Genomic DNA, 222,246 nt, shown 5'->3' with positions numbered 1-222,246 from the left:
TGCGGTCAAGGCCTTCGACATGTATTTCGGCCAGGGCGGCTTCCACATGAACCTCAACGTCCTCTCCAAGGAGACGCTCGAGGACGCGATGGAGCACCCCGACAAGTATCCGCAGCTGACGATCCGCGTCTCCGGCTATGCCGTGAACTTCGTCCGGCTGACGCGGGAACAGCAGCTCGACGTCATCCGCCGCACCTTCCACGCCAGCTACTGAGGCTGCGGTGATGCTCGAAGCCGCAGGCATGGTGCAGGTCGGCAGCCGCTACGATCTGCGCGCAGGCCAGGCGCCCGATGCGCCGGAGACCGACGGTTTCGAGGGGCCGCAGGAAACCCATGGCTGGGTGCATTCCTACGAAACGGGCTCGACCGTGGACGGGCCCGGCGTGCGGCTGATGCTGTTCATGTCCGGCTGCTTCCTGCGGTGCCAATACTGCCACAATCCCGACACCTGGAAGCTGAAGGACGGCACAAGGATCGAGCTGTCGCATGCCATCCGCCGGCTGCAGGATTTCGCCCCGGCGCTCCGCGCCATGGGCGGCGGCCTGACCATCTCGGGCGGGGAGCCGCTGGTGCAGGTCGGCTTCACCAAGGGTCTCTTCGTCGCGGCGAAGCAGCTGGGACTGCACACCGCGCTCGACACCTCGGGGTTCCTCGGTCACCGCGCCGACGACGACTACCTCCGGCACGTCGATCTCGTGCTGCTCGACATCAAGAGCGGCGACGAGGACACCTATCGCCGCGTCACCGGGGTCGAGCAGCGGCCGACGCTGCGCTTCGCCAAGCGCCTGGCGGAGATCGGCAAGGCGGTCTGGGTGCGCTTCGTGCTGGTGCCAGGGCTGACGGACGATCCCGACAACATCGCCAAGGTCGCGCGCTTCGTCGCCCCGATGAAGAACGTCGAATGGGTCGAGGTGCTGCCCTTCCACCAGATGGGCGCCTTCAAATGGAAGGCGCTTGGCCTCGAGTACAAGCTTGAACATACGCCGACGCCGGCGGCGGCGCAGGTCGCCGCGGCGGTCGAGATCTTCCGCGGCGCAGGCTGTCGGGCGCGCTGAGCGAAGCGCCGGGGGAAAACGCATGGACTTCATCAGCGACCTGCTCGGCACTCAGCCGATCCTGACGCTCTTCCTGGCCGTCGGCCTGGGCTATGCCGTGGGGCAGATCACCGTGCTGGGCTTCTCGCTCGGCATCGGGGCGGTGCTGTTCGTCGGACTGTTCCTCGGCGCCATTGCGCCGAAGGCGACGATCAGCGGGCCGATCGGGCTGATCGGCCTGATCATGTTCCTCTACGGCATCGGCATCCTCTATGGCCGGCAGTTCTTCGAAGGGCTGAAGGGAGCAGGCTTGGTCTACAACCTGCTCGCCCTGGTCGCGGTGGCCGCCGGGCTTGCCGTGGCGCTCGGCCTGGGTGCGGCCTTCGACGTGAAGCTCGGGCACACGCTAGGCCTCTTCGCAGGATCGATGACGAGCACGGCGACGCTGCAGGCGGCACTCGACACGATGAAGAACAGCGAGCCCTCGATCGGCTACTCCGTCGCCTATCCCTTCGGCGTCATCGGCCCGATCCTCTGCTTCTACTTCATGACGCGGAAGGTCCAGCCGACCTTCCCCCCGAAGCCCGCGCGTTTCCACATGGGCGAGATCACGATCGAGAACCTGCCGGACGCCGGCGCGAAGCTCGGCAAGCTGATGGCCACGCTGCCGGCGAGGGTGCAGGTGTCCTCCGTCCGCCAGGAGCATCGAAACCGTCTGCCCGATCCGGCGATCGAATTGCGGCGCGGGGATGCGCTGATGGTCGCGGCAGACACGGCTGCGGCGATTCAGGAGACGGCGGCGATGCTCGGGCGGCTCGATCCCGGCCGCATCGCGAAGGACCGCGCCGACGTGAACTACCAGCGCTTCTTCGTCTCGAAGCAGAACCTCTGCGGCGTCCCGCTGGGCGATCTGCCGATGCCGGCCGGCGTGGCGGCGCAGATCATCCATGTGCGGCGCTACGACGTGGACCTAGTACCCTCGCCGGACCTCATGCTGGAGGTCGGCGACCGCATCGGCGTCATCGTCGCCAACGAGGACGTCGCGAAGCTGCGCGCGCATTTTGGCGATACCGTGAAGTCCACGGGCGACTTCAGCTATGTCTCGCTCGGCTTCGGGATGGTGCTCGGCGTGCTGCTCGGGCTGATCCCGATCCCCATTCCAGGGGTCGGCACCGTCACGCTCGGCATCGGCGGCGGGCCGCTGATCGTAGCGCTAATCCTGGGGCGGCTGCGCCGGACGGGCCCGATCTCCTGGGTCATGCCACTGCCGGCTAACATCGTGTTGCGCAATTTCGGCCTCACGCTGTTCCTGGCGACGGTGGGGATCAATTCCGGCCAAGCCTTCGTGCGGACCGTGGCCTCGCAAGGCCCGCTGCTGCTGATCATCGGCGCGCTGGTGCTTTTGACCACCGTCGCGATCGTGCTGCTGGTCGGCTACTACGTCCTGAAGCTGCCCTATGACGACCTGCTCGGCGTCGCGTCCGGCGCAACGGGCAACCCCGCGATCCTGGTCTACGCGACCCGCATGGCGCCGACCGAAAGGCCGGATATCGGCTACGCCATGATCTTCCCTTCCGCCACGATCGTGAAGGTCGTCGCTGTGCAGATCATCGGCCTGATATTTCTAGGAGGATGAGAGGAAATGTTCGGTGCACGCGTGCGCTGCGCGGGGAGGTAACCCACCGAGCAGCGGCTCCCGGGCGCTTCGATTCGACACTGAAGCGCTACGTCCACTCTCAGGCGTGCGATTAAGCCGACCGGTCACGCCGAAGGTTGGTGCGCCGTCTAAAATCGACCGATGAGGGTGGCCTGGATGCGCTGCTCGATGCCGTAGCCGCCGAGCGCCACGGAGCTCGGCGCGTTCATTTGCTGCGCGCCGCCTTCGGCATTGCGCCGGTAGTACTGGTACTCGATCCCGACATCGAGGTTGCCGGTGCTGATCCGACCACTCCGCTCCGTCGCAAAGGGGCTCCAGATCAGGTTTGCGACATACATCTGCATATTCGCGTTCAGCGTCTGCGTGGTGGAGTTGCCCGCGGTGAACTGGTCCGTGAAGGAGGGGTTATCCACCTGCGCGTAGGCCGCGCCGAAGTTGCTGCGGAACTGCGGCGACCAGAAACGTCGATAGCCCAGGAACGCACCCCAGCTCGGCGTCGGCGTCAGCGACACGGTGGTTACACCGGGCAAGCCGAGGTCGCTGCAGGAGCCGATTCCGCTGGTCTGGGCGCACCAGCGACGATCTCCGGCGCCAGTAGGGTCAGCCGCAGCAGGCTGCCGAGGTACCCACGCTCTATATTCTCGGCGCTCGCCATCTCGGTAATAGACGCATAGCGTCCCTCGTCCAGCAGCCGCTGATACCGGAACGCTCGGGCCAGCGTCTTTAGCAGCGCCGGGTCCGCACGTGTCGCGATCGCGCCCTCGGTGCCGTCTCGCACCGGCGTCACCACCGTCTTGCGGCCAGGCCTATGCCGAATGGCGAGCGGTCCGCGTCACGCCGATCAGATGGCGCCACCGCGTCTCGAGACGAACTGCCGGGAGCGGCAGCGGCTGGTGCTCGATCGGGCTGTGATGGCTGCTGAGCCGCTACTCCGCCGGCACTGCCGATCGCGAGCGCGAGGCCACCGAGCAAAGCGGCGCGTAGGCTCCAGCCGGGCAACCACTGAAGTGGCGATGGCGGTCGTGGCGCAGAGCATTAGGCAAAGCCGCCGCGCGGCGAAGGCGTCCATTATCAACGCGGCCTCCAGTGCGTGATCCCTGCCGGTCGGCCGATCGAAACTCGCCGGAGCTTGAAGCGTATTGCGGATCACAACTGCCAAACTGCAGGCGGCGAGTAGCAATCGTTGTTGCACCCAAATCGAACCACGCGAGGTGTGGAGGCGATCATGCCTGTTGCATCACTTGCCACCGGCCGCCGCGCTGCCCTTGCTGTCTGCGCCGTCCTACTCGCCCCGGCCCTCGTAAGGGCAGATCGCCAACGGGTTCTGCGATTCATACCCCACGCCGACCTCGCCGTGCTGGATCCCGTCTGGTCCGGTGCCTACGTAACCCGCAATCATGCCCTGATGATCTTCGACACGCTCTACGGCATGGACGCCGACTTCCGCATCCACCCGCAAATGGCCGAAGGCCACGACACCTCCAACGATGGCCTCCGCTGGACTATTCGACTGCGCGGTGGTCTGCGCTTCCACGACGGCGAGCCAGTGCTCGCGCGCGACGTGGCCGCAAGCATCCGGCGCTGGGCTGTCCGCGACAGCTTCGGCCAGGCGCTACTCGCCGCGATGGACGAGATCGCGTCGCCGGACGACCGCGCCCTAACGATTCGCCTGAAGCACCGCTTCCCGCTGCTGGCTTATGCACTGGCCAAGCCGGGCTCGCCCGTCTGCGTGATCATGCCGGAGCGACTGGCGCGCACCGACTCGTTCCGCCAAGTGACTGAGATGGTGGGCAGCGGTCCCTATCGTTTCTTGCCGGCTGAGCAGGTCGCGGGTGCGCGCGTGTGCTATGAGCGCAATCCTGGCTACCAGCCGCGGTCTGGTGGCACGCCGAGCCTCACGGCGGGCCCAAAGTACGCGCATTTCGACCGGGTTGAGTGGCACGTGCTGCCCGACCCCTCCACCGCTGCCGCGGCACTACAAGCCGGCGAGGTGGATTGGTGGGAAGCGCCAACCTTCGACCTATTACCCCTGCTGGAGCGCGAGCCTCATCTCGCAACCACACGGCCTGACCCGGTTGGGCTCATGGGCATGCTCCGCTTCAACCACCTCCACCCGCCCTTCGATGAGCCGGCGGTCCGCCGCGCCTTGCTGCCGGCCGTTAGTCAGGCTGCCTACGTCGCTGCGGTGGTCGGCAGCTTTCCTGAGGGCGGGCGCACTGGCATAGGCTTCTTCACCCCCGGCACGCCGAGCGCTAGCGAGGACGGGCTGGCGGTGCTGGACGGCCCGCGCGACCTCGAGCGGGCGCGGCGCGAACTGGCTAGCGCCGGCGTAGCAGGTAAGCGCATCGTGCTGATCGCGCCGAGCGACTTCCCTCTGCTGAAGGCGCAGGCGGATATCGGCGCCGACCTCCTGCGGCGGGTTGGCTTTGACGTGGACTACCAAGCGATGGACTGGGGCACGGCGATCCGCCGCCTCGCGTCGCAAGAGCCGCCCGCGCGAGGTGGCTGGAACGTCGTGCACACCTACTTCTCAGGCGTCGATGTGTTGGACCCCGCCGTCCACCCCTACCTCCGCGGAAATGGCCGGGCTGGCCGGACCGGTTGGCCGAGCAGCCAGTACATTGAGGCACTACGCGAAGCGTGGTTCGCAGCGGATGATTCTGAGACGCGGGCTGCGCTCACTCGCGCTCTGCAGCGCCAGGCTTTTGCAGACCTGCCGTATATCCCGATCGGACAATTGCGGCTGCGTTCGGCGCACCGCCGCGACCTGGCTGGCATACCGAGCATCGTTCCGACCTTTTGGAATGTCCGGCGCGTATAGGCCTTCGGCTTTTCACCCTCCAAAGGCACGCCTGAGCGCGTCTCGAAGCGCCTCGTATTCTCGAACCACCGCTCCGCGGAACTTTGTGCCGTAGGTCGCTCGCGCGGCTTCGAAAAAGCCGTCTGGATGAAAATTCGGCTGTAGCCGGTGCAGCGTTGCCGCGGCCGCGCGCGCCTCCTCCGGTCGGTTCTGGAAGCCGAGCGCAGCCGTGAGGGCGACCCAGCTAAGCGGATACCGTCCGTACAGCCCGACGGAACGCCGGCTCGCTGCCTCCATGCCGGGCATGTCGTTCAGCCGGAAGTGACACCAGCTCGCGTAATGATGCCATCCGAAGGTGCGCGGATCGCGCGGGCTCAAGCGCAGAGCGTCGGCAATTAGGCCGAGGCACTCCCGCGGATCATCGCGCGCCTGCCGCCGCACGTGTGCCAGAAGTGCGAGCCCGTTCGGGTCGTTAGGGTTGCGCCGCATCGCGTCCTCGAGCAGTACGCGCGCCTGCTCGGAATCAGCCGCGGCGTAGAGCGTGGCTTCGGCGCAGTGCGTCAGTACAAAGGGGTTGTCCGGCTCGATCGCGAGTGCCTGGGCGGCGTGGGACAGGGCCAACTTGCGCTCCGCTTCCGGGTCCGGGAAGCTGCGTAGCAGCCATCGCCAAGTATGGACGGCCGCTGCGAGAGCATGCGCCATTGCATAGTGGGGATCAGCCTCCAGTGCGCGCTCGAGTGGCCCCAGTACGCGCTCAAGCGCGGCGTGGTGGCGCCCCTGCAGAAGAACGCCGTTGGCGCGCTGCAGCCATGTCCATGCATCGGGATTGTCAGGAAGACGGCGCATTGCGCGTCCGATCTCCTCATGCATCAAGCGCGGCTCCAGCCGCGCTGCGATCTGGCGTACGACAGTGTCCCTGAGCTCCATTGCTTCGCCTAGTCTTGCACCTTGAGAGTCCGCCCAAAGATGTAGGCCGTTGCGCCCATCCAGTAAGCGCAAATTGAGCCGGAGCCGCCTACCGTCATGCTCGACGCTACCCTCGACGAGGTAGCGAACGCCCAGCTCTGCAGCGATACGGCGCACGTCGATTGCGACACCGCGATAGGCCATTGCGGATTGCCGGGCAGTCACGAAAAAGCCCGGGACATGCGCAAGCGCGTTGGTCACCTCCTCCGTCAGGCCTTCAGCCAGCACGCCACCCGCCAGCAGCTCGTGAGAAATCTCTGCGAAAGGCAGCACGGCGACGGAGGGCCGATCGTCCACGACAGGCAGAAGGCCGGCCGGTGGCGTTGTAGGCACCGGGGCCCGGTCTGGTGCGTGATGGATCCAGTCAAGCACGGCCGGGATCCCGGTTGCGGCCGGGAGCGCCGCACGCGCGCCCAGCCGAACCGTGATCTCATCGAGCAAAACGCGAGTCTCGGTGCCGGGCCCGGCACCGTTGGCAGCGCGGATAGCCTCCGCGCAGCTACGAAACTGTTCGAGCACCCGGCCCATGTCGCCCAACTTGGCGTAGTGGCGCATTAGGAAACGGTGCGCCTCCTCGCAGCTCTGGTCCAAGGCGACGAGGCGGCGCGCGAGAGCTTCGGAGGCCTGCGGCCCGCCTATCCACGCGCGTAACACCGCGAGAACCTGCTCGTGCAGTGCTTGCCGCCGTTCCCCAATCCATTCAGTGAAGGGCTCTTGCGTCGTCGGCGGGAACCCGGGCAGCAGTGGGCCGCGATATAGGGCGACCGCCTCTGCTGCGCGGGCCGGGTCGGCGAGAGCATGCTGCAACTGTATTGCATCCACCTCGGCGAGGTGGCTGGGCAGGTGCAGCGGCCCGCCTGCCGGCCAGTCCAGCGCGCGCCGCACCCGCAGGAGTTCTTGTCGCAGGCTGCCGCGCGCCTGCTCGACGCTCCGACCTTGCCAGAGCAGTGCGGCAAGGTCGTCGCGCGTCCAGGGCTGCTCGGCGAGTGCAAGACAGGCGAGCAAGGCTATACCGCGGCGTCCCAGCCCGGAGACCGGCGCTCCGTCCTCGCGGTGCACCTCGAACCCGCCGAGCAGGCGGATTCGTGCGCGGGGAGCAACGTCTCGGTCGGGCAGGGTACGCGGCGCCTCATCCATCCGATCGCTCATCGGACTCCCAGATGTCCGGGACATCCTTGCAGAAGCTAGTCGGCGTCGGCGTATGAAACCCCCGTTACGATGAGAACCTCCTTTGACACCGTCTCCGCTGCGTCAATCAATTCTGGTCCGGCTTTGATGGCTTTTTGACGCCGCTGGCGCCGATCCCTCGCGCAACGTGACGTCAGCTTCGCCCTGCGACTTCGCCTACGCCACATCATCCGACTGGATGATGCCGCGGGCGCAGCGTCGGACGGACGCTCTCGCGGACGCGACTCTTGGGAAGAAGCCGCATGACGAGATTACTCACCCACGCCGCGCTTCTGGCGGCGGCACTGATCTTTTCGCCTGCTGTCCATCAGGCACAGGACCGGGAGAAGGGGTCGGAAGATTGGCTCGTCCCCACCCCCAGCCCGTCCGAACCGCGCGAGGAGGTGCGGGCCAGGCACGCGCCTGATGTCCGTGGCGCCATGCGCCTCGTCGAAGGCGACGACCTAATCGCATTCTGCCGTCCGGCGGCCTGGGCCGCGAAGCCCTGCTTCTGCTCGGTCGAGCAGGTCGAGACGATGGTCACACCGGGCCAATTCATTCTGCATATGCGTGAGCGCCTCGCGGTCGGTTCGACGAGCGCGGCCGAGCTGCGTGCAGCTGAAACACACGCGCGTGAGATCTGTGGGGAGGGTGGGGTCGCAGCATCTCTCGATGCGTTCGGCGCGGCCGAGATCACGATCAACTCCTCGCAACGACGCGGGGTGAGCCCTATGCAGCGTGTCACCCGAGCGGCGCCATGAACGCCGGGGCCAACGCGCTTCTTGCCCGCGCGGGTAGGAATGGCCCTGTGCTGCTCTGCGGGGGCGTGCTGATCGGCTTGATCACGCCGGCGCTGGCCGACGCCGCGCGCCCGCTGATGGGTGTCGCCGTCTTCGTCTTCACTCTCGGCGCCTTTCTTAAGGTGGATGGCACCGTCTTCCGCCAGGAGGCGGCCGACAGGCAAACCATCTTTCTCATTGTTGCCTGGTCCACCTTCGGCGTCCCGCTGCTTGCCTATGTTCTGGTGCAGGCGCTGCGGCCCGGGCCGGACATCGCCCTCGGTCTTCTGCTGTGCACGCTCGCACCGCCGGTCGGCAGCGCCGCCGCGATCGCGGCGATGCTTGGCCTGAGCGCGCCGCTCGCGCTGTTGGCCACCATCGCGGCCACCCTCGCGGCACCGCTCTACCTGCCACCGCTCGCGGCGACGCTTGCGGGCGCTGAACTCGCAATCGACCCGCTGACCATGTCGTTGCGCCTCGCCGCAATAATCGGCGGCGCAGGCCTCACGTCGTGGCTGCTGCGCCGCTACGCTGGTCGGTGGGTGGCGGAAAACCCCAACGCCATGACGGGTATCGCCGTGCTCGGGCTGCTATTGGTTGCGATCGGCGCCATGGGAGGCATGCGCGAGCAGATCGTGGCGGGCCCCGCCCGGGCGCTCCTACAACTCGTGTTGGCATTTCTGGTCAACGTCGCGCTGCAGGTAGTCGGGGCGCTTCTCTTTGCCGGGCTTGAGCGCCGGCGTGCGCTGACGGTGGGCCTCGTTAGCGGCAACCGCAACATCACCCTCGTCTGGGCCGCAGCCGCGCCGTTCCTCGCTCACCAGCCCGGCGTCGAGTTGTACCTAGCGATGAGCGTCTTCCCGATCTTCATGCTGCCAGCGGCGACGCAGCGGATCGTCGCGGCGCTGCTCGCCCGCCCAGCTACCCGGGCAGGCGCCACCCCGCAGCAGGTCAGCCAACGATAACGAGGAGGTCCGCCCCCAATGGATCGCTTCCCTTGTGAAACCGCTACCATGGCTGTTCCCGGCGCCCAGCTCAGCGGTCGGATAGCGCTCGTTACCGGTTCCACACGTGGCATCGGGTTTGGCATCGCCAAGGCCCTATACGCTGCCGGCTGTGATGTCATGCTGAGCGGCCGTGGCGAGGAAGGCGAGCAGGTTGCGGAACACCTCGCGCGGTCCGGCGAACGAGGTCGGGTCGGCTATGCAGCCGCCGACCTGCGAGAGCATGACGCCGCCACGGCGTTGCTCGCCGCCTGCTCGGCACAGCTCGGCGAGCCCGACATCCTCGTCAACAACGCGGGCGTCCAGCATGTCGCACCGGTGGCCTGCTTTCCCGACGAGCGCTGGGACGAGATCATCGCGCTCAACCTTTCTGCCGCCTTCCGCCTGTCGCGCTCCGTGCTGCACGGCATGCGTCGGCGAGGCTGGGGCCGCATTGTCAACATCGCCTCTGTCCACGGCCTGGTCGCCAGCGAAGGCAAGTGCGCCTACGTCGCCGCGAAGCATGGCCTGCTCGGCCTGACGAAGACGGTTGCGCTCGAAGTGGCGGGCGACGGCATCACCTGCAATGCGATCTGCCCCGGCTGGGTGCGCACGGAGCTTGTCGAGAGGCAGATCGAGCGCATCGCGGCGGAGCGAGGCGTCCCCATTGAAGACGCGGCTTCCGAGTTGCTGCGCGCCAAGCAGCCGATGCGGCGCTTCTCGACTCCTGAGGGCATCGGGGACCTCGTCGCTTTCCTCTGCGGCGAGAAAGCCGCCACGATGACCGGCTCCGCCATCACCATGGATGGCGGATGGGTCAGCATCTAGGTGACAGCAATCATCGCGCACCCTCGTTGATGTCGAAGCAACAGGTGCGGTGCCTGGTGACCGATTGCTTACCCGCCCAGGCACGCCGACTATGGCTCATGCGGCAGCGTTTTGAGGGCACCATGGCTCTGTCCGGCCGTCCTCGATACGCCTCCATCATCTTCCTGCGGTCGTCGAGCCCGGCCTATCGGTCCGGAAGCCGTTCAGTTGCTTCATGGCGGCTGACATCGCCCGCAACTCCGACATGCTGCGCAGCGCGAACTTCGAGCCGGAGTAGGACCGGTCAGGGTCGGACTCAGCGGTAGCGGCTCATAGTCAGGCGATCCACGGCGCTCGCGACGGCCGTAGTCTGCACACGCATTAGCCACACCCTGCACAGGTCATAAGCCCGCGCCGCTCGCGCGCTGGCTCGATCAGGTAGCCGCAGCGATAGCAGTTCACGCCATAGTCGTTCGGGTCGAACGGGTCAGCTGCGCGTCGCGTCTTCCCTTTACTCTTGCGCCGGGTGCGCTTCGCCCGTGGCTGCACGGCAGCCTCAGCAGCGTCGGCAGCAGGAGCGGGCGAGGGCTCTGATTCGGGTTTCGGCGGCAGACGCGTCCAGGTCGGGATCACATGGCCGACCTGTTCGCTCACTGGCGCCTTGGCCGGCTCGGACTCTGGCACGGGCGGCGGCGCGGACCGGACCCAATGCTCCGGCGTCCGTTCCGGCGATTGTTCCTCCAATACGTAGCCGCGCCGCCGCGGCACCGGAGCGTCATCGTCGGCCTGCCCCCGGCTCGCGATGCGCGCCAGAGGCTCTCTGCGGCGGCGAGGAAGGCCCGAACACGGCACGGAGCGACGACCGGCAGTGCGGCCAGAGGCACGCCTCAGATGCCGCTACGGTCCAGGCATATGGCTGGCGCGTATCGGGGTGGATGCCGTGCAAGACAAACTGTTTGCCTCTCCCAAGCACCTCGACCTGCGCCTTGGTGCCGTCCGCCAGCCAGAACTCGGCTGTCTCGGCCTTCGCGAGGTTCGACGGCGCGATAGGCAAGGAGCAGCTTCGGGGCGCGGCCGACGCGCCGCAGAGGCGTTGGGCCGAGCATTGCGACAGCGGAACGCGGTCGCGCAGCGATCATCCGCCCTGCAACATGGGACCGAATTCAGCCTGTCCGCTTCGGCCCGGCCGTGACAAGCTGCAACCTTCCGTTCTCCTGGCTCCTAAGGACAATGCCAACAAGACACATCCTGCGCTCCCGTCGATCTTGCTCCGGCCGAGCAGACGGGACCTGCGATGAAGATGCTTCCTGGCAAAGGCGACCGCGAAGATGCCGATCGAGGACGTTCAAGCGCCGTTTCCTTCCTCCACGCCGCTGGAGCGCGACGCGCGCCTGGCGTCCACCGACCACAAGGTCGCGCCGAGTGAGATCGCGATCGGCGTCGTCATCGGCAGGACCGCGGAATATTTCGACTTTTTCGTCTTCGCGATCGCTTCGGTGGTGGTCTTCCCGAAGGTGTTCTTTCCCTTCGCCGAGCCGGTTACCGCGACGCTCTACGCCTTCGGCATCTTCTCTCTCGCCTTCGTCGCCCGGCCGGTCGGGTCGGTCATCTTCACGGCGATCGACCGCCGGCACGGACGCGGCGTCAAGCTCGCCGTCGCGCTCTTCCTGCTGGGCTTCTCGACCATGGCGATCTCCTTCCTGCCGGGCTATGCGCAGATCGGCAGCTGGGCCCTCTACCTCCTCGCGGTGCTGCGGGTCGGACAGGGGCTGGCGCTCGGTGGCGCATGGGACGGGCTCGCCTCGCTGCTCGCGCTGAACGCGCCGCCCGAGCGCCGCGGTTTCTACGCCGCCATCGCGCAGCTCGGCGCGCCGCTCGGCTTCGTCGTGGCGAGCACCCTGTTCTCCTTCTTCATGCTCAACCTGCAGGAATCAGACTTCCTGGACTGGGGCTGGCGCTATCCCTTCTTCTGCGCCTTCGCCGTCAATGTCGTGGCCCTCTTCGCGCGTCTCCGCCTCGTCGCAACGGACGAGTTTGCGAACCTGCTGCAGCAGCGGCACCTGCAGCCCTCGCCGATCCTGCCGCTGCTGCGCAACCATGCGCCCGAACTCGTCCTCGGTGCGCTGATCCCGCTTGCGAGCTTCGCGCTGTTCCACCTCGTGACCGTGTTCCCGATCAGCTGGATCACCCTCTTCACTGATCGCTCGGCAGGCGAGTTCCTGATGGTGCAGTGCTCGGGCGCCTTCATCTGTGCCGGCGCGATCGTCGCCTCCGGCCTCATCGCCGACCAGATCGGGCGTCGAAGGCTCCTGCTGCTCGCGGCGGGGCTGATCGCGCTGTTCGCGATCTGCAGCACGATCGCTCCGCTGATCATCGAAGAGAATGCGATCGGGCAGACGATCTACGTCAATGCGGGCTTCGCTCTCCTCGGCCTGTCCTACGGGCAATCCTCCGGGGCGGTGACGTCACGGCTGGAGCAGCGCTACCGCTACACCGGCGCGGGCCTCACGACCGATCTCGCCTGGCTGCTCGGCGCCGGCTTCGCCCCGCTGATCGTGCTCTATCTGTCCGCGACCTACGGGCTCGCCTGCGTGGGCCTCTACTTGCTGTCCGGAGCGGTCACGACGCTGCTGGCGCTCGGACTGTCGCGCTCCGAAGTCGGGCAGGTCTGACCGATGCGCCACGCCAGCCATCCTCCGGCCGACCACGGCCGTCGGTCCGGCCTCACGCTCGGGCGAACGCTCCGCAGGGCCGCGCTCCTGCTCCCGGCCGCGCTGCTCTCGGGCTGCGGCATGGTCGTCATGGATCCGTCCGGCGACGTCGCGGTCCAGCAGCGCAACCTCATCATCGCGTCCACCGCGCTGATGATGCTGGTCATCGGGCCGGTCATCGCGCTCACCTTCCTCTTTGCCTGGCGCTACCGGGCCTCGAACCCAAAGGGGACCTACGACCCCGACTTCCACCATTCGACCCAGCTCGAGGTGGTGATCTGGACCGTACCCCTCCTCATCATCATCGCGCTCGGCGCCATGACCTGGATCAGCACGCACACCCTTGACCCGTTCCGGCCGCTCGGACGCATCGCGCCGGGCCGGCCCGTGCCGGCCGACGCCAGGCCGCTCGAGGTGCAGGTCGTCGCGCTCGACTGGAAATGGCTGTTCATCTACCCGGAACTCGGCATCGCCTCGGTCAACGAGATGGCCGCGCCGGTGAACGGGCCGATCTCCTTCAGGCTTACTTCCTCTTCCGTATGGAACGCGTTCTACGTCCCGGCCCTCGCGGGGATGATCTACACCATGCCGGGGATGGAGACGCGCCTGCAGGCCGTCATCAACCAGGAGGGCGACTACTGGGGGCTCTCCGGGCATTACAGCGGCGCCGGCTTCTCGCGCATGAACTTCCGCTTCCACGGCCTCGGCGACGACGGCTTCGCGCGGTGGGTCGCGAGGGTGAGGTCCGGCGGGGAACGCCTCGACCGCGACGCCTATCTCCGGCTGGAGCAGCCCAGCGAGGCGGAGCCGGTGCGCCACTATGCCTCGGTCGAGGACGGCCTCTTCGCCGCCATCGTGGGCCTCTGCGTCCGCCCGGGCCGGATGTGCGTGGACGAGATGCACCACATCGACAGGATCGGCGGCGCGGGGCGGGAGAGCGTGGGTAACCGCGAGCGCCTCGACTACGACAACCGGCGGCTCGAGAGCGGCCACGAACCCGCCGGCGCGACCTTTCCCGCCTCGGGCCGTCCGCCGCAGGGAAGCGTGCAGCCCGAGGGCATGAGACCCCGCGACCAGGGCCTGAGCCGCGGCGGAGTCAACCAGCCCCGCTCCGAGCCGGACCAGGGCCAGGGCAACGCCTTGCCTGGCGCCGACCGCGGCTCCGCCCCGGCCCAGCTGAACGACCGGCCCACCGAACGCCATCAACACTGATCCGAACGGGCTTCCGCATGTTCTCGAACCTGGACCTGCAGCACCTCATCTTCGGCCGCCTCTCCCTCGAGGCCATTCCCTACCACGAGCCGATCCTGGTCGTGACCTTCGCGGGCGTGGCGATCCTCGGCGTCGCGCTGCTCGGCGCGGTGACGTGGTTCGGCCAGTGGGGCTACCTCTGGCGCGAGTGGTTCACGAGCATCGACCACAAGAAGATCGGGATCATGTACGTGATCCTGGCGATCGTGATGCTGCTTCGCGGCTTCGCCGACGCCGTCATGATGGTGACGCAGAAGGCGCTCTCGGTCGGCGCGTCCGAGGGCTACCTGCCGCCGCACCACTACGACCAGGTGTTCACGGCGCATGGCACGATCATGATCTTCTTCATGGCCATGCCGTTCGTGACCGGCGTCATGAACTACATCATGCCGTTGCAGATCGGGGCGCGCGACGTCGCCTTCCCGTTCCTGAACAACTTCAGCTTCTGGATGACCACCGGCGGCGCGATACTGACGATGATGTCGCTCTTCCTGGGTGAGTTCGGGCGAACCGGCTGGCTTGGCTATCCGCCCCTGTCGGGGGCGGCCTACAGCCCCGGCGTCGGCGTGGACTACTGGATCTGGGGCCTGCAGGTCGCCGGAGTCGGCACGACGCTGTCCGGCATTAACCTGATCGCCACCATCGTGAAGATGCGCGCACCTGGCATGACGATGATGAAGATGCCCGTCTTTTGCTGGACGACGCTCGCCAGCAACGCGATCATCGTCACGATCTTCCCGGTCCTGACTGCGACCCTCGCCCTGCTGGCGCTCGACCGCTACGTCGGCACGCACTTCTTCACAAACGACTACGGCGGCAACTCCATGATGTACATGAATCTCATCTGGATGTGGGGGCATCCGGAAGTCTATGTGCTGGTTCTGCCGGCCTTCGGAATCTACTCGGAGATCGTGTCGACCTTCTGCGGCAAGCGGCTCTTCGGCTACACATCCATGGTCTACGCGACGATGGTGATCGCCATCGTCTCCTGGCTGACCTGGCTGCACCACTTCTTCACGATGGGCTCGGGCGCCAACGTGAACGCCTTCTTCGGCATCACGACAATGATCATCTCCATCCCGACCGGCGCCAAGGTGTTCAACTGGCTCTTCACGATGTACCGGGGGCGGATCCGGTTCGAAGGGCCGTTCATCTGGGTGATGGGCTTCATCCCCACCTTCGTGGTCGGCGGGCTGACTGGTGTCCTGCTGGCGGTGCCGCCGGCGGACTTCGTGCTGCACAACAGCCTGTTCCTGGTCGCGCACTTCCACAACGTGATCATCGGCGGCGTGGTGTTCGGCCTGCTTGCCGGCGTGCAGTACTGGTTCCCGAAGGCATTCGGCTACAGGCTCGACCCGTTCTGGGGCAGCGTTTCCTTCTGGTGCTGGCTGGTCGGCTTCTGGACCGTGTTCACGCCGCTCTACGCGCTCGGCCTGATGGGCTTCACGCGCCGCACCCAGCATTTCGACGACCCCAGCGTGCAGCCCTATCTGTTCATCTCAGCAATTGGCGTGGTCATCATCGCGGCCGGCATCCTGGCCTTCGTGGTCCAGCTCGTCGTCAGCTTCGTCCGGCGCGAGCGCCGGCGCGACACGACGGGCGACCCCTGGGGCGGGCGGACGCTCGAATGGTCCACCTCCTCGCCGCCGCCGCCCTACAACTTCGCCTTCACGCCGATCGTGCACGACTATGATGCCTGGTGGGACATGAAGAAGCGCGGCCACGATCGGCCGCTCGGCGGCTACCGTCCGATCCCGATGCCCAGGAACACCGCGGCCGGGGTGGTGCTGGCCGGGCTCAGCACGGTGCTCGGCTTCGCCCTTGTCTGGTACATCTGGTGGCTCGCCGCGCTGTCCTTCGTAGCGCTCCTCGCGGCTGCGATCGCCCATACCTTCGACTACGACCGGGACACCACGGTCGCGGCCGAGGACGTCGCCCGCTTCGAGAGGATCCGGACGCGGCAGCTCTCGGGATCGGGGGCTTGAGGCGATGCAGGAGGTGACCAAGTCGTCCGAGGCCGCCGCGGCACCGGACTTCTACGAGCAGGACGAGCACGTCCACGGCAGCAGCACGCTGATCGGGTTCTGGATGTACCTGATGAGCGATTGCTTCATCTTCGCGGTGCTGTTCGCCACCTTCGGCGTGCTCGGTCGCAATTACGCCGCCGGCCCGTCCGGGGCGGATCTGTTCGACCTCAGGCTCGTCGCCCTCAACACCAGCCTGCTGCTCCTCTCCTCCATCACCTATGGCTTCGCGATGCTCGAGATGGGCAAGGACCGGCTCCAGGCCACGGTCGGGTGGCTGGCGATTACAGGCCTCTTCGGCGCGGCCTTCGTCGCCATCGAGCTCTACGAGTTTTCGCACCTCATCAGAGAAGGCGCGACACCGCAGCGGAGCGCATTCCTGTCCGCGTTCTTCGTGCTGGTGGGGACGCACGGGCTGCACGTTACCTTCGGCATCGTGTGGCTTGTCACGCTGATCGTGCAGGTGCACCGTTTCGGGCTGATCGCCGCCAACCGGCGCCGGCTCACCTGCCTCTCGATGTTCTGGCACTTCCTGGACGTGGTCTGGATCGGCGTCTTCACCTTCGTCTACCTGATGGGGGCCATGCGATGAATCCGGCAAAGGCGCAAGCGCTGACTGAGCCCGCGCACGGCGGCAACGCCGGGCATGAGGGGACGCACCGGGACGATCATGCTGACGGCCCGCACGGCACCTTCAGGAGCTACATGACGGGCTTCGTCCTGTCGGTGATCCTGACAGCCGTCCCGTTCTGGCTCGTGATGGGCAACGTGCTGGAGGACACGGTCAGGACCGTCATCGTGATCATGGCGCTCGCCGCGGTGCAGATCGTGGTCCACATGATCTACTTCCTGCACATGAACACGAAGTCCGAGGGCGGCTGGACTTTCATGGCCCTCGCCTTCACGCTCACGCTCGTCGTCATAGCGCTGGTCGGCTCGATATGGGTCATGTACCACATGGACCAGAATATGATGCCGATGTCGCCGCACCAGGCGCCGCAACGGCCCTGACCGGCCGGCGGGTCGCTGCGCTGCTCGCCTTCAATCTTGTCGCGGTCCTCGTCGTGGGCGGCCTTACGGCGCTGGCGACATGGCAGGTGCATCGCCGCGCCTGGAAGCTCGACCTTATCGCGCGCGTGGAGGCGCGAGTACACGCCGATCCCGTGCCGGCCCCCGTGCCGGAGCGATGGGCGGCGCTGACCGCGGCGGGAGACGAGTACCGGCGCGTGACGGTGACCGGTGCATGGACAGCCGACCGGCCCACGCTCGTGCAGGCAGCGACGGAACTCGGTGGCGGCTACTGGGTGATGCAGCCCTTCGCGCGGGACGACGGGACGACGGTCCTCGTCAACCGCGGCTTCGTGCCGGCGGGAAGGCGCGAGGCCGCATCCTCGGCCCTCAATTCAGGCCGCGTCACGGTAACAGGGCTGCTGCGGATGTCGGAGCCAGGAGGTGGATTCCTGCGCTTGAACGACCCTGCCGCCGATCGCTGGTATTCCCGCGACGTCGCCGCAATCGCTGCCTCGCTCGGGCTGCGTGGAGCGGCGCCATATTTCATCGATGCGCAGGCCGGCCCCGGTGGCGCACTTCCCGTTGGCGGGCTGACGGTGATCAGCTTCCCGAACAACCACCTGATCTATGCATTCACCTGGGGTGCGCTCGCGCTGATGACCGCCGCCGGCGCGATCTTCGTCAACCTGGACGTCTTGCGTTCCCGGGCCGACTGGCGCGCATCGAGGTCGGCTGAGTGAAAGCCGCGCGATCCGCACGGGCGCGTCCGGTCCGGTTCCGCTGGCGGCGTGGCGGTATGGTGCTTGTTCTCCTTCACCGCTTTTGAGGACTACACCGGGCAGACGGAACGGCTGTGGCGGCAACTCGAATGCTCCCGCAGAGGCGATCCACTACGCGATCAACGCCGTCAAAGCGCGCATAGCTGCATAGCCGGTGGACACGGTGGAAGTCCGCGGCGATAGACGTCCCGCGCCTGATTTCGGCCTTCACCACCGGCGGCCGGTTCGGCGGGTGCTGACCCGGGCCGCGGCGGCGCACCCAGCGCCTCCCGCAGGTGAGACAGCCCCTGCAGCATCGCGCTTGCCGTGCCGGCCGATGGCGCGGCCTTGCTGCCGGACACCGTGATAGCGCCGCTGGTTGGCTTCGATCGCAGCGGCTACCAGCTCGGCTACGGCGGCTGCTATTACGACCGCACGCTGGCCACCATGCCCCGGCGGCCACTGACGATCGGCGTGGGGTTCGATCTGGTCGCAACTCGGGAGGATTGACCCACAGCCGTATGACATTCCGATGCACCTGATTGTGACCGAGCGACAGGTCACCAGCCATGGGAGCGTGGAAAGGTGAACGACAGCAATCTTCCGGCCTACTCGCTTTCCCGGTTGGGCCGCGCGGTTCTGGACAGCGTTTCCGAAGCGATAATCTACGCCGATCGGGATGGCGCGATCTGCTTCTGGAATCCAGGAGCCGAGCGGCTCTTCGGCTTCACCGCCGCCGAGGCGTTGGGTCGCTCCCTCGACATCATCACCCCCGAACCGCAGCGAGCCCGGCACTGGGCTGGCTTCGATCGCGTGATGCAGACAGGCGAGAGCCGTTATGGCCACGGCGATGTCCTCGCAGTGCCTGCGCATCGAAAGGACGGGACGCGGATCTCGATCGAATTCACGATCATTCCGATCCGGGCTGAGGATGGTCGGATCGAGGGCATGATGGCGATCCTCCGCGATGTGACCCAGCGCTACGAGGAGACGCGGGCGCTGAAGCGGGAGCTCGCTGCGCTGAAGGCCAGCATGGACACGAGCAGGGCCAGCCCGGGCGCTGGCTGATAGCCGCTATTGGGCGGCCTCCGGCAAGGTGGGTCAGTGCGACGGGCCGGCGCCTGCCGGTATTGCGGCTGGTTCGAAGCAGCCGTTCCGGAGAGGATCGCGCGCCCGCCGCGTCAGGTGACGACGTGTCGGTGCATCGTAAGCAGGGCCGTGGGCAGAGCCACGGCGTCGGCTATTCCGCTGCCTGGCGGACGGCGGGCAGGCGCTCGAAAATCCCCATCCGCAGGCTACGCGCGATGCGATGCGCGCGGTCGCGGAAGGCCTCGGCGGTTGCGGGCGCAAACAGCTCGTCGCAGGTCGCGCCGAACAGATTCAGCCAGCGGTCGAACATCTCCGGTGTCAGGCCCGGCAGCCGGAGATGCGCGGAATACGGATCGCCATGATAGGCGCCGCTGCGCAGCATGACCGCCGACCAGAACCGGCGGAGCTTGGCCAGGTGCAGGGCCCATTGCGCATCGGTCTCGCCAATGGTGGCATGGAAGATGGGCCCGAGCGCGGGATCTCGGCGGACGCGCGCATAGAAGGCGTCCACCAGGCGTGCGATGTCGGCTTCGGAGGTGATGCGGTCCGTTTCCATGATCATGGGCGCTGGATCCGGAGCCTCAGATGAAGGGGATGACCGCAAGCACGGCGACGAGGTTCCAGGCCAGCATATTGACCAGCGTGCGCAGCATCGCGCGGCTGTCGGTGTCATCGACATGCAGCGCGTCGCAGGCGAGGTTGCCGGGAAGCAGGAAGAGACGGGCTGGGCTCATCGAGCTTAAACCTACATGAGACATGTATGTTATAGGCGGCGCCGCTCTTGAAAAGCAATAGCGACAATGTAGCTTTTGCGCATGCGCCTGACGACCCTCACCGATTTCTCGCTTCGCATGCTGATCCACCTCGCGATCGAGCCGGATGGACGTGCGACCATCGCCGAGGTCGCGAAGGCTTATCGGATCTCGGAGAGCCACCTGATGAAGGTGGCGCACCTGCTTGGCCAGGCCGATTACGTGACCACGCTGCGTGGCCGCGGCGGCGGGCTGCAGCTCGCGCGCCCAGCAGACAAGATCACCGCAGGCGAGGTCGTCCGGTACATGGAGCCGGACATGGCGATCGTGCCGTGCTTCGCTGACGCCCCATGTGCGATCCTGCCAGCGTGCGGCCTGAAGCACCGCCTTCGCGCGGCTCGCGAGGCGTTCCTTGCCGTGCTTGACGCCACCACCATCGCTGATCTCGCGCAGCCCCAGGTGGAGTTGCGGAGCCTCCTCGCGATTGCGGCCTGATCGGTCCTGCCTCCGCCACGGGACTCATAACGGGCTCCGCGCCGAGCCATTTGCGATGCTGCGCGGGGCACAGGCGGCGCGCGCCATTCAGTCAGTTGCTGGTGGGATAGGTGCCCGCAAGCGCGCATGCGAGGCGTTGCGCGTTCTCTGGTGACGGCGCTGAGTTCGCTGACGTTCTCGCCTCACGTAGCGCTGCCGTCGGTACGCGCGGTGGCACCCGTCCGAGTTCCGCCAAACGTCGGGACGTACATCGCCTGACCGCGGCAGGGCCCTGCGCCGCAGTGGCTCCGCAAACGGTAACCAGCGCCGATCGCTCTTCGGAAGTGAGCGAAGCGGTACTGTGTGGCTGCGGCACCGCGCAAAGTTCGGTGACGTGCCTGGTTATGCACGCCCCGAAAGCAGAAGTCGCCCCGCCGCGCGGACGGCACCGTGACGTCGACGCTCGCCGTCGCTCCGGGGCCACAGCTGGTCTCGATCGCCAACGTCCGCGTCCCCGCCGGCAGCGAGGGGCAGCCGTAGAGCACCGCCGGCGCGTCCTCGGGCAGGCCGTAGAGCCGCAGCGCCTCGCGCTCGATCTGCCCGTCGAAGCCGATGATGCCGATCTGCGCGAAGGCACGCCCGGCCCGAGCCGCGCCGTCTGCCGCCGGTTCAGCGAGCTTTGCTGCATGACGGCGTCCGCCTGCCAGCTCTTCGACGCAGTGTCCTACGTCGTGTCGGGGGCCACCCGGCAACGTTCTCACTCACCCTGATTGATCACATGGTGGGCGGCACAATCCCGAGCGCCGCGCGCGGGCGCACCTACCGGAATAGCCACTTGCGCCGGCCGAGTCAGGTGGCGCGCCACGCCGGGCCTCGCCGCTAGGCGTGATCTCGAAGATGCCACAGGGCAGGCTTCTATCGTCGCGGGCAGGCCCGCCACCGAGCCAAGGGCAGGCTCGAGGACGGCTCGAAGAAGGAGGGCTGAAGTTCCAAATTTGTGGTTGTCTAATTCGACCGGGGCCTGCTCCGGCGTCGACGCGGGGCATCGCGATCATTCACTAGAGCACCGCGGTCGGGTACCGTCGGTCCATTCGGCGTGCGCCGCAACCTGCCGCTGCCTTCCAGGGCCGCAAGGGTGCGGGAGAGCGTCTCCGGCGTCATGCCGAGACGCGCCGCGATGGCCGAGCGAGGCTCCGGGAGCGAGGCGCAACCAGCCCCCGCCTCATCCGAAATGCGCCTAGCCAGGAAGCGACCGAGGCGCACCGCGACACTGTTCAGCTTGAGGTCCACGACCTGATCGACAATCAGGCGCCAATGGCGCGACAGCAGCTCGTTGCAGGCACCGCTCAGCTCGAAGGAGCGCTGCAGGTTGTCGCGGAAATGGTCGGCCGGGATCATCAGCACACGTATCTCGGTCAGCGCAACCGCCGTCGCTAGATAGGGCAGCCTGAGGATGACGGCCGGGGCGAGGAAGACCTCACCGCCGCCGAAGATCTCGACGACCGTCGTGCCGCCGCCTTCGCCTTGCGCCTGAAGCCCGACGCTGCCCTCGAGCAGGAGGTGCAGGAACTCAGGCTCCTCCCCCTGCTCGAAGAGCACCGTGCCCTTCGGCAGCAGCTGCGTGAAGCTCGGCCGCAATAGCTCGGCCATGGCGGCTGCCCCCGCCGCCTGGAAGAATGGGGCCCGCTCGATCATCGCGTAGTTGGTCTCACGCTTACTCATCGCGGGCTGGCCTCCGTCGCACGTTCGTGTAGCTAACGCGCCCGCCCGATCCATTGATCTGGATCAAGGGTCGTCCTGCTCATGGTTAACAACCCACGTGACGCGGATCGCCGATTTCCGAAAATTCCACGGTTGCTGTGTCCCGCGCTTGATCTCGCGCAATCTCTCGCGGCCGGCCAGGTGGCTCTCTTGCGCCACTCCCGCAGGAACCGGAGCAGGGCATGAGCGGCGCATCGATCTCAGCAGAGCCTGGAGCGCAAACACGCGCCCTTTGGCTCTCCACCATCGCCTTCACGGTGTGCTTCGCCGTCTGGACGATCTTCTCGATCATCGGCATTCAGATTAAGAAGGACCTCGGGCTGACCGACACGCAGTTCGGCCTGCTCGTCGGCACGCCGATCCTGACCGGCAGCTTGATCCGTCTCATCCTCGGCATCTGGGCCGACCAGTACGGCGGGCGCGTCGTCTACGCCGGCGTGATGGTGGCCGCGGCGATCGCCACCTTCCTGCTGACCTTCGCCTACGACTACCCGACCTTCCTGCTCGCCGCGCTCGGCGTCGGCATTGCCGGCGGCTCCTTCGCCGTTGGCATCGCCTATGTCTCGAAGTGGTATCCGAAGGAGAAGCAGGGCACCGCCCTTGGCATCTTCGGCGCAGGCAACGTCGGCGCGGCCGTGACGAAGTTCCTCGCTCCCGTCGTCATGGTCGCCTTCGGCTGGCAGATGGTAGCGCAGCTGTGGGCAGCTGGCCTCCTGGTCACGACGGCGGTGTTCTGGTTCGGCACGAAGGACGATCCCTCGCTGGCAGCCCGGAGGGCATCCGGCGCAAAGCCCGAGCCGATCTCGGCACTGCTCGAGCCGCTGAAGAACGTGCAGGTCTGGCGCTTCAGCCTCTACTACTTCTTCGTCTTCGGCGCGTTCGTGGCCCTGTCGCTCTGGCTGCCGCGCTACATCATCGACGCCTACGGCTTCGACATTGCCACCGCCGGCATGATCGGCGCGGCCTATTCCGTGCCTGCCTCGATCTTCCGCGCCTACGGCGGTGTGCTGTCGGACAAATACGGCGCCAGGCGCATCATGTACTGGACGCTCGGCGTCTCCGTCGTGGTGAGCTTCATCCTCTCCTATCCGCCGACGACCTACGTCATGGACGGCATCAAGGGACCGATCGAGTTTCGCCTGGCCACCGGCGTCGGCGCCTTCATCGTGCTCGTCTTCGTGCTGGGCTTCTTCATGAGCCTCGGCAAGGCCGCGGTCTACAAGCACATCCCGGTCTACTACCCGAACCGGGTCGGCCCTGTGGGCGGCATCGTCGGCCTGATCGGCGGCCTGGGCGGCTTCATCCTGCCGATCCTCTTCGGCGTGCTCAACGACCTGACCGGCATCCGACAGTCCTGCTTCATGCTGCTGTTCGCGGTCAGCGCCGTCGCGCTGGTGTGGATGCACGTCGCGGTCCTGCGTATGGAGCGGGAGGCTGCCGCACCGGCCCTCGCTGCGTTGCCCGAACTGCCCGAGATGCAGTCCATCCACGGCCCGGCGCAGGTTGGTGCGCTGCGGGGCCGGGCGATCGAGGAGTGGAGGCCGGAGGATCCGGTCTTCTGGGAGGCGAAGGGCCGCGCCATCGCCAGGCGCAACCTCTGGGTCTCGATACCCTGCCTGCTGCTGGCGTTCGCGGTCTGGATGGTCTGGTCTGTGGTCGTCGCCAAGCTGCCGCAGGTGGGCTTCGCCTTCACGACGGACCAGCTGTTCTGGCTGGCGGCGCTGCCCGGCCTGTCGGGCGCGACGCTGCGCATATTCTACTCCTTCATGCCGCCGGTCTTCGGCGGAAGGCTTTGGACGACGCTGGCGACCTGGTCGCTGATCGTCCCGGCGCTCGGCATCGGCTTCGCGGTGCAGAACCCGGCGACGCCCTACTGGATCTTCATGGCGCTGGCACTGCTCTGCGGCTTCGGCGGCGGCAACTTCGCCTCCTCCATGGCCAACATCTCCTTTTTCTTCCCGAAGCGGGAGAAGGGGAACGCGCTCGCGCTCAATGCCGGGCTCGGCAACCTCGGCGTCAGCGTGGTCCAGTTCGTGGTGCCGCTGGTGATCACCGCCGGCGTGTTCGGCGCCCTCGGCGGCGATCCGCAGACCGCGCGCATCGGCCAGGCGGAAGTCAGCCTCTGGCTGCAGAACGCGGGCTTCGTCTGGGTGCCGTTCATCGCCGCGGCGGCCTTCGCGGCGTGGTTCCGCATGGACGATCTCGCCGCCATGAAGGCGTCCTTCTCGGACCAGGCCGTCATCTTCCAGCGGAAGCACAACTGGATCATGTGCCTGCTCTACACCGGCACCTTCGGGTCCTTCATCGGCTACTCCGCCGGTTTCCCGCTGCTCGCCCGCACGCAGTTCCCCGGCGTGGATGCGCTGCAGCTCGCCTTCCTTGGGCCGCTGGTCGGCGCACTCTCCCGCTCGGTGACGGGTTGGGTCTCCGACCGCTGGGGCGGTGGGCGCGTGACCTTCTGGGTCTTTGCGGCCATGGCGCTCGGTGTTTACGGCGTGATCCACTTCATCGGCATCAAGGACGAGCCCGGCGCCTTCTGGGGCTTCTTTGGGGCCTTCATGTTCCTCTTCCTCGCCAGCGGCGTGGGCAACGCCTCCACCTTCCAGATGATCCCCGCGATCATGGGCAAGGACATGGCGCGGCTGATGCCTGACCGCGACGCTACGCAGCGCCGGGTCCAGGCCGAGAAGGAGAGCGCCGCGATCATCGGCTTCACCTCCGCGATCGCCGCCTATGGCGCCTTCTTCATCCCCAAGAGCTACGGCACCTCGATCGCCATGACCGGCGGGCCGGTCGCGGCGCTCTGGTGCTTCTTCATCTTCTACCTGCTGTGCATCAGCGTGACCTGGTGGGTCTACACCCGACGCGGCGGGCTGCTGCACGACGTCGAACGCAAGCCGCCCACCGCCACGGCCATGGCTGCCGAATGACCGGGAAGGACTAGCACCGATGAGCCACTTCCTCGACCGCCTGACCTACTTCAAGAAGTACGCCGGCACCTTCGCCAACGGCCACGGGGAGACCACGACCGAGAGCCGGGCCTGGGAGGACGCGTACCGGTCGCGCTGGGCGCACGACAAGATCGTGCGCTCCACCCACGGGGCGAACTGCACCGGATCCTGCTCCTGGAAGATCTACGTCAAGGGCGGGATCGTCACCTGGGAGACGCAGCAGACCGACTATCCGCGCACGCGCCCCGGCCTGCCCAACCACGAGCCGCGAGGCTGCTCCCGCGGCGCCTCCTACTCCTGGTACCTCTACAGCGCGAACCGAGTGAAGTACCCGATGATCCGCAAGCGCCTGCTCAGGCTGTGGCGCGAGGCGCGGGCGGCGCACGCCGATCCGGTCGCGGCGTGGAAGTCTATCCAGGACGATCCCGTGAAGCGGCGCGAATACCAGCAGGTCCGCGGCCAGGGAGGCTTCGTTCGCGCCGGCTGGGACGAGGCGGAGGAGATCATCGCCGCCGCCAACGTCCACACCGCGAAGCAGCACGGTCCCGACCGCATCATCGGCTTCTCGCCCATCCCGGCGATGAGCATGGTGAGCTACGCCGCGGGCAGCCGGTACCTCTCGCTGATCGGCGGCGTCTGCATGTCCTTCTACGACTGGTACTGCGACCTGCCCCCGTCGTCCCCGCAGACCTGGGGCGAGCAGACCGACGTGCCGGAGAGCGCTGACTGGTACAACGCGGGCTTCATCATGATGTGGGGCTCCAACGTGCCGCAGACGCGCACGCCGGACGCCCACTTCATGACCGAGGCGCGCTACCGCGGCACCAAGGTGGTGACGGTGACGCCCGACTATTCCGAGGCGTCGAAATTTGCCGACCTCTGGCTGCACCCGAAGCAGGGCACGGACGCCGCGCTGGCGCTGGCCATGGGTCACGTGATCCTCAGCGAATGGCACGCGAAGGGCCGCGGCGACTACTTCCTGGACTACTGCCGCCGCTATTCCGACATGCCGATGCTGGTGCTGTTGACGGAGCGCGACGGGCGCCTGGTGCCGGACCGCCAGATGCGCGCGAGCGACCTGCCGGACAACGTCGGCGAGCAGAACAACCCGGACTGGAAGACGGTCGCGATCGACGACGCGACGGGCGCACCCTACATCCCCACCGGTTCTGTCGGCTTCCGCTGGGGCGAGCAGGGCAAGTGGAACCTGGAGGGCCGCGACGCCCGCACGCTGGAAAGCGTGACGCCCCGGCTCAGCCTGGCCGGCGGCGAGACGGCGGAGGTCGCCTTCCCCTACTTCGGCGACGGCGCCCCGGCGTTCTTCAACCCGACGAAGCTTGGCGACACGGTGACCCACGAGGTGCCCGTCGGCAGCGTGACGCTGGCCGATGGCCGCACGGCCCGTGTCGCCACCGTCTACGACCTGTTCCTGGCGAACTACGGCGTCACGCGCGACGGCCGCGCCGACTACGACGCGATGGCGCCCTACACTCCGGCCTGGGCGGAGGCCGTCTGCGGCGTTCCGCGCGCGCAGATCGTCGCCGTCGCGCGCGAGTTCGCCGACAACGCCGAGAAGACGCGCGGCAAGTCCATGGTGATCCTCGGGGCGGCACTGAACCACTGGTACCATTCCGACATGAACTATCGTGGCATCATCAACCTGCTGGTGATGTGCGGCTGCGTCGGCCAGCCGGGCGGCGGCTGGGCGCACTACGTCGGCCAGGAAAAGCTGCGGCCGCAATCGGGCTGGATTCCCGTAGCCTTCGCGACGGACTGGGCGCGGCCGCCGCGGCAGCAGAACAGCACCTCCTTCTGGTACGCGCACACCGACCAGTGGCGCTACGAGACGCTGCAGGTGAAGGACCTGCTCTCGCCGACGGCGCCGAAGCTGCTGACCGGCGCGCTGATCGACTTCAACATCCGCGCCGAGCGCATGGGCTGGCTGCCCTCCGCGCCGCAGCTGGCCCGCAACCCGCTGACGATCGCGGTGGAGGCCGAGGCCGCCGGGATGCAGGTGCCGGCCTATGTCGCGCAGTCGCTGAAGTCGGGCGCGCTGGAGATGGCCTGCGAGGACCCCGATCACCCGATGAACTGGCCGCGCAATCTCTTCGTCTGGCGGTCCAACCTGCTGGGGTCGTCCGGCAAGGGGCACGAGTATTTCCTGAAGCACCTGCTCGGCACGCAGCACGGCGTGCAGGGCAAGGATCTGGGCGAGCAGGGGACGACGAAGCCGGAGGAGGCCGCCTGGCATGACGAGGCGCCGCGGGGAAAGCTCGACCTGCTGGTGACGCTCGACTTCAGGATGAGCACCACCTGCATGTACTCCGACATCGTGCTGCCGACGGCCACCTGGTACGAGAAGTACGACCTCAACACCTCCGACATGCACCCCTTCATCCATCCGCTCTCCGCGGCGGTGGACCCGGCCTGGGAGAGCCGGACGGACTGGGCGATCTTCCGCGGCATTGCGAAGCGCTTCTCGGCGCTCTGCCACGGGCATCTCGGCAAGGAGCGCGACGTCGTGCTCACGCCCCTGATGCACGACAGCCCGGGCGAGCTCGGCCAGACGCACCAGGTCCGCGACTGGAAGAAGGGCGAGGTCGAGCCGATCCCCGGCAAGACCATGCCGGCGGTGACCGTGGTGGAGCGCGACTACCCCAACACCTTCGCACGCTTCACCGCGCTCGGCCCGCTGATGGAGAAGCTCGGCAACAACGGCAAGGGCATGGCGTGGAAGACCGACCGCGAGGTCGGCTTCCTGCGCCACCTGAACGGGGAGGTGGAGGTGCCCGGCGTCGAAGGCAAGCTGGCGAAGATGCACACCGACATCGACGCCTGCGAGACGCTGATGCACCTCGCCCCCGAGACCAACGGCCATGTCGCGGTGAAAGCATGGGAGGCGCTGGGCAAGTTCACCGGCCGCGACCACAGGCACCTCGCCTTGCCAAAGGAACACGAGGCGATCCGCTTCCGCGACGTGCAGGCGCAGCCGCGCAAGATCATCTCCTCGCCGATCTGGTCCGGGCTGGAGAGCGAGGAGGTCTGCTACAACGCCGGCTATACGAACGTGCACGAGCTGATCCCCTGGCGCACGCTGACCGGGCGGCAGCAGCTCTACCAGGACCATCCCTGGATGCTCGCCTTCGGCGAGGCGCTGTGTCTCTACCGCCCGCCGGTGGACCTGCGCGCGCACCAGGCACTGCACAACGCGCGGCCCAACGGCCACACCGAGGTGGCGCTGAACTTCATCACGCCGCACCAGAAGTGGGGCATCCACAGCGTCTACACCGACAACCTGCTGATGCTGACGCTCTCGCGCGGCGGCCCGATCGTCTGGATCAGCGAGACCGACGCGACGACCATGGGCATCGAGGACAACGACTGGATCGAAGCGTTCAACGCCAATGGCGCGCTCTGCGCCCGCGCCGTCGTCTCCCAGCGCGTGCCGAAGGGCATGATCATGATGTACCACGCGCAGGAGAAGATCGTGAACGTGCCGGGCAGCGAGATCACGCATGCCCGCGGCGGCATCCACAACTCCGTCACGCGAACGACCGTGAAGCCGACGCACATGATCGGCGGCTACGCGCAGCTCGCCTACGGCTTCAACTACTACGGCACGATCGGCACGAACCGCGACGAGTTCGTGGTGGTGCGCAAGATGGCCAATGTCGAGTGGCTGGACGGCCCGAGGATCACGCCGCAGGCGGCGGACCTGCGGGCGGCCGAATGACGCGCGGAACGGGAAAGGAGATCAGGCCATGAAGATCCGCGCGCAGATCGCGATGGTGCTCAACCTCGACAAGTGCATCGGCTGCCACACCTGCTCGGTCACCTGCAAGCAGGTCTGGACCAGCCGCGAGGGCGTGGAATACGCCTGGTTCAACAATGTCGAGACCAAGCCCGGCATCGGGTATCCCAAGGACTGGGAGAACCAGGACAAGTGGAAGGGGGGCTGGACGCGCAAGCGCAACGGTGCGCTGCAGCCGAGGATTGGCGCGAAGTGGCGCATCCTGGCGAACATCTTCGCCAACCCGAACCTGCCGGAGATCGACGACTACTACGAGCCCTTCACCTTCGACTACACCCATCTCCAGACCGCGCCGGAGAGCGAGACCATGCCCGTCGCGCGCCCGGTGTCGCTGCTCACCGGCGAGCGGATGGAGATCAAGTGGGGCCCGAACTGGGAGGAGATCCTGGGCACCGAATTCCGCAAGCGCTCGGCAGACCGGAACTTTGAAGGCATCCAGAAGAAGATCTACGGCGAGTTCGAGAAGACCTTCATGTTCTACCTGCCGCGGTTGTGCGAGCACTGCCTCAACCCGGCCTGCGTCGCTTCCTGCCCCTCGGGCTCCATCTACAAGCGCGAGGAGGACGGCATCGTCCTGATCGACCAGGAGAAGTGCCGCGGCTGGCGGATGTGCGTCTCGGCCTGTCCGTACAAGAAGATCTACTACAACTGGCAGTCCGGGAAGGCCGAGAAGTGCATCTTCTGCTACCCGCGGATCGAGGCCGGTGAGCCGACGGTCTGCTCGGAGACCTGCGTCGGCCGCATCCGCTACCTCGGCGTGATGCTCTACGACGCCGACCGCATCGCGCAGGCGGCGGCCACCGAGAACGAGCAGCACCTCTATCAGGAACAGCTCGACATCTTCCTCGACCCCGAGGATCCGCAGGTGATCGCGCAGGCGCGCGCCGACGGCGTGCCGGAGGCCTGGCTCGAGGCGGCGCGCCGCAGCCCGGTCTACCGCATGGCGATCGACTGGAAGATCGCCTTCCCGCTGCATCCCGAATACCGCACGCTGCCGATGGTCTGGTACGTGCCGCCGCTCTCCCCCGTGCAGTCGGCCGCCGAGGCCGGGCATGTCGGCTGGAAGGACGGCCTGCCCGACGTCGAGGCGCTGCGCATCCCGGTGAAGTACCTCGCCAACCTGCTGACCGCGGGCGCCGAGGCGCCGGTGGTCAGCGCGCTGCAGCGCATGATGGCGATGCGCATGCACATGCGGGCGCGCACCGTGGAGAGCCGCGACGACACGGCGATCCTGGCGCACGTCGGCATGACGGCCTCGCAGGTGGAGGCGATGTACCAGACTCTGGCCATCGCCAACTACGAGGACCGCTACGTGATCCCGACCACGCACCGGGAATATGCGGAGAACGCCTTCGACCTGAAGTCTTCCTGCGGCTTCAGCTTCGGACAGGGCTGCTACGACGGCCGCACCGTCGGCAACCTGTTCAGCGCGACCGGCCCCTCCGCCGGGCGCATGGCGCCGCCCGCGCTCCGCGAGGCCAACGAGGCCGCTGCCGCGGCACAGGAGACCGGCCGATGAACCGCCGCCTCGCCGTCCTCTCTGTCCTGCTGCGCTATCCCGACACGGCGCTGCGGGCCGACCTGCCGGAGATCGGCCGCGCGGTCCCGGCTGCCGGCTTCCGCGCCGACCTGGCGCCGCGCATCGCACGGCTCGTGCGCCGGCTCGGCCTCGGCGAAGGCCTGGACCGCGAGGAGGCCTATGTGCGCCTCTTCGACCGCGGCCGCGGGACCAGCCTGCACCTGTTCGAGCACGTCCACGGCGACACCCGCAACCGCGGCCCGGCGATGATCGAGCTGGCACAAGTCTACGAGCAGGCCGGCTTCGCCATGGACGCGCGCGAGCTGCCCGACTTCCTGCCGCTCTTCCTCGAGTTCTGCGCGCATGCGCCGGCGGAGGTGACGACGAACCTCCTCGGGCAGTGCGCGCCGATCCTCGATGGGCTGCATGCGAAGCTGCTCGGCCGCGGCAGCGCCGATGCGCGCGCCTACGCCGCTGTGCTCGCCGCCGTCCTCGCCGAGGCCGGGTTCCGCCCGGCGCAGCAGCCGACGGCCGAGCAGGAGCGGAGCGACGCCGAGGAGTTCGCCGAGCTCGATGCGGCGTGGGAGGCCGAGCCGGTCGTCTTCGGTCCCGAATCCGACCCCGACAAGCAGGGCGCACGCGCCAAGGTGGGCGCCATGATCGACCGCCTGCGCGCTCTGCGCGCCGGCCATGCCATCCGCTGAAGGAGCGACGCCATGTCCGTCGTCTGGAACGGCTTCACCGATTACCTCCACGACTTCCTGTTCGGGATCTACCCCTACATCTGCATGGGCGTGTTCGTGATCGGCTCGCTCATCCGCTTCGACCGCGACCAGTACACCTGGCGCTCGGGTTCGTCCCAGATGCTGCGTGCGAAGCAGCTCCGCTGGGGCTCGAACCTCTTCCACTACAGCATCCTGTTCCTGTTCTTCGGCCACTTCTTCGGGCTGCTGACGCCGCACTGGGCGTATGAATGGGCGATCGCACCAGCCGACAAGCAGCTCGTGGCGGTCACCGCCGGCGGCATCGCGGGCGCCGTCTGCTTCGTCGGCCTATCGCTGCTGCTGCACCGGCGGCTCTACGATGCACGCATCCGCCGCACCTCGACCTATGCGGATACGTTCATCCTGCTGCTGCTCTGGGTGCAGCTGACCCTCGGCCTCGTCACGCTGCCCTTCTCGCTCGGGCACAGCGACGGCCTGGCGATGCTCAAGCTCTCGGGCTGGGCGCAGGCGATCGTCACCTTCCAGGGCGGGGCGGCGGACCTGATCCGAGGACTCGATCTCCCCTACCTCGTGCATCTGGTGCTCGGGATGACGCTGTTCCTCGTCACGCCCTTCACGCGGCTCGTGCACATCTTCTCTGCGCCGGTCTGGTACCTGTTCCGCTCCTGGCAGGTCGTGCGCGTGCGCGGTGGCTCGACCGCACGGCCCGGCCCGGTGCAGCGCCCGGGTCTCGCGCCCGTCCCCGCGCCGGTCCTGGCGGACCAGCGCCCCCGCGTGCCGGCGGAATGATCGCCATGGCCGTCCACATCCACCCGCGTCCCGCCGCCCCGACACCCGCACCGAAGGCCCATGGGCCCGCGCTGCCCGAGCACGACATCACCGTGAACGGCAGCGTCATCACCGCACGCGACGTCGCCGCCGAGATGCAGCACCACCCCGCCGACAGCGCCGACGCAGCATGGGACGCTGCCGCACGTGCCCTCGTCGTGCGCCGCCTGCTGCTCGACGCAGCGGCCGAAGCCGGCACCGCCGCGGCCAACGAGGCGGAGGAGGACGCCGCGATCTCAGCGCTTCTCGCCGCCGAGATCCGCATCCCGACGCCAGACGAGGCAGCCTGCCGCCGCTGGCTCGCCGCCCATCCGGAGCGCTTCGGCCGGCCGGAGGCGTGGGAGGCCAGCCACATCCTGATCGCCGCCGATCCGGAGGTGCCGGAGGAGCGCGTCGGCGCCGAGGCGCGGGCGCGCGACCTGCTCACGCAGATCACGGCGGCACCCTGGCGCCTGGCGGAGTTGGCGCGGCGTCACTCGGACTGCCCCTCGCGGGAGGAAGGCGGTGACCTCGGGCGCATCGCCCGCGGCTCGACCGTGCCGGAGTTCGAGGCGGCGCTCGCCGGTGCCGCGGCCGGCGGGATCCTCCCCGAACCTGTGCCGACCCGCTACGGGCTGCACGTCGTGCAGGTGCATCGCCACATTCCGGCTCAGGCGGTTGCCTTCGAGGACGTGGCGAAGGAGGTCGCCCGCGACCTCGTCCGCGCCTCCTGGGAGGCGGCGGCGCGGCAGTTCCTCGCCGTGCTGGCCTCCCGCGCGAAGATCGAGGGCTACGCCTTCGACGGCGTCGCCTCTGGCCCCCTCGTTCAATAACGGGAGGTCGCGATGGACGCGGTGGAGGCGGAGGTCGGCGGCCTCGGGTCCGACCTCCTCGCGGATCCCTGCGCCTTCCTGGCGGCGGAGCATGGCCGCCAGCGCGCGCTGCTCGGCCATCTCGAACGCCTGGCGCGGCGCGCGCACGGGGCCGCCCAGCCGGCGATCGCCAAGGCGCTCGTCTCCTGGCTCGCCTGCGAGCTTCCGCTGCACCTGACCGACGAGGGCGACAGCCTCATGCCCCGCCTCGCCGCCGCCGCGCCCGCGCTTGTCGTGCGGCTCGAGGCCGAGGACCTGGCGCTGCGCGATCTCCGCCAGAAGGTTCGGGAGGCCCTGGCAGCGATCGCCGCCGGCCACGCAGCGCCGGACGGCTTCTCGGCGACGGCGCTGGCCTTCGCGCAGTTCTACCGGCAGCGCCTCGCCACCGAGGAGGCGGAGGTCCTGCCGACCGCGCGCCGCGTGCTGGACGCGGCCGCCTTCGACGCCATCGCCGCCGAGATGCGGCAACGCCGGAACTGAGGGGGGCGCCATGCCCGACGGATCGCGTGTGTGCGGCTGCGACGAACAGGCCGGGCTGATCGCGCCCGACGTCGCGCTGCGGATTCTGCTTGATGACGCCGTCCCGGTCGCGCGCAAAGCCGCGGTTCCGGTGACCGCCGCGCTCGGCCGGGTGCTGGCGCGCGCGGTCGTGGCGGAATGCGACCTGCCGCCCTTCGACCAGGCGGCCATGGACGGCTTCGGCTTCACGGCCGAAGACTGCGCAGCCGAGACGCCGCCCCGTCTCGGCCGCCGGATCGCGGCCGGCGACGCGCCCGGCGCGGAGGTCCCGCCGGGCGACGCGGTGCGTATCCTGACCGGCGCGGCGGTCCCGGCCGGGGTGGCTGCCTTACTGATGGAAGAGCACGCCGCGGTACGCGCCGGCCAAGTGCTGGCCCGCCGACGGCCTCGGCCGGGCCAGAACATCCGCCGACGCGGCGAGGACGTCGCCGCGGGTTCCGAGGTTCTGGCGCCCGGCACGCCCCTCGGCGCGCGGCATGTGGCGCTGCTGGCAGCGCTCGGCGTCACTCAGCTGCATGTGCGGGACCGCGTGCGCGTGGCGCTGCTGTCCAACGGCAACGAGCTCGACGGGCGGCAGGGGCTGCGGGACAGCAACCGGCCGATGCTCGCGGCAGTGCTCGCCGGCCAGCCAGCGGAAGTCGAGGATTTCGGGCTGCTGCCCGACGACCCGGTCCGGCTCGCCGCCGCGCTGCGGGAGGCGGCGGCGCGGGCCGACCTGATCCTTTCGAGCGGTGGCGTTTCCGGCAGCGATGCGGACCACCTGCCGGTGGCGCTCGCGGCCTCCGGCGGCCAGGTGGAGGTGCTCAGGCTGGCGCAGAAGCCCGGCAAACCGCTGGCGCACGGCCGGCTCGGCGGGGCGCGCTGCCTGTTCCTGCCGGGCAATCCGGTGGCCGCGCTCGTCGGGATGCTGACGCTCGGCCTGCCGCTGCTGCACCGCCTCGCGGGGCTGCCGGCGGGAGCGCTGCGCATCACGCCCTGCGTCCTGGGCAAAGGGTTCGCGCGCCAGCCTGGATGCGTTGAGTACGTCCCCGTGCGGGCCTTCGGCGAGACTATGGACGGCCTGCTGCTGGTGGAGCGGACGGCCCCGGCCGGATCGGCGCGGCTCCTGCCGCTCGCCACCGCCGACGGGCTGCTGCGCATCCCCGCTTCGCTCGAGGCCGTCCCGGCGGGCGCCCGCTTCGGCATGCTGCCGCTGCGGGGGCTCGCCTGAGATGCCCACCGCCCGCCCGCCCCGGCCGAACAGCGCAGCGCTGCGTCGCCTCGTGGACGGCTTCGAACGCTTCCGCGACCAGCACTTCGAAAACGACCACGAGCTCTATCACGCGCTACTCGATGGGCAGCAGCCGGAGGTGATGGTGATCGCCTGTTCGGACAGCCGCACCGATCCTGCCATCATCTGCGGCGCAGAACCCGGCGACCTCTTCGTCGTCCGCAACGTCGCGGCGCTGGTGCCGACCTACGAGCCGGACCACCGACCGCGCGGCACCTCCGCGGCGATCGAATTCGGCGTCGTCGCGCTCGGCGTGCGGAACGTGATCGTGCTCGGGCACAGCTTCTGCGCCGGCGTGCGCTGCCTGTTGGAGCACGACCACGGCAGCCGACGCTTCGACTTCGTCTCCGACTGGGTCGACATCGCTTCCGAGGTGCGGGACGAGATGGACGGACTGGTCACCGAGGCCGAGCGGCCGGTGATCGCGCGCCGCGCCGAGCAGGCAGCGGTGCTGGCGAGCCTGCGGCACCTCCACACCTACCCATTCGTCGCGGAGCGGGTCGCCGATGGCCGCCTCTCCCTGCACGGCTGGTATTTCCACTTCGGCTGGGGCCTGCTGCAGGCCGCCGAGGGCCCGGAAGGACCGTTCCGTCAGGTGGACCGCGGCGTGCCGCCGGCGCCGGCCATCGGCCGCGCCGTGCAGGAGCCGCCGGCATGACTGCCCCGGCCACCGCGGAGCGCCCACGCATGGCCACGCCTGCTGCCCGCCCGATGCCCTTCGCCGTGCCGCTGTTCCGCGACGGCTTCCGCCCCTTCTTCCTGCTTTGCGGCCTCTGGGCCGTCGCGGCGATGCTGGTCTGGACCGCGGCGCTGCGCGGGGTGCCGCTGCCCGAAGGCTTGCTCCCGAGCCAGCGCTGGCACGCGCACGAGATGATCGCGGGCTTCGTCGGCGCGGCGATGTGCGGGTTCCTGCTGACCGCCGTGCCGAACTGGACCGAACGTCCGGGCTATGCCGGCTGGCCGGTGACCGGTCTCGCGGCGCTCTTCCTCGCCGCACGGCTGGCGCTGCTACCCGGCGTGTATCTGCCGCCCTCGGTCGCGGCGGGCGTGGCGCTGCTGCCGATCCCGGCGCTGCTCCTCACGGTCCTGCCGGCTGTCCTTGCGGCCCGGACGCCGCGGCTGTTCGGCCCGCCGGCCCTCATCCTGTTGTTCTGGGCGGGCGACCTGCTGATGCTGGGCGAGGCCGCCGGCTGGTTCGCCGGCACCTGGGCGGCCGGGCAGATGCTCGCGCTGAACGTCGCGCTGGCGCTGGTCGGGCTGATCGGCGGGCGGATCGTGCCGGCCTTCACGGTGAACGCGCTGCGAAAGGCAGGGCGCCCGGTGGAACTCCGGCCGCTGCCGGGCGTGGATCGCGCGGGAATCCTGGCGCTGATCGCGGTGGTGCTGGTCGATCTCGCTGCGCCCGGCGGCCTGTTCGCCGGCGGCGTGGCGGCGGCGGCCGGCCTGCTGGCCGCGCTCCGGCTGTCGAGCTGGCACGGCTTGCGGACGGGGCAGGTACCGCTGCTCTGGGTGCTGCATGTCGCCTACGCGCTGATCCCCGCCGCGCTGCTGCTGAAGGCCGTCTTTCTGCTGGCCGCAGCGCCCTGGGCTGCGGCCTGGCTCCACCTGCAGGCGGCTGGCGCCATAGCGCTGATGATCCTGGCGGTGATGACGCGGGCGACGCTCGGGCATACCGGCCGCGACCTGACGGCCCCGCCGCCCGTGGCAGCAGCCTACGGCCTGCTGATTGGTGCCGTCCTGCTGCGTGTCTTCGGCGGCCTGGCGCTGCCGGCGGCAACAGCTCTCGCTGCAGCCGCGCTGCTCTGGATCGGGGCCTTCTCGGTCTTCCTGGCCGCCTTCGGGCCGATGCTCCTGGCGGCGCGGCCGGACGGCAAACCCGGCTGAGCGTGATCCGTTCCGGGGTATTGAAAAACCATATCGAGGCGGAGAGATCGCATGGGTGACGAGCGGGTGCTGCCGGCGGCGGCCGGCGAGGTGGCGAAGGCCTATCCGGAGATCTGGAGCGCTTATACCAACTCCCATTGATCAGAACCCATGTGCCCAATCGCGCAATCCGATGGACATGATGCGCCAGGGCTGATCTGTACGGCGAGGAGGTGCGGCGCACCAACCGCATGGGCGTCGGCCCCACCGGCCTGCATGAATGGGCCTGGATGCGCTGGGGCCTCGGCTTCGACGACCTGGTTGACGAGCAGCGCGCCGTCCCCTTCTGGGCGATGCTGGAGCGGATTCGGAGGCGGCGAAGGCGGAGGGCCTGGCATATGCCGCGGAGCTAGGTCGTGGACTCGTAACTGCGGGCCCAAAGGCGTGTGGCGGCGAGGTGCAGGGCGGCGAGGGAGTTGCGGGCGAGCTTGTCGAAGTGATCGACAGTTCGATCATGCGCGCCCACCAGCATGCGGCCGGCGGTGTCGAAGCGGGTGGGGACGCGGCGGAAGTGCTTCAGCTTGTTGAAGAAGCGCTCGACGAGGTTGCGCTCGCGGTAGAGTTCGCGCGGGACGGAGCGCTGCACCTTGCGGTCGCGCTGGGTGGGGATGTGCGCCCTCCCGCCGCGGGCAGCGACGAGGTTGAGGATGGCGATGGCGTCGTAGCCGCGGTCCGCGACCAGGTCGCGCCCTGGCGCGATGCGCTCGACCAAGTCCGGCACGGCGGCCTTGTCGGAGGCTTGGCCGGGGGCGATTGAGAGCGCGACCGGCAGCCCCGCCGCATCGACGACAGCGTTGATCTTCGTGCTCAGTCCCCCACGAGACCGACCGATGGCGTGATCCGGGCCCCCTTTTTTCCGCCGGCCGCATGCTGGTGGGCGCGCACGATCGAACTGTCGATCAGCTGAAGCGATTGCGGCGAGCGCGCCGCCAGCGCCTCGAAGATGCGTAGCCACACGCCTGCCTTGGCCCAGCGATTGTAGCGGTTGTAGGCCGTCGTATAGGGGCCGTAGCGCTCCGGCAGGTCGCGCCAGGGCGAGCCGGTGCGCACCACGTAGAAGATCGCGTTCAGCACCCGCCGGTCATCCACCCGCGCCACCCCGCGCGGCTTGTTCGGCAGCAAGGGCGAGATGATCGCCCACTCCCCTTCCGTCAGGTCGAACCGAGCCATCTCAAGCCTCCCCGCAATCAGGAGCCTTGAATCAACCCAGCCCAGCCACCGCAAGCTTTATGAGTGCAGAACCTAGGCCTCGAAGAGCCGGTTACCGTCACCACGGTCAAGCCCGCCGGCACCACCAGCAAGCTCTTTGGCCTGACCGAGGGGGCATCTTCCGGCGCGGCGCCAGTATCTGCGCTGGGTGCAGTTCAAAGGCACGCGCGACGCGTCCGGGCGCTGGGCGGACGACAGCCACAGGCTGCTACCCGACTACGAAGCGCGCGGCTATCCGGTGCGCGCGCTGCGCTCCTACCCCGGTATGTCCATCGTCGGCTTCCCCACCCTGATGCCGCCTCGGCATTGGGGGCGCGGCTGGTGACCGCGCCGGAGGCGCCGCCGGAGGCGCCGCCGGATGAGCAGTATCGCTGGCTCTCGCTGCTCGTCGGGGTCTGTCCGATCTGAAGCGGGTAGCTCAGCTAGCAGTCTCTGCTTTCGGTCGTGCCCACATGAGCCTCCTTCACGAACACCGCGCGTCGCGGGATGGGGCGCGGAAAGCGCCTCCAGGACGTCGCGCAGGTGGGGCGTCCGCGGCGTGCGTCACGGCCCCGGCTCCGAGGAACGGCGGCGGCTCAGCACCCAATGCCGCTCGGCCCAGGCCGAAACGGTGAACTGCGGCGGCGGGCGAGGAATGGCCCCAGCGCCGCGGTGCACATGCTGAGGGGCGCGGGCCGCGGTCTCCGTCGATGGCGCCTGCGCGTGACGGACGCTTCGCGCTGTGGTTCCGCGCAGCCAACTTGCGAAGGCGCCGGGGATCGCGATGATCCCCGGCGCGTGTGATGATCCTGGGCGCTGTGGCCGACGCGCGTCAGCCCGGCAGGTGGTAGATCGTGAAGGAGCCCTTCGTGCCCTCCTTGTTCGGCCCAACCTGGCGCACCCGCTCCAGCACCTGCACCTCAATCCCCTGACGCTTCTTCAAGCCGGCGAAGAACCCGCGCACCGTGTGCTGCTGCCAGCTGGTGGCCTCGCAGATCTGGGCGATGGTGGCGCCCTCCTCGCGGCGGAGCATTGCCAGCACCGTCTCCTGCTTCGTGCCCTCGCGCGGCTTCCGCGGGGTGCCGGACTCGCGGGCCTGGCGCGGCGGCTTGCCGGCGAGGGTGGCGCGGATGGCCTGCATCGGCCCGTCGAGGGCGGCGATGATGTCCGTCTTGCGGTTCGCCTCGTTGTGCCAGGCGGCCAGCACCGCCTCGGCAGCGTCGCGCAGGCTGGCGCGCGGGGCGGGCGTAGGCGCGTCCTGGGGCGCCTCGGCCTCCTCCGCAAAGGCTTCCCCCTCCGCCGCGTCCTCCCCGTCCGTGGGCGCCATGTCGGCGCCCGTCGCGGCGGCCTCGGCGCCGGCGCGGCGCTCGGCGTTGCGGCGCGCGATGGCCTCGGCGCTCTGCTCGTCGTCCACCGGCGCGTCGCTCGCGTTCGAGTCGATGCCGATGGCGCGTAGCCCCTCGTCGGTGATCTTCAGCAGCATCTCGTCGCCATTCACCGTCCACTTCGCGATGGCGTCATAGGCAGGGCGGTGCACCGCGATCACCAGGTCGTTCTTCAACAGCGCCTTCGCGACCGACTGCCGCGCGCCGGCGGGCAGGCGCGCGGGCGGGTAGGCCAGATGGTCAGGATGCTGCGCTGCGGCGGTCAGGATCGCCATCTGCGTGTCAGTGAGTTTCATCGTCGGGGTCTCCCGTTCGGCACCCGAGGGGCCGGGTGCTACCACCCCGAGCCCCGCCGGAGCTGCCGGTCGGGCCGGTGCGGGAGCGTCCCGCGTCAGGCGGCGTATTCACCCCGGCGCAAGTGCTGATCTGCGATGTCCTTCAGCTTCGCCGTGGCGTCCGCGAGCCAGGCCGTCTCGCGCCAGAGCACCGCTTCCGGGTCCGCCCCGAAGTGGTCCTCGCTGGCCCCCTGCAACTCGGCGAGCAGGGCGTCGCACTCCGCCTTCTTCGCCAGGAAGGCTTTGAGGCTCCGCTGCTGGTTCGCTTCGCTCTTGCTCATCGCCTTCTCCGTCATGCGCATCGCGTGACGGACCATTCGCGCTGCGGCGTGGGCTGAGCCAAGCGATAGATCGCCGCCGCACCCTATTCGGTGGGCGATGTCCCGATGCCCGACCGGGACTCTAGCCGCGCCGCGACTTCCGTCAGCAGCGAGCCGATGTGCTCCTGCAGCATGGTCTGCACGAGGTGGGGATCCGTGCCGACCTGGGCGGCAATCTGCCCCGACACTCGCGCGGGCCAGTTCAGCAGCGCATCGCGCATGGCGCCCGCAATCTCGTCGATGCGGGCGTCCGCTGTCGCGATGTCGACCAGCCGCCCCTTGCTGCGATCGAGCGCGAGGCGCTGCGCTTCCACGCGCAGGGCCAGCCCGGCGATGGTCAGCCGCCCGAGTGCGGTCGTCTCCATCGGGGGCGCCAGCGGCGAGCGGCCTGGTCGTGCCGTCTCGGCTATGTCGCGCCGGACCCGGTCGATGTCCCAGCTGCCGTCCGGCTCGCGACTGATGCGCCCGACCCGCTCGGCCTTCTGGATGGCGGTGTGCGAGACGTCGAGCCGGCGCGCGACGTCACGCGCCGAGGTGGTGCGCTCCGGCATGATCGTCTCCATCACGACGGCAACTGGCAACCGGGCCGGCGGCGATGCCAGCCCGCTGGCAACTGCCTCGCTTTGGCGTCCACCGCTTCCAATCAGGAATGCACCTGGATGAATCACTTGCGGCTCGATCTGAGCCTTGGCAACACTGGCAACCTGCAGAAAAAGCCTGACGCTAGCGATGTCGCGCGCTTCCGCCCCCCGCATACGACAGGCCCAGGAAGGACCCATCGGCTCGCGAGGCACGCTGCGGATTGACCGGCTGCGTGGCTCGGGAGCCACCGCCGTGTCGAGCGACACGATCTCGACGTTCCTCAGACCTAGCACCAGCGACTCACGCGCCGCCACCGGGTGAATCGTAACAGCGTCGCCGTGGCGCTCCGTCAGCTAGTAATGCGACGCAGGCGGTTCGGCGACGAGCGGAAGTCGGACCCGAGCGGACACTGCGCGATGAAGCTATACCATCATCCGACCCTGGGTCTCCAGCGGAACGGGTCTTGTTAGCGGCGGAGCCACCAGCCGGTCTCGGACGAAATGGGGGTCACCGCATCCCAATCGGCGGAACAGTCGCGTCAGGAGCTTTCGACGATCAGCCGCTTTGCGGAGTGCCGGCAAACACCGCCAGCTGAGCGGCGAAAGCGCGCTTATAGGCTGGCCGCGATTCGCCACGGCCGACGTAGGCGGAGAGGTTCGGGTATTCCTCCAAGATGCCTGATCCGATCAACCTGCGCAGCACCGTGACCATCAGCAAGTCACCGGCGCTGAACGCACCATCGAGCCAGTCGGCCTCGCCAAGACGACTGGAAAGTTCGCGCAGTCGGTTGCGGACACGATCATCGAGGATGGGCAAGCGCTCCCCGTGCCAAACCTTGTCGCGCTCCATGAGGATGGCGCTTGCGCGATCAACGATTGGTGGTTCCACGGTGTTGAGCGCAGCGAACATCCATGCGATCGCGCGCGCCCGGGCATGAGCGGCGCTAGGCAGCAGGCCCGCGTGGTGCTCCGCGACATGGAACACGATCGCGCCCGACTCGAACAGGACAAGGTCGCCGTCCTCGTAGGTCGGGATCTGCCCGAACGGATGGAGCTTGCGATGCGCGGGTTCCTTCATCGCACCGAAGGACAGCAGACGAACGTCGTAAGGCTGGCCCACTTCTTCGAGCGCCCAGCGGACACGCATGTCGCGGGCCAGCCCTCTGCCGCGATCGGGGGAGTGTTCGAAGGCGGTTATGGTGACGGCCATAGCAAGGCTCCGGGTGATCTCGCGCTGCCGCGCAATAAGGGCTCGTGTTCTCGGGCGGTGACCGAACGCGGCACCTGGACTGGCTAGTGCTGCGCAGCGGGCACAGCCGCACGCGGCCGTGCCCGCGCGCAGTCAGCTCCTCGCAGCTTTGCGCTTCGCCTTCTTCAGACCAGCGAAGGCCGCCTCCTTCAGCGCCGGGCTCGCCTTGAAGCGCACCGCTGCGCCGGCCTTAACCGCGACCTTCTCGCCCGTCTTCGGGTTCAGCGCCGTCCGCTTCGCCGTCTCGCGCACAACGAACGCGCCGAAGTCAGGGATGGTGAAGCGACCATTCTCGACGATCTGCCCCTTGATTGTGGCGATGATGTCCGCGGCCAGGCGGCCTGCGGCTAGGGCCGGCATGTCAGCGGACTGGGCGATGACGTCGGTCAGAAACTTCTTCGACATAGACAAGCTCCTTGCGAGGCCTGCCCATTAGCCGAGATGAGGCGGCGTGTCAGGACCGGCATGCACAGCCGGTGAGGACTGTTCAGGCCAGGACAGCGGCGCGCGCACGCTCAGCGGCATCCCGCGTGGCGACCAGCGCAGCCAACGTGGCTTGCGCCTGGCGCACAGCAGCCGGCTCACTGCTATCGATGTCGGAGACCTGCTCCTCCGCATCGCCGACACCGACCGCGATCTGCTCACGCAGCTCGTCGAGCCACGCCTTCGCTTCTGACGGATCGGCGTCCGGCACGCGTAGCCATTCGGCGACGATCACCTCCACCTCACGCGCCATGCGGGGCGGCTGCACGCCTTTGGCGACAAGGGCCAAGAGCCGGGCGATCGCGGCATTGACTGGACGCACCCGTGCAGGCCTGCAAGAGGCCCGCCCGGAGCCTTCGCGCCGCCAGGCGAAGCGGACAGCAAAGCGGTGCGCGAGGCTATCTTGGCGCACTACGCCGCCTTGCCGTTCACGCCGGTTGCGGCAAGTCCATGCTGAGCCTGTCCGTGATGCGCCTCTAGGCTGGCGGTTGAACTCGACCGCCTTCCCTTTACCCTCCCAATGCGCGCGTCTTCATCCCGGGCGTTGTGAAGGAATAAGCTGGCGTAAGGCTCAATACCGAACACGCTGCCCGCGAGCGTTGTCCTGTCGAGCCAATGCTCGTCGCGCAGAGCCGGCAGGACACCATGAAGGTCTAGGGTCTGCGCGCGCCAAACGCCATCCAATCGCACTCTCAGCGACGTCGGCGTGAGATTCGCGAGCGCGACGCGTGTGCTGTTGTCATCGACCCAGGCAACCGCGCCAAGGCCGGGCGGTGCGCCGAGCACCATCATTGCGCGCTGTCCGCCGCCGCGCGCCAGCCATCTAAGCGCGTGGAAGACCGGCGGCACCGTGGCACCGGACGGAAGCGGGAGTTGCGAGGACACCGGCATCGCCAGCAGCGTCGACGCGCCATGCGTTGCGTGCAGCGCCACCATTTCCGTCCCTTCAGGAGCCAGCGCGGCTGCATAGCCGATTGTCCAGGCCGCGGCGAAGAGACCGTGCTGGCGAGGATCCTCGCCAGCCAGCGCGGCGCGGCGGAGATCGGGGTTGGGCACAAGGGCCGCGCCGTAGGGGTTGCTGCGCATCGCTAGCGAGGACGGGCCGATGCGGTGCCCGCGCCCCGGCCAGATCGCGCGCACCGACCGCGCCATGTGGGGCAGCGATTCCAGTGTCTCCATGACCGAGACATCGTCGGCCGCGTGCACGATGGGCGCGGTAGCGTGGCCGATGAAGTCGAAGGCCTGGCCGCCGGGCCGGAAGCGATTGAGCTCGGTGTAGTAGGTCACCATGCCCGCGCCGATGCGCGCGCCCGGGAAGGCAGCGCGCGCGGCCTCGGCGCAGGCGTCGGGCGGGGGCACGTCTGGCCAGCTATCGCTCGGCTGGTAGCTGCGCATCATTGCACGCGGACAGGCCAGCACCGCCGCGGGCGACAGCCCGGCTTCCGCGCAGAGGTGCGCGGCGGCCGCGAGTTCCACATTTGCCGGCGCCAAGGCCGGCAGCACGATCTCCAACTGGATCCGCGCGCCGCATCGCCGGGCAAGCGTCGCGGCGGCCGCCAGCTGTTCGCGCTGGCCCGCCGTATCGAGCTCGAGCGACACGACGAGCCAGCGCGGACCTAGCGCCGCAACCCGCGCGGCCGCGGCATCGTCGATCCCCGCCGCGCCCTGCGGCACGCCCATCCCGATCTCCGGCAGCCGCATCCGCCCAGCATCGACGAGCTCGATGTGCGGTGCAGCGTCGCCAGTGGCGATGGCCGGCATCGCCGGTCCGTCGTCCTTGATCGCTACCTCGACGCGCTGCCGGCGTGCGACGCCGGCTTCCAGCCGGTACGGCCAGGGATCCAGCAGCGAGCCGACATAGGTCTTGAAGGAGGCGTCGGACCAGTTGCGCTGATCCTCCATCTCGAACTTGCCGGCGGGATCGAGCGGGAGGTCCGCTTCCATGCGGCACGTCACCGCGATCCACGGCGCCGGCCGACAGGTCAGGGCGCGGATGTCGAGGACCGGCTGGGACGGGCTGATCTCCGTCGGGAAGCGCATGTGTGAGACGGCGCCGCCGGTGTGTTCGACCTCGAGGTCCAGGCCGGCGACGGCGGCGGAATGCAGCACCACAAAGCCGCAGCGGCAGGTGTCGATCGGCCCGTCGGCGACGCCGGTCGCGTCGAAGACCAGCGAGCCGTCTGCCCGGCCCTCGATGCGCGCTGTAACGATGAAAGTAGCATCACCTACGGCGGTGCAGCTTTCGAACGACACGCGGAAGGCGTCTGCGTCTTCCTCTACCGCGAGCCCGCCGACCTTCGAGGACGGCGTGCCCCAATCCGTGTCGCGCAGCAGATAGGCGATGCCGCGCAGCACCTCCACGCCGCGCCAGGTGACATGCCGCACCACCCCCGCTTCGAGAACGCAGCGCAACGCGCCGGCCTGAAGCACGTGGCGTGCCGGCGGGGGTTCCGTCGTGCCGAAAGTCAGTAGCGCGGCCTCGTCCTCCGTCACGACGTGACCTCCGCTGTCTCTGCCTCCCTGCGCAGCAGGCTGCCATAGAGCGCATTGGCGCGGGTCAGGTGGTCGCGCATTGCCGCCTCGGCCTGGGCGGGATCTCGCGCCTCGATCGCCGCCACGATGCGCTCATGCTCTGCAAGCGTCAGGCTTTCCGCGCCTGGCGCGCGCACCAGAGACCGGTGATGCGCGCCGAGCCAGCCGAACATCGCCTCCACCACCGCGGGGAAGATCGGGTTGCCCGTCATCGCCGCGATCTGGCGGTGGAAGGCCATGTCGGCATTCACGAAGTCGCGCGGCCGTGCCCGCGCGCGGCGCTGCTGCTCGATCAGGGCGCCAAGGGCGACGACGCCGTCATCGCTCGCGCGCTCGGCGGCCAGCCGGGCAAGGCCGGCTTCCAGGAACACGCGCGCCTCCTTCAGGTGCTCTACCGAGCCGGGCGCGATGCGCATGAGGTGCTGCGCACCCCCGGCGATCTGTGCGACCAGCCCGGCCGCGGACGGCACCGCGACGCGCGCACGTTCGCCATGGGTGATGTTGATGATGCCGGACCGCTCCAGCGATTGCAGTGCTTCCCGCACCGCTGGGCGGCCGACGCCATAGGCCTCCATGAGGTCGCGCTCCGACGGCAGCTGGCTGCCCGGCGGGAACTCGCCGGCGCCGATGCGGTCCATTAGGCGGTCGAGCACCGCCTCGGACAACTTCCGCCGCTGGATCTGCCCGACGGACACCCTCTTCACTCCCTCCTCAGCCGTCGAACTTCGCCAACTCCTGCACGCCGCGGTTGAAGCGCGCCAGCTTGGCGAAGAAGTCCTCGTGGATGTAGCGCTGGTCGATGTCGGTGTAGACCTTGACCGTGCGATTCCGCCCGGTGTGCTCGTAGTTCATCAGCGCGTTGAACTCGGGCGCCGCGCGCCAGTCTGACTGGCCGCATTCCGGGTACATCATCACGCCGATCGCCGGACTGTCGCCAAGCGAACGGTGTTCCAGCGGCTCCGGCCGGTGGGCGTTGTGCTCGATGAGCTGCTCGACGAGGTACTTGCCAATCCGGCCATGCGGCTCCACGCGCTCGCGCAGCTCGGCATAACTGACGGCCATGACGCGGTAGAGCGGCTTCGGGATCTGCCAAATCTCGATGCCGGAGCGGAAGACGACGTTTGCCGCGGCGATGTCGTTGGACAGGTTGTATTCCTGCCCGCCCACAGGCCAGACACCGCCGCCGATCCAGACCACGCGGACGTTGCGGCTCACGATCCGCGGCTCCATTAGGATCGCCGCCGCCATGTCGGTGAGCGGGCCGAGGAAGGCGACGTGCAGCGGACGGGGATCGTCCTTCATGACCTGCTCGATGATGAAGCGCGCCCCGGCTGAATCCGCGGGGGTGCGCTCGTCGGGCATGGTGTCCTCGGCACCGTCGATCACGCGCACCTTGCCCTTGAGGTCCATCAGGTCGAGCAGCAGCTGCACCTCGTCGTGGCTGTCCTTCAGGCTGTGCGCGGACTTCTTGCGGCCGAAATGCGCGGGCATGATGCAGTGCAGGTCGAACATCGGCGTCAGCAGCGCCTGGACGATGGCGTACTGATCGTCCGCCTCGTTCTTCGCGTCGGTGTTCAGGATGACGCGCACCATCTTGCTGGGCGGCAGGCTCATTCGGGCGTTCCCCTTTAGTTGTGCTGCATCCGTCAGCCCTTCACCGAGCCCGCGAGCCCGTTCACGAAGTGCCGCTGGAAGACGAGGTAGACGATGGCGAGCGGCGCGATGGTCATCAGTTGCGCCGCGGCGAGCAGCTCATAAGCCGTGGAGAACTCCGTCTGGAAGTTCAGCAGGCCGAGCGGCAGAGTGCGGTTGCTGTTCGTGCGCAGGAAGATCTGCGCCAGGATGAACTCGTTCCAGGTCGAGATGCCGTCGAAGATCAGCAGCGCCACGATGGCAGGCTTGCAGAGCGGCAGGACGATGCGGCGGAAGACCCCGAACCAGGAGCAGCCGTCGATCACCGCGGCCTCGATCAGCTCCTTCGGCAGGGTGCGCATGAAGCCGCGCAGCACCAGGATGCCAAAGGGCAGGCCGAAGCCGAGATAGAGCCAGAACAACCCTACCAGGCTGTCCACTAGACCGAGGTTGCGCAGCAGTATCGTCAGCGGCACCAGCGTCATCTGGATCGGCACGACGAGCCCGACGAGGAACAGGCCGAAGATGCGTTTCGAATGGCGCATCGGGATGAAGACCAGCGCGAAGGACGCCATGGCGGCGAGCAGCACGCCGACCGGCACCTTGATCAGCGTGATGCCAAGCGAATTGACGAAGTAGGTCTCGACACCTGCCTTCCAGGCGCGGGCGAAGTTCACCCACTCGATTGACTGCGGCAATGCGAAGGTGTCGCTATGCGCGAACTCCGCCGGCGACTTCATCGCGGTGACGACCAGCAGGAAGACCGGCGCGATCCAGACCACGGCACCGAGTGTCAGCGCGGTGTAGAGCGCCGCATCGCCCGCGCGGCGCTTCAGCTGGCGCGAGCAGCTGGCGATGGGCAGGGGCAGCCTGGTCGCGCTCATGCGTCGCGTCCCACGCGGCGAAGATAGGGAATGGCGAAGATCAGCGTCAGGCCGAAGAGGATCACGGCGATCGCGGTGCCAAGGCCGACGCGATTGAAGTTGTAAGTCAGGAAGTACATCCAGGTGCCGAGCACCTGCGTCGTGTTCGCGGGCCCGCCGAAGGTCATGACATAGACGATGTCGTAGACCTTCAGCGCGTTGATGAAGGTGATGGCGAGGACGACGAAGGTCGTCTCCCGCAGCATGGGCAGGGTCACGCTGAAAAAGCGCCTTACAGGGCTTGCGCCGTCCACCTCGGCGGCTTCCAGCACCTCCTGCGGGATGGTCTGCAGCCCCGCGAGGTAGAGCAGCATCGGCAGGCCGGTATTGTGCCAGGCGGCGGCTACCATCACGGCATAGAGCGCGACGGAAGGCTCCGACAGCCAGGCGGTCTGCAAGTCATACAGGCCCAGCCATTCCAGCATCTGGTTCAGGAAGCCGAGCGTGGGGTGGTAGATCCAGGTGAAGATCAGCCCGGTGATGCTCATCGAGAGGATGGCTGGGAAGTAGTAGATGCCGCGGTAAAAGGCGGTGCCGCGCAGCTTACGGTTCAGCGCGAGCGCCAGCAGCAAGCCAAGTGTCGTCGGCACGGTCAGGGCAACGACGGTCCAGACCGCGGTGTTCTTCAGCGCGATCCAGAAGACGCGATTCTCCGTCAGGAGGATCCGGTAATTGTCGCCGCCGACGAAGGTCATGGTATCGGCGACGCCGTTCCAGTCATGCAGGCTGAGCCAAGCGGAGTAGACCAGGGGATAGACGATGACGGTCAGGTAGATCGCCAGCGCGGGCAGCAGGAAGCCCGCCGCCGCCAGTCGGTGGCGGGCGGCGCGCGACCGCGGCGTGCGAGCGGCGCGCCGCGCCGCCAGGCCCGCAGACGACGCGACGACGGTCGCGCTGTCCCCCATGCCGCGTCAGTTCCGGCGCGACTTGAAGGATGTGATCGCCTGCTGGACCTGCTTCGCCGCATCGCGGGGCGAGAGCGTGCCGAGCACGACGGAATCCTGCGCCTCGAAATAGGCGGCGACGATCTCCTGCGGCAGCGCCTGGTCACCAGGAAGATAAAGCGAGACCTCGCTCTGCAGCCAGTTCGCCCATTGCCGCTGCAACGGGAAGTTCTCACCCGGCATCACGCCGCGCACCGCGGACGGCCCGCCGATGGACTGCATGTGCTGAGCGGCGAGGTCGGGCTTCACGACATAGGTCGCATAGGCCAGGGCGGCCGCCTGCACCTCCGGCGCCGCGCGCGAAGAGACCTGGAGCTGCTGCTGGAAGCCCGAGACGCGCTTCTTCGCGTGGTCGCTCGGCGCGATGATCGGGGTGTAGGTGCGGGGGTCGATGTTCTCGCGCGCCAGGCGCGTGATCTCGATGTTCGGCACCTCAAAGACCATCGCGGCGCGGCCCTGGTAGACCAACTGCATGTTCGTCGCGGGGTCGATGTTGAGGAAGCCCTGGTTGAAGTTGCCCTTGGTCACCCATTCCCGCAGCTTGGTGAAGGCGCGCACGACAGGTTCGGAATCCCAGCTGCTCTCCATAGCTAGGATGCGGTCGTGCTCCTCCGGCCCGGCGAAGTGCTCCATGAAGAAGTCGGTGAAGCGCATGGTCATCCAGCTGAACTTGCCGCCCAGCGAGAAGGGCGTGATGCGCGCCGCGCGGAGCCGGTCACAGGCGGCTTCGAGCTCGACGAAGGTGCGCGGCGGGCTGGTGACGCCGGCGCGCTCCATCAGCTCGTTGCGGTAGATGATGCTCATCGGGACGATGCGGTTCGGCACGCCGTAGACCTTGCCGCGGTCGCTTGCGAGTTCCAGCGCCGTCGGGAGCAGCGTCTCGCTCAAGCCCAGCGCGCCGAGCCGCGGCGTCAGGTCCAGCGACAGGCCGGCTTGGTTGTAGGGCGAAGCCAAGCTGCCACCCCAGTTGAACCAGACATCGGGCATGCGGCCCGATCCCGCGCCAACGCGCAGCGCCTGCTTCATCTCGTCCGTGCCGAAACGCGTCCAACGGACGGTGACGTTCGGGTTGTCGCGCTGAAAGCCGTCGATCACGGGGTCCCAGCCATTGGTAGCGAGGCCGAAGAGCTCCACTGTCGTGCGACCCTGCGCGAGGGCCGGGCTAGCGAGGCCAGCAGCGCCGAGGCCGAGGAGCCCCTTCCCGAATGTACGGCGGCTGATGGTGATCATGATGCGTCTCCTCCTTCCTTGTGTTCCTGGTCATTCTTCTCGCGCCGCGTCGTGATCGCGGGCGGGTGGGCTGGATCAGTCCTGCGCGAGTGCGGCGCGGATCAGGGTGGCAAGTCGCGTGACGTCGCCGGGCATGTCGGCTGCTTGCGGTGCCACGGGCTGCACGGTGCCGGCGGCGTGGCGAAGAAGGCGCCCCGCGGCATTCAGCCGCAGCGATCCCGTCTCGCCGTCGAGGTCGAGCCTTACGCCGCCTTCCGGGGCCTCCCGTAAGACGAATTGCGCGATGCCGCCGCCCTCATGCCAAGCCTGCAGCAGTAGGGAAGGGCCAGCAGCGCGGCGCGCCTCAACCGCGGCGACGGGCCCGAGGGCACGTTCCCCCAGCGCCAGCGCGACCGCGGCGTCTTGCTCCGTCGCGCTGCCGTCGCAGGCAAGATGGATGAAGAAGCAGCGGCCGACGCCGCCGGCCGCGATCGCCTCTGCCGCGTGCCGGAGCGCCGTCATTGTAGCGGCTCGACTGGCAACGCGCGGCCGGCGGCGGCGCTGGCATAAGCGAGTTCCACGAGTTGCAGCGTGCGAAGGTTATCCGCGCCCGATGTCGCGGCCGGTCGGCGTTCATGAAGACACTCCACCCAGTGGCGCTGGATCCGCCGCACGCTGTCCTGGATGACATGCCAGGGCCGCGCTCCCCATGCCGGCACCTCGGCGTCCACCACGCTCTCGCGCGTTCCATTCTGGGTCGCAACGGTCAGCCGGAAATCCGGGCCGAGCCGCAGTCGGCCGGCGCTGCCCTGGATGTCCACCAGCGTCTGCGGGAACGGGTCGGGGTGCAGCTGCGTCGCGAAGCAGAAATCCACGAAGCTCCGCGCGCCGCCTTCATGGTCGAGCAGCACGGAGACGCTGTCCTCGCCCGCGACACGCGGGTCAATACGCTGCGCGCGGCAGGCGATTCGCGTCGTCTCACCAAGCCAGCTTCGCGCAACATCCAGAACATGGATTCCGATATCCATCAGCGCCAGCCGCGTCTCCTTTAGGAGGTAGGGCTGGCCCGAATAGATGTCGTAGGCGTGGCGGAAGGCGATGCGGGCGACCTGCGGCGAGCCGATCGCGCCGGAGTCCAGCACCTGCTTCACCGCCAGCAGCGGCGCCTGCCAGCGCCAGTTCTCATGCACCATGATCGGCACCCCGGCGCTGGCGCAGGCCTCGACCATCGCGCGTCCCTCGCCCAGGTCGCGGGCGAAGGGCTTCTGGCAGACCACGGCGACACCATGCTGGGCGAAGAGTTCGACCAACGCGCGGTGGCTTTCGACCGTCGTGACGACGTCAACGAAATCCAGGCGTTCCTCAGCAGCCATCGCAGCCGCGTCGGCGTAACTGCGCGGGATTGCGAACTCGGCGGCAAGCGCGGCGGCCTTGTCGGCCTGGAGGTCGCAAGTCGCGACGATCTCGACGCCGGCGACCTCGCGCCAAGCGGCCAGATGGTTTCTGGCGAAGAACCCGCACCCAACCAGGGCGCCCCGCAAGACCATGCCGCGTGCCCGCTTCCTCCGGTTGGGTATAATGATGATACCAGTTTACGCGACCGAACAAGGCTTTTCTGGCCTCGGTGGCGTATCGAGAGCCTGCTTCCTGCCTAATTCCGCGGTAGCGAGGCCGCCCTGCGCGCGACGCGGACGCTGCCACGATGACCAGAGCCATGCCCTCCGCCGCATGCCGTCACGCGACACGGCATCAGCAGCACGACGTTTCGCAAGGTGGAGTCACGACGACGGATACGTTGGCCCCGCCTCCACGCAAATTCATCGATGCCGATGATGCGCGCGCCAGGCTCGGTGGCGGCCACTCGCCGGCGCACGACGCGAAGCAGGAGAAGTAGCTCATCCGGAATGACCCGTGCGGCAGCGTCGCAGCTGTCGGGCAGCCGTCAGCGCATCCTGGACCTCTCTATGGCATGCGGGCGCACCGGCTGGGGCACAAAGCCGGAGCGGCTGCGCCGGCGATTTTGGAAGCCCGCTCGCCGTCGGGACCGCCGCTCTCCTTCGCCCAGCGGAGGTGTCGGACGTGAAGGCCCTCGCCCTGGCGCTTGGTATTCCGCCCGTCGTCGTGCTGGCGCTCCTTACCAGCTCAGGCGCATCGGGATACGGCGGCGCGGTGATGCGCTTGCCGTCCTCGACCGGGCAGACCGGAGCGCGGTCGAGGCATGCAGCGAGGAGTTATAGTTGTGACACCACTCTCTGCCGTGGCCGGCAAGCGTCTACATCGCCAAAGCCGACGAGAGGGACGACCCTCGCCTCAGGTCGATCGACCGCCGTTTCGGACGCCCGCTGCCGCTATACGGAATTTATGGCCGGTCTGCAGTGCCACCATCGGGTCGGCTCTCAGAGCATCGATGTCGTCATCGCTGGGAGGACTATCGCGGCAGAGTTCGCGGCCTAACGCGATCAGCGCCAAAGTCGGCCAGCCGCCGCGGCCCGGAAACTTCGCGACGGCAGCTTGAACAAAGCGGAGCTCACTTTCCGGAACGCTGGATCGCTCGCTGAAGGTGACTGATTGGTCGCTACCGCAGGCTGGGCACTCGTTGTCCACCTCGCCGGTGTAGTAGTCCTCGAACGTGTGGCCGCACTCACAGTGATAATGCAGACGGAGAAGCATCATGACCACTTTCCGTTCTCCAGCACCGGGCTCGGATCGGCGTCCATATCCAGATTCGCCCAGCGGCAGTCCTGCCTGCGCGCGTGGTCGAGTACGGCGAGGAAGCGTTCACTAAGGCCAAGGGCCCGTGCGTCCGCGGTCGCCTTCCCGAGGTCCACAGCGTACGTATCCACCATGAAACCATAGCCGTGCCCTAGAACCCGAAAGGGTGGCGTCTCACCCTGACGAGCGCCATGCTCACGAGGCGCCAATTCGGTCAGGATCTCGTTGTCGCGGCCGTCGATGTGCGCCGTGCTGACATCGAGCATGCGGGTGATCCGGCCCGCAGGCAGGGTTTGCGACCTCATACGAGGCCACTCCGCACCGAGATGTAGAGGTCGCGTTGGCGCTGCAAATCATCCAGCAGCTGTGTCAGGTTTGCGATGTGCAAGTCGGCGCCGCGAATCATCTTATCGAACGCTGCGACGGCTTGGTTGCGTCGGATCTCGTGACCCTCCTGATCGTCATCCGCATCGTCGTCGACGGTCTCGTCACTGTCGCCGGCCAGTAGCGGGTCAGGCTCGCCGTAGACGTACTCGTATCCGGAGGCGTAGTCGAACTCCTGCATGAAGCTGCCACCGCCAGCCTCGTACCGGTGATGCTCGCCTGCGTTGATATCCGGGTCGTACCGGATGAAATCCAGCGTCAGCGCTGGATGGCCGGCGGCGAAGTCGGCCACTGTCTCGATCTGCGGACCGGGCCCCTCAAAGGAAATCCACAGGTCCGGACGTTCCGCATGTGTAAGCCGGTCGCTCGGGCCATCCGGACGCTCGCGCACGAACTCGGCTGCAGCCCTCTTGGAGAACGGCCCGTCGTCGAGCCAGCCGCAGCGTGCAGCGTCGAGGTCGACGGTCACCCCATACATGCGCAGGTGGTGTGTCGTGTTGACGCCCATCACGCATCCACCCCGTCGATGCAGGCCAGAACGCAGGCGAGTGCGTCGACAATTTGCTCCTCCGCTTCCTTACGGGTTGCGCACGGGCGGTCGCCAGTCGTACCGATAATATCCCCGCCGAACCCGCCGATTGCACGGCTGAACATGATGTCGGCTTGCCAGCCTCGAGGAGCGCCGGCCGGCGACTCGTAAACGATCACGGCCTCAATTTCCGCGGCTCGCACGCCATCGAGCATGCGCTTCAACTTTAGCGTGGCTTTGCCTTCCGCTTTTCGGGCACGCTGGAGGAAATGCGGCAGAGCAGCACGGCCGGCTTGGATCTGATCGTCAGAATGGTGGACGGCGGTACGAAGCGGTGTCTCCCCGCGTTCGGCGCGCTCGAAGTTGACAACGGCCAGGTACGCGATGTTGCGGACGTAATCGAGCTTGTCGTCGGGAACAGGCTCGCCGACGCTCGCCTCGAGGCGCTTAACGAAGCGGTCAACCAACTCGTCGATTGAAGCGCTCGCCGCACCGTCGAACAAGTCATACATAGAGATGGTGATGGGCCGCGCTTGTGCGGCTGCAGCCCGGCGGGCCGCGCGATTCAAAGACATTGCTGAAATACTCGCTAAAAAATTGAAATAAAATCCCGCGTGCTCACTGAAAAGCGGCGATCAACCACGCGGCACAGTTGATATACCGGCGGCGTCTTTCTCGTTCAAGGAAAATGTCTCTTTCGTCACCGGCGCGTTCGACGGCGAGTCCTGCACCGCAGAGCACCTGTTCTGTGGTATCGGTGCTCATGTTCGCACGCCTGCCGACCGTCGCTATAATTGACGGGCCGCATTTCTACGCAGCCACCCGCGCGCTCGGCTGGGACGTCGATTACAAGCTGTTCCCGGCATGGCTCGACGAAGCGACTGTAGCGGCGGGCAGCACGAACTTGCGCCGGTTGGTGTACTGCACGGCGCTGCAAGACGAAGTCGGTGCCGATCGCGAGAATCCGCTGCTGGGCCTTGTGCGGTGGCTTGGTTTCAACGGCTACATCGTACGTGTCAAGTTGGCTCGCGAATGGACAGAGCCGGAAACAGGCCGGCGTCGGCTTAGATTCAGCAGTGCGGTCGAGCTAACGGTCGCAATGGTGGAGGCAGCCGAGCATGTTGCGCAGCTCGTGCTCGTGACCGGCGACGGTGACATGACGCCGGCCGTTGATTACGTCCAGCGCCGACACGGTGCCCGTGTAGTCAGTGTTTCGACGACCAGAGCGCCAGACGGGTCGATGATCGCCGATAGTTTGAGGGCGCAGGCTGACGCATACCTTGATCTGGCCGACCTCGAGACGCAGTTCGGCAAACCTCTTGCTGCGGCCCGACGCAGACTGAACCAAGGCAAGGCCAGCACGCCGTAGTCGTCAGTGCACGCTTACTCTGCCACGGCGGGAAGTCAGTCGAGCGGCAGGTGGCGCCAGCCCACCGCACGTTCGTCATCTCAGCATGAGGCCGCGGCAAGCTCGATCTGCTCGGTGCCAGGCTCTTCGCACCGCCATGATTAGCAATCTTGCAAGCAACGAGCGACAGAGTCCATTTGATTGCCAAAATTGCCAAAATTGCCAAAATTGCCAAAATTGCCAAAATTGCCAAAACTGCCAAAATTGCCAAAATTGTCCAGACTGCCAAAACTGCCAAAACTGGCAAAACCGCCATAGCGCGCGTACCTGTTGATGCACAACCACGGCGAGGGTTTGGGCGGGTTTGGCAGTTTTGACAGCGTTAGTGGGGGCGAGAAAAACAGAGTCAGGCGTCAGGAGCCCCCTTCTCCCAGCAACTTTGGGTTTACCTCGAAATCCTTCCGCGGCCTCCCTCCCGCTGGGCCACTTGCCGTCACGCGGCGGCACCAGCCCGTGTCGGCTTCGGCCAAGTTGACGAGGGCGGCCTCCATGCGCTCAGGCGTCGGAATGTTTAGCCCGTTGGTCGTCCGGACCAGGGCACGGGCGTTTAGGATGCGGGGGCGAGGCGGGGGCTGGCGGAGGTACCAGCGGGCGAGCGCACGGGCGTCCTGCTCGGCCACTGGCAGTACGGCTTGGCCGAAGGTTCGCTTGGTCATCGGGATGGCGTAGTCGGCCAGGAACTCGCATGCCCGGCGGAGGTCGTCGGCGTTGACCTCCTGTGGCAGGGCTACGCCCAGCCCGGTTGCAGTGAGGTGGGCGAAGATCACGCTGAGCCGAAGTGCCATGCCGGGGAGCTTGCCCAGCCACGATCCGTAGATGCCAGTCGCGTCCTGCGCCATTTGGAACACGCGCTTGCGCCACTCCAACATCATCGAGCGCGCTTCCGGCGTGAACTGCAGTATCGTCGGTTCCGGAGCGTCCCACTCGATCTCCGCGAGCTTGCGGAGGGCGTCGAGCAGGATATGGGTTGGCGGCTCAACGTCGAGGTCAGTCGGCTCTTGAGCGTCGGGCCAGACGTAGAGGAAGCGCGCCGACAAGCCGTCGTCGTCGCCCGAAAGCATCAGCGAGGCAAGGCGGTCGGGCGTGATGCCGCCCACGATGCTCCAACTCAGGTGGCGGACGGAGATTTCGTCCTCGCCATCCTTCACCCGGTCCTTCGTCCAGAAGGTGCCGTTCCAGGCTTGCAGCCAGAAGGCACGGTCGGCGCCCGCAGCCCCGCTGTAGCGATCCATGCTGGACAGCCAACCAGCAAGCTCGTCACGGTAGTTGATGAGGCCGAGGGGATTCGTCGCCGAGAGTCGCGCTGCTTTCTCTGTCGTCGTATCGGTGGAGATGAAGCGCCGCTTCGACAGCGGCTCCGGCTCGCGGGATTCTTTCGGTTCATCCGGCGCCGCCTTGCGGTCCTTCATAGCGCTCCGGACATCGGCCTCCCACTGCTCGCGGGCGAGCTTCGCGACCTCCTTCTGCTTCCGGTGGCCTGCGCGGCGATCTTCCCAATCGTTGTTTGCCTCCACCTCGATGCGCCTGACGACGTTCATCACGGCTAGCAGCGGGGGCGTCTTGCTGGAGGATGGACGTCCGACTGCGGCCCCCCACAGCACCGTGGGCTCGGCCCACCCGGGACGCGGCGAGCCCCATCGCGCGTTGCCGATCAGTGCCGCGCTGGCCTCGAACAAGCCGAGTCCAACGTAGTCGGGTGGCGAACTGGTGGTCGCGGCCGTCTCCTCAATGTAGCTGCCCCAATCACCCACAAAGAGGTGCTGCGGCCAGGGCGGTGTTGGCATTGCGTCGCGGATGGCGACGCTGCGGTCGGGCTCGCCCCAAGCACCACTGCCCAGCTGCGCCTTGGCCTCCTCGAACAGAGTTGCGAAGTCGTCAGCCACGACCTGCATCCGTCTTCAGGGCCGGGACGCCATCGAGGCCGATCAGGCGCGCGACGCGATGCGCCGCCTGTCCGTAGGGACACGACCAGCGCAGCGCCGCGAGGGAGACGAGGTCGCGGCCGCGCTGGCTGCCCGCGTGGTTCCGCCAGGAGCCGTCATAGGCGCTGACGAGGTACTGCTGCTCGGCTCGCAGGACATGCACGGGGGCGTCACGCATCGCGCGATTGCATGCGCGCACCCACTCACTCCGGAACCAGATGCCGGCCCGTCCTCGCAAATAGGGCGGTGCCCAGAAGGGCACGCAGCCCCACTCGATTGATCCGATGTACTCAGCGTCCGGGAACAGGGCGGCGAGGACGCGGGCAAGGCTGCCGGGTTCTCGGAGAACTTCGTAAGTTACAGCTCGCCAATCGGGCATGGTAGCTGGAGACAGGTGCGTCATGACCAATCCGACAGAAACTTGCGACATGTTCCGGCCTGTTCCGTCGATTCGAACCCGATAACGGCCGAGCTACGTACTTCTTGGTCGGGTGTTGGGTCCGCTGCTCCGGAGAAGCCCAAGCGCACAGCCGCCCGCGGGCGTTGGCGCGGCCAGGGGCTTTGCCATTTTCCGCTCAACTAGGCCCGTTGTGGGTCCAGCCCACAGCCCCTTGCGCGCGCCAGCGGCATGGGTGTGGGGTCCACGCCAAATCAATGTAACCACTAATATTTGTGGTACCACGTTGGCAGCACGGGTTCGAATCCCGTACGGGACGCCAAGGAGGCGCGCGCAGCGCGAAGACCTCGTGGCCTGCCGAGCCGAGCGACGTCCGAGGCATCGTCCGGGGCCGACCTACCAAAGACCTGAAGAGGGTCGTCCCTTATTCTGACGACGAGGATGGCCGGATCATGGCAGCCACAGGGTTGCGCGACCTCCGGAGGACATGTGCCGTGCACCGTCGAGACCTTCTGAAATCGGGGCTCGCGTCCGGGGCCATCACGGTGGGATCGCTCACTCGACCGTCGCGCGCTGCGGGAACGGCAGCGCCGCCATTCCTGGCCGGCCAATGGCTGAATGTCGCGGCGCCGCTCGATGCCGGGGTGTTGCGTGGCAAGGTCGGCCCGGTGAACTTCTGGACCTACACTTGCATCTACGCCCTGCGCTCGATGACCTACATCAAGCGCTGGCACGAGGAATACGGGCCTGCCGGCCTCGAGGTCGTCGGCATTCACACGCCGGAATTCCGCTTCGAGCACCTCCGCCCGAATGTGGAGCTTGCGCTTCGCGAGTACGGCATCCGCTTTCCCGTCGGCCAGGACAACGACTACCGGACCTGGCAGGCCTGGAGCAACCGGGCCTGGCCGAGCTTCTACATCCTCGATCGGGAAGCGCGGATCGTTATGCTCCGCGAAGGCGAAGGCCACGCGATGGAGATGGAGCGGACCATTCGCGGGCTGCTCGGCCTCTCGCCGGAGGTGGTGCCGCGGAACCCGCCGGACGACATGGACCTTTCCCGCGTCGGCTCGCCCGAGATCTATTTCGGCGGAATTCACCCGACGCCACAGGAGCCCGGGCAGTCGCCTCGACAAGGCCTTGGGACCTACGCCTTCACCCCGCACGGACCGCGGCTGAACCACTACGAACTCGACGGAGACTGGGCGAGGGACGGCGAGCCACTGGTGCTGCGATCCGGCCAGGGCAAGCTGCGGCTGCGCTACTCCGCCGCGAAAGTCCACCTTGTCGCGGGCGCGCCGGACGGCGCCACGCTGCGTGTGAGGTCCGGGACGGAGGAGTGGCGCAGTATCCGCGTCGGCTGGCCCGCTCTCTACACCGTCGTAGACGGCACGCGTTACGGCGAGCAGGTCATGGAGCTCGAGACCACGTCGCCTGGATTGGCCCTCTACAGCGCAACCTTCGGCTAGACCCGTATGGGGCTGACTGTCGTCAGCCCGATACGGGTCCAGCTTTTCCTGGCCCGGCGATTCACGGCCTGGCGTGCCCACCTTCGGTGAGCACACTCAGGCCGATCGCGGGCTAGCCTGGGCAAGCCGAGGCCAGGCTCGGGAGGAATGACCTGAGTTCGCCAATCCGTTCAGCTGTCCAGCTGGCCAGCGCCGCAGCCAGAGTGTCCGGTTCTGCTGGCAGTTCGAGCAGCGGCCGCGACGCTGCGACGAATGCCGCCTCTCCGCCGACCACCGACCAGCCCTCGGGCAGACGAGCCCGCAGCGCCGCTCCCGGCGAGCCGCCGGGCGTGCCACTCGCGCCGACGACCACGATGGCATGCGGCGTGGTCGGGAGGCGTGGATCAGCAGCCTCCCAGCCGCTTCCTCCGTCAGGAAATCGAAGGCCCCATCCCACGAACCACTCGGCCTCGACGCTCGGGGCGTAGGGCGCCCGGAGAAAGGCGTGTCCCCAGATCACGCCACGTTCGGGATCGGTGACGTAGGTCGTACGCCCTGTAGCCCGCATGCTGCGCAGCAGGGGCGCAATGGCTTCCTCGGTCCGCTCGAAGAGGGCTGCGATCCTCGCTTCGGCCGCAAGGAAGCGCTCGGCAGCGAGCAGGTCATGAGCATCCGGCATGGCGTTGTGCATCGGTCGCTTCCCGCGTTGGACTGGTGGATGCCGCTACGCTGCCGATGCGGCCGCGGAGGCGTGGGCGTCGGCAAGGATCTCGAAGGACCGCAGGCGGGCAGCATGGTCATGGATCTGCGCGGTGACCATCAACTCGTCCGTGCCCGTGCGTGCGACGAAATCCGCCAGCCCCCGCCGCACCGTTTCCGGCGCGCCGACAACCGAACAGGCCAGTGCATGATCGAGCATGGCGCGGGCATGAGGGTCCAGTTGCGCGTCGAGTCCATCCACGGGGGGCGGCAGCTTCCCCGGCCGCCCACGGCGCAGATTCAGGAAGGCCTGCTGCAAGGAGGAGAAGAGGCGCCGCGCCTCGATATCCGTCTCCGCCGCGAACACATTCAGGCCGAGCATGACGTAAGGTGCCGCGAGCCGCTCCGACGGGCGGAAGCGCTCACGGTACAGAGCGATGGCCTGCATCATCTGTGCAGGGGCGAAATGCGAGGCGAAGGCGTAGGGGAGCCCGAGATGGGCCGCCAGCTGCGCGCCGAAGGTGCTCGATCCCAGGATCCAGACCTCGACGTCCTCGCCCGCGCCCGGGACCGCCTGCAAGGCCTGGCCGGGCTCGGCAGGCTGGAAGTAGGCGAGAAGCTCGAGGACATCCTGTGGGAACTCGTCCGCATCGGCAGCCGGGTTCCTGCGCAGGGCGCGAGCGGCAATCTGGTCGGTGCCAGGTGCGCGACCCAGCCCGAGGTCCACGCGGGCTGGATGCAGCGCGGCGAGCGTCCCGAACTGCTCGGCGACGACCAGCGGGGCGTGGTTCGGCAGCATGATGCCGCCCGCGCCGATGCGGATGCGCTGCGTTGCGGCTGCGACGTGGGCCAGGGCGACCGCGGTCGCGGCGCTGGCGATACCGGGCATGTTGTGGTGCTCGGCCATCCAGAAGCGCCGATACCCGAACGCTTCAGCGTGCCTTGCGAGATCGAGCGAGTTGCGCAGCGCCTGGCCGGTGTGGCTGCCTTCGGGCACCGGGGAGAGGTCGAGAACGGAAAGGGGGATCATCCCCTGCATATGGGTAGGTCGCGTCCATGCGGAAACCCGCGGGAGGACGGATGCCGGCGAGTGTGACTCTTCGCGCCGATGTCGAGCCGCGGCGCCATTGATCTGTCTCGCCCTGAAGCGCAACCTCGGCGCATCAACGCGGGGAGGATCGACCGATGGAGGAGACGCATGTCTTTCCAGGTACCGTCGAGTGGTCGGGCGAGAACCCGGGCATCTCGCTGAAGGAAACGCCGGACGGGCCCTTCACGACCCTCGCATCGTTCTTTCGCGTGGTGCTCTCGCCGCATGGACGCGGCCACGCCTTGGTGCTCATGCAGTCGCCCCAGGACGCGACCCCTGGGGCCGGCCGCGCCAATCTCTGCATCACCGACAACGAGCCGTTGGCGCGCTGGCTGGTTTCCGATTTCGTTTCGCATTTCGGCGCCTGGCGGGGTCTGCCAGGGCTGCAGGCGCTTCAGTATCGCCACCTGGACAGCGTTGCGTCGGATGGCGACGCGATCGCCCGCTACGCTGAGACGGTGAGCGCCGGCGAGCTGACGGTCAGATTGGAGTGGTCCGGCCTCGGGAAGCCCTTCTGCTTTGCGCTGCCGCCCGCTCGATCCGCGACAGGGCGACACCACATGCCGAGCCTGTTCGTGGGCTGTGATGCCGCTGCGGTCACCGTCAATGGGCAGCGGCGGCCTGGCATGCCTGTGCCACGCGAGATCGCGGGTCATCGCATCTCGACGGCCATGCTGGCTTTCTCCGAGACGTGGATCCGGGCCTAGCACGGGGGCGCGCGTCCCGCCCGTTCCAAGTCGTCGCAGGTTACCGCGACGCCGCGCATAGGGCGGGCCATCGTTTCCCCGAAGGGGCTACCGCTACTGATGTGCTGTTCGTGTCAGCGGACAGGCTCGCCGGTGTGACGCCTGTCATACGCGAAACACGAACACCCGGAGATCGGCATCGTCGCGAAACATGCGCGTGCCATGCTCCGCGGCATCATGAACACGCCTCACACCATCCAGGCACACTCATGGTCGTCGTGGCCATCGGCCGCGAGCCGCTCTCCGAAAGCGCGAGGTTGCGCTGCGGCGCTACTCCAGCGCGTCCCGCAACGCGCGCTCCGCAGCGTTCCGCAACACCTCGGCCGCCCGGGCGCCGCCCAGATAGGACAGCGTGGCCCAGGCGCCGTCCATCAGCATGGCAAGCGTGTCGGCGAGAAGCTCGGGATCCGCCGCCCCTGCCTCGCCGGCCAGTCCCGCGATGGACGCGCGTGCCCGCCCCTTGAACTCCGCGACGAGGCGGTGCGTCGGGTGGGTCGGGTCCGGGAACTCCGCCTGCGCCAGCAGCATCGGGCAGCCACGGTAATCCGGCACCTGCAGCCGCTCCGCGATCGCCGCGATCAGCGCCCGCAACTTGCCGGCCGCGTCCGTCGCCCCGCGGGTCACCTCCGCGAACCACTCGTCGTAGCAGGCGGCATCGTCGCAGAGCACCGCGGCGACCAGCGCATCCTTGCTGGGATAGGTCCGGTAGAGGCTCATCTTCGTCGCGTCGGCGACGCGGCAGACCTCCTCCACGCCGGTCGCGCGGATCCCCTGCCGGTAGAACAGTTCCTTGGCGGCGGATTGGATGCGATCCGCCGCCTTCGGCTTGCCGGCCGTCGCGCTGGCCATGTGAGCGTGTCTCCTTCGGCCACCGGAAAAACAGATAGCTCAACTCGATCCCTTGATGATACTGACCGGTCGCTTACGTTGTGACGAACCGGTCGGTATCATCTGGCCCTGGAGAATGGCAATGGTCCCCCCCGATTTCAAGACGCCGAACGGCGCAAGTCCTTGGCTGGCCGTGCTGAATCCCACCCGATCTCGCGCCGCGATCCTGCGCGTGGCGGCGGTGGCGGCCCTAATGGCGGGCACCGCCGCGCCTCAGCCCGCCGCCGCCCAGGGTGGGCCCGCGCCCACCGTGACTGCCGCCGCCCCGCTCTCCCGCGAGGTGACGCTGTGGGACGAGCACACGGCCCGCATCGAGCCTTCCGCCCGGGTCGAGATCCGCCCCCGCGTCTCCGGCCAGGTGGAGCAGGTCCATTTCCGTGATGGTGCGCTCGTCCGCGCGGGCGACCTGCTCTTCACCCTCGACCAGCGTCCATTCCGCATCGCGGTGGACAGCGCCCGGGCCGAGTTGGCGCGCGCCGAGGCCCGGCTCACCCTGGCCGAGCAGCAGGTGCAGCGATACGCGCCGCTGACCGCGCAGCGCATCGCGCCGGAGTCCGAGATGGACACGCGCCGGAGCGCGCTGCGCGAGGCGCAGGCCGGCCTCGCCGCGGCGCAGGCTGCGCTCCGCCAGGCCGAGCTCGACCTAGAGTTCAGCGAGATCCGTGCACCGCGGCCGGGACGCGTCAGCGACCGAAGGGCGGATGCCGGCAACCTCGTGCGGGCCGGCGAGACGCTGCTGACGACGCTAGTCGCGCTCGATGCGGTCTACGCCACCTTCGACGCCAGCGAGGCACAGTACCTCCGCTACGCCCGTGCGGCTCGCGGCGGCATGCGCGGAGCGGGCGGCGAGGGCGGCATGACCGTTCAGCTCAGGCTGCTCGACGAGACGGAGTTCGCGCATGAGGGACGGCTGGACTTCGTGGACAGCACCTTCGATGCGCGCAGCGGCACCATTCGCGGCCGCGCCATCGTGCCGAATCCCGATCTCTTCCTGACGCCGGGCAGCTTTGCGCGGCTCCGCCTCTTTGCTGGCAGCAGCCCGGCCTTGATGGTGCCGGATGCGGCGATCCTGGCGGACCAGTCCGGCCGCATGGTGCTGACCGTCGCGCCCGACGGCACGGTCGCGCCACGCCCCGTGCAACTCGGCCCGCTGGTGGATGGGATGCGCGTGGTCCGCACCGGCCTGACGCCGGAGGACCGCGTGATCATCGGCGGCCTGCACCGCGCCCGCCCTGGTACCCGCGTCACTGCCGAGCAGGGCCGCATCGGCCCGAGCCCTCTCGCTTCAGCCCAGTAGCGCGTCAACGCAACCGGAAAGCATCGTGCCATGCGCCTCGCGCGCTTCTTCATCGACCGCCCGGTCTTCGCCGCCGTGCTCTCCATCGCGATCACGCTGCTCGGCGCCATCGCGGCGATGCGCCTGCCGATCGCCGAATATCCGGACATCGCTCCGCCGACCGTGCAGGTGACGGCGCTCTATCCCGGCGCTTCGGCCGAGACGATCGCGCAGACGGTCGCGGGGCCGATCGAGCAGGAGGTGAACGGGGTGGACGGGATGCTCTACCTGTCCTCCCAGTCCACCGGCGACGGGCGCGTCACCGTCAGCATCGTCTTCCGCCAGGGCACCGACGTGGACCAGGCGCAAGTGCTGGTGCAGAACCGCGTCGCTGTTGCGGAGCCGCGCCTGCCGGAGGAGGTGCGGCGCCTCGGCATCACCGTGAAGAAGGCCTCGCCAGACCTCTTGATGGTGGTGCACCTGACGTCGCCCGACGGCAGCCGCAGCCCGGAGTACGTCTCCAACTTCGCGACGCTGAACATCAAGGACAGGCTGTCGCGGCTGAACGGCGTGGGTGACGCGATCATGTTCGGCGCGCGCGACTACGCGATGCGCGTCTGGCTGGACCCCGACCGGCTCGCGGCCCGGGGGCTCGCCGCCGGCGACGTGGTGGACGCCCTGCGGCGGGTCAACGTGCAGGTCGCGGCCGGCGCAATCGGCCAGGCGCCGCGCGCGGTGGAGGCCGGTGCCTTCGAGATCAGCCTCCAGGCCCAGGGCCGCCTGACCTCGCCCGAGCAGTTCGACGAGCAGGTGGTCGGCACCGGCGCGAACGGCGCGCCCATTCGCCTGCGCGACGTCGCGCGAACCGAGATCGGCGCCGCCGACTACACGGTCAATGCCCTCCTGAACAACCAGAACGCGATCGCCATCGGCATCTTCCAGCGTCCCGGGACGAATGCGCTTGCCACCGCGGCGGCCGTGCGCCGGACGATGGAGGAGGCCGCGCCCGGCTTCCCCGCCGGCATCGGCTATAGCGTCGTCTATGACACCACGCGCTTCATCGCGCAGAACATGGAAGCGGTGCTGACCACCTTCGCCGAGGCCGTGCTGCTGGTAGTGCTGGTCGTCGTGCTGTTCCTGCAGAACTGGCGCGCCGCCATCATCCCGTTGCTCGCCATTCCCGTCTCCATCATTGGCACCTTCGGCGTGCTTCTGGCCTTCGGTTTCACGCTGAACTCGCTCACGCTCTTCGGCCTGATCCTGGCGATCGGCATCGTGGTGGACGACGCGATCGTCGTGGTCGAGAACGTCGAGCGCCACATGGCCGAGGGGCTCTCGCCGCTCGAGGCGGCACGGCGCACCATGGACGAGGTCGGCTTCGCGCTGATCGCCATCGCCCTCGTGCTCGTCGCCGTCTTCCTGCCGACCGCCTTCATCAGCGGCATCTCCGGCGACTTCTACCGGCAGTTCGCGGCGACCATCTCGGTCGCGACCGTCCTCTCGGCGCTGGTGTCGCTGACCCTCTCGCCCGCCCTGGCCGCGCGGCTGCTGAAGCCGCACGGCCACGACGTGCCGCGCCGCCGGCTGCTGGCGCCGGTCGGCCTGTTCTTCCGTGGCTTCAACTGGCTGTTCGAGCGGCTCTCGCGGGGCTACGGGACTCTGACGCGGCGTCTTGTCCGGCTGCCGGTTCTGGTGCTGCTGCTCTATGGCGGCGTGCTTGCCGCCACAGGTCACAGCGTGCTGACGACGCCGACCGGCCTCATCCCGCAGCTCGACCGCGGCTACTTCATCGCTGCCTTCCAGCTTCCGCCCGGCTCCAACCTCAGCCGGACGGATGCGGTGGTGCGCCGCGCCTCGGACGCCATCCTGGCCACGCCCGGCGTCGAAAGCGCCGTTGCATTCGTAGGCTTCGACGGCGCCACCTTTACCAACGCGCCGAACACCGGCGTGGTCTTCGCGAGCCTCAAGCCGTTCCAGGAGCGCGCGCGGCTAGGCCTGACCGGCAATGGCATCCTGCGCGAGCTGCAGGGGCGGCTGATGGCCGACCAGGACGCGCAGGTGCTGGTCCTGCCGCCGCCGCCAGTGCCCGGCATCGGCACCGGCGGCGGATTCAAGCTGATGATCCAGGATCGTGCCGGCCGCGGTCCGCAGGAGCTGGAGCGCGCGGTCTGGCAGGTGCTCGGCGCTGCCAACGGCACGCCCGGCATCGCCTTCGCCTTCAGCCTCTACAACACCTCGACGCCGCAGATCCGGACCGAGATCGACCGCACCCGGGCGGAGATGCTGGGCGTGCCGATCTCCCGCGTGCACGACGCGCTCGGCATCTACATGGGCTCGGCCTTCGTGAACGACTTCAACCTGCTCGGCCGCACCTGGCGCGTCACGGCACAGGCCGACATGAACCACCGCGCCGACCTCGAGAACCTGGCGCGGCTGCGCACCCGCACCGACGCGGGCGCGATGGTGCCGCTTGGCAGCATCGCCACGTTCCAGGAGACCTCCGGCCCCTACCGCATGCCGCGCTACAACCTGTTCCCGGCCGCCGAGGTACAGGGATCGGCACTGCCGGGGGTTTCCACGGGCCAGGCGATCGCCGCGATGGAGCAGGTGCTGCGCACCAGCCTGCCGGAGGGCTTCGGCTACGAGTGGACCGAGCTCGCGCTGCAGGAGCGGATTGCCGGCAACACGGCGCCGCTCGCCTTCGGGCTCGCGGTCGTCTTTGTCTTCCTTGTCCTGGCGGCGATGTACGAGAGCTGGCTGCTGCCGCTCGCCGTCGTGCTGATCGCCCCGGCCGCGGTGCTCGCGGCGCTGCTCGGCGTCGGGTATTCGGGGCTCGACAACAACGTGCTGGTGCAGGTCGGGCTGGTGGTGTTGATCGGCCTTGCCGCCAAGAATGCGATCCTCATCGTCGAGTTCGCCCGGGCGGCGGAAGACGCCGGCGCTTCGAGGTGGGAGGCGGCGGCTGCGGCAGCGCGGACGCGACTTCGCCCGATCCTGATGACGAGCCTTGCCTTCATCCTCGGCGTCCTGCCTCTCACCGTTGCGACCGGCGCAGGCGCGGAGATGCGGCAGAGCCTCGGCGTCGCGGTGTTCTACGGCATGATCGGCGTGACGCTCCTCGGTCTGCTCTTCACGCCGGTGTTCTACGTCGTGGCACGTCGTCTGTCGCGCCGCCCGAGCCGCGCAGGGCAACTCGGCACGGCGGACGCCTGATCGACGTCCGCCGACTGCGCGACCATCGCGTCGCCCTCGCGGCGCGGCTCACCGGCGGCCACGGCGGCGGGGCGCCTCGGCACGGGCCGGCAGCGCGACGTGTTGCGACAGGCGCGGATAGGGGTCGGTCGCGTGCGGAATTGCCATGGCAGCGACGAACTCCGTCTGGAAATCAGGGTCGATTGCCGGCTCGACCTTCTCGATGCGGCGGACGACGTCCTGCAGCTCGCGGCGCGCCGCGGCATTCAGCAGCGCGATGCGCGCCCCGTGGCCCGCCGCGTTCCCGACCGACATGATCGCCTCCGGCGCGCAGTCCGGCACCAGCCCGAGCACCAGCGCATGCGTCGGATCGATATGTGCTCCGAAGGCGCCGGCAAGCCGGATGCGGGGCACCTCGGTGACACCAAGCCGCTTCATCAGCAGCTTGGCGCCGGCATGCAGCGCGGCCTTGGCGAGCTGGATGGCCCGCACATCGTGCTGGGTGACCGCGATTCGCGGGCCGTCCTCGCGGATCAGGTAGGTGAAGCTGCGGTACTCCTCGCGCACGCGCCAGCTACGCGCGGCGAGCGAGCCGTCGAGGCTGCCGTCGCTGCGCAGGATGCCGGCCAGGTGCATCTGCGCCACCGCCTCGATGATGCCAGACCCGCAGATGCCGGTGACGCCGCTGCGCGCCACCGCTTCCTCGAAGCCGGGCTGGTCGGACCAGGGATCGCAGCCGATGACTTTGAAGCGCGGCTCTAGCGTGGCGGGGTCGATGCGGATCCGCTCGATCGCGCCAGGCGCGGCGCGCTGGCCTGCGCTGATCTGTGCGCCTTCGAAGGCCGGCCCGGTCGGGGAGGAACAGGCCAGCAGCCGGTCGCGATTGCCCAGCACGATTTCCGCGTTGGTGCCGACATCCACCAGCATCGTCAGTTCGTCCGAGCGGTGCGGCGCTTCCGACAGCACCAGCGCCGCGGCGTCGGCGCCGACATGGCCGGCAATGCAGGGCAGCACATGCACGAAAGGGCCGGGCGCGATGACAAGGCCCAGATCGCGCGCCGGCACATCCAGCGCGTCGTCCACCGCCAGCGCGAAGGGTGCGGCGCCGAGCTCCACGGGATCGATGCCGAGGAGCAAGTGGTGCATCACGGGGTTGCCGGCGACGACAACCTCAGCGATGCGATCGGGCGCGATGCCGGCGCGTGCGGCGAGGTTGGCGATCAGCTCCGACAGCGCCTCGCGCGCGGCCCGGGTCAGCGCCGCCGCGCCGCCCGGGTTCATCATGGCGTAGGAGACCCGGCTCATCAGGTCCTCGCCGAAGCGGATCTGCGGGTTCATCGCGCCGGCTGAGGCCAGCACCTCGCCGGTCGCGAGGTCGCAGAGGTGCGCGGCGATGGTGGTGGAGCCGAGATCGACCGCAACGCCCTGCACGGCATCGACGAAGCCCGGATAGACAGCCACGACGTCACGCCGGTGCCGGACCGCCACCGTCACCGCCCAGTCGCCCTCCCGCAGCGCGCGCTGCAGCGTGCCGAGCACGGGCAGCGGCAGCGCAAGCTCCGTAAGCCCCCATTCCGCGGCGAGCGCTTCCTGCAGGCGGCGCGCATCGCTGCGGGGGTCGTGCATGTCAGGCCTGGCGACCGCGACGTGGTGCAGCGTGACAACGGGATCGAGCTCGACGGGCCGCGCATCGGCGGTCTTGGCGATGACCTGGCGATGGACCTGCTGCTCCGGCGGGACATCCACCACGACGTCGCCCGACAGGCGCGCCTGGCAGCCGAGGCGGCGGCCGGGAACGAGCTTGCCGCGTGCCGCCAGCCGCGCCTCTGCCGCGTCCTGCGGCGTCACGTGGTCGGCGCGGCTTGTGATGCCGTGCTTCAGGTGCTCGCCGGGCTGCAGCACGACCTGGCAGCGGCCGCAGATGCCGCGCCCGCCGCAGACGCTGTCGAGGTCCACGCCGAGCGCGCGCGCAGCCTGCAGCAGCGTCGTGCCCTCGGCGAAACGGCCGCGTTTGCCGGACGGCGTGAAGACGACGGCGTGATCGGTCACGCGACGCCGCCGGCTTGGACGAGCGCGGCCAGGCGCTCGGCATCGTATTCCGCCTCGATCCGCCCGGCGGCGTCCGCCACCGCGGAGTCGAGGTCCTCGCCGCAAGGCCCGAGCGGCGTGCGTGTCCAGCCCGCGAGATAGGCCGTTTCGTCACGCGCACCGCCGCGCATGGCGGCGCGGTCGATCGCCTCGGCGAAGCGCGGCGCCAGTTCGCGCCGCGCGCTGCGCCGTCCGTCGCGGGCGAGGAGCTGCGCCGGGATGCCGCGCCAGGCGATCAGCAGAAGCTCCGGCATTCAGGCCGCCAGGAACCGCGACAGCCCCGCGAGGCCGGTCTCGCGCGTGACGAGCGGCAGGCGCAGCCGCTCCGCCGCGGCCGCCGCCTTCGCGCGCACGGCCGGGTCATCCTGCTGCACGAGGTGCACGGCGCGAGTGTAATGGCCGAAGATCTCGGGCAGCAATTCGGGGTGGCGGTCGAGACCGAGACCGCGCCAGACCAGCCGGTCGAAATGCCGCGCGAGGTAGTCGGTCAGGAAGAAGCTGCCGATCTCCTCCTTCATTAGCGCGTCGAAGGTGGCCTCGCCGGCGTAGAAGGCGTAGCAATGCGGGCCTTCGATCCGCTCCACCCCTTCCTCGGCCAGCACCGCATCCAGCGCGCCCCCCGTGCCGCAATCGCCGTAGAGGACGAGGATGCGGTCATGCGTGCGCCGGCCCACGGCGATGCGCGCGCGCACGGCCTCGGGGATGCGGTCGGGCCGGTTGTGCAGGATAGCGGGCAGGCATTCGATGTCGAACGGCAAGCCGTTCGCCGCGACCACGGCCTTCACTTCGCGCGCCAGCGCGCCGCATGCGATCAGCAGCGTGCGTGGGGGCGTCACGCCGCCTTGCTCGGCGGTGCGCCCTGGGTCAGGAAGCGCTGCGCCGTCTCCACCGCAACCGCGGCGTCGCGGCAATAGGCATCCGCGCCGATCGCCTCGGCGAAGCTCTCGTTTACCGGGGCGCCGCCGACCAGGACGATGACGTCGTTGCGGATTCCCTTGGCCTTCAGCGCCTCGATCACCGTCTTCATGTAGGGCATGGTCGTGGTCAGCAGCGCCGACATGCCGAGGATATCCGGCCTGTGGTTCTCGATCGCGTCGAGGAAGGTCTCGACGGAGGTGTTGATGCCGAGATCCACGACCTCGAGCCCCGCGCCTTCCATCATCATCGCGACGAGATTCTTGCCGATGTCGTGTATGTCGCCCTTCACGGTCCCGATGACCATCTTGCCGAGCTTCGGCGCGCCAGTCTCAGCCAGAAGGGGCCGCAGGATCGCCATGCCGGCCTTCATGGCGTTCGCTGCCATCAGCACTTCCGGCACGAAGAGGATGCCGTCGCGGAAGTCCTCGCCGACGATGCGCATGCCCTCGACCAGCGCCTTCGTCAGTACGTCATAGGGCGTCCAGCCGCGGGCGAGCAGGAGGTTCACGCCTTCCTCGATCTCCGGCTTCAGGCCGTCGTAGAGATCCTGGTGCATTTGCGTGACGAGCTCATCGTCGGGCAGGTCGGCGAGGATGATCTCCTCGGGCATGCTCTCAACCCCGGGGTGTGGTCGCGCCGTTCCATGTAGGACGCCGCCGCCCCGCTGTCATCCGCTCAGGCGGGCAGGGGGTAGCCGGCGGCCACCGCTTCCCGGTCCCAGGCCAGGGTGGTGGCGAAGCTCGCCTGGTCCACCGGGGCGAAACCCGCGACCAGCAGCGCCTCCCCCAGCTTCGGGAACCAGGGGCGGGAGACTGCCGCCGCGAAGGCCTCGCGCAGCCTCGCGACCGCGTCGGGCGGCAGGCCGGGCGCGGCGACGAACGCCGGCATGGGCGCGAGGTCGGTCGCTTCCAGCACCCGGATGCCCGAGGTCAGTTCGGGCCGGTAGCGCGCGATGAGGGCATGCCAGAAGGCATCCAGCGGCCCGATGTCGATGCTGCCGTCCAGCACGGAATCCAGGATGCGGCGCGCCGTGACCAGGTCGCCCTTCGCTTCGGCATAGAGCGGTCCGCCCCGCGCTCGCCAATGCGGCAGCAGGTGGTGCCGCAGCGCGTTGAAGCCGGAATGCGAGTGGCTGACGGTCCAGCCCACGCGATGCCCGAAGCTGTCCTCCAGCGTCCGGAACGGGCTGTCCGCCCGCACGATCAGGTCGGAGCGATAGACCGCCCGCCCGCCAGCCCAGGGCAGCGCCGGGATTGGCGCGGCCAGCGGCACGACATCGGCGATGCGCAGCGCGATGGGGTAGCCGCACATCTGCACGCAGCCCAGGTCCGGCCGGCGCCAGAGATCCTCGAGCGGCTGCGGCGCGGGGTAGGGGAGGTAGCCGAGCGCCACCTCCGCCTCGGCCGCCACATGCGCGATCAGCGCCTGCCAGGCGGCTTCCGCCTCCGGCGCCACCGCATACATCCGGGCATTCGCGATGAAGGTCATGCAAATCGCAGCCGCTGGCCAATGCCGAGCTTCTCGCCCTTCTTCAGCATCGCGTGCCCCAGCGCGATGTCGGACAGCGACAGGCCGCGGTGCCAGAACAGGATCGTCTCGTCGTCGCGTTCGCGGCCGGGCTTCAGGCCCGCCACGACCTGGCCGATCTCCGCGTGGTAGCGCCCGGGATGCAGCTTGCCCGCGTCGAAGAGCGGCTTGAGCGCGCCGAAGCGCCCCGCCCGCGCCTGGCCGAAATGGTCCATCAGGAACTTGTCCGCGATGTCGGCGAGCGAGACTTCCACCGCGCTCATCGTGCCATAGGGCATGACCAGCGCGCCCTTCCTGATCCATTCGGTCTTCAGCAGTGGCTCGGGCTCCGTCAGGCGCGACGCCTCGACCACGATATCCGCGCCGCGGATGCAGCTTTCCCAGTCGTCGGTGACGACGATCTTCTTCCCGAGGTCGCGTTCCAGCTTGGCGCCGAAGGCATCCCGGCTTTCCCTACGGCGGGAATGGACGCGGATCTCGTCGAAGTCGAAGATCCGGTCCATCAGCCGCACGTTCCAGTACGCCGTGCCGCGCGCGCCGATATGGCCCAGCACCTTCGCCCCCTTCGGCGCCAGGTACTTCGCACCGATTGCAGTCACCGCGCCGGTGCGCATGTCCGTGATGGCGGAGGCATCGATGATCGCCTTCGGCACGCCCTTGAAGCGGTCGAACAGCAGCAGCAGCGCAAGCTCGCTCGGCAGCTTGTGCAGGTAGTTGTCGTAGAAGTCGGAGACGACCTTGACGCCCGCGCTGTCCACCTCCCCGCCCAGGCTGCCGCGCAGCACGTTGAAATGTCCGCGCGCGACACCGGGCTCGAGGTGCATGCGCGGCTCGATCACGGCCTCGCCCCGGCCCTGGGTCGCGAGCTGCTCCTCGACCGCCGCCATGATCTCGTCGTCGGAGATCTTCAACGCCTCGATGTCGAAGCGGTTGAGATACGTGAAGTACAGCGGCGGCATGTCGTCGTGTTCGTGCATCTCGTCACCTCAACGGCAGCCGGCGGAAGACGCCCGGCCGGTCGGGATCGCGGAACTTGTCGTAGGGGCCCTGTTCCAGGAAGAGCCGGTGGCAATGCGCGAGCCTGTCCTTTGACAGCGTCACGCCGAGGCCCGGCCCCTGCGGCACCGGAACCAGGTTGCCTTGGGGGCGGAAGGGCCCTTCTTCGATCACGTCGAGTGGCTGCATGCGGAAGAGCGACTGGCTGGGCTCGCGGATATGCGGCAGCGCGGCAGCCAGGTGCAGATAGGCCGCGCTCGCGATCCCGGAATCGCCGGAGTAGCACCAGAAGTCGAGGTTCATCGCCTCGCAGGCGCCGACGAAGCGCAGCGCACGGCCGAGGCCGCCATGCACGTTCACGTCCGTGCAGAAGGCGTCGGGGACGCCGAGCGCAACAGCGCGCCTGATGTCGGGCGTGTGGACGGAAAACGGGATCGCGGTATGGCGGCGAAGCTGCGCCATCTCCTCGAAGCTAGCGACCGGGTCTTCCCAGCAGCGGATGTCGAGCCGCTCGATCGCGCGGGCGATACGCCGCGCCTCGGTCAGGGAATAGGCTTTGTTGCTGTCCACGCGCAGCACGGCATCAGGGCCCAGCGCCTCGCGGAGCAGCTCCAGCACGCGGATCGAGGGCGCGGGATCGGCGGTGGAGAGCTTGCCCTCGAACATCGTCGTACCGTGGGCTTCGTGCAGCGCCAGGCAGTAGTCGCGCACCTGCTCCGGCATGCTCTCGCCGCCCTCGCGAAAGGCGAAGTAGTCGGTGAAGGGAATGGCGGTGCGATGCGCGCCGCCGAGCAGCCGGTAGAGCGGCTGGCCCCATGCCTTGCCCCTGATGTCCCACAGCGCCATCTCGACGGCGCCAAAGGCGCGGATGGCGGCGAGGTCCACGTCCGTCGTGCCCACCCCGCGCCAGCTCGGCAGGCAGAGCTCCTCGGCGCCCTGAATGTCGAAGGGATCGCGGCCGACCAGGCGCGGTGCGATGGCCTTCTCGACGGTCGCGACATTGCCGGGCGAAGGACCCTCGCCGAGCCCGGTGATCCCCTCATCCGTCTCGACCTCGACAATGGTCTTGGAGAAGCCGGCGAGCGCGCCGTAGCTCCAGAGGTAGGGCAGCTCGAGCGGGATGTTGACGGGCGTCGCCCGGATCGCCGTGATCTTCATGCCAGGGCCTCGATGCGCGCGAGCAGGTCTGGCGGCACCGCGATACCCTGCGCCGCCGCGGCGGCCCGAGCGGCGAGCCGCCGGTCGCCGGGCAGGCGCACGCCCGCTTCCTCCGTGATGGCCGCGGCCAGCGTCGCCAGGCGATCCGCGAAGCCCGGCGCGAAGGCAGCGGGATCGCAGGCCAGGAAGAACTGCCCGACGCCGGGCGGAGGCCCCTCCGCGACGGCATAGGGCTGCACCTCGCGTGACAGCGCCGCGCCGGTCAGCACGGCGGCGAAGAGCTCCACGAGAAGCGCGACATTGGCGCCCTTGGCGCCGCCGAAGGGCAACATCGCGCCGCCCATCGCGGCCCTGGCGTCGGTCGTCGGGCGGCCTTCCGCGTCCAGCGCCCAATCCGGTGGGATCGGCTCCTCGGCGGCCGCCCGCGCGGCGAGCGCGACCTTCGTCACGACGGTCGTCGCCATGTCCACCACTATCGGCGCGGGATCGCGCGGGATGGCGAATGCGATGGGGTTGGTGCCGAACTGCTTCCGCCGCCCGCCCCAGACCGCCATGTTTGGCGGCGAGTTCGTCATCGCCAGCGCTACCAGCCCACGGCCGGCGATGTCCTCCACGGGATGGCCGAGCACGCCGATGGAATAGCTGCGGGCAATCGCCATGGCGGCGACGCCGTTGGCACGCGCGGCGGCGACAAGCGCGGCTAGGCCGGTATCGAAGGCGGGATGCGCGAAGCCATGCGCGGCGTCCACCTGCACGACACCTGGCCGTGGCCGTTCGACGACCGGTCGCGCATCGCCGCGGACCTTGCCGCTGCGGAGATGCGCGAGATAGGTGGGGAGGTAGCCAAGGCCGACAGGGCCGATGCCGTCCTCCTCCGCGCGGCGGACGGATCGCGCGACGGGCGCGGCCTGGTGCGGCGTGGCGCCGGCCTGGGTCAGCGCGCGCAGCGCGAGCGCCTCGATCGCGTCCGGCGTCACGACGAAAGCGCCAGCACGAAGGGGAAATGGCAGCGGGCGGAACGGCCGGGCTCGACCTCTGCCAGACCGGGCGCTTCCTTGGCGCAGCGGGGCTGCGCGACCGGGCAGCGCGTGTGGAAGCGGCAGCCAGAGGGCGGCGCCAGCATGCTCGGGATCTCGCCCTGCAGCACGATGCGGCCGCGCGGCCGCGCGGCTTGGACGCTCGGGTTGGTCGAGAGCAGCGCGGCCGTGTAGGGATGCGCGGGCCGGCGGAACAGCGCGGCGCTCGGTGCCTCCTCCACGATCTGGCCGAGATACATCACTGCCGTCCGCTCCGTGATGCGGCGCACGACGTTCAGGTTGTGGCTCACGATGAGATAGGTCAGGCCAAATTCCCGCTGCAGGTCGAGCATCAGGTTCAGCAGATCTCCCTGCACGGAGACGTCGAGACCCGCGGTCGGCTCGTCTGCCACGATCAACTCGGGCTGCATGACCAGCGCTCGCGCCACGCCGACACGGCGCGCCTGGCCGCCGGATACCTGGTGGGGATACTTGCCCCTGATGTCCTCGGGCAGGCCGAGCCGGCGCAGGATGGCCGACAGCCGCGGGCGGCCTTCGGCCATCGGCAGGCCGTGGATGCGCAGCGGCTCCTCCAGCGCGGCGCCGAGCGTCATGCGCGGGCTGAGCGAGGCGACGGCGTCCTGCAGCAGCATCTGCACGCGCCGCCGGAAGGCCCGCGCGCCGCGGGTGAGGTGGGCGGCCACATCCTGGCCCTCGAACACCACGCGGCCGGAGGCGACCGGCGCCAGGCCGAGCAGCGCGCGGCAGAGCGTGGTCTTGCCCGACCCGGATTCGCCGACGAGCCCGGTGATTGCGCCGCGCGCGACGTCGAGCGTGACGTCGTCCATCGCGCGTACCCGCCCGTAGGCCACGCTCGCCCGCTCGAACTGCACCAGCGGAGCGGTCACGGCAGCGTCTCCGCGAAGTGGCAGGCGGAGCGGCGTTGCGGCGCGATCTCCCGCGCGGCGGGCACTTCGGCGCGGCAGTGATCGCGTACGAATTCGCAGCGAGGGGCGAAGATGCAGCCTGGCGGCGGCTGCACGGGATCCGGGACCTCGCCGGGGATGGATACCAAGCGTCCTTCGTCGCCATCCTCAATCTCGCACGCCAGCAGCGCGCGCGTATAGGGATGGCGCGGACCGTCCAGCACCGAGCCGACTGGCCCCGTCTCCACCACCGTGCCGCCATACATCACACAGAGATCGTCGCAGAGCTGCGCGACGAGACCGAGATGGTGGGAGATGAAGACGATGCTGCCCGCGACCTCGCTCCGCAGCGCATCCAGCAGGGCCACGATCTGCGCCTCTACCGTGGCGTCCAGCGCGGTGGTGGGCTCGTCGGCCAGCAGCAGCTCGGGTCCCGCGAGCAGCGCCATCGCGATCATCACGCGCTGGCGCATGCCGCCCGAGAGCTGGTGGGGATAGGCTGTCAGACGGTCCCGAGCGTCGGGGATGGCGACCCGCGCTAGCATCGCCTCGGCGCGTGCCAGCGCCTCGCGGCGCGGCACGCCCGGCGCGCGGCGGCGGATCACGTCCACCAGATGCGTCCCGATGGTGAAGAGCGGGTTCAGCGCCGTCATCGGGTCCTGGAAGATCATGGCAATGCGCGTGCCGCGCAATCCGGCCATGGCGGCGTCGGTAAGGCCGAGCAGTTCCGTCCCCGCGAAATCCACCTGGCCGGACAGCCGCGTCACATTCGCCGGCAGCAGCCGCAGCAGGCAGCTTGCCAGCGACGATTTCCCGGACCCGGATTCGCCAACGATTCCCAGGATCCGCCCGCGCCCGATATCGAGGTCCACCCCCGACAGGATGCGCGCCGTCCCTCGCGCCGTCGCGGCTTCCAGCGTCAGGCCGCGGATGGAGACCAGGGGCGCCGTCACTACTCAGCGCTCCTGCCGGATGCGCGGGTCCACCGCGTCGCGAAGCGCCTCGCCGAACAGGGTGAAGCCGAGGGTGGCGAGCGCCAGTGCGGCGGAGGAGACGACGACGGGAATCGCGCTGTCCGAGAGGAACTGGTAGCCGTCCTGGATCAGCACGCCCCAGCTCGCCAGCGGCGGCCGCACACCGAGGCCGAGGAAGGACAGCCCCGCCTCGATCGCGATGACGACGGGGATGTCCATCGACGCCAGCACGATCAGCGGGCCCAGGATGTTCGGCAGGATGTGATGCCATACGATGCGCGGGAAGCCCGCGCCCAGGATGCGCTCCGCTTCCAGGAAGGGGGCGGATTTCAGCGCCAGCACCTGGGCGCGCGCGATGCGGCCGAAATGCGGGGTCAGCGTGATGCCGACGATGATGACGACCATGAGGGTGGAAGGCCCGAACACCGCCACGATCGCCAGCGCCAGCACCAGCGAGGGAAAGGAGGAGATGACGTCGAAGACGATCAGCACCAGCCGCTCGCCCTGCGCCGGCAGCCAGGCCGCGAGGATGCCGAGCGGCGTGCCCACCGCAAGCGCCAGCGCAATGGCGCTGAGGGCGACGGCCATCGCGACCGTCGCGCCATGCACAAGCCGGGAAAAGAGGTCGCGGCCCAGATGGTCGGTGCCGAGCCAATGATCTGCCGACGGTCCCGCGAAGCGGTTCATCACGTCTAGCCCATCGGGATCATGCGTCGCGACCCAGGGCGCGAAGGTCGCGGCGACCATCACCAGCAGCACGATCGCCCCACCGAATCCGCCCGGCAGCGTGCCGCAGACCCGCCGCAGCACCAGGCCGATGGAACGCAGCGTCCTCACCGTGCGGTGTCGCGTCGCATGCGCGGGTCGATCGCGGAATAGGAGAGGTCCACCAGCAGGTTCACCAGTACGAACAGCACCACCACCACCAGCACCGCGCCCTGAACCACGGGGAAGTTGCGGATCGAAATGGCGTCGTAGATCAGCCGGCCGAGCCCCGGCCGCGCGAAGACGATCTCCACCAGCACCGCCCCGCCCAGCAGCCGCCCGATGCCGAGGCCGAGCAGCGCGATGGTAGGGATGCAGGCGTTCTTCAGCGCGTACTTGTACGTCACCAGGCTTTCGCTGATGCCGTAGGCGCGCAGCGTGCGGATATATGGCTCGCCCATCACCTCCAGCATGGAACTCCGCACCAGCCGCGCGATGAATCCGACCCAGCCGAGCGCGAGTGCCGCGGTCGGCAGCACCAGCCGCTTCGCCTGGTCCCAGAGGTCGTCCGTGTTCCCCGCACCGAGCACCGGCAGCCAATCCAGCCAGATCGAGAAGACCAGCAGCAGCATGATCGCGACGACGAAGCTCGGCACGGCGATGAAGGCGACGGAGACGAAGGCCAGGAGGTTGTCCGCCGGGCTGCCGCGATGCGTCGCCGCGAAGATGCCGAGCGGCACGCCAGTTAGCACCGCCAGCCCGATCGAGGCGAAGGTCAGGATGAAGGTGTAGGGGATGACCGCCAGCACCATCCCTGCAACCGACCGGCCCGACAGCACGTCGACGCCAAGATTGCCCGCCAGCACGTTGCGGAAGAACAGCCAGAAGCGCTCAGGCAGTGGGCGGTCCAGCCCCATCTCGCTGATGAAGCGCCGTGCATATTCGGGCGTCGCCTGCGGCCCCAGCAGCGTCGCCGCGGGGTCGCCCGGCACCAGCGCGGAGAGCGCGAAGAGCAGCAGCATCGCCCCCAGCACGATCAGCACCGAGGTGACGAGACGGCTCGCGAGGTAGCGGGCCGTCCCGCGATCCACGGGTCAGGCCGCCGTGAAGCCGTCGTACTGCCAGTCCAGCCAGCCCGGCACCGAAGCCGGGCGGAGCCAGGACCGGTGCGCGACGAAGGAGACGTTGTTGGTCAGCCAGACGAAGGCGGCCGAGCGGTCCATGATCTGCTGCGCCTCGATCACCATCGCACGCCGACGCGCGGGATCGAGTTCCGCCGCGGATTGCTCGAACAGGCGGTCGAATTCGGGGCTGGCGAAGCGCTGCCAGTTCCAGGTGCCGATCTGGCTGGTCACGAACCACTGCATGACGAAGTTCGGGTCGAGCTTGCCGTTGAACACCGTCATGTACATCTCGATGTCGCGGCCGGCGTCGCCGCGGCCGGCCGACCAGAAGCCGCCGCCGTCGCGCGCATCGACCTCCACTGTGACGCCGACCTCCTGCAGCAGCGCCCGCGCGACCAGCGCCATGTTCTGGAAGGCCGGCTGGTTCAGCACCAGCAGCTTGACGCGGGGATTGCGCACGCCGGCCTCGGCCAGCAGGCGGCGCGCCTCCGCGACATTGCGGCGATAGACCGGCGCATCCGGCCAGTTGCCAAGGATCGGCGCGGGCACCAGCGCGTTCAGCCGCGGCGCCTTGCCGTTGTAGCCCGCGATCAGCATCTGGTCGACGTCGAGGCCGAGCCGGATCGCCTGTCGTACGCGCAGGTCGTTGAGCGGCGCCTTTTCCATGTTCATGCCGAGCCAGATGTATTGCAGGCCCGGCTGTTCGCTCACCGTCAGGCCCTGCACGCCGCGCAGAGGCTCGGCGTTGGTGGGCGGCAGGATCGCAAAATCGAGCTCGCCGGCGCGCAGCGCGAGTTCCGTCGCGCGGTGGTCGGGAATGAAGCGCACCGCGACCTCCTGGAAGGCCGGCTTTGTGCCGGCATAGGCCGGGTTGGCGCGCAGCGTCGCGCCGCGCTGGCGCTCCAGCGACGCGACCGTGTAGGGGCCCGATCCCACGGGCTTCGTGTTGTGCTCGACGCCGCGCCCCTCGACCGCGCGCTTGCTGGCGATGCAGCCCGACACGTCGCCGATCGCGATCGCCATAAGCCCGGCATTGGGACGCGCCAGCACGATGCGGCCGGTGTACTGGCCCGTGACCTCCACGCGCTCCAGCCCCGCCCAGTCGCCACGATAAGGCGAGGGGCGAGCACCGCCGGCGGGGTCCAGCCCGATACGCTCGATGGAGAACTTGACGTCCTCGGCCGTCATCTCGCCGAAGCCGTCGGTGAACATCTGGCCGGGCTTGAGGCGGAAATCGATCAGCGTCGGCGAGGTCTGCGTGAGCTCCGCCGCGGCATCCAGCTCCAGCTCGCCGGAGTTGCTCTTGTGCCTGGCCAGGCGCTGGTAGACGACGCGGCAGATGTTCCCGTCATGCGGGCCGGTGCGGAAGCCGGGGTCGACGACCTCGGGGTCGCGCTCAACGCGCACGGCGATGTTGGGGCGGGGGCCCGACTGGGCCTCGGCCCTGAAGGCGGGCATGGCGCCCGCGGCGCCGATCGCGACGGTGCCGGCCAGCAGATGGCGGCGGCGGATCTCGGTGCTCATGTCCCTCGTCTCCCGCATTGTCCCTGTCCTGGTATCGAAACCCAGGCCCGCCGCGTGGGCAAGCGCGAAGTCAGGCGAAGCGGTCCAGCACCTCGGCGACGGCCTCCACATCCGGCCCAGGCTCGCGATCCTCCGTCCGCGGTGGGAGCCGGGCGCGGATCGCCGCGTGCAACGGCGCCGTGTCGCCGCGCGCGGCACGTGCCACGTCCGCGATCGCCAGCCGGTCCTGCCCGAGGCGGAACGTCACCCGCCGAGCTCGTCACGCCGTTTCGCGACATGGTCGTCGATCGCTTCCTTCACCGCGGGATCGAGCGGCGGCGCCTCGTAGCCCGCGAGCATGCGTATCCAGATCTCCGCCGCGCGCTGCGTCGCGTCCTTGGCACCGGCGTCGCGCCAGTTCTCGAAATTCGACCAGTCCGACAGCATCGGCCGCCAGAACGCGGTCTCGTAGCGCGCGAGCGTGTGCGGGCTGCCGAAGAAATGTCCGCCCGGCGGCGTTGCGAGGATGGCGTCCACTGCCAGGTCGTCGTCGGTGAAGGCGACGGGCTTCAGCATCGCAGCCCAGGCGCGCAGCATCTCGGCGTCGATGATGACCTTCTCGAAGCTGGCGGCGAGCCCGCCTTCCAGCCATCCCGCGGCGTGGTTGATGAGGTGGGAATGGCTCATCACGCTGGCCCAGAGCGAGAAGCCTGTCTCATAGGCCGCCTGCGCATCCGCGGCCGGCGAGGCGCAGACCGCCGAGGACCGGTAGGGGATGCGCAGGGCGCGCGCGATCTGCGCGCCGCCGAGCGTGGCGTGCACGTATTCCGGCGTGCCGAAGGCCGGCGAGCCCGTGCGCATGTCGACGTTCGAGGTGAAGCCGCCGAGCACGCAGGGGCAGCCCGGCCGTATGATCTGCGCGAGCGCGATGATGCCCATCGCCTCGGCCGTCTGCTGCGCCAGCGCGCCCGGGAGCGTCACCGGCGCCATCGCGCCCATGAGCGTGAACGGCGTGATGACGATGGCCTGGCCGTGCTCGGCCAGCAGCATGATGTTGTCCAGGATCTCCTCGTCCACGCGGCGCGGCGAGTTTACGTTGGTCACTGTCATCAGCGTCGGGCGACCGGCCAGGCCTTCCGGCGTCGTGCCGTGCTCGATCGCCGACATCGCCAGCGCGTCCCTGGCCTGCACCAGCCCGACGCCGCGCGCGGCCCAAACGATGTCGCTGCATTCGACATGCGCGCGGTACATCTCGAGGTGGCGCAACGGCACCGGGATGTCCGTGGGCTCCGTCACCACGCCGCCCTGCCAGTGCAGCACGCCAAGCGCATGCGTCACCTTCAGGATGGAGCGGAAATCCTCGAGCGTGCCGTAGCGCCGCCCTCCCGCGAGGTCCGTGACATGCGGCGTGCCGTTGACCGGGCCGAAATTGACGACGCGCCCGCCGACATGCAGGTCGCGCGCGGGGTTGCGCGCGTGCAGGACGAAGTTCTCCGGCGCCTTGGCGCAGAGATCGCGGGCCAGCGCGCGGTCCAGCCGCACCATCTGCGTCGCGTCGTCCACCGCGGCGCCGTGTTTCCGGTAGATCTCCCGCGCACGCGCGGAGCGGATCTCGAGGCCGCCTTCCTCCAGGATGCGCGCGGCGGCGTCGAGGACCCTCTGAAGCTGCTCCGCGTCGAACAGCTCGACCGGCGCCCAGGGCACCTCCAGCCGGGGCAGGGGGGCCGTGCTGGCGGCAGCGCGGTTGCGCGCGGGGCGTTCGCGCCGGCGTGGCGTGTCGCTCATGCGCTTCTCCTGCGGCTGGCGCGGCGTTCCGCGCCTGCGGTCGGCGGCGGCTGCGCCAGAGGGCCGAGGGCTTCGATGATCGCGGCAATCGCCGGCCGCGGGCCCGTCGCGTGCGCATCGAGAGCCCGGCGCATCGCCGCGAGGTGCGCGGGCGTCGTGCCACAGCAGCCGCCGACGATCCGCGCACCGGCGTCCATCGCGAGATGCGCGTAGACCTCCATGATCTCCGGCGTGCCGGAATAGATCACGCTGTCGCCCAGCACGACGGGGATGCCGGCATTGGCTTTGGCGATCACGGGGACGGCGGGCTCGTCGCCGGCGATGCCGAGGACGGAGACCACGAGGTCCGCCGCGCCCACGCCGCAATTGGCACCGATCGCCAGCGGCTGCGTCGGCAGCGTCGCCGCGAAGCTCGCGAAGGCGTCCGGCATCAGCCCCATCATGGTGCGGCCGGCGGTGTCGAAGCTCGCGGTCAGTGTCCAGGGCAGGCGGGCCTGCGCCGCGGCGGCGGCAGCGGCGCGCATCTCCTCCGGCGCCGACATCGTCTCGATCCAGGCGACGTCGGCGCCGCCCTCGCAAAGCCCGGCGATCTGTTCCGCGAAGACCTCGGTCGCCTCGCCCTCGGTCAGCGGCCCCAGCGGGGCGAGCAGGTCACCGGTCGGGCCGACCGAGCCTGCGACGACCACGGGCCGGCCGGCCGCATCCGCGACCTCGCGCGCGATCTCTGCGGCGCGACGGTTCAGTTCGCGCGTGCGGTGCTGCAGGCCGTGCAGCGCCAGGCGCCGTGCATTCCCGCCGAAGCTGTTGGTCAGGATGATGTCCGCGCCAGCCTCCACGAACGCGCGGTGCAGCGCGGCGATGCGGTCGGGATGGCTATCGAGCCAAAGTTCCGGCGCCTCGCCATTCGCGAGCCCCATGGCGAAGAGGTTCGTCCCCGTCGCGCCATCCGCCAGCAGGACGGGCACCTCAGCCAGACGTCGCGCGAGCACGCCTGGCCTCCCTCCGACCGTCGCGCGTCACCATGCTTGCGAGCCGCGCCGGCAGTTGCGCGACCAGCGTCGTCTGCTCCGCATCCGTCATCGTCAGCCAGGCGCCGATCTCGCCACCCGTGCGGCCGCAGCCGATGCACCAGCCCGTGACGGCGTCCAGCACGCAGACCTTGTTGCAGGGGCTTTCGATCATGCGCGCAGCCGCAGCCCGTCGGGGTCGTGCAGCGGCTTCGCGGTGATCACGGCGCGGCATTCCTTGCCCAGGATGTCGATACGGAATTCGGCGCTATCCTCCGCCAGGTTACGCGGGACATAGCCGCAGGCGAGGCTCTTGCCGACCCAGTGACCGTATCCGCCGGAGGTGACGTGCCCCACAGGCTTGCCATCCTTCAGCACGACTTCGTAGCCCACGACATCGGCATGGGGCGCGTCCACGACAAAGGTGACGAATTGCCGCGCCGCACCCTTCTCGCGCTCCGCCAGCACCGCGGCACGGCCGGTGAAATCGACGTTCTTGCCGAAATCCACGAAGGCATCGAGGCCGGTTTCGCCGGGCGTGTAGTCCGGGCGGAAATCCTTGTTGAAGCTACCGTAGTTCTTCTCGAGCCGCAGCGAGGAGATGGCACGGCCGCCATACAGCGTCAGCGCATGCTCCTCGCCGGCCGCCATCAGATCCTCGAAGAGCTGGAGCTGGTAGTCCGGCGTCACCCAGATCTCGTAGCCGAGTTCCCCGGTGAAGCCGCAGCGCTGCACCAGAGCGGGCGACATCCCGACCGCCATCTCCTTCACCGCGAAGAACTTGAAAACGTCCTTCGACACGTCGGCGTCCGCGACCTTCGACAGCACGTCGCGCGCGCGCGGGCCCGACAGCGCGAGGCCCGTCAGCGTCGAGCAGACACTGCGGACCTGCACATCGTCGGGCGGCGACTGCATCCAGAACCAGCGCATGTGGAAGGCCTCGGCGAAGCCGGAGCCGACGATGAGGTAGCGGTCCTCTGCGATGCAGGCGATGGACAGGTCGCCCATGATGCGGCCGGCATCGTTGAGCATCGGCGCGATCGCCATGCGGCCTGGCCTGGGGATGCGGCAGGCGAAGACGCGATCGAGCCAGCGGCGCGCGCCGCGACCCGTCACCTCGTACTTGCCGTAGTTCGAGGTCTCGTAGAGCCCGACGCCGGTCCGCACCGCATGGCATTCCGCGCGCACATGCGGGAAGGCGTTGGAGCGGCGATAGGTCGGCTCCTCCACGGGCTCGACGCCCGGGGGCGCGAACCACAGCGCGTTCTCCAGCCCGAAATTCGCGCCGAAAACCGCGCCGCGCGCTTTCAGCCGGTCGTAGACCGGCGTGCGGCGAAAGGGCCGCGCGGCCGGCAATTCCTCGTTCGGATAGGCCAGGCGGAAACGCCGGCGGTAGTTCTCCTCCGTCTTGATGCGGGTGTAGCGGGGCGTGGCGAAGATCCCGAAGCGCGCCGCGTCCATCGCCAGCACATCCTGGCCGGGATCGCCGCGGTCCATCCAGCGCGACAGCACGAGCCCGATGCCGCCGCCCTGGCTGAACCCCGCCATCACGCCGCAGGCCAGCCAGTAGCCCGGCAGTCCCTTCACCGGCCCGACCAGCGGATTGCCGTCGGGCGCGAAGGTGAAGGGCCCGTTGATCACCTTCTTCAGCCCGACCTTCGCGAGCGCGGGAAAATGCCGGAAGCCGCGTTCCAGCTCAGGCGAAATGCGCTCGAGGTCGTTGGGCAGGAGCTGGCTGTGGAAGTCGTCCGGCGTGCCGTGCTCGGCCCAGGCGACGGCGGCCTGCTCATAGGTGCCGAGCAGCGCGCCCTGGCCTTCCTGGCGGAGATAGATCTCGCCGGTGAAGTCGCTGGTGTTGATGATCTCGCGATCGCGGCCCGCGAGTTCCGGCAGCGCGTCGGTGACGATGTAGTGGTGCTCATAGGCCAGCAGCGGGATGGTCAGGCCGACCATCTTCCCGACCTCTCGCGCCCAGAGGCCGCCGGCGTTCACGACGTGATCCGCGACGATCCTGCCCTTGTCTGTCGTCACCTCCCACCCGCCTTCTGCGCGCGGGGTCAACGACGTGACCTTGGTGTGGCGCTGCACCTCCGCGCCCAGCGCGCGGGCGGCGGCGACATAGGCCTGGGTCACCAGCCAGGGATCGACATGGCCCCCATCCTCGCGCCACAGAGCGCCCTTGAAGAATTCCTCGGCGATCAGCGGGTTGTTCTTCCTGGCTTCCGCGATGGAGATCAGCTCGGTCTGCATGCCGAGGTAGCGCGCGCGGCTGTGGATCAGCTTGAGGAAATCCATCTGCCCGTCGCTGGCCGCGAGGTAGAAGCCGCCATTGTGGTGGATGCCGCAGGACTGGCCCGTCGCAGCTTCCAACTCGCGATACAGGTCGAAGGTGTATTTCTGCAGCCGCGAGACATTGGCGTCGGAGTTCAGCGTCGTCACGCCGCCCGCGGCATGCCAAGTGGAGCCGGAAGTCAGCTCGTTCTTGTCGAGCAGCAGCAGGTCCCGCCAGCCGATCTTCGCGAGGTGATACAGCACGGAGCAGCCGACGACGCCGCCCCCGATGATAACGGCGCGGGCATGGGTTCGCATGGTCATGGGCTCTCGGCGGGCAGCAGCGCGCAGCCGAAGGGCGCGGCGGCGGCCAGCAGGAAATGCTCGAAGCTGTGGGCGAAGGTCGCGGGCACGAGGATGTCGAAGGTCGTTGCCTCCGCACGATAGAGGATCACGGCGACCTGCGCGATGGGCGTGCGCGCGACCGAGCCCGGGGGGAAGGCGGCGGGATGCAGGTCGAGCCGGCAGCCCCGCGACAGCACCTCCGCCGCCGCGGGGCCGGCTAGGCGCAGCATCGCGAGGCCGCCGGACTGGTCCACCGCGGCGGCGCGTTCGGGCGGCAGGTCCGGGCGGGCGCCGACCACGATTGCGGTGTCCAGCGCAAAGCAGAGCGCGAGGCCGTCGCCGAAGGGCGCGGCGCGGCCGGGCCGTAAGCCGAGATCGACGCCGCGGCGGGCGGAAACCTGGTGGAGCGGCGCCGCGACGCGCGCGATCGTCACGCCCTCATGCCCGGACACGGGCATTCTCCGGATCCACGCGATGCGGGCTGCCGATGACGACGCGCACCGCCTCGTCATGGACGGGGCTGTCGGCGGTCAGCACCTCGCCATGCCGTGCGGCGCCGCCGGCGAGCAGCGCCAGGCCGATCCAGCCTTCCTCCTCGGCGGCCATGCAGGCGGCGGTGACGTAGCCCTGGCTCGGGCCGGTGCCGTCAGACGCACGGAGATGCGCGCCGCCGCGCAGGCGATCCCCCGCGCGCGCCGGCTGGATGCCAACGAGCTGCAGGCGCTGCGGATCGCGCAGCCCCGGCCGCTCGCCCAGCGCGCGTCCCACGAAGTCGCCCTTCTTCTTCAGCAACTTCCCGAGGCCGAGATCCGCCGGCGTGGTCTGCCCGTTGATCTCGCCGCCCGTCACGTGCCCTTTCTCGATCCGCAGCACGTTCAGCGCGTCCAGCGCGTAGGGCCGGATGCCATGCGGCGCGCCGGCCGCGAGGATCGCCCCCCAGACCTCCGTCGCGCGCGTCGCGGGCACCGCGACCTCATAGGCGAGCTCGCCGGAGAAGGAGATGCGGAACAGACGGCCCGGGACGCCGGCGATGATCGCCTCGCCCGCCGCCATGAAGGGGAACGCGTCGTTCGACAGGTCGCGGTCCACGATGGCCCGCAGCACGCCCCGTGCGCGCGGGCCGGCGACGGCGAACTGCGCCCAATTATCCGCGACGTCGGTCAGGGTGACGTCAAGCTCCGGCCACACGGTCTCCAGGTGCCATTCCATATGCGCCAGCACATCGTCCGCCTTCTGCGTCGTGGTCGTCACCAGGAAGTGGTCGGGTCCGAGCCGGCTGGTGGTGCCGTCGTCGAACAGCATCCCGTCCTCGCGCAGCATCAGCCCATAGCGCGCGCGGCCGACCGGCAGCGTCGAGAAGGTGTTGGCGTAGATGCGGTCGAGGAAGGTTGCGGCGTCCGGCCCCTGCACATCCACCTTGCCGAGCGACGACACGTCGCACAGCCCGACCGCGCGGCGGACGTTGCGCGCCTCCTCCAGCACCGGCCGCCAGGAGGTATCGCCCGTCACCGAATAGACCAGCGGCCGCAGCCAAAGCCCGATCCGCACGAAGACCGCGCCGTTCGCCTCGTGCCAGTCATGCAGGGGAACGCGTCGTTCCGGTTTGAAGTGCTGCCCCACTTCGGCGCCGGCCAGCGCGCCCCAGGCGACCGGACGCACGAAAGGCCGCGGGCGCGGCAGGCCGACCTGTTCGATCGTGACATCGCGCGCAGTGGCGATGACGGCGGCGCCGACCAGGCCGCCGATGCGCCCCTGGTCGGTCGCCATCCCATGCGTCGTGTAGCGCTTGGCGTGTTCGGCATGCGCGTAGCCCTCGCGCACGGCGAGCCGCAAATCGTCGGCCGTGACGTCGTGCTGAAGGTCGACAAAGGCCTTTCCCGGCGCGCGGATCTCCGCGATCGGCGCGGGCGGCGCGGCCGCGACCGGTGCGCCCGGCAGCGGCACCTCGGCCGCGGTGAAGCCGAGCGATGCCAGCGCCGCGCGCGCTGCGCGCGCGCCATCCGCTGCGGCCTCGGCGAGCCCGAAGACGCCGCGCGCCGCGCCGGCGGCGGTGACGCCGTCGCGCGCGTCCTGCGGGACGAAGGCATGGATGGTGGCGTCCCACGCCAGCGTCAGCCCGGCCTGGTGCGCCAACGCGACCTCCGGCGTCCGACCACCGGCGACGAGCAGCGCATCCGCCTGGATAAAGTCCGCGACCTCCGTGCCGACCCGCCGCGCGCGCAGGCCATGGATTTCATGCGCGCCGTCCGTCCCACAGGCCTCCCACCCGTTCAGGACGCGCAGTCCCGCGCCGCTCGACCTGGCCGCCGCCGCGCTCTCCTCGCGCGGGTCCAGGATCGCGGCGATATCGATGCCGGCTTCAGCCAGCGCCAGGGCTGCCCAATGCCCGGAATCGTCCAGAGTGAAGACCGCGACGCGGCGCCCGACGGCGACGCCGAAGCGGCGCGCATAAGCCACCGCCGCGCCGGTCAGCATCACGCCGGGCCGGTCGTTGCCGGGGAAGGCGACCAGCCTTTCGGTCGCGCCCGTCGCCAGGATCGCGCGGCGCGCGCGGATCACGTGCAGGCGCTGGCGCGGCGTGGCGCCGGGCTCGTCGACATGGTCCGCGACGCGTTCCACCGCCGCGAAGACGCCCTGGCCATAGGCGCCGACCACCGCCATGCGCGTCCGCAACACGCCGGCCGGCAGCGCCGCAGCCGTCGCCTCGGCCCAGCCCGCGGCCGCGCGGTCCAGCAGGGCGCCGCCACCCCCAGCGAAATCCTGCTCGGCAAGGATGACGCGGGCGCCTGCCTCTGCCGCCATCCGCGCCGCGGCCAGCCCCGCCGGCCCGGCGCCCACGACCAGCACGTCGCAATGCGCGTGGACATGCTCGTAGCGATCCGGGTCCGGCGCCGCCGCGATCCGGCCCAGGCCGGCCGCGTGCCGGATCAGCGGTTCATAGACGTTCTCCCACCAGGACGCCGGCCATTTGAATGTCTTGTAGTAGAAGCCGGCCGGCAGCAGCGGCGAGAGCAGCCCGTTCACCGCGCCGATATCGAAGCGCAGCGAGGGCCAGCGGTTCTGGCTGGCGGCGACCAGGCCGTCAAACAGCTCCACCACGGTAGCCGGCGTGTTCGGCTCGCGCCGCGCGCCGTCGCGCAGTTCGACCAGGGCGCAGGGCTCTTCCGGCCCCGCCGTCACCACGCCGCGCGGACGGTGGTACTTGAAGGAACGGCCGAGAACGCGCACGCCATTCGCCAGAAGCGCCGAGGCCAGCGTGTCGCCGGCCAGGCCCGTCATGTCCCGCCCGTCGAAGCGGAAGCGCAGCGCCCGCGCGCGGTCCACCATGCCACCGGCAGGCAGGCGAAAGCCCGTCACGGCGGCGCCTCGGCCGGCGTGCCGACCCAGGCGATCTCATGCGTCAGGGTGTCGCGCCTGACCTTCAGTACGCGCCGGCAGCCCTGGACGTGGTGCCACCATTCGAGGTGCCAGCCCCGCGGGTTGTCGCGGTCGTACACATAGGCGACGAATGCATCGATGCCCGCATCCGGGGCCGGCCGCGCCAGCGTCGCGTCGCCGCGATAACAGAACTCCGCCTCGTCGCGCAGGCCGCAATGCGGGCAGGCAATGCGGTGCACGTCAATGCGCCCAGGGGTAGGGACCGACGCCGCGCTCGTCGATGGTGCGGCCCTCCCGGAAGCGCGTCAGGCCGAAATGTGCGGCGAGCGAATGCGGCGTGCCCGTCGCGACGAGATGCGCGGTGCAGAGCCCGCCCGCCGGCACCGCCTTGAAACCGCCATAGCACCAGCCGCCGTTGAGGTAGAGGTTCTCCACCGGCGTCGCGGAGACGATCGGGTTCCCGTCCATCGACATGTCCATCACCCCGCCCCATTGCCGCAGCACGCGAAGCCGCTTGAGCCGCGGCATCAGCGTGGCACCCGCGCTCAGCACCTCCTCCACTACCGGCAGGTTGCCGCGCTGCGCGTAGCTGTTGTGGCCGTCGGTCGGGCCGCCGAAGACCAGGCCGCCCTTGTCGGACTGGCTGACGTAGAAGTGGCCAGCCCCATAGGTGACGACGATGTCCAGGCAAGGCTTCACCGCCTCCGTCACGAAGGCCTGCAGGACATGCGTTTCCATCGGCAGGCGGAAGCCGGCCATGGCCGCCAGGCGCGACGAATCCCCGGCGACGCAGAGCACGACCTTGTCGGCCGCGACGGTCCCGCGCGTGGTCTCGACGCCCGTCACGCGCCCAGCGTCCACCCGGACGCCGGTGACTTCGCAGTGCTCCACGATGTCCACGCCGCGCGCGCTGGCGGAGCGCGCGTAGGCCCAGGGCACCGCGTCGTGCCGCACTGTGCCGCCGCGGCGCTGGAGGAAGCCGCCCAGCACAGGAAAGCGCGTGTCATCGAGCTCGATCAGCGGCGCGAGGCGCTTCACGGCCGCACGGTCCAGTACTTCGCACTCGACGCCCTCGATCCTCATCTGGTTGGCGCGCCGGGCGAAGAGGTCGCGCTGGCCGTCGGAGTGGAACAGGTTCAGCGTGCCGCGCTGGCTGACCATCGCGTTGAAGCCATGCGTCTGCTCGAACCGCTCCCACAGCTTCAGGCTGTGCTCGTAGAAGCGGACGTTCTCGGCGGCGAAATAGTTGGATCGCACGATGGTCGTGTTGCGGCCCACGTTGCCGAGCCCGATCGGCCCCTTTTCGATCACCGCCACGTCACTGATGCCGTGTTCCACGGCCAGGTGATAGGCGGTGGAGAGCCCATGCCCGCCGCCGCCCACCACCACCACGCGATAGCGCGCCTTCGGCGAGGCCGTGCTGCGCCAGGCGGGCCGCCACCCGGCATGGCCGCGCAGCGCCTCCCTGGCCAGGCCGAGCAACGAATAGGGGCTGGACGCAACGGCGGACATGCCGGGCGAAGGCTCCTCACGCATGCGGGATTGCTGCGCCACGCTGCGGCGTGACGGAGCGGATGTCCAGGGGGAGGATGTGACGTCCGTCTCGTCGCCGAGCCAGGCCACGTCGCCCTCCTGATCAACCCCACCTGCCTGCAGTCAGCCCGGACTTCATGAGCCAGGTTTCGCCATAGCCCTGCCCGAGGAGATCCATCCTCGCCTGGGAGCGGGCGCGCGCCATCTCGTGCTTCCCGAGGACGTTCAAGCGTCCTCCCCGGCAACGACGCGCCCGCGGCAGGGATTGCGGCCGATCCAGTAGCACAGCTCGGCCGGACGCGAGACGTCGAACAGCGAGAGGTCGCAGCGCAGCCCCGGCGCGAGCACGCCGCGGTCGGCCATGCCGAGCGCGGCGGCGGCGTTGACGGTGATGCCGCGCAGCGCTTCGGCGACGGTGAGGCGGAACAGCGTGCAACCCATGTTCAGCATCAGCAGCAGCGACAGCGCCGGCGATGACCCCGGGTTGAGGTCGGTCGCGAGCGCCATCCGCAGCCCCGCCGCGCGCATCGCGGCGATGTCGGGCCGGTGCGTCTCGCGTATGAAGTAGAAGGCGCCGGGCAGCAGCACGCCGACGGTGCCTGCCCGCGCCATCGCCGCGATGCCCTCGGCGCCGGCGTATTCGATGTGGTCGGCGGACAGCGCGCCATGGCGCGCGGCGAGCGCGGCGCCTCCGTCGTCGCGTAGCTGGTCGGCATGCAGCTTCACAGGCAGGCCAGCCTGCCTGGCGGCCTCGAACACCCAGGACGTCTCATCCGCCGTGAAGCCGATTGCCGTGTCGGTGAAGACATCCACGGCGTCGGCCAGGCCTTCCGCCGCGATGGCCGGGATGATCTCGTCGGCGACGACCCGGGCGAAATCGGCGCGGCGTCCCGCATACTCCGGCGGCACGGCGTGGGCAGCGAGGCAGGTCGTCGCGACCGCCACATGCCGCGCGGCGCCGAGCCGCCGCGCCACGCGCAGCATCCGCGCCTCGGTCGCGAGGTCGAGGCCGTAGCCCGACTTCACCTCGATTGTGGTGACGCCCTCGGCGAGCAGCGCGTGCAGACGGGGCAGGGCGGCGGCCACCAACTCGTGCTCCGTCGCGTCGCGCGTGGCGCGGACGGTGGAGAGGATGCCGCCGCCGGCTTTGGCGATTTCCTCGTAGCTCGCGCCGTTCAGCCGCATCTCGAATTCCGGCGCGCGGTTGCCGGCGAAGACGATGTGGGTGTGGCAATCCACCAGCCCCGGCAGGACCCAGGCGCCGCCGCAGCGCGTGGTGACCAACGCCGCGGAGGGCAGGTCGGCGCGGCGGCCGACCCAGGCAATGCGGCCGTCCTTGGCGGCGATCGCGCCGTCCTCGATCACGCCGAGGCCGTCACCCGTCATGGTGCAGAGATGGGCGTCGAGCCAGACGCGGTCGAAGGCGGTCACGCCGGGATCTCCACCAAGCCCGCGAGCACGCCAGATTCTACAAGGCGCTTCGCGGCTTCGATGTCCGGCGCCATGGCGCGGTCCTGGTCCCAGGGCCTGACCTGCTCGCGCAGCGCGGCATGCGCGACCTCGAGCACCGGCGAGGAGGTGAGCGGCCGATGGAACTCGATGCCCTGGCAGGCCGCCAGGATCTCGATGCCGAGGATGGTCGCGAGGTTCGCCGCCATCTCCGCCAGCCGCAGCCCGGCGGCGGTTGCCATGCTCACATGGTCCTCCTGGTTCGCGCTGGTCGGCAGGCTGTCGGTCGAGCGCGGGACGGCAAGCGCGCGGTTCTCCGCGGTCAGCGCGGCGGAGGTGACCTGCGCGATCATGAAGCCGGAATTCAAGCCGGAATCCGCGACGAGGAAGGCCGGCAGGCCGGAATTCAGCGCGGGGTCGGTCAGCAGCGCGATGCGCCGTTCGCTGATCGCGCCGAGCTCGGCGAGCGCGAGCGCGATGGTGTCGGCGGCGAAAGCGACGGGTTCCGCGTGGAAATTGCCGCCGGACAGCACGGCGCCGTCCTCGGTGACCAGCGGGTTGTCGGTGACGGCATTCGCCTCACGCAACAGCACGGCGGCGGCGTGATCCAGCAGGTCGAGGCAGGCGCCGGCGACCTGGGGCTGGCAGCGCAGCGAATAGGGATCCTGCACGCGTGTGTCGCCTTCCCGGTGGCTGTCGCGGATCGCGCTGCCCGCGATCAGCGCGCGCAGCGCGGCGGCCACGCGAACCTGGCCTGGCTGGCCGCGAAGCGCATGGATGCGCGGGTCAAAGGGTGTGTCGGAGCCGCGCGCGGCATCGAGGCTGAGCGCGGAGGCCAGCAGCGCCGCCTTCAGCAGGTCCTGCGCGGCGAACAGGCCGGCGAGCGCGAGCGCGGTGCTGACCTGCGTGCCGTTCAGCAGCGCGAGACCTTCCTTAGGCCCAAGGGACAGCGGTTCGATTCCCGCAACCGCCAGTGCCTGCGTGCCGTCGAGCACGCGGTCGGCGTGAAAGGCCTCGCCCTCGCCGATCAGGACGAGTGAGAGGTGCGCCAGCGGCGCGAGATCGCCCGACGCGCCGACCGAGCCTTTCGCGGGGATCGCGGGCAGGACATCGTGCTTCAGCAGCGCGAGCAGCGCGTCCACCAGCTGCGGCCGCACGCCGGACGCCCCGCGCGCCAGGCTCCTCGCCTTCAGCGCGAGGATCAGGCGCACCACCGGCGCAGGCAGGAAGGCGCCGGTGCCGGCGGCGTGGCTGCGGATCAGGTTGAGCTGGAGCTGCGCAAGCCTTTCCGGCGGGATCCGCGTGGAGGCGAGCTTCCCGAACCCGGTGTTGACGCCATAGAGCGCCTCGCCGGAGGCGAGCCGTGTCTGCAATGCGTCCACGGACGCCTGCACCCGCGATCGCCAGGACGGGTCGAGCGCGACCGCCGCGCCCGTCATGACGGCGCGGAGGTCGTGAAGCGTGGCGGCGTCGGGGGTGGTCATGGTCGTCTCCATCTTCCCCGCTTCCGCGCTTTCCCTCCCCCGCTTGCGGGAGAGGGAGGCGCTTGAGCAAGGGAGGGCACCTTACGACAGCATCGGCAGGTCCAGCCCAAACTGCCGCGCGCAATCCCTGGCGATGTCGTAGCCTGCATCGGCATGCCGCATCACGCCCGTCGCCGGGTCGTTCCACAGCACGCGCGCCAGCCTTCGCGACGCGGCTTCCGTGCCATCGCAAACGATCACCATCCCCGCATGCTGGCTGAAGCCCATGCCGACGCCGCCGCCGTGATGCAGCGAAACCCAGGTCGCGCCCGACGCCGTGTTCAGCAGCGCGTTCAGCAGCGGCCAGTCGGAAACTGCGTCGGACCCGTCCATCATCGCTTCCGTCTCGCGATTCGGGCTCGCCACCGATCCGGAATCCAGGTGGTCGCGGCCGATCACGATCGGCCCGATCTCGCCGCGCGCCACCATTTCGTTGAAGGCCAGGCCCAGCCTGTCGCGCTGGCCAAGCCCCACCCAGCAGATCCGCGCCGGGAGGCCCTGGAAGGCGATGCGCGCGCGCGCCATGTCGAGCCACTGGTGCAGGTGCGGATCGTCTGGGATCAGTTCCCGCACCTTGTCGTCGGTCCGGCGGATGTCCTCGGGGTCGCCGGACAGCGCGGCCCAGCGGAAGGGGCCGACGCCGCGGCAGAAGAGCGGGCGGATATAGGCGGGCACGAAGCCCGGGAACTCGAAGGCGTTGGCCAGGCCTTCCTCCTTCGCCATCTGCCGGATGTTGTTGCCGTAGTCGAGCACGGCGGAACCCATCCGCTTGAAGTCCAGCATGGCCTGCACGTGCCGGACCATGGACTTCTTCGCCGCCGCCGCGACGAAGGCCGGGTCCGATTGGCGCCTCGACTCCCACTCGTCGAGCGACCAGCCGGCGGGGAGATAGCCGTTGGCGGGATCATGCGCGCTGGTCTGGTCGGTGACGATGTCGGGCACGACGCCGCGCCGCACCAGTTCCGGGAAGACCTCCGCCGCGTTGCCGAGCAGCCCGACGCTGATCGCGCGCTTCTCCTCGCAGGCCTTGCGGATCATCGCGAGCGCGTTGTCGAGATCATCGGCGCGGTGGTCGAGGTAGCGCGTCTCCAGCCGCTTTTCGATCCGCGAGGGCTGGCATTCCACGGCGAGAACGCAGGCGCCGGCGAAGACGCCCGCGAGCGGCTGCGCGCCGCCCATCCCGCCCAGGCCGGCCGTCAGGATCCAGCGTCCCGCCAAAGAGCCACCGAAATGCTGGCGACCCGCTTCGGCGAAGGTCTCGTAGGTGCCCTGCACGATGCCCTGCGAACCGATGTAGATCCACGACCCCGCGGTCATCTGCCCGTACATCATGAGGCCCGCGCGATCGAGCTGGTTGAAATGTTCCCAGCTCGCCCAGCGCGGCACCAGGTTGGAATTGGCGATCAGGACGCGCGGTGCGTCCGCATGGGTGCGGAACACGCCGACGGGCTTGCCGGACTGCACGAGCAGCGTGTGCTCTTCGTCCAGGCGCTTCAGCACGGCGACGATGGTCTCGTAGCTCTTCCAGTCGCGCGCCGCGCGGCCGATGCCGCCATAGACCACGAGCTCGCCCGGGCGCTCCGCGACCTCGTCGTCGAGGTTGTTCATCAGCATCCGCATTGCCGCCTCGGTCGTCCATTGGCGGCAGCTGAGGTCGAGCCCGCGCGGGGCGCGGATTGCGGGGGCGTTGCGGAAGCGGTCGGTCATGCGGGGAAGCCTAACGCAAGACCACGACCGCTTGGAACGATCTCTCGTGCAGAAGGCGCGGCATCCGGCCCGCGAAGTGGACCGAGGCCGCGAATGCGGCTTGCCGCAGGCGGGGCGAGTGCGGTGCGGGAGGTAGAATGAGGAGTTGATCTCGATCGACGTGCACGGTGCGTTCAAGTGCCTCTTCGCCCTGAGACCAGTCATGTGCGTATCCGCCGTGCCAGGGCCCGTGCCGGCCCTGCCGACGAAGCGCCGCTCGACCGGTCGCCCACGCTTAGTGGCCGACCCGCCGGCGTGGCGAAACATGAATCCATGACTTCTCAAGATGTCCCGAAGGTTCCGGCCAAGCGTCATGCCGTGGCGGCGCGCAGGATCCCTCCACGTTCCGCACGCCGCGGGGCGCATCCGGAACATCCAGGAGAAGAGACCATGTCAGTCACGGCCGAGTTTACCAAGCCCCTGAAGCCCGCCCCGCAGCCGCGCCACGGCGTGGACACGCCGACGCTCTTTGCCACGCTCGACGTGGTGCGCGGCCAGCCGGAGCTCGCGAAGTTCCAGTTCCGTGCGGACAGCCGCTGGCTGTCAGGCACGCATATGCAGAGCACGATGGCCGGCTTCTACGGGGTCGGCGGCGAGCAGCAGCACAAGAGGCCGACCGTCGCCCATGGCGACCACCCGGCCATGCTCTGCGGCACGGACGAAGGCCCGACGCCAGTGGAATGGGTGCTGCACGCGCTCGCGGCCTGCCTGACGGCCGGCATCGCCAACATCGCCGCCGCGCGTGGCGTCACGCTGACCAAGGCGGATGCGAAGGTCGTGGGCGACATCGACCTGCAGGGCGTGCTCGGCCTGAACGAAAAGGTCCGCAACGGCTTCCAGGCGATCCGCGTGAGCTTCGAGGTCGCGGGCGATGCGCCGGCGGCGAAGCTCGAGGAGATCGTGCGCCAGTCCGTCGCCCGCTCCGCCGTCTTCGACATGCTGACTAACGGCGTGGCGGTGGCAGTGTCCGCCAAGGCCTGACGCAGCGGCCGTCGGCAGGGCGCCGGCGGCCTCCACGAACCGGAGCAAACTCCCATGCGCAGCACCGACGCCGTCGTGATCGGCGCGGGCCAGGCCGGCCTGGCCGCGAGCCACCAGCTCGGCCGCTTCGGCATCGAGCACGTCGTGCTTGAGCGCGGCCGCATCGCCGAGCGCTGGCGCAGCGAGCGCTGGGACAGCCTGCGGCTGCTCACGCCGAATTGGATGACGACCCTGCCCGGCCACGCCTATGCCGGCCCGCACCCCGACGGCTTCATGAGCCTGCCGGAGCTGATCGAGTTTCTCTCGGACTACGCCGCCGCCTTCAACGCGCCGGTGCTGGAGGGGATCGCGGTCGGCGCGCTGCGGCCGATCGGCGAGGCGTGGCATGTCGAGACGAATGCCGGCTGCTGGCGTGCACGCAGCGTGGTGGTCGCGACTGGTGCCTGCGCCCGGCCAGCCGTGCCGGACTTCGCCGCCACGCTCTCGCCCGCGATCCACCAGCTTCCTGCCAGCGCCTACCGCAACCCCGCCGCGCTGCCGCCCGGCGGCGTGCTGGTGGTGGGTGCCGCGGCCTCGGCTGTGCAGATCGCCGAGGAGCTGAGCGTGGCCGGGCGCGAGGTGGCGATCGCCGTCGGGCGCCACACCCGCGCGCCGCGGAGCTACCGCGGCCGCGACATCTTCTGGTGGATGCACCATGTCGGCCTGCTGGAGGACCGCGCGGAGGACCAGCGCGACCTCCGCCGCGCCGCGTCGCAGCCTTCCCTGCAGCTGGTCGGCGGACTGCCGCGGCGCGACCTCGACCTCGGGGCCCTGCGCGACCGCGGCGTGCGCGTTCTGGGCCGCGCGACCGGGGCGGAGGGCACGCGGATGCGCTTCGCCGACGACCTCGCCCTCAGCACCGCCGGGGCTCAGCGGCCGATGGAGAGCATGCTGGCACGCATCGACGTCGCGGCGGATGCGCTGGGCGCGCCGCAGCAGGGCTGGCCCGCGGCGCCCGGCGACTTCGCACCGACGCCGCCCGAGCTGGACCTGGCGGGCGAGCGCGTCGGCAGTGTGGTCTGGGCCACGGGCTATCGTCGCGACAATGGCTGGCTCGGCGCCGCCGGCCTGCTCGACGACTCCGGCGAAATCCGCCACCGGCTCGGCATCGGCGCGCTGCCTGGCCTGTTCGTGCTCGGGCTCCGCTTCATGCGGCGGCGCAGCTCCAGCTTCATTGGTGGCGTCGGGATCGATGCGGCGGTCATTGCCGGCGAGCTCGCTCGCCACCTCTCCCATCAGCCCAGCCGCGCGGCGGCCTGACCGTGAAGGACATCAACCATGTCACGCCATGACGTCGTGATCGTCGGCGCTCGCTGCGCCGGCGCGGCCACCGCCATGCTGCTGGCACGCAGGGGGCTCAAGGTGCTCGCGATCGACCGCGGCACCTATGGCGCGGACACCCTCTCGACCCATGCGATGATGCGCGGCGGCGTGCTGCAGCTCTCCCGTTGGGGCCTGCTGCCGCGGGTAATCGCCGCCGGCACGCCGGCCGTGCGCCGCACCAGCTTCCACTACGGCGCGGAGGAGATCACGATCGCGCTGAAGCCCGGCGACGGCGTGGACGCGCTCTACGCGCCTCGGCGGACCGTGCTCGACGCGCTGCTCGTTGATGCGGCCTGCGAGGCCGGTGCGGAGGTCCGGTACGGCGAGACGGTCATCGGCCTGCTGCGCGAGGGCGAGCGTGTAGCCGGCGTCGCGACGCTGGACGCGGAAGGCCGGCCGCGGGCGATCCACGCCGATCTCGTTATCGGTGCCGACGGCATCGGCTCCGCCGTCGCGCGTGAAGCCGAGGCAGCGGTGCTGCGCCAGGCTCGGCATGCCACGGCGACGGTCTTCGGCTACTGGGCGGGCCTCGAGATCGACGGCTATCACTGGCACTACGTCCCGGGCGCCAGCGTCGGCGCCATCCCGACCAATGACGGGCTGCATTGCGTCTTCGCGGCCGTCCCGCCGGAGCGCTACCGCGCGGCATTCCGCGCCGCGCCGGCTTCAGGGCTGCGTGCCGCGCTCCAGGCTGTCGCGCCGGCGCTCGCGGCGCGCGTGGAACAGGGACGCCAGTCCAGCGGCATATCCGCCTTCGCGGGGCGCCGTGGATTCTTCCGCCAGGCCAGCGGGCCGGGCTGGGCGCTGGTGGGCGACGCCGGCTACTTCAAGGACCCGCTGACCGCGCACGGCATTACCGATGCGCTGCGCGATGCCGAACTGCTGGCGGACGCAGTCGCGCGCGGCACGCCGCGTGCCCTGCAGGACTATGCGGCCGAGCGCGACGCGCTGTCCGTGCCGCTGTTCGAGACGACGGACGCGATCGCTGCCTTCGACTGGGACCTGCCGCGGCTGCAGTCCCTGCACAAGGCCCTGAACGCGGCGATGAAGCAGGAAGTCGCGGCGATGCTGGCGCGCGCGACGCATCTGGAGGAAGCGGCATGAACACGGATCCCTGGCGCCTGACGCTGGCGGGACGGCCCGAGATCGGGCAGCGCGCGGTGCGTCGGCGGCGCACGACGACGGAGGATGTCGAGCGCTTCGCCGCGATGACGGGCGACCGCAACCCCCTGCACTTCGACGCGGCGCTCGCGGAGCGATCGCCCTTCGGCGGGCTCATCGTGCAGGGCGGCGTCACCTCCGGCCTGCTGAACGCCGTCGTGGCGGAGGATCTGCCGGGCCCGGGCACGGTCTTCCTCGGCACCGAATGGCGCTTCCTGAAGGCCGTCCGCATCGGCGAAGCGATCGAGGCGGAGGTCGAGGTCACCGCGCGCCGTGACGACAAGCCGATCTGCACGCTGCACACCGTGGTGCGCAACGAGGCCGGCGAGACCTGCCTGGCCGGCGTCGCAACCACCTGGACGGCGCCGCTGAAGACCACCCCATGCTGAAGGAGACCGGGTGATGGGCACGGATGATACGCCACTGGTGCTGCGGCACCGGAGCGGCAGCGAGTGGATGCGCCACATCGCGGGGCAGGCTCTGCGCTGCCGCGCGGCGCGAACCAAGCGTGAGGAAGCCTGGCGGGAGGCGGAGCCCTTCCTCCCTTGCGGCTGAGCCCTTGTCAGGCGGCGGCGGGCGCGTGCTCCGGCACGCCGGCCCGCCGCAGCCCGTCTAGGAAAGGTTCGATCCGGGCGGCGTCGCGGCAGAAGAAGAAATCGCTCCGCGCCATCTCCAGCGAGTAGTCGGGCTGGCGTTCCAGCAGCGCGGCGACGGCCGCCCGAGCCTCCGCCGTCCGGTCGAGCAGGCCGAGCGCCGCGGCCTGCACGGCAAAGGGCCAGTGCTTCGCGTTCGGCACCCTGATCGCCTGGCGCGCCAGCATCACCGCGGCGTCGAGCTCGCCCAGGAAGAGATAGGCCATCGCGCGGAAGCCGAGGAAGCTCGCGAGATGCGGGTCGCGGGGGCTCAGCTCCGTCGCGCGCTCGATGCAGGCCACCGCCTCCTCTTCCCGCCCGCAGAACAGGAAGGTGAAGCCCAGCGCGTACCAGGCCTGGGCGAAGCTCGGGTTCAGCGCGACCGCTTCCTCAAGCCGCGCGATGGCCTCGTCGTAATCCTGCAGGAAGCAATGCGCGCGGCCCAGCACGCAAAGGTTCATGCTGTCCTGGTCGTCCAGCGCGACCGCCGTGCGCGCCTCGCGCAACGCCTGCGCGATCAGCGCGGGCCGATCCGCCGGCGGGCGCAGCACGGCGCTCTGCAGATGGACATAGGCGAGCGCGCCATGGGCGCGGGCGAAGCGCGGGTCGATTTCCAGCGCCTCGCGGAACATCGCCTCCGCCTCCTCCATTCCCGGCACGGTGAAGCCCCAGAGGTGCCACAGCCCGCGCTGGTAGCAGTCCCAGGCATCCAGGTGTTCAGGCGGGCGGCGCGCCGCAGCCTCGCGCTCCAGCCGGCCGAGCTCCGGCTCGATCGTGGCCGCGATCTGCTGGGCCATGCTCTCCTGCACGGCCAGCAGGTCGTCCAGGTCGAACTGGTAGGTCTCCGACCAGAGCTGGTGGCCCGTCTCGGCGCCGACGAGATCGGCGGTGATGCGCACGCGCTGCCCGCGGCGCAGCACGCTGCCCTGAACGATGTAGCGCACGCCGAGCGCGGCACCGATCTCGCGCGCCGACACGTCGCTGCCCCTGAAGGGCGCGCCGGAATGACGGCTCAGCACATCGAGCCAGCGCTGCCGTGCGAGCAGCCGGATGATGTCCTCGGTCAAGCCGTAGCTGAAATACTCGGTGTCGGGCTCGGTGCTGAGATTGGCGAAGGGCAGCACGACGATGGACGGGCGAGCGGTGGTCCGGCGGGGCACGACGGGCGGGGCGGGCGGGGCGGGCGCCTCCGTTTCGTCTTCCTTCGCTTCTGCCACGAAGCGGAAGCCGCGGCGATGGACGGTGCGGATCACCTCCTGCCGGTCGCCGTCGTCGCCGACCGCCTTGCGGGCGGCGTTGATCCGACTGGACAGGGCGGCTTCGGACACGATGCGGCCCTGCCAGATCGTGTCGAACAGCTCGTCCTTGCTCACCACCCTGTCGCGATGGCGGACGAGGTGCACGAGCAGGTCGAAGACCTGAGGTTCGACATGTACAGGCTGCCCGCCGCTGCGCAACTCCTTGCGCAGCAGGTCGAGCTCATGCTGCCCGAAGGCGATCTTCATTCCTGTAGATCCGATGCCGTCGTGGCCGGCAACACGACGGGCTTGCGATAGCCCAGTCGCCGTAGCCGGGCGTGTCACGCTGCCGTGAGGTTCTCCGCGCCAGCCAATATCCAGCAATTCTCAAGACGCGGGCAAGGCCGTGGCCAAGCGGCGCCGCGCCTGACGGCGCACAAGCCTCCCACCGCGCTCATGCGGCAAGGTGAAGGAGCACCGGCAATGACCAGGATCAGGAAAACGGAACCGAGGACGGATCTGCTGCTGCGGTTCGGGCACCTGGTGGGCGAGTGGCGTGCCCGCTCGCGCGACAGGGCGCTGCTCGCCTCACTCGGCCATCGGGAGTTGCGTGACATCGGCCTCAGCCCGGGCGAGGCGGCGATGGAAGCGTCCAAGCCGTTCTGGATGGTGTGAGATACCCGGCAGGACGCAAGCCGGACTCCGCTTCCGCCGGCGTCGGCGCTTCGCCCGAGAGCGGCGAGCTTAGCTGCTTCACGGCCCGCGCAGGGCTTCCCCTCCAGTCGGGCTTGTCAGCTCAGCTTGTCCACGCAGTCTTCAGGCGCTGGAACTCGAGACGGTAGAGCCCTCTCCGTACGGTCCCCTCCGCGCCGGCGGCGTGCAGGGCAGCGTCGGGCAGCAAGGACGCCAGCGCCTCGGCATCCGTGGCCTCGGCCAGGATGATCCAGCTAGGCGGCGCCGTGATGTCGCCGCGGCCCCTGCTTTCCGTCGTGCTGGTGCCGCTCGCCTCCGCGTCGGCGATGCAGAGATGCGCGCCAGTGACGCGGGGCTGCCCCGCCGCATCGCGCACCAGCGCCGCCACGGCGGCCTGCGCGGCAGGCAACGCGTCGAAGCGCAGGGTCAGCAGCACGCCGCCGACGCCGACGCCGCGGCTCTCAACCACCCGCGCCAGGCCCCGCGACGTGTCGCGGAAGCCCTGCGTCGCGCGGCGCGTCCAGGCGGTCGGCGCGTTCAGGCGGTTCAGATAGTCCTGGCCCTGCAGCACCTGCATACTGTCGGCCTCGTAGAGCGTGAAGAACTCCGGCTGCGTCGCCGCATCGAGTGCGACATAGCGGCGGCCGCGACGGAAGCCGGGGATGCCGACGCGCTCGGCCATGTGTTCATGCAGGTGCCAGGCGTAGAACTCCGCCCGCCCCTCCGGCGTCACGCCGTTCCAGATCGCGACCACCGCCTCGCCAGCAAGCATCCGCATCTCCCTCATTCGTACAGCCGGCCGCCCGACAGGTCGAAGACGGCGCCGGTCGAGAAGCTGCAATCGGGCCCGCAGAGAAAGGCGACCATCGCCGCCACCTCCTCCGGCTCCGCGAAGCGGCCCATCGGGATGCGGCGCAACTTGTCGGCCCGGATCTCTTCCGCCATCGACCTCTCCATCGCGGTGCGCACCACGGTGGGCGCGATGGCGTTGACCAGGATGCCCTCGGTCGCGAGTTCCTTGCCCAGCACCTTCGCCAGCGCCATCAGGCCGGCCTTGGACGCGGCATAGGGTCCGGACAGCGCGCTGCCTTCCTTTCCGACCGCCGATCCCGTCAGCACGATGCGGCCGCGCTCGGGCCCCGGGTTCGCGAGCATGCGCGGGATGACGGCGCGGCAGGTCAGGAAGCCGGAGAGCAGGTTAGCGTCCAGCACGCGCCGCACCTCTTCGACCGGCACCTCCCAGGCGCGGGCGGTCGGGCCGAGGATGCCGGCGTTCACCACCAGCACCGTGATGCGGCCGAGCGCGGCCTCCGTCTCCGCCGCAGCGTGCTGCAAAGCGGCGTCGTCGGTCACGTCCACCGCGATCGCCAGCGCCGTGCCAGGCACTTCCGGCGAGAGATCCCAGGACGCGACCTGGTATCCCTCGCGCGAGAGCCGCGCGACCACGGCGCGGCCTATGCCGCCCGCGCCGCCGGTGACGACCGCCGCACCCCTCACTGCGGCAGGAGGGCGTTGGTGTAGAAGGCCTCGGCCGGCAGCTCCGTGCGCAGCTCCTGGTATTCGCGCATCAGGCTCAGCGTCTCGGCCCAGTCCTCCGGCGGCATCCAGCCGATCGGCCGGTCCTGGCCGCGGGCCGAGCGCACCAGCGGCAGCCCGGCGCGAAGCTGCGCAAGCGAGAGGTCGCGCTCCATGTCCGGCTTTACGCGCAGTCCCGCGGCGATCGCGGCGTCCGGATCGCGTTCGGCCAGGTCGAAGGCGCGCTGGGTGGCGCGGATAAACCGGCGCACCATCTCGGGGTTCCGCTGCAGCGTCTCCCGCGTCGCGTGGATGGCGAGCCCCATCGTGTTCGCGCCGTTGTCGGCATAGAGGATCGATCGCACCGGCACGCCGCGCTGCGGCATGATCAGCGCCTGGTTCTCCACGCCGCCGAGCAGGCCGACGGTGCGGTTCTCCAGCGTCGCGACCAGCTTGCCGGCGCCGTCCACGCGCAGGAAGCGCACGGAATCCGGCGCCATGCCGTTGGCACGCAGCAGCGCGGGGAAGATCACCAGCCCGGCCTCACCGGTGGTGGCGGCGATGGTACGGCCGGCGAGATCCCGCATGGTGCGGATGCCGCTGTCCTCGCGGACGATGATCGCGAAGGGCGAGCGGTTCATAATGCCCATCACCGCCTGCAACGGCGCGCCGCGCGCCACGCCGTTGATGATGGAGGAGCCGTCCGAGAGCCCGAAGGTGTCGGAGCCTGCGGCGACGAGCTGCACCGCGCGGGCCGAACCCTGGCCCTCCCCAATCGTCAGCTCGATCCCGGCCTCGCGGTAGAATCCGCGTTCCACGCCGAGGTAGAAGGGCGTGTGGAAGCCGTAGAGCAGCCAGTTCAACCGCAGCGAAACACGGTCCTGCGCCGCGGACGGCGCGGCGCCGAGCAGCAGGGTCGCCATCGCGGCCAGCATCCATTTCATCATCCCTGTCCCTCCCTTCCTTTTCACAGCCCCGGCAGCTCACCCTCCGCGCGGCGGCGGGAGACGTGCCAGGGGATCGCGAGCCGCTCCGCAAGCTCCACCATCCCGTACAGCCCCAGCCCGAGCGCGGTCAGCACGAAGATCGCGGCGAAGCACATCGGCGTGTCGAGATTGCCGTTATACTCCAGCAGCAGGTAGCCGAGACCGCGGTCCGAGGCGACGAACTCCGCCACCACTGCCGCCGTCGCTGCCAGCGCCGCCGCCACCTTGAAGCCGCCGAACAGCACGGGCAGCGCCGCCGGCAGCTGCACCATGCGGAAGGCGCGCCAGCGCGTCGCGCCGGAGGAGCGCAGCAGCTCCGTCACCTCGCTCTCCAGGCTGCGGAAAGCCTGCAAGGCGCTGACGACGACAGGGAAGAAGCTCAGCAGGAAGACCAGCAGCACCTTCGGCATCAGTCCGAAGCCGAACCAGATGATGAAGAGCGGCGCGACCGCGATCTTCGGCACGATCTGGAAGAACACCAGCAGCGGATAGGCGATCTGCCGCGCCGCATCCGAGAAGGCGATGCCGAGCGCGATCGCGACGCCGAGAACCACCGCCGCGATGAAGCCCAGCATCATCGGCTGGACGGTGAAACTCGCGGCTTCCGCCAGCGAACGCCAGCGCGACGCGCCGTCCGCAATGACGCGGCTCGGCGCCGGCAGGATGTACTCCGGCACGCCGAAGGCACGGACCAGGATCTCCCAGGCGATCAGGAAGGCCACGAAGGCACCGGCGATGCGGAGCCGGGCCGCCCAGGCTCGCGAGGCGGGATTCATGCGGGCCTCCGATCCTCCCTCCGTCGCTGCCGTCTTGCGCGGGACGCTGCACCTGGAAGACTGTTCCCGCGCGGCAAGCGCCGTCAAGCGAGGGGGTGGGAACGCGGCATGCAGGATCGGGCGGGCGGCATCCGGGCCATGGGCGTCGCCAAGCGCTTCCTCACCCGTCATGGCGAGACGCTCGCGCTGGACGCTTTCGACCTCGAGGTGCCAGCGGGCGAATTCCTTGCCGTGGTCGGGCCCTCGGGCTGCGGCAAGTCCACGCTGCTGCGCCTGGTCGCGGGCCTCATGCCGCCCTCTTCCGGCCGCGTCGAGGTGTTCGGCAGGCCCGTCACGGGCCCGGTGACCGCGCTCGGCATCGTCTTCCAGCATCCGGTGCTGCTGGAATGGCGCAGCGTGCTCGGCAACGTGCTGTTCCAGGCGGGCATCCGCGGGCTGCGCGAGGCCGCCTACCGCGACCGCGGCATGGCGTTGCTGCGCCAGGTCGGGCTCGAGGATTTCGCGGAGCGCCATCCGCACGAGCTCTCGGGCGGCATGCGTCAGCGCGCCTCCATCGCGCGCGCGCTGCTGCACGACCCGCCGCTTCTGCTGATGGACGAGCCCTTCGGCGCGCTGGACGCACTGACACGCGAACAGATGCGCCTCGACCTCGAGGCGTTGTGGCTGCGCACGCGCAAGACCGTTCTCTTCATCACGCACAGCGTGGACGAGGCCGTGCTGCTGGCTGACCGGGTGGCAGTGATGTCGCCGCGGCCCGGCCGGATAGAGCGGTTGCTCACGGTGGATCTGCCGCGGCCGCGCGGGCTCGCTGCGCGGCGCGACCCGCGCTTCATCGCCGCGGTCGAGGAGGTGACGGAGCTCTTCCTGGCCCGTGGCGTGCTGCACGGGGCGGCGCCGTGACTCCGGCCGAGCGCGTCGCACCGATCCTGGCCGAGCAGGCCGCGCTCTTCGCCGGGATCCCGGCCGAAACGCTGGAGGCCGCGGTTGAGGCGATCGCCGCCGCGCCGCGGGTGCTGGTCTGGGGCAATGGCCGGACCGGCTACGCGCTGATGGGGCTCGCGATGCGGCTGTTCCATCTCGGCCGCGACGCGCATTGGGTCGGCGGCATCACCACGCCGCCGCTGCGTGCGGGTGACCTGCTGCTGGCGAATGCGGCGCGTGGCGACCTGCCGAGCACGGTAGCGTTCCTGCGGCACGCCCGCAGTCTCGGTGCGCGGTGCGCGGTTCTGACGGCAGCGGAACGCGGCGCCGCCCTGGACGCGGCCGACCTCGTGCTGCGTCTGCCCGCGCAGACCTGGGATGGTGGTTCGGTGCTGCCGCTCGGCGGGCAGTACGAGCTGGCGCTCTGGCTGTTCGGTGACCTCGTTGTGCAGCGCCTGATGGAGCGCGACGGCATTCCGGCGGGAGATCTGGCCGCCCGGCACGGAACGATCGGATGACGATGACGGCGAGCACTTGGCTCGACAGGGCGGGAACGCACACTGGTCCGAACACAGGCCTTGCCGGGCGTGACGAGCGCCGTACGGTGCAGCGGGTTCCTCCGCGCGAATGAACGCCATACCGAGGGCGATCAGTCCCTGGCGGCCCAGAGCAAGCCGCGCCGGAGGATGGTGCGCATCTCCGACACCTGGAACTCGGACGCGACATGGCCGAGCGAAGAGTAGAAGTACTGCTCGGAGCGGTACGGGAAATCCTGGATTGCCTGCATGATGGGGTCGTCGGGGCGCGTGATGGTGATGCGGTAGTCCACGATGTTCCCGGGATGCGCGACCCACTGGCCTCCGACGATGAACTGGTACTTCACCTCGTTGCGGAAGCTGTCAGCCATCTGGCCGTGGAAGCCGCCCATGCCAACGCCGGATCGCACGCCGGCCGACAGGCCCTCTACCTCCTCCTTCGCTATCGTGCACGTCACCATCGGCACGATCAGGTCAAAGCGGGGCAGGGCCGGATCGGCATAAGCCTCGGTCGTGTTCTCCATCGCCACGTCGAAGCCTTCCTCGCGCAGCATCGCCCCCACGATCGTGGCGCATTCCGCGGGTTCGTGGCCGGGCCAACCGCCCCAGACGATCAGGGCCTGCTTCGTCATCTCCGGCTTCCTTCTCGTCAGTCGAGTTCACCCAGAACGGAGCGCGGCGGGAGGGCGGCCGGGCGCTCGCAGCGGCTGTGGGTGTCGATCGTGCGGCCCGCCTCCCCGGACCGTCCGAATGCTTCCATGACCTCGAGCACATGGAAGGCCACGTCGCCGCTGCAGCGGAGCGGCCGGCCGGCGCGGATTGCGCGCGCCATGGCGGCCAGACCCAGGATGCGAAAGTTGCCGTCGGCGAAGCCGTGGGAGAGCGGGATGTCCACGCACGGCTCGCGCCGGCGCGCGAGCGACACGGCGCCCCCGAAGCGGTTGGGATCGGGCACGACCAGGCTGCCCTCTGTGCCATAGATCTCGATGTGGCCGTGCCGGTGCTGCCAGACGTCGAAGCTGGTGGTGACCGAAACCACCGCGCCATTGGCGAAGTGCAGCAGCCCCGTGACATGGGTCGGCGTCGCGACCTTGATCGCCTCACCCGTCTTCGGGCCGCTACCGACGATGCGTTCTGCGAAGCCCGTGGTGACCGATCCCTGCACGCGCGCCACGGGGCCGAGCAGGTTCACCAGGTTCGTCAGGTAGTAGGGGCTCATGTAGAACATCGGGCCGCCGCCGGCGGCGTAGTAGAAGGCGGGAACCGGATGCCAGTGCTCGTGGCCGTGATTGAGCATGAAGGCCGTTCCAGAAAGCGGCGCACTGATTGCGCCCTCGTCGATCAATCGGCGGGCGGTCTGGTGCCCGCCGCCGAGGAAGGTGTCCGGCGCGCAGCCGACGCGCAGCCCGGCCGCTCGCGGCTTCCTCGATCAGCGGTCGCGCCTCGACGGTCGAGGTGCCGAGCGGCTTCTCCGTATGGATATGCTTGCCGTGTTGGTTCGCATCGAGCGCGACGGGCACATGCGCCTGCGGTGTGGTGAGATTCAGCACCACCTCGACGTCGGGATCGTCGAGCAGCGCCTCGACGCTGACAGCTGTCAGGCCGAAGTCGGCCGCACAGCGCGCCGCGGCGTCCGCCTTGGCGTCGGCGCAGCAGGCGATCCGGAATTTCGGGGAACTGCGCGGCGCCGGTCAGGTAGGCGCCGCTGATGTTGCCGCATCCGATCAGGCCGACCGCCACCGGCCTCATGTGGCGTGCGGCGGCGATGTCGCGCGCGCGGCGCTTGCCGACCCCAAACATATTGGCAAGACTGATAAAGTCCCGGTCAGCGGGACGCTATCGCCCGGACGAGCAGCAGGGAAGGCTTCCGCATACCGATGACGTCGACCGGCAATCCGACACCCCGTCGTGCCTTCCTGACCGTTGTGCCGGAGGAGGATGCCGGCGTCGTGCGCGGCATTGCCTCGCCGCTTCGCCTCGACATCCTGCGGACCCTGCGGCAGGCAGGCCCGCTGAACGTGAACGGCATCGCACAGCGGCTCGGCCTGCCGCAATCCACGGTGGCCACGAACATTCAGGTTCTGGAGGAGGCCGGTTTGGTGCACACCGAGGCCGCCAAGGCGAGCAAGGGTCAGCAGAAGTTCTGCTCGGTTCGCTTCGACGAGATCGTCATCCGCCTCGACGGCAGCCCGGTGCAGAAGGAGCCCGATGCGGTGGAAGTGGCCATGCCGATCGGCCTCTACACCAGCTACGACGTCAGCGCGCCCTGCGGCCTCTGCTCGACCGAGGGCATCATCGGGCCGCTCGACGTGCCTGACGGTTTCCTCGATCCCCGGCGGATGCGCGCGGCGCTGATCTGGTTCGGCCGCGGCTTCGTGGAATACAAATTCCCGAACAACGCAAAAGTGCTGAAGGCGGGTCCCGCCGCGCTGGAGTTCAGCCTGGAACTGTCGTCGGAGGTGCCGGGCACCAATGCGAACTGGCCGTCGGACATCTCGCTCTGGGTGAACGGCACGAAGCTCGGCACCTGGGTCTCCCCGGGCGACTATGGCGACAGGCGCGGGCGGTTCACGCCGGGCTGGTGGAAGCTCGGGGGGTCGCAATACGGCGTGCTGACGACCTGGCGCGTGACGGAGCGCGGGACCTATGTGAACGACAAGCGGCTCTCGCCGATCACGCTTGGCGAGCTCGCGCTCGATGCGCACCACTCCATCCGGCTGCGCATCGGCATCGAGGAGCGCGCCAAAAATCCCGGCGGCGTGAACATCTTCGGGCGCGGCTTCGGCAACCACGACCAGGACATCGTGATGCGACTGCAGCTGAAGCGCGGCTGACATCGCGGCATTCATATCAGCTCCACTGATCCTTACCCAATGCATTGTTGACGGCGGCCGTGACACGCGCCTAGCCTTCGCGCGGACCGCTGGACAACAGACGGCATCAGGTTTGGGGAGTGGACGGCCATGAAGCTGACCAGGCGCGCGGCGATGCTTTCGCCGCTGGCTCTCTCGGCGATCGCTCATCTGCCGGCAGAAGCGCAAGAGATCATCGCCGGCCTGCCGCGGCGCGAGACAATCATCCTCGAGAACCCCGAAGGCACCATCCGCAATGCCGGCTGGTTCAACATCTGGGCGATCAACGCGGGTGGCCAGTCCACCGGTCTTCATCAGTTGGCACTCGACACGCTTTGGTACATCGACCCCGAGCGCGGGATCGACGGCCAGGCCTGGGACAACTCGCTGGCCGCAGCACCCCCGGAATACAACGCCGACTTCACCCGCATGACGGTGCGGCTGCGCGACGGCATCTTCTGGAGCGACGGCGTCGAGTTCACCTCGGCCGACGTCGCCTACACCGTCGAGGCGCAGATCGCCAACCGCGCGATGCGCTGGAGCGCGATCCTTGCGCGCAATGTCGAGAAGGTGGAGACGCCGGACGCGCGGACGGTGGTGTTCCAGCTGAAGGAGCCGAATTCGCGCTTCCATGCCCAGTTCACCGTGCGCTGGGGCGCGATCTGGATCATGCCGAAGCATGTCTTCCAGGGGCAGCAGGACATCGCGCGCTTCGACTTCAATAAGCCGGTCTCGCTCGGCGCCTACGCGCTGCACAGCTTCGACCCCAACGGCAAGTGGTACATCTGGGAGAGGCGCGCGGACTGGCAGCGCACCACCATCGCGCGCTTCGGCCAGCCCGGGCCGCGCTACGCCGTCTATGTCGATCCCGGCCCGCCGGACAAGCGCGTGATCTCCATGCTGAACCACGAGATCGACGTGGTGCACGACGTGGCGCCGGAGGGGATGTTCACCCTCGCACGGCAGTCTCAGACCGCGCGTGGCTGGTTCCGCGGCTTCCCCTTTGCGCATCCCGACCCGACGCTGCCGGCGCTGCTGTTCAACCACCAGAACCCGCTCTTCCAGAACCACGACGTGCGCTGGGCGCTGGCGCTGCTGATCGACATCCGCGCGGTGTCCATGGCGTCTTATCGCGGCGCGGCGACGATCTCCGCCATCGCGGTGCCGCCGACGGGCACGCATCCCGCGGACTATCACGCGCCGCTCGAGCCCTGGCTGGCAAGTTTCGAGCTCGACACCGGCAAGCAGAAGATCAAGCCCTATGACGCCGCGATCGGACGGTCGATCGCGGATTCCCTGCGTCCGACGCTGCGCGACCAGATCCCGACCGACCCCGAGCAGATCGCCAAGTCCTTCGGTATGGGCTGGTGGCGCGTGAACCAGCAGGCCGCGACCGAACTGCTGGAACGCGCGGGCTTTCGCCGCCGCAACAACCAGTGGCAGACGCCCGACGGCCGGCCCTTCTCCTTCCGCATGATGGTGGAAGGCGACACGCGGCCCGTGATGACGCGCGCCGGCACGATGATCGCACAGAACTGGCGGCAGTTCGGCATCGATGTCCGCATGGATGTCGCACCGGGGACGCAGATGCTGGACCGGCGCAGCGCCGGCGACTTCGATACCTTCATCGGCTGGTCCGTCGAGACCTATGGCGGCCATCCCGACCTGGCCTACTTCCTGGACAGCTGGCATTCCGCCTTCGTCGCGCAGCCCGGCCAGCCGCAGCCGCTGCGCAACTGGCAGCGCTGGTCCAACCCGGAACTCGACGCGCTTATCGTGCGGCTGCGCGGCATCGCCTTCGACGATCCGCGCGCGAAGGAGATTGGCCACGACTACGTCAAGCTGATGGTGCGGGAGATGCCGATCATCCCGCTGATGGCCTACAACGTGTTCACCACCATGGACGAGAACAGCTGGACCGGCTTTCCCACGGCGGAGAACCCCTACACCAACCCCGTCACGAATTGGGGCAATTCCCGCTACATGTTCACGCGCCTGCGCGCGAAGTCCTGAACGGGGAATGCGGGGCGGCCCGGCGCCGCCCCGTCGCCGCACAGCAAGGGAACGGCTTATGCCGGCCTATGGGCGCTATCTGCTGAAGCGTCTGGGGCAGTTCGCCCTGGTCGTCTTCATCGGCCTGAACATCACTTATATCGTCAGCCACGCCACGCCGATCGACCCCGTCGAGCAGACCGTCGCCGCGGTGACCAACTTCGGCAACACAAGCCCGGCCGCGATCGAGGACATGCGGCAGTCGCTGCGCGAGCTCTACGGCGTCGGCGGCAATCCGCTGCAGCAGTATCTCGGCTATTGGTGGCGGGTGCTGCGGGGCGATTTCGGGCCGTCGCTGTCGGCCTTCCCGACGCCAGTCTCGACCCTGATCGGCCGCGCACTGCCCTGGACGGTCGGGCTGTTGCTGGTCTCGACCGTGCTGGCCTGGGTGATCGGCAATGTGCTCGGCGCGCTGGCCGGCTATTTTCCGCGCAGCCGGTCGCTCCGGCTGTTCGGCGTCCTGGCGATGGGGCTGCATCCCATCCCCTACTACATCGTGGCCTTCGTTCTGCTCATCCTGTTTGGCTTCGTCTGGCCGGTGCTGCCGATCACCGGTGGGTCGGGGATGAACATCCGCCAGGAATGGTCGGCGCAATTCATCCTCAGCGTGCTCCGCCATTCCATCCTGCCGGCGCTGTCGCTGGTGCTGGTCGGTATCGGCGGCTGGTTCGTCGGTATGCGCGCGCTGGTGTCGAACGTGGTGACCGAGGATTACGTCACCTATGCTGAACTCGCGGGCGTGCCGAAGCGGCGGATCCTGTCGGCCTATGTGATGCGCAGCGCCATGGCGCCGCAACTCACTGGCCTCGCCATGTCGCTCGGCGCCATCTTCAACGGTGCGATCATCACCGAACAGGTCTTCGGCTACCCCGGCGTCGGCACGCTGCTGGTCGAGGCCGTGCACAAGGGCGACTACAGCCTGGTGCTCGGCATCGCGACCGTCTCCATCGTTGCCGTCGCCGCGGCTGTGCTGGTGATCGACCTCTTGCATCCCCTCATCGACCCGCGCGTCCGCTCGGCCGAGGCGACGGCCTGATGCTCGCCATCCTCCGGGACCTCTTCCGTACCAACCGCGAGTTCACACTGGGTGCGCTGCTCACCGGCATCGTGGTCGCGGTGGCTCTTGCCTCCTTCGCGTCGCCCTATCCGCCGCTCGACGTCTATGTCGTGCCGCCCGACGTCCCACCCGGTGAGGATTTCCTGCTCGGCACGACTTCGCGCGGACAGGATGTGTTCTGGCAGCTCGCCGCCGCCACCAGGAACACGCTGCTCTTCGGCGTCGCGGTCGCCATCATCAGCCGCATCATCGCGCTGACGGTTGGCCTGACCGCGGGCTATCTCGGCGGTATCGTGGACCGCGTGCTGATGTCGATCAACGACACCTTCATGGTCGTGCCGCTGTTTCCGATCCTGGTGCTGTTCTACTTCGTGCTGCGGGACAGCATGTCCTGGGGCCTGCTGGCGCTGGTGATGGCCTGCCTCGGCTGGGCCTATGACGCGCGGCTGATCCGGTCGATCGCGCTGAGCCTGAAGACGCGGGAGTTCACGCGCCAGGCCGTGTTCTCCGGCATGGGCACGCGGCGCATCCTGACGCAGGAGCATCTGCCTTATGTGCTGCCCATCGTCTTTTCGACCACGCTGAACAATTTGAACTGGTCGATCGGGCTGGAGGTGACGCTCTCCGTCCTCGGCTTCACCGACGTCAACACGCCGACCATCGGCGGCATGGTCTATTGGGCCAACCAGCACACCGCGCTGGTCGCGGGCATCTGGTGGTGGATCGCCGCCCCCGTCGTGCTGGTCGCGATGCTGTTCATCGGACTCTACCTGCTCGCGAGCTCGATGAACGAGTATATCGACCCGCGCTCGCGCCTTGAGCGGATCGGAGGCGGGGCGTGAGCGCGCTTGCTGCGACCGAACCGCGACCCGAGCCGGCCGAGACGCCGGCGCTGTCCATCCGCGACCTCGAGGCGTATTACCGCGTCGCCCATTTCGGCATCCGCCGTGAGGTGCGCGCGGTGGACGGCATCACGCTGCAGGTCGGACGCAACGAGATCTACGGCCTCGCCGGCGAGTCGAGCTCCGGCAAGAGCACGCTGGTCAAGACCATCGCGCGCGCCATCCGCCCGCCGCTGTTCCATGCCGGCGGCGAGGTCGTGTTCGACTTCGCCGGCCCGGGCCGCGTCTCCGTTTACGACGTGCCGGAGGAGGCGATGCGACGCCTCCGCTGGCGGCACCTGTCCTACATCATGCAGGCCTCGATGAGCGTGCTGAACCCAGTGCGGCGAGTACGGCAGAGCTTCGACGACTTCGCCTTCCGCCACATCGGTGGAAGACGCGACGAGTTCTGGTCGCTGGTGGAGCAACACCTGGAGCGGCTGCACCTGTCCGCCGCCGTGCTGGACGCCTACCCGCATGAACTTTCGGGCGGCATGCGCCAGCGCGTAACAATTGCGCTGGCGACAATCTGCCGCCCCGACTTCGTCATCGCCGATGAGCCGACGACCGCACTCGATGTCGTCGTGCAGAAGGGCGTGCTCGGCATGATCCGGGAGGTGCAGCAGCAGATGCGCTCCTCCGTGCTGTTCGTGACGCATGACATGGCGGTGCATGCCAACCTCACGGACCGCCTCGGCATCATGTATGCGGGCCGCCTGGTGGAGGAGGCACCGACCTCCGCGCTGTTCCGCGGGCCGCGTCATCCCTATACGCGCCACCTGGTCGCTAGCCTGCCGCGCATCGGCGACCGGTCGCTGCGAGTGGGGCTGGAAGGACGCCCACCCAGCCTCGCCGACCCGCCGCCGGGCTGCCGCTTCCATCCGCGCTGCCCGCTGGCGATGCCGGTCTGCGCACAGGAATCGCCGCCGTTGGATCACGTCGCGCCGGGCCATCGCGTGGCCTGCCACGCCGTCGCGATGGGCAAGGCATGACTGCGCTGCTGGAGGTTCGCAACGTCGGACGCCGCTTCGGGGGCGGGCCCTTCTCGCGCCGCGAGGTGCGTGCGGTCATCGACGTCAGCTTCACCCTGGAGTCCAGCCGGCCGGAGATCTTCTCGGTGATCGGCGAGTCCGGCTCGGGCAAGACCACGCTCGCCCGCATGATCCTGCACGACATGGCGCCGAGCCAGGGGCAGATCCTGTTCCGCGGCCGCGACCTCTCGACCATCCGCAGCGGCGCCGACCGGCTGGCCTTCATGCGCGCGGTCCAGCCGATTTTCCAGAACCCGTTCGAGGCGTTCAACCCGCTGAAGCGCGTGGACCGCTACCTCTACGCCGCCGCGCGGACCTTCGCCGGCGCCGCAACGCAGGCGGAGACGGAGCGCCTGGCCGACGTGGCGCTGCACCAGGTCGGGCTCTCGCTGGCCGAGGTGAAGGGACGCTTCCCGCATGAGCTCTCCGGCGGCCAGCTGCAGCGCACGGCGATCGCGCGCGCGCTGGTTCCGAAGCCCGCGCTGATCGTTGCGGACGAGCCGGTCTCGATGATCGACGCCTCGCTGCGCATGACGGTGACGAACCTGTTCCGCTCGCTGCGCGACGAGCTCGGGGTGTCCATCGTCTACATCACGCACGACCTCGCCACGGCCTACTACGTGAGCGACCGGATCATCATCATGCGCAGGGGCGAGGTGGTGGAAAGCGGCGACGCGGCCGAGGTGCTGCGCGCGCCGCGGCATCCCTACTCCATCCTGCTGAAGGAATCGGTGCTGTCGGTGGACGGCATCACGGGCGGGGATGCCCTTCCGTCCCACGCGACCACCTGACACGAACGGGGAAACGCATGCGCAAGGTAGAGGCCCTGGTGGACCGCGACTTCACCGTGGGAGAGACGGACCGTCGCCTGTTCGGCGCCTTCGTCGAGCATCTCGGCCGCTGCGTCTATGGCGGCCTCTACGAACCCGGGCACCCCACCGCCGATGCGCATGGCTTCCGCGGCGACGTCATGCAGCTGGTCAAGGAGCTCGCGCCGACCATCATGCGCTATCCCGGCGGCAATTTCGTCTCCGGCTACAACTGGGAAGACGGCGTGGGCCCGAAGGACAAGCGGCCGCGGCGCCTCGACCTCGCCTGGATGTCGACCGAAACCAACGAGGTCGGCACCAACGAGTTCATGGACTGGTGCAAGGCCGCGGGGATTGAGCCGATGATGGCCGTCAACCTCGGCACTCGGGGCGCTGATGCCGCGCGCAACCTGCTGGAATACTGCAACCATCCGGGCGGCACGCATTGGTCCGACCTGCGACGTCAGCACGGCTGGGAACAGCCGCATGGCGTGAAGTTCTGGTGCCTCGGCAACGAGATGGACGGGCCGTGGCAGATGGAACGCAAGACCGCCGACGAATACGGCCGCGTCGCGGCGGAGACGGCCAAGCTGATGCGCTGGGTCGATCCGACGATCGAGCTCGCGGCCTGCGGCTCCACCTCCCGCACCATGCCGACCTATGGCGCGTGGGAGAACACGGTGCTGGAGCACACCTTCGACTTCATCGACTACATCTCGCTTCACACCTACCTCAACGACTATGCCGAGGACACCGCGGCCTTCCTCGCCAGCCCCGACCTCATGGATTCCTTCATCGAGGAGGTGACGGCAATGGCGGATGCCGTCGCCGCGCGGCGCCGGTCGCGCAAGCGGCTAATGCTGAGCTTCGACGAGTGGAACGTGTGGTACCGCACGCGCCGGCGGCCGGCCGACCGGGTGAAGCCAGGCTGGCCCGTCGCGCCGCACATCCTGGAAGAAGTCTACACGATGAAGGACGCGCTCGCCTTCGGCGGCGCCTGCATCGCGCTGCTGAACCACGCCGACCGCGTGAAGGTCGCGTGCCTCGCGCAGCTCGTGAATGCGATCGCGCCGATCATGACCGCGACCGGCGGGCCGGCCTGGCGTCAGACGATTTTCTTTCCGTTTGCCGACTTCAGCAATCTCGGTCGTGGCCGCGTGTTGCAGGCTCGCCTCGACAGCCCGACCTATGCCGCGACCTACTACGACCCGCGCGGCTCCGACGATCACCGCTACCCGCTGCCGGCGGTACCCTATGTGAAGCTCTCGGTCGTGCACGATCCCGATGGCGGGCATCTCACGGTCTTCGCGCTGAACCGGCACCTGACGGAGAGCATGCCCTTCGACCTCGTCGCGCGCGGGTTCAAGGGCCTTTCGCTCGCCGGCGCGACGCAGCTGCGCCACGACGACCTCGGCGCGGTAAACACGCAGGACCGGCCCGAGCATGTGAAGCCCTCCCCACTCGGCGGCGTGGACGTCGCTGGCGACCGGGTGGGCGCGACGCTCCCGCCGGCGTCGTGGAACGTGATCCGCCTGCGCGCGGCGTGAGGAGGGCCACCGACATGCCCCAGCCCTATCGCGGCGTCTTTCCCGTCGTGCCGACCATCTTCCATGCGGACGGCACGCTCGATCCGGAAGGTCAGCGCCGCGCGATCGACTTCATGATCGATGCGGGTTCGGAGGGGTTGTGCATCCTGGCCAACTTCTCCGAGCAGTTCACCCTGACCGACGACGACCGCGAGCAGGTGATGCGCGTGGCGCTGGAACACGTCGCCGGACGCGTGCCGGTCATCGTGACCACGACCCACTTCGCCACCCATGTCTGCGCCGATCGCAGCCGCCGCGCGTAGGAGATGGGCGCGGCGATGGTGATGGTCATGCCACCCTATCACGGCGCCACCATCCGCATCGGTGAGGCCGCGATCCATGAGTTCTTCCGCCGCGTCTCCGACGCGATCTCCATCCCGATCATGATTCAGGACGCGCCGGTGGCGGGCACGCCGCTGCCGGCGCCCTTCCTGTCGCGGATGGCGCGGGAGATCGCGAACGTCTCCTACTTCAAGATCGAGGTGCCTCAGGCCGCGGCCAAGCTGCGGGACCTCATCGCGCAGGGTGGCGAGGCGATCGTCGGCCCCTGGGACGGGGAGGAAGCGATCACGCTCATGGCTGACCTCGACGCCGGCGCGACGGGGTCCATGACCGGTGGTGGCTTCCCCGACGGCATCCGCCAGATCATGGATCCCTGGTTCGCTGGCGACCGCGCGGCCGCGATGGATGCTTATTGCCGCTGGCTGCCGCTGATCAACTACGAGAACCGGCAATGCGGTTTCCTTGCGGCCAAGGCACTCATGGAGGAAGGTGGCGTGATCCGTTGTGGTGCGCCGCGTGGCCCAGTCGGGCCGCTGCATCCCGCGACGCGCGCGGGCCTGATCGAAGTCGCGCGGCGCCTCGATCCGCTGGTGCTGCGCTGGGGGCGCTAGCCCGCGAAACCATGCGCGGGAAGGCCCGGGACCTCCGTGCGGAGCGACAGCACCGCGCCGTCGGCCTCGCCGGGCTGCTCCAGTCCGACGCGTGCGGAGGTGATATAGAGCGTCCGCAGATCGGCGTTGCCGAAGGCGCAACTCGTCGGCTGGATCGCGGGCAGGGGCACCTCGCGGTCGATGCTGCCGTCGGGCCGGAACCGGATCAGCCGGCCCGCGCCCCAACGCGCATTCCACAGGCAGCCTTCCGTGTCTATCGCCGAGCCGTCCGGTGCGCCGGGGCCGCCCTCCGCGAAGGGGCGGCGGTTCGACAGCGCGCCGGTGACAGCATCGAAGTCGAAAGCGTCGATTCGGTTGGCGAGTGTGTCCGCGAAGTAGAGCAGCCTTCCATCCGGGCTCCAGCACAGCGTGTTCGCAATTCCGACATCCGCCGCCCAGCGCGTGCAGCTTCCGTCTGGACCGATCCGGAACAGCCCGCCGGAGGCGCGCGTGACCGGCAGGTCCTCCCGATCGGGGCCGATGTTGTTCTGCATTGTGCCGAGCCAGAGCCGACCGGCTGCGTCGCAGCGCGCCTCGTTCGCGCGGTTGCCGGTGTCGGGATCGGCGCCGATCCAGCGCCGCAGCGCGCCGTCCTGCTCCAGGAAGGCGACGCCGCTCGCGAGCGTCACGACCAGGCCGCCGCCGCAGCGCGGGATCGCGGCGGAGACGCTTTCCGGCATGATCCAGCGTTGCCGTGCGCCAGTTGCTGGATGCCAGCGATGCACCTCGCGGGCGACGATATCCACCCAGAGCAGCGCCGCAGTGTCGGCATCCCAATGCGGCCCCTCGCCGAGGATGTTGCGTGCGGCGAGTGCGACGACGGGCTGCATGCGCGTTTCCTCCTTCGGCCGGCCTCCAGCCTTGCAGCGGGGGCGGGGGCCGGCAAGCAAGGTGCGACGGGACCGTCGGGCCTGCCACGAAAGTGAGGCGAGGATGTCGATCTCGGTAAGCCATTACGGCACGCTCGCGGACGGCACGGCGATCGAGCGCTACACGCTGCGCGCCGGCGTGCTGGAGTTGGACTGCATCACGTACGGCGGGATCGTCACCGCCATGCGCGTCCCGAACCGGCAGGGCGTCAATGCCAATGTGGTGCTCGGCCTGCCCAGCCTGGAGGATTACGTCGCGCGCAGCCCGTATTTCGGCGGCCTCATCGGGCGCTACGGCAATCGGATCGGCGGTGCGCGCTTCGTGCTGGACGGCGCCGCCTTCGCGCTGGCCGCGAATGACGGCCCGAACAGCCTTCATGGCGGGCGCGCCGGCTTCGACAAGCGGGTCTGGACGGCGACGCCGGAGCCTGCGGCGGAGGAGGCGTGCCTCGTTTTGGCCCGGCGCAGCCCGGATGGCGAGGAAGGCTATCCCGGCACCCTCGAACTCCGTGTGACCTACCGGCTGCGCGCCCCGGCCGATTTCATCATCGACTACGAGGCGACGACCGATCGGCCGACGGTGCTGAACCTCACCAGCCATGGCTACTTCAACCTGGCAGGCGAGGGCGCCGGCACGATCGAGGATCATGAACTGATGATCCGCGCCGGCGCCTACCTCCCGACGGACGCGAAGCTCATTCCGCGTGGGCCGCCGCAGGCGGTGGCGGGAACGCCCTTCGACTTCACGCGCCCGAAGCGGATCGGCGCCGCGCTGCGGGCATCGCATCCGGACCTGCTTGCCGGACGCGGCTATGACCACAACTTCGTGCTGGACGCGGCGCCGCGCGGCGCAGAGCGGCTCGCCGCGAGGCTGCAGGATCCGCTGTCCGGCCGCAGCATGGAGGTGCTGACCACCGAGCCCGGCCTGCAATTCTACAGTGGCAACTTCCTGGACGGCACGCTCGTCGGCCCATCCGGCGCCGCCTATCGCCAAGGCGACGGCCTGTGCCTGGAGACGCAGCACTTCCCGGATTCGCCGAACCGGCCGGATTTCCCGTCCACGGAGCTGCGCCCGGGTCAGCGCTTCATCTCGTCCACTACCTATCGCTTCGGCCTGACCTGACGTCCCGGCGGCGCGCCGGCCGCGTCAGGCCGCAGCCGCAGCCCATCGAGGAAGACGTCGAGCAGGCGCATCACCTGGGCCTGCCAGCCCGGCCCATCCTGCAGGTAACAAAGGCCGATCACCGCGCGCAGCAGGTCCGGCGGGCCGATGTCGCGCCTCACCTCGCCTGCCTCCGCGGCCGGTCCCAGCAGTATCGCGATCGCGTCCTGCATGCGACCCGTCGTGTGCGCCATCAACTCCGGCGGCTTGTGCGCGGCTAGCGCAAGGGCGGAGGCCATGCCCTTCTTCGTCGCAACGAACTCTATCAGCGCCTGCATCCATCGGCGAAGCCCATCCAGCGGCGGGCCCTCCGCCGCCAATTGCCGCGCCAAATCGGCCAGCTGGTCGACCTCGCGCCGGTAGACCGCCTCATAGAGCGCCTCGCGGGTCGGGAAGTGGCGGTAGAGCGTGCCGATCCCGACACCAGCCTCGCGTGCCACCGTCTCGAGACCGACCTCCGTGCCGCCACGGCTGAAGACGGCCTTGGCGGCTTCCAACACGCGTTCGCGATTCCGGATCGCGTCCGCCCTGGGCCTACGCTCCGCGTTGCCGGCCTGCTCCGCCATGGTCGGCCCTCGTCTCCCCACGTCAAACGGAACACGCCTCCACTTGCTGCTTGAAAGCGGAGGTTGCCTCCGTATATAAGCCGCTATCGGCGACCACCCTAGGGCCGCGCCGCCCTTCCGCCCACCACCTCGGAGGCTTCGCATGGGCCTGTCCGTCACCCTTACCGTGAACGGCGTGCCACGCACGGTGGCGCTCGACGATCCCCGCGTCACGCTGCTGGATCTGCTGAGGGAGAGGCTGGACCTCCCCGGCACGAAGAAGGGCTGCGACCGCGGCCAGTGCGGGGCCTGCACCATCCTGCTCGACGGGCGGCGCGCCAATGCTTGCCTGGCGCTTGCGCTGAGCCATGACGGAGCGGAGATCGTGACCATCGAAGGCTTGGCGCAGCACGAGCAGCTGCATCCCGTGCAGGCCGCGTTCATCGAGCACGACGCCTTCCAGTGCGGGTTCTGCACGCCGGGCCAGATCATGAGCGCGGTCGGCCTGATCGCCGAAGGGCAGGCCGGCGAGGACCCCGAGCGCGTGCGCGAGGGCATGAGTGGCAATCTCTGCCGCTGCGGCGCGTATCAAGGCATCACCGAGGCGGTGGTGGAGGCGACACGTGCCGTGCGGGGAGACGCCGCATGAACCGCTTCGACTATGTGCGGCCGCGCAGCGTGGCGGAGGCCGTCGCGGCCGCGGCGCAGCCCGGCAGCGCCTATCTCGCCGCCGGCACCAACCTGCTCGATCTCATGAAGATCGGCGTCGCACGCCCGGCGCGGCTGGTGGACCTGAACCACCTGCCTGGTCTCGATGCGATCGAGGAGCTGCCAGAGGGCGGCGTCCGGGTCGGGGCGCGGGTGCGCAATGCCGACCTCGCTCATGATTCGGCTTTCTCACGCCGCTTCCCCGCAGTGGCGGAGGCGCTGCTGTCCGGCGCGTCGGGCCAGTTGCGCAACGTGGCGACGGTCGGCGGCAACCTGCTGCAGCGCACGCGCTGCGCCTACTTCCAGGACACCGCCAGCGCCTGCAACCGGCGCGACCCCGGCAGCGGCTGCGACGCCCGCGGCGGGGAGAACCGCCTGCACGCCGTCCTCGGCTGGAGCGAGCACTGCATCGCGACGCATCCCTCGGATTTCTGCGTCCCGCTCGTCGCGCTCGATGCGGTGGTGGAGATCGAGGGGCCGTCAGGCGCGCGCGAGGTCCCGCTGCGCGACTTCCACCTCCTCCCCGGCACGACGCCGGAGCGGGAGAGCGTGCTGGCACCCGGCGAGCTGATCGTCGCGCTGCGCCTGCCGCCTGGCGCCGCCGACTTCGCCGCGCATGCGCGCTACGTGAAGCTGCGCGAGCGCACCTCCTACGCCTTCGCCGTGGTCTCCGCCGCCGCGGCGTTGCGGATGGCGGATGGCAGGATCGCGGAGGCGAGGATCGCGCTCGGCGGCGTCGCCGCGAAGCCCTGGCGCGCGGCCGAGGCTGAGGCGTCGCTGGCCGGTGCGACGCCGGATGCCGCCGCCTTCCGCCGCGCGGCCGAGATCGCGCTGGCCGAGGCGAAGCCCTCCGGCGAGAACGGCTTCAAGATCGAGCTGGCGAGGCGCATCGTCGCCCGCGCCCTGTCGCTTGCCGCGGCCGGCACGCCGGACCGCCTGCCGGCGCTGCCGGCGTCTCCCTTCGCCCCTGTTCCCGGAGGCCGGCATGGCTGAGGTGGCCCGCATGCGTCATGGCTCCAGCGCCGGCCAGCCCATCACGCGCCGCGACGGCGCACTGAAGGTCACGGGCGCTGCCCGCTTCGCCGCGGACAACCATCCCGCCGGCATGCTCTACGCCGTGCTGGCGACCAGCCGCTTTGGCCGCGGCCGGGTGGCGTCGCTCGATATCGCGGCGGCGCGCGCGCATCCCGGGGTGGTGGAGGTGATGACGCCATCCAACCGGCCCCCTTTGGCGCTGCATCCCGACGACAAGGCCATGCCTTTCGCCTTCCGCATGGATCTGCTGCAGGACGACCGCGTGCGCTATGCCGGGCAGCCCGTTGCCGTGGTCATCGCGGAGACGCTCGAGGCCGCGACGGAAGGCGCGGCCCTGCTGGCTCCGCGCTACGAGGCCGAACCCGTCGAGACGACGCTGGACGCAGCGGAGGTCTTCGTGCCGCCGGCGGTCGGCGTCGGCGATGCACCGGAGCACCGGCACGGCGATGCCGAGGCCGGCCTGGCCGCCGGGGCGCGACGGATCGAGGCGACCTACGAGACGCCCTTCCAGTTCCACAACGCGATGGAGCCGCATGGCGTCGTCGCGGCATGGGACGGCGACGCGCTGTCGCTCGACATGCCGACGCAGGGCTTTGCGCTGACGCAGGCGCGGCTTGCCGGGCTTTTCGGCATCCGTCCGGAGGACATCCATATCCGAAGCCCCTTCATCGGCGGCGGCTTCGGCTCGAAGCTGCTGTCGGGCCCGCAGGTGCTGGGCATCCTCGCCGCCCGCCTTGTCGGCCGGCCGGTGAAGCTCGTGCTGACGCGCGCGCAGATGTTTGGGCCGGTGACGCATCGCGCGCCGACGCGGCAGACGCTGCGGCTCGGCGCCGCGGAGGACGGCGCGCTGACCGCGATCCATCACCACGTCCGCACCGCATCCAGCCGTTTCGACGACTTCTTCGAGCCCGCGGCGGGCGTCACCCACACGCTCTACGCCGCCCCCGCGATCATGACGACCAACGAGGCGGTTCGGCTCGATACCGGCACGCCGGGCTTCATGCGCGCACCCGGCGAGGCCAGCGGCAGCATCGCGCTGGAAAGCGCGATCGACGAGATGGCCTTCGCCTGCGGCATGGATCCGCTGGAGTTCCGCCTGCGCAACTACGCCGAGGTCGAGCCCGTTTCCGGCAGGCCCTTCTCTTCCAAGGCGCTGCGCGAGTGCTACGCGCAAGGCGCCGAGCGCTTCGGCTGGTCCGGGCGCAGCCTTGCCCCGCGCGGGATGCGCGACGGGCAGGGGCTGCTGGTCGGCTGGGGCGTCGGCACCGCGACGTTCCCCGCGCTGATGTTCCAGGGCGAGGCGCGTGCCGTGCTTCACCGCGACGGCGGTGCGACGGTCGAGATCGGTGCGCATGACATGGGGCAGGGCGCCTGGACGGCGCTGGCGCAGATCGCGGCCGAGAGCCTCGGCGTCGATCACGAGACCCTGGCATTCCGCTCCGGCCATTCCGACTTGCCAAATGCCGGCATAGCCGGCGGCTCAGCGCATACCGCCACGGCGGGCAGCGCGATACGCGATGCCGGCACCAAGGCCATCGCGGCCCTGGCGGAGATCGCCGTCGCCGATCCGCAATCGCCGCTGTTCGGCGCGGGCAATGTCGGCGTCGTCGCACGCGGCGGCCGGCTGCTGCGCCGCGACGATGAGAGCCGTGGCGAACGCTTCGCGCAGATCCTCGCCCGCGCCGGCCGCGACTCGGTCGAGGGCCGCGGCAGCGCGGCCGCGGACCCCGCGCTGGCGGAGCGCTACGCCATGCACGCGCATGGCGCCGTCTTTGCCGAGGTGAAGGTCGATCCCGAGCTCGGCCAGGTTCGCGCGACGCGCCTGGTCGGCGCCTTCGCCGCTGGCCGCATCATCAACCCCCGCCTGGTCCGGAGCCAGTATTACGGCGGCATGATCTGGGGCGTGTCCTTCGCGCTGCATGAACGCGCCGTGCTGGACCCATGCAGCGGGCGGGTGATGAACGCGGATCTCGCGGAATACCACGTGCCGGTGAACGCCGATGTTCCGTCGCTGGAGGCGATTCTGATCGAGGAGGAGGATCCGCATGTGAACCCGCTCGGCATCAAGGGCGTCGGCGAGATCGGCATCACCGGCACCGCCGGTGCGATCGCGAACGCTGTCTGGCATGCGACGGGCGTGCGCGTCCGCCACTTCCCGATCGCTATCGAGCGGCTTCTGGTGCCCTCGCCGGCGGCCGTCGACAACGCCTGAGAGTTCCGCCGCGACCCCTCCGCCCACTCCCGGGCTTAGAAGTACCGCGTCATACGGCGCCGCTCCGCTTCCAGGATGTCATGATCTCACCCTGGAAGCGGCACGCCGTGCGGCGCTGGCTCGTTCTTGCGGCGGATCACCGCGGAGAGGGCCATGCTCATCCCGCGCAATGTCGTCGATACGAGGCGAATGGCGGCCGCGTGGTCGGTGCGATCCGCCATCCGCTGGGCACCACGGACTATTCGGGCTTCCTCCAGCAGGCCAGCCGAAGCCGCGCGCAGGTGATCGGACTGGCCAACGCCAGCCCGGACACCGGCAACGCGATCCGTCACGCCGCGGAGTTCCGCGTCACGCGCAACCAGCGCCTCGTCGCCTTCCTGATGTTCGTCAACGACGTCCACGCCGTCGGGCTCGACGCCGCGCAGGGGCTGCTGCTGATGGAGGCCTTCTACTGGGACATAGACGACCGGACTCGCGCCTTCAGCCGCCGCTTCCAGGCCGGAAGAAGGTGACCCTCGTCCAAAAGGCGAATGTGCTGAAGGCCCTGACGGGCCTCTTCCTGGAGTCCGGGCGCAAGGTCGCACAGGAATACGAAGGCCGGGTCGCCTGCGACGACCGGATCGTGGATGCCTGCGCGATGCAGCTCGTCCTGAAGCCCGAGCAGTTCGACGTGATCGTCACGACGAACCTGTTCGGCGACATCCTCTCCGACCTGCTCGCCGGGCTCGTCGGCGGCCTCGGCATGGCGCCGGGGGCGAATATCGGCCCCAATGCGGCGATCTTCGAGGCGGTGCACGGCTCCGCGCCCGACATCGCGGGCAAGGGGGTGGCGAACCCGCTGGCGCTGCTGCTCGCGGCCTGCCTGATGCTGGAGCATGTCAATGAGGAGGCGCTGGCGCACCGCATCCGCGACGCCGTCGCGCTGACGCTGGAGACGGACCGGATCCGCACGCCCGATCTCGGCGGCAGCGCGCGGACGATGGACTTCGCCCGCGCGGTCACGCGACGCCTTGCCGGCTGAACGGCCACTACCCCGCACGGAAGGCACACGGACGACGCCAAAAAGGCTCCGACTTGCTCGTCAGGGCGCTCTCCCGCCTGCGGCTCGACAACCGCTGGATGCTGAATGCCACCAAGCCCGTCGGCAACTACGGCCAGATGTGCGAGCGCAATGTCGGACAGGCGAGCACCGGAAGCTGCAGCGCGGGCCCGATGCGCCGTGGAACCGAGCCGGGCTGACGTACGCCGTCCTCTTCCGCTGAGCGGCTGAGCCCTCTACCGCGCCCCGCGCTTCCCGCGCCGTGCCGGCGCGCGCGGGGCGGCTGGCGGCTCCGGCTCCGGTCCCGCCGCGCGGGCCACCAGCAGCACCGCCGCCGCGCGCGCCGGCACGTCCAGCCGGCGATAGTGCCGTAGCAGGGCCTCCTCGTCGGGGGCTAGCAACCCGAGCTCGCCCTGCGGATCCTCCAGCATCTCGGGGGGCAGCAGGTCGCCGGGCTCGAGGCCGAGGACGAACGCCTCGTCCACCTCGAGCGCGGCGGAGAGGCGGCGCAGCGCGGTGCCACGGGGCAGGCGGCCGGCACCCCGGACCAGGGCCAGCACGCTGCCCGCCGGCAGGCCCGCGAGGCGGTCCGCGTCCTCGGCGGACAGGCCCAGGCGCTCGAGCCGCCCCTCGATCCGGGCAGCGATCTCCTTGCTGGGCTCCATGCCTGTCGTCTCCCCGATCTCGGCCGCAGTCTCGCCTGTGCGCCGGCGTCGCGGTAGGACACCCGCATGAGCACCATGCCGCGCCCGCTGGAAGGCCTGCTCGTCCTGTCGCTAGAACAGGCCGTCGCCGCTCCTCATTGCAGCGCGCGGCTGGCCGATGCCGGCGCGCGCGTCATCAAGGTGGAACGCGCGGAAGGCGACTTCGCGCGCGGCTACAACAAGGCCGTCGGCGGCCTTTCCAGCTAATTCGTCTGGCGTCTCGATCATCGCGCCGCCTGTGCGGGTGGACGGGCAGGGACCGACGCTCGGCCGCGTGCCCGCCATCGGCGAGCACGATGCGCTGATCAGGCGGGATTTCGCGGTCTGAAAGCCCGTGGCGCCGCCGCTCTAGACGACCGCCGTCATCCCGCCATCCACGAACAGCACCTGGCCATTGACGTAGCTCGCCGCGTCGGAGGCGAGAAAAACGGCGGCGCCGCCGAGTTCCTCGACGCGCCCCCAGCGCCCGGCCGGCGTGCGCTTCGACACCCATTCCGAGAAGACGGGATCCTCGACCAGGGCCTTATTCATCTCGGTCTCGAAGTAGCCGGGCGCGATGCCGTTCACCTGCAGGCCGAACTTCGCCCAGTCCGCGCACATCCCCCGGGTCAGCATCCGCACCGCGCCCTTGCTGGCGGCGTAGGGCGCGATGCCCGGACGGCCGAGTTCGCTCTGCACGGAGCAGATGTTGACGATGCGCCCGCGACCACGCTCGATCATGTGCCGCGCGACGTACTTCGCGACGTAGAAGACGGCGTCGAGGTTGGTGCGCATCAATTCGCGCCAGGTCTCCTCGGGGTAGTCCTGCAGCGCGGCGCGGCGCTGGATGCCGGCGTTGTTGACCAGGATGTCGAGGTCGCCGCGCGACAGCACCGCCGCGACGCCGTCCTGAACCGCGGCGTGGTCGGTGACGTCGAAGGGCGCGATTTCCGCGCGCAGGCCGGCCTGCGCCAGCAACTCCGCGGCGCGGCCGAGCTTGCCGCCGTCGCGGCCGTTCAGCACCACGGTCGCCCCGGCTTCCGCCAGCGCGCGGGCGATGGCGAGCCCGATGCCCTGGGCGCCGCCCGTGATCAGCGCGCGGCGGCCCGAGAGATCGAAGATTCCGGCCATCAGCCCGCCGTCTTGAAGCGACTGGCCTGTTTCTCATAGGCGTTGTAGCCCAGCGCCTCGCGCATCTCCGGCCCTGGGATGGCGGCCGCCGAAGCCGACTGGCCCGCCGCGATCGCGGCCAGCCCGCCCCTGATGGCGCCGATCACAGGCGAGAGCATGCCGGTCGGGAAGGTGCCGATCTTCAGGCCGAGTTCGGCGGCGCGCGCCTGGCTCGGCACCTCGCGCGGCGCGCCGGGCGAGAGCACCGCGAAATGCGGCTTGCCCTTCGACGCCTTCACGGCGGCGCGGATCTCCTCCTCGTCCTTCGGGCTGTCGAGGAAGAGGATGTCGGCGCCCTCGTCCACATACATCTCGATCCGCGCAAGCGCTTCCTCGATCCCCGCGGTCGGCCGGCAGTCCGTGCGCGCCATCACCAGGATGCCGCTGTCCCGGGCGGCTTCCACCGCGGCGCGGATCTTCATCCGCACCTCCTCGCGCGGCATGCAGGGCTTGCCGTCGGAAGTCAGCGCGCGCGGGGTGATCTTGTCCTCGATCAGCACGGCGGCGGCGCCGGCGCGGCCATAGGCGCGGACGGTGCGCTGGACGTTCATCGCATTGCCGTAGCCGTGGTCGCCGTCGGCGAGCACCAGCAGATCGGGCGCGGCGCCGCGCACCATCTCGAGGCTGTTTAGCATCTCCGCGAAGGAAATCAGGTCGAGGTCGGGGCCGCCGAGCCGCGCGGCGGCGCAGCAGGAGCCCGACAGGAAGACGGTCTTGAAGCCGGCCTCGTGAGTGAGCTTGGCGGTCAGCCCGTCCCAGACCGCGGGCATGGCGACGAAGCCGGGTTCGGCGAGCAGGGCCCGCATTCTTTCGGGTGGGGTCATTGTGATCTCCTTCATCAACCTTCAATCACGCCAGGGCTTCCGGGCCCAGAGCGCGCGCAACTGCGCATCCTGCTCGAGGAAGAGCGACTGCTGCGCCGCGGCGGTCATCGGGCGCAGCGGCAGGTTCGCGCGTTCCGCTGCCGCGATCCATTCGGGATCGGCGTTCGTGGCGGCAACCGCGGCGCGCAGCGCGTCGCGGATCTCGGCGGGCAGGTTGGGCGGGGCGACCAAGCCGCGCGTGGAGCCCTGCACCACGGCGAAGCCCTGCTCGCGCATCGTGGGCACGTCGGGCGTGCCGGACCAGCGCGTCTCCCCGCCCTGCGCCAGCGCGCGCAGCGAGCCGTCGCGCAGTAGGGCCTGGCCTTCGCTCATGTTGAAGGAACCGCAGTCGATGCTGCGGGACAGCAGGTTGGTGATGATCGGCGGCGTGCCGTTGAAGGGGACGTGGGAGAACTCGATCCCCGTCACGCCCTGCAGGCCCAGGATCAGCAGATGGTCGTCGCTGCCCGCGCCGGCGGTGCCCGCGCTGACCTGGCCCGGCCTGGCGCGCGCCGCGGCGACGAGGTCCGTGACGTCGCGGATCGGGCTGTCCGCGCGCACCCAGAGACCGCAGGGATCGTCGATCACGTTGCCGAGGAAGGTGAAGTCCTGCACGCGGTAGCGCACCTGGCGCTCGATCGGCAGCACGATGGAGTTTGGCGCCTGCGCCGCGCCAATGGTGAAGCCGTCCGGCGCGGCCTGCGCAATGCCCTCGAACGCAAGCTGGCCGGCGGCCGTCGCACGGTTCAGCACGACGAAGTTCGATCCGGGCAGCCGGCGCGACAGGAAGGGGAGGAAGGTCCGCGCCAGCACGTCCATGCCGCCGCCCGGCGGTCCCGGCACGAAGACCTGGATCGGCCGCTCGCCGGGCCACGCGGCATGCGCCAGGCGCGGCACGGCGAGCGCAGCGGCCAGGCTGCCGATCATCTCCCTGCGTCGCATCGGCGTTCCTTCCCCGAACCGTCCCGCCGGTGCCGGCGGTGGCCAGAGCATACAGCGCGTGGGCCGAACGGCCAGACCCTGCGCGTCCTCGTCTGGACCGTCTGGCCGCGAAGCGCCATCCTCCGCCCGGGATCGTCACCAGGGCACGCCGGACGCCGCATGCGATACGACACGAATTTCCGCTGCATCCGCGACGAGGTGAGCCTCGGCGAATGGGAAGCGCGCGTGCAACTCGCGGCCTGCTACCGGCTGGTGGACCTCTTCGGTATGACGGACCTCATCTACAACCACATCACCGTCCGCATTCCCGGCACCGAGCAGCTGCTGATCAACCTCTATGGCCTGCTCTACAAGGAGATCACGGCGTCGAGCCTCGTGCGCATCGACGTCGAGGGCAACATCCTGTGGAAGCCAGAGACCGACTACGGTATCAACGTCGCGGGCTACGTGATCCACGGCGCGATCCACAAGGCGCGGCCGGATGTGGCCAGCGTGATCCACACCCACACCCGCGCAGGGATGGCGGTGTCGTCGATGGCCTGCGGGCTGCTGCCGCTGAACCAGACCGGCATCCGCTTCCACGGCCGCATCGGCTACCACGACTACGAAGGCCCCGCGATCGACAAGGACGAGCGCGACCGGCTGGTGCGCAACCTCGGTGAGCACAATGCGCTGATCCTGCGGTCCCACGGGTTGCTGACCTGCGGGCCGGATATCCCGCAGGCCTTCAACCTGATGTACCAGTTGGAGATGGCGTGCCGCGCGCAGGTGGATGCAATGGCGGCGCGGACCGAGCTGATCGTCCCGTCGGATGAGGTGCTGGCGCGCACGGTGCACCTCTACAAGCCGGGCACGCGGCGGCCCTATGGCGTGCTGGAATGGCCGGCGATGATCCGGCTGCTGGAAGCCGAGGGCGCGAAATCCGGCTTCCCGCACTACGCGACATGATGGCCGACGCGACGCCGCGCCGCGTCCTGGTGATCGGCGCCGGCATCGTCGGCCTGGCGCTGGCCTTCCGCCTGCGGCGCGAGGGCGCCGAGGTCGCCGTGGTGGACCCCGAGCCGCCGGGTAAAGGGGGCGCCAGCTTCGGCAATGCCGGTGCGATCAGCGCGAGTTCCGTCGCGCCGCTGGCGATGCCGGGGATGCTGAAGCAGGTGCCGCGCATGCTGCTGGACCCGTCGGCGCCGCTGCATGTGCCCGCGGCCTATTGGCTGCGCGCGATGCCGTGGCTGCTGCGCTTCGTCGCCTCCGCGCGGCCGGCGCAGGTGGCGCGGGCCGCGGCGGCGCTCGATCAGCTGCAGCACCTCGCGACCGAGCAGCACATCGACCTCGCGCGCGAGGTCGGCGCGCCGGAGCTGATCCGGATGACCGGCAACCTCTACCTCTATCGCTCGCGCGAGCAGATGAGGAAGGACGACGCGGCATGGGATCTGCGTCGGGCCTATGGCGCGCGCGTGGAGGTGCTGGACCGCAACGGCATCGTCGAGCTGGAGCCGGAAGCCGCGCCCGCCTACCAGGTCGGCGTCTTCCTGCCTGACCACGCCTGGTGCGCCTCGCCGGCTCGCTATGCGCATGCCGTGGCCTCAGCCTTCCTACAGGGCGGCGGCGAGATCAGGCGCGACCGCATCAAGGCGCTGGTCGTGACCGCGGGCCGCGTCACCGGCGCGCAGGGCGACGCGCAGCTGCATAGGGCCGACGAGGTCGTGGTTGCCGCCGGTGCCTGGTCGGCGAAGCTCGTCGCGCCGCTGGGCTACCGCATCCCACTGGAGACGCAGCGCGGCTACCACGTGAACCTGGTGGATCCTGGCATCGCGATCAGGCGCCCCGTGGTGCCGGCCGACCGCAAGGTCTTCATCACGCCGATGGAGACGGCGCTGCGCGTCGCCGGCACGGTGGAGTTCGGCGGCCTCGATCGCGCTCCCGACGAACATCGAGCGCGGCTGCTCTATGACGACCTCGCCGCCGTCTTCCCTCAGGCGCGCTTCACGCGGAAGGAGCCCTTCTGGATGGGGCACCGTCCCTGCCTGCCGGATTCCGTGCCCGTCATCGGCCCGGCGCAGCGCATCGGCGGGTTGTGGTTCGCCTTCGGGCATGGGCATCTCGGCCTCACGGGATCGGCACCGACGGCGCGGATGCTGGCGCCGGCTATCCTCGGGCGGCCGGCGAACCAGGATCTCGCGCCGTTCGCGGCGGAGCGCTTCGCATGAGGATCCTCGGCATCGCCGCCGCGGCCGCGATGGCCTGCAGCGCGGCGGGGGCGCAGACGCTGACCATGGGCGTGCAGGCGAGCTTCGGCATCGACCCGCATTTCATCTTCCTCGGCCCCAACATGGCCGCCGCGCGACATGTCTTCGACACGCTGGTCGATCGCGACGCCGACAGCCGCTGGACGCCCGGCATCACGGAAAGCTGGACCGCGGTCGGGCCGCAGGTTTGGGAATTCCGGCTGCGCCGCGGCGTGAAGTTCCACGACGGCTCGGAGCTGACCGCGGAGGACGTCACCTTCTCCTTCGAGCGGGTGCCGTCCATCCCGGCGAACCCGGGCCCCTACACGCCGAACCTCCGCGGGATCGAGCGGGTGGAGGTGGTGGATCCCTGGACGATCCGGCTGCACACCAGCTTCTCGAACCCCGTGCTGCCGGGGCAGCTGACGAACATCTTCATCGTCTCGCACCGCGCGGCGCAGGGCGCCTCGCCCTCCGACTTCAATGCCGGCCGCGCGGCGATCGGCACCGGCCCCTTCCGGCTCGAGCAGCACCGCGGCACGGACGGCATGAGCGTCACGCGCTGGGACGGCTATTGGGGCCGGCAGCCGGAGTGGCAGCGCGTGAACATCCGGGTCATGTCCAACGACGCCTCGCGCATGGCCGCGCTGCTGGCGGGCGACGTGGACCTGATCGAGGAGGTGCCGACGGGCGACGCCGCCCGGATCGAACGCTCGGGCCGCGCCAGCGTCTTCCGCAAGGCGTCGGACCGCGTGATCTTCCTGCTGCCGCATGTCGGCGCGGAGCGACTGCCGCTGATCACTGACAGCGAGGGCAGGCCGCTCGACCGCAATCCCTTCCGCGATCCGCGCGTGCGCCAGGCGCTGAGCCTCGCGATCAACCGCGCGGGGCTGGTCGAGCAGATCATGGACGGCAGCGGTGTCCCGACAGGACAGCTTGTGCCCGAAGGCTTCGGCGGCTGGGATCCCGCGATTCCCGTGCCGCCTTACGACCCCGCCCAGGCGCGGCGCCTGCTGGCCGAGGCCGGCTATCCCCAGGGGTTCGGCTTCACCATCGCCTGCCCGAACAACCGCTACGTCAACGACGCCCGCGTCTGCCAGGCGCTGGGCCAGATGTTCGCCCGCGCCGGCTTCCAGGCACGCGTCGAGACGCAGCCTGGCACGACCTTCTTCGCGCGTACCGCGGTCGGCCGGAACGACGTACCGCTGGTCTTCTTCGGGCAGTCCTCTTCATCCACGCGCGACGCGACGCATGTGCTGAGCCTCGCGATGCACAGCCAGGTCCTGGCGCAGGGCTGGGGCCAGTCCAACCGCGGCGCCTTCAGCGATGCCGGCGTCGACCGTCTCATCGAGACCGCCGCCTTCCAGATGGAAGGCGACCGCGAGGCCGCGCTGCGCGCCGCGATGGCCGAGGCGATGCGCCTGCATGCGGGCATCCCGCTCTACACCCAGATGGTCATCGCCGCGGCGCGCACCGGCATCGTCTACGAGCCGCGGCTGGACGAGCAGACCGTCGCGATCCACGCGCGCCGCGCGAGGTAAGGGAGCACACGCCATGCGTCGCTACGCCACCGGACGGCCGACCATCAGCGGCACGCGGCACGCCATCAGCGCCGGCCATTACCTCGCCGCGGCCGCGGGCTACGCGATCCTTGAAGCCGGCGGCAACGCCGTGGATGCGGGCTGCGCGGCGGGGCTCGCGCTCGGCGTGCTGCAGCCCGACCTGGTCTCGGTCGCGGGCGTTGCGCCCATCATGGTCCGGCTGGCCGACGGCACGACGGAGACGATCGCCGGCCTCGGCCATTGGCCGCGCAGCCTGCCGCCGGACGTCTTCATGCGCGAGCATGGCGGGACGATGCCGCAGGGCGTGCGGCGGATAGTCGTGCCGGCCGCGCCCGATGCCTGGATCCAGGCGCTGGAGCGACACGGTACGATGAGCTTCGGCGACATCGCCGCCGCCGCCGTCCGCTTCGCCGGAGAAGGCTTCGCGGTCTACGACCTGCTCGCCGGGAGCATCGCGAACTACGAGAAGGACTATCTCCGCTTCCCGCAGAACGCCGCGATCTACATGCCGGGCGGGAAGGTCCCGGTGGTCGGCCAGAAGCTGGTGCAGGCAGACCTGGCGCGCAGCCTGACCTACATGGTGGAGCAGGAGAAGGCGGCGGCGGGGAAGGGCCGGATGGCGGGGCTCGCCGCCGCGCATGCCGCCTTCTACCGCGGCGACCTCGCGCGCGAGATCACGCGCTACGTCGCGCAGGAAGGCGGTTTTCTGTCGATGGAGGACCTCGCGGGCTTCCGGTCCCGCATCGAGCCCGTCGTGGCGCGGCGCTGGCGTGGGCATGAGGTGATGGTCTGCGGCCCGTGGTGCCAGGGACCCGCTCTGCTGGAGGCGCTGCTGATCGCGGAGAAGCTGGGGCTGGATGGGCTGGAGCACAACTCCGCAGCCTATCTTCACGTCCTGACCGAGGCGCTAAAGGGCGCGCTGGCGGACCGCGAATACCACTTCACGGATCCCGCCTTCGGCCTTGTGCCGGTGGACGAGTTGCTGTCGGAAGCGCATGTCGCCGCGCGTGCCGCCGCGGTGGACCGCGCGCGGGCCCATCCCTCGATGCCGGAGCCGATCCTGGGCCGCGCGACCGCGCTGCCTGGCGCCACCAGGGCCGAGCTGCCGAAGGTAGAAGCGGATACCTCCTACGTCGCCGTCGTTGATCGCTGGGGCAACGCCTTCAGCGCGACGCCGTCGGACGGATCGGCCAATGTGCCGGTCATCCCCGGCACCGGCCTGGTCGTGTCCGGCCGCGGGTCGCAGAGCCGGCCCGATCCCGCCCACCCCGCGGGCGTCGCGCCGGGCAAGCGGCCCCGGCTGACGCCGAACCCGGCGATGGTGGTGACGAAGGATGGCGGCGTCATGCCCTTCGGCACGCCGGGCGGCGACGTGCAGATCCAGGCGATGCTGCAGGTCATGCTGAACATCCTGCATTTCGGCATGGAGGTGCAGGAAGCGATCGAGGCGCCTCGCGTCGCGACCTATGCCTTTCCCTCGTCCTTCGCGCCTTACGAGTACTTCCCGAAGCGGCTTGCCGTGGAAGGCCGCATCCCGTCGGCGGTGCGCCAGGAACTCGGCGTTCTGGGCCACGAGGTGAAGGACTGGCCGGACACGACCTGGCTCGCCGGCAGCGTGGAAGTCGTGCTGCGCGATCCCGCCGCGGGCATGCTGCACGCCGGCGCGGATCCCCGGCGTCCGGCCTACGCCATCGCGGGGTAGGGCGCGCGCCTACTCCTCGTTGACGATCACGCCCACCGTGGGGGGGCGGTCCATCCACGCTCTGCCGCTGCGCCCGCGCGCTTCCCCGTAGGCGAACAGCGCCCGCATGAAGCCCTGGTCGAAGGGCTCCGGCCGCGGCGCCTGGAAATCCTGGCCGATCGCCGCCAGGCGGAAGGCGATGCCGTCGCGCTGCGCGGTCAGCTGGATGCGCTGCACATCGGCTACACCGCCGAAATGCAGCAGCGTCTCCACCGACCGGCGCGCGATGCCGAAGATGGAGCGGTTCACTGCGCCGGGTTCGACGTCGAATCGGCCATTGCGCACGACCCACACCGTGCGCTGCCGTGTGCCGCGCCAGCCCCGCACGTCGCCGGGCAGATCGAGCGCTGGCGGGTAGAGGAAGATCTGCGTCGCCGCCCCGCCATCCACATGCATTTCCTGATGGCGGCGGCCGTCGAGCTCGACATCGACGAACACCGGCGGGAACGCGCCGGGGATCGAGGCCGAGGCCAGCAGGATGCGGCGGAACAGCTCCAGCGCCTGGGGATGGCGGCTCGCTGCGATGGCGCCGATGTTCCAGACGACCGGGCGGCGCAAGTCGAGGTTGGTCGTGCCGATCAGCAGCAGCCGCCCGCGCCCGTATTCCCGTGCGATGGCATCCAGCATGCGCTGGTCCGCGTGCCGGCTGATCAGGTCATAGAGTGGCGAGGCATCGGCCAGCGATTCGCCGAACAGCAGCGCGGTCACGATCCGGCCGAGCACCAGCACGTCGGCCTGCGCGGTTTCCGTGAAAACCTCCCGCAGCTGCGGGTCGTAGTCCGGCCCGAGGAAGGCGAACGGCGCGATAAGCGCGCCGGCGGAAACGCCGGTGACGACCTGGAACTCGGGCCGCGTGCCGGCGGCGGTCCAGCCGACCATCAGCCCCGCGCCGAAGGCCCCGAAATCGCCGCCGCCCGACAGCGCGAGGAAGTCGGCGGGCGGCGGCAGCGCGCCACGGCGCGGGGGCGATTCCTCCGTCCGGCGGCGTTGCACGGCAAGCGCGGCTTCCCGCGACCATGCCTCGGTGTCGGCATCGGCCCAGAGCCGGGCGTTGGGGACGCCGAGCACGGCGATCCCCTCGGTCCGCTGCGCCGGCGGCGGGTCGAGCCGGGTGAAATTCGCGCATCCCACCAGCAACAGGCAGAACGCGAGCGCCGCCGCCCATTTGCGTATCGCCGCGCCGCGCTGTCGTGCCATGCTCGGCAATCTAGCGCGGCAGCGGCGTTCCGGCAGCCCGGAATCCCGTCGGGACGCCATGCCAAGCCGCGGGACGCCGCGCGCATTCGGCGCGACGGCGCAGGGCGCTACGATCGAAGCTCGATGGGGCATGTCCCCGGGACGGGAAGGAAGCGGACCCATGGCCGGGCTCGACGCCGTGCTGGCGCATATCGATGGCGATTTCGACAAGGCGCTGGAGCGGCTGTTCGCCGTGCTGCGCATCAAGTCAATCTCGACCGACCCGGCCTATGCCGAGGAATGCAAGCGCAACGCCGACTGGCACGCCGAGGACCTGCGGTCCATCGGCTTCGATGCCGCGTCGCGCCCGACCAAGGGGCATCCGATCGTCGTCGGCCATGACCGCAGCGCCGGCGGCAAGACCGCGCTGTTCTACGGCCACTACGACGTCCAGCCGGTCGACCCGCTCGATCTCTGGACCAAGGACCCGTTCGAGCCCGCCATCGACACGCTGCCCGACGGCACCAAGGTGATCCGCGCGCGGGGCTCGGCCGACGACAAGGGCCAGCTCATGGCCTTCGTGGAGGCCTGCCGGGCCTGGAAGAAGGTCGCGGGCAAGCTGCCCATCGCCGTCTCCATCCTGCTGGAGGGCGAGGAGGAATCGGGCGGCGCCAACCTGCCGGGCTTCCTCGAGGCGAACAAGGCGGAGCTGAAGGCCGATATCGGCCTGATCTGCGACACCAACATGTGGGACCCGCAGACGCCGGCGATCGTGACGATGCTGCGCGGCCTCTGCGGCGAGGAGATCACCATCCACGCCGCCGACCGCGACCTGCATTCCGGCTTCTACGGGATGGCGGCGGCGAACCCGAACCGGATCCTGGCGAAGATCCTGGCCGATCTGTACGACGAGAACGGTCGCATCACGCTGCCCGGCTTCTACGACGGCGTGCCGGAACTGCCGGAGAGCCTGAAGAAGCAGTGGGACACGCTGGGCTTCACGGTGGAGGGCTTCCTCGGGCCGATCGGCCTGTCGATCCCGGCCGGCGAGAAGGGCTATTCCGCGCTGGAGCAGACCTGGTCGCGCCCGACCGCCGAAATCAACGGTATGGGCGGCGGCTACCAGGGCGAGGGCTTCAAGACCGTCATTCCCGCGAAGGCGTCGGCGAAGATCAGCTTCCGCCTGGTCTTCGACCAGGACCCGCACGCCATCCGCAAGGCGTTCCGGGAGCATGTGAAGGCGCGCGTTCCCGCGGATTGCAAGGTGGAGTTCAAGGAACACGGCGCCGGCCAGGCGATCCGCTTCCCCGACACCGACCCCGCCTTCGCGAAGTGCCGCCAGGCGCTGTCCGACGAATGGGGGAAGCCCGCGGTCTTCATCGGCGGCGGCGGGTCCATCCCCGTCACGCACCAGCTCAAGCAGTCGCTCGGGATGGACGTGGTGCTGGCAGGCTTCGGCCTCGACGACGACCGCATCCACAGCCCGAACGAGAAATACAACCTCGAGAGCTTCCGCAGGGGCATCCGGTCCTGGGCGCGGATCCTCGACGCACTGAGCAGGTGATATGACCGACCGCGCCGATTCCCGCACGGGCATGCAGAGGATTCTCGACGTGGTGGAGCGCGTGGGCAACCGCGTGCCGCATCCTGTGATGATCTTCGTCTACCTCATCGGCATCGTGATCGTGCTGTCGGCGTTGCTGGCGGCCTTCGGCGCGCAGGTCTCCTACCAGGCCTACAACCCTGCGACCGGCGACATTGAGCCGGCATCGACAGCCGCGCGGAGCCTTCTGACGATCGAGGGCGTCCGCTTCATGTTCACCGGCGTCGTCGCCAACTTCATGGGGTTCAACGCGGTCGGCGTGATCATCATCGCCATGGTCGGCGTCGGCGTCGCCGAGGAATCGGGCCTGGTGAAGGTGCTGATCCGCAAGCTGGTGATCGTCGCGCCGGCGAAGGCGCTGACCTACATCCTGGTCTTCGTCGGCATCGTGTCGTCGATCGCGGCGGATGCCGGCTACCTCGTGCTGATCCCGCTGGCCGCGGCCGCCTTCATCTCGGTCGGGCGACACCCGCTTGCCGGTCTGGCCGCGGCCTTCGCGGCGGTGGCCTCGGCCTTCCTCGTCAACGTCCTGATCGTGCCGACCGACGGCATCCTGACTGAGATCACCAACGACGCGATCCGCCTGGTGAACCCGAGCCGCACCATAGACCTCGCCGCAAACCTCTGGTTCTCCATCGGCTCGGTCGTGGTGCTGACGGTGGTGATCGCGCTCGTGACGGAGCGCGTCATCGAGCCGCGCCTCGGGCCCTACACCGGCGACTACAAGGTCGGCGGCGAAAATGCGCTGAGCGAAGACGAGTATCGCGGCCTGCGCTGGGCGGGTTTCGGCCTGCTCGGCGTCATCGCCTTCCTCTGCGTGCTGGTGCTGCCGCCCGGCGCGCCGCTGCGCCATCCCACGACGGGCGCGATCATCGGCGCCTCGCCCTTCATGAACAGCCTGATCGTGTCCATCGCGCTGATCTTCCTGGTCTGCGGCATCTGCTACGGACGGGGAGCCAGGACGATGGCAACGACGAACGAGGCGATCGGCGCCATGCAGAAGGCGATCGGCGGCCTGGCCGGGCTGATCCTGCTGCTGCTGGTGATCAGCCAGTTCATCGCCTTCTTCAACTACACCAACATGGCGACGCTGGCCGCGGTCTCCATGGCCGAGGTGCTGCAGCGCATGGCGCTGCCGCCCCTGGTGTTGCTGATCGGCTTCATCGTGGTGGTCTTCATCCTGGACCTCATCATCACGGCGGCGATCGCGAAATGGGCGATCTTTGCGCCGGTCTTCGTGCCGCTGCTGATGCAGCTCGGCGTGGAGCCCGAGGTCGTGCTGGCGGCCTATCGGGTGGGAGACAGCCCGATGAACTCGATCACGCCCCTCAACGCCTATTTCGCGATGATCGTGACCTTCGCCATCAAGTACCAGAAGGATGCCGGCGTCGGCACGGTGATCGCGCTGATGCTGCCCTATATCGTGGTGATCTCGGCTGTGTGGATCGTCCTCTTCGCTGGCTGGTTCCTGCTCGGCCTGCCCTGGGGCATCTGACACATGAGCCCGATCGCGATCATCGGGGCGACCATCGCCGCCGCCGTCGTCCTGTTCGTCTGGAACCGCCTGCCGGTGGTGCTGGTCGCGATGGGCGTGGGCCTGTCGCTCTGGGCGACGGGGATCCTGACGCTGGGCCAGGCGCTGGCCGGCTTCGGAGACCCCGCGGTGGTGTTCATTGCCGCGCTTTTCGTCATCAGCGCGGCGCTGGACCGCACGGGCGTGACGGCCTGGGCGGGGCAGATGCTGATCAAGGGCGCGGGCGAGGACAGCCGCACGCGCCTGCTGGTGCTGAACGGGCTGCTGGTCGCGGGGCTGACGGCGCTGATCTCCGTCAACGGCGCAGTAGCGGCGCTGCTGCCGGTTGTCGTCGTGATGGCGGTGCGGCTGCGGCGTAACCCCTCGCAGCTGCTGATGCCGCTGGTCTTCTCGGCCCATGCGGGGTCGCTGCTGGCGCTCACGGGCACGCCGGTGAACGTGCTGGTCGCGGAGGCCGCCGCGGATGTCGGGGCGGGTGGCTTCGGCTTCTTCTCCTTCGCGCTGGCCGGCGTGCCGCTGCTGGTCGGCACGCTCGTCATCGTCGTGCTGTTCGGCCAGCGATTGCTGCCGGAACGCGGCGGGCCTTCCATGCCCTCCGACTTCTCCCGCCATGCGCGCACGCTGGTGGAGCAGTACGGGCTGGCGAGCGGCACCTTCCGCATGCGGATCCGCGCGTCCTCCGCGCTGATCGGCCAGCCGCCCGCCGCGCTCGATCTGCCGCGCTACGGCGACCTCCGCCTGGTCGCACTGCAGGACGGCGCGACCGGCGACATCCTGCGGCGCGGAACCCTGGCGGAGGGCGACTTCCTCATCCTCGCCGGCGACGCCGAGGCTGCGGCGGCGATGGCGGAAGAGCAGCACCTGGCCTTCCGGCAGGAGGACCCTGCCGGCGAGGTCACCGAGACCCTGTTCAACCGGAACTCCGGCCTTGCCGAGGTCATGATCCCGCCGCGGTCGAAGATGATCGGGCAGGAAGTCTTCGCCGGCATGATCACCGAAAGCGGCGACCTGCAGGTCATCGCGGTGCAGCGCCAGGGCGAGCCGCTGGAAGGCCCCGTCACGCTGGATGCCGGCGACACGCTGCTGCTGCAGGGCACCTGGCAGGCACTGGACGTCCGGCTGAACGACCCCCAGGTGCTCGTCGTGAACGCGCCCGACCTGGTCCGGCGCCAGGCCGTGCCGCTCGGCGTCGGCGCGAAGCCCGCGATCGGCGTGCTGGCGGCTATGGTCTTCCTGCTGGCGACGGGGCTGGTACCGCCGGCTGTCGCCGGGATCGGCGGGGTGTTCGCGCTCGTGCTGCTGGGCGTCATGACCGTGGACCAGTGCTACCGCGCAATAGACTGGACGACGGTGATCCTGGTCGCGGCGATGATGCCGCTTTCGGCCGCGATGGAGAAGACCGGCGCGGCGCGGCTGATGGCTGAATACCTGGTGGCCGCGGTGGGCGAGTCCAGCCCCTACGCCCTGCTCGCCGCCCTCTTCCTGCTCAGCGCCGTGCTGGGGCAGCTCATCAGCAACACGGCGACCGCGCTGATCGTCATCCCGATCGGCGTGGCGGCCGCGGCGGGGCTCGGCGTGTCGCCGCTGCCGGTGCTGATGAGCATCGCGGTGGTCTCGGCCGCCGCGCTGCTGACGCCGATCGCGACGCCGACCAACCTGATGGTGATGCGGCCCGGCGGCTATGCCTTCGGCGACTACTGGAAGCTCGGCCTGCCGATCATGGGCTGGTACTTCGTCGTCGCCGTGTTCCTGGTGCCAATGGTGTGGCCGTTCTGAGTGGGAGGCACGGAGCCAGCTTCCACCAGCATTCCCTGGCCCGGCGATTCACGCCCTCGCTCGCCCACCGTCCGTGAGCACACTCTGGCCAATCGCGGGCTACGCCCGCGCCGTCCGCTCCAGCGCCGTGACGTAGATCACGGGCAGCACCACCAGCGTCAGCAGCGTCGCGACCAGCAGCCCGCCCATGATGGCGAAGGCCATCGGGCCCCAGAACACCGTGGGCGCGATCGGGATCAGGCCCAGCACCGTGGACAGCGCGGTCAGCAGCATCGGCCTGAGGCGCGAGGTAGCGGCCGCCATCACGGCGTCGCGCAGCGCGAGGCCGCCCGCGCGGTCCTCCTCGATCTGCACGAGCAGGATCACCGCGTTCTTCGCGATCATGCCGAGAAGCGCGAGGATGCCGAGGATCGCGACGAAGCCGAGCGGCCTTCCGAAGAGCAGCAGCGACAGCACCACGCCGATGATGCCGAGCGGCAGGATGGCCACGACCATGCCAAGCCGCGCGAAGCTCTGCAGCTGGAACATCAGCACCGTCAGCATAATCACGATCATCGCGGGCACCACCGCGATGACGGAGCCGCGGCTCTCGGCGCTCTCCTCCGCGATGCCGGCGAGCTGGATCTCGTAGCCCCGCGGCAGTCCGGCGCGGAGCTCGGCAATCCGCGGCTCGACCCGCGCGACGACCTCGTCGGGCAGCCTGCCGGGCTGGACATCGGCGAGCACCGTCAGCGTTGGCACGCGGTCGCGCCGCCAGATGATCGGGTATTCCTGGCCGTAGTCGAAGGTCACGAACTGGCTGAGCGCCACGGTGCGCCCGCCCGGGATCGGCACCTGGATCGAGCGCAGCGTGTCGAGCGACAGGCGCTCGTTCGCATTCGCGCGCGCCACGACGTTGACGAGGTAGATGTCGTCGCGGACCTGGGTCACGACCGACCCCGTCACCGCCGCGTTCAGCACGGCGGAGACGGCGGCCGAGCTCAGGCCGAGCTGGCGCGCCTGTTCCTGGTCCACCACGACGCGCAGCTGGCGCGACGGCTCGAACCAGTCGAAGGCGACCTGGCTGACGCCGGGCGCGGCCAGCACGTTCGCGACCTGCTGCGCGATGCTCCGCAGCTGCTCGACGTCCGGACCGACAACGCGGTACTGCACGGGCCAGCCCACGGGCGGCCCGAGCTCGAGCGGGGACACGCGGGCGACGGCGCCGGGGAAATCCTCGGCCAGCAGCTTCTCGATCCGGGGCTGCAGGCGCAGCCGCGCCGGCAGGTCCTTCGCTACGATGACGGTCTGGGTGAAGAAGGGGTTGGGCAGCTGCGCGTTCAGCGGCAGGTAGAAGCGGATCGCGCCGCGCCCGACATAGGTGGACCAGTGTGCGACGTCAGGGTCGCGCGCCAGCGCCGCGTCCAGCCGCTCCGCCACCGATTGGGTCGCGAAGATCGACGCGTTCTGCGGCAGCGTCACGTCCACCAGCAGCTCCGTCCGGTCAGAGGAGGGGAAGAACTGCTGCGGCACAAAGCGGATCGCGTAGACCGCGACGACGAAGGCAACGAGCGTCGCGGCGATGGTCATCCAGCGGAAGCGCATGGCGAAGGTGAGGAAGCCCGCATAGCCCCGCAGGATCGCGCCCTGCTTCGGCGGGCCGGCCTCGGCGCCCTTCGGCGCTTTCAGGATGGCCTTGCCCAGCAGCGGCGCGAACAGCACGGCGACGAACCAGGACACCACCAGCGCGATGCCGACGACGGCGAAGATGGAGAAGGTGTATTCGCCGGCCGAGCTCGCGGCGAAGCCGATGGGCACGAAGCCCGCGATGGTCACCAGCGTGCCCGTCAGCATGGGCGCAGCCAGCGTGCGATAGGCGAAGGTCGCGGCGCCGTCCTTGCTGTCGCCGGCGGCCAGCCGCCGAATCATCGCGTCGATCGTCGTCATCGCATCGTCCACCATCAGGGTGAGCGCGATGATCAGGGCGCCGAGCGAGATGCGCTGCAGGTCGATCGAGGCGGCCATCATCAGGGGGAAGACGATGGCGAGCGTCAGCGGGATCGACAGCGCCACCACCGCGCCGGCCCGGAAGCCGAGCGCGATGAAGCTGACGATCATGATGATCACGATCGCCTGCCACAGGCTTTCCGTGAACTCGCCGATCGCGGTGTCCACGATGCCTGCCTGGTCGGCGACGAGGAAGGGCTCGATGCCGATCGGCAGGCCCGCGGTGATGGTTGCCATCTCCCGCCGCAGATTGGCGCCGAGCGCCAGGATGTCGCCGCCGTCCCGCATGGCGACCGCGAGCCCGATCGCGGGCTGGCCGTTGACGCGGAACATCGGCTGCGGCGGGTCGGCGAAGCCGCGGCGGACGTCCGCGATGTCGGTCAGGCGCACCAGCCGGTCGCCCGCGACGAAGGTCACGGCGGCGATCTCGGCTTCGTTCTGGAAGGCACCGGAGACCCGGATCGCCAGTCGCTCGTCGCCGGTCTGCACCAGGCCAGAGGGCCGCACCACGTTCTGCGCCTGCAGCGCGTTGACCAGGGCGGTGTAGTTCAGGCCGAGGCCGGCCAGGCGTTCCAGCGAGAACTCGATGAAGATCACCTCGTCCTGCGCGCCCAGGATCTCGACCTTCGTCACGTCGGGCACGCGCAGCAGGCGGGACCGCGCGGCTTCCACCTGGTCGCGCAGCTCGCGCTGGGTGAAGCCGTCCGCGGTGAAGCCGAAGATGGTGCCGAAGGTATCGCCGAAATCGTCGTTGAACCCAGGCCCGATCACGCCCTGCGGCAGGGTCCCGCGCATGTCGCCGATGCGCTTGCGGACCTCGTACCAGATGTCGGGCACGCGCCGCGGCGGCGTCGAGCCCTTGAGGTCCACGAAGATCGTGGTCTGGCCGGCGATGGTGTAGCTGCGCAGCGTGTCGACCTGCGGCGTCTCCTGCAGGGTGCGCTCCAGCCGCTCCGTCACCTGCTGCAGCGTCTCCTCGATGGTCGCACCCGGCCAAGCCGCGGAGACGACCATGGTGCGGAAGGTGAAGGCAGGGTCCTCGTTCCGGCCGAGCTTCAGGAACACCAGGCCGCCGGCGATCACGGCGACCAGCATGAAGTAGATGACGAGCTGCGGCCGACGGATCGACCACTCCGAGAGGTTGGGACCGATCACGGTGCCGCCCCGAGCAGCCGCACCTTCTGCCCCTGGCGCAGCGCCTGGACGCCGGCCGTCACGACGACATCGCCGGCCGAGAGCCCTGAGGCCAGCACGACGCGCGCGGGATCGTGGCGGAGCACCTCGACCGGGCGCAGCGCCACTGTCTGCGCACGCGGATCGACCACCCAGACGGCGGGCTGGCTGTCCTTGCGGGTCAGCGCGCTGGCCGGGACGGAGATCGAGGCGCTGCTGTCCAGCGTCATGCGGCCGGTCACAGTGGAGCCGAGCCGCAGCGCCGGCGGCGGGTTCTCCAGCCCGATGCGCGCGCGGAACGTGCCGGTGACGGGATCGGCGCTTGGCGAGACCTCCCGCACTCGGCCCTGGGCACGGACGCTGGGGTCGAGCGTCAGCGCCACCTCGATCACGGCGTTCGCCGGTGCTTGGTCCTTCACTACGGGCGGCACGTCGAAGACGGCGTCCACGCCGCCCTCCCGCGCGATGCGGACGATCATGCGGCCCGGCGCCACGACCTCCCCGGGCTCGGCGCCGCGGGCGGTGACGGTGCCGGACGCGTCGGCGAGCAGCTCGGTATAGCCCAGCCGGTTCTCCGCAATGCCGAGCTGGGCGGTCGCGGCGTCCACGGCGCTCCGCGCGGTCTGGAGCTGCTGCACCGCCTGGTCGTAGCGCTGGCGCGTCCCGAAGCCGCTGCGCAGCAGATCGCGCGCGCGGATGTAGTTGGCCTCGACTTCGGCCAGCTGCGCCTCGGCCGCGGTCAGGGCGGCGCGGGCGGCGCGGAGGTTGTTCTCCTCGTTGCTGCGGTCCAGCCGCGCGACGACCTGGCCGGGGCGCACCCGGTCGCCGACATTCACCAGGCGCTCCGTCATCCGGCCGTCGATGCGGAAGCCGAGATTCACCTCGGTCTCGGGCTGGACCGTGCCGGTCAGGCTGACGACGTCGCCGCCGCGCCGCGGCTCGACGGTCGTCACGCGGACGGGCCGGGGGTCAGGGGTGGGGGGCGGGGCGGCGTCGCCGCAGGCCGCGAGCAGCGGCAGCATGACGAAGGCGAGCCGTCGGGCCCCGCGGTGTGCTCCGCGTGTCATCGTGGGTCCCCCATGGGGCGTTGTTCGTTCCGGGCCTTGCGCGCCGCCCCGGGCTGACCGTAGCTGGGGCGGGACGCGAAGGCGAGGCAAGGATGCAGGGCGCTTCCGTGCGCTGGATGCTGGGACTGTGCACGGCGATCCTCGTCGCCGCGGCGCTGTCGGCGGCGCAGCCGGTCCTGGCGCCGGTGGTATTCGCGATCTTCACCATCGCCCTGGTCTGGCCGGTGCAGGTGACGCTGCAGCGGCGCATTCCGAAGCTGGTGGCGCTGCTGGCGACCACGGCGCTGGCGCTGGGGGCGCTGGCGGTCCTCGCGCTCGTCATACTCTGGGCTTTCGGCAGCGTCGGCACCTGGATCGTGGCCAACGCGGCGGAGCTGACGCTGCTCTACCAGCAGAAGGTCGCCTGGCTGGAGGCGCGCGGCATCCCGGTGGCCGGCGTGATCGGCACCTTCGACCCGCGGCGCGCCGTCGGCATCGCGCAGCGCGTGCTGGCGCAGCTGCAGGGGACGCTGACCTTCCTGCTGCTGACCCTGGTCTTCGTCGCGCTCGGCCTGGCGGAGGTGGATGTGGCGCGCCGCCAGCTGGAACGCCGGGGCGAGGGCGTGCCGGCCGCCCTGTTGCGCGCGGCGAGGCGCAGTGCCGGCAAGTTCCGAACCTACATGATGGTCCGCACGATCATGTCCATGCTGACCGGCCTTGTGGTCTGGGCCTTCGCCAAAGTCATCGGGCTCGAGCTTGCGGCGGAATGGGGCGCGATCGCGCTGGTGCTGAACTACATCCCCTTTATCGGCCCGCTGGTCGCGACGCTGTTCCCGACGACCTTCGCGATCCTGCAGTTCGGGGAATGGCAGGCCGCGCTGACGGTCTTCGTCGTGCTGCAGGTCGTGCAATCCGTGGGCGGCAGCGCGATCGAGCCCTGGCTGACCGGCGCGCGGCTGGCGGTCTCGCCCTTCATGGTGCTGCTCGCGGTGTTCCTGGGCAGCCTGCTCTGGGGCATCCAGGGCGCCTTCATCGGCGTGCCCGTGCTGATCGGCGCGCTGGTGCTGTGCGAGGAATTCCCCGCCAGCCGCTGGGTGGCGGAGCTGCTGTCGGGGCGCGACGGCCCGCTGCCGCGCTAGCATTCAGAAGCTGCCGACCAGGCTGCCGACGGCGATCACCACCACCAGCGCCGCCAGGGAACTGACGATCCCTGTCACGACGATGTCGCCGTAGCTCTCGCGATGCGTGCAGCCACAGACCGCGAGCAGCGTGATGACCGCCCCGTTGTGCGGCAGGATGTCGAGCGTGCCGGCGCCGATGACGGCGATCCGGTGCATCAGCCCGGGGTCGATCCCGCGCTCCGTCGCGATCGCCATGTAGGTCGGTCCCAGCGCGTCCAGCGCGATGGTGAGCCCGCCCGAGGCCGAGCCCGTCAGCGCCGCCAGCACGTTGGTCGCGACGGCCAGCGAGACGAGGGGGCCACCGCCGATGCCGAGCACCCAGTCCCGCACGACCTCGAAGGCCGGCATGGCCGCGACCACGGCGCCGAAGCCGACCAGGCTCGCCACCGAGAAGATCGGCAGTACCGCGGCATTGGCGCCGGCATCCATCGTCGCCTTGATCGAGGGGATGCGGAACCCGTTCAGCGCCAGCAGCGTGGCGATCGCCGCGGCCAGCGCCGTCGCCACCGACCAGACGCCGGCGACCGCGGACAGGGTCGTACCGCCGAAGCGCGCCTCGGCCAGGTAGGACGCGTCAATCCGCGGCAGCACGATGAACGACATCGCCAGGTTCACCAGCACCACTACGACAAGCGGCAGCGCGGCGGCCAGGATCGGGGGCCGGGCGAGGCTTTCCTCGGAATTGTGGATCTCGGCGGGGTCGAAATCGCGGGAGGCGACGGCGCGCTCGCGCACCAGCGGGTCGTCCACGGCGGCGTCGGCCGTCAGCGCCGGCGGATCGCCGAAACCCTCGCCGTGCAGCCGCGCCGCGGCTTCCTGGCGGGCCAGCCACCATAGCCCGATGCCGAGCATGACGGCGGAGGCCAGCACGCCGAGCCCCGGCGCCGCGAAGGGTGTCGTGCCGAAGAAGGGCATCGGGATGGTGTTAGGGATCGCCGGCGTGCCCGGCAGCGCCGACATGGTGAAGGTGGAGGATCCGACCAGGATCGCCGCCGGCATCAGGCGGCGCGGGATGTCAGCGGCGCGGAACAGCGCTGTCGCCATCGGCGCGAGCACGAAATACGCGACGAAAAGGCTGACGCCGCCATAGGTCACGATCGCGCCGGCCAGCACCACCGCCAGCACCGCGCGCTGCGCGCCCAGCTTCTCCGTCATGAAGTCCGCGATGGCCGCGACCGAACCGCTGTCCTCCATCAGCTTGCCGAACAGCGCGCCCAGCAGGAACAGCGGGAAGAACTGCGCGACGAAGCGCGCGCCGCTGCCCATGAAGGTCTGGGTCCAGTGCGCCAGCAGCGGTTCACCCGCGAAGCCCGCCGCGACCAGGGCCGCGGCGGGTGCCAGCAGCAGCACCGACCAGCCGCGATAGGCGAGCCAGACAAGGATCGAGAGGCCGAGAAGGATCCCGAGGAGACCCACGTCAGACACCCTCGATCAGCGCATCGAGGTCGAGCGACGACCGTTTGCCGATGGCGTCGCCGTCCTTCGCCAGGAAGGCCTCCGCGGCCTTGCGGCCCTCATCGCGCAGCATCCGCAGGAAGGCCCATTCGGCGTTCAGCTTGGAGGAGTAGCCGAGGTCCACCATGACCTCGTTGCGCACCATGTGCATGCGCATGTTCGCCCAGCGCGGGCCTTCACCGCCTTTGGGATCTGCGACACGGCGGAGCAGCGCCAGCATCTTGAGTTCCTTCAGCGCGACCGCGTTGAAGGAGATCTCGTTCACCCGGTCCAGGATGTCGCGCGCGGCGCGCGGCGTGCCGGGCCGCTCGATCGGGTTGATCGGCACAAGGATCGTGTCGTCGGAGACGAGCTCGGTGATCAGCGGCACCAGCGTCGGGTTGCCCGCGAATCCGCCATCCCAATAGGGCTCGCCGTCGATCTCGACCGCCGGGAAAAGCTGCGGCAGGCAGGCCGAGGCCAGCAGCGCCTGGGCCGAGATGTCGGCGTTGCGGAAGATGCGCGCGCGGCCGGTGCGGACATTGGTCGCGGTGACGAAGACCTTGACGGGCCCGTTCGCCAGCGCGCCGAAATCGACGCTCTCGGCCAGCACGCGCTCCAGAGGATTGCCGCCGATCGCGGGGATGTCGTAGGGCGAGACGACCCGCGCCATAAGGTCCATCAGCAGGAAGGACGGCGAGTTGTCGAGCGTCCAGCGCCCAAGCATCACGTCGAGCGGCCCGCGCTGGAACGGGCTGAAGGTCGCGGCGCGCGACGTGCGACGCCAGAAATCCTCCATCGCCTGGCGCGCGCCGGCGCGTCCGCCCAGCGCATAGCCGCTCGCCATCACCGCGGCGTTCATCGCGCCGGCGGAGGTGCCGGAGATGCCCTCGAACTCCAGCCATTCCTCTTCCAGCAGGCGGTCAACCACGCCCCAGGTGAAGGCGCCATGCGCGCCGCCCCCCTGCAGGGCGAGGTCCACCAGTACGCGGTCGCGTTTCATGCGCGGGGCTCCGTGGCGCTGGATGCGCGCGATTCAAGGGTGATCCCGGCGTCGGCGATGCGGCGGAACAGGCGCCGGCGCCGCACGATGGGCAGGCGTTCATGAACGAGCATTTCAATCGGCTTCCACATCGCGACCCAGCCCAGGATGACGAAGCTTTCCCGCACGATGCGGGCGAAGCCATAGGCTTCGAGATGGGCGTAGAGCCGCCAGGCGATTGCCAGGCACAGCCCGAAGACGATCAGGCCGAGCAGCGCGGCGCGCCAGGAATCCGCCATGTGGTCGGCCATGGCCTTGTCCTCGGTGCGGACGAGGGCGGCGAAATGCGCCGATATGGCCGGCGCTATGCGCGCGGCTTCGGGCGTCGCGGCCTGCTCGGCGGGCAGGCTGATCACGATGCGCACCGGCGCGCCGCGCGGCAGCATCCGCGTGCGGCGCAGCAGGTAGTCCGCCGCATCCCGGCGCAGCAGGTCGCCGTCGCGGAAGGGGGAAACGGCGCGCGTCTCGATCATCTCCGCGGGATCGGAGAGGTCGATGGCGATGGAGCCGGCCGGCGCCACGCTCATCGGCGCGGCCCGGGCGAGGATGGCGACATGGGCTTCCCCGGGATGATGAGGGCAGCCGTTTGCTGCGCCGCATCATTAGCCCGGAAAACAGCCGCGCGAGGGAGCCTTTCAGTCCCGGGGCTTGGCCCGGCGTCTCACGCGGCGGCGATACCGAGCATCGCCCGCGCCTCGGCCGGACTGGCGGGGCGCCGGCCGTGGCGCGCGACGGTCTCGGCGGCCAGGGACACCAGCTCCGCGTTGCTCGCGGCCAGACGGTCCCTCGATAGGCGGATGTTGTCCTCGAGCCCGGTGCGCACGCCATCCGCCCCACGCGCCAGCGCCCAATCCATCACCCGCGCCTGGTTCGCGCCGATCCCGGCCGCGGTCCAGGTCGCCCTGGGCAGCACGCGCCGCAACTCCGCCAGCAGGATGTCGAGCAGGTGCTCCTCGGCCGGCATCGCGTTCTTCACGCCCATCACGAACTGCACATGCGGGCGGTCGTCCATCAGCCCCGCATCGACCAGGCGCCGCGCGCCATGGATGTGCGAGAGGTCGAAGACCTCGATCTCCGGCCGCACGCCATGCGTCTTCATCCGCGTGGCGAGATCCATGACCAGCGCGGCCGGGTTCTCGTAGACGATGGTCGGGAAGTTGACAGACCCCGTGGAGAGCGAGGCCATGTGCGGCTTGAGGTCGAGCGCGTTGCCCCGGCTGGCGGGGTCGCGGCCGCGGCCGCCGGTGGAGAACTGCACGATCATCCCCGGGCAGTGCTTCATCACGCCCTCCTGCACCTGGGCGAAGAGCGTTGGGTCGGATGACGGGCTCTCGTCGGGATTGCGGACGTGGATGTGCACCAGGGAGGCGCCGGCCTCGAAGGCCTGATGCGTCGATTCTACCTGCTCCGCCGGCGTGACGGGGACGGCGGGGTTGTCCTTCTTCCGGGGGACGGAGCCCGTGATGGCAACGGCGATGACGGCGGGGGTCATTGGGGCGTTCCTTGCGGGGGCGCGACAGCGTGTCAGGACCTTACCAAGAGCGCGCGGCTTGGTGTTAGCCTGAGACCAGACGGGCCGAGGAGACACGGGAATGGGCAAGGGATGGCGCGCGACGCTGCTCGCGACGGGCCTGCTGGCCGCGGCGATGACCGCCGCGCCGGTCCGCGCCCAGGCCCCGGCGGTGCGGATCGGCGCCACCGACATCGGCGGCGTTGTCAGCGGACCGCGCGGGCCTGAAGCCGGGGTATGGGTGATCGCCGAGACCACCGACCTGCCGACCCGCTTCGCCAAGATCGTCGTCACCGACGATCAGGGCCGCTACCTCATCCCCGACCTGCCCGCGGCGTCCTACCGCGTCTGGGCGCGCGGCTACGGGCTGGTGGATGGGCCGCGCGCGGAAGCGCGCCCGGGGCAGAGCCTGGCGCTGACCGCCACACCGGCGCCGACGCCGGCCGCGGCGGCGGAATACTACCCCGGCGTCTACTGGTACTCGATGCTCCGCATCCCCGGCGCCGACCAGTTTCCCGGCACCGGCGACGGTCGCGGCGGCAACGGGATCCCGACCAACCTGCGCAGCCAGGAAGGCTGGATCGACGTCCTCAAGCAGTCCTGCCAGTCCTGCCACGCGCTCGGCGCGCGCAACATCCGCCACCCGAGCCCCGCATTGGGCGAGTTCCCGAACGGCTACGAGCTCTGGATGCGGCGCATCCAGGCGGGCCAGGCGATGAACCAGATGGCAGGCTCCATCGCACGGCTGGGGCCGGAACGCGGCGTGGAGCTTTTTGCGGACTGGACCGACCGCGTCGCCCGCGGCGAGCTGCCAAGCGACCAGCCGCGCCGGCCCGAAGGGTTCGAGCGCAACATGGTCGTTACGCTCTGGGACTGGGCCTCGCCCACGCACTACCAGCATGACGCGGTCTCGGCGGACAAGCGCGACCCGACGCGGCATGCGGCGGATGGCGGCGTCTATGGCTCGCCCGAGGAATCGACGGATCTCGTCCCGGTGCTCGATCCCCGCACCAACCGCACCTGGGACGTCCGGCATCCCTATGCGCATCCCGAGACGCCGACCTCGGCCGAGAACCCGCTGGGCACCTCGCCCTTCTGGGGCGACGAGCCGATCTGGGACAGCCGGACCTCGATCCACAACCCGATGATCGACCATCGCGGCCTGGTCTGGTTCACAGCGCGGATCCGCCCGCCCGGCGAGCAGCCGGCCTGGTGCCGCGACGGCGCGCAGCATCCGTCGGCGCGCGTCGCGCCGATCGCCCAATCCGGGAGGCAGCTATCGGTCTATGATCCGCGCACGCGGCAGTTCGACCTGATCGACACCTGCTTCAGCACGCATCACCTCTATTTCGGCTATGACGACGACCATACCTTGTGGACGAGCTGGGGCGGGGCGGCGGGCAGTGCGATCGGCTGGCTGAACTCGCGGCGCTACCTGGAAACGCGCGACGCCCGCGCATCCCAGGGCTGGGCGCCGATGATCATCGACGTGCCGGGCTGGGGCCGCCGCGGCGAGTACACCGAAGCGAACCAGCCCTTCGATCCCGCGAAGCAGCGGCGCGTGATCGCCGGGATGTATGCGGTGCAGCCGAGCCCGACCGACGGCTCGGTCTGGGGCCAGTCCATGGATGCGGGCTTCGCCGGCGGCACGCAGCCCGGCTACCTCATCCGCTTCATCCCGGGCGCCGATCCCGCCAATACGGGCCTGACCGAGATCTTCCGCCCGCCCGCCGGCGCCTATTCACCGCGCGGCATCGACGTGGACAGCCGCGGCGTGGTGTGGACGACGCTGGCCAGCGGCCACATGGCGAGCTTCGACCGCTCGAAATGCCGCGCGCCGCTGACCGGACCGAATGCCGCGACCGGCGAGCAGTGCTACGAGGGCTGGACCCTGTACCGCTTCCCCGGTCCGCAATTCGATGGCGTGGATCCCCAGGGCAGCGCCGACCATGCCTATTACATCTGGGTGGACCGCTTCAACACGCTCGGCCTCGGAAACGACGTGCCGATCGCCAGCACCAATGGCAGCGAGTCCCTGACCGTGCTGGTGAACGGAAGGCTGCACCAGCTCCGCATCCCCTATCCCCTGGGCTTCTTCACCAAGAACGTGGATGGACGCATCGACGATCCGAATGCGGGCTGGCGGGGCAGGGGGCTCTGGACCACGACCGGCACGCGCGCGCCCTTCCACAGCGAGACCGGCCGCGGCGAACAGCCCCGCGCCTTCCGCATCCAGATGCGGCCGGACCCGCTGGCGAACTGACCACCCGCTTCCTCGGCGCGTCGGATGCTGCGAAGCTGACGCGAACCGCCGGGGAGGGATGCGTGGTTCGTGTGTTGATGATGGCCGTGCTGCTGGCCGTCGGCGTCGCCGGCGGCGCCACGGCGCAGGGCTTTCCCACCCGCCCGGTCAGCATGGTGGTGGGCTTCGCGCCCGGTGGGCCCGCAGACGTGATCGCGCGGCTGATCGCGCCGAGCCTCGGCGCCGATCTCGGCCAGCCCGTGGTGGTGGAGAATGTCGGCGGCGCCGGCGGGTCGATCGGCCAGGCGCGCGTCGCGCAGGCCAGGCCCGATGGGCACACGATCCTGTTCGGCAGCCTGGCGCAGGCGACGATTCCGACGCTGTACCGGCGCCTATCCTTCGACCCGCTGGCGATGGACGCGGTCGGCCTGGTGAACGAGGTGCCGATGGCGATCATCGCGCGCCGCAACTTCCCCGCGACGACGCTGGCGGAGTTGGTCGGCGTCGTGCGGCGGGACGGTCGCGCGCTCAACCTCGGCAATGCCGGGGTCGGATCGACGAGCCATCTCTGCAGCCTGCTGCTGGTGTCGTCGATCGGCACGCCGGTGACGCTGGTGCCCTATCGCGGCAATGCGCTGGTGATGAACGACCTGATGTCGGGGACACTCGACATGGGCTGCGACCAGACCACCAACAACGCCGAGCAGATCAGGGCGGGGTCGATCCGCGCCTATGCCATCACGACCGAGGCGCGGGCGACGGCGCTGCCGGATGTGCCGACGACGGCGGAGGCCGGGCTGCCGGCGATGCGGATGTCGGGCTGGAATATGCTGTTCGCGCCGGCGGGCACGCCGCGGCCGGTGGTGGATCGGCTGAACCGCGCGCTGCTGGCGGCGCTGCGAGACGAGAACGTGTTGCGTCGCATGGGCGACCTCGGCAGCGGTCCCGCGAGCGGGGAGCGCACGACGCCGGACGGCGCGCAGGCCTTCTGGCGGGCGGAGATCACGCGCTGGCGGCCGCTGATCGAGGCGGCCGGCCAGTTCGCGGATTGATCAGCGCAGCGCCGCGTTGACCTTGTCGAGCGCCGCGCTGCCGGGGCAGAGATCGGCGTCGCCGAGCATGTTCAGCGGCCCCGCCATGGTGCCGAGATGCTCGTGCAGGTCGGACGGATCGGGGTCGACGAAGATCAGGCCGGTCACGATCTCGCCCTCGGCCTTGCGTTCCTGCAGGTAGTTCATGGCGGAGACGCGGTCGGTGGGATCGTGGTCCTCGTGCAGCTTGCGCAGGCGCAGCACCGTGCCGTCGTGCTGCGTGACCTCCACCGTGCTGCCCGGGGCGTAATCCGCCTCGATCGCCTCGCGGCCGAGGATGACGTCGAGCCGGTTCACGGCCTCGTTGTGGGCACGCACGAAGTCGAAGCTCTTGGTCGAGCCGTCATGGTTGTTGAAGGCGACGCAGGGGCTGATGCAGTCGATGAAGGCCGCGCCGGGATGCAGCAGCGCCGCCTTGATCAGGGGAACGAGCTGCGTCTTGTCGCCGGAGAAACTGCGGCCGACGAAGGTCGCGCCGAGCTGCAGCGCCATGGCGACCATGTCGATGGGCTCGTCGGTGTTGATCGTGCCCTTCTTGGCCTTCGATCCCTTGTCCGAGGTCGCGGAGAACTGGCCCTTGGTCAGGCCGTACACGCCGTTGTTCTCGACGATGTAGGTCATGTTGACGCCGCGGCGGATGGAATGCCCGAACTGGCCGAAGCCGATCGAGGCGCTGTCGCCGTCGCCGGAGACGCCGAGATAGATGAGGTCCCGGTTCGCGAGGTTCGCACCTGTCAGCACGGACGGCATGCGGCCATGGACGGAATTGAAGCCATGCGCCGCGCCGAGAAAGTAGGTCGGCGTCTTCGACGAGCAGCCGATCCCCGACAGCTTCGCGATGCGGTGCGGCGGGAAATCCAGCTCGAAGCAGGCCTGGATGATAGCGGCGCTGATCGAGTCATGCCCGCATCCCGCGCAGAGCGTGGAGATCGCGCCTTCGTAGTCGCGGCGCGTCAGGCCGAGCTCGTTCGTGGCAAGCAGGGGGTGATGCAGCTTGGGCTTTGGAAGGAAGGTCATTCGGCGGCTCCGGCCCGCACCAGCGGGACTACGTTGAGGCCCGACACGCGGTCGGCGATGGCGGCTCGGATGAAGCGCGCGGTGATCGGCGTGCCGTCATAGTGCAGCACCGGCACGATGCGGCCGGGATCGAGGTTGCCCTCGTTCACCAGCAGCGTGCGCAGCTGTGCGTCGCGGTTCTGCTCGACGAGGAACGCGCGCTCGTGGCGCTTCACGAAATCCACGACGTCGTCGTGGAAGGGGAAGGCGCGCACCCGTAACGCATCCACGTGGATGCCCTCGGCCTCCAGCGCCTCCAGCGCCTCCCGCATCGCGGCGGAGGTCGAGCCGTAGAAGATCACGCCATAGGGCGTCGGCTGCTTCGCGCGAGTCTCGACGGGATGCGGCACCAGTGTCTTCGCGGTGTCGAACTTGCGCAGCAGGCGCTGCATGTTGTCGACATAGGCTGGGCCTTCCTCGGTGTAGCGCGCGAAGCGGTCGCGCGACGTGCCGCGGGTGAAGTAGCTGCCCTTGGTGGGGTGCGTGCCGGGCCAGGTGCGGAAGGGGATGCCATCGCCATCGACGTCGAGGTAGCGGCCAAAGGTCTTGCCGGCCTCGAGCTCTTCGGCGGTCATGACCTTGCCGCGGTCCATCCGGCGGCTGTCGTCCCACTTGAAAGGCTCGCAGAGCCAGTCGTTCATGCCGATGTCGAGATCGAGCATGACGAAGACCGGCGTCTGCAGCCGGTCCGCCAGGTCGAAGGCGTCGGCGCTCATGGTGAAGCACTCATGCGGATCCTGCGGCAGAAGCAGGACATGCTTGGTGTCGCCATGGCTGGCATAGGCCGCCGCCAGCACGTCGGATTGCTGCGTGCGCGTCGGCATGCCGGTGGACGGGCCCGCGCGCTGCACGTCGAAGATCACCGCGGGGATCTCGGCGAAATAGGCCAGCCCCACGAACTCCGACATCAGCGAGATGCCGGGGCCGGAGGTCGCGGTGAAGGCGCGCGCGCCGTTCCAGCCCGCACCGATCACCATGCCGATCGAGGCCAGCTCGTCCTCGGCCTGGACGATCGCGTAGCGCCTGGTGCCGTCGGGGTTCGTGCGGAACTGCTTCGCCCGCCTCTCGAAGGCCTCGGCCAGCGAGGTCGAGGGCGTGATGGGATACCAGGCGCAGACCGTGGCCCCGCCATAGACCGCGCCGAGCGCCGCGGCGCCGTTGCCGTCGGTGAAGATGCGGTCGCCCACGGCGTCCGATTGCTTCAGAGTCAGCCCGATCGGGCACGCCAGGTTCGCCTGCGCCCAGTCGCGCCCCATCTTCAGCGCGTCGAGGTTCGGCTGGATCAGCTTCTCCTTGCCCTTGAACTGCTCGCGGATGAGCTGCGCCGGCGCCTCGGGGTCCATGTCGAGCAGCGCGGACAGCGCGCCGAGATAGATGATGTTCTTGAAGAGCTGGCGCTGCCGCGGGTCGGAATACGCCTCGTTGCACATCGCGGTCAGCGGCACGCCAATCACCGTGACGTCGCTGCGCAGCCGCGACGCCGGCAAGAGGCGCGTGCTGTCGTAGAACAGGTATCCGCCCGGCTCGATCTCCGCGACGTCGCGGTCCCAGGTCTGCGGGTTCATCGCGACCATCAGGTCGACGCCGCCGCGCCGGCCGAGATGCCCGGCGCCGGACACCCGCACCTCGAACCAGGTCGGCAGGCCCTGGATGTTGGAGGGGAAGATGTTGCGCGACGCGATGGGCACGCCCATGCGCAGGATTGACTTGGCGAAGAGCTGGTTGGCGCTCGCGGAACCCGAGCCGTTGACGTTGGCGAACTTCACCACGAAGTCGTTCGTGGCGACGATGGGCGTGGGCATGGAAGCCGTCACTCCGCAGGTGTAGCCAGCGCCGCCGGCCTGGTTTGGGTAGGCCGGCCGCAGGCATGCGGCTTGGCGGTCTCGAGTAGGAACTTCTGCATGTCCCAGGCACCGGTCGGGCAGCGCTCGGCGCAGAGCCCGCAATGCAGGCAGACATCCTCGTCCTTGACCATGACGCGGCCGGTCTTCAGGCCCTCGCCGATGTAAAGCGCCTGATCGAGGTTCTGCGACGGGGCGCGCAGCCTGGTGCGAAGCTCGGCCTCCTCCCCGTCATCGGTAAAGGTGATGCAGTCCACGGGGCAGATGTCGGCGCAGGCGTCGCATTCGATGCAGAGCTTCGGCGCGAAGACCGTCTGCACGTCGCAGTTCAGGCAGCGCTCGGCTTCCTTGAACGCGGTCTCCAGCCTGAAGCCGAGCTCCACCTCCGCCGCGATGTCCTTCAGCGCGAGTTCGGGCGCGCGCTGCGGCACCTTGAAGCGCAGGTCGATGGAGACATCGTTGTCGTAGCTCCACTCATGGATGCCCATCTTCTGGCTGATGAGCGAGGTGTCCGGCGGCGGGCGCACCGCCACGTCCTCGCCGCGGCAGAACAGGTCGATGGACACCGCGGCCTCGTGCCCATGCGCGACGGCCCAGATGATGTTCTTCGGTCCGAACGCCGCGTCGCCGCCGAAGAAGACGTTGGGGATGGTGGATTGGTGCGTCTTCGGGTCGAGCTTCGGCAGTCCCCAGCGGTCGAATTCCAGGCCGATGTCGCGCTCGATCCAGGTGAAGGAATTCTCCTGCCCGATCGCCACCAGCACGTCGTCGCACGGGATCAGCGTGTCGGGTTCGCCGGTCGGGACGAGCTGCCGGCGCCCCTTTTCGTCCTTCCGCGGCTCGACCTTCTCGAACACGACGCCGGTCAGGCGGCCCCCTTCATGCGTGAAGGATTTCGGCACGAGGTAGTTGAGGATCGGGATGCCTTCGTGCATCGCGTCCTCCTTCTCCCACGGGGACGCCTTCATCTCCTCGAAGCCGGACCGGACGACGACGGTCACCTGCTCGCCGCCGAGGCGGCGGGCGGAGCGGCAGCAATCCATCGCGGTATTGCCGCCGCCGAGGACCACCACGCGCTTCCCGATCGACTTGATGTGGCCGAAGGACACCGACGACAGCCACTCGATCCCGATATGGATGTTGGCCACGGCTTCCTGCCGGCCCGGCACGTCGATGTCGCGGCCGCGCGGGGCACCGGTGCCGACGAAGACCGCGTCATAGCCTTCCGCCAGCACGGCCTTCAGGCTGTCCACGCGCTGCTTCAGCCGCGTCGCGACGCCGAGGTTCACGACATAGCCGACCTCCTCGTCGATCACCTCCTCCGGCAGGCGGAAGCGCGGGATCTGGGTGCGGATCATGCCGCCGGCCTTGGCGTTGTCGTCATAGACCACGACGTCGTAGCCCAGCGGCGCCAGGTCGCGCGCGACGGTCAGCGAGGCCGGCCCGCCGCCGATGCAGGCGATGCGCTTGCCGTTGCGTTCGGTCGCGGGCTTGGGCATCCGCGCCGTCACGTCGCCCTTGTGGTCGGCGGAGACGCGCTTGAGGCGGCAGATCGCGACCGGCTCCTCCTCCACCCGGCCGCGGCGGCAGGCGGGCTCGCAGGGGCGGTCGCAGGTGCGGCCGAGGATTCCGGGGAAGACGTTCGACCGCCAGTTCACCATATAGGCGTCGGCGTAGCGGCCCTGGGCGATCATGCGGATGTATTCGGGGACCGGCGTGTGGGCCGGGCAGGCATGCTGGCAGTCCACGACCTGATGAAAATGGTCGGCGGACCGCAGATCCGTCACTTTCACGCACGCACCTCCTCACCTCGGCCGGGCGCCCTTGGGGCGTCCCGCTGGCCGTCGCCGGCACGGAGCCGGGAGGAGGTACCGTCACTGCGCCACTGGCGCCGCCGCAATCCTCCCCAGGATCCAATGCAGTGCGCGACCCCGTTTGTTTGGCGGAGTCGGCCCGGAGGCTTCGTCCGCTGCCCGACACGATGCCGCAGGGAAGGGGGGCTGCCTAGAGGGAGAGGGCCGGGACTGCACGTCATTGTGGCAATCCGCCGCGTGCTGCGCCTAGGATCGCGGCGCCACCATCCCCCAGGGAGGCCACCATGATGGAGCGCCTGTCCTTCGGCCTGGACGAGCTGGTCCGTCGCCGCGCCGCTCTGGCCGAACGTCTTCGCGAGATCGAGATCCGCGGCGACGGCGGCCCCGAGGAGGAACGCGGCCTGCGGATCGAGCTCCGCTCGCTGGATCGGGAGCTCGCGGCGATGGCCGGCGCCGCCTGACCCCCTGGCGGCGCGCGGCGGATCGGGGGAACCTGCGGCAATCCAGCAGGGACCGCCGATGCAGGACCATGTCGCCATCCTCGACCGTTTCCTCTCCGCGCCCGCCGCGACGCTGCCGAGCTTCGCCGGGGATGGGAGGCTGTATTTCCTCTCCGACGCCGCGGGGTCGGCGCAGGTGTGGGAGCTGTCGAAGGACGGGACCGCCCGCGCGCGGACGGCGCATCGCGATGCCGTGTCCTTCGTCGCGGGCAGCCCGACCGACGGCGGCGCGGTGTTCGGGCGCGACGTCGCGGGCGACGAGCGCGTGCAGCTTTACGCCCTCCCGCCGGAAGGCGAGGCTTGCGCGCTGACCGCGGCGCCTTCGGTGATGCATGGATGGGGCGCCTTCGCGCCGGACGGGCGTTCGGTCGCAGTAACGGCGAATGCGCGCGACCCCGCCCATGCCGATCCCTGCATAGTCCCGCTGGATGGCGGGCCCATGCGCCGCCTGCGCGAAGTGCTCGGCCCGCATGAACTGCAGGCCTGGCATCCCGATGGCGGCTCGGTCCTGGTGGGCTCGGCGCCGCGCGCCTTCGAGAGCACGCTGACGCAGGTTTTCGTCGCGACCGGCGAGAGCATTCCCGCGACGCCGGGAGGCGAGGGTTGGCGGCACATGAACGCCCGCTGGCGCAAGGACGGAGCGGGCTTCTGGCTGCTGACGGATCGCGGGCGGGAATATCTCGCCGTCGCCTTCATGGCGCCGGGCGGCGAGCCGCGCCTGCTGCACGCGCCGGACGCCGATGTCGAGAAGCTGGAGGCCTCGCCGGACGGCACGCGCCTGGCCGTGGTGGTCAATCTCGGCGGCTGGTCGCAGCTTCGCCTGCTGGATGCCGAAACGGGCGCGGTGCTGGCGGAGCCCGAGCATCCGCCGGGCGTGATCCAGAAGCTGACCTGGCGACCGGACGGCCGGGCGGTTGCCTTCGACCTGCTGCAGCCCACCAGGCCCGGCACGATCTGGACGGCCGACGCTGCGGGCCATGCCAACCTGCTCTTCGCCGCCGGCGAGGCGCCCGCTGGCGCGCGCACCTGGGAAGAGGACAGCTTCACCGGCCATGACGGCACGGAGATCCCGACCTTCCTGATCCGGCCGGAAGGCGATCCGCCCCCGGACGGGTGGCCCGTGCTGATCTGGGTGCATGGCGGGCCGGAGATGCAGGCTCTGCCGAACTGGCGGCCCGATCTGCAGGCGTTCTGCGCGCTCGGCATCGCGGTGATGGTGCCGAACATCCGGGGCTCCACCGGCTATGGCCGCGCCTATGCATCGCTGGACGATCGCGAGTTGCGAATGGATTCCGTGCGCGACGTCGCCTCCGCCCATGCCTGGCTGTCGGGGCTGCCCGACTTCGACGCGGCGCGCATCGCGGTGATGGGGCAGAGCTATGGCGGCTGGATGGTGCTGATGGCCGTCACGCATTTCCCCGAGCTCTGGGCCGCCGGCGTCGAATACTACGGCATTGCGCGCTGGAAGACCTTCTTCGAGCGCACCGGGCCGTGGCGCATCGCGCATCGCGCGGCGGAATACGGCGATCCCGTGCGGGACGCCGACCTGCTGGAAACCCTCTCGCCGCTGCACAAGGTCGATGCCATCCGCTGCCCGCTTTTCGTCGCGCAGGGACTGACCGACCCCCGCGTGCCGCCGCATGAGAGCGAGCAGATCGTCGCCGCGGTGAAGCGCCAGGGCGTCCCCGTGGACTTCCTCACCTTCCCCGACGAGGGGCACGGCTTCCTCAAGCGCGACAACCGCCGCACCGCCTATCGCGGCGTCATGGCCTTCCTGGCGCGGCATTTGCTCGGCCAGGCGTGACACAAGGGAGAAGTCCGATGCGTCGCAGGACCCTGATCGCCACCGCCGCCACCCTGCCCATGCTGCCGCGGCCGAGCCTAGGGCAGAACGCCAACCGCGTGCTGCGCTTCGTGCCGGAGGGCAACCTCAACAACCCCGATCCCGTCTGGACGACCACGACCGTCGCCCGGAACCACGCGCTGATGATCTGGGACATGCTCTTCGCGCTGGACAGCAGCTACACGCCGCGCCCGCAGATGGTGGAGGCGTGGGAGACCTCGGACGACCGGCTGACGTGGCGCTTCCGCCTCCGCGACGGCCTGGTCTTCCACGACGGCGTGCCCGTGCGCGGCGTGGACTGCATCGCAAGCATCCAGCGCTGGGGCCGCCGCCGGCCGCTCGGCCAGACGCTGCTCGACCGCACGGAAGAGATGTCCTCGCCGGACGACCGCAGCATCGTCATCCGGCTGAAGCGGCCCTATGGGCTGATGCTCGAGACGCTCGGCGACTACTGCTTCGTGATGCCGGAGCGCATCGCACGGACCGACCCCTTCACGCAGATCAACGAGTATGTGGGATCCGGCCCCTACCGGTTTCCGCGGGACCAGTGGGTCTCCGGCTCCCAGGCGGTCTACCTGCGGAACGAGGCGTACCGGCCGCGCACCGAGGCGCCGGACTTCGTCTCGGGCGGCAAGGTCGTGAATTTCGACCGCGTGGAATGGCGCATCATGCCGGACAGCGCGACCGCCGTCGCAGCGCTCGGCAACAACGAGGTGGACTGGATCCAGCAGCCGCAGGCGGACCTGCTGCCGCTGATGCGGCGCAACCGGCAGATCAGGATCGCGGTCAACGACCGCATCGGCGTGACGGGAATGGTCGCGCTCAACCACACGCAGCCGCCCTTCAACAACCAGAAGCTCCGCCAGGCGCTGCTGCCCGCCCTGAACCAGCTGGACTTCGTCACCGCTGCGCTCGGCAGCGAGACGGAGCTCTACCGCGTGCCGGTCGGCACCTTCACCCCTGGCATGCCGATGGCCAATGACGAGGCGTTGGAGATCCTGACCGGCCCGCGCGACCTGGACCGCGCGCGCCGCATGGTCGCGGAAAGCGGCTACGCCAATGAGCGCGTCGTGCTGATGGCGCCGACCGACTATCCCGCGACGCTCGCGATCGCGCAGGTCGCGAACGACCTCTTCAAGAAGCTTGGCCTGAACGTGGACTTCCAGGTCATGGACTGGGGCACGCTCGTGCAACGCCGCACCAGCAAGGAACCGCTGGAGCGCGGCGGCTGGAGCGCCTTCTGCACGACCTACGAAGGCCTGACCGTCGCCGACCCGGCCACGCATATCCCGCTGCGCGGCAACGGCCCGGCGGCCTGGTTCGGCTGGCCGGTCTCGCCGCGGCTCGAGGCGCTTCGCGACCAGTGGCTCGACGCGCCGGACCTCAATGCGCGCAAGGCGATCGCGCGGCAGATGCAGCGCGTCGCCTTCGAGGAGGTGCCCTATCTCCCGACCGGGCAGCTCTTCTACCCCACGGCCTTCAGAACCAACGTAGAGAACATCGTGCCGGCGTCCTTCCCGATCTTCTGGGGCGTGCGGAAAACCTAGTCTTCCGTCGCGCGCCGCAGCAGCCAGGCATAGAGCGCGGCGCGCGCGGCGCTGCGTGCGGGAAAGAGCCGCGCGCTGTCGACGGCGAGCGCGTCCCTGTCGAAGCTCGCGGGCGTCGCGCCACGCGCGGCCCAGTCCTGCAGCAGCGCCGGCGTCGCCTCGGGGTGGAACTGCACGCCGACGGCGCGCGGCAGGGCGAGCGCCTGCACCGTGCCCTCGTCGCGCGCCAGCACCTCGGCCTGCGGCGGGGCGGTGATGACGTCGCCGTGCCAACGCGGCCAGGGTCCGGCGAGGACCGGATCGGCGGCGTGCGCGATGTCGTGCCAGCCGCGGAAGAAGCGCCCATCGGGGTCGCGGCGCGACCCACCCCCAGCGGAATGCGCGATCATCTGCGCGCCGAAGCAGATGCCGATGGTGGGCCGGCGCGCGTTCAGCCGCGCGGCGATCATCGCGCGCTGGCGAGGGATCCAGCGGATGTGCGTGTCGTAGGTGCCGTGCTGGCTGCCGAGCAGCACGACAACCTCGTTGCGCTCCATCGCGGCCTCGTCCAGCGCCTCGCCGGTGGTGATTTCCAGCGGGTGGCCCTGCTCGCGCAGCCAGGTGCCGAAAGCGCCTTCCGGTGCGTGCTCGCTGTTGCGGACCAGCAGGATCTTCACGCGATTCCAAGCCTTTCGTCACGTCGCCGCAGCCAGTGCACGACCGGCAGCGTGGCCAGCACCATCCAGGCCTTGCCGACGATCTGCCCGGCCAGGAAGTCCAGGCTGCCGAAGGCCAGCCACAGAAAGCAGACGCTGTCCACCACCAGGCCGACCGCGCCGCTGGCCGCGACCGCCAGCACCAGGCCGCGCTTCTGCAGCGGCGTGTAGACGCCGAGGTCAGCGAATTCCGACAGCAGGTAGGCGGCGACGGACGCCACCACCAGCGCCGGCGGCGCGAGGAGGGCGGAGATCGCCCCGCCCGCCAAGACCGCGCCGATCGCCGCGAGAAGGCCCAGCCGCCGCTGCACCATGTCGCGCAGCACCAGCGACAGCCCGACCATCAGCACGCCCGACGGCGCCATCAGCCCCGGCGCGACGGGGATCAGGCACGGCCCGCCCGGGACGCAGACCGCGCCGATGTTCCCGATCATCCAATTGGCGGCGGGGATGCAGAGGGCGAAGGCGGCCAGGAAGAACAGCCCCTCGCGCTGGGACGGCGTCACGCGGTCTCTCCGTGAAAGGCGCGCCAGCCGCGCGCGCGGAGGTCGCAGGCCGGGCAGGTGCCGCAGCCCGCGCCCCACTCATGCGGCGTGCGGTCGCCGAGATAGCAGGAATGGGTGCCGCTGCGGATCGCCTCGACCAGCGCCGCGCCCCCGAGCTTTTCCGCCACTTCCCAGGTCGCCTTCTTGTCGCGCCACATCAGCGGGGTGTGCAGGACGAAGCGCCTCTCCATCCCGAGGTTCAGCGCGACCTGGAGCGCCTTGATGGTGTCGTCGCGGCAGTCGGGATAGCCGGAATAGTCGGTCTCGCAGACGCCGGTGACGATGTGACGGAGGCCCCGTCGGAAGGCCAGCGCGGCGGCGAAGGTCAGGAAGAGCAGGTTGCGGCCGGGGACGAAGGTGTTGGGCAGGCCGCCGGTCTCCATCTCGATCGCGACGTCGCGGGTCAGCGAGGTCTCGCTCATCGCGCCCAGCGCGTCGAGCTTGAGGACGTGATCCTCGCCGAGGCTTGGCGACCACGCCGCATTGCCCCGCAGCCAGGCCAGGAACCCCGTGCGGATGTCGAGCTCGATCCGATGGCGCTGGCCGTAGTCGAAGCCGATGGTCTCGACGCGGTCGAAGCGGTCCAGCGCCCAGGCCAGGCAGGTCGCGGAATCCTGCCCACCGGAGAACAGCACGAGCGCGGCGTCCGTCATGCCGGAAGCCTCGCCGCCGCCCAGCGCGCGCACTCCGCGACGACGGGGTCGGGGTCCTCGCACAGCGCCTGCGCGGCGGGGCGCAGCGATGCGTCGGCGCTGTTGCCGATGGCGACGAGGACATTGCGGACGAAGCGGTTGCGACCGATGCGCTTGATCGGGCTGCCGCTGAACAGCGCGCGGAACCCGGCGTCGTCCAGCGCCGCGAAGTCGGCCAGCTTCGGCGCGGTCAGCGCGTCGCGCGGAGCGAAGGCGGGCTCCTCATGCGCGCGGGCGAACTTGTTCCAGGGGCAGACCGCCAGGCAATCGTCGCAGCCATAGATGCGGTTGCCCATCTTCCCACGCAATTCCGGCGGGATCGGCCCGTGGTGCTCGATGGTGAGATAGGAGATGCAGCGCCGCGCATCCAGCCGATAGGGCGCGGGGAAGGCGTCGGTCGGACAGGCCCGCAGGCAGGCGTCGCAGGAGCCGCAATGGTCGGCCTCGGCCTCGTCGGGCGCGAGCTCGAGCGTCGTGAAGACCTCGCCCAGGAACAGCCATGACCCGTGCGCGCGGGAGACCAGGTTGGTGTGCTTGCCCTGCCAGCCCAGGCCGGCCGCCTGCGCCAGCGGCTTCTCCATCACCGGCGCGGTGTCCACGAAAACCTTGAGCCCGGTGCCCTCGAAGCGGTGCGCCATCCATTGTCCCAGCTGCTTCAGCCGCCCCTTCACGACGTCATGGTAGTCGCGGTTGCGGGCATAGACGCTGACGGTAGCGCGGTCGCGCTGCGACAGTGTCGCCAGCGGGTCGGTGTCGGGTCCGTAGTTCAGGCCGAGGCAGATGACGCTGACGGCCTCGGGCCACAGCGCACGGGGATGCGCGCGCTGTTCGGCGCGGCGCTCCATCCATGCCATCGATCCGTGCTGGCCCTCGGCCAGGAAGCGCATGAGCCGCTCGCGCGTCTCCACTGCGAGATGCGCACGGGCGAAGCCGACGGCGTCGAAGCCGAGCTCGAGTGCCTTGGCGCGGATCAGGTCACGGGCGCGGCTCCCGCCCCGGCCCTCCCCCACGATAGCGGGGGAGGGAGAGGTGCGTTGGCGCAGGAAGGCTCGCTCAGCCCCGGCCACGATACGGCGCGACGCCCTGGTCGGGGATCCAGACGCCCTCGGGCGGGGCGCCGGTCTGGAAGAAGACGTCGATCGGGATGCCGCCGCGGGGATACCAGTAGCCACCGATGCGGAGCCACTCCGGCGACAGCGTCTCTACCAGGCGCTTCGCGATTCCAACGGTGCAGGCCTCGTGGAAGGCGCCGTGGTTCCGGAAGCTCGTCAGGAACAGCTTTAGCGACTTGCTCTCCACCAGCCACTCGCGGGGAACGTAGTCGATGACGAGATGCGCGAAATCCGGCTGCCCCGTCAGCGGGCAGAGCGAGGTGAATTCGGGCGCGGCGAAGCGTACGCAATAGGGCGTGCCGGGATGCGGGTTCGGCACGCGTTCCAGCACCGCTTCCTCGGGATTGCGGGGCTGCTCGACATGGTGGCCGAGCATGGTCAGGCCGGAGACGTCGGTCTTCATGCTCATGCCGCCTGCTTCTCCGTCTCGCCCTCGGCCCAGCCGGCCTCGATGATCGCCGCCTCGGCCTCGAAGCGGCCTTCCAGGATGGCGCGACGCAGGCGTTCCATCAGCCATTGGTAGTAGCGGATGTTGTGCCAGCTCAGCAGGATCGGGCCGAGCATCTCCTCCGCCTTGAAGAGGTGATGGAGATAGGCGCGAGAGTGCCGCGTGCAGCAGGGGCAGTCGCATTCCGGATCGAGCGACGATCCGTCGTCGGCGAAGCGCGCGTTGCGCAGGTTCATCACGCCGCGGCTGGTGTAGGCCCGCGCGGTGCGGCCGGACCGCGTCGGCATCACGCAGTCGAACATGTCCACGCCGCGCCGCACCGCGCCGATCAGGTCGCCCGGCGTGCCGACCCCCATGAGGTAGCGCGCCGATCCGCTGGGCAGCAGCGGCGTCGTGATGTCCAGCACCCGGAACATCTCGTCCTGTCCCTCGCCGACGGCAAGGCCGCCGATCGCGTAGCCCTCAAAGCCGATCGCGGTCAGCGCGGCGACGGATTCCGCGCGCAGCTCGTCGTAGACACCGCCCTGCACGATGCCGAACAGCCCGTGGCCCTCCCGCGGGACAAAGGCCTCGCGGCAACGCGCGGCCCAGCGCATGGAAAGCCGCATGCTGGCCGCGGCCTGCTCGGGCGTCGCGGGGAAGGGGGTGCATTCGTCGAAGCACATCGTGACATCGGCGCCGAGCAGGTGCTGGATCTCGACGCTGCGTTCCGGCGTCAGGCGGTGGTAGCTGCCGTCCACATGGCTGCGGAAGGTGACGCCGTCCGCGTCCATCTTGCGGAGGTCCGTCAGGCTCATGACCTGGAAGCCGCCCGAATCCGTCAGGATCGGGCCGCGCCAGTCCATCAGCTTGTGCAGGCCGCCCAGCCGCGCGACGCGCTCCGCCGTCGGGCGCAGCATCAGGTGATAGGTGTTGCCCAGCACCATCCTCGCCCCGGTCGAGCGCACGGCGTCCGCGGTCATCGCCTTGACCGTGCCGGCGGTGCCGACGGGCATGAAGACCGGCGTCGGCACCTCGCCATGCGCGGTGTGCAGCGTGCCGGCGCGCGCGGTGCCGTCCGTCGTGGTCGGCGTCCAGCGCAGCGTCATGGCAGGTCCTGTTCGCAGCGGAACAGCAGGCTGCCGTCGCCGTAGGAGAAGAAGCGGTATTCCTGCGCCACCGCATGGGCATAGGCCGCGTGCATCCGCCGCGTGCCGGCGAAGGCGGAGACCAGCATCATCAGCGTGGATTTTGGCAGGTGGAAGTTCGTCAGCAGCGCGTCCACCGCATGGAAGCGGAAGCTCGGCAGGATGTAGAGGTCGGTCAGCCCCCGGAAGGGCGCGACGGTGCCGTCGCCGCGCGCCGCCGTTTCCGTCACGCGCATTGCGGTGGTGCCGATGGCCACCACGCGCTTTCCCGCGGCGCGGGCGGCGTTGATCGTAGCGGCAGCCTCGCCGCCGATCTCGGCCCATTCCCGGTGGATGTGGTGCCGCCGAGGATCGTCCTCGCGCACCGGCAGGAAAGTGCCGGCGCCGACATGCAGCGTGACGGTCGCGCGCTTCACCCCCCGCGCATCCAGCGCGGCGAGCAGCCGGTCGGTGAAATGCAGGCTCGCGGTGGGGGCTGCGACGGCGCCGGGGCGCCTGGCGAAGATGGTCTGGTAGTCCTGGGCGTCCTCAGCGCGCGGGCCGTGGTCCCGGTGGATGTAGGGCGGCAGGGGAACCTCGCCGGCCTTCTCCAGCGCCGCGGCGAGCGCTGCCTGGTCGGGGCCGAAATCGAGCATGGCGGAGCCGCCGTCCCGCTCCACCACGCGCGCTGCGCAATCCGCGGCGCCCTCGATCTCCACGACGTCGCCGGGGCGGAGGCGCCGCGCGTTGCGCACCAGTGCGTGCCAGAGGCCGCCGCCCTCGGCGCGGTTCAGCATGATCTCGACGCGCGCCTCGCCCCGCCGGCCGTGCAGGCGCGCCGGGATCACGCGGGTGTCGTTCACCACCATCACGTCGCCGGGCTGCAGCAGGTCCGGGAGGTCGAGTACGCCCCGGTCTATCAGGCCGTCTTTACGCACAACGAGCAGCCGCGCGGAATCGCGCGGCCGCGCCGGTGCCTGGGCGATCAGGCGCTCGGGCAGGTCGTAGTCGAAATCCTCGGTCCGCAGCGCCGTTGCGGCCGGGACGGGGGGCGGAGCCTCCGGCATGGCCGCGGCATGTGGCCTTCTCCGCGAGGCTTGTCCAGCGGCGCTTGCCACGGATCGGTCATGCGGCATCGCCTGCGGCGAGGCGGAGTTCACCTACACTGTGCGCTGCGGCCGCGGCCAGGACAGCGGGTTGCGCAACCTTCGGGAGGCGCTAATCAGCGAAGCCGTCGCCTTTCGCCAGGCGTGCTGATCATCCATGGCGACAGCCATTTCTGGCTGCATGACCGGCTCTTCGCCGCTGCGGCGAAGCTCACCCGCATCATGGTCCCGGGCGACCGTGAAACGCGTGCCATCCGCGTCGCGGTGGACCTGGCGACGGCCGAACCCTGGAGCTTCTCGCTGATCGGGCCGGACGATCGACTGATGCCGAACGGGTGTGATTGAGGCTCAGCGCGGCCGCCAGCGGACCGCCCGGCCGGCGCCGTCGGCGTTGCCCGCGGTCGCGCCAATGATGGCGTGCAGCTCGACCTGGCCCTGGCCTGGGATGTCCAGGATCGGCGGGTCGAGCGACGCGATGCGGCTGCCCTCGGGCGCCTCCACGATGCCGGCAGGCTCATGCTGGCCGGTCTCGGCCTCAGAATTCTCCTGCGGGGCGGCGCCCTGGGGCTCGTCACGGCCGGCGTAGCGCACGCCCTTCATGGGAGCGAGGGAGTAGCGTTCCTCCTCCGCCGCGCCGGCGCCGCCGATGACGTAGCGATAGACCTCGAAGCGCTCCACCTGGCGATCCCCTTCGTGCCGCCGCGCAACGCCGGGTGCGGCCAGCCGGTTCCGATCGAGGTCGTACGCGCGCGGGTTGCAAGGCTGCCGATCACGGCAAGGCGAGATTGTATACTTTCACTCGAAACCGGTCTGTCGCCGGACCTAGCGTGCCGCATCGGCAGGCCGGCGCCGGTGGAGGATTTCAGCATGCGGATGGTATTCGCGGGCGCCGCCTTGGGCGCCTTGGCCGCGCTGTGCCTGGGCCCCGCCCTGGCGGAAGATCCGATCGACGCGATGGTGGACCGCCATATCGGCGCGCTTGCGCCGCCGGCGATCCTGTCGGAGCCGCCCGTGATCGAGACCTCTGGCGCCGCCGAGCCCGATATCGGCCTGGAGGGCGGTGGGCCAGGCATCGCCTGCCAACCCGTCTATTCCAGCGCCATCGTCCGGGTCGGAGAGACGACCGGCGATCCCGAGAAGGACAGCCTCGGACGCATCGTGGATGGCCTGGAGTGCGGGCCCGGCTGACCGCCCGGGCCGCGATCAGGCCCGGATCAGGTTCCGCACCGGCGCTGCGGACCCGCTGCCGGGGAAGGCCTGCGCCACCGCGGCCGGCGGCAGGCGCAGGTGATCCTGCAGCAGCGCCTTGGCCACGGCACGCAGGTCGGTGGTCGGGCGAAGGTCGCGGTTGTCCAGCAGGCTGTCGGGCTTGAGGCCCGGCCAGTCCGTCGCCACCCGCCCGCCCGCCACCGCCCCGCCCAGCAGGAAGGCGACGCCCGCCGTGCCGTGGTCGGTGCCGTTGTTGCCGTTGGCCCGCGCGGTGCGGCCGAACTCCGTGATCACCAGCACCGCGGTCTGCGCCCAGGCCGCGCCCAGCCCGGCCTGCAACTGGGCGATGCCGGCGTCGAGCGCGCGCAGCGGCCCCATGATCCGGCCGACCTGCCCGGCATGGGTGTCCCAGCCCCCGATCTCCAGCGCCGCGACGCGCGGGCCCTGAGGCTCCGCCAGCAGGCGGGCGGCGGCGGCGGCCAGGCGCGGGAAGTTGCCGCGTTCCGGGTCGTTCTCGGGCGGGCCGAGCGTCTGCTCGGCGAAGCCGCGAGCACGCAGTCCCTCCCGGAACAGCGGCCCGAGCGCCGGATCGGCGTCCTGCAGCGCGGCGAGGCGCAGCATCAGGTCGGGCTGCGGGCGATCCAGTCCCGGCGGGGCATAGGCCCCGACCGGCGCCGGCCCGCGCAGCAGCAGCGGCACGCCGGTCCCGACCGCGAGCCCGGTGCGCGCCTGGCCGGCCTGCGTCATCCCCTGCAGGGCGCGGTTGAGCCAGCCGCTGGTCAGGCGCTGGTCGCCGCCGGCCTCCAGCATGTCCTGCGCCTCGAAATGCGACCGGCTGCGATAGGGGCCGGCGACGGCATGCACGATCAGCGCCTGGTCGGCCCGATAGAGGCCGTGGAGGTTGGCCAGGGCGGGGTGCAGCCCGAAGGTTCCTCCGAGGTCGAGCAGCCCGTTCTCCTGCCCGGGCTCCGGCAGGCGGAGGGTGGGGCGGAGCTCCGCGAAATCGGGGTCGCCGTATGGCTCGACGACATGCAGCCCGTCCATCGCGCCGCGCAGCAGGATGACGACGAGGCGCCGGTCGCCGGGTGCCTGGCCGAAGGCGGCGCGGGTGCCGCCGACGACGATGGACGCCCAAAGCCCGAGCAGCAGGCTGCGCCGGGTCGGCGAGAAGGACGCATGCCCGGCGTCCGCCGTCCGACCGGCGGAGGTCGCGCCCCGGAGCCGTGGATCGGCCGGCGCTCCGTTCATCGGTGCATGAACTCCGGGCTGGCGAAGAGGATTGTGAGCGACTCACGGACCGACCCGGCCCGGCGCATCGCGTCCACCGTCTCGGCCTTGGCGAAGGGCCCGAGGGCGGTCTCCACCACAACCGCGGGATCGGCGCGTCCGAGCCGCCCCGCGAAGGTATAGGCCCAGTCCACCCTGCGCATCAGCGCCTCGGGCGAGGCCCATTGGTCCGCCTGGTCTGCCCAGCCATTGGGCTGCGGCGCGCCCCAGAGGGGCTGGGCCAGCTGCCCCAAGCCGCCCAGAACGATGTCGGCGCGGTCGAAGCCGCCGGCACGCGCCGCGGCCAGCAGATAATCCGTCGGCGGCCGCAGCTTGGTCAGCGGCGGGTCCCAGGCTTCTGGCAGCGCGATCAGCGCCTTGTAGGCCGCGGCGAGGCTGCCGTCCGAGCCCGAGAGCGCCTGCTCGATCGCGCGCACGGCGCCGGGGGGCGGGCTGTCCGCCACGAAATGCCGCGCCAGCTTGACCGCGATGTGCCGGTAGGTCGCGGGATGCGTGGCGAGGAAGCGGATCGCCTGTTCCTGGCTGTCCGGCCCGGCCTCGAAGCGGCGGCCGAGCAGCATCTTCTCGCCGGGCTCGTGGGTCCCGGGGCGCCAGACGAAGCCGAAGGGCTCCTGCTCTACCGCGACGGACCAGCCCGTCAGGATCTTCGCGAATTCCTGCACGTCGCCCTGGGTGTAGCCGCCGGCAGGCGAGAGGGTGTGCAGCTCCAGCACCTCCCTCGCCAGGTTCTCGTTCAGGCCGCGGCGCGACCGCTGGCCGGCCGGGCTGTTCGGCCCGACGGAGCCCTGGTTATCGAGGTAGACCAGCATCGCGGGATGCCGGACCGCCGCGACCGCGAGGTCGGCGAAGCGGCCGGCGAGGTTGGGGCGGATCGCCTCGCGTTCCAGCGCGCCGATCAGGCTGCCGGCGACGCCGTTGCGGCGGCTGACCGTGAAGTGGTTGGCCCAGAAGTCCACGAGGCGGTCGCGGAAGGTCTCGCCGGAGGCGAGGCGCCGCTCGGCCCAGGCGCGGGATTCCGCCCGCTGCATCTCCTGGAAGGCGGCCCCGGCGTCGGGCGGGGCCGGCGTCGGGGCAGGGGATTCGGCTCGCGCGGCGGGGGGGCCGGCATTCTCCCGCGCGGCCTGGGCCGGTGCCGGTGCGTTCTCCCGCGCGGCTTGCGCCTGTGCGTTCTCGCGCGCGGCTTGCGCGGCGGCCCGGTCGCGCTGGCGGCGTTCCTGCACGAAGGCGGCGCGGGCGCGCAGGATCTCCGCGCTGGAAGGTCCGGTGGGCGGGGCGGCGGGGCTGTCGAGCTGCGCGGCCAGCCAGGCGGCGGGATCCTCCGGCGGCGTCTCGCCCTGCCGCAGCCCGTATCCAAAGCGGATCGGGGCAATGTGGCTACGGACCGTCATGCCCCCGTATCTACCACGATCCGCCCCGGCCTTCGCCAGCGGCGCGACGACGCGAAGCAATTCGTAACCCGGCCAGGCAAGCCGGCCCCGCATGCCGCCCTGCCGCGCGCACATGGCCGCCGCTGCGCTCCGTGCTTGCAATCCGCCCCGGGAGAGGGCATCTGCGCACCGCACAAGCTGATTCGACGCGACGGGCGGACACCTTCGGGCGTCCTGGCTAACAGCCAGGGAGGCCTAAGGGGACGTCCGCTTTCGGCTTATAGACCGGACTCCAGGAGGCCCATCGTGGCGCGCACCCCGCTCGAGCGTATCCGCAACATCGGCATCACGGCGCATATCGACGCCGGCAAGACCACTACGACCGAGCGGATCCTCTACTACACCGGCAAGTCCCACAAGATCGGTGAGGTCCACGACGGCAACACCACCACCGACTACATGGAGCAGGAGCGCGAGCGGGGGATCACCATCACCTCCGCCGCCGTGACGGCCGTGTGGAAGGACTACCGCATCAACATCATCGACACGCCCGGCCACATCGACTTCAACATCGAGGTGAACCGCTCGCTGCGCGTGCTCGACGGCGCCATCTTCATCATCGAGGGCGTGGCCGGCGTGCAGCCGCAGTCCGAGACCAACTGGCGCCTGGCGGACCGCTACAACGTCCCGCGCATCATCTTCATCAACAAGCTCGACCGCACCGGCGCCGACTTCTACCGCGCGGCTGCGACCCTGACGGAGAAGCTCGGCATCAACTGGGTGGCGCTGCAGCTGCCGATCGGCATCGAGGACACCTTCAAGGGCGTCGTCGACCTCGTCGAGATGAAGGCGATCATCTGGGAAGGCGACGAGCTCGGCGCCGCCTACCACGACGCGCCGATCCCGGCCGACCTCGCCGACAAGGCCGCGGAGTACCGCCAGAAGCTGATCGACACCTGCGTTGGCGTCGACGAGGCCGCGATGGAGGAATACTTCGACAAGGGCGACGTGTCGGTCGAGACGCTGAAGCGCTGCATCAAGAAGGGCACGATCTCCGGCGAGTTCCGCCCCGTGCTGTGCGGCACCGCCTTCAAGAACAAGGGCGTGCAGCCGCTGCTCGACGCCGTCCTGGACTATCTCCCGTCCCCGGTCGACATCCCCGGCATCAAGGTCGCGCCTGAGGAAGGCCAGGACGAGACGGCCGAGCGCCGCAACATCCCGGCCGACGAGAACGCGCCCTTCGCGGGCCTGGCGTTCAAGATTATCAACGACAAGTACGGCAACCTGACCTTCGTGCGCGTCTACCGCGGCGTCCTGCGCCAGGGCGACATGGTGATGAACACCACGAAGGACAGCCGTGAGCGCATCGGCCGCATCTTCCAGATGCACGCCGACAAGCGCGAGGAGATCAAGGAGGTCTTCGCCGGTGACATCGCGGCCTTCGTCGGCCTGAAGGACACCGGCACGGGCGACACCCTCGCCTCCAACGACGACCCCGTCATCCTCGAGCGCATGGCCTTCCCGGTCCCGGTCATCGACATCTCGGTCGAGCCGAAGACCAAGGAAGGCGTCGAGAAGATGACGCTCGGCCTGCAGAAGCTGGCCGGCGAGGATCCCTCGCTGCGGCTCCGCACCGACCAGGAGAGTGGCCAGACCATCCTGTCGGGCATGGGCGAGCTGCACCTCGAGATCATCATCGACCGCCTGAAGCGCGAATACGGCGTGGACGCCAATATAGGCGCCCCGCAGGTTGCCTATCGCGAGACCATCACCAAGCCGCACACCGAGACCTACACCCACAAGAAGCAGTCGGGCGGCTCGGGCCAGTACGCCGAGGTGAAGATCGTCTTCGAGCCGAAGGATCGGAACACCGGCATCGAGTTCGTCAACGGCGTCGTCGGCGGCGCGGTGCCGCGCGAATACATCCCCGCGGTCGAGAAGGGCATCAAGGTGCAGGCCGACACCGGCGTGCTCGCCGGCTTCCCCACCGTGGACTTCAAGTACACGCTGGTGGACGGCAAGTACCACGACGTCGACTCCAGCGCGCTGGCGTTCGAGATTGCGGCCAAGGCCTGCTTCCGCGAGGGCATGAAGAAGGCCTCGCCCGTGATCCTCGAGCCGATCATGGACGTCGAGGTCACGACCCCGTCGGATCACGTCGGCGACGTCGTCGGCGACCTCAACCGCCGCCGCGGCGTGATCCAGTCGCAGGACATGGCGGGCACGTCGGTGATCGTGCGCGCGCATGTCCCGCTGAAGGAGATGTTCGGCTACATCTCGAACCTCCGCGGCATGACCAAGGGCCGCGCGAGCTTCTCGATGCAGTTCCACCACTACGATCCGGTGCCGCGCAACGTGGCGGACGAGATCATGAAGAAGTCCGCCTGATCCGCGGATCTCCGATCGGGCTTTCGAAAGGGGCGTCGGCGCGGGCCGGCGCCCCTTCTCGATTCAGGGATCCGTGTCCGTGACGACGCCGGAGGCGGCCGCGCCGATCCGCCGGCGCTTCATCGCGCGCCCGGCGTCGAGGCCCGTGAGAAGGGCGCGTCGGCGCGGACCTGGCCGAAGCGGATCCCTGCGCGGTCGGCATAGTGTCCGCCGAGATGCGGCACCCAGCATTCCGGCGCGAAGCGGGTGCCGTCCTCATCGAGCGGAAGCACGTAGCGCGATGCGAAGCCCGGCGGCGGCTTGGCCCAGCATTGCCCCGCCGCCGCACGTTCCTGGACCCACCAGTCCGACATCGCCTTGCTGCGATGGATATCGAAGGCGTCGGAGGCGACATGCGCGCGCGCCAGCGCGCGGTCGAGGACATACATCGCGCAATACGGGCGCAGCGGCTGGATGAAGCGCCGCCCCCGGATCTCGACGCCCGGCCGGGTCGCGGGATCCAACATCTCCGCAAAATCCGACAGGCGCAGCTCGAGGTGATTCGCGCTGTGCTCGACACGCAGGAAGGACGGGATCAGCCGCACCTTCGCCAGCGCCGGCCGCCAGGTCAGGAAATAGCGGAAATTCGCGACCCCGAAGCGCATGTCGTCCTCGAGATAGACGAAATGCGTATAGGGCGAGCCCTCCGCCAGGAAGACGCCGGGGATGATCCGCTTGTGCGCCCAGGTCAGCTCCTTCGGCTCGAAGGGGCCGACGACGACGCGGACCATCAGCGTCTTGGCGCCGGTCAGCCCCGACCGCAGCATCTGGCCAAGCGCATTCGCCTTGTCGCCGCCGATGTCGTTGACGAAGACCTGGATGTCCAGCCGCGCGACCGGGAAGTCCGACAAGGTCCTGACGACCTCGGACAGGTGCTGCAGCCGCGCGGTCGGGTTGTGCGACGTGATGGCGACGAGCACGGAGGCCTTGTGCATCGGAAGGGGCGACCGCATGGCGCGAAGCTAGAGCACGTTCCGACCGGAGGGAATCATCCGATCGGAAGACGCTGTCGATTCAGCGCCGCATGAAGTGCGGCGCGACCAGGTCCAGCACCGTCGCGCCGGCTGGCTCCGTCACGCCGGCATAGCGCAGCGTCACCACCGCCATCTCCGGCTTGCTGCGGCTGGCGCGCACGGCTTCCACCGTGACGGTCAGCCGCACCGGCGTATCGGGGTCGAGAGGCGCGGGCCAGTTCAGCTGCATCCCGCCCGCGCCGAGATTGACCTCGGCCAGCAGGCCGCTGCGCAGCAGGTGCGCGACCGCGGCGGAAAGGGTGTGCATCCCGCTCGCGACTAGGCGGCCGAAGATCGAGGCCTTGGCAGCCTCGTCGTCGAGGTGGAAGGGCTGCGGGTCGAATTTCCGCGCGAAGTCCAGCACCTCCTCCCGCGCCAGGACGAAGGTGCCGAGGTCGAAGGACATGCCGGGCGAAAGCTCGTCGGCGGAACGGATGGGCGTCATGGCGGCGGAAGCTATCGGCGGGGCCGCCTCGCCGCCAGGGGCGCGCGGCCGAAAGGCTCGCCGCAACGGGTCGGAGGGAGGATCGCCGATGCGCCGCCGTGGGGTTCTGGCCTTCGGGGCCGCGATGCTGGCCGCGCCCGCGCTGCGTGTGCAACCGGCCTGGCCGGCCGGCGGATGGGTGTCACCGCCGATGGCAGCGCCGCGATCGGGCTGGGGCCGGAGCCCTTCGCGGCCTTCCTGCGCACGGAGCAGGCGAAATGGGCCGAGGCCGTCCGGATCAGGGGCGCGCAGGTCGATTGATCAGCTTGCCTCGGGCCTGACCACCAGCGTCGTGCCGTCCACCGCCTCCACGCGCACGGTCGCGCCGGGGGACGGCGGCGCCACGCCCCGCGGCAGCCGCGCCGCCCAGTCGCTGTCGCCGAGGCGCACGCGCAGCCCGGGGCCGTCGCCCGGCAGCACCACGCCCTGGCGCCCGGCAAGCCCCGCCTCCGGCGCGTTGACGCGATGACCGGGGCCGCGGCGGCGCCGGATCCAGACCGAGACCGCGACGCCGAGCGCGAGCGCCAGCAGGAAGATCGCGACGGCGCCGCCGAAGGTCAGCGGCGTCACCATAAGCACCAGTCCCGTCGCGACCGCGGCGAGCCCCGCCCAGAAGAGATAGACGCCGGGCAGCAGCATCTCCCCGCCCAGGCCGAGAAGCCCGAGCAGGATCCAGATCAGCCCCGGTTCCACGGGCTGCCCCCTGTTCCCGGCGGGAAGCTGGGCGGCGACGCGGCGACGGGCGGCGCGCCGCCCGGACCGGGCGCCCTCAGCAATTCCATGGCCTGCGCGATGCCGCCGGCCAGCGCCGAGCTTTCCATCGGCACGACCACGAGGCGGGAGGACGGGTTGCCGGCCATCGCCTCGAAGGCGCGGACGTATTTCTCCGCGATGAAGTAGCGCAGCGCGTCGGCGCCCGCGCCGGCCGCGGCCTCGGCGACCATGCGGGTCGCGTTGGCTTCCGCCTGCGCCAGGCGCTCGCGCGCCTCGGCGTCGCGGATGGCGGAATCGCGGCGGCCCTCGGCCTGCAGCACCAGGGCCTGCTTCTCGCCCTCGGCCCGCGCAACGGCGGCGCGGCGCTCGCGCTCGGCAGTCATCTGCAGGTTCATCGCGCGGATCAGGTTCTCCGGCGGCTCGATCTTGCGGATCTCGACGCGGCTGACCTTGACGCCCCAGGGATCCGTCGCGCCGTCCAGGATGCTGAGGAGGGAGGAGTTGATACGGTCGCGGCCGGACAGCGTGGCGTCGAGGTCCATCTCGCCGACCACCGCGCGGATGTTGGTCATGGACAGCGCGGTCAGCGCCTGCGCGAGGTTCTGCACGGCGTAGGCGGCCTTGGCGGGGTCCATGACGCGGTAATAGACGATGCCGTCGGTGCGCACCGTCGCGTTGTCCCGCGTGATGACGTCCTGCTCGGGGATGTCGAGCACGACCTCCTGCACGTTCAGCCTGCGCCCGATGCGGTCCACGAAGGGGATGATGAGGTTGAGGCCGGGCTGCAGCAGGCGCGTGAAGGCGCCGAAGCGCTCGACCGACCAGACCTCGCCCTGCGGCACGGTGCGGATGCCCTTCGCGACCGTCAGGATCGCGAGCCCGATCAGGACGACGAGGACGATGGTGGCCAGCGGGATCTCGATCATGGGGTGTCGGGGTTCGGCCCTGTTGCGCGCGGGAGTTTAGCGCATTCTGCCGCGTCACGGCGAGGCCGGGGTTTCCGCGCGCGCGCGGCAGGCGCTAGCCTTCGGGCAATGCAAGGGAGGGAAGTGTGCCATGGCGCTCGGTGCGGACAGGCCGATGCCGCTCGATCTCGGTGGGCTGCGGGTCGCGATCAGCGCCGGGGCGGGCGGGATCGGGCGGGTGATGGCGGACAGCTTCGCGGCCTGCGGCGCGAAGGTCTTCGTCTGCGACCTCGATGACCAGGCGCTGGCGGGCTGCCCGCATCCCGGCATGAGAGCCGATGTGGGCGAGGTTGCGGAGGCCGAGGCCTTCGTGGATGCCGCAGTGACCATGCTCGGCGGCCTCGACGTGCTAGTGAACAACGCGGGCATCGCGGGCCCGACCGCCAGGGTCGAGGAGGTGGCGCCGGAGGACCTGACCCGCACGCTGCGCATCGACGTCGAATCCATGTTCCATTGCGCGCGCCGCGCGATCCCGGCGCTGCGCGCGGCGGGGGGTGGCACGATCGTCAACCTCTCCTCCGCCGCCGGGCGCTTCGGCTATGCGCTGCGCAGCCCCTATGCCACGGCGAAATGGGGCGTGGTCGGCTTCACCAAGAGCCTTGCCATCGAGCTCGGCCCCGACCGGATCCGCTGCAACGCCATCCTCCCCGGCCTGGTCGCGGGCGACCGCATCCGCCGCGTGATCGAGGCGAAGGCGCAGGCGCGCGGCGTCTCCTTTGCAGAGCAGGAGCGCGTCTATCTCGAGGCGTCCTCGCTGCGGAGCTACGTGACGCAGCACGACATCGCCAACATGGCGCTCTATCTGTGCTCTCCGTTCGGCGCGACGATCAGCGGCCAGGCGATCAGCGTTGATGCCGACATGCAGGTGCTGGTCTGACTGTGAAGCCGCAGAACCTGCTCTTCATCCTGCCGGACGAGCACGCGGCGCGCGCTGAGTTGCGCGGGGCATTCGAGATCATCCCGATGCATGTCGTGGACGCGAAGGGCGACCTGCTCGCGCTGATCCGCGATGACACGGCGCCGGCGCGGGGCGGGGCGAAGACGATGTCGGCCGCGGCGGGCCCGGGCGAGAGCGACCATACCCGCTACGACCGCGACGTCTACGCCGCCGGGGGAGGGGACAGTTTGGTGATGGAGGGCACCGGCAACGGCATGGCAGCCGTCACCTCAACTCGTTGTCCTTCACCGAGGCCCGCCCCTTGTGGTCCGTCCGGCTCGCCAGGGCCTTGTCCAGCGCCTTCCATGCCTTCTCGATCGCGCCGTCCAGCGCCAGCGGGATAGTCGGCGCCTGGTGCGTGACCGCCACGGGCTGATGGTGCGTCGGGCGCGCCTCGATCATGCAGCGCTTGTCGGCCGGACCGCCCTTGCCGGCATTGACGTCCTCCAGATGGACCTCGATGCGGGTGAGGTGATCGGCGAAGCGCGACAGCCCCTCGGCGATCGCGGCCTCGACGCGGCCGGTGAAGTCGTCGTCGCCGGCGGTATGGTGGGTGTTGATCTGGATGCGCATGGGCCGGGCAACGCCGGGCTGGCGCCCCGGTTCTACATCGTCCCCATCACGCGCGGCAGCCAGAGCGCGATGTCGGGAAAGACCACGACCAGCGCCAGCGAAATGAACATCGCCAGGATCATCCAGACCACCCAGGGGATGGTGCTCTCCATGCTGACGCCGGCGATGCGACAGGACACCATCAGGTTCACCGCCATGGGCGGCGTGAACTGCCCGATCGCGATCTTCATGGTCAGGATCACACCGAACCAGGTCAGGTCCCAGTGGAAGGCGTTGGCGATCGGGATCAGCACGGGCAGCAGGATCAGGAAGGTGGACACGCCGTCCAGGAACATGCCGATGAAGATCAGCACGATCATCAGCAGCGCGATCGTCCCGTACTCGCCAAGGCCCAGCCCCACGATCCAGGTCGCCACGGGCTGCACGATGCCGAGCGTCGACGTGGACCAGGCGAAGACGGAGGCAAGCGCGACGACGATCAAGATGACCGCGGAAAGCTCGCCGGCCTCGACCAGCATCTCGTAGCAGTCACGCAAGGTCAGGCTGCGGTAGATCACGAAGCCGACGAAAAGGCCGTAGAACACGGCCATCACGGCGGCCTCGGTCGGGGTGAAGGCGCCTATGCGCATGCCGCCAAGGATGACGATCGGCGCCATCAGGCCCCAGAACGCCTCCTTGAAGGTCTGCCAGACCTGCAGCCGTTCATCGTGCCGCGCCTTGCCGCCGAAGTCGTTCAGGAACGACAGGATCAGCACTGCGCCGATTATGGCGAAGCCCGCCAGGATGCCGGGGAACATCCCCGCCATGAAAATGGCCGGCACGGACACGCCCGGCACCAGCACGGCATAGATGATGAAGGCGATGGAAGGCGGGATCAGGATGTCGGTCGCCGCCGCCGCGCCGACCGTCGCGGCGATGAATGACCGGGGGTAGCCGTCCTTCTCCATGCTGCGGGTGACGACCTGGCCGACCGCAGCCGATGTCGCGGGCCCCGATCCGCTGATCCCGCCGATCACCATCGCCACCAGCACCGAGACCGAGGCGAGCGCCCCGCGCCCGGCGCCGACAATGGCGGTCGCGAAGCGCACCAGGCGCAGCGCCACGCCCGTGCGGTCGAACACCGACCCCACCAGTACGAACATCGGCAACGCGATCAGCGGGTACTTCGCGATCCCCGCATAGACGTTCGTCGGCATCGCCAGGATGGACTGGTCCGCCAGGACGATCGCGAAGGCCCCGGCCAGCCCGAGTGCGATCGCGATCGGCACGCCGGCAAAGAGCAGGACGAGGAAGCCGAGGAAGAGGATCGCGCCGATCATCGCGCGGTCACCCGTCCTTCCCGCGCGCGAGCCGGATCAGCCGCCCCATCGCTCGCAGCACGACGACCACCGACAGCACCGGCAGCCAGCCCGTGTACCACCAGTTCGGATTGCCGAGCCCGTTCGACAGCACCTCGAAGCGGTACTCGTCATAGGCCAGCGTCCAGCCATAACGGACCAGGATCGCGAAGCAGATGACGGTCAGCACCATCGCGCCCATCTCCGCGACGCGCTGCCCGTTCGGCGACAGGAAATCAGTGAAGTAGCCGATCCGGATGTGACGCCCCGACGCCGTCGCGACGGCGGTGCCGAGCAGCGCGACGAGCACCATCAGAACCACCGAGTATTCCTCGGTGAAGGCCAGGCTGATATCGGTGAGGTATCGCGTGACGACGTTGGCGACCGTGATCAGAGCCATGGCGGCCATCGCGGCCGCCACCAGCACCTCCTCGATCTTCAGCGGGACTAACGTTTTCGGGTTGTCGCGTCCCGCCGAGGGATCGATGTCGGTGGCCATGTCGGTACTTTCGAAGGAATGCTCCGGCGGCGCGTCGGTCGCCGGAGTGACGTCGCTACGCGCGTGCCCCGCGGACCGCGGCCTCGGCGCGGCGCACCAGATCCACGCCGACGGTCTGCGCCCACTTGTCGTAGACCGGGCGCGTGACGCGGGCAAAGGCGGCCTTCTGGTCGTTGTCGAGCGTCGTCACCGTAACCCCGCGGCGCCCGAGTTCCTCGAGGCTTGCGCGGTTGCCGTCGATGCCGATGCCCTTGCGGCTTTCCCCGATCTGCACCTTCGCCGCATCCCGCGCGGCTTCGACTACCAGCGTCCGGTCGGCCGGGGAGAAGCTGTCCATCACCTGCTTGGACAGCACGAAGATCCCGGCATCGGCGACGTAGTTCCAGACCGTCAGGTGCTTCTGCGCCAGCGTGTCCATGCGGAAGGCGAGATAGAGGTTGATCGGGTTCTCCTGCCCGTCCACCGCGCCGGTGGACAGCGCGGGCTGCAGGTCGGCGAAGGACATCTGGAGCGGGTTCGCACCCATCGCCGTGAAGATCTCGCTGAAGATCGCGCCGGCGGCGAAGCGGATCTTCAGGCCGCGCGTGTCCTCCGGCGTCTTGATGTCGCGGCGGGAATTGGAGATCTCGCGGAAGCCGTTCTCCCCCCAGGCGACGGGCGTGACGTCGCGGCTCGAGAGCGTGCGGAACAGCTCCTCGCCGATCGGGCCGTTGATGATGGCGTCGAAGCCCCGGTGGTCGTTCAGCAGCCAGGGCAGGGAGAACAGGTTCATCTCGCGCACCTGGGGCGAGATGTTGATGGTGGAGAAGACCGCGAAATCGATCACGCCCTGGCGCATGGCCACCAGCTCGCGAGTCTGGTCACCGCCGACGAGCTGGCTGCCGGGATAGACCTTGACGTTGATCCGCCCCTGGCTGCGCTGCGTCACCATGTCGGCCCACTGGAACGCGCCTTCCGACAGCGGGATCGGCCGGTTGCCGACGACGGAGAGCTTGTATTCCGGCTTGTACTGCTGCTGCGCGCGCACGCGCTGCGGGATGGCGAGCGCGGCGCCCGCGGCGGCGAGCAGCGCCGTGCGGCGCGTGAGGCGCGTGGTCATGGTGTTCTTCCTCCCCCTGTCAGGTCCCGGCGCGGGCCGGCTGCAGCGCAGAATGACCAGCCATTCCGCGCAAGGGCAAGGGGGAGGCGGCTTCAGGCCGGCTTCGCCTCGTCATGCCCGCCCTGGCCGGTCATCCGCGCCCAGGCCTGGAATCGCGGGCTGGCCGGCAGCGTGCCGTCCAGGATCAGGCGCCGCCATGCCGCGCAGGCCTCGACGAAATGCGGCACCGATCCCGGGAACATCGCCAGGCTGATTGCCTCCGCCATCTCCTCCTCCGCCACGGCATCGGCGTAGGCCGCCTCGAGGTGCCAGCCGAAGGGCCGCCAGCGCGCGCGGCACACCTGCACGGCCAGGCCGTTGAGGTGCATTAGCCGCATCGGCGCAGCGGGCGCGACGCGCCGAAGCGCCTCCAGATAGGCCGAGCGGGGATCGAAGGGCGCGAGCTGGCGCGCCCAGTCCCGCGCGGCGAAGTCGAAGGCCTCGGCGCCGATCGCAAGCGCCGCGGCGGCGAAGGCCGCGCCGATCGTCTCGTCCGTGCCGCCGGCGGCGCGGAACTTCGCGATGTGGTGCGTCGCGACCCGCTCATCCGTTGCGGCCAGCACGCCGAGCCAGACGAACTCCCGGTCGTGGTGGCTCAGCGCGCGGTCGTCGAGTGCGAGTGCGGTATAGGCGGCGTCATAGCCCTCGAGCAGCTTCGGAAAGGCCAGCGCCATCAGCCCGTGATGCGGCAGCAGGAAGCCGCGCTTGGCGCGGACCTCCTTCAGCCTCGCTTCGAGCTCCGCTTCGGTCTCGCTCATTCGGCCTTGATGTCCGCGACCCGCGCGACCTCGGCCCAGCGCGGGACCTCCGCGGTCACCAGCGCCGTGTAGTCCTGCGGCGTCATGCGGTTCGGCGCGGCGCCGAGCACCGCGAGACGCTCCGTCACCTCCGGCGTGTTCAGCGCGGCCACCAGCGCCTCGTTGATGCGCAGCGCGATCTCGGGCGGGATGCCGGCGGGGCCGGAGATGCCGAACCAGTTCGACGCGACGAGCGTGGGGAAGCCGAGCTCGGCCACGCTCGGCACGTCCGGCCAGCGGCTCGCGCGTTCCGGCGTGGTGACCGCCAGCAGCCGAAGGCGGTCGTTGTTGCCGATGTCGGGCACGGCGGCGATCAGCCCCTCGACATTGCCGCCGAGCACGTCGGTGACCGCCGGCGCGCTCCCGCGATAGGGCACATGGGTGATGTCCACCCCCGCTGCGCGCTTAAGCAGTTCGAGCTTCACATGCGACGACGTCCCGACCCCGGTCGAGGCAAAGCGCACCGATCCCGGCTGCGCCCGCGCCCGCGCCAGCAGTTCCGGCAGCGCGCGGAAGGGACTGCTGGCCGAGACCGCGATCGCGCTCGGCACGGCGGCGATCAGGCCGACATGGGTGAAGTCGCGCACGCTGTCATAGGTGATGTTGCGGTTCACCGCGGGGCCGATCGCCTGGCTCGCGATGTTGGACAGCACCAGCACCGTGCCGTCCGGCGTCGCGCGCGCCACCGCTTCCGACCCGACCGCGCCCCCGGCGCCGGGGCGGTTCTCCACCACCACGGGCTGGCCGAGGCGGGTCTCGATCTCCCGCGCGGCGAGGCGGCCGAGCAGGTCGGCGGTGCCGCCCGGCGGGAATGGCACGACCAGCCGCAGCGGGCGGGTCGGCCAGGGCGGGGCGGCGGGGGCCGAGGCGGGGGCGGGCGCTTGGGCCAGGGCAGGGGCGGCGGCGGGCAGGGCGGCGAGCGCGAAGAGCAGGCGACGGCGACGCATGGAGCGATCCTCGGGCGGTGCGCCACCCTGGCCCAGGACGGGGCGGGCGGTCCAGCCGGGCGGGCACGGCCCAAGCCATGGCCGGGAGTTCCATGAAGCGCGCCATAAAGAGGTAGATTTGGTTGTCATACACGAAAACAGAGTATGGGATCGCGAATTTCGTTTGAATCCGACAATCCCTTTCGGCATACTCCGGGGCGTTACACACCCCGCCAGAGGCCATGACCTTCATCCGCCCGCGCACCGCCCTCGAGACCATGCTGGCCGGCATCTCCCGCGCGGCGGAGGCGCCGGCGCCGACCCGGCATGAAGCGGTCATGGCCGCAATCGGGGACGCCCTGGCAAAGCCCGAGCTGCTGGAGGGCATCGACTGCCCCTGTTGCCCGGACCGCTATGTCCGCCACCTCCTGCATGCCGACGCGGCCGGGCGCTACGCCGTGGTCGCGCTGGTCTGGCGGCCCGGCCAGATGTCGCCGGTGCATGGCCACCGGACCTGGTGTGCATTCGGCGTGCATCGCGGCGTGCTGACCGAGACGTATTACGTCGCAGGCGATCCGCCGCAGCCCAGCGCCACGCGGCTGCTCGCGCCGGGCGGCGTCGGCGGCGGGCCGGCCGACCCCGCGCTGATCCACCGCCTGGCCAACCTCTCCTGCCGGACGGCGATTTCCATCCACTGCTACGGCGTCGCCTTCGACCGCTTCGGCGAGGACGTGAACGAGGTCCATTCCGCCTGACCCCGCCGCGCGGCATAAGACGCCGTAGCGGGAGAAGGATCGCGTCATGACGGACCGGAAGGTCGCGCTGGTCACGGCCGGCGGCAGCGGCATGGGCGCGGCCTGCGCGCGCCGTCTGGCGGCCGACGGCTACCTCGTCGGGATCCTCTCCTCCTCCGGCAGGGGAGAGGCGCTGGCGGCCGATCTAGGCGGCTTCGGCGTCACCGGCACCAATACCTCCAGCGACGATCTCGCGAGGCTGGTGGACGGCGCGATGGCGCGCTGGGGACGCATCGACGTGCTGGTGAACAGCGCCGGCCACGGCCCGCGCGCCCCGATCCTCGAGATCACGGACGAGCAGTGGCACACGGGGATGGAGGTCTATCTCCTCAACGTCATCCGTCCGACGCGGCTGGTGGCGCCCCACATGATCGCGCGGCAGTCCGGCGCGATCGTCAACATCTCGACCGCCTGGGCCTTCGAGCCCTCGCCGATGTTCCCGACCTCCGCGGTGTTCCGCGCGGGGCTCGCGGCCTTCACAAAGCTCTTCGCGGACAGCCATGCCGGGGACGGCGTCAGGATGAACAACGTCCTGCCCGGCTGGATCGACAGCCTGCCGCAGCAGGAGGCGCGGCGCGACAGCGTGCCGATGAAGCGCTACGGCACGATGGCGGAGATTGCCGCGACGGTCGCCTTCCTGGCCTCCGACGGCGCAGGCTACATCACCGGCCAGAACATCCGCGTGGATGGCGGCCTGATGCGGAGCGTGTAGGCGGCGCTACTCCGCCGCGGGCAGGTCGGGGCGCGCCCAGCGCGGCATCGCGCAGCCCGTCAGCGCCGCGATGCGGTCCCGGGCCAGCAGGCGCTCGCGCGTCAGGCGGCGGATGAGGTTCTCGTCCGGCACCGACCGGGCGCGCTCCGCGGCGATCTGCCGGCCGAGCTCCGCCTGGCGCTCCTCGAGGCGATCCATCAGTCCGACCGGGATACTCCCGTCCATTGTTTCCTCGTTCCCCTCGCCGCGGGGGGGCGCGGCGGTGACGGCGACCCGCGAGAGGGGGACCGGGCCGCCACTAGGAAGGCTGGACCTGAACCGTGACGAATTCAAGACATGAGTGAGTTGTAATGAAGGTCGGACTTGCCCTGTCCGATCACGCTGTCTTGGGCGAGTCGCGCCGTCCCGCCGCGGCCCAGCTCGTCGTGACGTGGGCGCAGGGGGCGTCCTCGCCTTCCGCCCGCAGCAGAACCTCGCCGTAGGACAGGGTCCGGCCCTTCCTGATCACGCGGGCCTCGGCGACGATGGCGCGCGCGCCGGGCGGGCGGAGGAAGGTGATCGCGAGGTTCGCCGTCAGGCTGTCGTCCCGGCCGCCGTTCAGCGACAGCAGCGCCGCCCACATCGCCATGTCAGCCAGCCCCATCATGGCGGGGCCGGAGACGGTGCCGCCCGGCCGCAACAGGTCCTCGTGATGCGGCAGGCGCAGCACCGCCTCGCCGGCGCCGACCGACAGCACCTCCACGCCCCAGGCTCGGCCAAGCGGCACGCCGCTGCGCACGCGTTCCTGCATCTCGGCGATGTCCATGCATCCTCCCCGGCCATCACCCAGCCGCGGCAGGGTGAGGGAGCGATCCAGCCGCAGAGTCCGGCGGCACGCAAGGCGCGCGGCGCCGGTTGCGCGGCGCGGCGCGATGGGCGATGCCATGCGCATGGCCGCCACCGCCTTCCACGCTGCCCACGCGCTGCTGCCAGGCGGCTGGGCGCGGGACGTGCTGATCGAGGCCAGCCCGCAGGGCGACATCCACGCTGTCACGCCAGGCATCGCGCCGACGGGTCCCGCACGGCGCCTTTCCGGCCATGTCGTGCCGGGCATGCCGAACCTGCACAGCCACGCCTTCCAGCGTGCCATGGCGGGCGGGGCGGAGCGGCGCAGCCCCGCCGGCCAGGACAGCTTCTGGACCTGGCGAGAGACCATGTACCGCTTCGTCGGCCGCTTCTCGCCCGAGGACGCCGAGGCCGTCGCCGCGCAGCTCCATGTCGAGCTGCTCGAGCATGGCTTCACCGCCGTCGCGGAGTTCCACTACCTCCATCACCAGCCCGACGGCATGCCGTATGCCGACGTGGCCGAAATGGCGAAGCGGCAGCTCGCGGCGGCGCGGCGCAGCGGGATCGGGATGACTCTGCTGCCCTCGCTCTACCGATACGGCGGCATCTTCGGGAAGCCGCCGCATGACGGGCAGCGCCGCTTCCTCAACGACCTCGACCGCTTCATGCAGATCGTGGAGGCCTCGCGCACGGCGACCGCCGGCGATCTGCAGATGGCCCTCGGCCTCGCGCCGCACAGCCTCCGCGCGGTGACGCCCGACATGCTGCGCGCCATCCGGGACTTCGCGGGCCCGATCCACATCCACGCCGCCGAGCAGCCGAAGGAGGTCGAGGAATGCCTCGCCGCCACCGGCGCGCGGCCAGTGCGCTGGGTGCTCGACAACACGCCTTTGGATGCGCGGTGGGTGCTGATCCATGCGACGCATCTCGACAAGGCCGAGGTCGCGGGTCTCGCGCGGTCCGGCGCGGTCGCGGGGCTCTGCCCGACGACTGAGGCCTCGCTCGGCGACGGCATCTTCCGCCTGCCCGGCTTCCTCGCGCAGGGGGGCCGCTTCGGCATCGGCACCGACAGCCATGTCGGCACCGCGCCCGCCTTCGAACTGCGCCAGCTCGAGACCAGCCAGCGCCTGCGCGGCCACGCTCGCGCGGTCGCGACGGCCGAGCAGAACCCTCATCCCGGGCGGACGCTGTTGGATGCCGCGCTCGCCGGCGGCGCGCAGGCCAGCGGGCGCAGGATTGGCGCGATCGCGCCGGGCATGCGCTGCGACCTGGTGGAGCTCGACGACACGCATCCGCTGCTGCTCGGGCGGCAAGGCGATGCGCTGCTCGACGCCTGGGTGTTCAGCGGGCAGGGCAATCCCGTGCGCCGCGTCGCCTGCGGCGGCAGGATGGTGGTGGAGGCGGGGCGGCATGTGGACGCGATGGCGATCCGCGACGCCTTCGGCCAGGCAATGCGGAGGCTCACGGCGTGACGGTACAGCTCAAGGGACAAGTCGCGATCGTCACCGGCGGAAGCCGCGGCATCGGGCGCGAGATCGCGCTGCTGTTTGCGCGGGAAGGCGCCGATATCGCCTTCTGCCACCTCGAGGACGAGGCTGGCGCGGCGGAGGTCGCCGCAAAGGTCGCCGCACTCGGCCGGCGCTGCTTCCAGCGATCAGTGGACGTGGCCGACCTTGCCCCGCTGCGCGACTTCATCGCCGCCGCGCAAGTCGCGCTCGGGCCCTGCGACATCCTGGTGAACAATGCCGGGCTCAACCTGCGCGGCCCCATCGAGACCATCACGGAGGCCATGTACGACCGCGTCATGGCCGTGCATTGCCGCGCCAGCTTCTTCGCCGCGCAGGCGGTGTGGGAAGGCATGGCCGCCCGGGGCAGGGGGCGCATCATCACCACCGCCAGCCAGCTCGCCTTCAAGGGCGGCGCGGGGATCGTGCCCTATTGCATGGCCAAGGCCGCGCTGGTCGGCATGACGCGCGCCCTCGCGCGCGAGGGCGCGCCCAAGGGCATCCTGGTCAATGCGATCGCCCCCGGCCCGGTGAACACCGATCTCACGGCGCAACTCGGCGAGGGCTGGGCGGAGCGCACCGGCGCAACGCTGCCGCTCGGCCGCGTCGGCGAGCCCGAGGAAATCGCGGCCGCCGCGCTGCTGCTGGCGTCCTCGCCCGGCGGCGACTTCTTCGTCGGCGCGACGATCAGCCCAAACGGCGGGGACGTGATGCACTGATGCCAACGATCCGCACCCTCACCCCCGCCGAGGCCGAGACCGCCGTGGACTGGGCCGCGGCGGAGGGCTGGAACCCCGGCCTGGTGGACCTCGACTGCTTCCTCGCCCAGGACCCCGGCGCCTTCCTCGGCGCCTTCGCGGGCGGAGTGCTGGCCTCCGTCATCGCCGCGACGCGCTACGGCGCAGGGTTCGGCTTCATCGGCTTCTACATCGCGACCCCCGCCTTCCGCGGGCAGGGCCGCGGCATGCAGGTCTGGCGCGCGGGGATGGCGCAGTTGCAGGGGCGGCTGATCGGCCTAGACGGCGTCGTGGCGCAGCAGGCGAACTACCGGAAATCCGGCTTCAGCCTCGCCTGGAACAATGTCCGCTATGGCGGCGAGGCACCGGTCCTGCCGGCCCCGCGCGCGGCTATCGTGCCGGCGGCCAGCCTGCCCTTCACGGCAATCGAGGCGCTGGACGCCACCGTCTTCCCCGCCCCGCGCCCGGATTTCCTGCGCGCCTGGCTCGGCGCCCCCGGCCATGTCGCGCTGGCGCTGGTGAAGGACGGGCGGGCGGCGGGCTTCGGCGTGATCCGCCCGGCGCGCCACGGCCACAAGATCGGCCCACTCGTTGCCGAGGACGAGGCCGATGCGGAGGCCCTCATCGCCGCCCTGTTCGAGCGGGTGGAGCCCGGCCCGGTGCATCTGGACGTGCCGGAGCCGAACCGCGCGGCGGTGGCGCTGGCGACGCGGCTGGGCCTCAAGCCGGTCTTCGAGACCGCCCGGATGTACACCGGCCCCTCGCCGGCGGTGGCGATGGACCGGTTGTACGGGGTGGCGAGCTTCGAGTTGGGGTAAGGCGATTGGGGGCGAATGAAGTCGGCCGTTCAGATGAAATCTACGGAGAAGGTCGTCGGCGGAATCAAGTTGGTAAGAGGATCCTCCACTCCGTAAATCGCGAGCAGAATCTTTCCATCTCCGCCCGCCGGAGAAAGGTCGCCATTTGCGGTGTAGTTTACCAAATCAAATTTGTACACGTACGATCCATTCGTCTGAAGGCCACTGTCGAAGGTGAGTTCGGTCAGGTCACCGCCACCGAATGTAAGCGCATGATCAGATGTGATTATGATCTCTGCATACTTCGCTCTGTTTGGATCGGCCGGATCGTAGGTGTACTTGAAGGTGTAGGCCTCGACACCACTGGAATCGATACTGTCCGTGAAGCCCCCTTTGTTGATGACGCTGTTGTTGACATTTGTCGGGTTGGCCAGTGTGCCGCCATCGAGCGTCTTCGTACCTGACATTGTCGATCCCCCGTTCAGGCCTGAGGCTCGCGCCGCCCACCGGTGCAGATGCCCGAAATCAAGGCCCCTCCTAACTTTAGATTCGTTTTGAGATTATGCAACCGTTAGGCGCAAAACTTCGGGCCCATATTCGCTCTCCGAGGCCTCGCCGGGCGAGCTTCGCCGGGGCGGAAGGTCCCGGCGGAGGCTGAACCCGCGCAGGCTGTCGCAGGACTTCGTTTAACTATCGTGTCTTGTGAGGCCTCAACTGTTTCGCGAGTGCCGGAGGGATAGCGCTCGCGACTCGCCTCAAGGTCGCGCCGCCCAGGGATTGGCCGGCCGGCTTGCCGCGCGCGCCGCTTCCACCATCAGCAACTCGCCCAGATTCTCCTGCGTCAGCAGCCCGACCAGGCGCCCCGACCCGTCCACCACCGCCACCGGGCCGGACGCCGCCTGCATCGCCTGCATCGCCTGGTCGAGCGGCACGCGGTGCGGCACTTCCGGCACCTCGCGCTGCATCGCCTCCAGCACCGGGCCGTCGGGGCCCTTCTCCTGCAGGGCCCTGACCAGGTCCGTCCGGGTCAGGATGCCGCGCAGCCGCCCGCCGCCATCCACCACGGGGAAGTCGGTCTGCGCGGTGCGGATCAGCATCTCGACGGCCTGCGAGAGCGGGGCGGTGACCGGCAGCGTCTCGAAGCGCGTCATCATCGCATCCGCCGCGATCATCCCGCGCGCCATGTCGCGCGCGCGCACCGCCTGGCTCTCCGCCCCGGCGCCGAGCCAGACGAAGAGCGCCACGAAGACCAGCAGCGGCGCGCCGCCCAGCAGGCCGAGGAAGCCCAGCCCGAATGCCAGCACTTGGCCGACCGAGGCCGCGATCTCCGTCGCGCGGCGATGCCCCATCCGATAGCCCAGCAGCGCCCGCAGCACGCGGCCGCCATCCATCGGAAAGGCCGGGATCAGGTTGAACACCACCAGCGTGACGTTGACCCAGAACAGGCGGGCCAGCAGCGGGTGGTCCACGTCCTCGGGGCTGGCCAGCGCCTCCATCGGTGGCACGCCGCCGAGCAGCAGAAGAAGTAGCAGCGCGATGACGACGTTCACCGCGGGGCCGGCCAGCGCGACGACGAGTTCCTCAGACGGATTCTCCGGTATGCGCTCCAGGCGCGCGACGCCGCCGATCGGCAGCAGCGTGATGTCGGGCGTCGCGATGCCGTAGCGGCGCGCGGCGAGCACATGACCGAATTCATGCAGAAGCACGCAGCCGAAGAGCAGGCAGATGAACACCACGCCCGTCACCGCCGCCGGCGCGCCGCCCTTCATCCCATGGGCGACCGCGATCCAGGCGAGCAGCAGGAGGAAGGTCAGGTGAAGACGGATCTCGGTGCCGAGCACGCGCCCGAGGGGGATGGACCAGGTCATGCGGGGCTCCCTCTGTCTCCCTCCCCCGCAAGCGGGGGAGGGTCGGGGTGGGGGTGCGGAGGATGGAGGGCGCGCTGGACGAAGCACCCCCACCCTAACCCTCCCCCGCCTGCGGGGGAGGGAACAATCGACGGGGGGAGGGCATCAGCCGTGTCGGGGAGGGCGCAGCATCAACGCCCGTCCTGTGGTGTCGGCTGCAACCGCCCGACATCGAAGCCCTGCGCGGCGGCCGCGCCGACCGCGGCCGCGTAGTCGCCCGCGGGCAGCGCCGGCGTCCGCGACAGGATCCAGAGGTAGTTCCGCTCCGGCGCCCCCACCACGGCCCAGCGATACTCCGGGTCCAGCCCGATCACCCAGTAGTCGCCGTAGAAGGGCCAGAAGAAGGTGACGCGCAGCCGGGCGTTGCCGCTGCCCTCGACCGCATAGGCCGTCGCGGTCGCCACGATCTCGCGCCCGCCATCGGCCGCGTCGAGGCAGCGGTTGGTCACGGCGACCTGGCCGTCCGGGAGCAGCGCGTAGCTCGCCGTCGTCGCGGTGCATCGCCGACCGCGCCCGTCCTGGAAGGAGTTCGGGAAATGCGCGATCTCATACCAGGTGCCGGCATAGCGCGAGAGGTCCACCGCCGGCACGGTCTGCAGCGCCGGGCGCGCGCGCTGGTCCGGCGCCGCGCAACCCGCCAGCAGCAGGAGCGCGAGAAGGGCGCGCCTCATGCCGCTTCGCGCGCCGCGCGCGGGCAGCCCGGCACCACGCCGGCGGGCAGGGCCGCGGCATGATCGAAGATCGCGCCCGCGGTGGTGATCCAGATGTCGCTCCGCGCCCGTGCGATGACCGACAGCGCCCGGCGCAGCACCCGCAGCCGGTAGGGCTGGCCGACGATATAGGGGTGCAGCGCGATTCCCATGACCTGCGGCAGCCCGTCCGCGGTCTGCCGCAGCCGCTCCTCGAAATCATCGAGCACGATGCGCGCGAAGGCCTCCGCCGTGTCCTTGCGCGCAACGACCGAGGGGATGTCGTTCACCTCCTGCGGGTAGGGCACCGCGAGCAGCGGGCCGCCGCGCGTGCGCATCCAGACCGGCGCGTCGTCGCTGCACCAGTTCATGGTGTAGGCATATCCCGCCTCGGCCAGCAGGTCGGGCGTCGTGCGGCTTTCCGCGATCCAGGGCGAGAGCCAGCCGCGCGGCGGGCGACCCTCATGCAGCGCAATCGCGGCGGTGGATTCTGCGATCAGCCGCTGTTCATCGTGCTCGGTCAGGGTGGACTGGCGCTCGGAGTTCGTGCGGCCGTGCCCGGCCATCTCGTCGCCGCGGGCGCGGTGGGCGGCGACCAGCTGCGGGGCATGGTCGTACATGGCGCTGTTCAGCAGCACAGTCGCCGGCAGCGACAGCTCCTCCAGCAGCTCGAGCAGCCGCCAGGCGCCGACGCGGTTGCCGTAGTCGCGCCAGGCGAAGTTGAGGATATCGGGCTGCGGCCCGCTCCCGCCATTCGCGCCGGGGGCGAGCTCCGCCCCCAGCCCCTCCCCGAAGGCGAAATGCTCGAGGTTGACGCCGAGATAGACCGCGAGCTTCGCCCCGTTCGGCCAGGCATAGGGGGTGCGTCCCCGCCACGGCGTGTAGTCGTAGCGTCCATGCGTCGGCAGCATCGTGGGTCCCCCTGTCGGCGCGGGATGTCGGCGCGGAATGACGTGCCCCCGCCCGCCGGAACCGGCAAGGGGCGCCCGTCGGGGCGCGCTCGTTGTGCGTGTCGCGCCGGGTTGGCAGGACGGGATGACCGGGCTGCGGCGCTGGCCTAAGGTCGTTCCCGGATGCCACGGGTGGTGAACGAGACGGATCGCGCGGCCGCCGCGGTCCTGGCGAGGGAGGCGAAGGAGGCGCGTGGCAGGCTCGGCCTGCCGCTCGCGCTCGGCATCGCCCAGGTTGCCGTCGGCATCACCCAGGCCTGGCTGATCGCGACCCTGCTCGCCGCGCTGCTGGGATTCGGCGCCGCCGGCTGGCCGGAACTCGCGCTCGCCGCGGCGCTGGTCGCGGTCTCGGCGGCCCTGGGCGTCGTGCAGGAACGCGCGCTCGTTGCCGCCGGGGAAGCCGCGAAGTCCCGCCTGCGCGCCGCCGTGTTCGACCGGCTGCTCGCCGGCGCGCCGACCGACCAGCGCCCGGTCGGCGAGCGCGCCTCCCTCGTCGTGGACCGCATCGAGGCGCTGGAGAGCTACCTGACGCGCTGGCTGCCGGCTGCGGTGCTGGCGATCGCGGGCCCGGCCATGGTCGCGGGCGCGGCGGCGATCGCCGATCCGACGTCGGGCCTGATCCTCGGCGTCGCCGGCCTGCTGGTGCCGGTCGCGATGGCCGCGACGGGCATCGGCGCCGCCCAGGCCAGCCGCCGCCAGTTCGAGGCGCTGGGCCGCCTGTCCGGCCGCTTCCTCGACCGCATGCGCGGCCTGCCCACCCTGGTGCTGTTCCGCCGGCAGGACGCCGAGGCCGAGGCGTTGGCGACCCAGGCCGCCGAGCTGCGCGTCCGCACCATGAAGGTGCTGCGCGTGGCCTTCCTGTCCTCGGCGTCGCTCGAGGTGCTGGCCGCTGGCGCGATCGCGTGCCTGGCGATCCGCCACGGTGCGGTACTGGCCGCGCACCACCCCGATCCCGTCGCCGCGATCTTCACCCTGCTGCTGGTGCCTGCCTTCTTCCAGCCGCTCCGCACCTTCTCCCAGGCCTATCACGAGAAGCTCTCGGCCCGCGGCGCCGCGGCGGAACTGGCGCCGCTGCTCGAGCAGCCCGCGGGGCCGCCGGGCCTCAGGCTCGAGGAGATCCCGGGAAAGCTCGTCGTCACCTTCACCGACGTGTCGCTGCGCTACGATCCCGCCCGGCCGTTGGCGCTGGACGGCCTGACCTTCCGCGTGATGCCGGGCGAGACGCTGGTGCTGTCCGGCGCGTCGGGCGCGGGCAAGTCGAGCGTGCTGCGGCTGCTCATGGGCTTCTGCCGGCCCGATGCCGGGCGGATCGCGCTGAACGGGCAGGACGCGACCCTGCTGGCACCGTCCGAACTGCGGCGCCTGTCGGCCTATGTCGGCCAGCGATCCCACCTGTTTCGCGGCACGCTGCGCGACAACATCCGCCTCGCCCGCCCCGATGCCACCGATGCGGAGATCGAGGCGGCGGCCGAGGCCGCGCAGGTCATGGCCTTCGCGCGCGGCCTGTCGAAGGGCCTGGATACGCTGGTGGGGGAGGGCGGCTTCGGCCTGTCGGGCGGCCAGGCGCAGCGCGTTGCGGTGGCTCGCGCCTTCCTGCGCGACACGCCGCTGGTCCTGCTGGACGAGCCGACCGCGCATCTCGACCCCGGGACTGAGGCCGAGGTGCTGGAAAGCCTGCGGCGCCTTTGCGCGGGCCGGACGGCGATCGTGGCGACGCATTCCCGCGCGGTGCAGCGCACCTTCGGCCGCGTGCTCGAGATCGAGCACGGGCGCGCGGCGGGGGCGAGGATGGCGGGGGAATGAGGGGCGGGTCGGTCGCGACGCGGCCCCGTCCCGGCCTCCCCCGCAACTGCGGGAGAGGGGAAACGAGGCAATCGCTGCTTCTGTCCCTCTCCCGCACTTGCGGGGGAGGGTTGGGAGGGGACAAGCCGCCCTCATGACCCGCGACCTCCTCCGTGTCCTCTCGATGTGGAGCACCCGCGCCGGCTGGCTCGCCGCCGGCATCGCGGTCGCCACCTTGGCCTCGCTCGCCGGCCTCGCGCTGCTGGCGCTCGCCGGCCGCGGCGTGGCGGACGGCGTGACGGAAGGCGCGCTGATCGCCGGCGGCACTGCGGCGCTGTTCTGGCTGCGCCCCGTCGCGGTGCTGCGCCCGATCGCGCGCTACCTCGACCGGCTCGTTTCCCACGCCGCGGCCTTCCGCGCGCTCGCCGACACCCGCGTCTGGTTCTTCCGCCGCCTGGCGGAACGCCTGCCCGCCGGCGTCGGCTTCCGCCGCACCGGCGACCTGCTCGGGCGCCTGGTCTCCGACATCGACGCGCTGGACCGCGTCTATCTCGGCGCGCTGGTGCCGGCCGTGACCGCGGCCGCCGTGGTGCTGGCGATCGCCGTGGTGCTCGGCGCGATCTCGACGAGCCTCGCGGCCCTCGTCGCCATCCCGCTCGCCGTCGCGCTGCTGCTGCCGCCGCTGCTCGCACCCGGCGCGGCCGAGGCCGGGCGCGGGGTCGCGGCCGCCCAGGGCAGCCTGCGCGCCGCGGTCGTGGACCCGCTGACCGGGATGGAGGACACGCTTTCCGCCGGCGCCGAGCCTATCGCGGCCGCCCGCGTCGCCGAGGAAGGATCGCGCCTGTCCGCCGCGCAGCGCCTGCTCGCCCGGCGCGGCGCCTGGGGCGGGGCGGCCGGCGCGGTGCTGACCCAGGCCGCGATGCTCGGCGCCATCGCCTGGGGGCTCGCCAGCGGACAGCATGCCGTGGCCGGCGCGGTGCTCGGCCTGTTCCTCGCGACCGCGGCGGCCGAGGCGCTCGGGCTGATGCCGCGCGCCGGCGCCGCGCTGGCCGCCGCCGGCGCCAGCGCGCGGCGCCTGTTCGAGGCCGCCGACGCCGTCCCGCCCGTGGCCGAGCCGGCCGTGCCGGCCGCGCCAGCCGCGGGCCATGCCATCAGGCTGGACGGCGTGCATTTCTCCTGGTCGCCCGATCGCCCTCAGGTGTTCGAGGGCCTGGAACTCGACGTGCCGGAAGGCGCCAGGATCGCGCTGCTGGGCCCCTCCGGCGCGGGCAAGTCGACGCTGACGGCGCTGCTGCTGAAGCTTGCCGCGCCGCAGGCCGGGCGGGTGCTGCTCGGCGGGGTGGACATCGCGACGCTGGCCGCCGACGAGGTCCGCGCGCGCATCACCTGCCTGACGCAGGATGCCCGGCTCTTCGACGACAGCATCGAGGACAATCTGCGGCTCGCGCATCCCGACGTCGAGGAGGCCGCGCTGTGGCGCGCGCTGGATGCCGCGGGGATCGGCGATCTCGTGCGCACCTTGCCCGAGGGCCTGCGCACCCGTTGCGGCGAGGCCGGGGCGCGCTTCTCCGGCGGCCAGGCGCGCCGCCTGGCGCTGGCCCGCGCGCTGCTGGCCGAGACGCCGGTGCTGATCCTGGATGAGCCCGCCGCGGGCCTCGATCCCGACACCGAGCGCGCCTTCCTCGAAACGCTGGGCGAGGCGACGGCAGGCCGGACGGTGATCCTCATCGTCCACCGCCTGATCGGCGTGGAGCGACCGACCCGCATCCTGAGGCTGGTCGGCGGGCACGCGCTGCCGGCGATGGGGTAGGGGCGTCGCCCTATCCGCGGAAGGGGGACTGATACAGTGCATCGGCTCCAGCGCGGTCCTCTTAAGCCGGCAACGCACCGGCTACACCTTCGACAATGCCGCTATGCACCGTCAGGGCGATAAGGCTCCGACGGGAGTAGCACGAGGTTGTTCTCGAAACGGATCCACGAGGGCCGCCGCTCTAGGGAGCCAATCGAGAGCGCCCATGCGCCGTGCATGGCATCCTCCGCGTCCACGCGACGGAGGTGCCCCATGCAAATCGGCAGGTGCTCCGCTACCGGCGCCAGCAGTCCGCGGGTTCTGCTCCGGGCTAGTGTCGCTGTTGTTGGCCCAGGCACCGGCATTTGGACGGAGGGCGTCGTGATGTCCCGGTTGCAGGACAAAGCAGCACATGGGTTGGTCCGACGCACGCTGCTTCAGGCGGGCATGGGGATCGGAATGGCTGTGCTCGGGCCGCGCCTGCCGCAAGCACAAATTACGACTATGGCGCCGCCAACCTCGTTATTCGAGGGTGTACGCCACCTTCTGATCGGCGCCAGCATGCTAGTGTCGGACGGCAACGACCAGAATTGGCGAGGCTTGGCTCCTCAACTTATGAGCGGCAGACCTCCACAAGCTTTGGCTGGCGGGTTGTTCCCTAACGATCTGGATGGTGATCCCACCACATCGCCTCCCAAGCCTTCCCTAATCGATACGCGGGTGGGTGAGTTCGCGAGGCGTTTGCTCGAGTCGTCGGAGCGACGTTCTCCGTCCGCCATGCGGCCAAGGCTTCTACGCGGCTTGTCGGACATTCAGTCGGTTCAGCAGAGCGACCTGGACGACGCGATGAACGTCGTCGTCCAACTCTACATTCGGGACATCAGTGACGATCTATTGACGCCCCCGCCAAGACGTGTCGCTTCCGTGCTCCTTGTCCGGATCATCAGTTACCGTCGTCGAACGACAAGCCCAGATTATTGGGCGAGTGGGCCGTCAGTGTCGGTCGACACTGTTGTCAGAAGCGACAGCACGGCATGGCTGCTGGCCAAAGTCGACGCCGGCGTCGCAGACGCCTTGAGCCCTTGGGCCGCCATTTGAAAGCCAAGACATTCAAGGGGGGGTGAGGGAAGCGCGAAGCTGGGCCGCGATAACCGTTCAGCGTCGAGCGGTCACTAACCGGGGCAGCGTGTCTCCCCCGCCCGCCTCGCCGCCGCTCGATACCCTCCCCCGTAGAATGGCGGGGGAGGGGACGAAGGTCAGAATACCTTGGGCAGGTAGTCCTCGATGCCCTCGACCGGGGTGCCGGACAGCCAGAAGCTGAGGCCGGCCTTGGTCGGCTCGGTGGGCACGGGTGGCTGGATGGTGACCTGCACGCGGCCGACCTCCTTGCCGTTGCTGTCGGCGATGGCGGGCTCGACCGCCGCGACCAGCAGCTCGGCGTCCGAGCTCGGCAGGGCATGGACGCGGCCGAGGATGCGGGCCAGCACGCCCATCTTGGCGCGGCCGCTGCCGTCGCCGTCGCCCACCTTGATCGCGATGCCGAGCGCGCGGTCGCGCACGCAGGCGACCAGGTAGCCCTCGGCGCCGGTCTTGGCGACGACGTTGCCGTCGCAATAGCGGATCAGCCGCGCCAACGGGCTGTCCTTCGCCGCGAGATGGTCGGGATAGGCGAGCATCGCGTTCAGCACGCGGCGCGCCGCGGCGCGGCGTTCCGGCGTCTTGGCTTGGCTGACGCCGAAGCGCGCCATGGCGGTCGCCATGTTGCGGATCGGCACGGCGACCGCCGGCAAGCCGCAGCCGTCGCCGCCATGGGGCAGCCTGTCGGCGTCGAGGCCCGTGAACTCCGACAGGACGTCGCGATAAAGCTTCTGCGCGGGATGGTCGGGATTGGCGTAGTCCAGCCCGGCGCCGAGATGCTTCGCCACGCTCAGGAAGCCGCAATGCTTGCCCGAGCAGTTGTTGAAGATCCGCCGCGGGCCGCCCTGCGCCCAGGCGTTCTGCTGATCCGTCATGTCGCGCGGCAGGGCCGGGCCGCAGACCAGCGCGTCCTCGGTCAGGCCGAGCCGGCCGAGCCAGTCGCCGACGAGGGCCACCTGGAAGGGCTGCGCGCTGTGCGAGGCGCAGGCCAGCGCGATGTGCTCGTCCGTCAGCCCCAGCGCGTCAGCCGCGCCGGATTCCACCAGCGCGATCGCCTGGAAGGGTTTGAGCGCGGAGCGCGGGGTCGCTGCCCAGCCGGGATCGCCCCAGGCGTGACGCAGCGTGCCCCCGGTATCGGCCACCGCGACGACCCCACTATGGACGCTTTCGATGACCGGCCCGCGCCAGATCCGCGCGAGCTCCACGGTTTCGACGCCACTCGGCATGATGTGTCCCTACGACAAGCGCGCCCCGATCCGCCGCGGCGCCACCAGAGTTCCCCGCAGACGCGATACTGCGCGCGGCCTGCTTAGTCCAGCGTTACCCTGTACGCGTTCAGTCCAAGGTGACGCGTGCCGCCCGGACGACCGGACCCCAGCGGTCGAACTCCTCCCGCACGAAGGCGTCGGTCCGGGCGGGATCCATGTAGATCGTATCCATCGCCTGGTCGTTGAGCCTTGCCGTGACCGCAGGGCTTTCCATGGCCGCCCTGGTCTCGGCCGACAGCCGGTCGATCACCGCCTTCGGCGTGCCCCTCGGCGCGAACAGGCCGGTCCAGCTGCGCACGGCATAGTTCGGCACGCCCTGCTCGGCGACGGTCGGGATGTCGGGGCGGATGCGGACGCGTTCCCCGGTGCAGACGCCTATGATGCGGATCCGCCCGCCCGCCGCCGGCCCGACCACGGTCGGCAGGTTCATGAAGGCCATCGGGATGGTGCCGGCGATGAGGTCGGTCGCGACGGGCCCGCCGCCGCGATAGGGGACATGGGTCAGCTCCGTGCCCGTCAGCATCCGGAACAGCTCGCCCGCCAGGTGGTTGGAGCTCGCCGTCCCGGAGGAGCCGAAGCTGAAGCCGCCGCGCGTCGCGCGGATGCGCGCCAGCAGCTCCTGCACGTTCGTGATGCCGAGGCCCGGGTTCACCGCCAGCACGTTCGGCACGTCCACCCACATCGCGACGCCGGCCAGCGCGTCCCGCGTGTCGTAGCCGAGCTCAGGGGAGACCAGCGCGTGGAAGACGTGGTTGGACGCCGAGGAGACCAGGAGCTGGTAGCCGTCCGGTCGCGCACGGACGATCTGGCCCATGCCGATGGACCCGCCGCCGCCCGGCCGGTTCTCCACCACCACGGACTGGCCGAGGCGCTCGGCCAGCGGCTGGGCGAGGATGCGGGCTACGGAATCGTTGGATCCGCCCGGCGCCCAGGGCACCACCAGCGTGATCGGCCGCGCCGGCCAGGCTTCCTGGGCCAGGGCCGGGGTGGCAAGCACCGGCGCCGCCATCGCGCCGAGCAGCAGGCGTCGCTTCATGTCCGTCTCTCCCGTTCTGCCCGAAGCGGCGCCTTGGCGCATGCCGCGTCGTCGCGCCATCATATGGCATGGGGCGGCAGCCTGGGGAGCGGGCCGTGGCAGGGAAGCACCCGGAACGGATCACCGCGGAGGCGGCGGCGTTCCTCGTGAAATCCGGCGACTGGCTGGACTACGGGGTCACGCTGAACCAGCCCGACGCCTTCGACCGGGCGCTTGGCGCGCGCATCACGTCGCTGCGCGGCGTCTGGATCCGCAACTGCCTCAGCCTCCGCCCGCGCCAGCCGATCGAGCAGGACCCCGACGGCAGCCACGCGCATCTCTTCAACTGGCATTTCTCGGGCTACGACCGGAAGAAGCACGACGCCGGCCGCTGTACCTACATCCCCTGCAACCTCGGCGAGATCCCCGGCTACTACGCCCGCTTCATCGAGCGCACCGACTTCGCGGTGCTCAAGGCGGCGCCGATGGACGCCGCCGGCTTCTTCGACCTCGGCCCCACCAGCCTCTGGCACCGAGCCGCCATTGCCCATGCGCGGGTGCTCATCCTGGAGGTTACGCCGCAGATGCCGCGCGTCTTCGGCAGCGACAACCGTATCCATGCCTCGGAGGTGGACTACGTCATCGAGGGCGACGACACGCCGCTGCCCGTCCTGCCCGCCGCCGAGCCAAGCGAGGTGGACACCGCTGTCGGCCGCCTGATCGCGGGCGAGATCGAGGACGGCGCCTGCCTGCAGGTCGGCATCGGCGGCATGCCGAGCGCGGTGACGAGCGTCCTGCTGCGCTCGGGCGTGCGCGACCTCGGCGTGCATACCGAGATGCTGAACGACGGGATTCTCGACCTCTATCTCGCGGGGCGGGTGTCGGGGGCGTGCAAGGCGCTCGATCCCGGCAAGATCGTGTACAGCTTCGCGCTGGGCTGCCGCATCCTTTACGAGACCGTGCGCGACAACGACGACTTCCTGCTGCACCCCGTGGACCGGACCAACATGCCGGACATCATCGCGCGCAACCCGAAGGCGGTCGCGATCAACAACACCACGATGATCGACCTGCAGGGCCAGGCGAGCAGCGAGACCGACGGGCACCGCCACATCTCCGGCACCGGCGGGCAGTTGCAGTTCGTGCGGGGCGCCTATGCCTCCGAAGGTGGCAAGAGCTTCATCTGCCTGGCCTCGACCTACGAGCGGAAGGGCGTGCGCAAGAGCCGCATCGCGCTGAACCTGACGGCGGGCAACATCGTGACCACGCCGCGGTCGGACCAGATGTATGTCGTGACGGAATACGGGATCGCGAACCTCAAGGGGAAGTCGGTGGACCAGCGCGCGAAGGCGATCATCGCGCTGGCGCATCCCGACTTCCGCGAAGGCCTGGAACGCGAGGTGCGCGAGGCCGGGCTGATCCCGAGGTTCTGCCGGTAGGGCCGGCCGGTCAGTCCTTCAGCGCCGCCGCGACCATCCCGCAGAACCGCGACAACGCATCCGGGTGCAGCCAGCGCAGCACCGCGGTAACCTCCGCCTCCGCCCAGATCCACGTGGTGTTGCCGCCCGCGCCCTGCGCGAAGACCGAGGAGCGCGGCGCGTCCGGCCAGCGGCCGGCGCCGTTCAGCCACCAGAGGAAGCCGTAGGACGGGTTGAGCGGGCAGGGGGCGAGCGACCAGTCCAGCCACTCGGCGGGAACCAGCTGGCGCCCGTTCCACTCCCCGCGCCGGCGCACCAGCTCGCCGACCAGCGCCTGGTCCTCGGCATGGATGCGCATCCCGCCGCCCCAATGGGTGCCGCCGGGCACGGAGGGGAGGCGCCTTCCGTCCACCTCCACGACCGCGTTGTCGTAAGCGTACCAGGTCCAGTGCCGGCTGCCGCCGATCGGGTCCATGATGCGCTCCGCGAAGACCTCGGGCAGGGGGCGGCGAAACAGCCGCAGCAGGCAGAGCGACAGGCGGTTCACCCGGACGTCGTTGTATTCCCAATGCGTCCCCGGCGCCTGAAGCGGCCGCGCGATGCCCTTCGGCCCCGCGCCTTCGCGCGCGAGGTCGCGGCCGCGGTCGATCACGTCGGACTTGCCGAAGAGCTCGCCTTCCCACTCCGAAGTGTTGGTCAGCAGATGCCGCCAGGTGATGGGAATGTTCTGGTCGCTCTCGAAGCCACCGTCGCGGATTTTCGCGCGCACGGGCTCGTCGAGGTCGGTCAGCAGCCCGTCCGCCCAGGCGATGCCGGCCAGCAGCGACAGGTAGGACTTGGCCACCGAGAAGGTCATGTCGGCCTGGCGCGTGTCGCCCCAGGACGCGATCCGCTCGCCGCGCCGCAGCACCAGGCCGTTCGGCGCGCCGCGCGGGAAGACCGGCCCGATCACCGCGTTGTGCGGCGGCGGGTCGAAATGCCCGGATTCAAGGTGCGCGCGCAGGTCGCGCGGGAAAGGGGATTCGTGAGCCTCGGCGAAGGCCACGGCGTCGGCAAGGGTCGTCATGCCTGCGAAACTGCCTCGGGACGTGCCGCGGCGTAACCCCCTCCCGTAACCCTCTCCCCCTGGGGCGCGAAGCACCCCACATTGACCCCCGAACACGGAGGATGACGATGGCGATGGAGACCGCGACGCTCGGCGGCGGCTGCTTCTGGTGCATCGAGGGCGCCCTGCGCCATCTCGACGGCGTTTCGCGCGCCGAGAGCGGCTATGCCGGCGGCCATGTGGACAACCCGAGCTACGAGCAGGTCTGCGGCAAGAAGACCGGCCATGCCGAGGTCGTGCAGATCGACTTCGACCCCGCCCGGGTCGCCTATGCCGACCTGCTGCGCATGTTCTTCACCCTGCACGATCCCACCACGAAGGATCGCCAGGGGAATGACGTCGGGCCGCAGTACCGATCCATCATCCTGACGCATTCGCCGGAACAGGAGCGGATCGCGAAGGAGGTCATCGCCGAGATCGACGCGTCCGGCATCTGGGGCGCGAAGGCAGTGACGGAGGTCGTGCCGCTGACGAAGTTCTGGCCCGGCGAGGAGGAGCACCAGGACTACTACGCGCGCAACCCGTGGTCCGGCTATTGCCGCGTCGTCGTCGGGCCGAAGGTCGCGAAGTTCCGCAAGACCTTCGCGGACCGGCTGAAGAAGGGTGCGGCTTAGGGGCGGGCGAAAGCCCCCTCCCAGCCGTCCCCCGTAACGGCGGGGGAGGGTCGAGCAGGACCGATCCAACAAAGCCGCCCTCGCTTCCCCCCTCCGCCGCCGTTGCGGGGAGGGATGGGGAGAGGGGGAAGGGCAACGACACGCCAGGAGAGACGCCGATGTTCGGCACCAAGGACAAGCCCCCCGCCGAGACCTTCCCCGTCGAGAAGACCGAGGCCGAGTGGCGCGCGACCCTCTCGCCCGAGGCCTTCCGCGTGCTGCGCCAGCACGGCACCGAGCGCCCGGGATCGAGCCCGCTCAACCGGGAGAAGCGCCCCGGCACCTTCGCCTGCGCGGGCTGCGGCGCGCCGCTCTTCGACGCTGCGGCGAAGTATGAGAGCGGGACCGGCTGGCCCTCCTTCTTCCAGCCGATCGAGGGCGGCGTCGCCACGAAAACCGACCGGTCCTTCTTCATGACCCGGACCGAGGTCCATTGCGCGAAGTGCGGCGGCCATCTCGGTCATGTCTTCCCTGATGGTCCAGCGCCGACCGGCCAGCGCTACTGCATGAACGGCGTCTCGATGGCCTTCCAGCCAAAGGAATGACTGCCGATTCCGGAACGATGCGACAGCGGGAGGCATGACGCGGGTTCAACCCCGCCGAAGCCTCTCGGCGCTGGACATTCGCCGGCGCGCCTGGGATTGATCGCCGCGACTTCTGCCTGGGGACTCCTTCGGTGCGCCTGCGCCTCCTGATGCTGGGATTGATGCTGCTGGCCGCTCCCGCGGCCCGGGCGGACCTCGTCTTTGTACTGAACTCCGGCGATGCGACGGTCAGCGTGCTCGACGCCGCGACAAGGCAGGAGGTGCGCCGCATCCCCGCCCTGCGGGAGCCGCATCACCTCGTGCTCACGCCCGATGGCCGTCAGCTCGTCATCGCGGATTCCGGCGGCAACGAGCTGCTCTTCGTCGATCCCCTGAGCGGCGAGGTCCGCCGGCGGGAGCGCATCTCCAACCCCTACCACCTGGAATTCAGCCCCGACGGGAAGTACCTGACCGTCGCCAGCCTGCGACGCGACCAGGTGGACATCTACGACGCCACGACGCTGACCCTGCTGCAGCGCTTCCGCCCCGGCGACATGCCGAGCCACGTCGCCTACTCCCCCGACAGCCGGCAGGTCTTCGTCACGCTGCAGGGCAGCCGCGCGCTGGCCGCCTTCGACCTCGAGACCCGGACCCATCTCTGGACCGTCGAGGTGGGCCGGGAGCCCGCGGGCGTCACCTGGCACCGCGGCCGGCTCATCGTCGGCGTGATGGGCGAGGATCATTTCGTCAGCGTGAACCCCGAGACGCGGGAGGTCACGCGCGCCTTCAACCTCGGGCGCGGCGCGCACACCATCTTCCCCTCGCCCGACGGCCGCGCGCTCTACGCGACGTCGCGCGTGGACAGCCGCCTGGCGGAGGTCGATCCCGACACGCTGCAGATCCGCCGCGTCTGGAACATCCCGGGCGGCCCGGACTGCCTCACCTTCGACCCCGAGGGGCGCATCTGGATGACGCTGCGCTGGGTCGGCCGCGTTGCCATCCTCGACCCCAGGGAGGCGGAGTGGTCGCTGATGCGCGTCGGCCGCAGCCCGCACGGCATCTTCTTCAAGCCGCGGCGCGACGGGGTGGGCGGGGATTTCCCGCAGCGCATGTCGGGCGCGGTCTCGGGCTCCCGCCCGCTGCCGGCGCCGCTGACGCCGTCGCTGCCGGGCCCGGTGACCCCGGCCTCCACGCGCTGACCATGCGCCGCCGCGGGCTGCTGGGGGCAGGGCTGGCGACGCTGGCAGGCCCGGCGCTGGGCCAGCGCTGCGCGCCTGTCTACCTCACCATCGACACCGGCTGGAGCCGGGAGGCCGAGCGCATCGCGGAGATCCTGCGCCGCCGCGGCGTGCGCGCGACGCTCTTCGTCGCGGACGAGCCGACCTTCCGTGGCGACCGCACGCTGTCCGACGCCTGGACGCCCTTCTGGCGCGCCCGCGCGGCCGAGGGCCATGTCTTCGCCAGCCATACCTGGCGGCACTGGTATTTCCGCGGCGATCCCACGGCGACGCAGGTGAACTTCGTCAACCGCGCCGGCGCCGGGTCGGACGTGCTGGACCAGGCCGCGCTCTGCGCCGAACTCGCGCGGCCGACCGACGCGATCCGGCGCATGGTGCCGAACGCGACCGTCCTGCCGCTGTGGCGCGCGCCGGGCGGCATCACCACGCCGAACGCCATCCGCATGGCGGCTTCCTGCGGCCTGCGGCACCAGGGCTGGACGCGCAACGGCTTCCTCGGCGATGAGCTCGACAGCCAAAAGAGCTCGAACGCCGCGCTGCTACGGCGGAACCTGGCCAATATCCGCGCGAGCGAGGTCCTGGTCATGCACTGGGGCGTGCGCAGCCGGCAGGACCCCTTCGCCAACATCCTGGACGAGCTGATCGCCGGCCTGCTCGCCCGCGGCTTCTGCTTCGAAGTGCTGCCGGCCGAGGGTATCGCGACCTGATGTTCGACTGGCTCGAGCGCTTCTGGGTGGACGTCTCCGGCGAGGTCTATACGGGCTTCGTCCAGCCCGCGCTCTACTCCATGGGCATGATGGAATACGCCGACCGCATCGCGGAATGGGTGGATTTCGCGCTGCTCGGCATCGTGCAGATCGTGCTGGTCTATGCAGTCTGCCGCCCGCTCGAGGCGATCCGCCCGGTCGAGCCCGTGACGAATGCGGGCGCGGTCAACACCGACGTCTTCTACACGCTGCTCGCCAAGCTCGGCGTGCTGCCGCTGATCGCCTTCGTGCTGCTCTCATCCGCGGAGCGCACCATGAACGGCTGGCTGGCGGACACCGGCTTCGTGCCGCCGACGCTCGAGACACTGTTCCCCGCGCTGCGGGAGATGCCGCTGCTGGCGCTCGCGCTCTACGTCGTCATCCTCGATTTCGGGGAGTACTGGCGGCACCGCTTCCAGCACATGTTCGGCTGGTGGTACGCGCTTCATTCCGTGCATCACGCGCAGCGCCAGATGACCTTCTGGACCGACGACCGCAACCACCTGCTTGACGATGCGATCGCGGCCGTCTGGTTCGGCGCGGTGGCGCTGCTGATCGGCGTGCCGCCCGTGCAATTCGTGCTGATCGTGATGGTCCGCCAGCTCTGCGAAAGCCTGAGCCACGCCAATGTCCGTCTCGACTTCGGCCGGGTGGGCGAGCGGATCCTGGTCAGCCCGCGCTTCCACCGCATCCATCACGGCGAGCTGTCGGCCGGCGAGGACGGGCGGAACTACGCGGTGCTGCTGCCGGTCTGGGACTGGCTGTTCCGCACCGGCGACTTCGACCGCACGGCCTATCCCCGCACCGGCGACCCCGAGGCCCCCGAGAGCCTCGCGACGGGCGGCTGGCTGCGCCAGCAGATCGACGGGTTGAAGCAATTCGGGCGCGCGCTCAAACGATAGCGGGCGCCGAAAGCCCTCTCCCCAGAGGAGGACAGGGTATCCGTCAAAAGCTGAAGCTCACCAGCACCCCCGCCGCCAGGTCGTCCGCCGCCAGCCCGCCCTGTGTCACGCGGCGCCAGTCCAGGCTGAAGGACACCGGCCTCAGCGCATCCACGCCCAGCATCTGCCCGATCGCGACGGTCAGGTTCGCCGCGCGCTCCCGCGTCTGCACCGGCGCGCCCGGCCCATCCTCGCTGGCGCTGCGCCACATCGCGGCGCCGGTCAGCGAGACGGCGCCGCGCGTCAGTGTCACCGCCCCCGTCGTCCAGCGCGCGCGGATGCCGGCGTAGCCGCCGGCATTGTCGCGCTGCGCGACCTCGACCAGCGGGAGCAGCCGCATGCCGAAGGGCAGCCCGATATCGGCGAAGAGCGCCGCGACCGCGCCGCGTTCCGTCGCCGGCCGGCCCGACGCCTGCGCATCCTCCCCCGGCTTCCGCCAGGACGCTGCAACCGTCCAGCCCAGCGCCGCGTCGCCCGGCAAGTCCACGCCGTCCGCCGCGAGCGACACGACCAGCCCGCCGACGCCAGGCACGTTGTCCGGATTCCCGAGCGCCAGGCTGTTACGCCAGGCGCGCTGGTTGACCGTGGCGGTCTCGCCCGTCGCGTCGTCGGTCACGCGCACCGGCCGCGACCAGCGCGGGAAGAAGGCGCTGCCCGACAAGGGCGTGACATCGGCACGGAAGGCCTCGATGCGGAGATCATGGTCGCCGAGCCATTCCGGCAGGCCGAGGATCTCCGACAAGTCGGCCTGCGCACCGGCGCCGATCTTCTCGCGGAGCTCGTAGTCGCCCGCGAAATCCGCGGCGTAAAGGCCGGGCAGGCGGAACCAGGCCTCGCCGAAGCGCGGATGGAACTTCCCGGCGAAGACGATGGTGGATTCGGTTGTCCAGCGCAGGTTCAGCGTCTCGACCCAGGCCGAGGTCGGCTGGAACAGGCTGCTGCCCTGCGCATCGGGGACGGGCTGGTAGAAGAGCGAGAGATTGGCCGAGAAGCCGTTCGGCATGGCGATCCGCGTCGCCAGAACGGACGACGCGCCGACATTGTCGCGCGTCAGACCGCTGCCGGTGCCACCCGGCCGCGTCCAGGTCGCCGCAGCGTCGAGCGTGCCGGTGGGCGCCGCCCACGCAGTCGGCGGCGAGTCCGGGTCCTCGGGCGGGGCGATGCGAAGCTGCTGGGCGGCGCGGCTGCGCCCGCGGCTGCGCGCCTCGGCCGGCAGGGCGGCGAGCACGACCGAAGCCGCGGCCAGCGCCGCCGCCGCGCGGAACCAGGCTCCCCTGCCGCCCCCGTCCATGGGGGCAGCCTAGGGACGAACCGCCCCGCGCCGGAAGGGCTACTGCATGCCGAAGGGCGGCGGGCCCTCATGGTACTGGCCGGACTGGTCGTACCAGCCGCTGGGCTGCTGCTGCGCATAGCCATAGGCCGGCTGCTGGGCGTAGCCATAGGCGGGCTGCTGCGCGTAGCCATAGGAAGGCTGCGGCTGCTGGTAGTAGGTGCCGTAGCCCTGCTGCGCCGGGGTGGGCGGCGGGGTCAGCGCGCCGGCGACCGTGCCGAGCGCGCCGCCGATCAGCGCGCCGCGCCCGGCATTGCCGCTGAGCGAGCCGATCAGCGCACCGGCGCCGGCGCCAAGCGCCGTGCCCGTCAGCGCCCGCTGGTTGCGGTCATAGGGATCGTAGCCGCCCGCACAGGCCCCGAGCGCCAGCGCGGGCAGCAGCACGATCAGGCCAAGGCGTCGCATCGCAATCCCTCCAGACGTCGCGTTCGCGACCGATATGGAGTGGAACGCGCAATCTGGGCAACGCTGCGGCAACGCGATGGCGCGATCAGGCCGCCGTGTGACCTTTCTTCGCCTTCGGGTCATTCGCCGCTTTCGGCGCTGCGAGCTTCGCCTGCTCGCGCTGCGCGCCGCTACAAAGGCGCGGTGGGCCGAGCTTCGGCACCTCGGCCCTTGCCGTCCAGCGAGGGCCTCTCGGTCCAGCGTCCCGCCGGCACAATGCTGCGGCGGGACTGCGGAATGACCCTTTTCCGCGGCGCCATGTTTGCTATCTCTCGCGCAACAGACCGGGGAATGACGGAAATGTTGGGACGCAGGATGGCGCTCGGCCTCGGGGCCGGGCTGCTCGGCGGGATGCCAGCCGCTCGCGCGCAGCAGGCGCAGCCGCATCACGGCATCCCGATCCCGCAGGACCGCATGGCGCCGCTGCGCGGCGACGGGCCGGTCGTGCTGACGCCCGCCCAGTACGCGCAGCGCTTCGTCGAGAGCCCGGCGCCGGCCGGCCCGCCCGGCCGCTGGCTGCAGCGCGCGCCGCTGCCCCTGCCGCGGACGGAAATGGCCTGGGCCGCGGTCGCCAATGACCGGCTCTGGGTGATCGGCGGCTATGCCGAACAGCGCGTCAACAACAGCTACAACCACGTCTACGACCCTGCCACCGACAGCTGGGCCGAGAAGGCGCGCATCCCGCGCGGCGCCAACCATGTCGGCGTCGTCGGCTTCAACGGGCGCATCTACGCCTTCGGCGGCTTCAGCAACCAGAACCGCGACGCCGACGAACTCGCCTTCGTCTACGACATCGCGGACGACCGCTGGGAGCGGATCGCGCCGATGCCCCGCCCGCGCGCCGCCGGTGCGCTGGCGGTTGTGAACGGCAGGATCCACCACATCGGCGGCGCCTCGAACCCCGACAGCGAGCGGGCCTCGGTCGGCTGGCACGAGGTCTACGACCCGCAGGCGGACCGCTGGGAACGCCGCAAGGCGCTGCCCGGCGCGCGCGACCATGCCGGCGTCGTGGTGAACAACAACCTCATCCACATCGTCGGCGGCCGCTTCAACACCTTCGAGTACAACACCGGCCTGCACCACGTGTACGACGCAGCCGCCGACCAGTGGACCACGCGCGCCCCGCTGCCGACGCCGCGGTCGGGCCATGGCCTGGTCGCCTACCGCGGCCGCTTCTTCGCCATGGGGGGCGAGAGCGGCTGGTGGGAGAACAACCAGCTGACCGGCCGCGTGCATGGCCAGATGGAGAGCTACGACCCCGTCAGCGACACCTGGCAGTCCCACGCCCCGATGCCGACGCCGCGGCATGGCATGGGCGCGGTGGTGATCGGCGACTTCATCTATGTCGCGGGCGGCGGGCCTGTGGTCGGCGGCGGGATCAAGACTGCGGTGCACGAGGCCTTCACGCTGGGCTGAGGGACCAGTCCCCGACGTCGCACCGCTTTTCCCTTCCCCGCCTGCGGGGGAGGGCCGGCGTGGGGGCTGAGCAACACCCCATGCACCGCCGCCACCTCCTGCTCGCCGCGCCTTTCCTCGCGACCCGCGCGCAGGCGCAGGGCCATCTCCTAGTGGCCGCACTCCGCGCCGGCGACGTCGTCGTGGTCATGCGGCACGGCATCACGGATCGCAGCCAGGTGGACAACGGAGACCTCCCCCGCCGCGAGGGCCAGCGCAACCTGTCCGACGCAGGCCGCGCGCAATCCATCCGCACCGGCCGCGCCGTCGCCGCACTCGCGATCCCGCTTGGCGAGGTGCTGGCCAGCCCCGTCTTCCGCGCCCGCGACACCGCGGAGCTCGCCTTCGGCGCGCGCGCGCGGATCGAGCCGATGCTGACCGCCGACGACTACACGCCCGACCCCGCGCTGTTGCGCCGGCGCATCGCCTGGCTCGCCGTCCGCAGCGGCCGGCCTTCATACGCCGGCGCGACCGACATCCTGGTCGGGCACGTCGTGCCGCTTGGCATGATGCTCGGACGTCCGCTCGCGCAGGAGGAGTTCCCGGAAGGCGGCATGGCGGTCTTCGCGCCTGGCGGGACCGGAAGGTTTCTCGGCGTGCTCGATGCCCGGACGCTCTGGGTCGTCGCGGCGGCATAGCGCCCGCTGCGACGCGCACATTCGCTTGCGCGGGGCGCTTTCCGTCGCGTCGCGTCGTCGCGGCGCCTAGTCTCCGCGCGGGCCGGCGTTCCGCCGGGCCGGGGCGCTCGGCTCGTTCAGCACAAAAACAACGACGAGGAGACGACGCATGCCCCTCTTCATGTACCAGGGTTCCTACACCGCGGAAGCCCTGGCTGCGCAGCTGAAGCATCCCGAGAACCGCGTCGAAGCCGTGGCCCGCGCGACGACGGAGGCGTTGGGCGGCCGGCTGATCGGCGCGTGGTACAGCTTCGGCGACCACGACTTCGCCATCGTGATGGAGATGCCGGACAAGGAGAGCGTGGCGGCGATCGCGCTCGCCATCGCGGCCGGCGGGGCGCTGAAATCTGCCGTCACGACGCCGCTGCTCAGCGGAGCGGAATTCGTCGCGGCGATGACGAAGGCGCAGACAGTCGCGAAGGTCTACAAGCCCCCGCGGTAGCGCCGGGCCAGGCCTGCCGGCGGAAGGACCGACCTCCCGCCGGCACCAGCCGGCCGAGGCCGCGGATAGGGCCCGCCGTTGGTGAGCGAGGCCAAACGCGCAGGCGCGGGCCGGCATCCGAGGGGACGAAGGTGAATCCTTCGACCGCCCAAAAAATCGAGTGCGGCCGTCAGTCCAGCGGCCGCACCGCGTCGCCCGGGCGGATGATCCCGCCGCGCTCGATCGAGCAGTTCAGCCCCGAGCGGTTGTAGAGCGGCAGCATCACCGGCTTGCCCAGCAGCTCCGCAAGGTACTTGCAGGGGAAGTTCAGCCGCCCGCCGCGCAGGATCACCTCGCCCAGCGCGAAGCGGCGGCCGACCAGGTGGTTCAGCGGCACGCCGCGCACCGTCAGGTTGCGGCGATGCTCATGCGGCGGCAGGTCGATCGGCCCGCTCTGTAGCGGCGGGTCGTTGCGGGCGAGCGCGTCCAGCACCTCGGCCTCTATCAGCGAGACCTCGCGCACATCCGGCTTCGGCGAGTAGGTGCCGGTGCGCAGGAAATAGCGGTCGCCCTCGATCCCCTGCCCGGGCACGCAGCGCGCTTGCGCCAGTTCGCGCATCGGCGCGCCGGCATTGTCCGTGACATGGATGTGCATCAGCACGCCGGCCCAGCCCTTCGCACCCCCGGGCTGGTCGAGCGCGGCGCGGCCGGCGGGGTGGTCGAAGGCTTCGATCATGGACGTGTCCGTGGCAATCGCGGCGCGGGCCGCGCCGTGTCGACGGCCAGCCTGCGCGGCAAGCCCGGCCGCTTGCAAGGCAGCGTCAGCAGCGACGACCGCCAGAAGGTGTCGCCCGATCGCCGCCTCCGGTGCCCGCGCGGGGCAGGGCATGGGGTCGGCGCCGTTCGGGGCGTGATCCGTGTCGATGGATCACATCACGAAACCGTGCGTTCGCCAGCCCGTGTTGTCGTGGATAAACTTTCAACTGGAGATCGTTCCTGTTGCTGCCAGCTCCCCGGAGGCGTGCATGTCACAGACCATGAATCAACCATCGAAGAGCGATATCGCCCTGGCCGAGGTGCTTGGCGGCATGGGACGCAAATGCCTGGCGCTCGGCGGCGTGGTGATCGAGGCGAGCCAGGACCGCGACCTCGGGACGTTCATGCGCGCCAACCCCGCAACGGCCGGCGGCGTGTGCAAGGCGTTGAGCCTGATCTGGATCGGCATGCACGCCAGGGAGACGAGCTTCTGGGACTGGCTCGGAACCCAGGGCGCGATCAACCAGGTGCGCGCGCAGTCGGTCATGAACACGTTCCTGTCCTACGACGTGCATGTGAGAAATTTCCCCGGCGGCGATGGCGACGCCTGGAAGGACAAGTGGGCGCTCGACCTGCTCAAGCCGTATGGCGTCGTGGCCTACACCGGTGTCACAGGCAAGCGCCCGGCGCGCTCGGGCGGCAAGCTCTACGCCGTCGGGAATATCTGCGACGCGATCAACAGCCTTTCGGACGTGTATATCCAGCTGAGCCTCGGCGGCCGCGCCGGGCGTCACGCCGTCAGCTTCTATGCAGGCCACCCGGATGTCGCGTTCTACGATCCGAACTACGGCGAATACTGGTTCCCGGATTCCCGCGCCCTCAAGCCCTGGCTCGCCGAGTTCATGAAGGTGTCTCGCTACGACGTCGCGCTCGGCGACGATTGGGTGATGCGCAACTACAAGCGGGGACGCTGACAGGCCAGCTCAACACCCCTCGCCGGCCAGGCTCCTGCGGGGCGGCGCGGTTCAGGCGGCGAGAAGGAATTTCGCCGCCAGCCCCGCCGCGGCGGTCACCGCCAGCGTGCGCACCAGGCCGATTCTCAGCCCGAACAGGCAGGCCGCCGCCAGCAGGCTCAGCGCCAGCGCATCGGGCTGCAGGCTCCGCCAGTCCGGCACGCCGATCCGCACCGGCCCGAGCGCCACCGTCTCTACCTGCGCGAAGACAACGCGCAGCCCGAACCACAGCGCGAGGTTGCCGATCACGCCGACCACCGCGGCCGTCACGCCGGCCAGCGCGCCCTTCAGGCGCGGGATGTCGTGCAGCTTCTCGATGTAGGGCGCGCCGAGGAAGATCCAGGCGAAGCAGGGCACGAAGGTCACCCAGACCGTCAGCAGCCCGCCCGCGAAGCCGCCCGCGACGCCCGCGTCCCGGTAGCCCGCGAGGAAGCCGACGAACTGCAGCACCAGGATGAGCGGGCCCGGCGTCGTCTCCGCCAGGCCGAGGCCCGCCAGCATCTCCGTCGCGCTCAGCCAGCGGTAATGCTCCACCGCCTCCTGCGCGACATACGCCAGCACGGCATAGGCGCCGCCGAAGGTCACGACCGCCATCTTGGAGAAGAACCAGGCGATGTCACCGAAGACGCCGCTGCCCGCGAGCATCGCGACCGGCCAGAGCCAGATCGCGAGCGCGACCAGCCCCGCGCGCTTCGCTGCCGGGCCCATCAGCGCGATGCGGTCGGGCTCGCGCGCGATCAGCGCATCCAGCAGCGCCGGCGGGCCGTCCTTCGCCTTGCCATGCCCGCCGGCCGCGAAGGCCTGCGGCATGGCGTAGCCCACCAGCGCCGCGGCGATCACGACGATCGGGAAGGGCGCATTGAAGACGAACAGCGCGGCGAAGGCCGCGGCCGCCAGCAGCCAGGCGGCCGTGCCCTTCAGCGCGCGCTTCGCGACGCGGATCAGCGCCTCGACCACCAGCACCAGCACCGCGCATTTCAGCCCGAAGAAGAGCGCGGCAATGAAGGGAACCTCGCCCAGCGTCGCGTAGATCAGCGACAGTGCCATCATCACCACGACACCGGGCAGCACGAAGAGCAGCCCGGCCGCCAGCCCGCCCTTCACGCCATGCATCAGCCAGCCGAGATAGGTGGCGAGCTGCGTCGCTTCCGGCCCCGGCAGCAGCATGCAGAAGTTCAGCGCGTGCAGGAACCGCGCGTCGGACACCCAGCGGCGCTCGTCTACGACCTCGCGGTGCATCACCGCGATCTGCGCGGCCGGCCCGCCGAAGGACAGCAGGCCGACGCGCAGCCAGACGCGCAGCGCTTCCCGGAAGCTCGGGAATGCCTGCAATTCCCTGTCCATCAACGCGGGCCCGGCCAGTTGTGGGCTTCCTCCGTAGCGTCGCGGCACCAGAGGTGGAAGGCGTCATACAGCGCCATCCCGGCCTCGAGCTGCGCGAGGTCGTCGCGATGCAGCCGCGACAGGCCGAGCGAGGCCGCGAGCAGCCCCGCGCATTGCGGCGCGAGGTCGAGCCGCGCCGTGTCCGCGCCGCGCACGATGGTGGCCAGGCGATCGAGCGCGGGCGACGCCAGCCCGAACTCCTCCAGCATCACGTCGAAGGTGCAGCGCTCGGCGCGATGGCTCCAGAACACGCCGTCGAGGTCGAAGGGCGTGGCGCCGAAGCGGTCGGCAACGGCTTCCACCTGCGACGCCGCGACGAAGAGGAAGACGGCGGCGGGGTCCACGAAGCGGCGTATCAGCCAGGGGCAGGCGATGCGGTCCACCTTCGGCCGCGCCCGCGTGACCCAGAGCGTGCGGCCCTGCGCATCGCGGGCCGGGATGCGGGCGGTGGCGACGAGTGGCAGCCTGGCCTCGGCCCAGGCGAGGAAGCCGCCTTCCAGCGATTCGGCCTGGGCGCCTTCGTGGCGCAGCCAGGCGGCCGCGCCCTCGCTGAGCTTGAGGCCCTTCTGGCAGACCGCCACGACGGCTCGGCCGCGGAAGGCCGGCGCCCAGGACGCGGCGTCGCGATGGTCGCGCCGCAGCGCGGCGGGCAGGATCCGCGGGTCGGCGGCGGCGTCCTCCTCGGTCCGGACGTCGATCAGCACCGGCGCGTCGGGCAGGCCGATGCGGCGGGCAAGCTGCTGGGGGGTGATGCTGTTGGGCATGGGCGTCCACCTAGTCTGGTCGGTTGGACGCGATGCTTGGGCCGAGGCCTCACGGGGCGATCGCGGGAGCCCCTGCCGGAAAGGCTAGTGAAGGGCTCCCGCGGTGGTCAAGCCGGGATCACGAGGCCTTGCGGCGGGCGCCGCCGCGGCGGTTCTCGTTGGCGCTCTCCATTTCCTGCTCCTCGGCGCGACATTCCTCGATCCAGGTGCGGTTGACCTCGCTCTCAGCGATGCGGGTCAGCTCCTCGTCCATCCGCTTCTCCTCGGCGAGCGTCTCGCCGAGCAGGCGCGCAAGCTCCTGCTGCCCGGCCGACTTCGCGAGCGTCGCCATCGTGCCATAGGCCGCGATCTCGTAATGCTCGATGCGCTGCGCCGCGGCGATCAGCACGACGTCCATCATCGCGCCCTTGTCGTTCTCGCCCATCTCGTGGTTGGCCTCCTCGACCAGGCCGCGCATCGCTTCGCAGACCTTGCGGCCGGGCTTGCCGCCAAGCCGCTCGAGGCCCTGTTCCAGGCGCTCGATCTGGCCCTCGGTCTGCTCCATGTGCATCTGGATGCCCTGCTTCAGCTTCTCGTTGGTGGCCTGCTTCGCCATCTTCTGCATGGCGCGCAGGGCCTGCTTCTCGGCGCTGTGTGCGTCCTTGAGCTGTTCGATCATCAGCTTGCTGATTTCGTCCATCGTTCCGTCCTCGTGACCGCGCCGCGTGGTTGCGGCGTCGGGTCGGGAACGGAGCGCGACGGGTCCGGGTTGCCGCGATTTCTTGGCCCGGCGATTCACGGCCTTCGTCGTGCCCACCTCCGGCGGGCACACTCGGGCCGATCGCGAGCCGGGCTATTCCGCGGCCTGTGGCGCGAGCAGGCTCCCGCCCGGTCGCACGCGCGTGAAGGCGACGGGCTGGCGGTCCAGCGCGATCCGGCCGTCGCCGTCGAGCGTGACGATGGTGGCGGCGAGCCCCGCGGCTTCGTCGGTGGTATGCGGAAAGTCCTCGCGCCAATGGGCGCCCCGGCTTTCCTCGCGCGCGATCGCAGCGGCGACGATGGCGCGGCTGACCAGCAGCAGCGACTTCAGGTTCAGCCAATCCTGCCAGGCCAGGTTGAAGCCGCGCGAGCGCCCATCCACGCCGGTGGCGTCGAGCTGCGCCTCCAGCGCAACGAGCCCCGAGGCGGCCTCCGCCAGGCCGGCGGCGTCGCGAAGGATGCCGGCCTTGTCCCACATCAGCGCATGCAGCGCGTCGCGGATGGGGGTGAGCGTCGCGGCGGGCCTGGCGAAGGGCACGTGCACCAGGTCGAGGGCGGCGTCCAGCCCGGCGGGGCAGGGTGCCTCAATCGCCCCCTCCTTCGACACCCAGCGCGCCATGGTGTCGCCCGCGATGCCGCCGAAGACGGTCGAGTTGGCCACGCCGTTGCCGCCGAGCCGGTTCGCGCCATGCACGCCCCCGGTGTCCTCGCCCGCCGCGAAGAGGCCGGGCAGGGCGGTGCTGCCATCGGGCCGGAACACGACGCCGCCCATCATGTAATGCGCGGTTGGCACCACGGGCACACGGCCGGCGGCCAGGTCGAAGCCCATGTCGGCGCAGCGCTCCACCATGCCCTTGAACTCGCGGCGGACGCGGTCGGGCCCGAGATGCCCCATCTCGATCCAGAGCCCGCCATGCTCGTTCACGTTGCCCGCCAGGATCTCGCGCTGCATCGCACGGCTGACAATGTCGCGCGTCGCGCGCTCCCCGCGCGGGTCGTATCTCGGCATGAATCGCTGGCCGTCGCCGCCGAGGAGATAGCCGCCGGAGCCGCGCAGCCCTTCCTCGATGATCGTGCCGGACATGCGCGTGCCCGGGCCCGCCAGCACGCCGGTCGGGTGGAACTGCACCATCTCCATGTCGCGCAGCGGAAGGCCCGCGCGCAGCGCCATCGCCATCCCGTCGCAGGCCTTGTCGCCCGACGGCGTGTGGTAGGTGTACATGGTCGGGCCGCCGCCGGTCGCGAGCAGCACCGCCCTGGCCCGCATCAGCAGCAGATCGCCGCTGCGGATGTCGAGCAGCAGCACGCCTGCGATGCGGGACCGGTCGGCCGAGGGTAGCAGCGCGATCGCGCGATGTTCCTCCAGCCGCTCGATCCCGCGCGCCCAGGTCTGCTCGGCAAGCCGGTTGATGATCTCGATCCCCGTGAGGTCGCCCTTGTGGACCGTGCGGTCGAAGGTCTGGCCGGCGAAGGCCTTCTGGTGGATCGTGCCGTCCGGGTTGCGGTCGAAGAAGCAGCCCCAGCGGTTCTCGAGCTCGCGGATGCGCCGCTGCGCGCCGGTGACCAGCGTCCAGGCGAGGTCCTGGTCGTTCAGCCAGCCCCCGCCATGGATGGTGTCCATGAAGTGGCGCTCGGCGGAGTCCTCCGGCGCCAGCGCCACGTTGTAGCCGCCCTGCACCATGCGCGTGCAGCCGGACTTCCCCAGCAGCCCCTTCACCGCGACGGTGACGCTTAGCTCCGGTGCAGCGGATTTCGCGTGCAGCGCGCCGAGCAGTCCGGCACCGCCGGAGCCGAGGACGAGGATATCGGTGGTGCCGGTCGGCAGCGCGGTCATGCCGGGATCAGCGCGGCCCGCGCGGGCTGTTCGGCACGCCGCAGCCGCAATCCCCCTCGGCGCCCTGCGACGGCGCCGGCGGCAGCGGCGGAGCGCCGGCCTGCTGCCCCTGCGGGGGCGGGCCCGGCGGCGGCGGTGTCTGGGCCAGCGCGCCGAGGCTCACCGCGCCGGCCATGGCCAGCCCGAGCAGCAGCGGCCGAAACGGATACTGTTCGGGGTTGCGAGGCTGGACCATGATCCGCTCCGTTTCGACGACCTGACTTCTGGGGAGAGAGGATATGCGAGCCATCACGGCCATGGCGACCCTGGGCGTTGCGATGCTGGCGGGCTGCGCGCCCCAGCAGACCGGCCCGGCCCTGCCGATGGGCGCCGCGCCGCCCGGCTTCCAATGCCCGGCGGCCGGGACGCAGATCGTCGGCTCCGACGGCACCGTCACCCAGTTCACCGGCGTCAGCCCTTCCGACCCCTTCGCCTGCACGATGAACACCAACAGCGGGCCGCAGACCCGGCTGGCGAACATCTACCCGCTGCCGGTGCCGGAGGAAGCCGCGCTGCGCAACGGCATGGCGCGGCTCTGGCCTCTCGAGCCCGGGAAGTCCACCAACTTCATCCGCGAGATCAGCGGCCAGGCCGGCGCGCTCGGCTGGATCAACGAGACCTGGCACGTGCTGGGCCAGCAGACGCTCGTGGTGGCGAACCAGCCGCGCCAGGTCATGGTGATGGAGAACATCCAGTCCATGCCCTACATCCAGGGCTATGCCGGGCAGTGGACGCTCTACTACGACATCCAGGCGCGGGCCTTCGTGGGCGGCGACCTCCGCGTGATCCGCGGCATCAACAACACGCCGAGCTGGCGCGCGACGAGCATCACGACGCCCGGCAGCTGATCCCATCAGGCACCGAGCCTGGCGAGGGCGGCAGCCCGGCGCGCCTCCACGTCCCGCTGCACCGTCGCGTAGAGGCTGCCACCGTGTGCATCCATCGCGACCAGCAGCGGACCGAAATCGCGGATGCGGAAGCGCCAGAGGCTCTCGGGGTTGAGGTCGTCGAGATCCACATCCTCGATCGCCTCGATCCAGGTGGTCTCGAGCGCGGCGGTGCCGCCGATGATCGCGAGGTAGACGCCGCCCAATTCGGCGAAGGCCTGCAGCGACGCGTCGCGCAACCCGCCCTTGCCGATGACGATCCGCACGCCCTCGCGTTCCATCAGCGGGCGGGTGAAGCGTTCCATGCGGTCCGAGGTGGTCGTGCCGATGCAGACGGCCTCGTAGCCGCTGTCGTTCGTGGACCGCTTGTCCACCTTGCGCACGTTCGGCGCGGTGTGGATCACCGCATGGCCCTTCAGGTCGAAGCGCGTGCGGCGGCCATGGTCGAACATGTGGATCTGCGTGGCGTCGCGGATGCCGAACAGCGTGTCCTGCAGCGTGACGGTGTCGCCGATGCGAAGCGCCCTGATCTGCTCCTCGGCGCAGGGCATGTGAAGCACGTGGTGCGTCATGGGATGCGCTCCGGCCATATGCCCCGGGCGGCGGCGGCCAGCCGCGCGCCGTCCAGGCGGTAGAACAGCTTGTCGGCGGCTGCCGCGCCCATCTTGCGGTAGAAGCCCTGCGCGCGCGCATTGCCGCCATCCGCCGTCCAGTCGAGCCGCGTGTAGCCGCCCCGCGCCGCAAAGGCAGCGGTCGCTGTCATCAGCTCGCGCGCGGTCTCGGTCCCGCGCTGCGCCTCCGCGACGAAGAGATCCTTCAGCAGCAGGCCCCAGGTGAGGTCGAAGGCCGGGAAAAAGCCTGAGAGCGAGACGAAGCCCGCGGCCGCGCCCTGTCGCCGCGCGACCAGGCAGAAGGGCCCCGCGCGTCCGGCGGGCGAGGTCAGCGCGACCGCGGCCTCCGCGATGCGGAGCGGTTCGCGCTTCTCCGCGTAGAACCGAGCCATCTCGGCGAGCAGCGCGACGAGCGCGGGCCGGTCGGCGACGCCGGCCTCGAGGATCTCGGCCATGGTCAGAAGCCGATCGACACGCCGTCGGGCGTGAAGGTCGCGCTGGCGCGCCGCGCGCTGTGGCACTGGATGTTCACGGCGACGGGGTTCATGGTGATGTGCGTCGCGGCGACCTCGACATGGACAGCGAAGGCCGTGCTGTCGCCGCCGAGACCCTGCGGCCCGATGCCGAGGCTGTTCACGGCCTCGGCCAGCGCCTCCTCCAGCTTCGAGCCTTCCTCGTCGGCGCAGCGTGACCCGAGCGGCCGCGTCGCCGCGACCTTGGCGAGGTGCATGCAAAGATCCGACGTGCCGCCGACGCCCACCCCCATGATGGTGGGCGGGCAGACCTTGCCGCCCGCCCTGATCGCGGCGTCCACGACGAAGCGCTTCACGCCGGCCATGCCGTCGGCGGGGATCAGCATCTGCAGGAAGCTGCCGTTCTCGCTGCCCGAGCCCTTCGGGATCATCTCGAGCCGGAGCACGCGGTCGTCCTCGGTGAAGTCGAGGTCGATGACGGGGACATGCGCTCCGCAGCTCGTATGCTCGTTGCTGCGCGTGATCGGATGCACCACTGAACTGCGCAGCGGATGTTCGCGCGTCGCGCGTTCGGTGCCGTGCCGGATCGCCTGCTTCAGCGCCCAGCCGTCAAGTTCGACATTCCTCCCGATCTGTACGCGAAAAATCGGGATGCCGGTGTCCTGGCAGAGCAGGTTGTCCGTGCGCTCGGCGACGCCGATGTTCTCGATCATCGTGGCCAGGATCGCCCTGGCCGTGCCGTCGGTCTCGCTGGCGTCGAGCCTGGTGAAGCCGGCCTTGATGTCGTCCGGCAGCACCTTCAGCGCACGGATGTAGAGAAGCTTGGCCGCTTCCTCGATCGCGTCGGGCGTGACGCGCAGCGGTGCCAGATCCGTCTTGCTCATCAGCGTCATGGCCGTTCCCTCAGATCACCAGCGAAAGCCCGGATACCAGCAGCAGCCCCAGCAATACGACGCGGAAGGCCTGGGCGGGGATCACCTTGTAGACGCGCAGGCCGAGCCAGGTGCCCGCCAGCATCGCCGGCACCGCGGAGGCCGCCATCAGCAGCGTCTCGGCCGTGAAGAAGCCGCCCAGTGCCAGGCCCGGCGTGGTGATCGCCTGCATGGCCACGATGAAGGGCTGCAGCAGCGCGCGGGCGGCACGCTTCTCCATGCCCTGCAGATCGGTCCACATCGCGGGCAGCGCGCCGACATAGCCGCCGATGCCGCCCAGGATTCCCGCGAGGAAGCCGACGGCCGCATCGGCGCGCGCACCGGCGTCGAAGCGGGCGGGTGCGTGGCGCAGCGCGATGGAAAGCAGCGCGAAACCCGCATAGACCACCAGCAGCACGCCGACGGCCGCGACGATGGTCGGCGCCGGCCCGTGCACCAGCACCAGCAGCCCCACCGGCACGCCGAGTGTCGCCGCCGCGACAAGCAGGCCGAGCCGCCGCCATGGGATGTCGCGCCATACCGCGGGCGTTGCGAGTGCCTGCACGAAGAGGCTGCCGAGCACCAGCACCGGCGCGGTCGTCGAGGGCGGCAGGACGTGCAGCAGGATGGCCGCGGCGACCAGCACGAAGGCGAAGCCCGCGACACCCGAGCAGAAGGCCGCGACGAAGCAGCCGGCCGAGAGGATCAGCAGGTCAGGCGACATTCAGGAGGAACAGCAGGCCCGCGGCCAGCGCCACGCCGGCCGAGGCCGCGACCATCGTCTTCTGGCTGCTGCGCCAGCCCAGGAATTCAAGCGCCAGCACGCGAAGCCCGCCCGCGAGATGCGCGGCGAGCAGCACGACCAGCAGCGTCTCGCTCGCCTTGACAAGGCCGGCGTCGGCCCAGCGCAGGAAGCCCTCCAGGGCTGCCTCGCCGGTGATGGCGCGCGACAGCGCCCAGAAATGCAGCGGCAGGAACAGCGCGAGCAGCAGGCCCGAGACGCGATGCACCAGGAAGGCGATCCAGGTGGGGTGCGAGCGCCCGCGGAGATCCATCACGCGCCGCCCGATCGTCGTAGGGCCGCAAGGCCCGGAGGCGTGAATCGGGCGGCCATCACGCATACAGGCCCAGCGCCGCGCGGATGCCGAACGCCGCTGTCGCGAGGCCGATCGCAAGCCAGGCCAGGTCGAAGCCGCGCCCGCGCCAGCCCAGCCATTCCGCCGCGATGCCGCGCAGCCCGATCGCGCCGTGCAGCCCGGCCGCCAGCGCGAAGACCGCGTAGAACAGCAGCCACGGTGCGTTGCCGCGCGTGCGCCCCAGGATCTCCGCGGCGCTCAGCCCGCCGCGCACCGCGACGAGGATCGTCGCGAGATGCACGATCACCGCGCCCGCGAGGATCATCGCGGTGACGCGCTGCGCGACCCACAGATGCGTGCCGCCGCGCGTGCTCACCGGTCGAGCCCGAACACGTTCCAGAACAGCGTCCGCTTCAGCCCCGCGATGGCGCCGGACGGGTCTATCCCCTTCGGGCACCTCTCCGTGCAGGACTGCGTGGAGTGGCAGGCGTGGCAGCCCGCATCGCCGGCGACCGCCCCCAGCCTTTCCTGCCGCGCGCCGTCGCGCGCGTCGTTGACCAGCGTCCAGGCGCGGTTCAGCGCGGCCGGCCCGAGATACTCGCCGTTCCAGGCCACGATGTCGCAACTGGCGTAGCAGACGCCGCAGCCGATGCACTCGATCCCCGCATCCGCCGCCTGGCGCTTCGGCGAAGACGGCGGGACGACGTGGAACTCGCTCGGCACCGCGCCGTCGGGCGCGTCCTTGGGCTGGAATGTCCCTTTCGCGCGGGCCCATTTGTCGAAGAAGGGCGCCATGTCGGTGGCGAGGTCGCGGATCACCGGCAGGTTCGCCAGCGGCCGCAGCTCCAGCGTGCCGCCCTGCGCCACGCGCTTCACATGCGTCCGGCAGGTCCAGCGCGCGCGGCCGTTCACCACCATCGCGCAGCTTCCGCACATCCCGACGCGGCAGGCGAAGCGGTAGGCCAGGCCGGGATCGAGCTCGCGCTGGATGAAGGTGACGACGTCGAGGACCGTCTGGTTGTCGCGCGCCGGCACCTCGTAGTGCTGCAGCGCGCCGCCTTCGGCGTCACCGCGCCAGACCGAGACCTTCATTACGTCCCCTTGCATGATCAAAGGCTTGCATGGTCTTGTATAAGACACAAGACTGTGGAGTGTTCAGAAAATGAGACGACGCGGCGCGGACCTGCTGGTGGCGGCCCTGACGGCGGCGGGGGTGGAGCGGATCTTCACGCTCTCCGGCAACCACATCATGGAGGTGTTCGACGCGCTGGTCGGGTCAGGGATCTCCATCGTCCACACCAGGCACGAGGCGGCGGCCGTCCACATGGCCGACGCCTATGCCCGCATGACCGGGCGCATCGGCGTCGCCATGGTCACGGGCGGGCAGGGGCATTCCAACGCCGTAGCCGCGCTGCCCACCGCGCTCGCCGGCGAGGTGCCGGTGCTGCTGCTCTCGGGTCATGCGCCGTGGGACGAGCTCGGCAACGGGGCCTTCCAGGAACTGCCGCAGGCCGCGATGGCCGCCCCCGTGACCAAGGCGGCCTGGGCCGCGCAATCCGCCGCCGGCCTGCCCGCCGATGTCGCACGCGCAATCTCCACCGCGCTGTCCGGCCGCCCCGGCCCGGTGCACCTGTCCTTGCCGACCGACGTGCTGGTCGCCGACGCCGAGGCCGAGATCCCGCCCGCCGCCGCCTTCGCCGCGAAGCCGATGACGCTGTCGGCGACGACGGCGCGTGTCGTGGCGAACCTCATCGCCGCGGCCGAGCAGCCGCTGCTGCTGACGCCGCCGGCATTGGTCTCGCCTCACGGCTACGTCGCGCTGGCGAAGCTGGAGGCCGCAACGGGCCTGCCCGCCATCTCCATGAACTCGCCCCGCGGCCTGGCCGACCCCACGCTCGGCGCGCTGGCGGAGTTGCTGCCGGAGGCCGACCTGGTCGTGCTGTTGGGCAAGCAACTCGACTTCACCTCGCGCTTCGGGCGGACGGCGACGGAGGCGCGCTTCGTCGTGCTCGACCCCGACGCCAGACTGCTCGGCCGGGCGCAGCGCCTGCTCGGCGATCGGCTGGTGCTGTCCGCCCTCGCCGACCCGATGTCGGCCGTCGCCGCGCTGACCGCCGCGGCGAAGCCTGTCATGGCGCAAAAGGACTGGGCGTGGCGCACGTACGAGACCGTCGGCTTCCGCCCGGCCGCCTGGGCGTCGCTCGCCGGCGCGCCGGACGGCCCGATTCACCCCGCGACGCTGGCCCACGCCGTCTTTGCCGCGCTGCCGCCCGACGCGGTCTTCGTCTGCGACGGCGGCGAGGTCGGGCAGTGGGCGCAGGCGATCGTCAACGTGCCCCTGCCCATCACCAACGGCGTCGCCGGCGCGATCGGCGCGGGCACGCCCTTTGCCATCGGCGCCCGCGCCGCGCTCGGCCGCCCGACGCTCGCGCTGATGGGCGACGGGTCCTTCGGCTTCCACATGGCCGAGCTCGACACGGCCGCGCGGCACGGCCTGCCCTGCGTCATCGTCGTGGGCAACGACAGCCGCTGGAACGCCGAGCACCAGATCCAGCTGCGCGACTACGGCGCCAACCGCGCGCATGGCTGCGAGCTCGCGCCCGGCACGCGCTACGACCTGATCGCGACCGCGCTCGGCGGCCATGGCGAGTTCGTGGAGCGCGCCGCCGACCTCGCCCCCGCGCTCGCCCGCGCCTTCGCGTCGAACAGGCCTGCGGTCGTCAACGTCATCATAGAGGGCCAGCCCGCGCCCGCCCTGAAGACCTCGGGATGAACCTCGACCGCCGCCCGCTCTATGCCCGCACCGCGGAGATCCTGACCTCGCGGATCGCCGACGGCACCTGGGCGCCCGGCGCGCTGATCCCGGCCGAGCCCGAGATCGCGCTCGAGCTCGGCGTCTCCCCGGGCACCGTCCGAAAGGCGCTCGACGCGCTGGAGCGGCGGCGGCTGATCGAGCGACGGCAGGGCCGCGGCACCTTCGTCGCGGCGCATACCTCCGAACGCGCGCTGTTCCACTTCTTCCGCATCGTGGACCTCCGCGACGGCCGCCACGCGCCGACGTCCCTGGTGCTGGACTGCCGCACGGGCCCCACCACGGCCCACGACGCCGCCGCGCTGGAGCTCGAGCCCGGCGCCGAGGTCCATCGCGTCGAGCGGCTGCGCGTGCTCGGCGCCGAGGCCGTGATCCTGGAGCGCATCCTGCTGCCCGCCGCGCGCTTCCCCGGCTTCGCCCTGCCGGTGCTGACGGAGATGAGCGACGAGCTCTACGTGCTGTATCAGCGCGACCACGGCGTGACGATCGCCCGGGCCGAGGAGCGCCTGGCCGCCATCGCCGCGAACGAGGCGCAGGCGGCGAAGCTGAATCTCTGGCCCGGCGCGCCGCTGCTCGAGATCCAGCGGGTCGCCTTCGACATCGCGGACCGGCCGGTGGAGCGGCGCGTGACCTGGGTGGACACGAGGTCGCACCGCTATCTCGCGCAGCTCGACTGAATTTTAAAGTTGGGGCTGACCC

The 222,246-nt window shown here is 69.9% G+C and carries 216 protein-coding genes and 4 pseudogenes; 97 read left to right on the top strand and 123 right to left on the bottom strand.

Annotated elements, in window-relative coordinates; translation table 11 throughout:
* The 3 genes from ACLF3M_RS14580 to ACLF3M_RS14570 form a co-directional block, all read left to right on the top strand.
* Positions 1 to 214: autonomous glycyl radical cofactor GrcA (locus ACLF3M_RS14580; protein ID WP_430657664.1), on the top strand; the 214-nt coding region annotated here is incomplete at its 5' end.
* 10 nt (positions 215 to 224) lie between these two features.
* Positions 225 to 1,055 carry a pyruvate formate-lyase-activating protein gene (gene pflA / locus ACLF3M_RS14575; RefSeq protein WP_430657663.1) on the top strand — a complete coding sequence of 277 codons (831 nt, stop codon included), beginning with the start codon at positions 225 to 227 and terminating at the stop codon, positions 1,053 to 1,055.
* 22 nt (positions 1,056 to 1,077) lie between these two features.
* Positions 1,078 to 2,670, top strand: coding sequence for an aspartate:alanine exchanger family transporter (locus tag ACLF3M_RS14570; protein WP_430657662.1), 1,593 nt, complete (start codon positions 1,078 to 1,080; stop codon positions 2,668 to 2,670).
* Positions 2,671 to 2,819: 149 nt separating this feature from the next.
* On the opposite strand, the gene ACLF3M_RS14565 is transcribed toward ACLF3M_RS14570, so the two are convergent.
* Positions 2,820 to 3,203 carry a hypothetical protein gene (locus ACLF3M_RS14565; protein ID WP_430657661.1) on the bottom strand — a complete coding sequence of 128 codons (384 nt, stop codon included), beginning with the start codon at positions 3,201 to 3,203 and terminating at the stop codon, positions 2,820 to 2,822.
* 713 nt (positions 3,204 to 3,916) lie between these two features.
* On the opposite strand from ACLF3M_RS14565, the gene ACLF3M_RS14560 reads away from it, so the two are divergent.
* Complete coding sequence (locus tag ACLF3M_RS14560; protein ID WP_430657660.1) at positions 3,917 to 5,512, top strand: ABC transporter substrate-binding protein; 1,596 nt, start codon at positions 3,917 to 3,919, stop codon at positions 5,510 to 5,512.
* 12 nt (positions 5,513 to 5,524) lie between these two features.
* Here the strand turns inward: ACLF3M_RS14560 and ACLF3M_RS14555 are convergent, their stop codons facing one another.
* Complete coding sequence (locus ACLF3M_RS14555) at positions 5,525 to 7,594, bottom strand: BTAD domain-containing putative transcriptional regulator (RefSeq protein WP_430657659.1); 2,070 nt, start codon at positions 7,592 to 7,594, stop codon at positions 5,525 to 5,527.
* Between the two features lie 293 nt (positions 7,595 to 7,887).
* Here ACLF3M_RS14555 and ACLF3M_RS14550 point away from each other — a divergent pair, with 293 nt between their 5' ends.
* From ACLF3M_RS14550 to ACLF3M_RS14500, 11 genes are all read left to right on the top strand, one after another.
* Positions 7,888 to 8,385 (top strand): hypothetical protein, encoded by a 498-nt coding sequence (locus ACLF3M_RS14550; RefSeq protein WP_430657658.1) that lies wholly within the window; start codon positions 7,888 to 7,890, stop codon positions 8,383 to 8,385.
* Positions 8,382 to 9,368, top strand: a complete 987-nt coding sequence (locus tag ACLF3M_RS14545) for a hypothetical protein (protein ID WP_430657657.1) — start codon at positions 8,382 to 8,384, stop codon at positions 9,366 to 9,368. The genes ACLF3M_RS14550 and ACLF3M_RS14545 overlap by 4 nt, the downstream gene beginning before the upstream one ends.
* Before the next feature lie 18 nt (positions 9,369 to 9,386).
* A complete protein-coding gene (locus ACLF3M_RS14540; protein ID WP_430657656.1) occupies positions 9,387 to 10,214 on the top strand; it encodes a 3-hydroxybutyrate dehydrogenase in 828 nt (275 codons plus the stop codon).
* Between the two features lie 1,307 nt (positions 10,215 to 11,521).
* Positions 11,522 to 12,865: an MFS transporter gene (locus ACLF3M_RS14535; RefSeq protein WP_430657655.1), complete on the top strand. Its 1,344-nt coding sequence runs from the start codon at positions 11,522 to 11,524 to the stop codon at positions 12,863 to 12,865.
* A 3-nt stretch (positions 12,866 to 12,868) separates the two neighbouring features.
* Positions 12,869 to 14,116, top strand: a complete 1,248-nt coding sequence (gene cyoA, locus ACLF3M_RS14530) for a ubiquinol oxidase subunit II (RefSeq protein WP_430657654.1) — start codon at positions 12,869 to 12,871, stop codon at positions 14,114 to 14,116.
* Between the two features lie 47 nt (positions 14,117 to 14,163).
* Positions 14,164 to 16,140 (top strand): cytochrome o ubiquinol oxidase subunit I, encoded by a 1,977-nt coding sequence (cyoB, locus tag ACLF3M_RS14525; protein WP_430657670.1) that lies wholly within the window; start codon positions 14,164 to 14,166, stop codon positions 16,138 to 16,140.
* 4 nt (positions 16,141 to 16,144) lie between these two features.
* Positions 16,145 to 16,771, top strand: a complete 627-nt coding sequence (gene cyoC, locus ACLF3M_RS14520; RefSeq protein WP_430657653.1) for a cytochrome o ubiquinol oxidase subunit III — start codon at positions 16,145 to 16,147, stop codon at positions 16,769 to 16,771.
* Positions 16,768 to 17,190 carry a cytochrome o ubiquinol oxidase subunit IV gene (cyoD, locus tag ACLF3M_RS14515; RefSeq protein ID WP_430657652.1) on the top strand — a complete coding sequence of 141 codons (423 nt, stop codon included), beginning with the start codon at positions 16,768 to 16,770 and terminating at the stop codon, positions 17,188 to 17,190. Before cyoC ends, cyoD begins: the two co-directional genes overlap by 4 nt.
* A gap of 53 nt (positions 17,191 to 17,243) precedes the next feature.
* Entirely contained in the window at positions 17,244 to 17,930 is a 687-nt protein-coding gene (locus ACLF3M_RS14510) for an SURF1 family protein (RefSeq protein ID WP_430657651.1), read from the top strand.
* Between the two features lie 345 nt (positions 17,931 to 18,275).
* A complete protein-coding gene (locus ACLF3M_RS14505) occupies positions 18,276 to 18,458 on the top strand; it encodes a 5-formyltetrahydrofolate cyclo-ligase (RefSeq protein ID WP_430657650.1) in 183 nt (60 codons plus the stop codon).
* 75 nt (positions 18,459 to 18,533) lie between these two features.
* A complete protein-coding gene (locus tag ACLF3M_RS14500; protein ID WP_430657649.1) occupies positions 18,534 to 19,016 on the top strand; it encodes a PAS domain-containing protein in 483 nt (160 codons plus the stop codon).
* 172 nt (positions 19,017 to 19,188) lie between these two features.
* On the opposite strand, the gene ACLF3M_RS14495 is transcribed toward ACLF3M_RS14500, so the two are convergent.
* The gene (locus tag ACLF3M_RS14495; protein WP_430657648.1) at positions 19,189 to 19,599 is read right to left on the bottom strand and encodes a group III truncated hemoglobin; all 411 of its coding nucleotides are present in this window, start codon (positions 19,597 to 19,599) and stop codon (positions 19,189 to 19,191) included.
* Between the two features lie 19 nt (positions 19,600 to 19,618).
* Positions 19,619 to 19,771, bottom strand: coding sequence for a hypothetical protein (locus tag ACLF3M_RS14490; RefSeq protein WP_430657647.1), 153 nt, complete (start codon positions 19,769 to 19,771; stop codon positions 19,619 to 19,621).
* Between the two features lie 81 nt (positions 19,772 to 19,852).
* Here ACLF3M_RS14490 and ACLF3M_RS14485 point away from each other — a divergent pair, with 81 nt between their 5' ends.
* On the top strand, positions 19,853 to 20,284 hold the full coding sequence (locus ACLF3M_RS14485; protein ID WP_430657646.1) for an Rrf2 family transcriptional regulator: 432 nt from the start codon (positions 19,853 to 19,855) through the stop codon (positions 20,282 to 20,284).
* A gap of 984 nt (positions 20,285 to 21,268) precedes the next feature.
* On the opposite strand, the gene ACLF3M_RS14480 is transcribed toward ACLF3M_RS14485, so the two are convergent.
* Positions 21,269 to 21,958, bottom strand: a complete 690-nt coding sequence (locus ACLF3M_RS14480) for a cyclic nucleotide-binding domain-containing protein (RefSeq protein WP_430657645.1) — start codon at positions 21,956 to 21,958, stop codon at positions 21,269 to 21,271.
* A 248-nt stretch (positions 21,959 to 22,206) separates the two neighbouring features.
* Between ACLF3M_RS14480 and ACLF3M_RS14475 the strand changes: the two genes are divergently transcribed.
* The 11 genes from ACLF3M_RS14475 to ACLF3M_RS14425 all read left to right on the top strand — a co-directional run bounded on the left by ACLF3M_RS14475 (position 22,207) and on the right by ACLF3M_RS14425 (position 36,774).
* Complete coding sequence (locus ACLF3M_RS14475) at positions 22,207 to 24,954, top strand: nitrate/nitrite transporter (protein WP_430657644.1); 2,748 nt, start codon at positions 22,207 to 22,209, stop codon at positions 24,952 to 24,954.
* Between the two features lie 19 nt (positions 24,955 to 24,973).
* A complete protein-coding gene (locus tag ACLF3M_RS14470; RefSeq protein WP_430657643.1) occupies positions 24,974 to 28,708 on the top strand; it encodes a nitrate reductase subunit alpha in 3,735 nt (1,244 codons plus the stop codon).
* A 28-nt stretch (positions 28,709 to 28,736) separates the two neighbouring features.
* Positions 28,737 to 30,305: a nitrate reductase subunit beta gene (narH, locus tag ACLF3M_RS14465; protein ID WP_430657642.1), complete on the top strand. Its 1,569-nt coding sequence runs from the start codon at positions 28,737 to 28,739 to the stop codon at positions 30,303 to 30,305.
* On the top strand, positions 30,302 to 31,009 hold the full coding sequence (gene narJ, locus ACLF3M_RS14460; RefSeq protein ID WP_430657641.1) for a nitrate reductase molybdenum cofactor assembly chaperone: 708 nt from the start codon (positions 30,302 to 30,304) through the stop codon (positions 31,007 to 31,009). The genes narH and narJ overlap by 4 nt, the downstream gene beginning before the upstream one ends.
* A gap of 12 nt (positions 31,010 to 31,021) precedes the next feature.
* Positions 31,022 to 31,819: a respiratory nitrate reductase subunit gamma gene (gene narI, locus ACLF3M_RS14455; RefSeq protein ID WP_430657640.1), complete on the top strand. Its 798-nt coding sequence runs from the start codon at positions 31,022 to 31,024 to the stop codon at positions 31,817 to 31,819.
* Between the two features lie 5 nt (positions 31,820 to 31,824).
* A complete protein-coding gene (locus ACLF3M_RS14450; protein WP_430657639.1) occupies positions 31,825 to 32,670 on the top strand; it encodes a peptidylprolyl isomerase in 846 nt (281 codons plus the stop codon).
* 12 nt (positions 32,671 to 32,682) lie between these two features.
* Positions 32,683 to 33,189 (top strand): hemerythrin domain-containing protein, encoded by a 507-nt coding sequence (locus ACLF3M_RS14445; RefSeq protein ID WP_430657638.1) that lies wholly within the window; start codon positions 32,683 to 32,685, stop codon positions 33,187 to 33,189.
* A gap of 10 nt (positions 33,190 to 33,199) precedes the next feature.
* Positions 33,200 to 34,438 (top strand): molybdopterin molybdotransferase MoeA, encoded by a 1,239-nt coding sequence (locus tag ACLF3M_RS14440; RefSeq protein ID WP_430657637.1) that lies wholly within the window; start codon positions 33,200 to 33,202, stop codon positions 34,436 to 34,438.
* A 1-nt stretch (position 34,439) separates the two neighbouring features.
* On the top strand, positions 34,440 to 35,156 hold the full coding sequence (locus tag ACLF3M_RS14435; RefSeq protein ID WP_430657636.1) for a carbonic anhydrase: 717 nt from the start codon (positions 34,440 to 34,442) through the stop codon (positions 35,154 to 35,156).
* A 29-nt stretch (positions 35,157 to 35,185) separates the two neighbouring features.
* Complete coding sequence (locus ACLF3M_RS14430; RefSeq protein WP_430657635.1) at positions 35,186 to 36,382, top strand: NnrS family protein; 1,197 nt, start codon at positions 35,186 to 35,188, stop codon at positions 36,380 to 36,382.
* Positions 36,383 to 36,594: 212 nt separating this feature from the next.
* A complete protein-coding gene (locus tag ACLF3M_RS14425) occupies positions 36,595 to 36,774 on the top strand; it encodes a hypothetical protein (protein WP_430657634.1) in 180 nt (59 codons plus the stop codon).
* On the opposite strand, the pseudogene ACLF3M_RS14420 reads toward ACLF3M_RS14425, so the two are convergent.
* A pseudogene (locus tag ACLF3M_RS14420) lies at positions 36,771 to 37,591 on the bottom strand (IS5 family transposase). The gene ACLF3M_RS14425 and the pseudogene ACLF3M_RS14420 sit on opposite strands and share 4 nt — an antisense overlap.
* Positions 37,592 to 37,778: 187 nt before the next feature.
* Between ACLF3M_RS14420 and ACLF3M_RS14415 the strand changes: the two are divergent.
* Entirely contained in the window at positions 37,779 to 37,955 is a 177-nt protein-coding gene (locus tag ACLF3M_RS14415; RefSeq protein WP_430657633.1) for a hypothetical protein, read from the top strand.
* Positions 37,956 to 38,441: 486 nt separating this feature from the next.
* Here the strand turns inward: ACLF3M_RS14415 and ACLF3M_RS14410 are convergent, their stop codons facing one another.
* The 19 genes from ACLF3M_RS14410 to ACLF3M_RS14320 form a co-directional block, all read right to left on the bottom strand.
* Entirely contained in the window at positions 38,442 to 39,290 is an 849-nt protein-coding gene (locus ACLF3M_RS14410) for a DUF3489 domain-containing protein (protein WP_430657632.1), read from the bottom strand.
* A 95-nt stretch (positions 39,291 to 39,385) separates the two neighbouring features.
* The gene (locus tag ACLF3M_RS14405) at positions 39,386 to 39,625 is read right to left on the bottom strand and encodes a hypothetical protein (protein WP_430657631.1); all 240 of its coding nucleotides are present in this window, start codon (positions 39,623 to 39,625) and stop codon (positions 39,386 to 39,388) included.
* Between the two features lie 68 nt (positions 39,626 to 39,693).
* Positions 39,694 to 40,497, bottom strand: a complete 804-nt coding sequence (locus tag ACLF3M_RS14400) for a hypothetical protein (RefSeq protein ID WP_430657630.1) — start codon at positions 40,495 to 40,497, stop codon at positions 39,694 to 39,696.
* Between the two features lie 289 nt (positions 40,498 to 40,786).
* Complete coding sequence (locus tag ACLF3M_RS14395; RefSeq protein WP_430657629.1) at positions 40,787 to 41,440, bottom strand: glutathione S-transferase family protein; 654 nt, start codon at positions 41,438 to 41,440, stop codon at positions 40,787 to 40,789.
* 132 nt (positions 41,441 to 41,572) lie between these two features.
* A complete protein-coding gene (locus tag ACLF3M_RS14390) occupies positions 41,573 to 41,884 on the bottom strand; it encodes an HU family DNA-binding protein (RefSeq protein WP_430657669.1) in 312 nt (103 codons plus the stop codon).
* Positions 41,885 to 41,966: 82 nt separating this feature from the next.
* On the bottom strand, positions 41,967 to 42,215 hold the full coding sequence (locus ACLF3M_RS14385) for a hypothetical protein (RefSeq protein WP_430657628.1): 249 nt from the start codon (positions 42,213 to 42,215) through the stop codon (positions 41,967 to 41,969).
* Between the two features lie 158 nt (positions 42,216 to 42,373).
* A complete protein-coding gene (locus ACLF3M_RS14380; protein WP_430657627.1) occupies positions 42,374 to 44,455 on the bottom strand; it encodes a hypothetical protein in 2,082 nt (693 codons plus the stop codon).
* Positions 44,452 to 45,189 (bottom strand): transcriptional regulator NanR, encoded by a 738-nt coding sequence (gene nanR / locus ACLF3M_RS14375; RefSeq protein ID WP_430657626.1) that lies wholly within the window; start codon positions 45,187 to 45,189, stop codon positions 44,452 to 44,454. Before nanR ends, ACLF3M_RS14380 begins: the two co-directional genes overlap by 4 nt.
* 16 nt (positions 45,190 to 45,205) lie before the next feature.
* Entirely contained in the window at positions 45,206 to 46,108 is a 903-nt protein-coding gene (locus ACLF3M_RS14370; protein WP_430657625.1) for a nucleoside hydrolase, read from the bottom strand.
* Between the two features lie 32 nt (positions 46,109 to 46,140).
* Positions 46,141 to 47,010, bottom strand: coding sequence for a carbohydrate ABC transporter permease (locus tag ACLF3M_RS14365; protein ID WP_430657624.1), 870 nt, complete (start codon positions 47,008 to 47,010; stop codon positions 46,141 to 46,143).
* A complete protein-coding gene (locus tag ACLF3M_RS14360) occupies positions 47,007 to 47,954 on the bottom strand; it encodes a carbohydrate ABC transporter permease (RefSeq protein ID WP_430657623.1) in 948 nt (315 codons plus the stop codon). The genes ACLF3M_RS14365 and ACLF3M_RS14360 overlap by 4 nt, the downstream gene beginning before the upstream one ends.
* Before the next feature lie 6 nt (positions 47,955 to 47,960).
* Positions 47,961 to 49,223, bottom strand: coding sequence for an extracellular solute-binding protein (locus ACLF3M_RS14355; RefSeq protein WP_430657622.1), 1,263 nt, complete (start codon positions 49,221 to 49,223; stop codon positions 47,961 to 47,963).
* Positions 49,224 to 49,298: 75 nt separating this feature from the next.
* Positions 49,299 to 49,724: a hypothetical protein gene (locus tag ACLF3M_RS14350; RefSeq protein ID WP_430657621.1), complete on the bottom strand. Its 426-nt coding sequence runs from the start codon at positions 49,722 to 49,724 to the stop codon at positions 49,299 to 49,301.
* Positions 49,721 to 50,749, bottom strand: coding sequence for a Gfo/Idh/MocA family protein (locus ACLF3M_RS14345; protein ID WP_430657620.1), 1,029 nt, complete (start codon positions 50,747 to 50,749; stop codon positions 49,721 to 49,723). Before ACLF3M_RS14345 ends, ACLF3M_RS14350 begins: the two co-directional genes overlap by 4 nt.
* Positions 50,750 to 51,512: 763 nt before the next feature.
* On the bottom strand, positions 51,513 to 51,875 hold the full coding sequence (locus tag ACLF3M_RS14340; protein WP_430657619.1) for a hypothetical protein: 363 nt from the start codon (positions 51,873 to 51,875) through the stop codon (positions 51,513 to 51,515).
* A complete protein-coding gene (locus tag ACLF3M_RS14335; RefSeq protein ID WP_430657618.1) occupies positions 51,872 to 52,180 on the bottom strand; it encodes a hypothetical protein in 309 nt (102 codons plus the stop codon). The genes ACLF3M_RS14340 and ACLF3M_RS14335 overlap by 4 nt, the downstream gene beginning before the upstream one ends.
* A gap of 35 nt (positions 52,181 to 52,215) precedes the next feature.
* A complete protein-coding gene (locus ACLF3M_RS14330) occupies positions 52,216 to 52,806 on the bottom strand; it encodes a hypothetical protein (protein WP_430657617.1) in 591 nt (196 codons plus the stop codon).
* Positions 52,806 to 53,339: a hypothetical protein gene (locus tag ACLF3M_RS14325; RefSeq protein WP_430657616.1), complete on the bottom strand. Its 534-nt coding sequence runs from the start codon at positions 53,337 to 53,339 to the stop codon at positions 52,806 to 52,808. The genes ACLF3M_RS14330 and ACLF3M_RS14325 overlap by 1 nt, the downstream gene beginning before the upstream one ends.
* 106 nt (positions 53,340 to 53,445) lie before the next feature.
* A complete protein-coding gene (locus tag ACLF3M_RS14320; protein WP_430657615.1) occupies positions 53,446 to 53,592 on the bottom strand; it encodes a hypothetical protein in 147 nt (48 codons plus the stop codon).
* On the opposite strand from ACLF3M_RS14320, the gene ACLF3M_RS14315 reads away from it, so the two are divergent.
* Together ACLF3M_RS14315 and ACLF3M_RS14310 are read left to right on the top strand one after the other, a co-directional pair.
* Complete coding sequence (locus ACLF3M_RS14315) at positions 53,591 to 54,196, top strand: NYN domain-containing protein (protein ID WP_430657614.1); 606 nt, start codon at positions 53,591 to 53,593, stop codon at positions 54,194 to 54,196. The genes ACLF3M_RS14320 and ACLF3M_RS14315 overlap by 2 nt on opposite strands.
* A gap of 149 nt (positions 54,197 to 54,345) precedes the next feature.
* On the top strand, positions 54,346 to 54,552 hold the full coding sequence (locus tag ACLF3M_RS14310; protein ID WP_430657613.1) for a hypothetical protein: 207 nt from the start codon (positions 54,346 to 54,348) through the stop codon (positions 54,550 to 54,552).
* Positions 54,553 to 54,588: 36 nt separating this feature from the next.
* On the opposite strand, the gene ACLF3M_RS14305 is transcribed toward ACLF3M_RS14310, so the two are convergent.
* A complete protein-coding gene (locus ACLF3M_RS14305) occupies positions 54,589 to 56,118 on the bottom strand; it encodes a DUF3987 domain-containing protein (RefSeq protein ID WP_430657612.1) in 1,530 nt (509 codons plus the stop codon).
* Positions 56,111 to 56,335 carry a hypothetical protein gene (locus ACLF3M_RS14300; protein WP_430657611.1) on the bottom strand — a complete coding sequence of 75 codons (225 nt, stop codon included), beginning with the start codon at positions 56,333 to 56,335 and terminating at the stop codon, positions 56,111 to 56,113. The genes ACLF3M_RS14305 and ACLF3M_RS14300 overlap by 8 nt, the downstream gene beginning before the upstream one ends.
* A 713-nt stretch (positions 56,336 to 57,048) precedes the next feature.
* Between ACLF3M_RS14300 and ACLF3M_RS14295 the strand changes: the two genes are divergently transcribed.
* On the top strand, positions 57,049 to 58,020 hold the full coding sequence (locus ACLF3M_RS14295) for a hypothetical protein (RefSeq protein WP_430657610.1): 972 nt from the start codon (positions 57,049 to 57,051) through the stop codon (positions 58,018 to 58,020).
* 112 nt (positions 58,021 to 58,132) lie between these two features.
* Here the strand turns inward: ACLF3M_RS14295 and ACLF3M_RS14290 are convergent, their stop codons facing one another.
* Positions 58,133 to 58,690, bottom strand: coding sequence for a hypothetical protein (locus ACLF3M_RS14290; RefSeq protein WP_430657609.1), 558 nt, complete (start codon positions 58,688 to 58,690; stop codon positions 58,133 to 58,135).
* 33 nt (positions 58,691 to 58,723) lie between these two features.
* The gene (locus ACLF3M_RS14285) at positions 58,724 to 59,728 is read right to left on the bottom strand and encodes an LLM class flavin-dependent oxidoreductase (RefSeq protein ID WP_430657668.1); all 1,005 of its coding nucleotides are present in this window, start codon (positions 59,726 to 59,728) and stop codon (positions 58,724 to 58,726) included.
* Positions 59,729 to 59,883: 155 nt separating this feature from the next.
* On the opposite strand from ACLF3M_RS14285, the gene ACLF3M_RS14280 reads away from it, so the two are divergent.
* Positions 59,884 to 60,495: a hypothetical protein gene (locus ACLF3M_RS14280; RefSeq protein ID WP_430657608.1), complete on the top strand. Its 612-nt coding sequence runs from the start codon at positions 59,884 to 59,886 to the stop codon at positions 60,493 to 60,495.
* A 309-nt stretch (positions 60,496 to 60,804) separates the two neighbouring features.
* Here ACLF3M_RS14280 and ACLF3M_RS14275 read toward each other — a convergent pair whose 3' ends face one another.
* Positions 60,805 to 61,383 (bottom strand): TetR/AcrR family transcriptional regulator, encoded by a 579-nt coding sequence (locus ACLF3M_RS14275; RefSeq protein ID WP_430657607.1) that lies wholly within the window; start codon positions 61,381 to 61,383, stop codon positions 60,805 to 60,807.
* A 115-nt stretch (positions 61,384 to 61,498) separates the two neighbouring features.
* Between ACLF3M_RS14275 and ACLF3M_RS14270 the strand changes: the two genes are divergently transcribed.
* The gene (locus tag ACLF3M_RS14270) at positions 61,499 to 62,719 is read left to right on the top strand and encodes an efflux RND transporter periplasmic adaptor subunit (RefSeq protein ID WP_430657606.1); all 1,221 of its coding nucleotides are present in this window, start codon (positions 61,499 to 61,501) and stop codon (positions 62,717 to 62,719) included.
* Positions 62,720 to 62,749: 30 nt separating this feature from the next.
* On the top strand, positions 62,750 to 65,911 hold the full coding sequence (locus tag ACLF3M_RS14265; protein ID WP_430657604.1) for an efflux RND transporter permease subunit: 3,162 nt from the start codon (positions 62,750 to 62,752) through the stop codon (positions 65,909 to 65,911).
* Between the two features lie 48 nt (positions 65,912 to 65,959).
* Here the strand turns inward: ACLF3M_RS14265 and ACLF3M_RS14260 are convergent, their stop codons facing one another.
* From ACLF3M_RS14260 to hutU, 25 genes are all read right to left on the bottom strand, one after another.
* Positions 65,960 to 67,939, bottom strand: a complete 1,980-nt coding sequence (locus ACLF3M_RS14260; RefSeq protein WP_430657603.1) for an ASKHA domain-containing protein — start codon at positions 67,937 to 67,939, stop codon at positions 65,960 to 65,962.
* The gene (locus tag ACLF3M_RS14255) at positions 67,936 to 68,232 is read right to left on the bottom strand and encodes a virulence factor (RefSeq protein WP_430657602.1); all 297 of its coding nucleotides are present in this window, start codon (positions 68,230 to 68,232) and stop codon (positions 67,936 to 67,938) included. The genes ACLF3M_RS14260 and ACLF3M_RS14255 overlap by 4 nt, the downstream gene beginning before the upstream one ends.
* Positions 68,233 to 68,814 (bottom strand): DUF1638 domain-containing protein, encoded by a 582-nt coding sequence (locus tag ACLF3M_RS14250; protein WP_430657601.1) that lies wholly within the window; start codon positions 68,812 to 68,814, stop codon positions 68,233 to 68,235.
* Positions 68,811 to 69,506 carry a corrinoid protein gene (locus ACLF3M_RS14245; protein WP_430657600.1) on the bottom strand — a complete coding sequence of 232 codons (696 nt, stop codon included), beginning with the start codon at positions 69,504 to 69,506 and terminating at the stop codon, positions 68,811 to 68,813. The genes ACLF3M_RS14250 and ACLF3M_RS14245 overlap by 4 nt, the downstream gene beginning before the upstream one ends.
* Before the next feature lie 65 nt (positions 69,507 to 69,571).
* Positions 69,572 to 70,384, bottom strand: coding sequence for a phosphate/phosphite/phosphonate ABC transporter substrate-binding protein (locus tag ACLF3M_RS14240; RefSeq protein ID WP_430657599.1), 813 nt, complete (start codon positions 70,382 to 70,384; stop codon positions 69,572 to 69,574).
* Complete coding sequence (locus ACLF3M_RS14235; RefSeq protein WP_430657598.1) at positions 70,381 to 71,400, bottom strand: ornithine cyclodeaminase family protein; 1,020 nt, start codon at positions 71,398 to 71,400, stop codon at positions 70,381 to 70,383. The genes ACLF3M_RS14240 and ACLF3M_RS14235 overlap by 4 nt, the downstream gene beginning before the upstream one ends.
* A 4-nt stretch (positions 71,401 to 71,404) precedes the next feature.
* Complete coding sequence (locus tag ACLF3M_RS14230) at positions 71,405 to 72,577, bottom strand: mandelate racemase/muconate lactonizing enzyme family protein (protein WP_430657597.1); 1,173 nt, start codon at positions 72,575 to 72,577, stop codon at positions 71,405 to 71,407.
* Complete coding sequence (locus ACLF3M_RS14225) at positions 72,574 to 73,554, bottom strand: Ldh family oxidoreductase (RefSeq protein ID WP_430657596.1); 981 nt, start codon at positions 73,552 to 73,554, stop codon at positions 72,574 to 72,576. Before ACLF3M_RS14225 ends, ACLF3M_RS14230 begins: the two co-directional genes overlap by 4 nt.
* Complete coding sequence (locus ACLF3M_RS14220) at positions 73,551 to 74,501, bottom strand: oligopeptide/dipeptide ABC transporter ATP-binding protein (RefSeq protein WP_430657595.1); 951 nt, start codon at positions 74,499 to 74,501, stop codon at positions 73,551 to 73,553. The genes ACLF3M_RS14225 and ACLF3M_RS14220 overlap by 4 nt, the downstream gene beginning before the upstream one ends.
* Entirely contained in the window at positions 74,498 to 75,472 is a 975-nt protein-coding gene (locus ACLF3M_RS14215; protein ID WP_430657594.1) for an ABC transporter ATP-binding protein, read from the bottom strand. The genes ACLF3M_RS14220 and ACLF3M_RS14215 overlap by 4 nt, the downstream gene beginning before the upstream one ends.
* A gap of 3 nt (positions 75,473 to 75,475) precedes the next feature.
* Positions 75,476 to 76,330 (bottom strand): ABC transporter permease, encoded by an 855-nt coding sequence (locus ACLF3M_RS14210; protein ID WP_430657593.1) that lies wholly within the window; start codon positions 76,328 to 76,330, stop codon positions 75,476 to 75,478.
* Positions 76,327 to 77,289: an ABC transporter permease gene (locus ACLF3M_RS14205; RefSeq protein WP_430657592.1), complete on the bottom strand. Its 963-nt coding sequence runs from the start codon at positions 77,287 to 77,289 to the stop codon at positions 76,327 to 76,329. The genes ACLF3M_RS14210 and ACLF3M_RS14205 overlap by 4 nt, the downstream gene beginning before the upstream one ends.
* A gap of 3 nt (positions 77,290 to 77,292) precedes the next feature.
* Positions 77,293 to 78,846: an ABC transporter substrate-binding protein gene (locus tag ACLF3M_RS14200; RefSeq protein WP_430657591.1), complete on the bottom strand. Its 1,554-nt coding sequence runs from the start codon at positions 78,844 to 78,846 to the stop codon at positions 77,293 to 77,295.
* Between the two features lie 70 nt (positions 78,847 to 78,916).
* Positions 78,917 to 79,093 carry a hypothetical protein gene (locus ACLF3M_RS14195; RefSeq protein ID WP_430657590.1) on the bottom strand — a complete coding sequence of 59 codons (177 nt, stop codon included), beginning with the start codon at positions 79,091 to 79,093 and terminating at the stop codon, positions 78,917 to 78,919.
* Positions 79,090 to 80,610, bottom strand: coding sequence for a trimethylamine methyltransferase family protein (locus tag ACLF3M_RS14190; protein ID WP_430657589.1), 1,521 nt, complete (start codon positions 80,608 to 80,610; stop codon positions 79,090 to 79,092). Before ACLF3M_RS14190 ends, ACLF3M_RS14195 begins: the two co-directional genes overlap by 4 nt.
* Positions 80,607 to 81,599 carry a betaine--homocysteine S-methyltransferase gene (gene bmt, locus ACLF3M_RS14185; RefSeq protein ID WP_430657588.1) on the bottom strand — a complete coding sequence of 331 codons (993 nt, stop codon included), beginning with the start codon at positions 81,597 to 81,599 and terminating at the stop codon, positions 80,607 to 80,609. The genes ACLF3M_RS14190 and bmt overlap by 4 nt, the downstream gene beginning before the upstream one ends.
* The gene (locus ACLF3M_RS14180) at positions 81,577 to 81,792 is read right to left on the bottom strand and encodes a DUF1289 domain-containing protein (protein WP_430657587.1); all 216 of its coding nucleotides are present in this window, start codon (positions 81,790 to 81,792) and stop codon (positions 81,577 to 81,579) included. Before ACLF3M_RS14180 ends, bmt begins: the two co-directional genes overlap by 23 nt.
* Entirely contained in the window at positions 81,789 to 84,206 is a 2,418-nt protein-coding gene (locus ACLF3M_RS14175) for a GcvT family protein (protein ID WP_430657586.1), read from the bottom strand. The genes ACLF3M_RS14180 and ACLF3M_RS14175 overlap by 4 nt, the downstream gene beginning before the upstream one ends.
* A 2-nt stretch (positions 84,207 to 84,208) precedes the next feature.
* The gene (locus tag ACLF3M_RS14170) at positions 84,209 to 84,685 is read right to left on the bottom strand and encodes a sarcosine oxidase subunit gamma (protein WP_430657585.1); all 477 of its coding nucleotides are present in this window, start codon (positions 84,683 to 84,685) and stop codon (positions 84,209 to 84,211) included.
* The gene (locus tag ACLF3M_RS14165) at positions 84,672 to 87,590 is read right to left on the bottom strand and encodes a sarcosine oxidase subunit alpha family protein (RefSeq protein ID WP_430657584.1); all 2,919 of its coding nucleotides are present in this window, start codon (positions 87,588 to 87,590) and stop codon (positions 84,672 to 84,674) included. Before ACLF3M_RS14165 ends, ACLF3M_RS14170 begins: the two co-directional genes overlap by 14 nt.
* Entirely contained in the window at positions 87,587 to 87,850 is a 264-nt protein-coding gene (locus tag ACLF3M_RS14160; RefSeq protein WP_430657583.1) for a sarcosine oxidase subunit delta, read from the bottom strand. Before ACLF3M_RS14160 ends, ACLF3M_RS14165 begins: the two co-directional genes overlap by 4 nt.
* A 1-nt stretch (position 87,851) precedes the next feature.
* Positions 87,852 to 89,123 carry a sarcosine oxidase subunit beta family protein gene (locus ACLF3M_RS14155; RefSeq protein WP_430657582.1) on the bottom strand — a complete coding sequence of 424 codons (1,272 nt, stop codon included), beginning with the start codon at positions 89,121 to 89,123 and terminating at the stop codon, positions 87,852 to 87,854.
* A 246-nt stretch (positions 89,124 to 89,369) separates the two neighbouring features.
* Positions 89,370 to 90,575, bottom strand: a complete 1,206-nt coding sequence (gene hutI, locus ACLF3M_RS14150) for an imidazolonepropionase (RefSeq protein ID WP_430657581.1) — start codon at positions 90,573 to 90,575, stop codon at positions 89,370 to 89,372.
* Positions 90,572 to 92,077 (bottom strand): histidine ammonia-lyase, encoded by a 1,506-nt coding sequence (hutH, locus tag ACLF3M_RS14145; protein WP_430657580.1) that lies wholly within the window; start codon positions 92,075 to 92,077, stop codon positions 90,572 to 90,574. Before hutH ends, hutI begins: the two co-directional genes overlap by 4 nt.
* A gap of 81 nt (positions 92,078 to 92,158) precedes the next feature.
* Positions 92,159 to 93,823, bottom strand: a complete 1,665-nt coding sequence (gene hutU, locus ACLF3M_RS14140) for a urocanate hydratase (protein ID WP_430657579.1) — start codon at positions 93,821 to 93,823, stop codon at positions 92,159 to 92,161.
* 429 nt (positions 93,824 to 94,252) lie between these two features.
* On the opposite strand from hutU, the gene ACLF3M_RS14135 reads away from it, so the two are divergent.
* From ACLF3M_RS14135 to ACLF3M_RS14115, 5 genes are read left to right on the top strand one after another with little or no spacing between them, the layout of a single operon-like run.
* Complete coding sequence (locus ACLF3M_RS14135; protein ID WP_430657578.1) at positions 94,253 to 94,843, top strand: OsmC family protein; 591 nt, start codon at positions 94,253 to 94,255, stop codon at positions 94,841 to 94,843.
* Positions 94,844 to 94,897: 54 nt separating this feature from the next.
* Positions 94,898 to 96,142, top strand: coding sequence for an NAD(P)-binding domain-containing protein (locus tag ACLF3M_RS14130; protein WP_430657577.1), 1,245 nt, complete (start codon positions 94,898 to 94,900; stop codon positions 96,140 to 96,142).
* A gap of 18 nt (positions 96,143 to 96,160) precedes the next feature.
* Positions 96,161 to 97,309, top strand: a complete 1,149-nt coding sequence (locus tag ACLF3M_RS14125; protein ID WP_430657576.1) for an NAD(P)/FAD-dependent oxidoreductase — start codon at positions 96,161 to 96,163, stop codon at positions 97,307 to 97,309.
* On the top strand, positions 97,306 to 97,755 hold the full coding sequence (locus ACLF3M_RS14120; protein WP_430657575.1) for a MaoC family dehydratase: 450 nt from the start codon (positions 97,306 to 97,308) through the stop codon (positions 97,753 to 97,755). The genes ACLF3M_RS14125 and ACLF3M_RS14120 overlap by 4 nt, the downstream gene beginning before the upstream one ends.
* A gap of 13 nt (positions 97,756 to 97,768) precedes the next feature.
* On the top strand, positions 97,769 to 97,921 hold the full coding sequence (locus ACLF3M_RS14115; RefSeq protein WP_430657574.1) for a hypothetical protein: 153 nt from the start codon (positions 97,769 to 97,771) through the stop codon (positions 97,919 to 97,921).
* 7 nt (positions 97,922 to 97,928) lie between these two features.
* Here the strand turns inward: ACLF3M_RS14115 and ACLF3M_RS14110 are convergent, their stop codons facing one another.
* Entirely contained in the window at positions 97,929 to 99,503 is a 1,575-nt protein-coding gene (locus tag ACLF3M_RS14110) for a winged helix-turn-helix domain-containing tetratricopeptide repeat protein (protein ID WP_430657573.1), read from the bottom strand.
* Positions 99,504 to 99,719: 216 nt separating this feature from the next.
* On the opposite strand from ACLF3M_RS14110, the gene ACLF3M_RS14105 reads away from it, so the two are divergent.
* Positions 99,720 to 99,911: a DUF1127 domain-containing protein gene (locus tag ACLF3M_RS14105; protein WP_430657572.1), complete on the top strand. Its 192-nt coding sequence runs from the start codon at positions 99,720 to 99,722 to the stop codon at positions 99,909 to 99,911.
* 121 nt (positions 99,912 to 100,032) lie between these two features.
* On the opposite strand, the gene ACLF3M_RS14100 is transcribed toward ACLF3M_RS14105, so the two are convergent.
* From ACLF3M_RS14100 to ACLF3M_RS14085, 4 genes are read right to left on the bottom strand one after another with little or no spacing between them, the layout of a single operon-like run.
* Positions 100,033 to 100,707 (bottom strand): hypothetical protein, encoded by a 675-nt coding sequence (locus ACLF3M_RS14100; RefSeq protein WP_430657571.1) that lies wholly within the window; start codon positions 100,705 to 100,707, stop codon positions 100,033 to 100,035.
* 5 nt (positions 100,708 to 100,712) lie between these two features.
* Positions 100,713 to 101,426, bottom strand: a complete 714-nt coding sequence (locus ACLF3M_RS14095; RefSeq protein WP_430657570.1) for an SDR family NAD(P)-dependent oxidoreductase — start codon at positions 101,424 to 101,426, stop codon at positions 100,713 to 100,715.
* Positions 101,423 to 102,391: an ABC transporter substrate-binding protein gene (locus ACLF3M_RS14090; RefSeq protein WP_430657569.1), complete on the bottom strand. Its 969-nt coding sequence runs from the start codon at positions 102,389 to 102,391 to the stop codon at positions 101,423 to 101,425. The genes ACLF3M_RS14095 and ACLF3M_RS14090 overlap by 4 nt, the downstream gene beginning before the upstream one ends.
* Before the next feature lie 20 nt (positions 102,392 to 102,411).
* Entirely contained in the window at positions 102,412 to 103,206 is a 795-nt protein-coding gene (locus ACLF3M_RS14085) for an ABC transporter permease (RefSeq protein ID WP_430657568.1), read from the bottom strand.
* A 108-nt stretch (positions 103,207 to 103,314) separates the two neighbouring features.
* Between ACLF3M_RS14085 and ACLF3M_RS14080 the strand changes: the two genes are divergently transcribed.
* Together ACLF3M_RS14080 and ACLF3M_RS14075 are read left to right on the top strand one after the other, a co-directional pair.
* Positions 103,315 to 104,106, top strand: a complete 792-nt coding sequence (locus tag ACLF3M_RS14080) for an ABC transporter ATP-binding protein (protein WP_430657567.1) — start codon at positions 103,315 to 103,317, stop codon at positions 104,104 to 104,106.
* Positions 104,103 to 104,645: a hypothetical protein gene (locus tag ACLF3M_RS14075; RefSeq protein WP_430657566.1), complete on the top strand. Its 543-nt coding sequence runs from the start codon at positions 104,103 to 104,105 to the stop codon at positions 104,643 to 104,645. The genes ACLF3M_RS14080 and ACLF3M_RS14075 overlap by 4 nt, the downstream gene beginning before the upstream one ends.
* Positions 104,646 to 104,776: 131 nt before the next feature.
* Here ACLF3M_RS14075 and ACLF3M_RS14070 read toward each other — a convergent pair whose 3' ends face one another.
* The 3 genes and pseudogenes from ACLF3M_RS14070 to ACLF3M_RS14060 all read right to left on the bottom strand — a co-directional run.
* Positions 104,777 to 105,295 (bottom strand): ThuA domain-containing protein, encoded by a 519-nt coding sequence (locus ACLF3M_RS14070; RefSeq protein ID WP_430657565.1) that lies wholly within the window; start codon positions 105,293 to 105,295, stop codon positions 104,777 to 104,779.
* A 17-nt stretch (positions 105,296 to 105,312) separates the two neighbouring features.
* Entirely contained in the window at positions 105,313 to 106,068 is a 756-nt protein-coding gene (locus tag ACLF3M_RS14065) for a Gfo/Idh/MocA family protein (protein ID WP_430657667.1), read from the bottom strand.
* A gap of 67 nt (positions 106,069 to 106,135) precedes the next feature.
* Positions 106,136 to 106,324: pseudogene (locus tag ACLF3M_RS14060) on the bottom strand (Gfo/Idh/MocA family oxidoreductase); the annotation flags it as partial.
* A 216-nt stretch (positions 106,325 to 106,540) separates the two neighbouring features.
* Between ACLF3M_RS14060 and ACLF3M_RS14055 the strand changes: the two are divergent.
* The 8 genes and pseudogenes from ACLF3M_RS14055 (at position 106,541) to ACLF3M_RS14020 (ending at position 115,824) form a co-directional block, all read left to right on the top strand.
* Entirely contained in the window at positions 106,541 to 107,497 is a 957-nt protein-coding gene (locus ACLF3M_RS14055) for an ArsR/SmtB family transcription factor (protein ID WP_430657564.1), read from the top strand.
* A gap of 129 nt (positions 107,498 to 107,626) precedes the next feature.
* Positions 107,627 to 109,528, top strand: coding sequence for an ABC transporter substrate-binding protein (locus ACLF3M_RS14050; protein ID WP_430657563.1), 1,902 nt, complete (start codon positions 107,627 to 107,629; stop codon positions 109,526 to 109,528).
* A gap of 58 nt (positions 109,529 to 109,586) precedes the next feature.
* Positions 109,587 to 110,603, top strand: coding sequence for an ABC transporter permease (locus ACLF3M_RS14045; protein ID WP_430657562.1), 1,017 nt, complete (start codon positions 109,587 to 109,589; stop codon positions 110,601 to 110,603).
* The gene (locus tag ACLF3M_RS14040; RefSeq protein ID WP_430657561.1) at positions 110,603 to 111,466 is read left to right on the top strand and encodes an ABC transporter permease; all 864 of its coding nucleotides are present in this window, start codon (positions 110,603 to 110,605) and stop codon (positions 111,464 to 111,466) included. Before ACLF3M_RS14045 ends, ACLF3M_RS14040 begins: the two co-directional genes overlap by 1 nt.
* Positions 111,463 to 112,497: an ABC transporter ATP-binding protein gene (locus ACLF3M_RS14035; protein WP_430657560.1), complete on the top strand. Its 1,035-nt coding sequence runs from the start codon at positions 111,463 to 111,465 to the stop codon at positions 112,495 to 112,497. The genes ACLF3M_RS14040 and ACLF3M_RS14035 overlap by 4 nt, the downstream gene beginning before the upstream one ends.
* On the top strand, positions 112,494 to 113,327 hold the full coding sequence (locus ACLF3M_RS14030) for an ABC transporter ATP-binding protein (RefSeq protein WP_430657559.1): 834 nt from the start codon (positions 112,494 to 112,496) through the stop codon (positions 113,325 to 113,327). The genes ACLF3M_RS14035 and ACLF3M_RS14030 overlap by 4 nt, the downstream gene beginning before the upstream one ends.
* A 17-nt stretch (positions 113,328 to 113,344) precedes the next feature.
* Complete coding sequence (locus ACLF3M_RS14025; RefSeq protein WP_430657558.1) at positions 113,345 to 114,892, top strand: alpha-N-arabinofuranosidase; 1,548 nt, start codon at positions 113,345 to 113,347, stop codon at positions 114,890 to 114,892.
* A 14-nt stretch (positions 114,893 to 114,906) separates the two neighbouring features.
* Positions 114,907 to 115,824 (top strand): annotated as a pseudogene (locus tag ACLF3M_RS14020) (dihydrodipicolinate synthase family protein).
* On the opposite strand, the gene ACLF3M_RS14015 reads toward ACLF3M_RS14020, so the two are convergent.
* On the bottom strand, positions 115,821 to 116,693 hold the full coding sequence (locus ACLF3M_RS14015; RefSeq protein WP_430657557.1) for an SMP-30/gluconolactonase/LRE family protein: 873 nt from the start codon (positions 116,691 to 116,693) through the stop codon (positions 115,821 to 115,823). The pseudogene ACLF3M_RS14020 and the gene ACLF3M_RS14015 sit on opposite strands and share 4 nt — an antisense overlap.
* A 103-nt stretch (positions 116,694 to 116,796) precedes the next feature.
* Between ACLF3M_RS14015 and ACLF3M_RS14010 the strand changes: the two genes are divergently transcribed.
* Positions 116,797 to 117,855: an aldose epimerase family protein gene (locus ACLF3M_RS14010; RefSeq protein ID WP_430657556.1), complete on the top strand. Its 1,059-nt coding sequence runs from the start codon at positions 116,797 to 116,799 to the stop codon at positions 117,853 to 117,855.
* On the opposite strand, the gene ACLF3M_RS14005 is transcribed toward ACLF3M_RS14010, so the two are convergent.
* Positions 117,834 to 118,460, bottom strand: coding sequence for a TetR/AcrR family transcriptional regulator (locus tag ACLF3M_RS14005; protein WP_430657555.1), 627 nt, complete (start codon positions 118,458 to 118,460; stop codon positions 117,834 to 117,836). The genes ACLF3M_RS14010 and ACLF3M_RS14005 overlap by 22 nt on opposite strands.
* Before the next feature lie 142 nt (positions 118,461 to 118,602).
* Between ACLF3M_RS14005 and ACLF3M_RS14000 the strand changes: the two genes are divergently transcribed.
* From ACLF3M_RS14000 to ACLF3M_RS13975, 6 genes and pseudogenes are all read left to right on the top strand, one after another.
* Positions 118,603 to 119,088, top strand: a complete 486-nt coding sequence (locus tag ACLF3M_RS14000; protein ID WP_430657554.1) for a (2Fe-2S)-binding protein — start codon at positions 118,603 to 118,605, stop codon at positions 119,086 to 119,088.
* Positions 119,085 to 120,140, top strand: a complete 1,056-nt coding sequence (locus ACLF3M_RS13995) for an FAD binding domain-containing protein (protein ID WP_430657553.1) — start codon at positions 119,085 to 119,087, stop codon at positions 120,138 to 120,140. Before ACLF3M_RS14000 ends, ACLF3M_RS13995 begins: the two co-directional genes overlap by 4 nt.
* Positions 120,133 to 122,394: a xanthine dehydrogenase family protein molybdopterin-binding subunit gene (locus ACLF3M_RS13990; protein ID WP_430657552.1), complete on the top strand. Its 2,262-nt coding sequence runs from the start codon at positions 120,133 to 120,135 to the stop codon at positions 122,392 to 122,394. The genes ACLF3M_RS13995 and ACLF3M_RS13990 overlap by 8 nt, the downstream gene beginning before the upstream one ends.
* 80 nt (positions 122,395 to 122,474) lie before the next feature.
* Complete coding sequence (locus tag ACLF3M_RS13985; protein ID WP_430657551.1) at positions 122,475 to 122,906, top strand: ABC transporter substrate-binding protein; 432 nt, start codon at positions 122,475 to 122,477, stop codon at positions 122,904 to 122,906.
* Positions 122,894 to 123,415 (top strand): annotated as a pseudogene (locus ACLF3M_RS13980) (isocitrate/isopropylmalate family dehydrogenase); the annotation flags it as partial. The gene ACLF3M_RS13985 and the pseudogene ACLF3M_RS13980, both read left to right, overlap by 13 nt.
* 53 nt (positions 123,416 to 123,468) lie before the next feature.
* Positions 123,469 to 123,633 (top strand): hypothetical protein, encoded by a 165-nt coding sequence (locus tag ACLF3M_RS13975; RefSeq protein WP_430657550.1) that lies wholly within the window; start codon positions 123,469 to 123,471, stop codon positions 123,631 to 123,633.
* A gap of 36 nt (positions 123,634 to 123,669) precedes the next feature.
* On the opposite strand, the gene ACLF3M_RS13970 is transcribed toward ACLF3M_RS13975, so the two are convergent.
* The gene (locus ACLF3M_RS13970) at positions 123,670 to 124,098 is read right to left on the bottom strand and encodes a hypothetical protein (protein WP_430657549.1); all 429 of its coding nucleotides are present in this window, start codon (positions 124,096 to 124,098) and stop codon (positions 123,670 to 123,672) included.
* A 66-nt stretch (positions 124,099 to 124,164) separates the two neighbouring features.
* Between ACLF3M_RS13970 and ACLF3M_RS13965 the strand changes: the two genes are divergently transcribed.
* The gene (locus ACLF3M_RS13965; RefSeq protein WP_430657548.1) at positions 124,165 to 124,344 is read left to right on the top strand and encodes a CoA transferase; all 180 of its coding nucleotides are present in this window, start codon (positions 124,165 to 124,167) and stop codon (positions 124,342 to 124,344) included.
* A gap of 141 nt (positions 124,345 to 124,485) precedes the next feature.
* Here ACLF3M_RS13965 and ACLF3M_RS13960 read toward each other — a convergent pair whose 3' ends face one another.
* From ACLF3M_RS13960 to ACLF3M_RS13950, 3 genes are read right to left on the bottom strand one after another with little or no spacing between them, the layout of a single operon-like run.
* Positions 124,486 to 125,247: a glucose 1-dehydrogenase gene (locus ACLF3M_RS13960; protein ID WP_430657547.1), complete on the bottom strand. Its 762-nt coding sequence runs from the start codon at positions 125,245 to 125,247 to the stop codon at positions 124,486 to 124,488.
* On the bottom strand, positions 125,247 to 126,110 hold the full coding sequence (locus tag ACLF3M_RS13955) for an isocitrate lyase/PEP mutase family protein (RefSeq protein ID WP_430657546.1): 864 nt from the start codon (positions 126,108 to 126,110) through the stop codon (positions 125,247 to 125,249). The genes ACLF3M_RS13960 and ACLF3M_RS13955 overlap by 1 nt, the downstream gene beginning before the upstream one ends.
* Positions 126,111 to 126,131: 21 nt before the next feature.
* Positions 126,132 to 127,091, bottom strand: coding sequence for a Bug family tripartite tricarboxylate transporter substrate binding protein (locus ACLF3M_RS13950; RefSeq protein ID WP_430657545.1), 960 nt, complete (start codon positions 127,089 to 127,091; stop codon positions 126,132 to 126,134).
* A gap of 159 nt (positions 127,092 to 127,250) precedes the next feature.
* Between ACLF3M_RS13950 and ACLF3M_RS13945 the strand changes: the two genes are divergently transcribed.
* Genes ACLF3M_RS13945 through ACLF3M_RS13930 form a run of 4 tightly spaced genes read left to right on the top strand, consistent with a single transcriptional unit; the run spans position 127,251 to position 132,580 of the window.
* Complete coding sequence (locus ACLF3M_RS13945) at positions 127,251 to 128,039, top strand: class II aldolase/adducin family protein (protein ID WP_430657544.1); 789 nt, start codon at positions 127,251 to 127,253, stop codon at positions 128,037 to 128,039.
* Positions 128,036 to 129,298 carry an NAD(P)/FAD-dependent oxidoreductase gene (locus tag ACLF3M_RS13940; RefSeq protein ID WP_430657543.1) on the top strand — a complete coding sequence of 421 codons (1,263 nt, stop codon included), beginning with the start codon at positions 128,036 to 128,038 and terminating at the stop codon, positions 129,296 to 129,298. The genes ACLF3M_RS13945 and ACLF3M_RS13940 overlap by 4 nt, the downstream gene beginning before the upstream one ends.
* Complete coding sequence (locus tag ACLF3M_RS13935) at positions 129,295 to 130,857, top strand: ABC transporter substrate-binding protein (RefSeq protein ID WP_430657542.1); 1,563 nt, start codon at positions 129,295 to 129,297, stop codon at positions 130,855 to 130,857. The genes ACLF3M_RS13940 and ACLF3M_RS13935 overlap by 4 nt, the downstream gene beginning before the upstream one ends.
* Positions 130,858 to 130,870: 13 nt before the next feature.
* Entirely contained in the window at positions 130,871 to 132,580 is a 1,710-nt protein-coding gene (locus ACLF3M_RS13930; protein WP_430657541.1) for a gamma-glutamyltransferase family protein, read from the top strand.
* Between the two features lie 9 nt (positions 132,581 to 132,589).
* On the opposite strand, the gene ACLF3M_RS13925 is transcribed toward ACLF3M_RS13930, so the two are convergent.
* Entirely contained in the window at positions 132,590 to 133,816 is a 1,227-nt protein-coding gene (locus ACLF3M_RS13925) for a patatin-like phospholipase family protein (RefSeq protein ID WP_430657540.1), read from the bottom strand.
* A gap of 160 nt (positions 133,817 to 133,976) precedes the next feature.
* Here ACLF3M_RS13925 and ACLF3M_RS13920 point away from each other — a divergent pair, with 160 nt between their 5' ends.
* Genes ACLF3M_RS13920 through ACLF3M_RS13910 form a run of 3 tightly spaced genes read left to right on the top strand, consistent with a single transcriptional unit; the run spans position 133,977 to position 138,708 of the window.
* Positions 133,977 to 135,359 (top strand): M20/M25/M40 family metallo-hydrolase, encoded by a 1,383-nt coding sequence (locus ACLF3M_RS13920; RefSeq protein WP_430657539.1) that lies wholly within the window; start codon positions 133,977 to 133,979, stop codon positions 135,357 to 135,359.
* 1 nt (position 135,360) lies between these two features.
* Positions 135,361 to 136,893: an AbgT family transporter gene (locus tag ACLF3M_RS13915; protein WP_430657538.1), complete on the top strand. Its 1,533-nt coding sequence runs from the start codon at positions 135,361 to 135,363 to the stop codon at positions 136,891 to 136,893.
* Between the two features lie 3 nt (positions 136,894 to 136,896).
* A complete protein-coding gene (locus ACLF3M_RS13910; RefSeq protein ID WP_430657537.1) occupies positions 136,897 to 138,708 on the top strand; it encodes an SLC13 family permease in 1,812 nt (603 codons plus the stop codon).
* Positions 138,709 to 138,807: 99 nt separating this feature from the next.
* On the opposite strand, the gene ACLF3M_RS13905 is transcribed toward ACLF3M_RS13910, so the two are convergent.
* Positions 138,808 to 141,849 (bottom strand): efflux RND transporter permease subunit, encoded by a 3,042-nt coding sequence (locus tag ACLF3M_RS13905; RefSeq protein ID WP_430657536.1) that lies wholly within the window; start codon positions 141,847 to 141,849, stop codon positions 138,808 to 138,810.
* Positions 141,846 to 142,934, bottom strand: a complete 1,089-nt coding sequence (locus ACLF3M_RS13900; protein WP_430657535.1) for an efflux RND transporter periplasmic adaptor subunit — start codon at positions 142,932 to 142,934, stop codon at positions 141,846 to 141,848. Before ACLF3M_RS13900 ends, ACLF3M_RS13905 begins: the two co-directional genes overlap by 4 nt.
* 92 nt (positions 142,935 to 143,026) lie before the next feature.
* Between ACLF3M_RS13900 and ACLF3M_RS13895 the strand changes: the two genes are divergently transcribed.
* Positions 143,027 to 144,052, top strand: coding sequence for an AI-2E family transporter (locus ACLF3M_RS13895; RefSeq protein ID WP_430657534.1), 1,026 nt, complete (start codon positions 143,027 to 143,029; stop codon positions 144,050 to 144,052).
* A gap of 3 nt (positions 144,053 to 144,055) precedes the next feature.
* On the opposite strand, the gene ACLF3M_RS13890 is transcribed toward ACLF3M_RS13895, so the two are convergent.
* The 4 genes from ACLF3M_RS13890 to ACLF3M_RS13875 all read right to left on the bottom strand — a co-directional run bounded on the left by ACLF3M_RS13890 (position 144,056) and on the right by ACLF3M_RS13875 (position 148,062).
* Complete coding sequence (locus ACLF3M_RS13890) at positions 144,056 to 145,510, bottom strand: GntP family permease (RefSeq protein WP_430657533.1); 1,455 nt, start codon at positions 145,508 to 145,510, stop codon at positions 144,056 to 144,058.
* Position 145,511: 1 nt separating this feature from the next.
* The gene (locus ACLF3M_RS13885) at positions 145,512 to 146,531 is read right to left on the bottom strand and encodes a patatin-like phospholipase family protein (RefSeq protein ID WP_430657532.1); all 1,020 of its coding nucleotides are present in this window, start codon (positions 146,529 to 146,531) and stop codon (positions 145,512 to 145,514) included.
* On the bottom strand, positions 146,528 to 147,097 hold the full coding sequence (locus ACLF3M_RS13880; RefSeq protein ID WP_430657531.1) for a hypothetical protein: 570 nt from the start codon (positions 147,095 to 147,097) through the stop codon (positions 146,528 to 146,530). Before ACLF3M_RS13880 ends, ACLF3M_RS13885 begins: the two co-directional genes overlap by 4 nt.
* Positions 147,098 to 147,231: 134 nt before the next feature.
* Positions 147,232 to 148,062, bottom strand: a complete 831-nt coding sequence (locus ACLF3M_RS13875; protein WP_430657530.1) for a 3-keto-5-aminohexanoate cleavage protein — start codon at positions 148,060 to 148,062, stop codon at positions 147,232 to 147,234.
* A 100-nt stretch (positions 148,063 to 148,162) separates the two neighbouring features.
* On the opposite strand from ACLF3M_RS13875, the gene ACLF3M_RS13870 reads away from it, so the two are divergent.
* Both ACLF3M_RS13870 and ACLF3M_RS13865 read left to right on the top strand, forming a co-directional pair.
* On the top strand, positions 148,163 to 150,343 hold the full coding sequence (locus ACLF3M_RS13870; RefSeq protein WP_430657529.1) for a carboxypeptidase-like regulatory domain-containing protein: 2,181 nt from the start codon (positions 148,163 to 148,165) through the stop codon (positions 150,341 to 150,343).
* Between the two features lie 62 nt (positions 150,344 to 150,405).
* On the top strand, positions 150,406 to 151,374 hold the full coding sequence (locus tag ACLF3M_RS13865) for a tripartite tricarboxylate transporter substrate-binding protein (protein ID WP_430657528.1): 969 nt from the start codon (positions 150,406 to 150,408) through the stop codon (positions 151,372 to 151,374).
* On the opposite strand, the gene ACLF3M_RS13860 is transcribed toward ACLF3M_RS13865, so the two are convergent.
* Genes ACLF3M_RS13860 through ACLF3M_RS13850 form a run of 3 tightly spaced genes read right to left on the bottom strand, consistent with a single transcriptional unit; the run spans position 151,375 to position 156,103 of the window.
* The gene (locus ACLF3M_RS13860; RefSeq protein WP_430657527.1) at positions 151,375 to 152,430 is read right to left on the bottom strand and encodes a 2-oxoacid:ferredoxin oxidoreductase subunit beta; all 1,056 of its coding nucleotides are present in this window, start codon (positions 152,428 to 152,430) and stop codon (positions 151,375 to 151,377) included.
* Positions 152,427 to 154,271 (bottom strand): 2-oxoacid:acceptor oxidoreductase subunit alpha, encoded by a 1,845-nt coding sequence (locus ACLF3M_RS13855; RefSeq protein ID WP_430657526.1) that lies wholly within the window; start codon positions 154,269 to 154,271, stop codon positions 152,427 to 152,429. Before ACLF3M_RS13855 ends, ACLF3M_RS13860 begins: the two co-directional genes overlap by 4 nt.
* 8 nt (positions 154,272 to 154,279) lie before the next feature.
* A complete protein-coding gene (locus ACLF3M_RS13850; protein ID WP_430657525.1) occupies positions 154,280 to 156,103 on the bottom strand; it encodes an FAD-dependent oxidoreductase in 1,824 nt (607 codons plus the stop codon).
* Between the two features lie 305 nt (positions 156,104 to 156,408).
* On the opposite strand from ACLF3M_RS13850, the gene ACLF3M_RS13845 reads away from it, so the two are divergent.
* Genes ACLF3M_RS13845 through ACLF3M_RS13835 form a run of 3 tightly spaced genes read left to right on the top strand, consistent with a single transcriptional unit; the run spans position 156,409 to position 160,014 of the window.
* Positions 156,409 to 156,585 carry a hypothetical protein gene (locus tag ACLF3M_RS13845; protein ID WP_430657524.1) on the top strand — a complete coding sequence of 59 codons (177 nt, stop codon included), beginning with the start codon at positions 156,409 to 156,411 and terminating at the stop codon, positions 156,583 to 156,585.
* Between the two features lie 58 nt (positions 156,586 to 156,643).
* Positions 156,644 to 158,428: a prolyl oligopeptidase family serine peptidase gene (locus ACLF3M_RS13840; protein ID WP_430657523.1), complete on the top strand. Its 1,785-nt coding sequence runs from the start codon at positions 156,644 to 156,646 to the stop codon at positions 158,426 to 158,428.
* A gap of 17 nt (positions 158,429 to 158,445) precedes the next feature.
* Positions 158,446 to 160,014, top strand: coding sequence for an ABC transporter substrate-binding protein (locus ACLF3M_RS13835; protein WP_430657522.1), 1,569 nt, complete (start codon positions 158,446 to 158,448; stop codon positions 160,012 to 160,014).
* Here ACLF3M_RS13835 and ACLF3M_RS13830 read toward each other — a convergent pair.
* The 7 genes from ACLF3M_RS13830 to queA are packed head-to-tail and all read right to left on the bottom strand — an operon-like array spanning position 160,011 to position 165,679.
* The gene (locus ACLF3M_RS13830; RefSeq protein ID WP_430657521.1) at positions 160,011 to 160,670 is read right to left on the bottom strand and encodes a type 1 glutamine amidotransferase; all 660 of its coding nucleotides are present in this window, start codon (positions 160,668 to 160,670) and stop codon (positions 160,011 to 160,013) included. The two genes, ACLF3M_RS13835 and ACLF3M_RS13830, sit on opposite strands and share 4 nt — an antisense overlap.
* The gene (locus ACLF3M_RS13825) at positions 160,667 to 161,215 is read right to left on the bottom strand and encodes a VUT family protein (RefSeq protein WP_430657520.1); all 549 of its coding nucleotides are present in this window, start codon (positions 161,213 to 161,215) and stop codon (positions 160,667 to 160,669) included. Before ACLF3M_RS13825 ends, ACLF3M_RS13830 begins: the two co-directional genes overlap by 4 nt.
* Positions 161,212 to 161,907, bottom strand: coding sequence for a 7-cyano-7-deazaguanine synthase QueC (gene queC / locus ACLF3M_RS13820; RefSeq protein WP_430657519.1), 696 nt, complete (start codon positions 161,905 to 161,907; stop codon positions 161,212 to 161,214). The genes ACLF3M_RS13825 and queC overlap by 4 nt, the downstream gene beginning before the upstream one ends.
* A complete protein-coding gene (gene queG / locus ACLF3M_RS13815; RefSeq protein ID WP_430657666.1) occupies positions 161,904 to 162,959 on the bottom strand; it encodes a tRNA epoxyqueuosine(34) reductase QueG in 1,056 nt (351 codons plus the stop codon). The genes queC and queG overlap by 4 nt, the downstream gene beginning before the upstream one ends.
* A gap of 40 nt (positions 162,960 to 162,999) precedes the next feature.
* Positions 163,000 to 163,461: a preQ(1) synthase gene (queF, locus tag ACLF3M_RS13810; RefSeq protein WP_430657665.1), complete on the bottom strand. Its 462-nt coding sequence runs from the start codon at positions 163,459 to 163,461 to the stop codon at positions 163,000 to 163,002.
* A 2-nt stretch (positions 163,462 to 163,463) separates the two neighbouring features.
* Complete coding sequence (gene tgt / locus ACLF3M_RS13805; protein WP_430657518.1) at positions 163,464 to 164,594, bottom strand: tRNA guanosine(34) transglycosylase Tgt; 1,131 nt, start codon at positions 164,592 to 164,594, stop codon at positions 163,464 to 163,466.
* Entirely contained in the window at positions 164,591 to 165,679 is a 1,089-nt protein-coding gene (gene queA / locus ACLF3M_RS13800; protein ID WP_430657517.1) for a tRNA preQ1(34) S-adenosylmethionine ribosyltransferase-isomerase QueA, read from the bottom strand. The genes tgt and queA overlap by 4 nt, the downstream gene beginning before the upstream one ends.
* Positions 165,680 to 165,862: 183 nt before the next feature.
* On the opposite strand from queA, the gene ACLF3M_RS13795 reads away from it, so the two are divergent.
* Positions 165,863 to 166,063, top strand: coding sequence for a hypothetical protein (locus ACLF3M_RS13795; RefSeq protein WP_430657516.1), 201 nt, complete (start codon positions 165,863 to 165,865; stop codon positions 166,061 to 166,063).
* A 3-nt stretch (positions 166,064 to 166,066) separates the two neighbouring features.
* Here the strand turns inward: ACLF3M_RS13795 and ACLF3M_RS13790 are convergent, their stop codons facing one another.
* The gene (locus ACLF3M_RS13790) at positions 166,067 to 166,396 is read right to left on the bottom strand and encodes a hypothetical protein (protein WP_430657515.1); all 330 of its coding nucleotides are present in this window, start codon (positions 166,394 to 166,396) and stop codon (positions 166,067 to 166,069) included.
* Between the two features lie 189 nt (positions 166,397 to 166,585).
* Between ACLF3M_RS13790 and ACLF3M_RS13785 the strand changes: the two genes are divergently transcribed.
* On the top strand, positions 166,586 to 166,906 hold the full coding sequence (locus ACLF3M_RS13785) for a hypothetical protein (RefSeq protein WP_430657514.1): 321 nt from the start codon (positions 166,586 to 166,588) through the stop codon (positions 166,904 to 166,906).
* Between the two features lie 15 nt (positions 166,907 to 166,921).
* On the opposite strand, the gene ACLF3M_RS13780 is transcribed toward ACLF3M_RS13785, so the two are convergent.
* Positions 166,922 to 168,175 (bottom strand): DUF1501 domain-containing protein, encoded by a 1,254-nt coding sequence (locus ACLF3M_RS13780; protein WP_430657513.1) that lies wholly within the window; start codon positions 168,173 to 168,175, stop codon positions 166,922 to 166,924.
* A complete protein-coding gene (locus tag ACLF3M_RS13775) occupies positions 168,172 to 169,602 on the bottom strand; it encodes a DUF1800 domain-containing protein (protein ID WP_430657512.1) in 1,431 nt (476 codons plus the stop codon). Before ACLF3M_RS13775 ends, ACLF3M_RS13780 begins: the two co-directional genes overlap by 4 nt.
* Before the next feature lie 285 nt (positions 169,603 to 169,887).
* Here ACLF3M_RS13775 and fusA point away from each other — a divergent pair, with 285 nt between their 5' ends.
* Positions 169,888 to 171,969 carry an elongation factor G gene (fusA, locus tag ACLF3M_RS13770; protein ID WP_430657511.1) on the top strand — a complete coding sequence of 694 codons (2,082 nt, stop codon included), beginning with the start codon at positions 169,888 to 169,890 and terminating at the stop codon, positions 171,967 to 171,969.
* A 119-nt stretch (positions 171,970 to 172,088) separates the two neighbouring features.
* Here fusA and ACLF3M_RS13765 read toward each other — a convergent pair whose 3' ends face one another.
* Together ACLF3M_RS13765 and ACLF3M_RS13760 are read right to left on the bottom strand one after the other, a co-directional pair.
* Positions 172,089 to 172,961, bottom strand: coding sequence for a hypothetical protein (locus ACLF3M_RS13765; protein ID WP_430657510.1), 873 nt, complete (start codon positions 172,959 to 172,961; stop codon positions 172,089 to 172,091).
* A 61-nt stretch (positions 172,962 to 173,022) separates the two neighbouring features.
* On the bottom strand, positions 173,023 to 173,466 hold the full coding sequence (locus ACLF3M_RS13760) for a MaoC/PaaZ C-terminal domain-containing protein (RefSeq protein WP_430657509.1): 444 nt from the start codon (positions 173,464 to 173,466) through the stop codon (positions 173,023 to 173,025).
* A 174-nt stretch (positions 173,467 to 173,640) separates the two neighbouring features.
* On the opposite strand from ACLF3M_RS13760, the gene ACLF3M_RS13755 reads away from it, so the two are divergent.
* Positions 173,641 to 173,766 carry a hypothetical protein gene (locus ACLF3M_RS13755; RefSeq protein WP_430657508.1) on the top strand — a complete coding sequence of 42 codons (126 nt, stop codon included), beginning with the start codon at positions 173,641 to 173,643 and terminating at the stop codon, positions 173,764 to 173,766.
* On the opposite strand, the gene ACLF3M_RS13750 is transcribed toward ACLF3M_RS13755, so the two are convergent.
* Together ACLF3M_RS13750 and ACLF3M_RS13745 are read right to left on the bottom strand one after the other, a co-directional pair.
* A complete protein-coding gene (locus ACLF3M_RS13750) occupies positions 173,767 to 174,198 on the bottom strand; it encodes an NfeD family protein (RefSeq protein ID WP_430657507.1) in 432 nt (143 codons plus the stop codon).
* Positions 174,183 to 175,145: an SPFH domain-containing protein gene (locus ACLF3M_RS13745; protein ID WP_430657506.1), complete on the bottom strand. Its 963-nt coding sequence runs from the start codon at positions 175,143 to 175,145 to the stop codon at positions 174,183 to 174,185. Before ACLF3M_RS13745 ends, ACLF3M_RS13750 begins: the two co-directional genes overlap by 16 nt.
* A gap of 130 nt (positions 175,146 to 175,275) precedes the next feature.
* On the opposite strand from ACLF3M_RS13745, the gene ACLF3M_RS13740 reads away from it, so the two are divergent.
* On the top strand, positions 175,276 to 176,061 hold the full coding sequence (locus tag ACLF3M_RS13740; protein ID WP_430657505.1) for an SDR family oxidoreductase: 786 nt from the start codon (positions 175,276 to 175,278) through the stop codon (positions 176,059 to 176,061).
* 285 nt (positions 176,062 to 176,346) lie between these two features.
* Here ACLF3M_RS13740 and ACLF3M_RS13735 read toward each other — a convergent pair whose 3' ends face one another.
* From ACLF3M_RS13735 to ACLF3M_RS13710, 6 genes are all read right to left on the bottom strand, one after another.
* Complete coding sequence (locus tag ACLF3M_RS13735) at positions 176,347 to 176,694, bottom strand: HPF/RaiA family ribosome-associated protein (protein WP_430657504.1); 348 nt, start codon at positions 176,692 to 176,694, stop codon at positions 176,347 to 176,349.
* 32 nt (positions 176,695 to 176,726) lie between these two features.
* Positions 176,727 to 178,013: a TRAP transporter large permease gene (locus tag ACLF3M_RS13730; protein ID WP_430657503.1), complete on the bottom strand. Its 1,287-nt coding sequence runs from the start codon at positions 178,011 to 178,013 to the stop codon at positions 176,727 to 176,729.
* 7 nt (positions 178,014 to 178,020) lie between these two features.
* The gene (locus tag ACLF3M_RS13725) at positions 178,021 to 178,530 is read right to left on the bottom strand and encodes a TRAP transporter small permease (RefSeq protein WP_430657502.1); all 510 of its coding nucleotides are present in this window, start codon (positions 178,528 to 178,530) and stop codon (positions 178,021 to 178,023) included.
* Positions 178,531 to 178,585: 55 nt separating this feature from the next.
* Positions 178,586 to 179,629, bottom strand: a complete 1,044-nt coding sequence (dctP, locus tag ACLF3M_RS13720; RefSeq protein ID WP_430657501.1) for a TRAP transporter substrate-binding protein DctP — start codon at positions 179,627 to 179,629, stop codon at positions 178,586 to 178,588.
* Positions 179,630 to 179,721: 92 nt separating this feature from the next.
* Positions 179,722 to 180,426, bottom strand: a complete 705-nt coding sequence (locus tag ACLF3M_RS13715; protein ID WP_430657500.1) for a carboxymuconolactone decarboxylase family protein — start codon at positions 180,424 to 180,426, stop codon at positions 179,722 to 179,724.
* Positions 180,423 to 181,412 (bottom strand): Bug family tripartite tricarboxylate transporter substrate binding protein, encoded by a 990-nt coding sequence (locus tag ACLF3M_RS13710; RefSeq protein WP_430657499.1) that lies wholly within the window; start codon positions 181,410 to 181,412, stop codon positions 180,423 to 180,425. The genes ACLF3M_RS13715 and ACLF3M_RS13710 overlap by 4 nt, the downstream gene beginning before the upstream one ends.
* 221 nt (positions 181,413 to 181,633) lie before the next feature.
* Here ACLF3M_RS13710 and ACLF3M_RS13705 point away from each other — a divergent pair, with 221 nt between their 5' ends.
* Positions 181,634 to 182,146 (top strand): cysteine dioxygenase, encoded by a 513-nt coding sequence (locus tag ACLF3M_RS13705; protein ID WP_430657498.1) that lies wholly within the window; start codon positions 181,634 to 181,636, stop codon positions 182,144 to 182,146.
* A 46-nt stretch (positions 182,147 to 182,192) separates the two neighbouring features.
* A complete protein-coding gene (locus ACLF3M_RS13700) occupies positions 182,193 to 182,897 on the top strand; it encodes an SDR family oxidoreductase (protein ID WP_430657497.1) in 705 nt (234 codons plus the stop codon).
* A 6-nt stretch (positions 182,898 to 182,903) separates the two neighbouring features.
* Here the strand turns inward: ACLF3M_RS13700 and ACLF3M_RS13695 are convergent, their stop codons facing one another.
* Positions 182,904 to 183,095, bottom strand: a complete 192-nt coding sequence (locus ACLF3M_RS13695) for a YdcH family protein (protein WP_430657496.1) — start codon at positions 183,093 to 183,095, stop codon at positions 182,904 to 182,906.
* Between the two features lie 178 nt (positions 183,096 to 183,273).
* Positions 183,274 to 183,702 (bottom strand): PaaI family thioesterase, encoded by a 429-nt coding sequence (locus ACLF3M_RS13690; RefSeq protein ID WP_430657495.1) that lies wholly within the window; start codon positions 183,700 to 183,702, stop codon positions 183,274 to 183,276.
* Positions 183,703 to 183,826: 124 nt separating this feature from the next.
* Here ACLF3M_RS13690 and ACLF3M_RS13685 point away from each other — a divergent pair, with 124 nt between their 5' ends.
* The 3 genes from ACLF3M_RS13685 to ACLF3M_RS13675 are packed head-to-tail and all read left to right on the top strand — an operon-like array spanning position 183,827 to position 186,782.
* Positions 183,827 to 185,194 (top strand): formimidoylglutamate deiminase, encoded by a 1,368-nt coding sequence (locus ACLF3M_RS13685; protein ID WP_430657494.1) that lies wholly within the window; start codon positions 183,827 to 183,829, stop codon positions 185,192 to 185,194.
* A complete protein-coding gene (locus tag ACLF3M_RS13680; RefSeq protein WP_430657493.1) occupies positions 185,191 to 185,946 on the top strand; it encodes an SDR family NAD(P)-dependent oxidoreductase in 756 nt (251 codons plus the stop codon). The genes ACLF3M_RS13685 and ACLF3M_RS13680 overlap by 4 nt, the downstream gene beginning before the upstream one ends.
* The gene (locus ACLF3M_RS13675; protein ID WP_430657492.1) at positions 185,946 to 186,782 is read left to right on the top strand and encodes a GNAT family N-acetyltransferase; all 837 of its coding nucleotides are present in this window, start codon (positions 185,946 to 185,948) and stop codon (positions 186,780 to 186,782) included. Before ACLF3M_RS13680 ends, ACLF3M_RS13675 begins: the two co-directional genes overlap by 1 nt.
* A 29-nt stretch (positions 186,783 to 186,811) precedes the next feature.
* Here ACLF3M_RS13675 and ACLF3M_RS13670 read toward each other — a convergent pair whose 3' ends face one another.
* The 4 genes from ACLF3M_RS13670 to ACLF3M_RS13655 form a co-directional block, all read right to left on the bottom strand.
* The gene (locus ACLF3M_RS13670; protein WP_430657491.1) at positions 186,812 to 187,228 is read right to left on the bottom strand and encodes a hypothetical protein; all 417 of its coding nucleotides are present in this window, start codon (positions 187,226 to 187,228) and stop codon (positions 186,812 to 186,814) included.
* A 288-nt stretch (positions 187,229 to 187,516) separates the two neighbouring features.
* Complete coding sequence (locus ACLF3M_RS13665) at positions 187,517 to 188,629, bottom strand: site-2 protease family protein (RefSeq protein ID WP_430657490.1); 1,113 nt, start codon at positions 188,627 to 188,629, stop codon at positions 187,517 to 187,519.
* A 170-nt stretch (positions 188,630 to 188,799) separates the two neighbouring features.
* On the bottom strand, positions 188,800 to 189,339 hold the full coding sequence (locus ACLF3M_RS13660) for a lipocalin family protein (RefSeq protein ID WP_430657489.1): 540 nt from the start codon (positions 189,337 to 189,339) through the stop codon (positions 188,800 to 188,802).
* A complete protein-coding gene (locus ACLF3M_RS13655; RefSeq protein ID WP_430657488.1) occupies positions 189,336 to 190,268 on the bottom strand; it encodes a polysaccharide deacetylase family protein in 933 nt (310 codons plus the stop codon). Before ACLF3M_RS13655 ends, ACLF3M_RS13660 begins: the two co-directional genes overlap by 4 nt.
* A 174-nt stretch (positions 190,269 to 190,442) precedes the next feature.
* Between ACLF3M_RS13655 and cydD the strand changes: the two genes are divergently transcribed.
* The 3 genes from cydD to ACLF3M_RS13640 all read left to right on the top strand — a co-directional run bounded on the left by cydD (position 190,443) and on the right by ACLF3M_RS13640 (position 194,976).
* Complete coding sequence (gene cydD / locus ACLF3M_RS13650) at positions 190,443 to 192,110, top strand: thiol reductant ABC exporter subunit CydD (RefSeq protein WP_430657487.1); 1,668 nt, start codon at positions 190,443 to 190,445, stop codon at positions 192,108 to 192,110.
* Between the two features lie 133 nt (positions 192,111 to 192,243).
* A complete protein-coding gene (gene cydC / locus ACLF3M_RS13645) occupies positions 192,244 to 193,899 on the top strand; it encodes a thiol reductant ABC exporter subunit CydC (protein ID WP_430657486.1) in 1,656 nt (551 codons plus the stop codon).
* Positions 193,900 to 194,262: 363 nt separating this feature from the next.
* Complete coding sequence (locus ACLF3M_RS13640; protein WP_430657485.1) at positions 194,263 to 194,976, top strand: hypothetical protein; 714 nt, start codon at positions 194,263 to 194,265, stop codon at positions 194,974 to 194,976.
* Positions 194,977 to 195,134: 158 nt separating this feature from the next.
* On the opposite strand, the gene ACLF3M_RS13635 is transcribed toward ACLF3M_RS13640, so the two are convergent.
* Together ACLF3M_RS13635 and ACLF3M_RS13630 are read right to left on the bottom strand one after the other, a co-directional pair.
* Entirely contained in the window at positions 195,135 to 196,241 is a 1,107-nt protein-coding gene (locus tag ACLF3M_RS13635; RefSeq protein ID WP_430657484.1) for an asparaginase, read from the bottom strand.
* Positions 196,242 to 196,350: 109 nt separating this feature from the next.
* Entirely contained in the window at positions 196,351 to 197,319 is a 969-nt protein-coding gene (locus tag ACLF3M_RS13630) for a Bug family tripartite tricarboxylate transporter substrate binding protein (protein ID WP_430657483.1), read from the bottom strand.
* 95 nt (positions 197,320 to 197,414) lie between these two features.
* On the opposite strand from ACLF3M_RS13630, the gene ACLF3M_RS13625 reads away from it, so the two are divergent.
* Complete coding sequence (locus ACLF3M_RS13625; protein WP_430657482.1) at positions 197,415 to 198,737, top strand: acetyl-CoA hydrolase/transferase family protein; 1,323 nt, start codon at positions 197,415 to 197,417, stop codon at positions 198,735 to 198,737.
* Positions 198,738 to 198,747: 10 nt separating this feature from the next.
* On the opposite strand, the gene ACLF3M_RS13620 is transcribed toward ACLF3M_RS13625, so the two are convergent.
* On the bottom strand, positions 198,748 to 199,782 hold the full coding sequence (locus tag ACLF3M_RS13620; RefSeq protein WP_430657481.1) for a serine hydrolase domain-containing protein: 1,035 nt from the start codon (positions 199,780 to 199,782) through the stop codon (positions 198,748 to 198,750).
* A 107-nt stretch (positions 199,783 to 199,889) separates the two neighbouring features.
* Here ACLF3M_RS13620 and msrA point away from each other — a divergent pair, with 107 nt between their 5' ends.
* The 5 genes from msrA to ACLF3M_RS13595 all read left to right on the top strand — a co-directional run bounded on the left by msrA (position 199,890) and on the right by ACLF3M_RS13595 (position 203,884).
* Complete coding sequence (gene msrA / locus ACLF3M_RS13615; RefSeq protein WP_430657480.1) at positions 199,890 to 200,435, top strand: peptide-methionine (S)-S-oxide reductase MsrA; 546 nt, start codon at positions 199,890 to 199,892, stop codon at positions 200,433 to 200,435.
* Between the two features lie 158 nt (positions 200,436 to 200,593).
* Positions 200,594 to 201,019: a peptide-methionine (R)-S-oxide reductase MsrB gene (msrB, locus tag ACLF3M_RS13610; protein WP_430657479.1), complete on the top strand. Its 426-nt coding sequence runs from the start codon at positions 200,594 to 200,596 to the stop codon at positions 201,017 to 201,019.
* A 131-nt stretch (positions 201,020 to 201,150) separates the two neighbouring features.
* Positions 201,151 to 202,197: a beta-propeller fold lactonase family protein gene (locus ACLF3M_RS13605; RefSeq protein WP_430657478.1), complete on the top strand. Its 1,047-nt coding sequence runs from the start codon at positions 201,151 to 201,153 to the stop codon at positions 202,195 to 202,197.
* 2 nt (positions 202,198 to 202,199) lie between these two features.
* Positions 202,200 to 202,943, top strand: coding sequence for a polysaccharide deacetylase family protein (locus ACLF3M_RS13600; protein WP_430657477.1), 744 nt, complete (start codon positions 202,200 to 202,202; stop codon positions 202,941 to 202,943).
* Positions 202,943 to 203,884 (top strand): sterol desaturase family protein, encoded by a 942-nt coding sequence (locus tag ACLF3M_RS13595; protein WP_430657476.1) that lies wholly within the window; start codon positions 202,943 to 202,945, stop codon positions 203,882 to 203,884. The genes ACLF3M_RS13600 and ACLF3M_RS13595 overlap by 1 nt, the downstream gene beginning before the upstream one ends.
* A gap of 43 nt (positions 203,885 to 203,927) precedes the next feature.
* On the opposite strand, the gene ACLF3M_RS13590 is transcribed toward ACLF3M_RS13595, so the two are convergent.
* Both ACLF3M_RS13590 and ACLF3M_RS13585 read right to left on the bottom strand, forming a co-directional pair.
* Entirely contained in the window at positions 203,928 to 205,214 is a 1,287-nt protein-coding gene (locus tag ACLF3M_RS13590; RefSeq protein ID WP_430657475.1) for a hypothetical protein, read from the bottom strand.
* 39 nt (positions 205,215 to 205,253) lie between these two features.
* Entirely contained in the window at positions 205,254 to 205,658 is a 405-nt protein-coding gene (locus tag ACLF3M_RS13585; protein ID WP_430657474.1) for a YMGG-like glycine zipper-containing protein, read from the bottom strand.
* Positions 205,659 to 205,997: 339 nt separating this feature from the next.
* Here ACLF3M_RS13585 and ACLF3M_RS13580 point away from each other — a divergent pair, with 339 nt between their 5' ends.
* From ACLF3M_RS13580 to ACLF3M_RS13570, 3 genes are all read left to right on the top strand, one after another.
* Positions 205,998 to 207,113 carry a Kelch repeat-containing protein gene (locus ACLF3M_RS13580; RefSeq protein WP_430657473.1) on the top strand — a complete coding sequence of 372 codons (1,116 nt, stop codon included), beginning with the start codon at positions 205,998 to 206,000 and terminating at the stop codon, positions 207,111 to 207,113.
* 80 nt (positions 207,114 to 207,193) lie between these two features.
* A complete protein-coding gene (locus tag ACLF3M_RS13575) occupies positions 207,194 to 207,790 on the top strand; it encodes a histidine phosphatase family protein (protein WP_430657472.1) in 597 nt (198 codons plus the stop codon).
* Between the two features lie 148 nt (positions 207,791 to 207,938).
* Positions 207,939 to 208,271, top strand: a complete 333-nt coding sequence (locus ACLF3M_RS13570) for a GYD domain-containing protein (RefSeq protein WP_430657471.1) — start codon at positions 207,939 to 207,941, stop codon at positions 208,269 to 208,271.
* Between the two features lie 169 nt (positions 208,272 to 208,440).
* On the opposite strand, the gene ACLF3M_RS13565 is transcribed toward ACLF3M_RS13570, so the two are convergent.
* Entirely contained in the window at positions 208,441 to 208,986 is a 546-nt protein-coding gene (locus tag ACLF3M_RS13565) for an MOSC domain-containing protein (protein WP_430657470.1), read from the bottom strand.
* A gap of 289 nt (positions 208,987 to 209,275) precedes the next feature.
* Here ACLF3M_RS13565 and ACLF3M_RS13560 point away from each other — a divergent pair, with 289 nt between their 5' ends.
* Complete coding sequence (locus ACLF3M_RS13560; protein WP_430657469.1) at positions 209,276 to 209,980, top strand: YopT-type cysteine protease domain-containing protein; 705 nt, start codon at positions 209,276 to 209,278, stop codon at positions 209,978 to 209,980.
* Between the two features lie 51 nt (positions 209,981 to 210,031).
* Here ACLF3M_RS13560 and chrA read toward each other — a convergent pair whose 3' ends face one another.
* The 5 genes from chrA to ACLF3M_RS13535 all read right to left on the bottom strand — a co-directional run bounded on the left by chrA (position 210,032) and on the right by ACLF3M_RS13535 (position 214,973).
* Complete coding sequence (gene chrA, locus ACLF3M_RS13555; protein ID WP_430657468.1) at positions 210,032 to 211,363, bottom strand: chromate efflux transporter; 1,332 nt, start codon at positions 211,361 to 211,363, stop codon at positions 210,032 to 210,034.
* Positions 211,363 to 212,166 carry a chromate resistance protein ChrB domain-containing protein gene (locus tag ACLF3M_RS13550; RefSeq protein WP_430657467.1) on the bottom strand — a complete coding sequence of 268 codons (804 nt, stop codon included), beginning with the start codon at positions 212,164 to 212,166 and terminating at the stop codon, positions 211,363 to 211,365. The genes chrA and ACLF3M_RS13550 overlap by 1 nt, the downstream gene beginning before the upstream one ends.
* A gap of 118 nt (positions 212,167 to 212,284) precedes the next feature.
* Complete coding sequence (locus ACLF3M_RS13545; protein ID WP_430657466.1) at positions 212,285 to 212,845, bottom strand: ferritin-like domain-containing protein; 561 nt, start codon at positions 212,843 to 212,845, stop codon at positions 212,285 to 212,287.
* 153 nt (positions 212,846 to 212,998) lie between these two features.
* Complete coding sequence (locus ACLF3M_RS13540) at positions 212,999 to 214,738, bottom strand: L-aspartate oxidase (protein WP_430657465.1); 1,740 nt, start codon at positions 214,736 to 214,738, stop codon at positions 212,999 to 213,001.
* Between the two features lie 7 nt (positions 214,739 to 214,745).
* On the bottom strand, positions 214,746 to 214,973 hold the full coding sequence (locus tag ACLF3M_RS13535) for a hypothetical protein (RefSeq protein ID WP_430657464.1): 228 nt from the start codon (positions 214,971 to 214,973) through the stop codon (positions 214,746 to 214,748).
* 43 nt (positions 214,974 to 215,016) lie between these two features.
* On the opposite strand from ACLF3M_RS13535, the gene ACLF3M_RS13530 reads away from it, so the two are divergent.
* Positions 215,017 to 215,625 carry a hypothetical protein gene (locus tag ACLF3M_RS13530; RefSeq protein ID WP_430657463.1) on the top strand — a complete coding sequence of 203 codons (609 nt, stop codon included), beginning with the start codon at positions 215,017 to 215,019 and terminating at the stop codon, positions 215,623 to 215,625.
* 5 nt (positions 215,626 to 215,630) lie between these two features.
* On the opposite strand, the gene ACLF3M_RS13525 is transcribed toward ACLF3M_RS13530, so the two are convergent.
* Genes ACLF3M_RS13525 through ACLF3M_RS13495 form a run of 7 tightly spaced genes read right to left on the bottom strand, consistent with a single transcriptional unit; the run spans position 215,631 to position 219,842 of the window.
* Positions 215,631 to 216,236 (bottom strand): fumarate hydratase C-terminal domain-containing protein, encoded by a 606-nt coding sequence (locus ACLF3M_RS13525; RefSeq protein ID WP_430657462.1) that lies wholly within the window; start codon positions 216,234 to 216,236, stop codon positions 215,631 to 215,633.
* The gene (locus ACLF3M_RS13520) at positions 216,233 to 216,730 is read right to left on the bottom strand and encodes an N-acetyltransferase family protein (protein WP_430657461.1); all 498 of its coding nucleotides are present in this window, start codon (positions 216,728 to 216,730) and stop codon (positions 216,233 to 216,235) included. The genes ACLF3M_RS13525 and ACLF3M_RS13520 overlap by 4 nt, the downstream gene beginning before the upstream one ends.
* 2 nt (positions 216,731 to 216,732) lie before the next feature.
* Positions 216,733 to 217,641, bottom strand: a complete 909-nt coding sequence (locus ACLF3M_RS13515) for a fumarate hydratase (protein ID WP_430657460.1) — start codon at positions 217,639 to 217,641, stop codon at positions 216,733 to 216,735.
* Positions 217,642 to 217,651: 10 nt separating this feature from the next.
* Positions 217,652 to 218,383 carry a sulfite exporter TauE/SafE family protein gene (locus ACLF3M_RS13510; RefSeq protein WP_430657459.1) on the bottom strand — a complete coding sequence of 244 codons (732 nt, stop codon included), beginning with the start codon at positions 218,381 to 218,383 and terminating at the stop codon, positions 217,652 to 217,654.
* Entirely contained in the window at positions 218,373 to 218,714 is a 342-nt protein-coding gene (locus ACLF3M_RS13505; protein WP_430657458.1) for a succinate dehydrogenase, read from the bottom strand. The genes ACLF3M_RS13510 and ACLF3M_RS13505 overlap by 11 nt, the downstream gene beginning before the upstream one ends.
* Before the next feature lie 58 nt (positions 218,715 to 218,772).
* Positions 218,773 to 219,111, bottom strand: coding sequence for a succinate dehydrogenase (locus ACLF3M_RS13500; RefSeq protein ID WP_430657457.1), 339 nt, complete (start codon positions 219,109 to 219,111; stop codon positions 218,773 to 218,775).
* Positions 219,108 to 219,842: a succinate dehydrogenase/fumarate reductase iron-sulfur subunit gene (locus ACLF3M_RS13495; protein WP_430657456.1), complete on the bottom strand. Its 735-nt coding sequence runs from the start codon at positions 219,840 to 219,842 to the stop codon at positions 219,108 to 219,110. The genes ACLF3M_RS13500 and ACLF3M_RS13495 overlap by 4 nt, the downstream gene beginning before the upstream one ends.
* 55 nt (positions 219,843 to 219,897) lie before the next feature.
* Here ACLF3M_RS13495 and ACLF3M_RS13490 point away from each other — a divergent pair, with 55 nt between their 5' ends.
* On the top strand, positions 219,898 to 221,508 hold the full coding sequence (locus ACLF3M_RS13490) for a thiamine pyrophosphate-binding protein (protein WP_430657455.1): 1,611 nt from the start codon (positions 219,898 to 219,900) through the stop codon (positions 221,506 to 221,508).
* Positions 221,505 to 222,224 (top strand): GntR family transcriptional regulator, encoded by a 720-nt coding sequence (locus tag ACLF3M_RS13485; RefSeq protein WP_430657454.1) that lies wholly within the window; start codon positions 221,505 to 221,507, stop codon positions 222,222 to 222,224. The genes ACLF3M_RS13490 and ACLF3M_RS13485 overlap by 4 nt, the downstream gene beginning before the upstream one ends.
* The last annotated feature ends 22 nt before the right edge of the window (positions 222,225 to 222,246 follow it).

Origin of the sequence: Falsiroseomonas sp. HW251 (assembly GCF_050563545.1) — a bacterium.
In the GTDB taxonomy this organism is placed as follows: domain Bacteria; phylum Pseudomonadota; class Alphaproteobacteria; order Acetobacterales; family Acetobacteraceae; genus Falsiroseomonas.
Note: the sequence above shows the minus strand (reverse complement) of the source record. Positions and strands in the feature narration are given on the sequence as shown.

Coding starts and splice junctions, on each gene's coding strand:
- pflA (WP_430657663.1), top strand. CDS start 225: ATGCTCGAAGCCGCAGGCATGGTGCAGGTCGGCAGCCGCTACGATCTG.
- ACLF3M_RS14570 (WP_430657662.1), top strand. CDS start 1,078: ATGGACTTCATCAGCGACCTGCTCGGCACTCAGCCGATCCTGACGCTC.
- ACLF3M_RS14560 (WP_430657660.1), top strand. CDS start 3,917: ATGCCTGTTGCATCACTTGCCACCGGCCGCCGCGCTGCCCTTGCTGTC.
- ACLF3M_RS14555 (WP_430657659.1), bottom strand. CDS start 7,594: ATGGATGAGGCGCCGCGTACCCTGCCCGACCGAGACGTTGCTCCCCGC.
- ACLF3M_RS14550 (WP_430657658.1), top strand. CDS start 7,888: ATGACGAGATTACTCACCCACGCCGCGCTTCTGGCGGCGGCACTGATC.
- ACLF3M_RS14545 (WP_430657657.1), top strand. CDS start 8,382: ATGAACGCCGGGGCCAACGCGCTTCTTGCCCGCGCGGGTAGGAATGGC.
- ACLF3M_RS14540 (WP_430657656.1), top strand. CDS start 9,387: ATGGATCGCTTCCCTTGTGAAACCGCTACCATGGCTGTTCCCGGCGCC.
- ACLF3M_RS14535 (WP_430657655.1), top strand. CDS start 11,522: ATGCCGATCGAGGACGTTCAAGCGCCGTTTCCTTCCTCCACGCCGCTG.
- cyoA (WP_430657654.1), top strand. CDS start 12,869: ATGCGCCACGCCAGCCATCCTCCGGCCGACCACGGCCGTCGGTCCGGC.
- cyoC (WP_430657653.1), top strand. CDS start 16,145: ATGCAGGAGGTGACCAAGTCGTCCGAGGCCGCCGCGGCACCGGACTTC.
- cyoD (WP_430657652.1), top strand. CDS start 16,768: ATGAATCCGGCAAAGGCGCAAGCGCTGACTGAGCCCGCGCACGGCGGC.
- ACLF3M_RS14495 (WP_430657648.1), bottom strand. CDS start 19,599: ATGATCATGGAAACGGACCGCATCACCTCCGAAGCCGACATCGCACGC.
- ACLF3M_RS14490 (WP_430657647.1), bottom strand. CDS start 19,771: ATGAGCCCAGCCCGTCTCTTCCTGCTTCCCGGCAACCTCGCCTGCGAC.
- ACLF3M_RS14485 (WP_430657646.1), top strand. CDS start 19,853: ATGCGCCTGACGACCCTCACCGATTTCTCGCTTCGCATGCTGATCCAC.
- ACLF3M_RS14480 (WP_430657645.1), bottom strand. CDS start 21,958: ATGATCGAGCGGGCCCCATTCTTCCAGGCGGCGGGGGCAGCCGCCATG.
- ACLF3M_RS14475 (WP_430657644.1), top strand. CDS start 22,207: ATGAGCGGCGCATCGATCTCAGCAGAGCCTGGAGCGCAAACACGCGCC.
- ACLF3M_RS14470 (WP_430657643.1), top strand. CDS start 24,974: ATGAGCCACTTCCTCGACCGCCTGACCTACTTCAAGAAGTACGCCGGC.
- narH (WP_430657642.1), top strand. CDS start 28,737: ATGAAGATCCGCGCGCAGATCGCGATGGTGCTCAACCTCGACAAGTGC.
- narJ (WP_430657641.1), top strand. CDS start 30,302: ATGAACCGCCGCCTCGCCGTCCTCTCTGTCCTGCTGCGCTATCCCGAC.
- narI (WP_430657640.1), top strand. CDS start 31,022: ATGTCCGTCGTCTGGAACGGCTTCACCGATTACCTCCACGACTTCCTG.
- ACLF3M_RS14450 (WP_430657639.1), top strand. CDS start 31,825: ATGGCCGTCCACATCCACCCGCGTCCCGCCGCCCCGACACCCGCACCG.
- ACLF3M_RS14445 (WP_430657638.1), top strand. CDS start 32,683: ATGGACGCGGTGGAGGCGGAGGTCGGCGGCCTCGGGTCCGACCTCCTC.
- ACLF3M_RS14440 (WP_430657637.1), top strand. CDS start 33,200: ATGCCCGACGGATCGCGTGTGTGCGGCTGCGACGAACAGGCCGGGCTG.
- ACLF3M_RS14435 (WP_430657636.1), top strand. CDS start 34,440: ATGCCCACCGCCCGCCCGCCCCGGCCGAACAGCGCAGCGCTGCGTCGC.
- ACLF3M_RS14430 (WP_430657635.1), top strand. CDS start 35,186: ATGGCCACGCCTGCTGCCCGCCCGATGCCCTTCGCCGTGCCGCTGTTC.
- ACLF3M_RS14410 (WP_430657632.1), bottom strand. CDS start 39,290: ATGAAACTCACTGACACGCAGATGGCGATCCTGACCGCCGCAGCGCAG.
- ACLF3M_RS14405 (WP_430657631.1), bottom strand. CDS start 39,625: ATGACGGAGAAGGCGATGAGCAAGAGCGAAGCGAACCAGCAGCGGAGC.
- ACLF3M_RS14395 (WP_430657629.1), bottom strand. CDS start 41,440: ATGGCCGTCACCATAACCGCCTTCGAACACTCCCCCGATCGCGGCAGA.
- ACLF3M_RS14390 (WP_430657669.1), bottom strand. CDS start 41,884: ATGTCGAAGAAGTTTCTGACCGACGTCATCGCCCAGTCCGCTGACATG.
- ACLF3M_RS14385 (WP_430657628.1), bottom strand. CDS start 42,215: ATGGCGCGTGAGGTGGAGGTGATCGTCGCCGAATGGCTACGCGTGCCG.
- ACLF3M_RS14370 (WP_430657625.1), bottom strand. CDS start 46,108: ATGAGCCTGCCGCCCAGCAAGATGGTGCGCGTCATCCTGAACACCGAC.
- ACLF3M_RS14365 (WP_430657624.1), bottom strand. CDS start 47,010: ATGAGCGCGACCAGGCTGCCCCTGCCCATCGCCAGCTGCTCGCGCCAG.
- ACLF3M_RS14360 (WP_430657623.1), bottom strand. CDS start 47,954: ATGGGGGACAGCGCGACCGTCGTCGCGTCGTCTGCGGGCCTGGCGGCG.
- ACLF3M_RS14355 (WP_430657622.1), bottom strand. CDS start 49,223: ATGATCACCATCAGCCGCCGTACATTCGGGAAGGGGCTCCTCGGCCTC.
- ACLF3M_RS14350 (WP_430657621.1), bottom strand. CDS start 49,724: ATGACGGCGCTCCGGCACGCGGCAGAGGCGATCGCGGCCGGCGGCGTC.
- ACLF3M_RS14345 (WP_430657620.1), bottom strand. CDS start 50,749: ATGGTCTTGCGGGGCGCCCTGGTTGGGTGCGGGTTCTTCGCCAGAAAC.
- ACLF3M_RS14340 (WP_430657619.1), bottom strand. CDS start 51,875: ATGATGCTTCTCCGTCTGCATTATCACTGTGAGTGCGGCCACACGTTC.
- ACLF3M_RS14335 (WP_430657618.1), bottom strand. CDS start 52,180: ATGCTCGATGTCAGCACGGCGCACATCGACGGCCGCGACAACGAGATC.
- ACLF3M_RS14330 (WP_430657617.1), bottom strand. CDS start 52,806: ATGGGCGTCAACACGACACACCACCTGCGCATGTATGGGGTGACCGTC.
- ACLF3M_RS14325 (WP_430657616.1), bottom strand. CDS start 53,339: ATGTATGACTTGTTCGACGGTGCGGCGAGCGCTTCAATCGACGAGTTG.
- ACLF3M_RS14315 (WP_430657614.1), top strand. CDS start 53,591: ATGTTCGCACGCCTGCCGACCGTCGCTATAATTGACGGGCCGCATTTC.
- ACLF3M_RS14320 (WP_430657615.1), bottom strand. CDS start 53,592: ATGAGCACCGATACCACAGAACAGGTGCTCTGCGGTGCAGGACTCGCC.
- ACLF3M_RS14300 (WP_430657611.1), bottom strand. CDS start 56,335: ATGCGTGACGCCCCCGTGCATGTCCTGCGAGCCGAGCAGCAGTACCTC.
- ACLF3M_RS14290 (WP_430657609.1), bottom strand. CDS start 58,690: ATGCACAACGCCATGCCGGATGCTCATGACCTGCTCGCTGCCGAGCGC.
- ACLF3M_RS14285 (WP_430657668.1), bottom strand. CDS start 59,728: ATGATCCCCCTTTCCGTTCTCGACCTCTCCCCGGTGCCCGAAGGCAGC.
- ACLF3M_RS14280 (WP_430657608.1), top strand. CDS start 59,884: ATGGAGGAGACGCATGTCTTTCCAGGTACCGTCGAGTGGTCGGGCGAG.
- ACLF3M_RS14275 (WP_430657607.1), bottom strand. CDS start 61,383: ATGGCCAGCGCGACGGCCGGCAAGCCGAAGGCGGCGGATCGCATCCAA.
- ACLF3M_RS14270 (WP_430657606.1), top strand. CDS start 61,499: ATGGCAATGGTCCCCCCCGATTTCAAGACGCCGAACGGCGCAAGTCCT.
- ACLF3M_RS14265 (WP_430657604.1), top strand. CDS start 62,750: ATGCGCCTCGCGCGCTTCTTCATCGACCGCCCGGTCTTCGCCGCCGTG.
- ACLF3M_RS14255 (WP_430657602.1), bottom strand. CDS start 68,232: ATGCCGGAGCTTCTGCTGATCGCCTGGCGCGGCATCCCGGCGCAGCTC.
- ACLF3M_RS14245 (WP_430657600.1), bottom strand. CDS start 69,506: ATGCCCGAGGAGATCATCCTCGCCGACCTGCCCGACGATGAGCTCGTC.
- ACLF3M_RS14240 (WP_430657599.1), bottom strand. CDS start 70,384: ATGACCTTCATCGCGAATGCCCGGATGTATGCGGTGGCGCCGGAGGCG.
- ACLF3M_RS14235 (WP_430657598.1), bottom strand. CDS start 71,400: ATGCACGAACACGACGACATGCCGCCGCTGTACTTCACGTATCTCAAC.
- ACLF3M_RS14230 (WP_430657597.1), bottom strand. CDS start 72,577: ATGAAGATCACGGCGATCCGGGCGACGCCCGTCAACATCCCGCTCGAG.
- ACLF3M_RS14200 (WP_430657591.1), bottom strand. CDS start 78,846: ATGAGCACCGAGATCCGCCGCCGCCATCTGCTGGCCGGCACCGTCGCG.
- ACLF3M_RS14190 (WP_430657589.1), bottom strand. CDS start 80,610: ATGAGCGACACGCCACGCCGGCGCGAACGCCCCGCGCGCAACCGCGCT.
- ACLF3M_RS14180 (WP_430657587.1), bottom strand. CDS start 81,792: ATGATCGAAAGCCCCTGCAACAAGGTCTGCGTGCTGGACGCCGTCACG.
- ACLF3M_RS14175 (WP_430657586.1), bottom strand. CDS start 84,206: ATGCGAACCCATGCCCGCGCCGTTATCATCGGGGGCGGCGTCGTCGGC.
- ACLF3M_RS14155 (WP_430657582.1), bottom strand. CDS start 89,123: ATGTCCGCCGTTGCGTCCAGCCCCTATTCGTTGCTCGGCCTGGCCAGG.
- hutH (WP_430657580.1), bottom strand. CDS start 92,077: ATGACCACCCCCGACGCCGCCACGCTTCACGACCTCCGCGCCGTCATG.
- hutU (WP_430657579.1), bottom strand. CDS start 93,823: ATGACCGACCGCTTCCGCAACGCCCCCGCAATCCGCGCCCCGCGCGGG.
- ACLF3M_RS14135 (WP_430657578.1), top strand. CDS start 94,253: ATGTCAGTCACGGCCGAGTTTACCAAGCCCCTGAAGCCCGCCCCGCAG.
- ACLF3M_RS14130 (WP_430657577.1), top strand. CDS start 94,898: ATGCGCAGCACCGACGCCGTCGTGATCGGCGCGGGCCAGGCCGGCCTG.
- ACLF3M_RS14125 (WP_430657576.1), top strand. CDS start 96,161: ATGTCACGCCATGACGTCGTGATCGTCGGCGCTCGCTGCGCCGGCGCG.
- ACLF3M_RS14120 (WP_430657575.1), top strand. CDS start 97,306: ATGAACACGGATCCCTGGCGCCTGACGCTGGCGGGACGGCCCGAGATC.
- ACLF3M_RS14115 (WP_430657574.1), top strand. CDS start 97,769: ATGGGCACGGATGATACGCCACTGGTGCTGCGGCACCGGAGCGGCAGC.
- ACLF3M_RS14110 (WP_430657573.1), bottom strand. CDS start 99,503: ATGAAGATCGCCTTCGGGCAGCATGAGCTCGACCTGCTGCGCAAGGAG.
- ACLF3M_RS14105 (WP_430657572.1), top strand. CDS start 99,720: ATGACCAGGATCAGGAAAACGGAACCGAGGACGGATCTGCTGCTGCGG.
- ACLF3M_RS14100 (WP_430657571.1), bottom strand. CDS start 100,707: ATGCGGATGCTTGCTGGCGAGGCGGTGGTCGCGATCTGGAACGGCGTG.
- ACLF3M_RS14090 (WP_430657569.1), bottom strand. CDS start 102,391: ATGATGAAATGGATGCTGGCCGCGATGGCGACCCTGCTGCTCGGCGCC.
- ACLF3M_RS14085 (WP_430657568.1), bottom strand. CDS start 103,206: ATGAATCCCGCCTCGCGAGCCTGGGCGGCCCGGCTCCGCATCGCCGGT.
- ACLF3M_RS14080 (WP_430657567.1), top strand. CDS start 103,315: ATGCAGGATCGGGCGGGCGGCATCCGGGCCATGGGCGTCGCCAAGCGC.
- ACLF3M_RS14070 (WP_430657565.1), bottom strand. CDS start 105,295: ATGACGAAGCAGGCCCTGATCGTCTGGGGCGGTTGGCCCGGCCACGAA.
- ACLF3M_RS14055 (WP_430657564.1), top strand. CDS start 106,541: ATGACGTCGACCGGCAATCCGACACCCCGTCGTGCCTTCCTGACCGTT.
- ACLF3M_RS14050 (WP_430657563.1), top strand. CDS start 107,627: ATGAAGCTGACCAGGCGCGCGGCGATGCTTTCGCCGCTGGCTCTCTCG.
- ACLF3M_RS14045 (WP_430657562.1), top strand. CDS start 109,587: ATGCCGGCCTATGGGCGCTATCTGCTGAAGCGTCTGGGGCAGTTCGCC.
- ACLF3M_RS14040 (WP_430657561.1), top strand. CDS start 110,603: ATGCTCGCCATCCTCCGGGACCTCTTCCGTACCAACCGCGAGTTCACA.
- ACLF3M_RS14030 (WP_430657559.1), top strand. CDS start 112,494: ATGACTGCGCTGCTGGAGGTTCGCAACGTCGGACGCCGCTTCGGGGGC.
- ACLF3M_RS14025 (WP_430657558.1), top strand. CDS start 113,345: ATGCGCAAGGTAGAGGCCCTGGTGGACCGCGACTTCACCGTGGGAGAG.
- ACLF3M_RS14015 (WP_430657557.1), bottom strand. CDS start 116,693: ATGCAGCCCGTCGTCGCACTCGCCGCACGCAACATCCTCGGCGAGGGG.
- ACLF3M_RS14010 (WP_430657556.1), top strand. CDS start 116,797: ATGTCGATCTCGGTAAGCCATTACGGCACGCTCGCGGACGGCACGGCG.
- ACLF3M_RS14005 (WP_430657555.1), bottom strand. CDS start 118,460: ATGGCGGAGCAGGCCGGCAACGCGGAGCGTAGGCCCAGGGCGGACGCG.
- ACLF3M_RS14000 (WP_430657554.1), top strand. CDS start 118,603: ATGGGCCTGTCCGTCACCCTTACCGTGAACGGCGTGCCACGCACGGTG.
- ACLF3M_RS13995 (WP_430657553.1), top strand. CDS start 119,085: ATGAACCGCTTCGACTATGTGCGGCCGCGCAGCGTGGCGGAGGCCGTC.
- ACLF3M_RS13990 (WP_430657552.1), top strand. CDS start 120,133: ATGGCTGAGGTGGCCCGCATGCGTCATGGCTCCAGCGCCGGCCAGCCC.
- ACLF3M_RS13985 (WP_430657551.1), top strand. CDS start 122,475: ATGATCTCACCCTGGAAGCGGCACGCCGTGCGGCGCTGGCTCGTTCTT.
- ACLF3M_RS13970 (WP_430657549.1), bottom strand. CDS start 124,098: ATGGAGCCCAGCAAGGAGATCGCTGCCCGGATCGAGGGGCGGCTCGAG.
- ACLF3M_RS13965 (WP_430657548.1), top strand. CDS start 124,165: ATGAGCACCATGCCGCGCCCGCTGGAAGGCCTGCTCGTCCTGTCGCTA.
- ACLF3M_RS13960 (WP_430657547.1), bottom strand. CDS start 125,247: ATGGCCGGAATCTTCGATCTCTCGGGCCGCCGCGCGCTGATCACGGGC.
- ACLF3M_RS13955 (WP_430657546.1), bottom strand. CDS start 126,110: ATGACCCCACCCGAAAGAATGCGGGCCCTGCTCGCCGAACCCGGCTTC.
- ACLF3M_RS13950 (WP_430657545.1), bottom strand. CDS start 127,091: ATGCGACGCAGGGAGATGATCGGCAGCCTGGCCGCTGCGCTCGCCGTG.
- ACLF3M_RS13945 (WP_430657544.1), top strand. CDS start 127,251: ATGCGATACGACACGAATTTCCGCTGCATCCGCGACGAGGTGAGCCTC.
- ACLF3M_RS13940 (WP_430657543.1), top strand. CDS start 128,036: ATGATGGCCGACGCGACGCCGCGCCGCGTCCTGGTGATCGGCGCCGGC.
- ACLF3M_RS13935 (WP_430657542.1), top strand. CDS start 129,295: ATGAGGATCCTCGGCATCGCCGCCGCGGCCGCGATGGCCTGCAGCGCG.
- ACLF3M_RS13930 (WP_430657541.1), top strand. CDS start 130,871: ATGCGTCGCTACGCCACCGGACGGCCGACCATCAGCGGCACGCGGCAC.
- ACLF3M_RS13925 (WP_430657540.1), bottom strand. CDS start 133,816: ATGGCACGACAGCGCGGCGCGGCGATACGCAAATGGGCGGCGGCGCTC.
- ACLF3M_RS13920 (WP_430657539.1), top strand. CDS start 133,977: ATGGCCGGGCTCGACGCCGTGCTGGCGCATATCGATGGCGATTTCGAC.
- ACLF3M_RS13915 (WP_430657538.1), top strand. CDS start 135,361: ATGACCGACCGCGCCGATTCCCGCACGGGCATGCAGAGGATTCTCGAC.
- ACLF3M_RS13910 (WP_430657537.1), top strand. CDS start 136,897: ATGAGCCCGATCGCGATCATCGGGGCGACCATCGCCGCCGCCGTCGTC.
- ACLF3M_RS13900 (WP_430657535.1), bottom strand. CDS start 142,934: ATGACACGCGGAGCACACCGCGGGGCCCGACGGCTCGCCTTCGTCATG.
- ACLF3M_RS13895 (WP_430657534.1), top strand. CDS start 143,027: ATGCAGGGCGCTTCCGTGCGCTGGATGCTGGGACTGTGCACGGCGATC.
- ACLF3M_RS13885 (WP_430657532.1), bottom strand. CDS start 146,531: ATGAAACGCGACCGCGTACTGGTGGACCTCGCCCTGCAGGGGGGCGGC.
- ACLF3M_RS13880 (WP_430657531.1), bottom strand. CDS start 147,097: ATGAGCGTGGCGCCGGCCGGCTCCATCGCCATCGACCTCTCCGATCCC.
- ACLF3M_RS13875 (WP_430657530.1), bottom strand. CDS start 148,062: ATGACCCCCGCCGTCATCGCCGTTGCCATCACGGGCTCCGTCCCCCGG.
- ACLF3M_RS13870 (WP_430657529.1), top strand. CDS start 148,163: ATGGGCAAGGGATGGCGCGCGACGCTGCTCGCGACGGGCCTGCTGGCC.
- ACLF3M_RS13860 (WP_430657527.1), bottom strand. CDS start 152,430: ATGACCTTCCTTCCAAAGCCCAAGCTGCATCACCCCCTGCTTGCCACG.
- ACLF3M_RS13855 (WP_430657526.1), bottom strand. CDS start 154,271: ATGCCCACGCCCATCGTCGCCACGAACGACTTCGTGGTGAAGTTCGCC.
- ACLF3M_RS13845 (WP_430657524.1), top strand. CDS start 156,409: ATGATGGAGCGCCTGTCCTTCGGCCTGGACGAGCTGGTCCGTCGCCGC.
- ACLF3M_RS13840 (WP_430657523.1), top strand. CDS start 156,644: ATGCAGGACCATGTCGCCATCCTCGACCGTTTCCTCTCCGCGCCCGCC.
- ACLF3M_RS13835 (WP_430657522.1), top strand. CDS start 158,446: ATGCGTCGCAGGACCCTGATCGCCACCGCCGCCACCCTGCCCATGCTG.
- queC (WP_430657519.1), bottom strand. CDS start 161,907: ATGACGGACGCCGCGCTCGTGCTGTTCTCCGGTGGGCAGGATTCCGCG.
- queF (WP_430657665.1), bottom strand. CDS start 163,461: ATGAAGACCGACGTCTCCGGCCTGACCATGCTCGGCCACCATGTCGAG.
- tgt (WP_430657518.1), bottom strand. CDS start 164,594: ATGACGCTGCGCTGGACGCCGACCACGACGGACGGCACCGCGCGCGCC.
- queA (WP_430657517.1), bottom strand. CDS start 165,679: ATGCCGGAGGCTCCGCCCCCCGTCCCGGCCGCAACGGCGCTGCGGACC.
- ACLF3M_RS13785 (WP_430657514.1), top strand. CDS start 166,586: ATGCGGATGGTATTCGCGGGCGCCGCCTTGGGCGCCTTGGCCGCGCTG.
- ACLF3M_RS13780 (WP_430657513.1), bottom strand. CDS start 168,175: ATGAACGGAGCGCCGGCCGATCCACGGCTCCGGGGCGCGACCTCCGCC.
- ACLF3M_RS13775 (WP_430657512.1), bottom strand. CDS start 169,602: ATGACGGTCCGTAGCCACATTGCCCCGATCCGCTTTGGATACGGGCTG.
- ACLF3M_RS13765 (WP_430657510.1), bottom strand. CDS start 172,961: ATGCGGTCGCCCCTTCCGATGCACAAGGCCTCCGTGCTCGTCGCCATC.
- ACLF3M_RS13760 (WP_430657509.1), bottom strand. CDS start 173,466: ATGACGCCCATCCGTTCCGCCGACGAGCTTTCGCCCGGCATGTCCTTC.
- ACLF3M_RS13755 (WP_430657508.1), top strand. CDS start 173,641: ATGGGTGTCACCGCCGATGGCAGCGCCGCGATCGGGCTGGGGCCGGAG.
- ACLF3M_RS13745 (WP_430657506.1), bottom strand. CDS start 175,145: ATGATCGAGATCCCGCTGGCCACCATCGTCCTCGTCGTCCTGATCGGG.
- ACLF3M_RS13740 (WP_430657505.1), top strand. CDS start 175,276: ATGGCGCTCGGTGCGGACAGGCCGATGCCGCTCGATCTCGGTGGGCTG.
- ACLF3M_RS13735 (WP_430657504.1), bottom strand. CDS start 176,694: ATGCGCATCCAGATCAACACCCACCATACCGCCGGCGACGACGACTTC.
- ACLF3M_RS13730 (WP_430657503.1), bottom strand. CDS start 178,013: ATGATCGGCGCGATCCTCTTCCTCGGCTTCCTCGTCCTGCTCTTTGCC.
- ACLF3M_RS13725 (WP_430657502.1), bottom strand. CDS start 178,530: ATGGCCACCGACATCGATCCCTCGGCGGGACGCGACAACCCGAAAACG.
- dctP (WP_430657501.1), bottom strand. CDS start 179,629: ATGACCACGCGCCTCACGCGCCGCACGGCGCTGCTCGCCGCCGCGGGC.
- ACLF3M_RS13715 (WP_430657500.1), bottom strand. CDS start 180,426: ATGAGCGAGACCGAAGCGGAGCTCGAAGCGAGGCTGAAGGAGGTCCGC.
- ACLF3M_RS13710 (WP_430657499.1), bottom strand. CDS start 181,412: ATGCGTCGCCGTCGCCTGCTCTTCGCGCTCGCCGCCCTGCCCGCCGCC.
- ACLF3M_RS13705 (WP_430657498.1), top strand. CDS start 181,634: ATGACCTTCATCCGCCCGCGCACCGCCCTCGAGACCATGCTGGCCGGC.
- ACLF3M_RS13700 (WP_430657497.1), top strand. CDS start 182,193: ATGACGGACCGGAAGGTCGCGCTGGTCACGGCCGGCGGCAGCGGCATG.
- ACLF3M_RS13695 (WP_430657496.1), bottom strand. CDS start 183,095: ATGGATCGCCTCGAGGAGCGCCAGGCGGAGCTCGGCCGGCAGATCGCC.
- ACLF3M_RS13690 (WP_430657495.1), bottom strand. CDS start 183,702: ATGGACATCGCCGAGATGCAGGAACGCGTGCGCAGCGGCGTGCCGCTT.
- ACLF3M_RS13685 (WP_430657494.1), top strand. CDS start 183,827: ATGGCCGCCACCGCCTTCCACGCTGCCCACGCGCTGCTGCCAGGCGGC.
- ACLF3M_RS13675 (WP_430657492.1), top strand. CDS start 185,946: ATGCCAACGATCCGCACCCTCACCCCCGCCGAGGCCGAGACCGCCGTG.
- ACLF3M_RS13670 (WP_430657491.1), bottom strand. CDS start 187,228: ATGTCAGGTACGAAGACGCTCGATGGCGGCACACTGGCCAACCCGACA.
- ACLF3M_RS13665 (WP_430657490.1), bottom strand. CDS start 188,629: ATGACCTGGTCCATCCCCCTCGGGCGCGTGCTCGGCACCGAGATCCGT.
- ACLF3M_RS13660 (WP_430657489.1), bottom strand. CDS start 189,339: ATGAGGCGCGCCCTTCTCGCGCTCCTGCTGCTGGCGGGTTGCGCGGCG.
- ACLF3M_RS13655 (WP_430657488.1), bottom strand. CDS start 190,268: ATGCTGCCGACGCATGGACGCTACGACTACACGCCGTGGCGGGGACGC.
- cydC (WP_430657486.1), top strand. CDS start 192,244: ATGACCCGCGACCTCCTCCGTGTCCTCTCGATGTGGAGCACCCGCGCC.
- ACLF3M_RS13640 (WP_430657485.1), top strand. CDS start 194,263: ATGTCCCGGTTGCAGGACAAAGCAGCACATGGGTTGGTCCGACGCACG.
- ACLF3M_RS13635 (WP_430657484.1), bottom strand. CDS start 196,241: ATGCCGAGTGGCGTCGAAACCGTGGAGCTCGCGCGGATCTGGCGCGGG.
- ACLF3M_RS13630 (WP_430657483.1), bottom strand. CDS start 197,319: ATGAAGCGACGCCTGCTGCTCGGCGCGATGGCGGCGCCGGTGCTTGCC.
- ACLF3M_RS13620 (WP_430657481.1), bottom strand. CDS start 199,782: ATGACGACCCTTGCCGACGCCGTGGCCTTCGCCGAGGCTCACGAATCC.
- msrA (WP_430657480.1), top strand. CDS start 199,890: ATGGCGATGGAGACCGCGACGCTCGGCGGCGGCTGCTTCTGGTGCATC.
- msrB (WP_430657479.1), top strand. CDS start 200,594: ATGTTCGGCACCAAGGACAAGCCCCCCGCCGAGACCTTCCCCGTCGAG.
- ACLF3M_RS13600 (WP_430657477.1), top strand. CDS start 202,200: ATGCGCCGCCGCGGGCTGCTGGGGGCAGGGCTGGCGACGCTGGCAGGC.
- ACLF3M_RS13595 (WP_430657476.1), top strand. CDS start 202,943: ATGTTCGACTGGCTCGAGCGCTTCTGGGTGGACGTCTCCGGCGAGGTC.
- ACLF3M_RS13590 (WP_430657475.1), bottom strand. CDS start 205,214: ATGGACGGGGGCGGCAGGGGAGCCTGGTTCCGCGCGGCGGCGGCGCTG.
- ACLF3M_RS13585 (WP_430657474.1), bottom strand. CDS start 205,658: ATGCGACGCCTTGGCCTGATCGTGCTGCTGCCCGCGCTGGCGCTCGGG.
- ACLF3M_RS13580 (WP_430657473.1), top strand. CDS start 205,998: ATGTTGGGACGCAGGATGGCGCTCGGCCTCGGGGCCGGGCTGCTCGGC.
- ACLF3M_RS13575 (WP_430657472.1), top strand. CDS start 207,194: ATGCACCGCCGCCACCTCCTGCTCGCCGCGCCTTTCCTCGCGACCCGC.
- ACLF3M_RS13570 (WP_430657471.1), top strand. CDS start 207,939: ATGCCCCTCTTCATGTACCAGGGTTCCTACACCGCGGAAGCCCTGGCT.
- ACLF3M_RS13565 (WP_430657470.1), bottom strand. CDS start 208,986: ATGATCGAAGCCTTCGACCACCCCGCCGGCCGCGCCGCGCTCGACCAG.
- ACLF3M_RS13560 (WP_430657469.1), top strand. CDS start 209,276: ATGTCACAGACCATGAATCAACCATCGAAGAGCGATATCGCCCTGGCC.
- chrA (WP_430657468.1), bottom strand. CDS start 211,363: ATGGACAGGGAATTGCAGGCATTCCCGAGCTTCCGGGAAGCGCTGCGC.
- ACLF3M_RS13550 (WP_430657467.1), bottom strand. CDS start 212,166: ATGCCCAACAGCATCACCCCCCAGCAGCTTGCCCGCCGCATCGGCCTG.
- ACLF3M_RS13545 (WP_430657466.1), bottom strand. CDS start 212,845: ATGGACGAAATCAGCAAGCTGATGATCGAACAGCTCAAGGACGCACAC.
- ACLF3M_RS13540 (WP_430657465.1), bottom strand. CDS start 214,738: ATGACCGCGCTGCCGACCGGCACCACCGATATCCTCGTCCTCGGCTCC.
- ACLF3M_RS13535 (WP_430657464.1), bottom strand. CDS start 214,973: ATGGTCCAGCCTCGCAACCCCGAACAGTATCCGTTTCGGCCGCTGCTG.
- ACLF3M_RS13530 (WP_430657463.1), top strand. CDS start 215,017: ATGCGAGCCATCACGGCCATGGCGACCCTGGGCGTTGCGATGCTGGCG.
- ACLF3M_RS13525 (WP_430657462.1), bottom strand. CDS start 216,236: ATGACGCACCACGTGCTTCACATGCCCTGCGCCGAGGAGCAGATCAGG.
- ACLF3M_RS13520 (WP_430657461.1), bottom strand. CDS start 216,730: ATGGCCGAGATCCTCGAGGCCGGCGTCGCCGACCGGCCCGCGCTCGTC.
- ACLF3M_RS13515 (WP_430657460.1), bottom strand. CDS start 217,641: ATGACGCTGATGAGCAAGACGGATCTGGCACCGCTGCGCGTCACGCCC.
- ACLF3M_RS13510 (WP_430657459.1), bottom strand. CDS start 218,383: ATGTCGCCTGACCTGCTGATCCTCTCGGCCGGCTGCTTCGTCGCGGCC.
- ACLF3M_RS13505 (WP_430657458.1), bottom strand. CDS start 218,714: ATGGATCTCCGCGGGCGCTCGCACCCCACCTGGATCGCCTTCCTGGTG.
- ACLF3M_RS13495 (WP_430657456.1), bottom strand. CDS start 219,842: ATGCAAGGGGACGTAATGAAGGTCTCGGTCTGGCGCGGTGACGCCGAA.
- ACLF3M_RS13490 (WP_430657455.1), top strand. CDS start 219,898: ATGAGACGACGCGGCGCGGACCTGCTGGTGGCGGCCCTGACGGCGGCG.
- ACLF3M_RS13485 (WP_430657454.1), top strand. CDS start 221,505: ATGAACCTCGACCGCCGCCCGCTCTATGCCCGCACCGCGGAGATCCTG.